Here is a 223,255-nt window from a genome sequence, read left to right as displayed (position 1 = left end):
TGCGGCGCGAACGCGATCACTTCGTGGGAGCTGTGCTGGAGGAGGTCGCCGCCATCCCGCCGTCCGACAGGCTGCGGGGTCGGGCGCGGTTTTCTAGTCCCGACACCTTGACGCTCGACGATCATACGATCGTCACGGCCCGGGCCATCGTGATCGCCACCGGCGCGCGACCGGTCGTCCCCAGGGAACTGGCCGAGACCTGCCAGGAGAGGATCGTCACTCATGAGACGGTCTTCGATCTGGAAACACTACCGCGCGCGTTGGCGGTAATCGGGGCTGGTCCACTCGGTTTGGAGCTGGCCCTGGCCTTTGGCCGGTTGGGTGTGAAGACGACAGTCTTCGACGAGGGCGACACGATCGGGGCGGTCAGGGATCCCGTCGTCGCCGAGGTCGTGGCCGATCAGATGAAGCGGGAGCTTGTCTTCGAACTGGGCGTGAAGGTCGAGGCGAAGCGCAAGCCAGACGGCGACATCCTGCTCCAATGGTTGGAGTCCGGCGGCAAGGCGCGGCGCGGGACATTTGACTATGTGCTCGACGCGACGGGGCGGAAAGCCGCCGTCGAAGGTCTGAACCTGAACCTCGCGGGCCTGGACTGCGACGAGGACGGCGTGCCCGTGTTCGATCCCGACACTCTCCGCTGCGGCGGGTTGAACATCTTCATCGCGGGCGACGCGAACGACGACCGGCCTGTCCTGCACGAGGCTTCCCTGCAGGGCGAGCTGGCCGGTCGCAACGCCGCGCACGCACCGAAGCTGGAGAAGCGGAAGTCAATGCCGAGCATGGCCGTTGTCTATTCCGATCCGGACATCGCCAGCATAGGACCGGGCTGGGACGAAGATGCGGCCAAGGGCTGGAATGTCGGATGCAGCGATGATGTCGGAAGGGCGCGGGTCGACGCCAGGCCGTCGGGGGTGCTGCGCGTCTATGCCGAGGCGAAGGACGGCGTGCTACTCGGCGGCGAACTGTTTGGACCGGACGTCGAGCATCTCGCACATCTGCTCTCTTGGGCGGTCCAGCTTAAGATGACTGCTAGGGACGTGCTCGATATGCCTTTCTACCATCCGACGATGGAAGAGAGCTTGAGAACGGCGCTGCGCGACTTGGCGGATAAGCAAAAAAACTGAACTCACCCGCCCTCGCGGAAGTCCGGATAAAGGCTCATGCCGCCGTCGACGAAGAGCGTGGTCCCAACCACATAGTCGGCCGCGTCCGAGGCCAGCCATACCGCGCACTGTGCCACGTCGTCGACCTCTCCGATCCGGCCGTAGGGGATCAGTTTCAGCAGTTTGCGCGCCGCCGCCGGCGTGTCCCAGGCGGCTTTGTTGATTGAGGTCTTGATCGCTCCGGGGGCGATGGCGTTGACGCGGATTTTCTGGTCGGCGATCTCCTGCGCCATCGTCTCCATCAGCATGCGCACTCCGCCTTTGGCTGCCGCATAGTTGGCGTGACCAGCCCAGGGTATGCGCTGGTGCACCGAGGTGACGAACAGCACCTTGCCGAGCGCCTTGGACCGATTGGGCTCCAGCCCCTGACGCCGGAAGCGCTTCGCTGCCTCCTGAGCGCAGAGGAAGGCTCCGGTCAGATCGAGATCGATCACCTTGCGCCAGTCCTCCAGCCTCATCTCCAGGAAGGGCGCATCTGCCTGAGCACCGGCGTTGGCGACCAGGATATCCACCCCGCCGAAATGGGCGTCCGCCGCATCGAAAAGACGCTGCACGTCTTTTGGCTTCGAGACGTCTGCCTTGACCGAGACCGCGCGGCCCTCCTTTTCGAGAATCTCTGCCGTCACGGCCTTGCCTGCGTCCGCGTCGCTGTGGTGATTGACCACGACAGCGGCCCCCGCTTCGGCGAAGGCCAGGGCGATGGCCTTGCCGATCCCCGAGCTGGCGCCGGTGACCACGGCTCGTTGACCGGCGAGAGGTTTTTGGCTCATGCGCAATCCCGATCGGCGGAGGTGACGGTTCCGGAGACGATGCCCCCTGCGTCGCGCGTCACCCTACATACGAACCTGCGATCGCCGACGGTCAAGCCGCGGATCTCGAGCCTATCGACGCCAGTCGGAAGAGTAGGGCTTTCCATCATTGGTCCCGACGGACCGACGCGCAGGCCAAGCAGTTCTGTCAGGAGGTAGGGCGCCGCACCTGCCGACCAGGCTTGCAACGGCCCGGCGAACGGACACCTTGCCGGAAACAGGCCGGGCTCGCGGTCGAATCCGATGAAGAACTCGGGCAGACGTCCCATGGCGAAATGCTCCGACACATCGATCATTGTGTCGAAAACGGAGATCGCGTTTTCAGTCAGGCCGTGTCTCTTCATGCCCGCCGCAATCAGTGCGTTATCGAAGGGCCAGACGCTGCCCAGATGATAGTTCAGCGGGTTGTAGGCCGCAGCCTCCGCCGACAGGGTACGAATGCCCCAGCCCCCATTCATGTCAGGACGCATCATTCGCTCGGCCGTACGCCTGGCCTTGTCGTCGTCGGCGATGCCTGACCACAGCACCTGACCCGCGTTGGAGCCTACGACGGCTAGTTGACGCCCGCCGGCCTCAAGACCGAGAGCGAAACACCCCTCGGCCTCCATCCAGAAATCCCGGTTGAACCCTTCGCGCAGAGCGGCGGCTGAGGTCTCCAAGTCGGCGGCGGCACCGTCTTCGCCTGCCCGCCGAAACGCATCGGCCATCAGGCGTTGCGCTTGCCAGACGTAACCCTGGACTTCGCTGAGCGCGACCGGCCCTTGCGAAGGACTGCCGTCAGCGCGCGGCACGCCGGTCATCGAATCCTTCCATCCCTGATGGATCACGCCGTCTTCGTTCTGACGATCATAGGTCAGATAGCCGTTCTCGTCGGCGGCGCTGCGAGCCGCCATCCAGGCGAGCGCCGCATCGATGCTGGTCCGGAGTTCGTCGAACAGGTCGTCTGATCCCGACCACTGCGCATGGCGTCCGACCAGGATCAGGAACAGGGGCGTCGCGTCGATCGACAGGTAGCTCGGTCGGTGCGGGACTTCTCTCAGATTGGCCATGGCTCCGACGCGGAGCTCGTGCGGCATTTTTCCAGGTTCTTCGCCGGTCTCAGCAACGATCTTCTTACCCTGGTGGCGAGCGAACAGGCGCAGCACACCTTCGGCCGGTCGGGGATCAAACGGCAGGCTCTGCAAAGCCGCGATGAGACTGTCCCGCCCGAAAGGCGCGACGAACCAAGGCAGGCCGCCGGCGATGAACGGCTCCTCCAGCTCGGTCAGCAGCATCCTTAAATCCTTGAACGACCTGTCGAGCAGCCGTTCGAAGAGGACGTTGTTGCTGGCGACTGAAACGCCGTCATAGACGGCAGGAATCGGTGGCTTCGCTCGCGCAGGCGCGTCGACCTCTACGACGGAGAAGCGGATCTCGAGCGCTTCCGTCTGCTGCGGGCCGATCTCCAGATCGAAAGCGATTTGGCGGGCGCTGCCTCGCGCCGCGATTTGGGCGGCGCGATCGAGGACGACCGTGAGGCACCGCTCGACCTCGTCGGCCCCGAGATAGCGAAAGGTCAGTCCGTTGTCCTGCGTCTCGACGGCGCGCAACGGGCCTCTGGCCTTCGCCTCTGCGCCTCGAAGCTCAAAGATGTCCTCGAACAGGGCGTCGATTGTCAGCGCCAGTTCGAACCGGATCGGCTCCAAAGCGAAATTGCGGATCGTGATCCGATCGGCGAGGCATAGGCTTTCGCCCGCGACCCTTCGGTCTAGTCGAAGGGCGAAGCACTGAGGCTCCATCCACTTACCGTCCGTCTGGACGATCCGGTCGTTGGTCAGGTCGTGGGCCGCCTTGGAGCCCCGCGCCGCGCTCGACATCAGCACCAGAGGCTCCCGTCCGCCCAAGGTCAGCTCGTACCGGCTTAGGAAACGGGTATCGCGGTGAAACAGGCCGACGCCGGCATCGCTACCACTCGGTATTCCGCCGTTGGGACAGGTCGCAAGAAACAAGGCGCCATCCTTAATCAGAATGGGCTGGGTGACTTCCGTCATGAAGGGGGCGTCGCTCAAGTCTGGCTCCGGTTTCGCGCAAGCCAAGCTGGCGGAAACCAACAACGCACAAAACCACTCCTCGCTTCACTTCAAAGAAAATCCGGCCGGTGGAAACGTCGGCCCGCACGACGCGTTGAGGCGGACAATCAATCGCCCGCCGTGTGCGATTTGTATCAGCCACAGGATTTTCGATGACCGACCGCCTGACGATGCAGGACCCGCGCGAACAATACGCCAAGCCGCCGTTCCCAAAGCAGCCGCAACCGGTCCCTGGCCTGGCCGCAAAAATGGATCCCCAGCCCGATCACGGCGAGACCAGCTACAAGGGGTCAGGCAGGCTGGCCGGCCGCAAGGCGCTGGTCACAGGTGGAGATTCAGGCATCGGCCGTGCGGCCGCGATCGCCTATGCCCGAGAGGGTGCCGACGTCGCCATAGCCTATCTGCCGGGCGAAATGACCGATGCGCAGGATGTCATCGCGTTGATTGAGGCTGAAGGCCGCACGGCGGTCGCGCTTCCCGGCGACATCACCGACGAAAACTGGTGCAAGCAACTCGTCGCCGCTGCGGTCGCGGGCTTGGGCGGTCTCGACATTTTGGTCATCAACGCTGGCCACCAGCAGGCGCGTGACTCGATCGCCGAGGTGACTTCGAAGGATTTCGACGTCACGATGAAGACCAACCTCTACGCCATGCACTGGATCACCCAGGCCGCCGTGCCGCATTTGAAACCGGGGTCGGCGGTGATCACGACAGCCTCGGTGCAGGCCTATGATCCGTCGGCCAACCTTCTGGATTACGCGACCACCAAGGCCGGGATCGTCGCCTACACCAAGGCGCTTGCCAAACAGCTGATTGAAAAAGGTGTGCGTGCCAATGTCGTGGCTCCGGGTCCGTTCTGGACGGCGCTCCAGGCGAGCGGCGGCCAGCCGCCGGAGAAGGTCATGACGTTCGGCGAGCAGAGTGCCTTCGGTCGGCCCGGCCAGCCAGTCGAGATCGCCCCGGTCTACGTCTTGTTGGCCTCACAAGAAGCCAGTTTCACGACCGGAGAGATTTACGGCGTGACGGGCGGCGCTGGGATCGCTTGACGACCGCCAGAGATTGACGGTCGCCTTGTCCGATCGACATGCCGCAGGTGCGGAACCTCGCGGCGTTCGGCCGGTTCAAATCATATGAGCTTGAAAACCTATTCCGTGACCCTTGAATCCTCCGAGGGCGTCACCCGCGAAGTTAGAGTGCAGTCGCCCACGGACGTCCAAGCCGGAGACGCAGCCATCGCCTTGGCGGAGGATGACGAAGGGATCGTTTCGATCAATGAGATCGAAAACGGGGGTATCGTAGACGCCGGTCCGCCGAAATCTCAGGCCGCCGAGTTAGCTCCTGTGACACCCGGGGCTGCCGCCGCTCCTGAGGCGGGTCTAGCGGAGACCAATGAGTAAGGACAACACACTCGCGTTGGGGCACCGACAGCGCGTGTATGCGCGCGACGCAAAGTGTCGATGCCCCTCCGCGGGCACAGTCTGATGGACATCCGGCATCGGATCGAAAGCACATAACAGCGCATGACGTCCGTCGGTCAGGTGGTCATCACCGACCCGGAGTCGACGCGCATGTTTGCGCCGTTTATGAAACTGGCCCGCTCTGAGCAGAGGAAGACAATCATCGCGGCGACCTCTTCGGGTTTACCGCGTCGCTTCAAAACCATTCCGGGACGCTCCTCCTCAAGGAAGGTGTCGACGGCCTCTTCGAAAGTCATATCCTTTTCGTCCGCGCGCTTCTGCATCATCTTGTCGGTCATGGGTGTGGCGATGAAGGCGGGGGAGACGGTGTTCACCAAAACGTTGTCGCAGCCGTAAGCCTTGGACAGACCCTTGGCGAAGTTGATGATGGCGGCTTTCGACGCACAGTAGGCTAGCTCGTCTACATAAGGCTGGACGCCGTCCTCGGACCCAATGAGCACGATACGACCCCATTTCTTCTCGCGCATCGCGGGAATGGCTTCGCGGGCGTTGCGCACGGCTCCCATCAGATTGATGTTTAGCGTGTCGAGCCAGCCTTCATCGTCCACCTGAAGAAAGTCGCCCGTCGCTCCGGTTACGCCAGCAGCGTTGACCAGAATGTCCGGGGCACCTAGCCGCTCGCGGACCTGCACGTGGAGCGCTTTCACGTCGTCGATCTTGATCACATCCGCCTCGACGGCGATGATCTCACCAAGCGCGCTCAGTTCTTTCAGCGTTTGCGCCAGGTCGCCATGTGGCTTGTCACTGATCGCCACCCGCACACCTTCTTCGAGAAGAAGTCGTGCGGTCTCTTTTCCGATCCCGCTGTCTGCACCGGTGACGAGGGCAATCTTGCCCTGGATGTTCAGCTTCATAGCAGGCCTCAATATTTCGGGGAGAGGCAAGAGAAACCGCCGGAGCGCCCGGAGTTCCTGGGAACCGCGAACGCTCGCCTGACTTGGTCATCCATGGCGAGCAAGACCCCATCCCTCATTTCCCCATCGGCACAGGGTGTCCTTGATGACTTGGCTGGTTGGAAGCCGGCCGCCGACGCGTCAGCCGCGGACGAAGTTTGGCTCGCCAGTTTTCGCAGTCAAACGGCAGCACTCGCGCGCTTCAGCGGCGTTGCGGAACGCCTGCATGAGGTTCGCCATGTCTTTGCGGACAGTCCAAATGGGCCTCTTCCCATCCGGATCTACCGCCCGTCGCCCGGTTATTTGCCGGTGCTCCTTCACATCCGCGGCGGCGGCGGAATTGCAGGTTCTCTCGACGCGCATGACGCAGCGCTAAGGGCCTTAGCGAAGACGACCGGGTGGGCGGTTGCAGCCCCCGACTACCGTTTGGCTCCTGAGGCCCCGTTCCCGGCGCAGTTGGACGACAGCGAGGTCGCTCTGCGTTGGCTTGTGAAGCATGGAAAAGAATGGGCTCTCGACGCCGATCGCTTGGTCGTTTCAGGCGACAGCATCGGCGGGACCCTGGCAACCGCGCTCGCGGTAAGGGCCCGGGACGCCCAGATCCCCTTGGCAGGTCAAATCCTGCTATTTCCGAATGTCGACCTCCGCCAGGACGCCCCTTATCACTCTCGCCAGACCGAGAATGGACGGATCATCGAGCAAGACGATTTGGAACGCCAAATCGACGTCTACCTCAACAGAAGTGCGGATCGGCTAAACCCTGAAGCCTCGCCTTTGCTGCAGCTAGCACCGTCGATTGGGGAACCTATTCTTCTGGTGACCTGTTCTGCCGATCCATTGCGGGATGAGGGCCAGACCTACGGGTGCCAACTTTTGGCTGCTGGCGCAAGGTTGCACGAAGAGTGTTTAGAGGGCGCACTCCACGCGGTCCTGCAGATGCGGGGACGGGTGAAGGAGGCCGACACCCTATTCGAAAGGATCAGCCATTGGCTGTTTGATGTCGAGGGTGTGGATCGGCGTCGCAGTTGGAGCCCATCGAACGAGCCTTAAGTAGCTGAACCAGCACAAGAACGGCACGTTTGCGCGCAAGTTGATCGGCGTTCTCGGGGCTCCGCACCGTCCCCAAAAATTGCGCTCACTTAATGAGTTAGTTCGAGGTCAGTAGGGTCCCGCGTTGAACGCCGATCCACAGTCAAAGGTCGCAGCACCCGCTTGTTGGGTATTTGATGTGGACGCTGGGGTGGTTGAGGGACGAATGCCGTCGCAGGCCTGAACGTGGGCCTGCGACGGTTTCACCAAGCCTGCAGGGTACCGATCAGGTTACCTGCACATTGCCGTTCACGCCGTCGGGGAAAAATCCACCGCTCATGATCCCGGCGCCGGCCTGACCATAGACGATGTTCAGCACTTCTTGCGGCGTCCGACTGAACGTTACGCCGCCTGAGTCCGTCGGCACGATGTTCGCCCGACCATCCAGTTCGATGGGCTGATCGAGGTCTAACGGCCCATCGACCAAGTCGCGCAGGTCCGAGATCTTGCGGGCCTTATCGCGGACGTCCGGGCCGAGGCGGTAGAGGCTGCTGCGGACCACCCCAACATGGTAAGCCTCCATGGCGTGGATGCCGGCGGCGGCCTGGAGATAGTCCTTGTTCTGGATGAAGGGCGCAGCCCCCTTGTAGGCCGTAACGCCGACGTCCTCGAACAGATACGATCCCAGCATGAAGCTGACCTCGTCGGCGAAGGGGTCGAAGTCCGCCCCAAGACCAGCCGCCTGCGCCACGCCGGCAAAGCCCGCCGTGAAGTCGATGCGGGGGCGAGCGATGGCCGAGGACTCGAGTGTCGATCGGAGAAACCGAACGTGGCGGGCCTCGTTGCGGCCGATATTCTGCATGAACCGCTCCACCATCGGCGTGCGGAACTGGACCTTTCGGCCGCCCATGACCTCGCCCGAGGCCGACCCGGTATCGGACTGTGACAAGCCTTGGCCGGTCAGGCCTCGCAAGTAGTATTCAGTTTCCAGGAACTCTAGATTCAGGGCGAAGTTGAAAATGTCGGCGTCGGTCAGGCCGCGAGGCTTGTGACCGGCGGTGCGCGACGCCTGCGCTTGGGCGGTCGAGCCCAAGGCTGAGACAGCCGCGACTGAGGCTGCGACCGACGCAGCCCCGGCGAACATGTTGCGCCGGCTTGGGCTCGGCGAGGCGGCGGGGGACGCTTTGTCCAGGACTGCGATACTCATGTGTGCCTCACGACGCCATTGATGCCTTCGGGGAAGAAGCCGCCGCGATCCATGTTGGCGCGGGGCTCGAGGAAGGCGATGTTCATCACCTGTTGCGGCGTGCGCTTGAACGCCTGCCCGTTTTGGTCGCACGGCGCGATGATGACGCCGCCGCTCGCCGAGGGCGCCTCCTCGGTGGGGACGGGGCCGTCCAGCATGTCGCGGGCGGCCGAGATCTTGTCCGCCTTGGCGATCAGATCCTCGCCCTTGGAATAGAGCTGCGCCCGGATCAGACCGGCGTGATAGGCCTCGACCGCCAGGATGCCCGCCGCCGCTTCCAGCAGAACAGGCTGGGCGATCAGCTTGACGGCCCCGTTGTAGGCGGTAACTCCGACGTCCTCGAAGATGAAGGCGCCTAGCAGGAACGAGTCCTCGTCGGCGAACGGATCGAAGTTCGGTCCCAAGCCTGCCGCTTCGCCCGCAGCCCTGAACGAGGCCTCCAGGTCGATGGCGGGGCGACTGGATTGCACCAGAGGCGTACTGGCGATGGCCCGACGCAGGAACTGCACATGAGCGCGCTCGTCCGCGGCGATCTCGGCCATGAACTCTTCGATGGCCGGGGTCTGGAAGGCCACTCTTCGCCCGCCGGTGACGGCTTTTGGTACAGGGCCGATGTCGGCGTCGGCGAGTCCCAAGCCGGTGACGCCGCGCAGATAGTATTCAGCCTCCAGGTATTCGAGGTTTAGAGCGAAGTTGAACACCGCTGGGTCGGTCAGGGGTTGGGGGGTCAGGGCGATGCCCAGGCCTTGGGGAATCAACTCCGGGAGGGGATTGACGGCGCAACTGGCCGCCCCCAGTCCGACCAGCGCGGCCGACATGGCGCGCAATGTGTATCGTCGGCTAAGCATCGCATTTGCTGAAAGCATTCGTCACAGCTCCTGTCGCATATTCGCGTTGAGGCTGAGATTTTTGGGTTCAGCCGACGCGTTCAGGTGAACCGCGTTATTGGCAGAAGACTTAGCAACCGCGCCCGTTCCAAACAGCGCCGCTTACCTCACCACGATTTTGACGAGCTCCCGCCACGATATTATTTGGCTTGGATTTGAACCTTTCATCTCTCAACGCCTTGAAGATTTGCAGGCCTGGCCGGTGACCAACCGAGATCCGAGAGACCGCAGGGAGACCCAGATGGCGCGCAAGTGGATCAAGGGATTTATGTTGGCTGCGCTGGTCGCGGCGATGGCGGCGTGTGGCACGCTGCCCGCGACCTCTCCCAACCCGCCGACGCCTGTTGGCCGATAGACGGTCAGCTCGGAGCCGGGGTGTTGTGTCGTTAGGCGCGCCAGTCGAAAGCCACTTTACCTTGCCGAACTCATGCAACCGCGTCCGCCCAAGCGGAAGCCTTCGGCGGAGGCGGTGAAGGGTTATGAGGTGGCGCCGGTTCTCCACACAGGTTGGCGGCTTGGCTAGGCTCAGGACTCATAGCCAGAAGAGCACGGTCGCCGCGAGGGCGATGGCGGACAGGAAGACGGTCGGGCATCGATCGTAGCGGGTGGCGACGCGCCGCCAGTCTTTGAGCCTGCCGAACATGATCTCTATGCGGTTTCGGCTTTTGTACCGGCGCTTGTCGTAACGGATAGGCTCGGTCCGGGATTTCCGACCGGGGATGCAGTGCGTGATGCCCTTGGCCTGCAAGGCCTCCCTGAACCAGTCCGCGTCATAGCCCCGGTCGCCCAGCAGCCATTGCGCCCTGGGCAGGCTGTCCAACAGGGCGGCGGCACCGATGTAATCGCTGACCTGGCCTGCTGTCATGAACAGGCTGATCGGGCGTCCGTTGGCGTCGGTCACAGCGTGCAGCTTGGTGTTCATGCCGCCCTTGGTGCGTCCGATCAGCCGCCCGAGACCCCCTTTTTTACACCCAGGCTCGAAGCCGTGCGGTGCGCTTTGAGATAGGTCGCGTCGATCATTACCGTGCGGCGCTCGGCCTTGTCACCGGACAGGCCCTGCATCATCCGGATGAAGACGCCCGCCTCACTCCACCGCTTCCAGCGATTGTACAGGGTCTTGTGGGGCCCATAGACCGGTGGCGCGTCACGCCAACGAAGCCCGTTGCGATTGACGAAGATGATCCCGCTCAGCACCCGGCGATCATGGCCCCTGGGCTTGCCGTGGCTCCTGGGAAAGTGCGGCCGCAGCCGCTGCATCTGATCGTCCGTCATCCAATAAAGGTCGCTCATATCCAGACTCCTCGCAGAGCCTGAATCAGATCGAGCGCATCATATCAATGGGTCCTGAGCCTAGCCTCGACGCTCGCCCATACGACCGAGTTCGCGTCGGTGAGGGGCGGCGCGCATCGCCAGAAGCAGACGCGCTGAGGGGCTGCTATGGGTCGGGTTCAGCCTTTAGCCTGCTGCCCGATAACGGACATTCGACGGACGCGCCGTAAGCGGACATCGTACAGGTCTGTTCCAGGTGGAAAGCGAGCCTTAGCGTCACCTTTGAGGCGCACGTTGAGGAACGTCGTTCTCCCCACCCTGTTCAATTCGTGCGACTAAAGGTTATGCAGGGAAACATGCGACGCGATCGTTCGCTCAGGTGGGCGGACACGCTTCAGGCAGTATTTCGTGCTTCTGAACAATCAGGTCTGTCCGGCGGTCGGCGATCGCGTCGTTGGAGTACACGACCGAGCGCAAACGGGTGACGGATCCAGCACCACCGGGCCCTATTGCAGGCCTAGCCCCGCGGGCGTACGGCCAAGCTAAGTTTGGGCTGACAGAGCCCTCGGGACCGCGCCATGATTCGTCACCCGCGCTTTATTGGTGCAAGGTGAGGGTTGGCCGGTTCCGAGGCAGTCGCACCATGGCAACGAAGACGGCTAAAGCTCTCATGTCGGTGCGTCGAGGGTCGTACGCGAAATTTCCCCCGATGAGCGTCGCGTTCAAGCGCGCTCCCGAATGAACCGAGCGACGCCGAAACTGCGTATGTTCGCTGAGCAGCTCATCGCTAAGGAGATGAGCCGAAACGCCTCTTCCAGATCAAAACCCACAGCGGCCTTTGTCGTCATAGAGAACTTGGCCCCGCATTTCGGCGCGCTAATGGGCGCTGCCGGGTTTCGTGCGCTGCTTTCGCGCGCACTTGTGCTAGCCGGCGCGGAAGTCGCTTGGCTGGCTGAGCTGCATGTCAAAGCGGACGGCTCTTTTGAAGGTCTGAACGAACTTGAAGCTAAAGCGAAACCGGAGGAAATTTCCAATGCCGGGATTGTTTTGCTCGCCCGACTGCTCGGACTTCTGGTGAGTTTGATTGGCGATGAACTAACTCTCCAATTGTTGAGCAACATCAACGACTTGCAGTTGGCTCCGGAAGGCTAAAATGGCAAAAAAAATTAGCGCCTCGGCTGCCCGCAAACTGGCGGACAATGCCTCAAGCCAACCGGTAAGGGTCACGATCCGCAAACTGCCGACCGGCGTTCGCGGTCTCGACGACATCCTGGGCGGCGGCATCCCGGAATTTTCGTTTAACGTCATCGCCGGCATGCCCGGTTGCGGCAAAACTACGATGGCGCATCAGATCGTTTTCGCCAACGCGACGGCGGAAAAGCCCGCGCTCTTTTTCACCGTCCTCGGTGAGCCCGCCATAAAAATGTTGCGCTACCAGCAACAGTTTTCCTTCTTCGAAGCCTCCAAGTTGGGCAAAGCCGTCCGCTTTATCAATCTCAGCGACCTGGTGTTGAATCGAGATTTGAACGCGGTCCTCGCTGAAATTATCAAGCAGGTCACGGCAATCAATCCGGGGGTCGTGGTGGTGGACTCCTTTCGCACCGTAATGCGCAAACCGCTGGCCGCTGGCGGCGAAATGGAGATGCAATCTTTCATTCAGCAACTCACCCAGTTTCTGACCAGTTGGGAAGCCACGACATTTCTAGTCGGCGAATTTAGCGAGGGAGAGACCCAGGGCAATCCGCTGTTCACTATCGCCGATGGCCTCTTCTGGCTTTCGCAGAAGGTGGAAAGAAATTCCGTGGTGCGAAAACTGCAAATTCTGAAAGTGCGCGGGTCGGGTTCGGTGCCGGGATTGCACACCGTCCGCATTAACGACGACGGGTTGCAAGCCTTCTCGCGCACGCTGGGATTCATTCCCAAAACTGGAAAGCCGGCCAAGCGCCGGCGACTTTCCATGGGTATTCCTGATTTGGACGAGATGATGGGCGGGGGCGTTCTCGAAGGCGACAGCCTGCTCATCGCCGGCCCTTCAGGGACGGGCAAAACGGCGCTGGCCACGCAATTCATTGCCGCGGGACTGCGCAATGGAGAGCCGGGGATCATGGCGATCTTTGAAGAACGGCCGAAAGGCTACACTGATCGCGCCGACAGCTTTGGTTTGAATTTGAAGACGCCGCTGGAGAAGGGAAATCTGGAAATCATCTACCTTCGTCCGCTCGACCTCTCGGTGGATGAAACCATGCAGGAGATTCTCGACGCCGTCGAAAGAGTCGGCGCGAAACGTCTGGTGATCGATTCGCTCGTGAGTCTTGAGATGGCGCTGGCGCCCGGTTTCCGCGAGGACTTTCGCGAGTCGCTCTACCGGCTGATCGTGGCGCTGACGGGGGCCGGGGTCACGATTCTCAGCACTGTCGAAGTGGAGGACACGTTCACCGGGTTCTCCTTCAGCCACTACACCATCTCGTTCCTGACCGATGACATCATCCGGATGCGCTACGTGGAAATCGACGGTCAGCTTCGGAAGGTCATGGTCGTGATCAAGATGCGCGGCGGCAACCACAGCAAGGACATCCGCGAATATGTCATCACCGACAAGGGCGTGGTCGTCATCCAGCCGAGGTCTACCGACTACGACGGACTGACCACCGGGATTCCCACGCGAACCGGCCCGCGCCCGGCGCAAAAGGCAGAGTCCCCCCCGGAGCCGAAGGCTAAGTCTAAGGCTAGGGCTGCCAAATAGAAGCTCGGCCGCGAGCAATCTTGAGGTCCGGTCCCCAGCGCGGGTGACAGGGTAATCCGGGCCGCGCCGACCCTCGATGAGGGCACAGCCAAGCCTCGCCGCCCGTCCGATTCCCAGCGGCGGCCTTACGTTTGTGGTGTAGGTGTTTCGGTAGACGAGCGTCTCGTCGGGGTGATGATCCAAGTGACCAAAGCCACGCAGTTCCATAATGATACGGTCGCGATGAACGAGGCGTTGGTCCTCAGTTCGCTTCGCCAGCAAGAACTCGTCGGCCTCACAGAGGAGTTGAACGCCAAACTGCGGCGCGAAATCATCGAGCGCAAGCTGGCGGAGGCGACGCTCCACGAAAGCGAAGCACGCTATCGCGCCCTGTTTGAGATGGGTCCCGTGGCTATTTATTCCTGCGATGCCTCGGGTGTAATTCTGGATTTCAATCGCCGCGCCGCCGAACTGTGGGGGCGCGATCCAGCGGCTGGGGGCAACAACGAGCGGTTTTGTGGCTCGTTCAAAATATTGCGTCCGAACGGCGATTACGTGCCCCACGAAGAGGGTCCCATGGCCGAAGTGTTGAGCGGCAATATACCGGAGGCGCGTGACGTGGAAGTGCACGTCGAACAGCCTGACGGCACGCGAATTACCGCGATCGTGAATATCCGCCCGCTAAAAAACCAGCGCGGAAAGATTACCGGAGCAATCAATAGTTTTTTCGACGTCACCGAGCGCCACGCAGCACAGGACGCCGTCCGCGCGAGCGAGGCGAGGTTCCGGATGCTCTTCGAGTTCATCGACGAGGGTTTCTGCACACTCGGAAAGCTTGATACCGGCACCGGCGAGCCGAGCGACTTCCGCTACCTCTCTGCCAACGCCGGATTTGAGAAACAAACCGGTGTCGGCGGCGTCGTTGGCAAGACCATTCGGGAGGCGTTTCCTGACGAGCCCCAAGAATGGTTCGACACCTACGACGCGGTCATGGCGACGGGAGAGCCGGTCCGTTTCGAGCGCGAACTGGCATCGCAGGGGCGAACCCTGGAGTTGTTCGCCTTTCGCTTCGAGGATGAAGCCGTCCTGAAAATCGGTGTGATCTTCCTCGACGTGAGCCTGCGCAAACATCATGTGGAACAACAGGAGCTGCTCCTCAACGAGATGGATCACCGGATCAAGAACCTGTTCGCCATCGTCGGAGGAATGGTGACGTTGAGCGCCAGGTCAGCGACCACGCCCAAGGAGCTGGCCCAGACCATTCAAGGCCGGCTGGGCGCGCTCGCCAGCGCCCACCAATTGATCAGGCCGGGGCATTCAGTAGCCCCAGCCACCAAGCGGGAAACCACCCTAGGCGATTTGATCCAAAAAGTTCTCTCGCCCTATGCCGATCCGGTGGGAACCGGCGACAGCGCGCGCACCGAATTTGACGGGCCAGAAATTGCGGTCGGCGCGGAGGCCGCCACGAATATCGCGCTCGTGGTGCATGAGTTAGCGACAAACGCGGCCAAGTACGGCGCCCTCTCGGTCTCCGGCGGGCGTGTCCGCATTTCGTGGGTGGTGGCCAAGGGACGCCTCACTCTCTCGTGGGAAGAGAAGGGCGGACCCGTGATCACGGCCCCGCCCAAGCGAGAGGGTTTCGGCAGTGTATTGGCCCGCAGAAGCGTCAACGGGGGGCTCTGGGGGGACCTAGCGTTTCACTGGTATCCGAACGGGTTAGTGGTCCTCATTTCGGCAGAGACGGAACGCCTGGCCCGGTGAGGAATTATTTCTCACTGTCCGATTCAAGTCCGAGGCCCCAGCGCAAAGATTCCTCACGATTCACGCGGCGATCTACAACACCTTCAACATCCAACGCACCTGATCAGCAAATCCGCCCTTCGCCGCATCCGCGCCGACGCGGCGGCTGTACGGGCGGTTGACCGGCCACGATCGCGATCAACTCGCCTGCATGGCGGCGAAGCCCAGGGATGCCCTGGGCGTCGAGGCGCTCGATGTGCTGGCGGACCGGGGCTACTTCTCCGGCGAAGAGATTCTGGCCTGCGAGCCCCTCGGCGTGTTGATCGGCGTTGAAGGCGGGAGCCCACCCAATATGAGGTAACACATTGAATGAGCTCAATATCTCGGGGCGAGACGGGGGCCCTACCGACGCCTGTCAGCACGCGCGCCAACGTATTATTATATAGCGAATTCAGCCACCTAGGCTTCCTCTCGATGGGGTCCGATTTCGACGCCGATCCACACCGCCCGCCGATAAGCGATTGAAGTCCAAGCCCAAGCCCGCCCCCGAGCCGACAAAATCTGCAGCTGCGAAAACGGTCGGCCCACCGCCAAAAGCTCCAGCAAAGGGCGGAGCCAAACCTTCAGCATCATCTCCGGATTAAAAGAGTCCATCAATGATGGACGTCCTGTGTGGCCATCTTCCGCTCTAACGCGCCTCATCTTTCGATTCGCGAGGCCATCCTGTCCACCAACTCCTTCCCGTCGAAATCGACTAGACTCGAGCGGACGCTGCCGGCCGCCACTATGAGTTGAGATCTGCCCATTCAACAGCTGATCGAGAACCTGCCCGAAAGCGGACGTCGCAGAAGACCGAGATGAGTCAGACTCGGTAATTCCCGGCCCTGCCGCTACGCCCCTAATCCCCATTCCATGAAGCGGCATCGCCAGTTAGGTGACTGACGGCACCTCCTCGACTGCGAGGGACCAGCCGGCGGCCCGGGAACAGAATTTACCATCGCATCCGGCGTGAGGTTGTTGACAGACGATCCATCTATAGTCTGATTCATTGACGCGAATATCATCTTATGATAGGTTCATTTCAGAGGTGGTGTTTTCCCCTCCATCTAACTTGGTATTGGATGACGAAAGATCTTCGCTTCAGGCGGTGATCCGCGTCCATGGCGCCCCTGAAGTCGGGGGCGTTTGTCCGGCTAGAGCCCTCCTGAAATGACCATTCGGCTCGTTTTCGCGCACTGAAGAAGATTCTGCATGACCTCTGCCATTCTCCATAACCTTGCCCGGGCCACCCACCTCACTGCCCACCATCCTGATCCCGCCTTCCGGTTTTGGATGGCGGTCGGCCTGTTCTGTGACCTGTCCCTTCAGAATGACGTGGACGGCGTCTTCATCGCCCTCGAAGCGGTCTTGGAGTTCGATGCCACCGGCAGGCCCGACGAGATGGATGTCCCCTTTACGCGCGATGCGGCAGGTGTCGTCGTCGACATCCGGCATCACGAAGCCGACTACACCGACCACAGCTTGGTCGAGTTGGCGCGGGAAATCGCTCTGCTCGAAAACCCCGAGATGCGTCTCGTGCTGATTGAGGCTGCATGTCTCCGGCTGTTCCAAGACAAGGACGATAACGCCGACGATCTTCTGGCCAAGGCCACTCGCGCTCGTGCGCAACGGTTGAGCATTCACGTGCTGGGCATCCCGCTTGCCCAGCACGCTCGTTTTCGCCTGTTCGCCGTTGCCGCGGATCCCCGCGACTAACCCCACCCTGACCTAGAAAAGCCAACCATGACCGTTAGCAAGTACGACTTCGACGTCGATCCTGGCTCGATCGACGAAGCCTACGCTCCGAGCGAGGACCTGCTCGCAACGATTGATGGCATCGCAGGCGCTGGTGATCTGGCCTTCCGTTTCTGGGCAGGGATGACACTGATCGTGAACTTGTCCTCGATCTTTCCCTGTGCCGACGCCGAGGATGTCGCCACTTTCGTCGTCGATGACGCCTTGGGTGAAGGTGAGCCGACGGATGGCCACTACCTGCTGGCTACCAACGAGAATGTTCAGATCAGCGGAGTCATCTACGAAGATGGCGAACCACCACGCCGGATGAAGACCACCAGGTGGTCTTCGACATCGTCAGCCATCCGGTAATCGAAGTCCGCCGGGCTGATCTAATCAAGTTAGCAACGCTGGTGACGCTCACCGAAGAAAACCAAGCCGGGAGCAGCGGCTTCGACGAGGCTATCCATTCGGTCGGTGCCTTGGTGGCAGCGGCCACGGCATAGGCGTCATCGCTGCCCGCCGAGCCTTGCGCAGACAGTATCAGCGCTCTTTCAAGACCCTCTGGACCCTAGGAGAAACCGAGCCATGACCACCCCACGGCCCGCCCCTGTATACGAGCATGAAGTCTCAGCTAACCGCCCTTTCCGCTGGAGAAAGCCGGAGCAGGATCCGGGCTTGATGTTCCGTCGCGGGCCGTTCAGCGGCGTCGTCACCCCGACCGAACAGGCCCGAATTTCTGGCCGCTATCCCGACACCGTGTTTATCGGACTGATGATCAAGTTGCCCCGTCCCGACGGCACCGGTGGCCGTGAAGTCGACGCCGTTGTCTATGAGCGCCAGCAGGTCAGGCTGGAGCCCCGCGACCAGCAGAGTTTCTGCGTTCCGATGCCGATCCATTTCGATGTTCATCGCCTGCCCGCCGTTGCGGGCGTGGCACTGTTTGATCAGTCGACCGGCGGGGAACTCGTCGGATATGGAGCCATCAGTTCAGTGAACATCCAAGTTCAGCCGAACAGCAGGGTAGAGATTCCTGGCTACCGGTTGATCGTGAAGCGCTGCGCAAACGTGGGCTGGGCCGCGCAGTAGGCGCGCCAGTTTATGTCCGTTACGAATGTCCCCGTTCCACTATCGCGCGTTCAACGCCTCACGCAGATTGATCTCCGCCTCCTGGGAGCCGACCCGGAACGTGTAGCCGATCGTCTCGCCGTTGAAGGCGTCAATGTGGATCGGGCGTCGAAATCGGACCCCATCGAAAGGCAGCCTAGGTAATTGAATTCGCTATATAACAATACGTAGGCGCGCATGCTGACAGGCGTCTGTCGGGCCCCCGTCTCGCCCCGAAATATTAAGCTCATTCAATATATTGTTTCATATCGGGTGCAGTCCCGCCTTCAACGCCGATCAACACACTGCCATTGCCGGCGTACTGCTTTCGAGATCGACGGCGAGTTGCCCGAAAAGTTGACTCGCTGCACCTGCTCGTTCTGCTCGAAACGCGGCCATCTCTATGCGTATTTTACCCCCGATCAACTCACGGTCACGCAAGCCGACAGCGACGCTGTCTACCGCTGGAACTCAAAGAAAGTGGCCAATCATTTCTGCAGCGCGTGCGGCTGCGACCTCTATGCCGATACCCCTGCGTTCGAAACTGATGGAAGCTGGGACGGGAAGACGCGGCGGATCGCGGCCAATGCGCGGCTGTTCGACGATTTCGAAGCTGCGGATTGGCCGGTGACCGTCATCGACGGAAAGAATCTCTGGTGAAGGTCGGCACTGCCGCATCGTTCACAGAATATTCCGTCAGGTTTCGATCGGAAACGCCAACGCTTTGTCGATGACTAAGGAGATCGTGGGCTGACCTGCCCCCATCGGGAGAGGCCGCTCCGTAACCGCTGTCAGGGGCCGGGCAACCCGCCGGGGTCCGCCTTCCACCCTAAGCAGAAGTATAACCCGTCTGTTATCTGGACATCGCCGTTAGACAATCGGTCACTCGATCTTGGATGCAGTTCGGTCACAGAGCGGTAGCCAGGCTTCTTCGCGCTTCCACTCCCAAACCAAAACCTGCGTTTTTCCCTCGTCCTTGAAGGTGATGGTTGCGCGCTCCGTATCGCCAGAAAGGGTCCACTTGTCGCCATCGCGTTCGACGCGATAGTGGCGATAGAACCCGTGATTCTCGAACGAGCGGGCAAAATAGCTGCCGTCTTCATCGACGCCCATCACACTCAGGGTGTCGAACCGGTCCCCGGCTATGTCGGCCTTCTCGTCCTGGACCAAAAAGAACCGTCCTGTGTGCCAGTAGCCTTCGTGAACGCTAAGCCACGGTTCACCGTTTCCTCGAGGGGCGTCCCCAGATTGATCTGTTCCGCCATAGGAGGTTCCCCTCGCAGTCCACCGCCCGGCGAATGCCGATAATGCTTCAACCTTTTCGTCGCGTTCCATTGCTGTCCTCTACCCTACTCTGGATCAGAACGGACTAGCGCGCGGGGCGGTTGCCTCAGGGACCTCGGCCCACGGATATGAAGTCCGCTTCGCACCCTTAACGTGTGGATCGGCGTCGAAATCGGACCCCATCGAGATGGCAGCCTAGGTGGTTAAATTCTCTATATAACAATACGTTGGCGCGAATGCTGACAGGCGTTTGTCGGGATCCCGTCTCGCCCCGAAATATTAAGCCCATTCAATATATTGTTTCATATCGGGTGGGGTCCCGCCTTCAAAGCCGAGTGTCAAATCAACGGTCTAGAAGAGGCGTACTTGTAACGGCTAACCTGCATCGCTGCCGGAAGACCTTCAACGAGTGGCGTAGACCCAGCGCGGCACTTCCCGCTTGGGCTTGGCCAGCGCCTTGAACGTGTCCCGAGCCCGGCACACGCCGTGGAAAATTACCGTGCTCAGCGGTTTCGGAGTCGTCAGGATCAAGTCGTCCAGAAAGAGCGGGTTAACCGCGCTCGCCGCGTTGCCCGTATGCTGAAACCAGACGTAGGGGGCCAGCGTTACGAGCCGCTGTGGGCCGTGGAAGACCTGCTCGACGACAACCTGCTTGTCGCGGTCCAGCAGACTGATGTCGCCGCCCCGCATGCTGTCCAACTGAACGTCGAGCCAAATGCGCCCGGCCTGGTCATCGTGCGTTTCGAAAGCGATGTTCAGGTCCGCGCCGTGGCCTGTCATATCAACCGCGCCGAGCAGAGCGATCAGATTTCCGCCGGCCGCGTTCTCTATTGCCTTGAGTAGGGCGGCGTTCGACGGGATTTCTTCGCAGATCATGCGACGCACATGCCGGATCATGACGCCGCCTGCCGTGTAACCGTGTCCTGTCATGGAACATTTTCCTCACATTTGAATGACCGAGTTGATCAAATCAAGATGCGTGCAATTCACGGGCCGTTTCATTAACCGCGATCTACATCGAAGTTGGAGTCATGAATCGGGATAATTCCTTCCAGAATCTGGAGTCACGATACCACTGAACGATGACTCCTTTTCGAGTCACGTTTTGGAGGCTAACTCGAAACGTACTTTGTTGTTTGCACGGCAGTTTCGCGTCCGTTCGCCAGAGAAATCCGCTTACCTAGAGCCTAGAACAGGCCATGGCGAAAACAGCGAATCCTTGATCGAAACAGGAGTCATCTTTTGCGCAGAGCGACTAACCGCGCGCCGCCGGCATCGCAGTCAGATAAGCTTCAACTCTGCGCTTTCGTTCAGACGCACGACGCCGAGCAACATCCACGTCTGCGGATACTTGGCCATTGTGCCCAAGGCGAAAGCGACCCCCGCCTTCCGATATTCGATCTCGTACTTCGCCTTCAGTCGCTCAAGCGCGTCGATGTCCCCGTACTGCTTCCGCCAGTTGAAGAAGGTCGCCGGCGTTTCCCAGTCGCCGCACTTCATCTTGTGGGCACCGTCGGCGTCCTCGAAGTGCATACTGATTTCGTATGGGCAGGGCTCGATCTGAGCCAAATCCTTTTCTCATAGCGAACCCTGTTTCAGGGTCGCAGCCCGGGCCGCTTTTTCAACCACGAAGTCTCGATCTGACTTCTTCTTCCAACGGAGACTGAACGTCCGAGGTCGGACGAGCGTCAGGCTGGTGCCCATGGCCGAGGCGGCCGCACAAGAAGGCTGGAATAGCGGTGCAAACAGCGCGGCACGGCTGCGCTCTGGTAACGATCCAACCTTTTTAAGGGTAGGCTCATCTACACGGCGGCTTTCCGCACGATGATCGTCTTTTGGCGTCTCCGGCCGGTACTCAACGATGTCCCAGCGCTTGAACTGCTGGTCACCGGATAGGTGCCGAAACCGTATAGGGAAGAGGCGCCGCCACTCACCCTCGGGTGTTATGCCCGCACAGCAGACCGTCTCGCCGTATTTGGGGCTAGGCTGCGGCCAGGCTTTCACCAAGATGATCGTGCGCTCGGGACTGGCCAACACTCGCCACTTGATTGTTCACGACTAGGTTTACAATGCGGGATTTTCCGGGCTTGGCAACGTCTCGCGCGATCATCGTTCTGTGGCATCCAGCAGCGTCAGCCTCATAGCAGAGCAAGGCGACGGATGAATTGGCCATCAGTCGCCCAAGTATGGCGAGCGCTAACTGGGCCTCAGCCGTCCGCAGATGCGCTGCATATATGCTCTCGAACTCGCGCCACCGTCCGGCTCGCGCCGCCTCTCGCCCGGGTTTCGGATCGCCCAGATCACGCAGGTGGACATATTCCATACCCTCAGCGCGGACGCGGGTGCTGAGCGCTGTTTTCGAAAAGCCGCGCCTTCTGCTGACAGCGACCGCACGCACGTCCACTACGGTCTCGACACCACCCTCGCGTAGGGTTTCGATGAAGGCATCCAAGATGGTGCCTTCGTATCCAATGGTAAAAATGGTCATGGCGGCTCCGCCGACCATTTTGGTCGAGGAGTTCTCGCGAAGGGTTAACGGTCCATCGAGCATCCAGGTCGCCTTGCGGCCCCCTGGTTATCGCAAGCGGGCTACGGGATCAGCATCGTGCAGCTCAAGCCCTTGCCGGCCATCTGGTCACCCCATCCAGGTTCCCTGACGGGGAAACGCAACCAGTGGTTAATGTGCCGTTTCGGGATGAGTCACGAAAACAACAGTCTGTAATTTCACCACACAGTTAGAACCGAGGTCGCCACGCTGCGCTTTTCGTGACTCCGGACCGTGTCTGGTCAAGCCACCGCTCGGTAGCGGCCGATATGCGAACTAATATCAGAGTCATGATAGCGATGACCTGTGACTTCACCCGGCTCCTTAACGTGACTTTAGGCCAGCCGTTCGAAAACGGCGTCCCGCAAGAAATCCGCGCCCCCTACCTTCGGTCTGATCTTTCCCCTAGGTAAAGAAAAGTGCTGAAAGGAGTCATCGTTCGTTGGATGTATGACTCCATAATCCAGCCCGATTTTCCCCATACATTCCAGCGACTTACGGTAACGTGACTGGTGAGTCACTGTTCACAGCCGACACCGCCTGTCAGCCGTCAACTCTTGCGACCGGCTCGCAGGAAAAACCCCAGCGTTTTCAATATCCGCATTTCGTGACTCCGCCCCGATCCAGCCCGTCGCCCGGACCCCGATTCCGCTTTTCGTGACTCCCTTGCCCGAACCGAGTCACGAAATGCGCATCTGCCGCCCCGCTCGCCCCTCGCCCTGGCGCTCGTGTGTTGACCACCGCGCAGCCCTGTCAGCCGAGGAGTCATAGATGGCTGCTATAATGACCGCGCTAAAGTTGAAAATCACACTGTCCTTGGGTTTGCGGCCCGTGAAACAGATTGTTGCACTGCACAACGGCCTGCGCTTTTCGTGACTCCTACTCGCCCTGATCGCGGTTTGCCCCCCCCTTGCGTCGGCGACGGGTAAACGGTTCGGCGCTGGCGTCCGTCAGCCTTGCTCCCGACCCCAGATCGCCTTCCGCCGGAAGGAAGGTCACACCCGCAGCTGTAAGGGTTGCCGTCAGAAGCTTGGCATTGGCGACGTTGATCGGCGCGGGCCCGTTGGGGGCAAGCGCGCGCTTGATTGTGTTGGCGGCCAGGCCGGTGCGTTCCGCCAGTTGCAGGACACTCATGTTCAGAAGGCCGAGGGCCGCACGGAGTTGGGCACCCGTCAGGTGGTCGTCAGGCCTTTTTCGCGGCGTCGGCATAATTCAATTTGACTCTTTTAGACCCAGTTTCAATTGTGTGGCTCTTTTTGACGTAGGAGCCTAACATGAAGATCCCCTTGCTGCCCACTCCGCGCTGCCCCGTTCACGGGTCCAAGCTGAAACGCGCTGATTGCCCCACATGCAACGCCGCCTACGGGCGTCTCTACCAGCGCCACCGCCGCCACGCGCACCCCGACGTCGCCCTCGTCGAGCGGGCGAAGCATCGCGCCCAGACGCGCAACGTCCCCTTCCGCATCACGCGCAACGACGTCGTGGTACCGACGACCTGCCCGGCCTTGGGCATCCCGTTGATCGTGGGACAGAAGCGCGCGGCGACGTCGCCGTCCCTCGACCGTATCCAGCCGCACTTGGGTTACGTCCCCGGTAACGTGCGCGTCTTGAGCGACCGGGCGAACCGTCTGAAGGGCAACCAGAACCTGCCGCAACTTCGGGCGCGCGCCGCCGCCGCCAAGGGCAAGAAACGCGAGGAATACCAGCGCCTCGCTCGCTATGTGGACCGCGAACTGATCTTGGCCGAGGTGCGGACCAAGGCGGCGCAAGGCGGTCGCGCTGGCGAGGTCTGGGCCGAGGTGGCCCGCTTCCTCGACCGCGCCTTCATCCGTGCGGACTGGAGCCGCTAATGTCACCGCCTTCGCAAGAAGACACTGTCGACCGGGGGTCTACGACCACCACCCGCGTGCTGGTCACGGACCTGGCCCGCAACATCATCGTTCACGGTCCGCAGCTAGGCAATCAGGTCACCTTCGCCGCCACGACGCGGCTCTACTCCCACACTCACCAGTGTGTCGCCGAAGCCCTGACCGAAGCGCTCGAAGGCTCGTTCGCCACCTCGGGCCTCCGGTTCGGCGTGGCCATGTTGATCGGCATCGACCCCACTGCGCCGCCTGATGATGTCGAGCATCTGATCGATGTGTGGCTTGAGACCTGTGCCGTCTTCAACACCGTCGCCATGTCCGAGATCGGCGACGGGGGAGAAGGATTGTTGACCGGCATGCTGTCGGCTTGGGTCACCGATTATGGTCCCGTTCAGGCGCGCGGCCGGGCCTGAGGATCATTCCTTTACAAATGTCGAAATAAAACAATTAGTTAAGACGGTTTTAAGTTGACAGAACGCAGGCGCACGCGGTAGGCTCGACGAGATTTTGGCGATCCGCAGTGACGACAACGGCTCGTAGAAAACCTCGGCCTCGGCCGATGAACCCTTCGCTTCGAGTCGTTGTCATGAACCCCCAAGCCACCGAACAATCTGTTCGTCCGCCCCGTCCCCTTGCCGAGCGGCATGGCGCCGTCCGTCACACGGCGCCCCCGCGTTTGGTGGTCGTCGAAGAACGCACGCTTCAGAACGGCGTGACCCCGCCCCACTGGACCCAGCCCGCAGCCGAGCATCTCGCCCACGCCCCGGGCGCTCGGCGCATCAGCATGGTCGAAAGCGTGGCCATTCAAATCTTCAGCGGTGCCATCGAGTTCAGCGTCAGCGAGCGGAACGGGCTTGCGATCAGCCAAGGCGTTGGTCAGCGCCGCTGGCCCCTCATGCTGAACCGCAGCGAAATTTGTGAATACCTTGGCGCCTCTTGGCGCACGCTGAAGAACGTCCTGACGGTTCGTCCCGTCGACATGGGCGCCAACATGATCCGCTATAACCGCCGGCAAATCGATGCCTGGGCGGCCAGCCGCCCACCGATGGGCCCCGGCTCCATCGATCAGGACACACCGAGTGCCGACCACGACGCGCTTGTCGACACGGCCGCAGCAGCGCTGATCCGTGCGGGCGAACGCGGCAGCAAGCGCTGATGACCGTACGGTACGTCCAGCGCATCAAGCGGAGCGACGGTCGAATCGATCTGTACTTCCGAAAGGGTGAATTCAGGCGCGGGCCGCTCAGGTCGGCTGATGGGACGCCAGGACTTCAAGCTGAAGTGGACGCGATCCTGGCCCAGATGGAAGCTGCCGTCGCTGCTGCCACGCCGGTCGTTGGAACGGTACGAGGCACCCTGCAGCGGTACAACAGGAGTGCGGAATTTACCGGCTTGGAGGCCAGCACTAAGCGCCACTACCAATACATGATCGACGAGTTGTCCGATGTGTTCGGCGACGTCCTGCTTGGCGCAGTCGTCTATCCTTTCCTGAAGGATTTGCAGGACGTCTGGGCGCGACGAGGTCACAGAGCGGCGAACAATCTGATGCAGGTGCTGAAGAACGCCCTGATGCCGGAGATGAAAAAAGGAACGGTCCCTGGCCGCCCGTTCGCTGACATCGTTAAGCTGAAGCCATCCGCCAACAAGACTGAGCCTCACCCCGCGTGGACGGACAAGGAGATCGACGCGGCGATACAGATGGCCATTGAGGTCGGACAGCCTGGTCTCGCCAGAGCCCTTGCACTGGGCCGCTGGGGCGGTTTTCGGCGAGGCGGCATCTGCCGTATCCCGCTGCACGCCAGAACAGACGGCCACGACGACGATGACCGCCCCCAGAAGCGCCTATACTGGACGACGCCAAAGCGCGGCGTGCTCTGCGATAAACCCGAGGATAATCGGCTCGCTGATCTGCTCGACCGCACGCCAAACAAGGCTCTGACCATCGCCTACAACAAGCGGGGCGAACCTTGGAATGAGCGCGCTCTGAACCAGGCAATCGACCGCCTGCTGGAAAAGCTGGCGAAAGACGGTCTCGCCCGTGAATTTCTGGATATTCACGGGCTGCGGCACGCGCGCGGCATGGAGTTGGCTTACGGCGGCGCGTCGGAGTTCCAAATCATGGCGCAGTTGGAGCACAAGACCCCATTCACGGCTCGCATTTATATCCGCCAGGCCAACCGGGCCACGGGCGCCAACGGCGGCCAGAGCAAGGTCGACGATCTGATCCGGCGTCGAGCCGCTAAAAAACAGCGTGAACAAGGGTAGAACGGACGGCTGTAACAGGGGGTGTAACCGCACTGTAACAGGCCAAAATACGCTCAACCCCGAGTAAGGGTTAAATGTCTGAATTTACTTAGGAAAGAATGGCGCGCCCGGAACGATTCGAACGTCCGACCCTCAGATTCGTAGTCTGATGCTCTATCCAGCTGAGCTACGGGCGCGCACAGGCCTTTACGGCGAGGGCGGGTATCTAGCGGGTCGTCTTGCCGGGCGCAACCCGGTTTTCGTGGCCTTTGTAAAACGGGCGCTTGGAGAGGCGGACGGCGGGGCTTAGGTCGGGGGAGGCGCCTGTCCGCGCCAGTGTTTCCGGGTCGCCTCCCAGATGATCATGTCGAATTCGCCGTTCCGTCCATTGCTCTTCGCCGTCCTGGCGCTGTCATCGACCCTGGCGCTGGCCGGTTGTCAGACCACGACGGTCGGCGGCGCGTCCGCCCCGGTCCAGTCCGCCGCGCCCCCCGCCACTCGTCCGGCGCGCGGTCCGTTCGTCGCGGCGGCCAATCCGCTGGCGGTCGAGGCGGGGATGGCGGTTCTGAGGCGCGGCGGGTCGGCGGTGGACGCCGCGGTCGCGGTGCAGGCGGTACTGGGGCTGGTCGAGCCCCAGTCCTCGGGCCTCGGCGGCGGGGCCTTCATCATGGTCTATGACGCCGGGACGCAGGAGGTCACGACCTATGACGGGCGCGAGACGGCGCCCTCGGCGGCGACGCCCGAACTGTTCTACGAGAACGGCCGCCCCCTGCCCTTCATGGACGCGGTGTTGAGCGGGCGATCCACGGGCGCGCCCGGCGCCGTGGCCGCCCTGGCGATGGCGCAGGAGACGCATGGAAGCCTGCCCTGGCCCTCCCTGTTCGGCGACGCCGAGCGTCTGGCCCGCGACGGGTTTACGGTCAGCCCGCGTCTGGCCGGCTTTATCGCCGGAACATTCGGGCAGGCGCGCACCCGCTGGGCCACCGAGTATTTCACCAGGCCCGATGGCAGCCGCTACGTCGCCGGCGACACCCTGCGAAACCCCGCCTACGCCGAGACGGTCGCGACCATCGCCCGCGACGGGATCGAAGCCCTGCGCACCGGTCCGATCGCCGAGGCCATCATCGAGACGGTGAGAGCCGAGCCGCGCCCGGGATCGCTGAGTGACGCCGACCTCGCCGCCTATCGGCCCATCGTCCGCGACGCCCTGTGTCGTCCGTTCCGTGTCTATGTGATCTGCATCCCGCCGCCGCCGTCCAGCGGCGTGGCCCTGCTGCAGCTCCTGGCCATGGCCGAGACCCCGACCGTCGCCCCGGTTCTCGCCGAGGGCGAGACCAGCGCCGCCGCCTGGACCATGTTCGCCCAGCTGCAGCGGCTGATGTACGCCGACCGCGACCGCTATGTCGCCGACCCCGCCTTCGTCGGCGTGCCCGTGGCCGGCCTGCTCGACCCCGATTACGTCGCCTCCCGCGCCGCCCTGTCCCCCGGCCTGGCCGGCGCCGCCACAGCCGGGACACCGCCCGGCGGCGTGTTCCGCGCCCCTGACGCGACGGCCGAGCCCTCCGGCACGTCCCACATGGTCATCGTCGACGCGGCCGGGAACGCCGTCTCCATGACCACGACGGTCGAGAGCATCTTCGGTTCGGGCCGGATGGCGGCGGGCTTCTTTCTCAACAACCAGCTGACCGACTTCTCCTTCTCGCCGACGACGGCGGAGGGCGGGCCCATCGCCAACGCCGTGGCGGCGGGCAAGCGGCCGCGCTCGTCGATGTCGCCGATCATCATTCTGGATCATCAGGGTCGTCTGGTCGGGGCCATGGGCTCGCCGGGCGGATCGGCGATCCTGGCCTATAACGCCAAGGGACTGGTCGGGACGCTGATCTGGGGCCTGCCGGTGCAGGCGACGTTCGACCTGCCCAACCTCGTCGCCAAGGGTCCGGGCTTCGGCGCCGACACGTCGCGGTTCGGGCCGACCCTGACCGAAGGGCTGGCGAGGAACGGCATCATCCTCCAGCCCAACGCGTCGGAGACCTCAGGCCTGCATGGAGCGATCTGGCGCGGAGATCACTGGGACGGCGGCGCCGACGACCGGCGCGAGGGCGTGGCCCGGACCGAATAGGCCTCAGCCCGGCAGGCGCAGCTCGAAGGTCGTGCCGGTCGGGCCGGTCTCGACGAGGCGCAGCTCGCCCTCATGGTTGGTCGCGAGTTCGCGCGAGATCGTCAGGCCCAGACCGGTGCCGTCCGCCGAGCCGCCCGAGACGAAGGGTTCGAACAGGCGCTCGGACAGGCGCGGGGGAATGCCGGGGCCGTCGTCGACGATGCGGATGACGCACCAGCCATCCTCTCTCGAGGCCTCGACCATGACCGAGCCAAGCGGGCCACCCTTCCTGCGAGGCGCGCGCGCGGCGTCGCGCTCGATGGCCTGACGGGCGTTGCGCATCAGATTGACCAGGATGCGGTGCAGTTGGTCTGCGTCGGCCTGGACGGCGAAGCGTCCCGGAAGCGCTTTCACCAGCCGCACGCCGTGGGCCTCCAGTCCCGCATCCTCGCCGGCGGATGTCACGGCCCGGGCCAGCGCCACCCGATCCTTGACCGGCGCCGGCTCCTCGGACTTGCCGTAGTCCAGCACATTGCGGGTAAGGGCGGCGGCCCGACCCAGGGCCCGCTCCAGACGCGGCAGGGCCTTGGCCACCTGGGGATCGGCGGAATCGGCCAGACGCTCCGAGGCGATCTGGGCCGAGGTCAGCATGTTGCGCAGGTCGTGGTTGATCTTGGCCACCGCCTCGCCCAGCGCCACGAGACGCGAGCGAGAGCGCAAGGCCTGACGCACCTCCTCCTGCATAACGGCCAGTTCGCGTTCGACCCGGCCGATCTCGTCATGGCGGTCGGAGGGGGTCGGGGCGACGGTCTGGGGATCGGCGGCGAAGCCTTCGATGGACCGGGTCACCCGCCGCAGGGGCTGCAGCACCAGGAAGGCGAGGCCGGCGTAGAGCAGCCCGCCAGCGACCACCGAGATGATGATGGACACCAACAGGCTGTTGAGCAGGAAGGCGCGCAGTTCGACTTTCAAGGGCTCCGCCGGCGCGACCACGTCGATGAAGTCGCCGGAGCGATATCGGGGGGCTGCCCGCGCCCGGATCGACCGGTCGGGATGGCCGAACAGGGTCCGGACCGGATCCAGCAGCTTCGACCCGGAGCTGCGCCCTCTCAGGTCGATGAAATCGGGCGCGCGGGCCAGGTTCGGGGCCTGCAACAGCTGGCGCATGACGCCCTGGTCGCTGATCGCCACCGCCGATACCCCGCCGATACGCAGCAGCTGTTCCGCCGTCTGATCGTCCACGGCGCTGTAGGGCAGGGCCTCAACGCCTACGGAGGCGAGTTCGGCTGCCTGGAGCCGGTCCATCAGCCAGCGTTCGTGGAAGGTCGCCGCATTGGGACCCAGGATCAAAGCCTGCACCGCCACGGTGAACAGCACGGTCAGCAGCAGCAGCCGCGACGACAGGCCGTCGGGCGCCTGGGGCTTCAGCCGCTCGCGCCAGTCCGCGGGCGGCCGCAGCCGGTCAAACAGGTCGCGCGGAATGACCCGGGGCGGCCTCACGGCGTCGCGGCTCCGGGCAGGCGCGCCTGGATCGTCTTCAGGATCAGAGGCAGGACCACGGCCAGCACGAAGACGCCCGCCATCGGGGCCCAGAACTGGCCGAACAGGGCCTGGATGTCGGGGTTGGGGTTCTCGGCCAGCAGCTGGTTCAGCCGCGCCCCGATCCAGCAGTAGATGATGTGGGCCGGCAGCAGGCCGATGACCGTGGCGACGGTATAGGGGACCAGCCGGACCGACATGATCCCGGCGGCGATATTGATCATGTGGAAGGGCACGACGACAGCAAGACGCGAGGCCAGGACATACCAGAAGGTGTCCTTGTCGATGGCGGCGCAGACCGTCTTCAGCATCCCCTTGTCGCGTTCGGCCTTGCGACGCAGGTCCTGGCCAAGGGCCGAGCGGGCGACCGCATAGACGATCAGGGCGCCGACGGTGGCGGCGATCGAGGTCGAGACCCCGCCGACCCAGGGGCCGAACAGATAGCCGGCCGTAATGGTCACGAAGAAGACGCCGGGCACCACGCTGGCGGTCGCCGTGGCGAACACAGCCATCAACACCAGCAGGGCCAGCAGATAGTTCTGGGCCGTGAAGGCACGCAGCTCGTCGCCGTGGTCGCGCAGGGTGTCGAGCGACAGATAGCGGTTCCAGCCCATGCCGAAGATCAGGGCGATGACGCAGGCCAGAAGAATGAGGGGAAGAAACCGTTTCAGGCGATCCATGGCGTTTCCAACGGCAGCATTCTCAACGGGTCTGGGCGTTTTCAGGCTATAGGACTTCGTCGGCGGCGTTGACAGCCGCAGCCCCTCCGCTTATACGCCCGCCCTTCCCGCAGAGGACACGTTCGTCCCCCGCGCCACTTATAACCCCTGGAGCCGACCGTGAAGCGGACCTATCAGCCGTCGCGACTCGTGCGCAAGCGCCGTCACGGCTTCCGTTCGCGGATGGCCACCAAGAACGGACAGAAGATCGTTGCGCGGCGTCGCGCCAAGGGCCGCAAGAAGCTGACGGCTTAAGCGGCCTTCCCCTCGATCAGAGGGGATCGATGCCGATTGCCATTACAATCCATCGCCTGACCTCGCGGCCCCAGTTTCTGGCGGCCGCGAAAGGCGTTTCTCAGGCGCGCGGCGCCGTGGTCGTCCAGCGACTGGACCGCGCCGACGGGGATGCGACCATAGGCATCGGCTTCACCGCCACGCGCAAGGTCGGCGGGGCCGTCGTGCGCAACCGCTGCAAACGCCGGCTGCGCGAGGCCGCCCGCGCCCTGGTCGGGCAGCACGGCGTGCCTGGAAGCGACTATGTCTTCATCGCTCGACAAGGCACTCCGGACCGGCCCTGGGAGCGTTTGCTTGACGATGTGAAATCGGCGCTTACAAGGCTCGCGAGCCCCGCCGACGGCCCCAGACCGGCCCGCCCGGCCACACCTTCTCCCGACACGCCCGTTCCCCTTTCCGACGACCTGGACCGCTGATCCGAATGAAGAACGAGAACACGCGCAACATGGTGATCTTCGCCGTGTGCACGGCGGCGATCCTGCTCCTGTACCAGGTCTTCGTCATGGGCCCGCAGATGGAGCGCCGGAAGGCTGCCCAGGAAGCCGCTGCCGCTGAACAGACCGCCACGCCGGCGGGAACGACAGCGGACGCCGTTCCCGGCTCCACCACGGCCACGGGCGCGCTGACATTCGTGACGGATCGCACTGAGGCGCTGGGCACGGTCCCGCGCATCCCGGTCTCCACGCCGACGCTGCAGGGGTCCCTGTCGCTCCAGGGCGGTCGCATCGACGACCTGTTCCTCAAGAACTATCGCCAGACTGTCGATCCTTCTTCGCCCTATGAAGAGCTGTTCCGCCCGCAGGGCATGGAGCACGCCTATTTCGCCCAGTTCGGCTGGACCGGCCCCAATGTCGCTGGCGGCGTTCCCGGCCCGAACACCGTCTGGCGCCTGACCGGCGGCTCGACCCTGACCGAGACCACCCCCGTCACCCTGACCTGGGACAACGGACAAGGCCTGCGCTTCACACGCGTCATCGCACTCGACGCGCAGTATATGTTCACCGTCACCGACACGGTCGCCAACCTCGGCACCGCCCCGATCGTGATCGCCCCCTATGGCCGCATCGAGCGCCAGGGCGTGCCGCCAGTCCTGGGCAAGACCCAGATCCTGCACGAGGGCGCCATCGGCACCTTCTCCAAGGGCGACGGCTACGCCACCACCCAGCTGAAGTACGGCGACTGGGCCAAGAAGCCGCGCGAGGAGTTCGAGTCCGTTGGCGGCTGGCTGGGCATCACCGACAAATACTGGATGGCGGCCCTGATCCCGCCCCAGACCGAAACGATCCAGGCTGAGTTCCGCGTCACCGACGCCTCGACCTACAACATCCACGAGGCCCGCATTCTGGGCGAGGCGCGGACGATCAATCCGGGTCGCCAGATCACCGAGGTCCAGCACCTGTTCGCCGGCGCCAAGCGCAACGAGATCCTCTCGGCCTACGAGAAACAGTACGAGCTGCCGCGCTTCATCTATGCGATCGACTGGGGCTTCCTGTTCTTCCTGACGCGCCCGATCTTCCTGCTGGTCGAGTTCTTCTACGGCCTGGTCGGCAACTTCGGCGTGGCCATCCTGCTGCTGACGCTGACCATCAAGCTGATCATGTTCCCGCTGGCCAACAAGAGCTACGAGAGCCTGTCCAAGATGCGGAAACTCCAGCCGCTGATGGAGAAGATCAAGGAGCAGAACAAGGACGATCCGCAGGCCCAGCAGAAGGCCACGATGGAGCTGTACCAGAAGGAGAAGATCAATCCGCTGGCGGGCTGTCTGCCCATCCTCGTCCAGATCCCGGTCTTCTACGCCCTCTACAAGGTGCTGTTCGTCACCATAGAGATGCGGCATGCGCCCTTCTTCGGCTGGATCCGCGACCTGTCGGCGCCGGACCCGACCAACATCTGGAACCTGTTCGGCCTGATCCCCTGGGATCCCTCGTCCGTGCCCCTGGTCGGCAATCTGATCGGTTCGCACGCTGGCGGCTTCACCCTGGCGCTCAGCGTCCTGGCCATTATCTACGGCTTCACCATGTGGCTGCAGCAGGCGATGAACCCGCCCGCGCCTGATCCGGTCCAACGCCAGATCTTCGCCTGGATGCCGATCGTCTTCACCTTCATCATGGCCGGCTTCCCGGCGGGCCTGCTGGTCTACTGGGCCTGGAACAACGTGCTCTCGATCGCCCAGCAGTATTTCATCATGCATCGCTTCGGGGCCGAGAACCCGATCGATGACCTGATCGCCAAACTCACGAAGAAGCCCGCTTGACCGAGTTTTCCGACGAAGAGGTCGAGGCCGCACGCGTTCTGTTCGCGCGCCCGGCGACCTTCGTCATGGGCGCCGCCAAGATCGAGCAACTTCCAGAACCCAACCTGCCCGAGATCGCCTTCGCCGGAAGGTCGAACGTCGGCAAGTCCAGCCTGATCAATGGGCTGGTCGGCATGCACAAGCTGGCCCGCGCCTCCAACGAGCCGGGCCGGACGCGGGAGGTCAACTTCTTCGACCTCGACGGCAAGCTGCGGCTGGTCGACCTGCCCGGCTACGGCTGGGCCAAGGCGTCGAAGACGACCGTGCGTCAGTTCCAGAACCTGGGCCGCGACTATCTGCGCGGCCGGGTGACGCTGAAGCGGGTCTATCTGCTGATCGACGCCCGCCATGGTCTGAAGTCGGTCGACACCGAGGCGCTCGATGCGCTGGACCTCGCCGCCGTCAGCTATCAGATCGTCCTCACCAAGGCCGACAAGATCAAGGCGCACGAGCGTGACACGGTTCAAGCGGCGACGCTCAAAGCCATCTCCAAACGCCCCGCCGCCTTCCCGGCGGTGATCGTGACCTCGGCCGAAAAGGGCGCGGGTCTGCCCGAACTGCGGGCGGAGATCATGCGCACGACGGGCGCGGAGCTCTGAGTCCCTTCCTTCTCCCGGTGGGAGAAGGTGGCTCGCGAAGCGAGACGGATGAGGGTTCGGCCTCACCGGTGACGCACGACCCTCACCCTTTCGCGCAAGGCGGTTCGCTACGCTCTCCGGCGCTTAATCCCTCTCCCAACGGGAGAGGGAGCCCGTCTGCTCTGGCCTCTCCAGCCCTGACCGCCTAACTAGCCCCCATGCCCCCCGCCGACACCCCTGCCGAGGTCTTCAAGCGCGCGCTCGCCCATGCGGCCCGCGCCCTCGCAGAACAGTCTGAGCTCGAGGTCGCGTTCGGCTCCGACGGCCCCAAGCTGACCGGCGGCGTCCTGACCCTGCCGCATCCCCCCCGCACGCCCAGCGAGGGCGACAGCGCCACCATCCGGGGGCAGGCCGACCGGCTGGCGCTCCGTCTCGCCAACCACGATCCGGCGATCCACTCGACCTTGCGCCCCACCGACAGCCGCGCGGCGGAGGTGTTCGAGGCCGTGGAACAGGCCCGCGTTGAGGCCCATGGGTCCACCGCCCTGGCCGGCGTCCGCAACAATATGAACGCCGCGCTCCTGATCCGTCTGGAGAAGATGGGCGCCCTGCGGATCACCGAGGCCGACCGCGTCCCCGTCGGCGAGGCCGTCGCCCTGCTGCTGCGCGAACGCGTCACCGGCCAGCGCAGTCCCGACGGCGCCGGGGCCATGCTCGATCTCGTGCGGACGGACATTGAGGCCAAGGCTCACGTCCAGCTCGACAGGCTGGCCGAGACCGCCGGCGACCAGGCCGCCTTCGGCAAGGCGTTGAAGGACGTGCTGCGCGCCCTCGACCTCGACCCCGGCGACGGGCGCGGCGACGACGCGTCCGAGGACCAGGGCGACGAGGAGCCGGATCCCCAGGAGCCCGAGGCCAGCGAGGACCAGGACGAAGAAGAGGACGAGAGCGGCGGCGAAGGCGGCCAGTCGATGGACGGCGCCTCCGAGGACCCCACGTCTGAACAGGACCGCGACGCTCGCCCCGACGGCTCCCCCGCCGAGCGCGATGGCGACGCCGCCGACGACGGTCCCGACGTCGCCGAGGGCGCCCTGCCGAACCGCCAGGAGAACGCCGACGATGGCCGCGCCATCGACGCCTATCGCGTCTTCACGACCGCCTATGACGAGGTCGTGGACGCCGCCGACCTGTGCGACCCGATGGAGCTGGACCGGCTGCGGTCGCTGCTGGACCAGCAACTGACCATCCTGTCGTCCGTCGTCGCCCGCCTGGCCAACAAGCTGCAGCGCCGGCTGATGGCGCAGCAGAACCGGTCTTGGGCCTTTGACCTCGAGGAAGGAGTTCTCGACACCGCCCGCCTGACCCGCGTCATCACCGACCCGACCAGCCCGCTATCGTTCAAGATGGAGAGTGAAAGCCCTTTCCGCGACACGGTCGTCACCCTGCTGCTCGACAACTCCGGCTCGATGCGCGGCCGCCCGATCATGGTCGCGGCGGTCTGCGCCGACATCCTGGCGCGGACGCTGGAACGCTGCGGCGTCAAGGTCGAGATCCTCGGCTTCACCACCCGCGCATGGAAGGGCGGACAGGCGCGAGAAGCCTGGATCACGGCCGGCAAGCCGTCGATGCCCGGTCGCCTGAACGACCTGCGCCACATCATCTACAAGGCCGCCGATTCCCCCTGGCGACGGGCCAGGAAGAACCTCGGCCTGATGATGCGCGAAGGCCTGCTGAAGGAGAACATCGACGGCGAGGCCCTGACCTGGGCCCACGACCGGCTGAAGGCCCGGCCCGAGTCGCGCCAGATTCTGATGGTCATCTCCGACGGCTCGCCGGTCGACGATTCCACCCAGTCCGCCAACGCCGCCCTCTATCTCGACAAACACCTGCGCAAGGTGATCGAGGACATCGAGACCCGGTCCCCGGTCGAACTGATCGCCATCGGCATCGGCCACGACGTAACCCGCTGGTATCGCCGCGCCGTCACCATCGTCGACGTCGAACAACTGGGCGGCGTCATGATCGAGAAGCTGGCCGAACTGTTCGATGCGGCGCCCAAGCAGGCGACGAAAAAGGGCGGCCGTCGCCTCAAGCGCGCGGCGTGATGCGGCTGCTTTTCCGCGCCGCGGCGTCGCTGGCCCTCATGGGTATGGCGGCCTGCGCGGCCATCGCGACCTCGATGCCCGGCCTGGTCACCGGTCCCGACCATGCCCTCCGCATGGAAGCCCGCCATGTGCCCCTGGGCATCGGCGGCGCGACCCTGGCGCCCGGCGTCACCTATGGGGGCGGCCTGATCCTTCGCGGGCCTGGCCTGCACGGCCTGTCCGACCTGAAGATGCAGGGCGACCGCGCCTGGGTCGTCAGCGACTTCGGCGACCTCGTCCGCTTCACCCTCCGGCTCGACCGCAACGGCCGCCTGAGCTCCGCCGACAGCGCCGTCAGCCGCCCCCTGACCGGCCCGGACGGCGCCGTCCTGACGCCCAAGGCCAATGCGGATGCGGAAGGGTTGGCCCTGCTCCCCGACGGCCGCGTCCTGATCAGTTTCGAGCGCGATCACCGCATCTGGTCCTACGGCGTCGGGGCGAACGATCGGCCGGGCCTGGTCTCCACCCCCCGTCACCCGTTCGAGGACAATCAGGGCCTCGAGGGTCTGGCCCCCGCCCCCGACGGCCACTGGCTCGCGCTCGGCGAGGCCGGCGGCGCCTGGCTCTGCGACGCCGACGCCTGCAAGTCCCTGCCCAACGCCCCGACCTCATACATGGATGGCTTCCTGACCACCGGCGCCGATGTCGACCCGGCGGGCGGCTGGTTCATCGTCCAGCGTCTGTTCACGCCCCCGCTCAACATGCAGGCCCGCGTCCGCCGGATGGCCCCGGACGGGACCCTGTCGGCCCCCCTGATCCACCTGCGCCCACCGGCCTCGACCGACAATTTCGAAGGGATCGCCGCGGTCCCGACCGCGACGGGGACGCGTGTCTATCTGCTCAGCGACGACAATGACAACATCGTCCAGAAGACCCTGCTGCTGGCCTTTGATGTGAGGCGCTGACGGGCCCCTTCTCCCGCAAGGGATGAAGGGTCAGGACAAGAAGCTCTTCGTCAGCTCAATCGCCTCGACCAGGCTCATTCGCTGGACCTCGGTCCCCGGCGGGAGGGCGGCGAACAATCGTGTCGGCGTGGCCGCGTCCAGCATGACGAACACCCCCTTGTCGTCCGCCCGCCGGATCAGCCGACCGAAGGCCTGGGCGATACGGGCGCGGGCCAGGGCATCGTCATAGCCCTTGGCCCCGAACTTCTCGCGCCGGGCCTTGTGCAACAGGTCGGGGCGCGGCCAGGGCACCCGGTCGAAGGCCAGCAGCCGCAGCGAGCGGCCGGGCACATCGACGCCGTCCCGGACGGCATCGGTGCCCAGCAGGCAACTGTCCTGTTCGGCGCGGAAGATGTCGACCAGGGCCCCGACCTCCAGTGGATCGACGTGCTGGGCGTAGAGGGGGATCTGGGCCTTGGCCAGGTCCGGGCCGAGGCGTTCGTAGACGGCCTTCAACCGGCGGATGGCTGTGAACAGGCCCAGGCCCCCGCCCCCGGCCGCCAGGAACAGTTCGCGCATCGCGGCCGCCGTCTGGCGCGGGTCGTCCTTGCCCACGTCGGTGACGACGATCACCCGACTGTTCGACGCATAGTCAAAGGGGCTCTCGACCTTCAGGGTGCGCGCCGGTTCGATCAGCCGCGCGGCCCCGGTGCGCATCCGGGCCATGCCGAAGAGGTCTCCTCCGCTCGCCTCCGCGATCGGGTCGGACAGGGTGGCGGAGGTCACCAGCACGCCATGGGCCGGCAGAATCACGGCCGCCTCAAGTGGCACGGTCGGGTCGATCCAGTGACGGCGCAGGGCCACGTCGTGGATGCGGCCGAACGCCGTCTCGACCGACAGCCAGTCGACGAAATCCGGGTCGGGCGCGTCGCCGCCGTCCTCCAACGCCGCCAGCATCGACCGCCACCCCGGCAGGGTCATGCGGGCACGACGGTCGAGGCCGCGAAGGGCCCCTTCGATCCGGGCGCGCGAGGCTCCGTCCAACTCCGCCGCCTCGTCGTCGAGGATGTCCTCCAGATGGCGAGCGAGGGCCAGCAGGGGGGCCTCGACGGCGGCGATGGCCTGGGCTGCGCGCCGGGCTGTTTCCAGCAGCGGTTCGGTCGCCGGGCGGACCGAACATTCGGTGCCGAACTCGGACGATCCCGACGAGGCCGCTTCCGACGTGCGGGCCCTGATCTGTTCCAGCGCAGCCATCAGGAACTGTTCGATCGGGCCGACGGGATTCACTTCTCCCGAGGGCGGCGCGATCCGGCCGGAGATGCCTTCACCCGGCAAAGCGGCCGCCGCGCGGATGGCATCCTGAAGCGCCCTGGCCGCTGCCTCGTTGTCGGCGCACAGATCGCCTAGCCGCTGTTCCAGACCACGCCCCCGACGACCGCGTCCCTCCGGCCCCCGGATCCAGCGGCGCAGCTCGGCCGCCTCCTGACCCGACAGGCAGGCGGAGAAGGCGCTGTCGGCGGCGTCGAACAGATGGTGGCCCTCGTCGAAGACGATGCGCTTGAGGGCGGCGGTCTCGCCGTCCTGCTTCAGGCCTCGCGCCGAACGTGCGCCGTCGAAGGCCGCCTGGGTCATGACCAGGGCGTGGTTGGCGACGACGAGGTCGGCACGGCGGCTCGCGCGGATGGTCTTTTCGACGAAACAGGTGCGGTAGTGGGGGCAGGCCGCGTGGACGCATTCGCCGCGTCGGTCGACGAGGTTGCCCGCCGAGGCCTGGCTTGCAGACGCCACTGCGAACAGGCCGGGCAGCCAGCCGGGGAAATCGCCGCCGGTCATGTCGCCGTCGCGCGTGTGCAGGGCCCAGCGGCTGGTCAGGGCCAGGCCGATCAGGTCGCCGTTCCCCAGCTGGGCCGCCTGGACCATGTCCTGAAGGTTCAGCAGGCAGAGGTAGTTCTCGCGGCCCTTGCGGACGACAGTCTTGCGCTTGCGCTCGACCGGATCGGGCCACAGGGCGGCGCTCTCGCGATCGATCTGGCGCTGCAGGGCCCGGGTATAGGTCGAGACCCAGGCCGCGCCCTGATTCCGTTCAGCCCACAGGGAGGCGGCGGCCAGATAGCCGAGCGTCTTGCCAGTGCCGGTGCCGGCCTCGGCCAGCAGCATGCGCGGCCTGCCCTCCTCGTTGCGGGGCGAGAAGGCGTAGGCGGCCTCGGCGGCGTAGTCGGACTGGGTCGGGCGGGTTTCGTCGAGGCCCGAGGCCTGCAGCAGTTTCTCGAGCCGGATCCGAGCGGATTCGGAATCGACCGGAGCGGACCCTGCCTCCCCACGCGGCGCCTCGTCCTCCCACTCCGGCAGGCGCGACCAGGCGTCGAGCCCCGAGCCCCGATGCTGGCGCGCCCGGAGCGGTCCAGCCTGCAAGGCGCCCGACACCCGCCATGCCCAGGACCAGCCGGCGCGCCCCAGCGTCTCGGCCAGGGTGAAGGCATCCTCGCGATGCGGATAGGCGGGGTCGGCCAGCTCCTTCAGCAGAACGGCGGCGGCGTCTCTGAGCGCAGCGGCCTGGGCCTCAGCGCCCTTGGGTTCGGCCATGCCCAGCGCCAGGGCCAGCCCTGACGGCGACGGGGCGCAGAAGGTCGCCGGCCGCACGAAGGCCCACAGCTCCAGCACGTCCAGAAGGTCGGCGGACCGGGGCGGGGCGGACAGGCCCAGCCTGCGCGCCGTCAGCGAGGCGTGCGCCACCATCACCGGCCCACCGGTGAATACGCCCTCAGCGGCGCCTCGCCCGATCTTCCGCGCGCCCTCGTCGTCGCAGATCGCGCCCGCGCCCGGCGGCACGGCCAGCGCAGGCGGCAGGACGAGCCACGGCTCGGCGCCGGTCAGGTTGAGGTTGGAGAGGACGGATTCGTCGGACACGTCAGAGAGATAGCGACGAACGGCATGAAACGGAACGGGAACATGCTATATCCCCCTCGTGACGCCACCCGCCGCCAACCTGCCGCCTCTGTTCGCCGACTGGTTCATGTCTCGCGGCTGGAGCCCCCGCAGGCACCAGCTGGAGATGATCGCGGCGGCTGAGGCCGGGTCGCACGCCCTGCTGGTCGCTCCGACCGGGGGCGGCAAGACACTGGCGGGGTTCCTGCCCAGCCTGATCGACCTGGCCGAACGCGGGCCGAGGCCGCCGCATGGGCCGGGCAGCGGCATCCATACAATCTATGTCTCGCCGCTGAAGGCGCTGACCACCGACGTCGAGCGCAACCTGATGACGCCGATCCGCGAGATCGGGCTGAACATCCATGTCGAGAGCCGCACCGGCGACACCAAGCAATCCAAGAAGCAGCGCCAGCGGGACAACCCGCCCGACATCCTGCTGACCACCCCGGAACAGCTGGCCCTGTTCTGCGCCTGGGGCGGAGCGCGGGCGTATTTCGCCGACCTGAAATGCATCGTGCTCGACGAGGTCCACGCCATCTGGTCGGGCAAGCGCGGAGACCTGCTGAACCTCGGTCTCGCGCGGCTGCAGAGCTTTTCGCCGGGGCTGAGACGGGTGGCCCTGTCGGCGACCATCGACGATCCGGACTTGATTGCGCAGTGGCTGGCGCCGGGTCTTCCTTCTCCCCTTGCGGGAGAAGGTGGCGGGCGAAGCCCGACGGATGAGGGGTCACACGAGCCGTTGGAGTCAGCCGAACCAGCGCAGAATTCCGAAGATCAGAGTGACCCCTCATCCGTCTCGCTGCGCGAGCCACCTTCTCCCGCAAGGGGAGAAGGGATCGTGATTGTCAAAGGCGACCCCGGCGCTGTCCCCATCATCGACGTGCTGGTGTCGGAGGGACGCGTGCCCTGGGCCGGGCACACCGGCCAGCATGCGATCCCCGAGGTTTATGAGGCGATCCAGCGCTCGGGCCTGACCCTGGTCTTCGTCAACACCCGCTGGCAGTCCGAGTTCGTGTTCCAGCAGCTGTGGGCCATCAACGACGACAACCTGCCCATCGGCCTGCACCACGGCTCACTGGCAGCCGAGCAGAGGCGCAAGGTCGAGGCGGCTATGGCGCGGGGCGAACTGCGGGCCGTGGTCTGCACCTCGACGCTGGACCTCGGCATCGACTGGGGGGACGTTGACCTGGTCATCCAGATGGCGGCGCCCAAGGGCTCGAGCCGGCTCGTCCAGCGCATCGGCCGGGCCAACCACCGGTTGGACGAACCCAGCCGCGCCCTGATGGTCCCGGCCAGCCGGTTCGAACTTCTGGAATGCCAGGCGGCCAAGGAGGCCGTGGCCGAGAACGCCTTCGACTGGGAGCCGCATCACATCGGCACGCTCGACACCCTCGCCCAGCACATCATGGGCGTGGCCTGTTCGGAACCGTTCGATCTGGAGGCCCTGCACGCCGAGGTGACGTCCTGCTCGCCCTATCGCGGCCTGACCTGGGAGGCGTTCGAGGAGGTGGTCGATTTCGTCGCCACGGGCGGATACGCCCTGCGCACCTACGATCGCTTCGCGCGGATCGTGCGGACGCCAGAGGGCCAATGGACCGTCCGCAACCAGCTGATCGCCCAGCGCCATCGGATGAACGTCGGGGCCATCGTGGCGGCCGGGACGCTGAACGTGAAGGTCGCCTCGCGGCGCGGCGGGGCGTCGAAACAACTGATCGGCGGGCGCAAGGTCGGCGAGGCCGAGGAGTGGTATTTCGAACAGCTGACGCCCGGCGACACCTTCGTCTTCGCGGGGCAGGTCTGGGCGTTTCAGGGGATCAACGGCATGGACGCCCTGGTCACCCATGCGACCGACAAGGATCCGAAGATCCCGTCCTGGGGCGGATCGCAGTTTCCGCTGGGCACCTCGCTGGCCGCGCGGGTCCGGGCCATGGTGCAGGACCGCGACCACTGGCGCGTCCTGCCCGTCGACGTGCAGGAGTGGCTGGAACTGCAGGCCTCACGGTCAATGATCCCCGACGCCGACAGCCTTCTGATCGAGACCTTCCCGCGCGGCAGCCGCCATTTCATGGTCGCCTATCCGTTCGAGGGACGGCTGGCCCATTCGACCCTGTGCATGCTGCTGACCCGGCGGCTGGACCGGCTGGGGGTCGGGCCGCTGGGCTTCGTTGTCACCGACTATGCCTTCGCAATCTGGTCGATCAAGCCAATGGACGGTCTGGACTGGGACGCCCTGTTCCAGCCCGACATGCTGGGCGATGACCTGGAGGCCTGGCTGGAGGAGAGCTTCATGATGAAGCGCACCTTCCGCAATTGCGCCCTCGTTTCCGGCTTGATCGAGCGACGACAGCCGGGCGCCGAGAAGACGGGGCGCCAGGTGACCTTCTCCACGGACCTGATCTACGACGTGCTCCGCCGCCACCAGCCCGATCACCTGTTGCTGAGAACCGCCCGGTCCGACGCCGCGTCCGGCCTGCTGGACGTCGCGCGGCTGGGTCAGCTGCTGGCCCGCATCGCCGGCCATATCCGCCATGCGCCGCTGGAGCGGGCGTCACCCTTCTGCGTGCCGGTGCTGGTGATGATCGGGCGCGAGCGGGTCGGCGGAGACGCGGCCGACATGATCCTGGAGGCCTCGGCCCAGGACCTGATCGACGAGGTCATGGAAGACGCCCATCCCGGGCCAGGCGGGGCCCAACTGATGGGGGCAGCATGAACGCGGCCCTGCGAGAGGCGCTGACCCCGGCGCGACGGCCGTGCGGATCGCTGTCGGTCCGGGTCGTGGGCGAGCTCTGCGTGCTGCGCTGTTCGGGCGCGCTGTGGCTGCCGGCGCATGGGGCCCTGGTCGCGGGGGACCTGCACCTCGAGAAGGGATCCGCCTACGCCGCACGAGGCCAGTTGCTGCCGCCCTACGACAGCCGCGCGACGCTGGATCGGCTGGAAGCGGAGATCGCCGAACTGAAGCCCGAGCGCGTCGTCCTGCTCGGCGACAGCTTCCACGACAGCCGGTCCATCGGGCGGATGGCGACGGACGACCGGACACGGCTGGACCGGCTGGCCTTCGGGCGCGACTGGGTCTGGCTGGAGGGCAACCATGATCGCGAAGCATTGACAGCGGCGGATGGGGATGCGGTCTCGGGCCTGCCCGGCCGCGTCGTCGGCGACCTGCGGCTCGGCGCCCTGTTCCTCACCCATGAGCCGATGCCGGAGGCCGAGGACGGCGAGGTGGCGGGGCATCTACATCCGTGTGCGCGGATCGTGGCCCACGCGCGAATGGTGCGGCGGCCGTGTTTCGCCACCGACGGGCGCAGGCTGCTCCTGCCGGCCTTCGGGGCCTTCACCGGAGGGCTGAACGTGCGGGACGCGGCCATCGCCGGGCTGTTCAAGGAACCGCCGATGGCCGCGGCGCTGGGCAAGGACCGGGTGCATGCACTTTCGTGGAACGGGCTGGTCTAGAAGGACTGCATCACGACGAGCAGGCTGAGCGCCGCGCCGCCAGTCGCCGTCAGCCGCAGGTTCCGGTACCAGACCGGCGCGCTCCTCAGGTCCCAGTACAGCATGGCGATCAGGCCGAAGATCATGACCAGCAGCTGAAACTCATCCGGCACGGTCGGAAGGAAGGTCAACCAGGCCGCGACCGCCGGCAGATTGCTGAGCACCAGTTGAAGCCAGTCCGGCTCCGGGCCCGCCATCGTCCGCCCCCATCGAGCCCCGCCCAGGAAGGACAGGATGATCGCGCCATAGACCGTCAGCGGCTCGATCCAGACCCGCGCGCCGTCTGGCGTCAGAAGCACCAGGGCGGCGCATCCGACGAAGGGGATCAGTCCCGCGAGCGTCAGCGTCCACGCCGTCAGTCGAGCCCGATCCATCAGCTTCTCCGGAACACCCTGCTCGCCAGATACCCCATGCCGGCGGCCAGAAGGACGCACAGCACCCCATAGCTCCACGGTCGTCGGTGGGCGAGTTCGTAGATGTCGCGTTCGAAGCCGACCTTCTCGACAGTCAGGGTCAGGTTGGAGACGCCCGCCGGTTCGCCGTCGCGGAACAGCCAGACCTCGGCATGGTATTCGCCCGTCGGCGCGGTCGCCGGCAGCTCGACCTGGGCGCGGAACAGGCCGCGATCGACGAAGCGGACCCCATTGGGATCCGTGTCATACAGCGCCGCCGCCTCCTTCAGCCGGATCACGGCGCGACGCCAGGCGAGGTAGTCCTCACCCAGCCGCGAGATCACCACGTCACGCACGCCGTAGCGGGTGACCGTGCGGCTCTCCTCCGGCGCGTCGATACGCAGGTGATCGACGCCGACGCCCAGACGCCTCAACTGCCCGAAACCGGCGATGTCCGGCAGCGGCCGGGTCGAGGCGGTCATGTAGAAGCCCGGCGCACCCTCGAACAGGACGGGACGACTGTTCAGCCAGACGCCGAGGTTACGCGTCTTCTTGACCAGACGGATCGGGGCGTCGGGCCCGCGCACCACGACGACCACGTCGGTCGGGTCGTCGGTCGGATTGAACACCGCGCCGTAGAGGACGATGCTCGCCCCCTGGAAGCTGGAATCGACCTGAACCCGCGCATCGGTCAGGGCGGCGGCGACGCGCAGTTCTCCCTGAGTCCCGACGGACATCTCAGGGCCCGACTCCGCAAGAAGGGGCGCCTCGATCGAGGGCGGCGGCGGGGATGGCGTCTGGATCATCCGTCCGACACCCCGGGCGCCAGAAGGAAGATGTCGGACGGCCGGACGAACAGGTCCAGCCCCATCTGGATGCCGACGAACAGGATCAGCAGACCCAGCGCCGCACGCAGCACATCGGCCCGGAACCGGCCCGCGTAACGCGCGCCCAGCTGGGCGCCGACCACCCCGCCGACGAGCAGGAGGCTGGACAAGACGATGTCGACCGTCTGGTTGCGGCCGGCCTGAAGGATGGTGGTGATCGCGGTCGTGATGATGATCTGGAACAGGCTGGTTCCGACGACCACGCCGGCCCGCATGCGCAGCGCATACAGCATGGCGGGGACCAGGATGAAGCCGCCGCCGACCCCCATGATGGCCGACAGCACGCCGGCGAAGACGCCGAGGCCGAACGGCGGAATGGCGCTGATATAGAGGCCAGATTTGGGGAAGCGCACCTTCCACGGCAGGCCATAGAGCCACAACGGACGACGGCGCTCCTTGTGCGGGGCGATCTCGCCGCGGTGACGGCGGAGAATTTCAGTCAGGCTTTCCTGCAGCATCAGCAGGCCGATGGCGCCGAGGAAAATGAGGTAGGACAGCGCCACGACCAAATCCGCCTGGCCGAGCAGACGGAGATAACGGAACAGTTCGACCCCGCCGATGGCGCCGACGGCGCCGCCGGCGGCCATAATGCCCCCCATCTTGAAGTCGACCGCGCCCTGGCCGGTGTAGCGGATCACGCCGGAGGTTGAGGAGGCCACGACGTGGCTGGCCTGGCTGGCGACGGCAACGGTCGGGGGGATGCCGAGGAAGACCAGCGCCGGCGCCAACAGGAAACCGCCGCCGATGCCGAACAGGCCAGACACGAATCCGACCAGCGCGCCCAGCAGAACCAGGAGCGGCCAGTTCACCGAAACCTCGGCGATCGGCAGATAGATCTCCAAAGGGCGGGCCTTCGGCTGGAACGGATAAGCTTAAGCGCCGGAAGGCGAGCGAAGGTGTCTTAGTCGGACGGCGTTTCGGGGACCACCCTGTTAAACGGTCAGGCGAGCGGTTCCAGGGCGAAGGCCTCGGCCTGGGCGCGGGCGGTCTGTCGCGCCGCCGCCGGAATGGTCGGGGCCAGCCGATCGACAGCGGCCTGGGCCTGGGGATCGCCTGCGCGGGCCGCGATCAGGTACCAGCGATAGGCCTGGGTCGGATTGGGGGCGATGCCCTCGTCGCCGTTCTCATAGATGCGGGCGACATTGTACTGGCTGTCGACCAGACCCTGGTCCGCAGCCCTCCTGAGCCAGTCCAGCGCCTCGGCCCGGTTGCGGGCGCCGCCGACGCCGTCGAACAGATACATGCCGAACGCGTGCATGCCGCGTGCGTCGCCACCCTCGGCCGCGCGTCGGGCCCAAAGGCGGCTTTCCTCGAGGTCGGCGGCGACACCGTTCTCGCCCGATTGATACAGACCGGCCAGCTTCAGCTGGGCCTGGGGCTCGCCCAGGTTGGCGGCGCGGGTCAGGGTCTCGACCCCGGCCGGATCGTTGCGGTCCAGCTGTTCCGTCGCCTGGGCGAACAGGTTCTGGGCCTCGGTCGCATCGGCGGGCGCGGCGTCCAGGGGCGCATCGGCCGGACTGAGCGCCAGGGCGGCGATCGGGGTCGCCTCGGCCTCGCCGCTCGACTGACCCAGCAGTTGGCCGACATCCATGATCTCATAGCCGGTCAGGCGACCGGTGGCGTAGAGGCCGCAGACGACGGCCACGCCGGTGACCGAGGCCAGGAAGGCCTTCTTGACCGTGCCGTCGCGCGAGGCCTGCTTGTCCAACCGCTCTTGCAGACGAGACTTGCCGCCCTTCTTCAGGCCGCCCAGTCCAAAGCTGGCCCGGGGGGCGGGTTCGGCGGCGACCGGCGTGTTCATGGCGGCGCGGGCAGCCGAGATGGTGTCGCGGGTCGAGGCGGCGCGGCCGGCCGCGGCGCCGCCGCCCAGACCGGCGCGCAGGCGACGGGCATCGACGAACTCGGTCTCGGCCGCGAAGTCATCATCGCCGCCATCGAAGGTGCGGGCCGAAGGGAAGGCCTCGGCGACCACTCCGGCAAAGGCAGCCGGCGGCACGGCCTGATCCGTAGACTGGGGCGTTATCTCTGCGATGGCGTCCAGTGCGTCGCTGACGTCGGCGCCGCCGAAACCGCCGAAGGGCTGGACCGCCGAACCGAACGGGGTCGACTCGGACGCAACCGGCTCGAAGCGTCGCGGCAGGGCGTCAAAGCTGTCTTCGGCCCCCAGGGCGGCGACAACAGGTTCGGGCGCGAGCGCGGTCTCGGAGGGGGCCTCCGGGAAGGGTTCGATATCGGCCGAGAGGGAATCAATCGACCAGCCGTCATCAGCAGAAGCGAAGTCCTCGGCCGGGAAGGCGGCGGAGCGCCAGTCGGGCTGGGCGAACTCAGCTGCGGGCGGCAAGGGCTGCGGGGTCGGGTCAAACACCGGCGCAGGCATCGGCGCGGCGGTTTCGGCCAGACGCTGGTCCAGGGTTTCGCGCGCGTCTGCCAGCAGCTTCGCCGTACGGTCTTCGGACAGGCGCATGCGCTCGGCCAGTTCGCCGGAGGCGCGATCATAGCGCTGCTCGATGCGTTCGGCGCCCTCGCCCATGCGACGGCCGATGTCTTCCAGTGCCTGGGCGGACTTGCGTTCCGATTGGGCGATACGGTCGGCGAGGCGGTCGGAGATGCGGGTGATCTCGACGCCCAGCTTTTCCAGGGCGATGGCGTGCTGGTCATCGGCGCGGGTCAGGCGATGCTCGATCGCCTGGCCGTAGCGGCCCATGTCCCGCTCGATCTTGTCGGAGACCCGCTTGTTCAGCTCTGTCTCGAACTTCTCCAGACGCGCGTCGCCGACGGTCTCGATGCGGTCGACGCGAGTGTCCAGGTTCTGGGCGATGCGCAGGACCTCGCGGCCCATGGCGTCGATGCCCTGGGCGGAGCGCTGCTCGGCCGAACGCGCCTGTTCGCCAAGCGAGGCTATGGTCGCCTCGATGCGGGCCATGCGGCCCTCGCTCTCGGCGGTCTCCAGCCGGCGCATCATCTCGGTGCGGTTGGCATCGACCTGGCGGGAGAGCGTCTCGGCCAGTTTCTCGAACCGGGCGGCCTCGCGGATGCCTTCGGGCTCGACACGGGTCTCGGCGGCGCGCAGCCGCTGGTCGAGGCCGGCAAAGGAGCGCTCCAGATTGCGCAGGGCCTCGGTCGTCTGGCTCTGCGCCGCATCGAGGCGCTGACCCACGCGCGCCAGCATATCCGAACCGGCGCCCGGACCGGCGACCTTCTCGACGGCCTCCAGACGTTGAAGCAGGGTCTGGCCGTGGGCGCGGTTGCGCTCTTCAAGATCGTAGAGACGGCTGGTCAGGGCGGCGACGGCCGTGTCGGTCTTGCCCCAGACATCGGCCTTCTCGACACCGTCGAGACGCTGACGCACCTCGTTCAGGCCCGAGCGCTGACGCTCCTCGATGTCATACAGACGACCCGCGAGCCCGCCAATGGCCTGTTCGACCTTACCAATGGTCTCGACGGTCTGGGGGCCGACGTCCTGTTCGAACCGGCGAAGGCGCTTGTGGCCCTCCTTCAGTTCGTCAGAGATGTCGTCGATGCGGCGGCCATACTGGCCCGCCTGCTGGTCCTGCGCCTCCATGCGACGCACGAGGCCGGACACGGCCTGGTCCACCCCCTGGATGGCGATGGTGGAGCGACGCTCGGCGGCTTCCAGACGGGCGGCGATGGCGTCGACCGAGGCGGCGACGCGCTGCAGGGTCTCGTCGTCGCGGCCGTAGCTGCGACTTTCGGGCTCATAGGCGTCGTCGAGGCGGCGGGACCGGCCGCGACGATCGAACGTCTCGGCGGCGTGCGGACGGCGCGGTAACGGCTGAACGCCGTCGTCCTCGTCGTCCATGATCATGGTGTTGAGCCACTCGCCCAGCGTCATGCCCGAACGGCGCGCCAGATCCTTGGCCACCTCGCGCGCTTTCGGGTCGATCCCCTTTACGCTCCAAGGCGCAGCGGCTGCGCTCACTGATTCGGCTCCCGACCCATAGGACTCACGCTAATCGCCCATATCCGGGGTGTAAACGTGTGGTTAACCCCAACATCTTGACGGTTGGCCAATCACCTGTGGATAGGCTCCGCCGCAACTCATTTCATCGCGCCGACGTGGTTAATGAGCGGTGAAGATTAAGATCCCGGTAAGGGTTCGCTTGCGCATCCGGGGACTTGCCGCCACATCGCGCCCATGTCGATGACCCTGACGCTCTCGCTGCTGGCTGGCGCCCTGCTCGTGGCCGGTTTCGCCGGATGGCGGGGCGCGCGACCGAGCGACTTCCTGAAGCCGCGCATGGTGCCCTGGCGGTTCATCATGCTGCTGGCCGGAGCGCTGGCCTTCCTGCTGATGATCCACATCGGAACGCTGATGGGCGTCACGCCCCGGACCTGAGGCGGAACAGGCGCGCGGTCCGGCGGTTATCCCACCGAACGCAAACCGCAGGAGCCCGACATGGCCGATACACTCACCTCCGCCGAAGCCGAAAAAGAGTTCTGGAAGTCCCTCAAGGACTCCAACACCGGCCTGCTCGGCCTCGACCAGCCCGGGTATCACGCCCAGCCGATGACCGCCTTCCGCGAGGCCGAGACCGGCACGATCTGGTTCTTCACCCGCGACGACACCGATCTGGCGAAGGACGCCGGGGTCGGCGGCGGCCAGAGCGCCATGTTCCACTATGGCTCAAAGGACCAGAACACCTGGGCCTGCATCCATGGCGAGCTGTCGGTCCAGGGCAATGACCGCGAGATCGTCGACCGCTACTGGAACCCGGTGCTGGCCGCCTGGTATCCGGACGGCAAGGAGGATCGCCACCTGACCATCCTGCGCTTCGACGCCGATGACGGCCGCGTCTGGGTCAACAAGGGCGGTCTGGTCAGGTTCGCCTTCGAGATCGCCAAGGCCAATCTGACGAAGACGACGCCGGACGCCGGCGGGGTCGCTGATGTGAACCTGCAGTAGGTTCGATCAGGCAAAGATCAGGGGCGCCGTTTCGCGACGGCGCCCCTTTTGATGCCGGCAATCGGGTCAGCCCGCGAAACACCAGGCCAGCACGGCCTTCTGGGCGTGGATGCGGTTTTCTGCCTCGTCCCAGACAAGCGAGCGCGGTCCGTCGATCACCGCGTCGGTGACCTCCTCGCCCCGGTGCGCGGGCAGGCAGTGCAGGAAGACCGCGTCCGGATCGGCCAGGTCCATCAGGGCCTCGTCGACCGTGTAACTCTCGAACGCATGCAGGCGGGCCTCGTAGTCGCTGTCACCCATCGACACCCAGGTGTCCGTGATGACAACGTCTGCGCCCTTGACCGCATCGCGTGGGTCCGAGGTCAGACTGACAGCAGAGCCGCCCTTGGCCATGTCGTGCAGGTCGGGGTGATACTCGGCCGGGCAGGCGACGTTCAGGTGGAAGCCCAGCTTCGGCGCCGCGTGCATGAAGCTGTGGCAGACGTTGTTGCCGTCGCCGATCCAGGCCAGCGTCTTGCCCTCGATCGGGCCGCGCTGTTCCTCGATGGTCATGATGTCGGCCAGAATCTGGCACGGGTGCGAGCGGTCGGTCAGGCCGTTGACGACGGGCACGGTGGCGACCCGGGCGAACCTCTCGACGTCCTCGTGGCTGTTGGCGCGGATCATCACTGCGTCGACCATGCGCGAAAGGACCCGCGCGGTGTCTTCGACCGGCTCGCCGCGCCCCAGCTGCATGTCGCCGGCATTGGCGATGATGGCGTCTCCGCCCAGTTGGCGGATGGCGGCGTCGAAACTGAAGCGGGTGCGGGTCGAGTTCTTCTCGAAGATCATCGCCAGGACGCGATCCTTCGCCGGGGCATCGGCATCGACCCAGCCCTGGGGCCTGCCCTTGCGGGCGGCCTTGCGGGCATGGGCGTCGTCGAGGATGGCACGCAGCTCGGGCGCTTCCAGCCGGTGGATGTCGAGGAAATGTCTGACCATCTCTAAAACCCCGTGCATCCCCGCGAAGGCGGGGACCCAGTCCTTTTGTGAGGCACGGCGTCTGGGATGACGCTCACGCCCGATGTGAAAGTCCGATCGCCCAAAGGTCTGGGTCCCCGCCTTCGCGGGGATGATCGGAGTGAGGTCAGGCTGCCGCCTTGATCTTGGTCCGCGCGCCTTCGCAGGTACGCTCCAGCCGTTCGACAGCCTCGCGGGCCTCGTCCAGCGTCAGGTTCAGGGGCGGCAGCATGCGCACGCAGTTGTCGCCGCCGCCGGCGATCAGCAGGTGCTGCTCGTCGCGCGCCCAGCCCATGAACTCGCGATTGTTAGGGATCAGCTTGAGCCCGATCAGCAACCCCTTGCCGCGCACGTCCTCGATCACGTCGGGGAAGCGTTCCTTCAGCCCGTGCAGTTGCTGCTTCAGATAGCCGGCGATCTCGTTGACGTTGCCCAGGATCTCGTCGGAGTTGATGGCGTTGAAGGCCGCCAGGCCCACCGCCATGGCCAGCGGATTGCCGCCGAACGTCGAGCCGTGGGCCCCGACCGTCATGCCCTTGGCCGCTTCCGTCGTCGCCAGGCAGGCCCCGATCGGGAAGCCGCCGCCCAGCGCCTTGGCCACGGCCATGATGTCGGGAGCCATACCGGCCCATTCATGGGCCCACAGCTTGCCGGAACGGCCCATGCCGCACTGGACCTCGTCGAAGATGATCAGGACGCCGTGCTGGTCGCACAGCTCACGCAGGCCGCGCAGGCAGACGTCGGGCATGGCCCGGCACCCGCCCTCGCCCTGCACCGGCTCGACGATGATCGCGGCGGTGTTGGGTTCGGCGATCGCGGCCTTGAGCGCCTCGTGATCGCCCCACTTCAGCTGGTGGAAGCCCTGCATCTTGGGCCCGAAGCCCTCGGTGTAGCTGGGGTTGGCTGCAGCATTGATGGCCCCGTAGGTCCGGCCGTGGAAGGCGCCGTCGAAGCCGTAGATATCGATCCGCTCGGGCTGGCCGTTGGCGCCGTGGTATTTGCGCGCCGTCTTCAGCGCGCACTCGACCGCTTCGGTGCCGGAATTGGTGAAGAAGACGACGTCGGCGAAACTGGCCTCAGTCAGGGCGTCGGCCAGTTCTTCCTGACCCGGGATCTTGAAGATGTTGGAGACGTGCCAGAGCTTCTCGGCCTGGGCCTTCACAGCCTCGACCAGAACCGGGTGAGCGTGACCCAGGCCGTTGGTCGAGATGCCCTGAACGCAGTCCAGATACTCGGTCCCGTCCGTGGCCCACAGACGCGCGCCTCGCCCGCGATCCACTTCCAGCGGCGCGCGATTGTAGACACCCATCAAATGACCGGACACGGACAGACCTCCAGAAGAAACGAAGCCCCGGCGCGGGTGCGACGGGACTTTCAGCAGTCTGGCGTTGTCGGACGGGGGCGGGGGTTAGTCAACACCGGCCCCCGTCAGCCATGTCGATCCCATTGCAGGCGATAGAACCAAAGGCCACAGGCCACGACTGCGAGAACCCATATCGCCAGGATAAGCGCGCCAGCGACACGACTGGTCGGGCGATCCAGCATCTCGACTGCTCTCGCCCGGTGCTCCTCCAGAATCGCGGCGGGCAGGAGACGGATGACGGCGAGCAGGCCCAGTGGAACCAGGATCAGGTCGTCAACCATCCCGATCACCGGAATGAAGTCGGGGATGAGGTCGATGGGTGACAGCGCATAGGCGCTCACGGCCAGGGCCAGGAGCTTGGTGGGCCAGGCCACCCTGGGATCCCGTCCGGCCAGATAGATCGCCACCACGTCGCGCTTGAGCCGACGCGCCCAGTCACGGAGCACGGCCAGCACTCTTTGCGGATGACGGCCCGTCGTCAGCTCTTCAGCCGCCAGCCGGACCTGAACACCATCCAGCAGGCTCCGGCCATGACGACGGTCAAGACGCCCGACATCCCGACGCCAACCAGAAGGTTGCCCTCCGCGTGGCCGATGAAGCCGTAGCGGAAGCCGTCGATCAGATAGAAGAACGGGTTCCAGAGGCTGATGGCGGCGAACGGCTGCGGCAGGTTCTCGACCAGATAGAAGGCGCCCGACAGGAAGGTCATCGGCAGGACGACGAAATTCTGGACCGCTGATAACTGGTCGAACTTCTCGGACCACAGACCGGCGAGGACGCCGACCATCCCCATCAGCAGGGACGCGATCAGGCTGAAATACAGGATGGCCGCAATATGGGTCACGCCCAGTTTGGCGAACGGCATGACGCAGATCGCCGTAACCAGGCCGACCACGATGCCCCGGGTCGCGGCGCCGAGCGAGAAGCCGATCGTCAGCTCCAGCGGGCTCAGCGGGGGCGTGAGGAAGTCGGTCGAGGTGCCCATGATCTTGGCCTGGATGAGGCTTGAAGAGGCGTTGGCGAAGGCGTTGTTCAGGATCGCCATCATGATCAGGCCCGGAGCCACGAACTCGGCGAAGGGGGTGCCGTGCAGCGGCGGCCGCGCGCCCTTCAGCGCCACGACGAAGACCAGCATATAGAGCAGGGTCGTCACCACCGGGGCGGCGACCGTCTGGGCTCCGACCTTCCAGAAGCGCCGGACCTCGCGCAGGTACAGGGTCTGCACTCCGATCCAGTTGACCCCGGCGTAGTGGCGCGGGGTCGGCAGGCCGGAGGGGCGGGTGGAGGCGAGATCGGTCATGGTCCGTCAGATGCGGCCGCGTGACACGACACGCAAGGGCTCAGGCGAGGGGGTTAGCCCTGCGCCGCGCCTCGTCCGCCTCGGCGATGAGGCGCAGGCCCGATATCTCGGCAGCGTCGGGCGTCATGGTGATGGCGATCTCCGGCGGATCGACGACCCTCACGCAGCCATCGCCCGCCAATGGAGTCAAAGGCTTACGCGTGATCGGCGGGTCGACGAGAGGCGTATTGGACATAGAGCCTCAACCCGGCCCGCCCGCGCCTGTTCCGTATCGCGGCGCTTGGGCTGGCTCAGCGAACACCGATTCAAGATGTAGTTTCTGTGGACGACTGATTCGCACATCTTGCGTCTGTTAAGGTCTCGTTTACGATTAGTTGTGGCTGACGGGACCCGGGAGGGGCTCCAGGCGCCAAATGTTGAATCAAAACTGTACCCCGGAGGGTGGCATGACCGCAGGCTGGACCGAAGATCGCGTCGGCGCGCTGAAGAAGCTGTGGCTCGAGGGGCAATCCGCCTCGCAGATCGCCAAACAGCTGGGCGGCGGCGTTACCCGCAACGCCGTCATCGGCAAGGTCCACCGCCTCGGCCTGTCGGGTCGCGCGACCCCGTCGCAGCCGGCGCGCACCGCCACCGCCTTCCGCCCGGCCCGTACGCGCACCACGCCCCCGGCCCAGCCGTCGGCACCTCGGCGTATCGAGGCCGCACAGGCCGTGCCGCGCCCGGTCGTGACGACCCCCAGCTTGCCGGCCGTCGCCGAAATGCCCGGCACCGCCACGGTGATGACCCTGGGCGCCCACATGTGCAAATGGCCGATCGGGGACCCGTCCTCGACCGAGTTCAGCTTCTGCGGCCGTCGCGCCTCGGAAGGCGTCTACTGTCAGGAACACGCCCGTGTCGCCTACCAGCCGCAGATGAAGCGCGGCGGCAAGGAAGAGCTGGCTCGCAGCCTGCGTCGCTACATCTAGCTAAGGGCGCTATCGCTCGCGACGCGGTCGCTCACGGCTTGAGCGCGGAGTGTCATCTCCGCAGAGACCCGTCGATTGTCATCCCCGCGAAAACGGGGACACATCCGCCTCGCCAGGTCCCTGGCGAGACCGGGGCGGGGCTGCGGTTATCCGGGTTGACGCAGCCCCCCACCTCTCTCTTTGTAGGCTACCGCTCGACGCGCGGCGTCTCGCTGCTTGAGCCCGTTTGACACGCCCCCCTCGCCCGGCCGGGTCAGTTCAAAACCCGGCCGCCCGGCACGTCCAGGCTGAAGGCGGGGATGACGGCCTCGAACGACCGGCCGGTGGCGTCGGTCATCATATAGGCCCCCTCCATCGATCCCGACGGCGTCGGGAGCGGGCATCCGGACGCATAGGAATAGCTGTCGCCCGGCGCGATCAAGGGCTGTTCGCCGACCACCCCCGGTCCGCGCACCGTCTCGACATGACCCGTGGCGTCAGTGATGACCCAGCGGCGCGCCATCAGTTGTACTGCCTCGGGGCCGTGGTTTTCGATCTCTACCTGGTAGGCCCAGACCCAGCGACGCTCGTCCGGATCGGACTGGCCGGCCAGATAGCTGGGCCGAACGCGCACGATGACGCCTTGGGTTTCAGCCACATAGGGTGCGGTCTCATGCATGACCCATCGTCGCCCGGAGCCGGGATCGTGGCAAGCGTGGTCGCCCAACCCGCTATTTCTGGCGGCAATCCCTGTGTATGCCGTTCTCCATGACTCTTGAATTCCCCACGCCGGGCATCCTGCCGGCCCAGTCCATCGAGGCCCTGATCGCCGCCGGAGCAATCAGATCGGCCACGCCCTGGGACGCCGACCAGGTCCAGCCGGCCAGTCTCGACCTGCGCCTGTCCGACCGCGCCTGGCGCGTGCGCGCGTCCTTCCTGCCGGGCCGCCGACTGGTGTCCGAGCGGATCGCCGACGTCGAGATGCACCCGATCGACATGACCAACGGCGTCGTTCTGGAAAAGGGCTGCGTCTATATCGCCGAACTTCAGGAGCAGCTGAACCTTCCCAAGGGCCTGATCGCGCGCGCCAATCCGAAGTCCTCGACCGGCCGTGTCGATGTCTTCGTGCGCCTGCTCACGGATCGTGGCGGCGCGTTCGACGATGTGGACGAGGGCTATGAGGGACCGCTGTATCTGGAGATCGCGCCCCAGACCTTCTCCATCCTGGTGCGCCCCGGCACCCGGCTGAACCAGCTACGCCTGAAGGCCGGGGAGCCGCCGAAGCTGGAGACCCGCAGCGTCGGCGTCGACCTCCAGACCGGCGACATCGTCGGCTTCCGCGGCCGTCGGCACGCCGGCGTCGTCGATCTCGACAAGATCGACGGCCACGACCCGAAGGATTTCTGGGAACCGCTGACGCTCCGTCGCGGCGAACTGCTGCTGGACCCGGGCGAGTTCTACATCCTGGCCTCGAACGAAGCGGTCGAAATCCCGGTCATGCAGGCCGCCGAGATGACACCGATCGACCCCAGCGTCGGCGAGTTCCGCGTCCACTACGCCGGCTTCTTCGACCCCGGCTTCGGCACCGACGAGGCCCACGGCGCCGGATCGAAAGGGGTGCTGGAGGTCCGCACCCACGATACGCCGTTCCTGCTGGAACACGGCCAGATCGTCGCCCGACTGGTCTATGAACCGCTGACCGAACGCCCCTCACGCCTCTACGGCGAGGGCGGCAGCCACTACCAGCGGCAGGGGCTGAAGCTGTCGAAGCATTTCCGGGCGTGGGGCTAGATCCTCCCTCGTTGGGGGAGGTGGCGCGGCGCGCCTTCGCGAAGCGGTGGAGGGGGCTCGCCCCACCTCCGGCGTCTGAGGTTGCCCCCTCCACCGCTTCGCGGTCCCCCTCCCCCGATGGGGGAGGATTCACACCAGCTTGTCGGCCTTCCTCAGACTGGGGAACAGTTTCGCCCACACGCCCGTCGCCGCCAGCGCCCCGACCCCGCCGAACACGGCAGCCCCGATCGGCCCGAGGAACCGTACCATCACCCCGGAGTAGGCCTCGCCCAGTTCGTTCGACGCGCCGATGAACAGCATCGACACCGACGACACCCGCCCGCGCATGTGATCCGGCGTCGACAGCTGGATCAGGGTCTGGCGGATGTTGACGCTGATCATGTCGGCGGCTCCGCCGATAAACAGGGCCGCCGCCGAGATCCAGACAACCTTCGAGAGGCCGAAGACAATGGTGCAGATCCCGAACACGGCGACCGAGGCGAACATCAGCATCCCGCCCCGACCGGGGATCGGATAGCGGGCCAGGATCAGGGCCATCATGAAGGCTCCGACCCCGAACGAGGCGCGCAGCAGGCCGAACCCTTCCGGCCCGACATGCAGGATGTCCCTGGCGAAGATCGGCGTCAGCAGGGCCACGCCGGCGAACAGCACCACGATCAGGTCGAGCGAGATCGCGCCCAGCACGATCTTCGTGCTCCAGACATATTTCAGCCCGTCCTTCACCGCCTCCCAGCGATCGCCCGCGGCCTCGACCTGCGTCGGCTTGCCGCTCGTCTTGATGATCAGGAAACAGATCAGGCCCACGGCAAACATGGCCAGCGACACCGCATAGGCCAGCGGCACGTTCACGCCGACGATGACGCCACCCAGTGCCGGGCCGGCGATGGCCCCGGTCTGGAAGGCGATCGACTGGGCCGCGATGGCGCGCGGCAGGGCGGCGCGCCCGACCACCATCGGCAGATAGGCCTGGCTCGCCGGGGCAAGGAAAGCCCGCGACGCCCCGAACCCGACGGCCACGGCCAGAAGTCCCCACAGCGGCGGATTGCCGTGAATCGCCATGGCCATGAACGACAGGGCGCAGGTCCCCTCGGCCAGGATCGCCAGGATCACCGTGCCCCTCCGATCGCGCCGATCCGCCATCTCCCCGGCCGGCAGGGTCAACAGCAGCAAGGGGATGAACTGCGCCAGCCCGACGAGGCCGAGATAGAGGCTGGCCTGTTCGATCGGATGGTCGCGGCGCGCGATCTCATAGACCTGCCACAACAGGGCCGAGGACTGGATCTGGATCGCCAGCACCGCCGCGAGCCGGCCCAGCCAGATCAAACGGAAATCGTTGATGGCCCAGGGATTGGTCCCGTGGGCGGCCAGCGCGGCTTCGGCGTTGGGCTTGGTGATCGGCTCGGGCGCCTCAGGTGCGTCGGTCATGTTTCGGGTACGGCGTTCCGTCTCGGTGGAAATAACGGTCCCCCCCCAGGGGCAGGACCATGTCGATGTCGGGATAGTCGGCCCCGTCGCCGCCGGGGGTGCGCGTCCCGACTTCCAGCAGAACCGCCTCGGCGCCCGATCGGTTCTCGATCTTGTGGCCGTTCGGCACGCCCGCCTTGAAGCCCGCACAGTCGCCGGCCCTCAGCACCGTCTCGCCGTCCTCCTCGATCAGGACCACCTCGCCGGACAGGACCCAGACGAACTCGTCCTCGGTCACATGCCAGTGGCGCTGCGACGACCACGCCCCGGCCGGAAGCCGCAGCATGTTGACCCCGAACTGATCCAGCCCGGCCGCGTCACCCAGCTTCCAGCGACGGCGCGGCTTGCAGTGTTCGGCGTGCTCCTCCGGATAGGCGGTCCCGTGACCGGTCGGTGCGGCATCGAGGTCGATCTTCGGCATGGCGGTCCCCTTTCCGGCTGGACGCGATCTCCCTAAAGCATAGCCGCATGGGCGCAGCATCAACTCCTGTCATCGATCCTGTCGAACTGACCCGTGACCTGATCCGCAGGCCGTCCGTCACACCCGCTGACGCGGGCGCCATGGACACCCTTCAGCGCGTCCTCACCGACCTCGGCTTCACCTGCCGCCGCATGGCCTTCGAGGGGCCGGGCGGCGAGGGCAGGGAGGCGCGGATCGAGAACCTCTACGCCCGGCGCGGGACCGCCTCGCCCAACCTCTGCTTCGCCGGCCACACCGACGTCGTCCCGACCGGCGAGGCCGCCGCCTGGTCGTCCGGCCCGTTCGAGGCCGAGGTCAGGGATGGCATCCTCTATGGCCGGGGGGCCGTGGACATGAAGGGCGGTATCGCCGCCTGGGTCGCCGCCGTGTCGCAGGTCCTGGCCGAGGGCGAACCGGCAGGCTCCCTCTCCTTCCTCATCACCGGCGACGAAGAGGGCCCCGCGCTGCACGGCACCAAACGGGTGGTCGAGACCCTGATGGCCGAGGGCGAGGTCATCGACGCCTGCGTCGTCGGCGAACCGTCGTCGCAGCAGCAGCTCGGCGACATGATCAAGATCGGCCGGCGCGGCTCGCTGAACACCTGGATCACCGTCCACGGCAAACAGGGCCACGTCGCCTATCCCGCCCGGGCCGCCAATCCGGCCCCCGTGCTGGTGCGCCTGCTGGCCGCGCTCGACGCCCATGTGCTCGACACGGGCTACGAAGCCTTCCAGCCGTCAAACCTGGAGTTCACCACCATCGACATCGCCAATCCGGCGACGAACGTCATCCCGGCGGAGGCCCGCGCGCGGCTCAATATCCGCTTCAACCCGGCCCAGACCGGCGACGGCCTGATCGACTGGCTGAACCGCGAGGCGGGGCGTATCCAGGCCGAGACCGGCCTGCAGATCACCCTGGACCACATGTGCTCCGGCGACGCCTTTCTGACGCCGCACGGCCCGTTCGTGACGGCGGTGCAGGACGCGGTGGAGGCCTCGACCGGCGTGCGCCCGGAAGCCTCCACCACGGGCGGCACGTCGGACGCCCGTTTCATCCGCGTCCTGTGTCCGGTCCTTGAGCTGGGCCTCGTCGGGCAGACCATGCATCAGGTCGACGAGCGGGTTCCGGTCGCCGAGCTCGATGCCCTGACCGCGACCTATCGCAGGGTCATCAAGGCGGTTCTGGCCGGCTAGTTCAGCGGCCCGGTCGGCGTCGCAGCCATCAGCGCCAATCGGGCGATACGGCGGTCCATGTCGGCGACCAAAGCCTCAAGTCGCGCCTTTTCCGACGCCATATCCACGGGCGTGCCGTCCTCATAGAGGATCTGCGCGCCCTGCTGGATCAGGTTCAGGCGATGGATCGCCGTGTCGCGCGCGGCCTTGAAGCGTTCCAGTTCGGTGTCGGAGGAGGTCATTGGCCTCCCCTCGCCGCCCCTGCGCCGCAGGTCAAGCTTCAGGCGAGGACCGCCGCTGCGTGATTCATCATCACCACCGCTCCACCCATCGTCGCGAGAAAGGAGGCGAGGAAGAAGCCGGTCTCTCGCCAGAGCTGGTGTCGAGACATCGGCTCGATGGCGGGAAGATGGAAGTTCAGGATCCTCATGGTCGCTCTCCGGGCGTAACCTTCGCAGGGTGCGCCCGGGTTCTTGAGCGATCGTGCACAAACGTGGCGAACCCGCCGTTGACCTATTCCCGCTCCAGAAAGCGCAGGGCCGAGAGGGCATGGGTCTTCACACCGAGCACCAGCACATCCTCGTTGACGTCGAACCGGGGCGAGTGGTTCGGCGCGGCCGTCGCCGGATCGACGCCGTCGGCGGTCCCGCCAAGGTGGTAGAAGACCCCCGGGACCTCATTCTGGAAGTAGGAGAAGTCCTCCGCCACCGTCGTCGGCGGCGCCGCCGGGTTGACGTTGCCCTCGCCCGCAGCCTCGGTCAGGACCGGGGCCAGCCAGGCGGACAGGTCTTCATTGTTGAACACCAGGGCGGCGTTCTGGCGGATCGAGAAGTCGGCGGTCGCGCCATAGGCTTCGGCGACGTGGTCGATGGCAGCCTCGGCCCGCTTCACCAGATCGTCGCGCTGGGCCACGTCGAAGGTGCGCAGCGTGCCCGACATCACCGCCTCGTCGGGAATGATGTTGTAGCGGACGCCCGCCTGGATCGTGGCGATGGTGAAGACGGTCGGCGTGGTCGTCGGATCGATGGTCCGGGCCGTCAGGGTGTTCACCGTCTGGATCACCTGTCCCGCCACGGCGATGACGTCGACGCCGCGCCACGGCCAGGCGCCGTGCGTCTGGCGCCCGTGCAGGGTGATGTCGATCCGGTCCGACGCGGCCATAAAGCCCTGCGGTCGATAGAAGACCGTCCCCGCCCGGCCCGGCACGACATGCAGGCCGAAGATGGCCTCGACCTTCGGGTTCTCAAGAGCTCCGTCCTGGATCATCAGCCGGGCGCCGCCCAGCGGCTCTCCCGGAGGAACCCCCTCCTCCGCCGGCTGGAAGATGAAGACGACGGTCCCCGCGAACCGGTCTTTCATCTCGCTCAGCACGCGCGCGGCGCCCAGCAGCATGGCGATGTGGGCGTCATGACCGCAGGCGTGGGCCACCGGCACAGTCTGGCCCTGATAGGTCCCCGTCGCAGTCGAGGCGAACGGAAGACCCGTCGCTTCCAGCACCGGCAGGGCGTCCATGTCGGCGCGCAGGGCGACGACGTGCTGCAGCCCGGATCCGGTCCCGCGCAGGACGCCGATGACGCCGGTGCGTCCCACGCCCTCGCGCACCTCGATGCCCATTTCGCGCAGATGCCCGGCGACGAAGGCAGCCGTGCGCGTCTCGGCCAGGCCGAGTTCCGGATGGGCATGGAGGTCGCGGCGCCAGGCGATGACATCCGCCTCGATCCCTTGCGCCGCCGTCGCGATGTCGGCGGCGGGCACGGTCTGGGCGAAGGCGGGAGCCGCGACGAGGGTGAGGGCGGCGGCCCAGAAAACGGAGTGCGCGGCGATACGGATCATGAAAGCTCCCGGGAAGGTGCGGGATGATGACGGTGTCGCGTCCGCGGACGCAAGCGCCTTGCGTCACGCCGCTCGTTGACCGACATCAGGTCATGACCATCAAGACCTCGAAGACGAAATGGCGCGACGTCGTCCTGGTCTGCAAGAAATGCCAGAAGAGGCTCGATGGCGGCTTCGGCCCGCACGGCGACAAGAGCCTGAAGAAGGCGCTGAAGAAGTATCTGAAGCCCGGCGACGGCAAGGGGCGCAAGGCGGAGCTGGCCGTGATCGAGACGGCCTGTTTCGACGTCTGTCCGAAGAATGCGGTCGTCGCCATCAACGCGGCGAACCCCAAGGCCCTGCTGATCGTCCCGGTCGGCGCCGACCTGTTCCAGGTCAAGGCGCGGCTGGGGCTCGACGACGGGCGACGGCTGAAGCCGACGTTGACCGTCGTCTAGACCCCCCTCTCCCGGCGGGAGAGGGCTTGAGGCTCGCAGAGCGTAGCGATGCGTTCTTAGCCGAAAGGGTGAGGGGTTGCCCCCACCGGTTAGCGCCAGCCCCTCACCCTTTCGCGTTTCCAATCGCTGCGCTCCTGGACGCTCAAGCCCTCTCCCTCTGGGAGAGGGATCACGCGACCACCTTCTCCATCGCGGCTTTGATCGCATCGGCGCCGGCGTTCATCATCGCCTCGATCCGCTCGCCCGGTCCTTCCGGGAGGAAATCGACGACCCAGACGAACCGGCATCGGTCCTCGCCTTCAGGCACGATGGTATTCGAGGCGCTGTGGTGTTCGAACAGATCAGCGAGGATCGAATAGACAATGCGGCGATGGTCGTCGTCGATGGCGATCAGCCGCTCGCGCATGACCAGGCCTCCGTTGAAGGTAACGGTGCGGATGTCCCCATCGACCACCGTGTCCAGGATGAAACCCGGCGCGACCCGGGCGTGCAGCGCCCCGAAATCGCGCAGCCGATCCCAGACGAAGTCCGCCGACGCCTCGATGATCCGCTCGATGTGGAGGGTGGCCATACCCGTCTCCCGTTCCCCTGCACGGTGGCGAATTCGTCGCCCGATGTCTCGCGGCATTCGGACGGGATCGCCGACCTTCCACACGACACCCATCAACGCACGCCCGGAATCTCTCAACGATTTCAGCATCGCGACGAAATTTACAGGTTTATTTCAGGCGCCTCTGAAAACCGTGCGACACTTTCCCGACTTTTCGAACGGCCGTCCCGCCGCCCGCCTTCGATGTAGACTTTGTCGACTCCGTAGACTCTATTTTCAGAGTCGCGGCCCCCTCCTCCGAACACGGATCCAGACAAGACTCCATGTCCCCCCGCTCTCCCGCCTTCATGATCCTGTTCGCCGTCAGCCTGATCGCGACGGCGGGGAACATGGGGCTGCAGTCGGTGCTCCCGGCGATCGGGCGCGAGTTCCATCTGGCCGACACCCTGGTCGCCGGCGCCTTCGCCATCTCGGCCCTGATGTGGACGTTGACCTCGCCGTTCTGGGCGCGCTGGTCGGACAGTATCGGGCGCAAGAAGGTCATCCTGATCGGCCTGACAGGCTTCGTCGTCTCGATGACCGGCTTCGGTCTGGCGGCGACCTCCGGCATCGAGGGCTGGCTGGGCGCCGGCGTCGCCTTCATCCTGATGGCGACGGCCCGGACCATCTACGGCGTGTTCGGCTCCGCATCTCCCATCGCCTCCCAGGCCTATGTCGCCGACCGCACCACCCCGGAGCAACGAACCCAGGCCATGTCCCTGCTGGCCTCGGCCCAGGGCCTGGGCACGGTGATAGGGCCGGTGCTGTCGCCCTTCTTCATCCTGCCGCTCGTGGGGCTGGCGGGACCGATGTACGTCTATGCACTCGTCGGCGTGGTCGTGCTGCTGGTCGTCTGGTTCAAGCTCCCGAGCGGCGAGGTGATCCGCACCCCCTCGCCCAGCGGACGACGCGCCGCCGCCGCCAGGGGCCTGTGGCGCGACCCGCGTGTGCGCGACTTCCTGCTGTTCGGCCTGTTCATCACGGGGGCCCAGGCGGTCAACATCTCGGTCCTGGGTTTCCACATCATCGACGAGTTCGCGGCTACCGGAATGGAGGCGCGCCAGGCCCAGCCCTTCATCGGCCTGGCCATGTTCGCGGGCGCCCTGGCGACCCTGATGGTGCAATGGGGACTGATCCCCCTGCTCAAGATGCAGCCGCTCCAGCTGATGCGCTGGGGGGCGATCCTGGCCCTGCTTGGCAACCTGCTGACGATCGCGGCCCCGGCCTATTTCGGGGTCGTCGTTGGCTATGCCGTGGTGTCGATGGGGGTCGGTTTCGCCCGGCCGGGCTTCACTGCGGGCGCCTCGATCGCGGTGGGGCCGCACGAGCAGGGGGCCATCGCCGGGCTGATGATGTCGCTGGCGGGGCTCAGTTTCCTGGTGCCGCCGGTCGTCGGGGTAGCGCTGTACGAGATGGTCGAGTGGGCGCCGTTCGCGGCCAACGCAGCCTTGCTCGCGGCGGGCGTCGCCCTGGCCTACCTCAGCCCGGTGCTGCGCTACGACCCCACCCCGGGCGTCGAGGACAACCCCCCGCCCGATGCGCCGCCGGCCTCGCAACCAGGGCCTGAGGGCAACCGCTAGCTGTGGGCGGGCTGGTGCACCGAGCAGCCCCAGAACCTGTCCTCGGGCCGACCGAAGATCGGACCCGGGGCGAGCGGTAGCCCGCAACCAGAATGGCCGGTCTTGCGTCCGGGCGAGAGGCTTGCGACATCGTCGGGCATGAACTTCAAGGTCGAAAAACGCGTCGGCGTCCGCGCCCCTTCCGACAGGATCTGGGAGGTCATCGCCGACCTGCCGGGCTGGGACCAGTGGAACCCGATCGAAACGGGCGTCAGCGGAACCATCGCCTTCGGCGGCGTGATCAATCTGACGGAACGCATCGAAGGCCAGCCGGAGCGTCAGGTCACCGGTCGCGTCGCCGACTGGCAGCCGAACGCCCAGCTGGTCTGGACCGAGAAGCGCGGCTGGCTGTTCAACGTGGTCCGCTACTACGAGATCGAGGAACTCGAGCCCGGCAGCTGCATCATCGCCAACGGCTTCATCTTCTCCGGCTTCCGCGGCGAAGGCTTCCACGACAAGCACAAGAAGACGATCCGCACCGCCTGCGAAGCCATCGGCGAGGCTTTGAAGCTGAAGGTCGACAGCCTGTAGGCGGACCTATTTCTCCGCGCTCTGCTCGGCGCGGGGCACGTCCCTGGCCGCATTCGAGGCCATGGTGTCCTGGATCTTGATGATGGCCGGACCCAGGATGACGGTGAACAGCACCGGCAGGAAGAACAGGATCATCGGCACAGTCAGCTGGGCCGGCAGGGCCGCCGCCTTCTTCTCCGCCGCCGACAGGCGCAGATCGCGGTTTTCCTTGGCCATGGTCCGCAGCGCGGACCCTAGGGGCGTGCCGTACTGTTCGGCCTGGACCATGGCCGTGGCGACGGCGCGGACGCCCGGATGGTTGGTCCGTTTGGCCAGGCCCTCATAGGCCATGCGGCGCTCTGGCAGGTAGCTGAGCTCGGCGGACAGCAGGCTGAGTTCCTCGGCCAGGGCGATGGAGGTGGTACCGATCTCCTGGGCCACCTTCACGATCGCGGACTCGATCGACATCCCCGCCTCGACGCAGATCAGCATCAGGTCGAGCGCGTCGGGAAAGGCCTGCATGATCGACGTCTTGCGCTTGGCGATCACGTTCTGGAGGAACATGTTCGGGGCGTAGAACCCGGCCATGGCGCCCGCCATCACGATCGCCACCTTGACCATCAACGGCTGGCCGAAGTCGTTGATGAAGAAGATGTAGACCCCCGCCAGCAGGAAGCCGACGAAGGGCGAGGCGAACCGGAAGAAGTAGAAGGTCGTCAGCGGCCGGGGGCCCCGGAAGCCGGCCTGGGCCATCTGCTCGACGACCTTGGGGTCCTCCAGCATCTTGGTCAGGTTCAGCCGGTCGACGACCCGCTTCTTGAAGCCGTCGTCGGTATGGCGCAGACCGCCCTGCCCGCCGGCGATGGCCTGACGCGACCGGCGCTTCAGCTCGTCGCGGCGCACGGCGACCGCCTTCATCCGGCTTTCCAGGGCCACGCCGCTCCCCATTCCGCCCAGCAGGGTCAGGATGGTGGCGAAGACCAGCACGGCGACCGCCAGACTGATCAGGTTCACCGGCTCGACGATGGCGCGCATGATGGATTCCATCTCGCCCTCCTAGAACTTGAACGAAATCATGCGCTTCATCACGAAGATGCCGATCGCCATCCAGGTGGCGCCGCACAGCAGCATGATCTGGCCGCGGAAGTCGGTGAACATCAGCAACATGTAACTGGGGGTCGTGATCGAGACGAGGATCATGACCACGGGCGGCATGGAGCCGATGATGCCCGCCGAGGCCACCGCCTCGGACGACAGGGCCTTGATCTTTTCCCCCATCATACGGCGCGCACGCAGCACGGTCGAAAGGTTGCCCAGCGCCTCGGCCAGGTTGCCGCCGGTCTTCTGCTGGATGGCGATGACGATGGCGAAGAACTTCAGCTCCGGCGTCGGCATCCGCTCGTACATCCGGTCGAGGGCCTGGGACAGGGTCAGGCCCACGCCCAGCCCCTCGACCAGCTTCTGGAATTCGGGACCGAGCGGCGCGGGGCTCTCCCTGCCGATGATCTTGAAACACTCGTGGACCGGCAGGCCGGTCTTGATGCCGCGCACGATGATATCGACAGCGTTGGGGAATTCGGCTGCGAACTTCTTCATCCGGCTCTTGCCGATGAAGCCGACGACCCAGCGCGGCAAGCCCAGACCGGCGACCAGGCCCGCGCCCAGGGCGACGAAAACGTTTGGCCCGAACAGCAGCGCCAGCAGGAAGACGATGAACCCGGCGGCGATGCTGATGATCGTGAAGGTCCTGATCGTCATGGCCAGGCCGGCGTGCTTCAGTTTGGCCGCCATCGTCATGCGGGCCTTGCGCTCCTGGCGGTCGGCCTCCTTGAGTTGAAGCTCGATGCCCTTGCGTCGGGCTTCGGGCGTATTGGCCTCCGCCTTCGCGGCCTTGGCGCGTGCGTTGCGCGCCGAGGGAGAGGTGAATCCTTCAGCGCGCTTCAGGGCCTGGGCGCTGGAATCATCGCCGCCGACGAAGGCCCAGCCCAGGCCGCCGATGGTGATGAAGGCGAGGATCGCGGCGAGGATCGGCAGCATCTCGCCTACTCCGCCGCGTCGAGCGCTTCGGCCAGTTCGCGCTCCAGGCCGTAGTAGCGGGCGCGGTCCCAGAAGCGGGGACGGGCGATACCGGTCGAACGGTGACGGCCGACGATCTTGCCGTTCTCGTCCTCGCCGGTGATCTCGTAGACGAACAGGTCCTGGGTCACGATCACGTCGCCTTCCAGCCCCACCACCTCGGTGATGTGGGTGATGCGGCGCGAGCCGTCGCGCAGGCGCGCGGCCTGGATGATAACATCGACCGAGCCGACGATCATCTCGCGGATCGTCTTGGACGGCAGGCCGTAGCCGCCCATAGTGATCATCGATTCCATCCGGCTGATGGCTTCGCGCGGGGAGTTGGCGTGCAGCGTGCCCATCGAGCCGTCGTGGCCGGTGTTCATCGCCTGCAGCAGGTCGAAGGCCTCCGGTCCGCGGACCTCGCCGACGATGATCCGCTCGGGACGCATCCGCAGGCAGTTCTTGACCAGATCCCGCATGGTGATCGTGCCCTGGCCCTCGAGGTTGGGCGGGCGGGTTTCCAGACGGACGACGTGCGGCTGCTGCAGCTGCAGCTCGGCGGCGTCCTCGCAGGTGATGACCCGCTCTGTCGGGTCGATGAAGGCGGTCAGGGTGTTCAGCAGGGTCGTCTTGCCCGAACCCGTGCCGCCCGAGATGACGATGTTGCAGCGGCAGGCGCCGATGACGCCCAGGACGCGGGCCCCTTCCGGGCTGATGGAGGCGTACTCCACCAGGTTCTTCATCGTCAGCTTGTCTTTTTTGAACTTACGGATCGTCAGGGTGGGCCCGTCGATGGCCAGCGGGGGCGCGATGACGTTGACGCGGCTGCCGTCCGGAAGGCGGGCGTCGCAGATCGGGGAGCTCTCGTCCACGCGGCGGCCGACCTGGCTCACGATCCGCTGGCAGATGTTCATCAGCTGGGTGTTGTCGCGGAAGCGGACATTGGTCAGCTGGACCTTGCCGTTGACCTCGATGAACACCCGGCCCGCGCCGTTGACCATGATGTCGGCGATGTCGTCGCGGCCCAGCAGCGGCTCCAGCGGGCCGTAACCCAGGACGTCGTTGACGATGTCCTGGACCAGATGCTCCTGCTCGGCGACCGACATGGAGACGTTCTTGATCGCCACCAGTTCGGCGACGATGTCGCGGATCTCTTCCGACGCGGCCTTGGTATCGAGCTGGGCCAGCTGGGCCAGGTCGATCGTGTTCATCAGCGCGTTGAAGATCGTCGTCTTCGTGGCGTGGTAGTAGTCGCTCTGCTCGCGGACGATCTCGGCGACCGCCTGGGCCTTTTTCAGCTGTTCGAAGCCGGCAGTGGCCTTGGGGCCGGGTCCGGCGTTCGGTGGCGGGGCGGCGGCCGGCCTGGGCCGCGCGGCGAGCGCATCAAGGCGATCGGCAGCGGGCGACGGCGGGGCGGACGCCGCACGTCCGGAGGTGTGGGCGAACCCGGTCTCGGCCGGCGGGGCCTCGGCGGAATAGGCGAAGGCCTGGGTCTGCTGACCCTGGTCCGGTTGGGGCGGCAAGGCGTCATCGAACGCCTCGGCCGGCTGGGGCGCAGGCGCGGGCCGGGGCTGGGTCGCTACCCCGCCGGGCTGGGATGTACGCTTTCCGAACACCCGTCAGGTCTTCTTCTTGAACAGGCCGGAGAACATCGACTTCTGTTCGCCTTTCGACGCCTTGCCGGGCCCGGCGATCATCGGCAGTTCGCGGCGCGAGACGATCTGGGCCAGGGTCTGGAAGGCCTCGGCCGCCTTGGACCTGGCCCCTGCGTCGAGAATCATCTGGCCATTGTTGGCCGCCATGCCGAACAGCTTGGCATCGAACGGAATCGACAGGCTGGGATGGATGCCGAGGGCCGCGCCGAAGTCCTTGGCCGGGATTTCCGGGCGACCCGGCACGCCGACCTGATTCAGCACCAGCCGGGGCGGCGCGTCGTTCGGACGACCCGAACGGATCAGGTCGATTATGTTCTTGGCGTTGCGCAGGCTGGCCAGATCCGGCGTCGCCACGACCACGACCTCATCGGCCGAGATCAGGGTCTTGCGCATCCAGCCGGTCCAGATGTGCGGCAGGTCCAGGACCACGAAGGGCGCGGTGCCGCGGATCTGGGCGGTGACCTCCTCGAAGGCGTCGGGCGAGATGTCCCAGTCCGTGTCCAGGGTCGCGGGGGCCGCGAACAGCGACAGCTTGTCGGTGCAGCGGACCATCATCCGGTCCAGCAGGACGGCGTCCAGCCGGTCGGGCTGGCCCAAGGCGTCGGCCACGCCCGACAGCGGGTCCTGGTTGAAGTCGAGGCCGGCGGTGCCGAACGGCAGGTCGTAGTCGACGATGACCGTGTTGGCCCCGATCCGCTCCGACATCGCATAGGCGGTGTTGTGCGCCACGGACGAAGCCCCCGCCCCGCCCCGCGCGCCAACGAAGGCGATCGAGCGGCCGACGAACGGCTGGGCGGGGTCGGAGAAAAGCCCGCCGATCGCGGCGATCAGTTGCAACGGCTGGACCGGAGCGACGAGGTATTCGCTGACGCCCCGCTTCATCAGCTCGCGGAACAGGATGATGTCGTTGGTCGCGCCGATAACGACGACCTTGGTGCCCGGGTCGCAGACCTCGGCCAGGCGGTCGACCTGCCACAGCAGGGCCTGGGGATCCTCGAGGCATTCGACGATGATCAGGGGCGGCGTCGGCTCTTGCGAATAGGCGTCCAGGGCCCCCGGGATGCCGCCGACACGGATCTGGGTCGTGGCGCGGGACATGCGCCGATCCTGGCCGGCGCGCTCTGCGGCGGCGAGGGTGTCCTGACGCTCGGCGAAGACGTGGATGGCGATGCGCGGGACCGTGACCTCGTTCTGCAGCCCGGAGAGCTGGGGCGCGAAGGCGGCGGAGGCGCCGGCCACCAGTTCGCCGACCGGGTTGTAGCCCGGCGCGGGACCGGGTCCCGAAGCCATCGGCAGGCCGGGATGGGCGACGACCGCTCCTGCTGGAGCCGGAGCGCCGACGGGAGCCGTGAACTGCAGCGGCTCGCGCGGATTGATGTCGGCGTCCGGCCACGGCGCGGCGGCCGGCATGAAGTCGAGATCGGCGTCGAACTCGTCGTCGAGGTCGTCAAACGGGCGGGAGGCGGAGGCATGGGTCATGTCGCGTCAGTCCACCGCATTCGAGATGCGCTGGTTCTCGATCATCGGTTCGCGCGTCGCCGCTGTCGGCTCGCCCAGCCGGTATTTGTCGAACACGACCGCGCGGCGTTCAGCGCTGCCCGGCTGGAGGGCGCGCGGCGAAACGATGTCCCGGGGATCGGCGATCTGGGCGGCGAGGTTGGCGTTCACCGCGCAACCGAAGTTGGCGTAGCCGGCGTTGGCGCCGGTGCGGCCGAGATTGGTCCAGCTGGTCCCGCACTGGGGTACGGCGGCCCTGACGGTGTCGAACCCGACCAGCACCGGGGCGCGGGGATCGGGAGCGATATAGGTCACGACCCGGACCTGGTAGGGCGGCACGCCCTGCGCTTCGAGGGCGCCCTTGATCCGCCAGGCGATGTCCGACGAGACGGGGTCGTCACCCGATGGCGCCTCGACCGTCAGCATCGGCGCGCCTTCGCCGGCGAAACGATTAACCATGTCGCCCAGGGCCAGAGTCTGGTTTTCCGACAGGCCCGTCTCGTGCACGGCGAAAGCCACACGGTCGATCCCCGGTTCGACCTGCAGAGCGAAGCGCGAGGTCGGCGTCAGGGGAACCGGTCCGGAACCGGCGGCGCCGCCGCAGGCCGCCAGCGGGGCGGCCAGCAAGACGGCCGAGGCGAGCATGATCAGGGAAGAACGGGTCATGGCGGCGCTCACTCGATCACATAGCCGACGGGGCCCTGCCATCCGGCCGAGGGCGAGGCGGTGGGGGCGGGGGATCCGTAGGCCTGATTCAACTGGCCGAAGAAGATGGTCTGGGCGTCGTTGGCGATGCGCAGGCCGTCAGCGGGCGTCTGCATCCGGCCGGGCGACGTCGCACTGACGATATAGGGCTCCACGATCATCACCAGTTCGGTCTCGCCCGACAGATAGTCGCGCGACCGGAACAGCGAACCGAGCACCGGAAGGTTGGTCACACCGGGCAGGGAATCGACCGTCTGGCGGGTGCTTTCCTGGAGCAGGCCCGCGATCATCATCGACCCGCCAGAGGGCAGTTCGACCGTTGTGGACGACCGTCGCACGCCCAGGCCCGGCAGGGTGATGGACGACGGCGTGCCGGCGCCGAGGGTGAAGCCGCCGCCCGCCTGCAGCTCGGAGACCTCCATCGAGATCTGCAACGAGATGTTGCCGCCCGAAAGCACGATCGGGCGGAAGGCCAGACTGACGCCATAGGGCTTGTATTCGATGGTGACGTTTCCGTCGCGGTCCCGCCCGGTCGGAGTCGGGAACTCGCCGCCGGCCAGGAAGCTGGCGCTTTCGCCGTTGACCGCCGTCAGGTTGGGCTCCGCCAGGGTGCGCACCAGGCCGACGCGCTCGAACGCCTCAAGGCAGTTCTGGGTGTTGGTGCCGGTGACCGTCGAATAGATCGTCTGGGCCAGGCCGGTGATGGCGTTGGTCACCGTGCTGCCGAGCGTGCTGGTGATCGCCCCGGTGACGGCGGTCCCGACCAGCGTATAGGGGCCCGGTTCGCCCTCCATACCGACCTGCACCTGGTTGATGTTTGTGGTGCCGTTGGTGGCGGTCGTGGTCGTGCCGTTGCTCGTGTTCGACCCGGCCTGGACCTGGTTGTCGTAGTTGGTCGTGCGGGCGTTGTTCTCGCCGTAGCAGAGGCCGTTGCCGCCGAGATAGTTGCCGTTGGCGCCCCAGGTATTGCCCCGGCCGAAGCCGATCGAGGAGTTGCCGTCGTTGTAGACGACGTTGGTGGCCAGCCCGAGCTGCTTGATGGCGTTGCGCTGAACCTCGACCACCCGGACTTTCAGCGTGACCTGGTCCGAGCCGGCGACGCTGAGCATGTTCAGCACCTTCTCGGGCGCCGAGACGAAGGCGCGGGCGACCGAGACGATCCGTTCGGCCTCGGCGGTGCTGGTGACCATGCCGGTCAGGATGATGCTGTCGTTGACCGCCTCGGCGTGGACCTGGGCCCCTGGAGCGATGCGGCTGAGCGTGTCCTGCAGGGCCGAGGTGCCGGCGTCGACGCGGACGCGCAGGGTCAGGATCTGGCGGCCGGCGGCGTCAAGGAAGACCGCGTCGGTCTCGCCGGGCGCGATGCCGATGATGGTGATGCGGCGCGGCGAATGCACATTGGCCTCGGCCACGGCCGGGTTCGACACGATGACGTCCCGCGCATCGGCGGGCAGGTCGACGGCGAAGGAGGTGCCGCGCGGCAGGTTGACCAGCTGGGGACCGGAACCCGCCGCTACGGTCTGGCGCGCGCCATAGGTCTGGGCCGTCGCCGGAGCGGCGGCGCCTGCGGCGACGAGTGCGGCGCAGGCCAGGGCGACGAGACGGTTCACAGAGGCGGTCATTGGACGCTCACCACTTCGGGTTCTCCGCCGCGGAAGATGCGGACCGTGGCGGGACGACTGGCGACCGGCGTCCGGGCCGCCGGACCCACGCGACCCGAGGGCCCGGCGGTGTCGGCATAGGACCGCAGGGTCAGCGAAAGAATGCCGGCCGCCTTGGCCAGGGCGAGGGTCCCGGTGTCGCTGGGCGCGATCTCCAGGGTGGCGGTGGCGCCGACCACGGCCTGCTGGTCGTCCTCGGCGCGGGTCGACTGGTCGATGGCCAGGACCTTGACGTTCTGCAGCACCAGACGACTGGCGAACTTGGCCTGGTTCGGAGCATCGTCCGAGCCGCGTTCAAGCTCGAGCGTGACGAGCACGTCGACCCGGTCGCCCGGCAGGATGAAGCCGCCGGCGGCGGTCTCGGTCGACACGGCGACGGCCATGGCCCGCATGCCGGGCTCCAGATAGGCGGCCATGTAGCCGCTGTCGCCGGCGCGGACGATCTTGCGGCCCACGATCGGCTCACCAGCCAGGATCGGTTCGCGAACGACCGACCCGAAATATTCCGACTTGGCTCCGCCGCCGGTCAGCGCCTCGGCGGCGCGGGTGACGCGGGCTACCGTGCCCTCGGGCTTGTCTTCTTCCTCGGCTTTGGCGGCCTCGCCCTCGGCGTCGGCGGCTTCAGCCTGGGGCACAGGGACGGATCCGTCGGTGATGAAGGCGGGATTGACCTCGTCGGCGGGCCAGTCCTTCCATTCCAGATCGGCGTCGGTGAGCCGTTGACCGGGCGCCAGATCACGCGCGGCGACCAGTACCTTGGCCATCGGTCGCGCGGGTTCGGCTGCCGCGGCGACAGCCGCAGGCTCGCCAGAGGACGATCCCATGGCGCGCACGACCAGGGCCAGACCGATGGCGGCCACGGCGGCGATGCAGATGACGGCGATACGGGCGGGCTTCATCGACGGTCTCCGGCGAGACCGGGCCCGAATCGTGGCTCCTGCGGTCTACCGTTAACGACCATGGCGGGCGCGGGTTAACGCGACGCTAAATGCGCAAACCTGGCTAGCCGGCGGCGAATGCAGCGAGCAGAGCGCTGGAAGGAAACGCCATCAGGGCGCCGGCGCAGATGGCAATGCCATAAGGAATGTCACCCTTGGTCTCGAGCAGGGTGTGGACCCAGACCGGACCGCCGACGATGTGGGGCGCGACATCGCGCCGGGCGACGATCAGCGCCAGCGACAGCAGGCCGCCGAACACTGCGGTCCAGAGAATGAATTCAAAGGACGCCGACGGCCCCAGCCACAGGCAGGCGGCGGCGATCAGCTTGGCGTCTCCGCCACCGATGACCCGAAGCGCGAAAAGACCCATGCCGACCAGAAGGGCGATGACGGCCACGCCGCCATGCATGCCGACCATATCGACCGGCAGGCCGACCGCCAGGGCCGCCGGGAAGAAGCCGAGGATCAGGGATCCCGACAGCCAGTTCGGAATCCGCATCGTCGTCAGGTCCGACAGGGCCGCGGCGATGACCAGGCCGGGCAGGACGCTGAGCAGGGCGAGGGAAACAATGTCCATGACTGCATTCTGCATGGGGCGGGTTAAATCCGGGTTGCCGCGACGACCTCGCCGGAAAAAAACAAAGGGCCGGCGCGTTTCCACGCCGGCCCCCGCTTTCAAGACCCGTGAGGGTTTAGCCGAGTTTGGCCGAGACCTTGCCGAACGTGGCCGACAGGTTGGTGCCGACCAGTTGCACGGCACCGATGATGACAACGGCGATCAGAGCCGCGATCAGGCCGTACTCGATGGCCGTAGCGCCCGACTCGTCCTTGGCGAAACGCGAAACGAACTTGGTCATGGTGTTCTTCCTTGTGAAATCTGTGAAGCGAGCAACGATGGCTGGGAGGCTCGGTCGCCCGCTTGTCCCCCAAACGCATGGGCATATTGACCCGGACCGGTTAAAACGGGGCTAGAAGGCGTGGTTACCTGCACGTTTACTGTGAAAATTCGGCACGAGCTGTTTGCGCGGCCAGCAGATACCCCTCAGCCCTGAACAGGTCGGCCATCCAGGGGATGATGTACAAGGTCATCCGTTAGCGCTTGTTAAGACGCCTTGACCGAAACGCGGGTGAAGGTTGCTCACTTCCGGGCTCGTAGCGATTTTCGGCCGCTATGGAGCGGGCCAGGTCCGGTGCGCCGCGACGACCTCGCTAAAAAACAGCGGGCCGCCGCGTTTCCACGCCGACCCGCCACTTTCAAGACCCGTGAGGGCTTAGCCGAGCTTGGCCGAGACCTTATCGAACGTGGCCGACAGGTTGGTGCCGACGAGCTGAACGGCGCCGATGATGACCACGGCGATGAGGGCTGCGATCAGGCCGTATTCGATGGCGGTGGCGCCCGACTCATCCTCGACAAAACGCGAAATGGACTTGGTCATGATGGTCTTCCCTGTGAAATCTGTGAAACGAGCAGCGATGGCTGGGAGGCTCGGTCGCCCGCTTGTCCCCCAAACGCATGGGCAGACTCTTCCGGACTGGTTAAAGAAAATATAGAAGGCGTGGCTAGCCGATTGTTTACTGTAAAATATCGACCTGAACATTATGCAAAAACAGCAAATGCCTGCCAGCGTTGAACAGCTCAGCGCTCCAGAACGCCCATCCGTAAAATCATTTGCCAGCGCTTGCTCATACACCTGAATGAAGCAAGGCCGAATCTCTCTGGGTTTAGATTTTGTAGAGGTTTCCGACCGATCTTCGCGTCTCGCCCTCGCGCGCGCCCGTTCAGAGCTACAAGGACACCTACCCATGGCCGGATCGATCGCCGCCCTGCTGCGCCCCGCCCTCCTCGCCGGCCTGTTGCTGGCCGCCGGGGCCGCTCACGCCCAGACGCTGAACGTCGAGATTGACCGTTCGGCCCGCATCGGCCTGACGGGATCAGCCGCTTCGGTCATCGTCGGCAACCCGGCCATCGCCGATGTCACGGTCGTGGACGCCAACACCCTGTTTGTCACCGGCAAGGGCTATGGCGTGACCGAGGTCGTCGCCGTGGATGGCGTCGGCCGGACCATCTTCCAGGGCGAGATCGTCGTCACCGGCGGATCGACGGGTTCAGTGCGCGTCTGGCGCGGAGCCCAGGCGACCGAGATGGCCTGCGCCGCCTCCTGCGCGCCCAGCATCCGCAACGTCTCCGGTCCCGCCACCGCCTCGGCCGCTACGGCGGCTTCCGCTCCGACCCCCTGATCCATGAGCCGGTCCCTGTTCCGCAGGCGCGGCCGGGCCGCTGTCCGCACGCCCCGTGAAGGCGCTGCGGCGGTCGAGTTCGCCATGGTCGCCGCCCCGTTCTTCTTCATGATCTTCGCGGTGCTGGAACTCGGTCTGGTCTTCCTGATCGACTCCACGCTCGAGAACGCCGTGTTGACCGCCAGCCGGCTGGTTCGCACCGGCCAGGCCGACACCGGGAACATCTCCGCGGCCCAGTTCAAGACAGCCCTGTGCGCCGAGATGAGCGTCTTCCAGGGCGACTGCGGCAGCCGCGCCGACGTCGATGTTCGCGTCATGCCCCAGTTCACCGACGGCACCCCGGACAGCCCGATCCGCAACGGCGTCATGAACACGGGCGATCTTCAATACAACAAGGGCCAGCCGGGGGACCTGATGCTGGTCCGCGTCTGGTACTCCCAGCCGCTGGTCACACCCTTCATGCAGCAGGCCATGTCGCGGCTGGACTCCGGAGCCGCTGTGATCTCGGTCGCCACCGCCTTCCGAAACGAGCCCTATCGCGGGTCCACGCCATGAGCCTGCGCCGCTCCGCCAGCCTGGGCTTCCTGCACCGTTTCGGTCGCGACGGGTCCGGCGTGTCCGCCGTCGAGTTCGCCCTGCTCGCCCCTGTCCTGATCCTGATCTATTTCGGCCTCGCCGAGTTCTGCCAGGCCTATATGGCCCAGCGCCGGATGGGCCACGCCACCTCCCAGGTCGCCGACATCGTGGCCCAGTATCAGGCGGTGGACGCGGACCTGATCGACGACACCTTCGCCATCGGCGGCCTGGTCCTGGCGCCCTTCCCGGACACCCCTTTGAAGCTGCGCGTCACCGCCATCACGCGGGGGGCCGACGGCGTGGCGCGGGTGACCTGGAGCCGGGGCAAGGGCATGACCAGTCGCAGCGGGACCATGACGGTCCCCTCCGGCCTGATCGAGAACGGCGAGAGCGTCATCATGAGCGAGGGCACCTATGACTATGTTTCGCCGCTCAACCAGGTCCTCGGGACCAAGCAATTCAGCCACACCTACTGGCTCCGGCCGCGGCTCGTGAACACCATCACCTGCTCTAACTGCTAGGCGATCCTACCCGACGAGCGCCTGGCGGATCGCCGCGATCTTGGTGTCCGTTTCCTGAAGCTCAGAGGCCGGATCGCTGTCCGCCACGATCCCCGCCCCGGCCAGGGTACGGAACGCCCAGGTCTCGCCCTCGTGCCAGAAGGCGATGGTCCGGATCAGCACCGAGGCCGTCAGGGCGCCGTCGTCGTCCAGCAGGAACAGACTGCCGCACCAGGCCCCGCGCGGGCCTTCGTGAGCCGCGATCACCCGCATGGCCTGGTGCTTGGGCGCGCCGGTGATCGATCCCGGCGGGAATGACGCCGCCAGCACCTCGGCCGGACCGACGCCCGGCTCGGCCACGCCGGTCACGGTCGAGACCAGGTGGTGGACGGTGGCGAAGCTCTCCAGCTCGAACAGTGACTCGACCACGACGGAGCCCGGTCGCGCGACCCGCGACAGGTCGTTGCGCATCAGGTCGACGATCATCAGGTTCTCGGCCCGATCCTTGGCGCTGGCGATCAGTTCGGCCGCCTGGGCCGCATCGATCCCGGGGTCCGCGTCGCGAGGGCGGGTGCCCTTGATCGGCCGCGTCTCGATCCGCCGGGTGTGGGGATCGAAGGTCAGGAACAGCTCCGGCGAGTTGGACACCAGCACCCGGTCCCCAATGAGCCAGAAGGCGCCATAGGGCGCCCCTCCCGCCGCCAGCCGGGCGAACACGTCGAACGGATCGGCATGGGATTCGAGTTCGCCGCTCCAGGCCCGGGCGATATTGGCCTGGAACAGTTCGCCGGCCGCGATCCGCGCCACGACGTCGGCGACGGCATCGGTGTAATCCCGCTCGGGCCGCTCCGGTTCGAAGCGCGCGGCCGGGACGCCGCCGGGCGCGACAGGGGTCGCCGAAGCGATCCAGCCGACGGCCTCGTCCGCCTTCCCGGTCGCCTCGCCCTCGTCCCTCCCCAGCCCTATGGCCGAGACCGTCCACGCTTCGTGATCGAAGACCAGCATGGCCGGATAGCGGGCCAGCATCAGATCCGGCCAGTCTCCCGGCGACGCACCCCGGTCTCCGGTTGCGGGGCGGGCCCCGGCGTCATAGGTCGCCAGGCCGACCACGAACCGGTCCATCCCGTCCTCGGCCAGGGCGGAGAAGGAATGGGACGCCTCCATCCGCGTCGCGACGATCCGGTCGGGGGCGCAGGCGACCCAGGAGCGCCGCGCGTTGGGGCCGCCGTCGGACAGGAGACACAAGGCCCCCTGACGATGCGCCAGCCCGGCCGCGACGGCCAGGGGCTCGACCCAGTCGAGGGTCCTGACGACGCGAATGGCCAGAGTCCCCTCGCCTGTCACGCTGCCAGCCGCTCCGTGATCCGGGCGCGCAGGGCGGCATCGACCCCGAGCGCCTGTTCCAGATAGCCGTAGATCGAGCCGTACCGCTCATTGATGGCGGCGATGGCGGCGTCCAGATAGGCGGGCTCGACCCCCATGAAGGCCACCACGGCGTCGTGCGAGGCCTCACGCCCGGTGAAGCCTTTCAGCTGTTCGGCGATGGCCGGCGCGCGGCCGACCAGATCCACTGCCGTATTGGTCAGCAGGTAGTCCTCCATCAGGTCGTCGTGGCCGACGCCCAGCAGGTGATGGGTCAGGGCCGCCAGCATGCCGGTCCGGTCCTTGCCCGCCGCGCAGTGGATCAGCACCGGCCGGTCGGTCTCGCCCAGGGCGGAGAAATAGCGGCCGAACAGGTCGATGTGGGCCGGAGCGAAAGGCAGCTGGCGATAGGTGGCGGTCATGAACCGGCGGCCCGAGTCCGGCGTCAGGTCCGCGGTCTTGAGGAAGGTGATGTGCGGCGCCTCGCCGGCCTCGTCGAGATCGCTCTCGAACACCTGGCCGGTGAAGTTGGCGGCCCGCTTCGACGGCTGACGACGCCGTTCAACCGGACGACGCAGATCGACGACCACGCCGAGGTCCAGCGCCGCCAGCCGCTGCAGATCCGCCTCCGAGGCCGAGGCCTGATGCGCCGACCGGAACAGCCGACCCGTCTTGAGGGCCCGGCCGGCGGCGGTGTCGTAGCCGCCGTAGTCGCGGAAATTGTCGAGCGCGTCGAAGGCGTGGATGCGGGAGGTCATGGCCTCCCTATAGGGTGTTTCAGCGCGGCCCGACCAGCCCGGCCATGGCGTCCAGATAGGCGAGGAAAGCCTTCCTGCCGACCTCGGTCATCGAGGCCTCGGTCAGGGGCTTGCGACCCACGAACCGCTTGGTCACGGCGACGAACCCCGCCTCCTCCAGCTTCCTCAGGTGGACCGACAGGTTGCCGTCGGTGGTCTGGAGCCGCGCTTTCAGGGTGCCGAAGTCGGCGCTCTCGACCCCGGACAGGGCCGCCATGATGCCGAGACGAACCCGTCCATGGATGACGTCGTCGATCCGGCCGATATCGAAATCGTCGGCCATTCTCAGCCCCGGCTCGCCTGGCGCATCAGCAGGAACCCGGGCAGGGCCATCAGCAGATAGAGGGCCGCGGCATAGGCCAGATATTGAGCCGTCGAGCCCGAGAGCAAGGCCAGCACGGGCGCCGCAATGAACGACGCTATCGCCAGGACCCAGAGCAAGCGCTGGCGCAGCATGGTCGCGGAGACGGCCCAGCCCATGCCGTAGAAGGCGATGATGATCGAGGGGATGGCCAGCGACCATTCCGCCATATTCACCTCGCCCGTCCGGCCGACGTCGAGCAACATCAGGGCCGTGAACAGCGAAAAGATGCCCCATCCCAGGGCCGACCAGACGCTGCCGAAGGCGCGATTGGCGGCGGTCTCCACTCCGCCCTGGGCCTTCAGCCGACGGGTCAGCATGAAGAGCGTGGCGAAGAAGACGAGAAGAGCGACGCCCCAGACCAGTCCGTAGCCCGCCGGATCGACCGGCAGGAGGCCTGTGATGATGAACCAGTGCGCGACGCTGGCCGTGCCCCAGATCAGTCCGGCCGCGCACAGGATGGACCCGCCATGAGGCGGCGTCTTTGCGCCTTCCTCGGCGAGACTGCGCAGCCAGGCGATGTCAGCGGTGTCGTTGTTCGGATCGGTCATGTTCGGGTTTTCCAGTTTGTGTTCGGTGTCAGCGGGCGCGGCCGAGGGCCAGCATCAGACCGGGGATCAGGGCCGCGCAGACCAGACCGCAGGCATAGGCGAGGTACTGGGTCGGCGTGCCGACCAGCGACGCGACACCCATCGTTCCGCCCAGGGCTCCAAGCGCCACGCCGCCCGCCCAGGATCGGCCGCCCCGGAAGGCCGCGACGGCCCTGGCGGCGCCGTAGAAGGCCAGACCGATCGGCGACATCCACATCATCAGCGCCCAGTTCTGCGTCACGCCGGATACGATCGCCAGCGACACAGCCGCGACGATCTGGAACAGGATGGCCCAGCGCGACCACGAGGCCGCCCGCAGCGCCGGTTCGCCGCCCGCGCCGCGCAGGCGCCTCACGATGATGATGAAGGCGGCGACCGCCACCGGCCAGCTGAGAGACAGCATCGCCGGGTGCAGGGGCATCGCCCCGCTCATCACGCCCCACTGGAACAGGTTGGCGGCGCCGAAGATCGAACCGGCGGCGATCAGGTTGCGACCGGCCGCGACGGCGAGCGTCGGCTGGGCCTGGAAGGAGGCGACGGGGTCGAAGGTGGTGGCGGTCATCGCTATGCGTCCGTGGCTGATGACGCTTCAATCCCACATTGACTTTGTGTTGTAAAGTTCTTTTTGTTACTTAGTTATGCCTTCCCCCGTGCACCCCGGCGAAGGTCGGGGTCCAGAGGGAGGACGCCGATTCATCAACGAGAGTGGTGTGCGATATCCCAAACTTCCGCATCCGTGATCTGGACCCCGGCCTACGCCGGGGTGCACGGATGTCGGAGATCACCAGACCATCGGATCCGCCCATGACGCCGACCTACCACAGCATTGCCTATGCCGGTTTCGAGGTCGCCAACCCCGTGACGCTCGACGCCATCCTGGGCCTGGTCGCCCGGACCGGCCTGCCGGAAGGCGCAGTCGCGCTGGACATCGGCGCCGGAGCCGGAGGCGTGTCGGTCGCCCTGGCGCAGGAGTTCGGCCTCCGGGTCCAGGCCATCGAGCGCTATCCCGACATGGCGGAGATGATCCGCGATCGTGCCGAAGCGGCCGGTGTCGCCGACAGGGTCGCCGTGGTCGCCGAAGGCTCGGCCACGGCGCTCGACCGGCTCGCCCCAGCCGACCTGATCGTGGCCCTGGGCTCGACCGAGCCGGCCGGGCCAGACATCCGGTCCCCCACCGACATCTTCGCCCGCATGTCCGACAGACTGGCCTCGTCCGGCTGGCTGCTATGGGGGGATCTGACGTGGAAGGGCGAACCGCCCGAGCCACTGCGTCAGGTAATCGGAGCGACTGGCGACTACGCGACCCACGAGGGCTGGCTGGCCGCCGCCGAAGCCGCTGGACTGGAGGTCGTCTCGGCCGAAATCGCCCCGGACGCCGACTGGGACGCCTTCTTCGGCGGCGCCGACACGCGCGTCCGCGACTGGCTCGTCGCCAATCCCGATGACCCTGCCGCGCCGTCGATCCGCCGGCGCGCCGACCTGTCCAGGGCCACCTTCGACTTCGGCAGGCCCTGGCTCAGCTTCGGTCTCTACCTGTTCAGGAAGCCCTGACGGCCTCGCTACTTAACTTCCGATACTCGGATTGACGCCCACACCCATCAACGGATCGTCCGAATCCGCCCTTCAAATCAAAAGCCGGGTCTAACGAAGGGCGTTTTGTTCGACGCTCCTTGCAGCCGGGATAGAATACTCGCGAACAGGGCCTTCGTCCGCCGCCGAGCAAAGGAGATTTGTCCGTTTCGTCAGGGTGTTTTCCGTCCGGACGAAACGGACCGGTCAGCGGAACGGCGGCTCGTCGAAGGCGCGCAGCTTGCGGGAGTGAAGGCTCGCTCCCTCCTTGCGCAGCAGGTCGATCGCCTGGATGCCGATCTGGAGGTGTTCCGAGATCGAACCCTCGTAGAAGCGGTTCGCCTGGCCCGGCAGCTTGATCTCGCCGTGCAGCGGCTTGTCGGAGACGCACAGCAGGGTCCCGTAGGGCACGCGGAAGCGATAGCCCTGGGCCGCGATCGTGGCGCTCTCCATGTCGATGGCCACGGCGCGGGACTGGTTGAAGCGCAGCGCCGACTTAGAATAGCGCAGCTCCCAGTTCCGGTCGTCGGTGGTCACCACCGTGCCGGTGCGCAGGCGCCGCTTGACCTCTTCGCCCGGCGCGCCGGAGACCTGTTTGGCGGCGTCGTAGAGGGCGCGCTGGACCTCGGCGATCGAGGGGATCGGGATGTCGGGCGGCAGGACGGCATCCAGCACATGGTCGTCGCGCAGATAGGCGTGGGCCAGAACATAGTCGCCGATGGTCTGGCTGGGCCGAAGGCCGCCGCAGTGGCCGATCATCAGCCAGGCGTGCGGCCGGGTCACGGCCAGGTGGTCGCAGATCGTCTTGGCGTTCGACGGCCCGACCCCGATGTTGACCAGGGTGATGCCGTTATGGCCCGGCGCGGTCAGGTGATAGGCGGGCATCTGGTGCTTCTTCCAGGCCGCATCCATGACCGCATCGGCGTCCGCGGTCTCGCGCGTGATCACCACGCCGCCGGCGCACGACAGGGTCTCGTAGATGCTGTTCGGATCCTTCAGCTGCTCGCAGGCCCACCGTACGAAGTCGTCGACGTATCGGTTGTAGTTGGTGAACAGGATGTAGGACTGGACGTCCTCGACCGGCGTGCCGGTGTAGTGCCTGAGCCGCGCCAGCGAGAAGTCGGTGCGCAGCCCATCGAACTGCGACAGGGGAAAATCCTCGTCCAGATTGAACAGGCCGTCGGAAATCTCGTCCCCGATATGGGCCAGGTCGGTGGTCGGGAAATATCGCGCGATGGCCGCCGTCTGCGACGGGTTCAGCACCACGTCCGAGCCGTCGAGCACATAGGGGAAGGGGATCTCTTGCTCCGACGGTCCGACCTCGAAGGCGACATCGTAGTCGTGCTGCAGCAGGGTCAGCTGCTCCATCAGATAGGGACGGTAAAGATCCGGCCGGGTGATCGTGGTGGCGTAGACGCCCTGACGCGACATCCGGGCATAGGAGCGGATCGGCAGATTGGTGGGGCGGTCGCCGAACCAGCTGATCTTCAGGGAGGGGTAGGAAAACAGCCCGTTCGCCCGGGCCTCGGGGTCCGCCCGCTCGCCGGTGGCGAGGAAGGTCCGGACGGCGTCCCGCAGGGCGGCGACGGATTGGGTGTAGAGGGTTTCGAGGCGATCCAGCGCCTCGGGCGCCGAGAGCGCCTCGTTTTTCTGTTCTGTCATGACCTCCTCTAGCGGATCATCGTGGCTCTGGCGAGACGGCAGCGCTTCATGTCGTGTGAGCGACCGTTACGGGCTCGCCGCGACCTGGCCCAGCTCGCGATGGAAGAAGGCGGAGACGTCGGCCAGCACCGTCGCTTTCCTGCGGAACAGCGGCGAGAAGGTCGCGATCAAGTCTTCGTGGCTGAGACCGGGATACAGTTTGGCCTCGCAGCGCCCGCCCAGCTCGCGCATGCGGGCTTCCAGAAGGATCGTGTCCTCGTCGTGAACGATGACGTCGGCCGTGCCGTGGCCAAGCCACAGGGGCGGGGCGTCGGCGCGGGCGAAATGGAGGGGCTGGGTCTGGACCGGGTCGGGCGCCTGGCCGAAGGCATTGATGGAAGACGCCACATCGAACGGCAGGAAGTCATAGGGACCGGCCAGGCCCGCCGTCGCTTGGATCAGTTCCGGCTTGCCGACTGCGGCCATATAGCTGCGATCCAGGGTGATCATCATGGCCAGGTGGGCGCCCGCCGAATGGCCGATCACGCCCAGCCGCGCTGGATCGCCTCCATAGGTCGCCGCGACCTCGGCGACCCGGGCGACGGCGGCGGCCGCATCCTCGATGAAGACCGGGAACAGCACCTGCGGGACGAGCCGATAGTCAGGCACGGCGACGACGAACCCCTGAGCCGCCAGAGCTTGCGCCGCCCAGCCGTAGAGGTCCTTCGCCCCCGAGTCCCAGCCGCCGCCGTAGAAGAAGACCAGCACCGGCAGGGACGGGCCGGCGACGTCAGGGGCGTAGAGGTCGAACCGCTGGCGAGGATCCGCCCCGTATTCCAGATCGCGCGCCACCCGACGCACGCCCCGGTCGCGCGGAGCCACCGCATTCAGCACGGCGAGGGGACTGCAAGCGGCGCCGAGCGACGCGACCACGGCGCCGAGCGTCGGCGCGAGCAGGCCTCTACGAGTCATCGGATATTTCTCTCACTGAACAAGACGAGGCCAGATACGCACGCCTGCGCCATCCGGCCTCACCGCGCATTGGCGATCAGGGAGCCGCAGTTGGCGTCCTCGGCCAGACCGGGCTCGACGAAGGCGAAAAGCGCCGCGATCGGCGCGACCACGGCGGCCAGCAGGCCGGTCAGCCCGGCCTGGACGACGACAGCGCCCGTGTCCACGCCGACGCTCGGCGCCGACAGATGACCGCGCACGAGGACCGGGGCCCACAGACGCAGCAGGCGCGGCCTCTTCGACTCGCCATCGATCTTCAGGTCCAGCGTCTCGGTCCCGAGATTGATCGAACCCGATCCTTGCGCCAGCACCACGTCGGTATCCACCACAAAGGTCTTCGCCTGAGCCACACCGTTTGTGACCTCGAAGTCGGCTACGGCGCAGCGGATCGAACTGCGCGACTGGTCGCCGCTCAAAAGCTTCAGCAGGCCGGCGCTGGCGTTGACCCCCAGCAGTTCAGCGAAGGCGGCGCGCAATTCGCCCTGGGGCACGACCAGGCTGATCGAACCCTTCGATCCGGCGGCGAAGCGATGGATCGAATTGCCCTGCCCCTCCAGGCGCGCACGACCCAAGGCCCGGCCCGTGATCGGCGCCGCGCCGCCCCGGACCGGAACGATAGATTCCAGCGGATAGCCCGCCAGGCGGAAATCGATGGCGCTGTAAGGCATGTCACGCGTGGCGTTGATTTTCGCCGTCCCGTTCAGTTCGCCGCGATTGAAGGCGAAGGAGACGGGATCGAGATCGAGGACGCCTGCCTCCAGCACGGCGCCGAGGCGCACCGTACGGATATCGAGGTCGTTCGCCTTCACGCTGGCTGCGCGGTAGGTAAGGGTCCCGTCCATGGTCCGCAGGCGATCGACCTGCAGGGTCGCGTCGGGCAGCAGCATTTCCGGGCCAGAGCCAGAGGCCACAGTCGTCGTATTGGTGCCCGCCGCATTCGTCCGCGTATCGGCGCCCAGGATCGCCAGAAGGTCATCAATATCGAGCAGTCGCGAGGCCAGCTCCGCCTCGACTCTCAACCGCTCTCTCGCATCGACCCGTACATCGCCGGACAGGTCGGATGCGCCGACGCGGCCATTGAAGTCGGCGAACGTCCAGATCGCATTATCGCGGGTCAGGGTGCCGGAGAGCCGATAGGGCGGGGTGTTTGGCAGGGCGACGCCAGTCAGCAAATAGAGGTCGTTCAGGTCCTGACCCTGCAGGCTCAGGGTCGATGTGAACTGACCCAGATCGAACGGTCGGGTGATAGACCCATCCGCCACCAGCCGGGAGCGCGCGCCGGCCAGGGTCGCTTCGAACCGATAGGGCCGGTCGCGGCGGATATTGATGAAGGGCCCGCCTTCGATCTTCAGTGTCAGGGGCGAGCCGTTGATCGATCCCTCGCCGGTGAGCCGGAAGCCGGTGTCGCCGTCGGCTGCGCTGGCCGCCTCTCGCGCGGTGATCGCGGCTTCAAGGGTGATGTCGCGATCCTGGGCGTCGAGCGAGATGAGGCCGTCCTCGATCACCAGCTGGTTGATGAGCGGCAGCTTCATGCCCTCGCCGCTGTCCGGCTTGTTGGGCTCAAGCTCCCAGCTCTGCCGGCCGTCCTTGGTCGAGATCAGCACGACCTTGGGCCGCGTGACGGCCAGAAGCGGCATCTCGATCTGGCCGGCGAACAGTTTCCTCAGCCGGAACTTCGCCTCGATCCGTTCGACATTGGCGGTGTCGGCCTCGCGCGCCCACTCCGGACCGCCGAACTTCAGGTCGCGCACGATCACCGACGGAGTCCAGCTGAACAGGGTGACGTCCAGTTCGCCCTGGAGCGCGATCTCGCGATCATATTTCGCCGAGGCCCAGCGCCCGATCGGCTCTCTCAGCCAGTTCCAGTCGAACAGCAGCAGGAAGATCGCCACAGCCAGAATCAGCAGAAGAGTGACCGAGGCGGCAACCTTCTCTGTCCGCCCAGGGCGGCGGAAGGAGCCAAAAACAGGATCGTTCTCGACCACCCAGTCGCGCCATTCACGCATCCGCGCGCCGGCGGGAACCAGGGCGCGCGTGCGCACTTCCCGCCAGTTCGGTGGCAAATTCAGACGGTTGGGGAGGAGGCGCTTCACGGAGGAACACAACGCGCCAGACGCCGGAAAGGCGCCAAAGCCCCTTGTTCGAGATTGCTAGCCATCGGCATTTTCATCCGTTTGCAGCAGATTTGTCTTATTTTCTTTACAGAGCCGGAATTGCGCGCATTATTCCTCCGAACCCTGATGTCTTTCGGGTCTTGAGGAGGAGCCCGCCATGAACCGTTTCACCCCTATTGCCGCCGTCGCCGCCCTGGCCGCGTCCGTCGCCGCCCCTGCCTTGGCGCAGCAGAACCGCCTGCCGACCGAGGCGCCCGCCGGCGCCCAGCGCGTGGTGATGATGTGCACGAACGACGCTGCGACCCGAAGCGCCTTCCGCCGCGAGCACGGCGCGCCCCCGACCTTCGTGACCGCCGATCAGGTGTTGCAGGCCCGCGCGACCGGCGAGGCCTGGTCCGCCCCTCGCTGCATGAACACGCGCGAGCATGGCCGTCTGACCCAGACACTGAACACCTACGCCTCGGTCCGCTGAGGCTCGACTACCCCTGGGCGCTGCGGATCGCCGCGGCGCCCGCCGGAGGGGCGATGACGGCCGCGAACAGCACATAGGCCGTCAGCAGCGCCAGCGCCGAGAGCGGGCTCAATCCCGCCGCCGCCCGGTCGAGCGCGCCTGATCCGAACACCACCGGCGGAATGAACAGCGGCAGCACCACGACTGCGATCAGCAGACCGCCCCGCTTCGCTCCCAGCGCCAGGGCCGCCCCGAGCGCCCCGGTGAAGGCGAAACCCAGACCCCCGATCAGAGCTGACAGCGCCGTCAGCGGCGCCAGTTCGATCGACTGACCCAGGGCCAGCGCCGCGAGGGGCGCAGTCAGGGCCAGCGGCAGTCCGGTCGCCAGCCATTGGCTGACCGCCTTGATCGCGAACACCCCCTCCAGCGGCAGCGGCCCGGTCGCAAGCAGGTCCAGCGCTCCGTCTTCCAGATCCCGCTCGAACAGCCGCTCCAGCGACAACAGGCTGGACAGGGCCAGCGCCAGCCAGGCGATCCCCGCAGCTACCGGTTTCAGCACAGTCGGATCGCCCCCCGCCGCCAGCGGCACGACCGTCGTCAGACAGGCGAAGAAACCGCAGGCCAGCAACGGCCCGCCGCCGCCACCCCAGGCCAGGGCTAGTTCGCGCCTGAAGAGGATGTATGCGGCCCTCATCGCCCCGTCCCCAGATCCAGCGACCGGGTCGGCATCGGCAGCGGATCATGCACCGCCGCCAGGATCAGGCCGCCGCCCGCCAGATGTCGCGCCATCATCGTCCCGACCGCCTCGCGCCACCTCGCATCCAGCGGGCTCAATGGCTCATCCAGCAGCCACAGGGCGCGCGGCGATCCAATCAGCCGGGCCAGCGCCAGCCTGCGCCTCTGTCCCGCCGATAGCTTACGCACCTCGAGGTCGAGCAGCGGCTTCAGGCCCAGGGTGTCGATGGCTTCCTCGATGCCATGGTGGCTGTGGCCCAGCCATTGGGACTGGAACATCAGCTCTTCCCGAGCCGTCTGCTGCCCCTTCAGCCCGTCCAGGTGGCCCAGAAGATGCACCTGGTGAGCCCGCGCCAGATCGGCTTCGATCGGCTCGTCGTCGGTTTCGCGGAACACGATCGTCCCGGCCTCCGGTCGGATGAATCCGGCGATGGCGCGCAGCAGCGAGGTCTTGCCCGCGCCATTCGCCCCGGTCAGGGCCACGGCCTCGCCTGACGCCGTCGTGAACGACAGGGCGCTGAAGAGGTTGCGTTCGCCGCGGGCGAGCCGGAGGTCGGTGATGGACAGGGTCGAAATCACGGCCGCAAGCCCTTAAATTTGCGATCCGTTCTCAATGTCTCCACAGCCGAAGTGGATACATGGACGCACCCCGCAACCACGGCTATATCCGGCCTCGTCGCAGCAGGCTGTCGCCGCGCGCGACGGGGACCTGTGCGCCCCGTCGTTTGCCGCGAGACGGCGCAACCGGATGTCCGGGCGGCTTTGACCAGAGGACCTCTCCCATGCCGTCAGTCGACAGCCTTTCCACCCGGCGCGATCTCTCCGTCGGGCGCAAGAAATACGCCTATTACAGCCTTCCCGCCGCCGAGGAAGCCGGTCTGACCGGGATCTCGCGCCTGCCGCGCTCGATGAAGGTGCTGCTGGAGAACCTGTTGCGCAACGAGGACGGCGTCTCGGTCACCGAAGCCGACCTGCGCGCAGTCGCCGCCTGGATCGAGAACAAGGGCGCTGTCGAGTACGAGATCGCATTCCGCCCGGCCCGCGTCCTGATGCAGGACTTCACTGGCGTTCCCGCCGTCGTCGACCTGGCCGCCATGCGCGATGCGATGGCCAAACTCGGCGCCGACGCCGCCAAGATCAACCCGCTGGTCCCCGTCGATCTGGTCATCGACCACTCGGTCATGGTCGACAACTTCGGCACCGCGAAAGCCTTCGGCCAGAACGTCGAGCGCGAATACGAGCGCAACATCGAACGCTACAAATTCCTGCGCTGGGGCTCGTCGGCCTTCAACAACTTCCGCGTCGTGCCCCCCGGCACCGGCATCTGCCACCAGGTGAACCTCGAGAACCTCGCCCAGACCGTCTGGACCGTGGCCGAAGGCAAGGCGACCGTCGCCTATCCGGACACCGTCGTCGGCACCGACTCGCACACCACCATGATCAACGGCCTGGCCGTCCTGGGCTGGGGCGTCGGCGGCATCGAGGCCGAGGCGGCCATGCTGGGTCAGCCGATCCCGATGCTGATCCCGGAGGTCATCGGCTTCAAGCTGACCGGCGCCATGCCGGAAGGCACGACGGCGACCGACCTGGTGCTGACCGTCACACAGATGCTGCGCAAGAAGGGCGTGGTCGGCAAGTTCGTCGAGTTCTTTGGCGACGCCCTGCCGAACATGACCATCGAGGACCAGGCGACCATCGCCAACATGGCCCCCGAATACGGCGCCACCTGCGGCTTCTTCCCCGTCTCGGCCGCCACCCTCGCCTACTTGACCGCCACCGGCCGAGAGAAGGCGCGCGTCGCACTCGTCGAAGCCTATGCCAAGGCTCAGGGCTTGTGGATCGACGAGACCTCGGAAGACCCCGTCTTCTCCGACGTTCTGGAACTGGACATCTCGACGGTCGTGCCGTCCCTGGCCGGCCCGAAACGCCCCCAGGACAAGGTCGAGCTGACGACCGCCGCCCCTTCGTTCGAGACCGCCCTGACCGACGTCTTCAACCGTGCGACGGATGCGCCCCGCGCCGCCGTCCCGGGTCAGAAGTTCGACATCGGCGACGGCGATGTGGTCATCGCCGCCATCACCTCCTGCACCAATACCTCCAACCCCTCGGTCCTGATCGCCGCCGGCCTGGTGGCGCAGAAGGCCAACAAGCTGGGCCTGAAGACCAAGCCCTGGGTCAAGACTTCGCTGGCTCCGGGCTCGCAGGTCGTCACCGACTATCTGACGGCAGCCGGCCTGCAGAAGGAGCTGGACGCGCTGGGCTTCAACCTGGTCGGCTACGGCTGCACCACCTGCATCGGCAACTCCGGTCCGCTGGACCCGGCAATCTCGACCGCGATCAACGAGAACGCCATCGTCGCCACCAGCGTCCTGTCCGGCAACCGCAACTTCGAAGGCCGGGTGAACCCGGACGTCCAGGCCAACTACCTGGCCTCGCCGCCGCTGGTCGTCGCCTACGCCCTGGCCGGTTCGATGCGCATCGACATCACCACCCAGCCCCTCGGTCAGGACAAGAAGGGCAAGGACGTCTTCCTGAAGGACGTCTGGCCTACGTCCGCCGAGATCGCTGCGATCCAGAAGAAGTCGGTCACCCCGGCCATGTTCGCCAAACGCTATGCCGATGTCTTCAAGGGCGACGAGCACTGGCAAGGTATCTCGGTCGAGGGCGGCCAGACCTACGCATGGGACGAGACCTCGACCTACGTCGCCAACCCTCCCTATTTCGAGGGCCTGTCGATGGAGCCGGCGCCGGTCACCGACATCGTCGAGGGCCGCGTCCTGGCCATCTTCGGCGACTCGATCACGACCGACCACATCTCCCCGGCCGGTTCGATCAAGAAGACCTCGCCCGCCGGCCAGTATCTGACCCACCGTGGCGTCGAAGCCGAGGAGTTCAACTCCTACGGCGCGCGCCGCGGTCACCACGAGGTGATGATGCGCGGCACCTTCGCCAACATCCGCATCCGCAACAAGATCACGCCGGACATCGAGGGGGGCGTGACCAAACACTTCCCGTCGGGCGACACCATGTCGATCTACGACGCCGCCATGCGCTACCAGTCCGAGGGCCGGCCGCTGGTCGTGTTCGCGGGCAAGGAATACGGCACCGGCTCATCGCGCGACTGGGCCGCCAAGGGCACCCGACTGCTGGGCGTCCGCGCCGTGCTGGCCGAGAGCTACGAGCGCATCCACCGCTCCAACCTGGTCGGAATGGGCGTGGTGCCGCTGCAGTTCAAGGCCGAGGGCTGGTCCAAGCTGGGTCTGACCGGTGAGGAGATCGTCACCATCCGCGGCCTGTCGGACGTCAACGTCGGCAAGCTCAAGCCGCGCCAGGACCTGTGGGTCGAGCTGTTCCGTCCGTCGGACGGCAAGATGGCCAGGTTCCCGGTCCGCTGCCGCATCGATAACCAGACGGAGCTCGACTACTTCAAGGCTGGCGGCGTGATGCCGTATGTGCTGCGCAACCTGGCAGGCTGATCCCTGCGTCTCCTCCCCGTCGCGTAGCGATGGGGAGGAGACGTTTTCCCTCAATCCAGCCGCATTGCTTCCGCCAGAAGCCGCGCTTCCGCTGCCCGGCTCGAACCCGATCGCCAGGCGACGACAATCTCGCGGCGCGGCGCTTCAGCGGCGAAATGGCGGATGACGACGCCCTTGTCGTCGGCGAGCCCGGCCCTCACCGCCATCGCGGGAAGGAAGGACACGCCGAGGCCGGACGAGACCATCTGCACCAGGGTATGGAGCGAGGTGGCGGCGAAGACGTCCTCGCCGCGCGGCGCCTCCATGTCGATCCCGGCCAGGGCCTGGTCGCGCAAGCAGTGCCCGTCTTCCAGCAGGATCAGATCCTCAGCCTTCAGCGCTCCGGGCTGGATATCGCCCGGCGCAGCCAGCGGGTGGTCGATGGGCGCAACGGCCAGTATCTCATCGTCGCCGATCCGGGCGTGTTCGATGCCGGGCGCGTCGTATGGCAGGGCGATGACGGCGCAGTCCAGTTGACCCGCCTTGAGCCCCGCGATCAGGCGCGGCGTCAGATCCTCGCGGATGAACAGACGCAGCGCCGGATAGGATTGCTTCAGCCCGGGCAGGGTCGCCGGCAACAGGAAGGGCGCCACGGTCGGAATGATGCCGAGACGCAACCGCCCCGACAACGGACGCCCCGCGTTCTTCGCCGCCTCGACCAGATCCTCGGTTCGCGCCAGCACGTCCTCGGCCCGGCGGCAGGCCTCGGCCCCGACCGCCGTCAACTGGACGTTGCCGCGTGTGCGCTCGACGACGGGCGCGCCCAGGACGCGTTCCAATTCCTGCACGCCCGAGGATAGGGCCGGCTGGCTGACATGCGCCGCCTCGGCGGCGCGGCTGAATGAGCCGTGCTCGGACAGCAGCTTCAGATACTGCAGCTGGCGAAGGGTCGGGAGCATAGGCGGCCTCTCTCGAATCCATAGATATTATCTATGGTTGACAGGTCTTCTATCGGTTGACTTTGTGCGGTGCAACCGCCATTTCGCAACCGCGGCTTGCCCTCCCCGGCGACCGCCTCATAGACATTCTTGTTTCCTCCGAAAGGGATACCCCATGCTCGGCGTCGGCGAAAAACTGCCTGAATTCGAAGTCATCGGCGTGAAGCCGGGCTTCAACTCCCACGAAGAAAACGGCGTCTCGGCGTTCGAGCCCGTCACGAATGAGTCGTTCGAAGGCAAGTGGAAGGTAATCTTCTTCTATCCGAAAGACTTCACCTTCGTCTGCCCGACCGAGATCGCCGAGTTCGCCTCTCTGGCCCGCGACTTCGAAGACCGCGACACCGTTGTCCTCGGCGGCTCGACCGACAACGAATTCGTCAAGCTGGCCTGGCGCCGCGACCACGCCGACCTGTCGAAGCTGCCGATCTGGCAGTTCGCCGACAACGGAGGCAAGTTCGCCCGTCAGTTGGGCATCCTGAACGAGGAAGAAGGCGTCGCCCTGCGCGCCACCTTCGTCGTCGACCCGCACAACGTCATCCAGCACGTCTATGTCACCAACCTGAACGTGGGCCGCGCCCCTGCCGACACCCTGCGTGTCGTCGACGCCCTGCAGACTGACGAACTGTGCGCCTGCAACCGACCGGTCGGCGGCGAGACGCTCGCGGCCTGAGGCCGGCCTCCCTGTCTGACGAACAGAGGGCGGCGGCGGTCAACGCCGCCGCCCTTCTTCATTCCGCACGCTGCGAAAGAACTTTCATGTCGATTGACACCCTGCGCGACCTGATGCCGGCCTACGCCAAGGACATCTCGCTGAACCTCGGCTCCCTCGCCTCCGAGACCGTCCTGAACGACCAGCAGAAATGGGGCTGTTTCCTCGCCTCCGCCCACGCCGTCGCCTTCGCTCCGGTCGTGCGCGCCATTGAGGCCGCCGCGGGTGAAAAGCTCTCGCCCGAGGCCATGACCGCCGCCAAGGCCGCCGCGGCCATCATGGGCATGAACAACATCTACTACCGCTCGCTGCACCTGATGAAGAACCAGGAATACACGACCATCCCGGCGCGCCTGCGGATGAACGTCCTGGCCAATCCAGGCGTGGACAAGATGGACTTCGAGCTGTGGTCCACGGCTGTCAGCGCCATCAATGGCTGCGGCGCCTGCATGGATGCCCACGAGGGCGAACTGCGCAAGCACGGCGTCCCGGCGGCCCAGGTCCAGACCGCGCTTCGTATCGCCTCGGTGGTCCATGCCGCCAGCCGCATCGCGGCCTCGGAAACCGCGCTTCAGGGCTGAGGCGGCTCGCCGTATTCGATCTGATGGATCAGGCGATCGAACGCCTGGTCCATCACCGTGTTGACCCCGTCGGCCATGGCGCCGAGGCCCGGTCCCTCGACCACGAAATCGACCGTGACCAGCCGGCCCCGGTTCTCCGGCTCGGATCCGAAGGTCAGCTCCGCCTTCGTGGTTTTGTCGTGGAGGGGGCCCAACGCCGCGATCATCGTCACCCGGTCCGCCATAATCCCCGTGACGACGGCGTGCTCGAAGATCGTCCCGTCGGCCAGCCGCTCACACCAACAGCCGCCTTCCTCGAAGGCCAGCGACAGGTTCGCGGCATCTCCTGTGTAGGTGTGTGCTGGGTCCCACCACCGGGGCAGTTCGGAGACGGCGGTCACCACATCCTCCGGCGCGGCCTCTGCCCCCTCGGCGAAGCGCAGGGTGAAGCCGTCGGCGGAGCGGGAGACGACCTCGGCGCGAGCGTAGGAACTGGTTATTATGACCGCCAGCAGCACAGACGCGCCACACAGCAGAACATCCAGAGCGATCTTGGCGCTGCGGATCATGGCAGGTCCTCCCGCCCGCATCGGGCGCCCGGAACGCCGGTCCGTCAAGTCAAGCCGCGTCGAAACTCAGCGGCTCGCCCCAGAACTGGCTGACCATATCCGACTGCGGGCCCGTCTTGCCTGTGGTGATGAAGTCGCGACGGCCGCTCTCGCCCAGACCGTACTCCGGATGCCGCTCGAAATACCGCTCAAGCGCATCGGCCACCGCTGTCGGCTGGTGAATCAGGGGCGTGCCGGGCGGCAGGGCGGCGGCGAAAATGTGCGCCACGATCTCGTAGTGGGTGCAGCCGAGGATGGCCTTGTCCGGATGACGACCGATCCGGCGGCGGAGCGCATCGACGTGGTCGCCGATCACGACCGTCAGTTCCTCGACGGGCGCGCCGAGTTCGATCAGTCCGGCCAGGCCCGGGCAGGGCTCCGAGAAGACCGCCAGGTCTTCGCGGCGCTTGTCGATCTCGATCTCGTAGACCCGGCTGATCGCGGTGGCGGCGGTACAGAAGACGCCGGTGATGTCGATGGCCTCGACCTTGTCGCCGCGACGCTCCGCCTCGTAGGTCCAGGGCAGGCCCGTCGCGGCCTCAATGGTCGGGACGATGATGCCCAGCACATTGACCGGCCGCCCGTGACGCTTCGAGGACTCGGGCACCCAGGTCTGCTGCAGGCGCCTCAGGGCGACGGCGGACGCGGTGTTGCAGGCCAGAACGATGACGCTGGCGCCCGCCTGGAAGAGCCGCTCGCAGCCGTTCCGGGTGATGTCGACGATCTCCTCGCCGGTCTTCGACCCGATAGGCGCATTGGCCTGATCCGCCAGGTAGATGAAGTCCCGCGCCGGGAACCGCCGGGTCAGCTCGCGGTGGACCGTCAGACCGCCCACGCCGCTATCGAATACGCCTATCGCCATGTCCCGGCGTTTAGCGGGCGCTTGCGTCCTCGTCCAACGGGATTACTTCCTGTTCATGTGACGGTCAGGCGACTGAGGCCTAGGGTACCGCGCAACAGAGTCAGATGAACAGGATTCCACCATGCCCATGCCCCTTCCTCGGCGCCAGGTCCTTATCGGCGGCGCGAGCCTGATGGCCCTCGCCGGATGCGCCAGCGCGGGCGCCGGCTCCGCCGGTTTCACCGCGCCGGACCCCGCCGCCGTGGCCGGGGAAGCGCGCATCGCCCGCGCCGTCCTGCCCGCCCAGACCCCGCGCGCCGAACTGTTGCAGCCCTGGACCGGCCCCTACGAAGGCGTGCCGCCGTGGAACGCGATGACCGCTCCGAAGCTGAAGGCAGCGATCCTCGAGGGCATCGAGCTGAACCGCGCCGACATCAACGCCATCGCCAACAATCCGGAAGCGCCGACCTTCGCCAACACGATCGTGGCGATGGAGTTGGCCGGCCAGCCTCTGGATCGCGCGGTGAACCTCTACGGCGTCGCTACCTCGAACATCGGCGGCGAAGCCTATGACGCGATGGACACGGAGGTCTCCCCCCTGCTGTCCGCCGCCGGCGACGAGATCACCTTCAACGTCCCCCTGTTCCAGCGCATCAAGACGGTCGCCGACAACGCCGACCGCGACGGACTGAATGCCCAGCAGAAGCGTCTGGCCGAACGTTCGCGCGACGCCTTCATCCGCTCGGGCGCCAATCTGGACGCCGCCGGCAAGGCCGAACTGGGCCGGATCAACACCGCCCTGTCGAACGCTTTCACCGCCTTCGGCCAGAAGGTCGTGGCCGATGAGAACACCTGGACGGTCATCCCGAACGAAGCCGGGCTCGCCGGACTTCCGGATTCCAACAAGGCCGCCGCCCGCGCCGCCGCGACCTCGCGCAATCTCCAGGGTGCGGCCATCGTCAATACGCGATCCAGCGTCGATCCGTTCCTGACCTTCGCCGACGACCGCGCCCTGCGCGAGCAGGTCTGGCGCAAATTCGTCAACCGTGGCGACAACGGCGACCGCAACGACACCAACGCAACCATCGCCGAGATCGTCCGCCTGCGCGACCAGCGCGCCAAGCTGCTGGGTTATCGCAACCACGCAGAATGGCGGATGCAGGACACGATGGCCAAGACCCCGGCCGCCGCTCAAAGCCTGATGAACCGCGTGTGGGAACCGGCCAAGGCCAGGGTCGCCGAAGAGGTCGCCGACATGAAGGCGATCGCCGGTTTCGACATCGAGCCGTGGGACTATCTGTATTTCGCCGAGAAGGTCCGCAAGGATAAGTACGACCTCGATCAGAACCAGCTGAAGCCCTACTTCGAGTTGGGCGCCGTGCGAAACGCCTCCTTCTATATGGCCGAGCGCCTGTACGGTTTCGTCTTCACCCCCAAGCCGCAATCGACGGCTCCGGTCTTCGAGGGCGACGTCAAACTGTACGAGGTCACCGACAAGACCTCGGGTCGCCTGATCGGTCTCTACTACGCCGACGACTTCGCCCGCGCTGGCAAGCGGTCAGGCGCCTGGATGACCACCTACCGGTCGTTCTCGACGCTGGACGGCTCCAAGCCGGTGCTGGCCTCGAACAACAATAACTTCGTCAAGCCGGGGGCCGGCGAGCCGCTGTTGATCTCGCTCGACGACGCCGAGACCCTGTTCCACGAGTTCGGCCACGCCCTGCACTATCTGTCGTCAGTCGTGACCTACCCCTCCTACGGAAACACCCCGCGCGACTTCGTGGAATATCCGTCGCAGGTTCACGAGCACTGGGTGCTGTCGCGCCCGATCCTCGATGGCTTCATGAAGCACTACCAGACCGGCGAGGCCATGCCGCAGGCCCTGGTCGACAAGGTCCAGGCCTCGGCCACCTTCAACCAGGGCTATGCGACCGTCAGCTATCTGTCGTCCGCCATGGTCGACATGGACCTGCACACCCAGGCAACGCCGCCGACCGACATCGACGCCTTCGAGAAGGCCTCGCTGGCCCGTCTGGGCATGCCGCATGAGATCGTGATGCGGCACCGCCTGCCGCAGTTCAATCACCTGTTCACCTCCGACGCCTACTCGGCCGGCTACTACAGCTACCTGTGGTCGGAAGTGATGGACGCCGACACCTGGGCTTACTTCGAAGCTTCGGGCGACGTGTTCGATCCGGACATCGGCGGCCGGTTCAAGTCGATCATCCTGGCGCCGGGCAACACCACGGATCGGGGCGACGCCTACCGCGCCTTCCGGGGCCGTGACCCCGACGTCGCCGCCCTGCTGCGGGTCCGGGGCTTCCCGGTCTCGTAAGAGACAAGGCACGGGCGATCAGGCCGCCGCAGCTCCGGTTGCGGCGGCTTTTTCGTGAGCCGGGCGGGCGTAGTCCCTGAGCGCTGCCATGAGGGCGCGCGGGTCGATGGGCTTGGCGACATGGCCCTGCATCCCGGCCGCGCGGCATTGTTCTATCTGTTCAGGCAGGACGTTGGCGGTCAGGGCCACGATCGGCGTGGAATCACCCGAGGCGCGTATCGCGCGCGTCGCCGCCGGTCCGTCCATGACCGGCATCTGCATGTCCATGAGGATCAGGTCATAGGCTGCGGTCGCAGCGGCCTGCACCGCCTCCTCGCCGTTCTCGACCGTGTCGAGCGACACGCCCATCGAGCCGACAAGGGCCGCGATCAGCGTCCGGTTGGCCGGGTTGTCCTCGGCCAGCAGCACCCGCAAAGGACGCGCGGGCGCACCACCAGACGGCTCGGCATCGGGGAGTGTCTCGACACCCGACCGGACCAGCGGCACGCGGAACCAGAAGGTGGAACCCGTGGCGCCGTCGCTTGTAGCGCCGATCTCTCCGCCCATGATGTCCAGCAGCCGGCGCGAGATCGCGAGCCCCAGACCCGTGCCGCCGAACTTGCGCGATACCGATCCGTCCGCCTGGGTGAAGCGGTCGAACATCTGGTCGATGTGGGCAGGGTCCAGCCCGACCCCGGTGTCGGTGACCGTGACGCGCAACACGGTCGAACCGTCGGCGCGCTCTTCTGTCGCGAGCGAGAGTCGGACGGAGCCGCGCTCGGTGAACTTCACCGCATTGCTCAACAGGTTCAGCAGCACCTGCCTCAGGCGGTTCACGTCACCGGTCAGTCGGACGTCGTCGCCGACCTCGCAGGTCAGGGCCAGTCCCTTCGCTTCGGCCTGGTTCCGCAGCAGGGCGGTCGCGCCCTCGCCCAAGGCCGCGATCGAGAAGGGTTCCGGGTCCAGCGTCAGGGCACCGGCCTCCAGCTTGGAGAAGTCGAGGATGTCGTTGACGACCGTCAGCAGGGTCTCGCCCGCGCTGCGAATCAGATCCAGATAGCCCTTGTCGCCCTCCGACAGCCCGCCGCCCGCGCCGATCAGGCGCGAGAAGCCGAGGATGCTCGTCAGTGGCGTGCGCAGCTCGTGGCTCATATTCGCCAGGAATTCGCTCTTGGCCCGCGACGCCGCCTCGGCCTCGAGGCGGGCGGCGTGCAGTTCGGCCTCGGCCTGTTTGCGAGCCGAGATGTCGCGCACGACATCGACGATCTCGGTCAGCGCGCCGGCGCCGTTGATCACCAGACGAGGATTGGCCTCCAGCCAGACCAGGTGGCCGTCCTTGTGAATGCCGCGATACTCATAGCCCTCGGCCGAGACCGCCTCGCGTCTGGCGATCCGTTGGGCCAGAAGGGCGCGGATGCGAACTACATCCTCGGGCGCCACCAGGTCTGCGGGGGCCTTGCCCAGCATTTCAGACGGCGAATAGCCGAACACGGCCCGGGAAGCCGGCGAGACATAGGTCAGGCCCGCGCCCATCCGATGACGCACCACCATGTCCGAGGTGTGGTCGGCCACAAAGCGGAAGGCGCGCTCGCCCTCGATCAGGGTCGCGTCATCGACATGGTCGGTGACGTCGAGAACCATGCCGGCCAGCCAGCGACGCCCCTCGGCGTCCGGCAGCTGGCACCGCCCCCAGCTCAGATGCTGGCGCACCTCGCCCGACGGATGCACCGCCCGGTAACGCAGGGTCGTCGGCGCGTCGCTGCTGAACAGCTTCATGAGCGACCGGGACGCCAGATTGGCGTCGTCGGGATGATAGAGCCGATACAGCTGGTCTATAGTGGGCAGGCCATCTTCGGGACGCAGGCCGAAAAGGTCGTACATCCGGGGCGACCACCAGGCCGTCTCGGTATCGAGGACCCGCCACCAACCCGCGCCGGAGCTCTCCAGCGCCGCCAGGGCAATGGACGAAGACTCGGCCTCGGAGATGTGTTCGGTCATGCGCGACTGCCGTTACTGAACCGGCAGGATCGCGGACAATCGCTTCAAACCCGTGAACAGTGGCGCTTGTCGAGCCACACCCCCGAAGCGGATTGGATTTAGCTTGGATCAACAGGCGTCTGAACGACGACCCGCCCGCTGCGAGTGCGGGCATAGTCCTCGCGACGGGCATCAGGCAGTTGGCGCAGGGCTTCTTCGCGGAAAGCGACACGGCATCGCGCCTGGTCGAGAGGCGTGCCGGACACGCAGGCGGTATTGGCCATGCCCCGGACGCGCAGATCGAAGGCCGACGCGCCCTCGGGCGTGGCGAAGTTGAGGTCGCCGATCGGGATGCGATATTCGGAGGCCGAGGCGGCTCCGGCGGAAAGGACGGCGACAGCGAGGGCGGCTGTGGCGGCGGCGAAACGGATCATCACTTGGCTCCTGGTGCTTGTCGCTCTTTGCGGCGACCTGACCTGAGTGCGACCCGATTGTTTCCTCGCCGTGAGGAACCCGAGGCCGAAAAACGACACTTGATGAAATCGCGGCCATGAAGCGTGGCCGTTCCACTCAGCCGCTGTTGCGCAGTCCCGCTGCCACCCCGTTGATCGCCAGCAGAATGCCTTCGCGCACCCGGGGATCGTCGTCGCCCGCCCGACGCCGGCGGATCAGTTCGATCTGCACGTGGTTCAGCGGCTCGACATAGGGCATGCGCAGACGGATCAGCCGGTTGAGCTCAGGCTGGCCGCCCAGCAGCTCGGCCTGACCCGTGATAGCCAGCACAGCGTCGCGCGTCCGGTCCCACTCGGCCTGCAAGGCCCCGAAGATAGTCGCCGCCAGCGTCTGGTCGGGCACGAGCGAGGCGTAGCGCCGCGCGATGGTCATGTCCGACTTGGCCATGATCATCTCCATGTTCTGGACCAGGGTACGGAAGAAGGGCCACGCCTTCGCCATGGCCTGCAGCTCGGCCATGTCCTGACCCTGCACCGCCGAGCCGAAGCCGAACCAGCCCGGCAGCATGACCCGGCTCTGCGACCAACTCAGCACCCAGGGGATGGCGCGTAGATCCTCGATGGCGGTCGAGGCCGTCCGCGACGTGGGGCGCGAACCGATCTTCAGCTCGGCGATCTCGTTGATCGGGGTGGCAGCGCGGAAATAGTCGACGAAGCCCGGCGTCTCGTAGACTAGGGCCCGATAGGCGGCCATCGAGGCCACCGAAAGAGCCGAGGCGGTCTTGCCGTGCTTGGCCGTCATCGCCTCGTCCGGCGGCGGCGCCAGAGACGCGATCAGGGTCCCGGCGGTCAGGGCGTCAAGGTTCCGGCGCGCCACGTCCGGCTCGCCATATTTGTTGGCGATGACCTCGCCCTGTTCGGTGATGCGAATGCGGCCCGCGACCGTTCCCGTCGGTTGCGACAGCACCCCGGCGAAGCTCGACCCGCCGCCACGCCCGACCGCCCCGCCCCTGCCGTGGAACAGTTGCAGCCTCAAACCCGCGGCCTGGGTCACCGTCAGCAATGCCCGCGACGCCTCATGCAGCTCCCAGGTCGAGGTCAGGTAGGAACCGTCCTTGTTCGAATCCGAATAGCCGATCATCACTTCCTGGACGCCGCGCGCCTTTGCGACGGCAAGCGCGGACGGCTCCTGGAATAGCCGCTCCAGCGTGGGCCTGGCGCCTCTCAGGTCGTCGATGGTCTCGAACAGGGGCGCGGCCTGGATCGGACAGGCGGCGGGATTTTCGGGCCGATAGAGACCGACCTCCTTGAGCAGCAGATAGACCTCCAGCATGTCGGAGGCGGCGTCGGTCTTGGACACGATATGGGTGCGGATCGCGTCCGGCCCGAACTTCGCCAGCGCCTCGGCCGCCGCCTCCAGGATCGCCCGCTCCTTCAGGGTCTCGGGGTTGTAGGTCGCATAGGGACTGAACAGCAGGCGAGGCGCCGCCAGTTCGGTCGCCAGCAAGACCAGCCGCGCCTCCTCTTCGAGCGCTGCATAGTCATCGCAAACCCCCGCGACCTTCAGCAGGTCGCCCACAACCCGCGCATGGACGTCGGAATTCTGGCGCAGGTCGAGGGTCGCCATGTGGAAGCCGAATACATCGACCGTGGCGATCAGGCGCGACAGGCCGTCGTCGGCGAACACCGCCCCATGGCTGGCGACCAGACTGTCATGCAGCACGGCGAGGTCGGTCCGGAACTCGCCGGGCCCGGCATAGGGCGGGGCGGCGAACGGGGCCGGCCGCGGCGCGGTCTGTCCCGTCAGGATCGGGTGGGTCGCAGAAAGCCGGGCGTAGATCTGACTCAGGGCCCGGCGATAGGGCTCATCGGCCCGGTGCGGGGAACCGTCGCCCGACCCCTCGGCCAAGGCCTTCAGAGCGGGGCTGATTTCCGCCAGCGAACCTGACAGGCTAAGCTCGGCGCCCAACGCGTTCGTCGCCTCCAGATAGTGGCGCATCACCGCCTTGGCCAGCGTGGCGAAGGCGGCCCTCAGCGCGCTGGCATCGACATTGGGATTGCCGTCGCGATCGCCGCCCACCCAGGCGCCGATGCGGATAAAAGGCTTGAGATCCGGCGCGTCCAGCCTCCGACGCCAGTCGATCAACTGCTCAGGCGCGACCTTGAGGAACACCCGCTCCAAGAACGAGACGACGGTGTCGATCTCGTCCTGCACCACCAAGCCGGTCGTCCGCACCAGCCGCGTAGCCCACAGGATCACCGTCTGACGACGCAGGCCCGCCTTCATGACCTCCGGCGCGCAGGCCAGGCCCCCTTCCTCGAAACCTGGGCGATCGCAGGCATCCAGCAGGTCGGACACGGCGGCGATCCGGTCGATGACGCTCTTCCTGCGCACCTCCGACGGGTGGGCCGTCAGTACCGGCGAGATCAGCGCCTCGGACAGCAGGACCCGCGCCTCCTCGACCGTCCGTCCCGCCGCAGTCAGCCGGGCCAGGGCTCCCTCGGGAGTATCCGGCCGCGCCCCCTCAGCCGTCTGGCTGCGCGCGCGGCGCCTCCCGGCCCGATCCTCGGCGACATTGGCAAGCAGGGAGAAGACCGCGAACCCGTGCGCCAGCCCGACCGCGTCATCCAGCGACAATTCGTTGAGCAGCCGCTCCAGCTCGGCCGATCCCTTGGCGCCCGGGTGGCGGTGATAGCCGACCGAGGCCACCCGCACGGCCTCGATCCTGTCATAGAGATCCTGACCCCCCTCGTCCCGGATCACCTCGCCGAGCAGGCCGCCGAGCAGCCGCACCTCCTCGCGCAGGCGGTCGTCAGCAGCGGCTTCGGCGGATACGGGCATGGTCATCTCGTGCAGCGGGGAGGCTGTAAAGCGCGACCGTATCAGCGGGTTTCCGATCGGTCCTTGTAAAGAGCAACGCTGAAACCGGATGTGCGATGCTGTTTCCTGAGCCGGTTGGCCGACTTCGTTCGACAGGATTCGACAAATCGCCTCATTTCCCTCATAAGCCGCGGCTTCCGGCGCAATTGAACCTGCGTCTCCACCATCACGCCCCCCGTTTCGACGGGACGAGGATGGCGAGAACCCTCTGCCGACGTGATCGTCGCCAGAGGTCGCTTCGCTATGGAGATCGGTTCGGTGTCGGCCTGAACGCCCTGAGGGGCTGGCGAGGTAGTGAATTGTTCGAGGCTCTGAACGAGCGACTGACAGGCGTTTTCGACCGGATCACCGGCCGCGGCGCCTTGTCCGAAAAGGACGTCGCGGAGGCGATGCGCGAAGTGCGCGTGGCCCTGCTGGAGGCCGACGTCGCCCTGCCCGTCGTCAAGGACTTCATCGCCTTCGCCACCGAGCGCGCCACCGGCGAGGACGTCATCCGTTCGGTCAAGCCGGCCGATCAGGTGGTCAAGATCGTCTATGACGGCCTGGTCGAGATGCTGGGCGGGGACGAGCCGACCCCGATCAACCTGAACGCCACGCCGCCCGCCGTAATCCTGATGGCCGGCCTGCAGGGCTCGGGCAAGACGACGTCATCGGCCAAGCTGGCGCTGCGCCTGACGAAGTTCGATCGCAAGAAGGTCATGATGGCCTCGCTGGACACGCGTCGTCCGGCCGCGATGGAACAACTGGCCCAGCTGGGCAAACAGATCGAGGTCGTGACCCTGCCGATCGTGGCCGGCGAGAGCGCGGTCCAGATCACCCGCCGCGCCCTGACCTCGGCCAGGCTACAGGGCTTCGACGTCCTGATCCTCGACACCGCCGGCCGCATCACCCTCGACGAGGGCCTGATGGCCGAGGTCGCCGAGGTCGCCGACATCTCGAAGCCCGTCGAGACCCTGCTGGTCGCCGACAGCCTGACCGGCCAAGACGCGGTCCGCACCGCCAAGGCCTTCCACGACCGCCTGCCCCTGACTGGCCTGATCCTGACCCGCGCCGACGGCGACGGTCGCGGCGGCGCCATGCTGTCGATGCGCGCTGTCACCGGCCTGCCGATCAAATACATGGGCTCGGGCGAGAAGGTCGACGCGCTCGAAGTCTTCGACGCCCGCCGTGTCGCCGGCCGCATCCTGGGTCAGGGGGACATCGTCGCCCTGGTCGAGAAGGCGTCCCAGGACCTGGACGCCTCCAAGGCCGAGGCCATGGCCCGCAAGCTGGCCAAGGGTCAGTTCGACCTCAACGACCTCGCGGCCCAGCTGCAGCAGATGAAGCGGATGGGCGGTCTTCAGGGCATCATGAGCATGCTGCCTGGGGTGGCCAAGATGAAGAACCAGATGGCGGAGAGCGGCGTCGACGACCGCATGATCCTGCGCCAGGAGGCCATCATCTCCTCGATGACCAAGGCCGAGCGCAAGAAGCCCGACCTGCTGAACGCCAGCCGCCGCAAGCGGATCGCCGCCGGCGCCGGGGTCGAGGTCCAGGACCTCAACCGCCTGCTGAAGCAGCACCGCCAGATGGCCGACATGGTCAAGTCCATGTCAAAGGGCGGGCCGCGCAAGATGCAGCAGATGGCCGCCATGCTGGGCGGTCTCGGCGGCGGCGGCGCGCCCGGCATGGGCGGCGCCGACCTCAACCGTTTGAAGGCCATGGGGGGCGGCAAGATGCCCGAACCCGGCACCGACGAAATGAAAGCCCTCCAGGACCGGCTCGCCGGACTGGGTGGCGGACAACTCCCGGGAGGCCTTCCGGGCCTTCCCGGTCTACCCACCAAGAAAAACTGATCCCGTAGAAAGAAGACCGAAATGCTGAAGATTCGTCTGGCCCGCGGCGGCGCCAAGAAGCGCCCCTACTACTACATCGTGGTTGCCGACTCGCATGCTCCCCGCGACGGCAAGTTCATCGAGCGCGTCGGCACCTACAACCCGATGCTGCCCAAGGACGGCGACAAGCCGCGCATCACCCTGAAGGCCGACCGCATCTCGGAATGGCTCGGCAAGGGCGCCCAGCCGACCGACCGCGTCGCGCGCTTCATCTCGCAGAGCCAGGACGAAGCCCTGGCCGGCAAGGTCAAGTGGACCCAGTCGAACAACCCGAACAAGGGCGCTCCGGGCAAGAAGGCCCAGGAACGCACCGCCGAGCGCGCCCAGCGCGAAGCCGACCGCGCCGAGGCCGAGGCCGAGGCCGCTGAAGCCGCTGTCCGGGCCAAGGAAGAGGCCGCCGCTGCGGCTGAAGCCGCGAAAAACGCCCCGGCTGTCGAAGAGGCCCCGGTTGAAGAAGCTCCGGCCGCTGAAGCTGAAGGCTCCGCAGAGGTCAGCGTCGAAGAGGCTCCGGCCGAAGGCGCCGCCGAGGAAGAGAAGACCGAGGCCTAAGGCTTCATTGTCCGCTCATCCCCGCGGAGGCGGGGACCCAGCGATTTGGGCGATCGGCGCCGCCTGCTTGGCGGCACCGTCGATCCAGGCCGGTGATTCACAAAAGAACTGGGTCCCCGCTTTCGCGGGGATGAGCGGATTTCTCTTATGCCCAACACCAAACCCAAACTCATCCTCGTCGGCCATGTCGCCGGCGGGTTCGGGGTCAAGGGCGAGGTGCGGATCACGGCCTATACCGCGGATCCGCTGGCGCTGACCGACTACGGCCCCCTGCTGCGCGCCGACGGCTCGCACGGCCTGACCCTGACCCAGACACGGGCGACGAAGGACGGCGTCGTCGGGCGGGCGAAAGAGATCGCCACCAAGGAAGAGGCCGACGCCCTTCGCAACCTGAAACTCTATGTCCCCCGCGACGCCTTCCCGGCGCCCGAGGAGGACGAATTCTACCTCGCCGACCTGATCGGCGTGGAGGCCCGCGACGTGGACGGCGTGGTCCTGGGCATGGTCAAGGCGGTGCAGAATTTCGGCGCGGACGACATGCTGGAGATCACGCCGGTCGCGGGCGGCCAGACCTGGTACCTGCCGTTCACGAAAGCGGCCGTGCCGGACCTGCATCTGGCCGAGGGCTGGCTGCTCGCCGTTCCCCCGCAGGAGACCGGCGAGCGCGAGCCGGACTAGGCCCTATTCGATCTCGACGGTTTCCGCGTCGCCGACGTATTTCTTGATCGACTCGATCGCGCGCCTGGCGCCCGACTTGTCCGAGTATCCCTCGGTCGAGAAGATGATCTCCGAGTTGTATTTGAACCGGACGCGGAACTCGCCGGCCTTGTCCTTGTAGACTTCGAACTTGTGGGCCATCGGGCGCCTCCTGGTTGGTGAGGTCCGGATAAGGCCTCGCTTCCCGGCGCGCGGCAACCCGACAGAGTCTGACGGCATGCGCGGATGTGTGAGGCGGCGCCTCGGCGCCCCTTGCGGCGCACGGACCGTCACCCGACATGGGCGTCATCAGCAACCGTCACGGCAGCCAATGACCGATCTCTCCGCCTTCCCGATCACGCGCCAGTTTCCGGCCGCCCACCCCGACCGGCTGCAGCTCTATTCCCTGCCGACGCCCAACGGGGTGAAGGCCTCGATCATGCTGGAGGAGATTGGTCTCCCCTACGAGATCCACCTGGTGGACATCATGAAGAATGAGACCTGGACGCCCGACTATCTGTCGCTGAACCCGAACGGCAAGATCCCGGCCATCCTCGATCCCGACGGCCCGGGCGGACAGCCGATGGGCCTCTGGGAATCGGGCGCCATCCTGGTCTATCTGGCCGACAAGACCGGCAAGCTGATCCCGACCGATCCCGCCGCACGATACGAAACCCTGCAATGGGTCTTCTGGCAGGTGGGCGCCGTGGGCCCGATGATCGGGCAGATGGGTTTCTTCCACAAATTCGCGGGCGCGGCCTATGAGGACAAGCGACCGCGCGACCGGTTCGTGACCGAGGCGAAGCGTTTGCTGGGCGTGCTCGAGGAACGACTGAAGGGTCGCGACTTTATCATGGGGGCCGGGTTCACCATCGCGGACATCGCCCTGATCGGCTGGGTCCGGGCGGTGCCAGGCTTCTACGAGGCCGGCGATCTGGTCGACTGGTCGTCGCTGACGGCCGTCCAGGCGTGGGTCGCCCGGTGCGAGGCCCGTCCGGCCGTGGCGCGCGGCCTGAACATCCCCGCCCGTCCCTGATCATCGAACCGGCGGCGGATGAGCGTTGAAGGGACATGTCCACCGGCGCCATCCGCCGCTTCCATCATGACGGCCGCCGCCGCCGACCGACGGCGACCTTTGTCCCGGGCGAGGTCTACGAGGACGTCTCGCCGGAGGTTAAAGACGCTTTCCGGACCGCCCATCCGGGGCGCCCGTGAACTGCAAATTTTCCGGGACGTGAACCGCCGACACCGCCATCTCGACGGCTGGATCCGCCAAGACCGCCAAACGGTCGCCTAACCCCGCAGCTTCCGCGTCAGGGCCTCGACATCGCGGGCGATCTGGTCGTCCAGCGGCATCAGCTCCTCGATCTTGCGCACGCCGTGCAGGACCGTGGTGTGGTCGCGTCCGCCGAAGCGACGGCCGATGTCGGGATAGGAGCGGGTCGTGTGCTGCTTGCACAGCCACATGGCGATCTGGCGCGGACGGGCCACGGCGCGCGTGCGGCGTTCCGACAGCAGGTCCGCCTGTTTCATGTTGAAATGCTCGGCCACCGTCTTCTGGATCTCGTCCACGGTGATCCGGCGCTCGGGCCCGCCCCGCAAGGCCGATCCCAGCAGGGTCAGGGTCTCTTCCACGCCCAGGGACGACAGCCGCGATCCGGCCGCGGCGGCCAAGGTGTTCACGGCGCCTTCGAGCTCGCGCACCGAACCCGGGGTCCGGTCGACGACCTGTTCCAGCACCTCGCGCGAGGCCTCGCCGGACACCACGCCCATGCGGGCGAAGGCGGCGAGGCGGTTCTCGGCCACGGCGATCTTGAGGGCGCGGTCGGCGGGCTCCACCGGGCAGGTCAGGCCGGCGGCCAGGTGGCTGCGCAGGCGCGGCTCGACCTCGGTCAGGGCCATCGGCGGGCGATCGGCTGAGAGGACGATCCGCTTGCCGTCCTCGATCAGGGCCGTCAGCGTCGACAGCAGTTCCTCTTGCGTCGAGGCCTTGCCGCCCACGAACTGGACGTCATCCAGCAGCAGCATGTCGGCCGAGCGCAGGCTTTCCTTGAAGGCGGCGGTCGAGCGGTCCTGCATCGCCTTAACGAAGGTCGACAGGAAGCGTTCGGCAGTCAGATAGACCACCTTTGCGTCCGGGCGCAGACGCTGCGCCTCCCAGGCGATGGCGTTCAGCAGGTGGGTCTTGCCGTAGCCATAGGGGCCGCAGAAGAAGATCGGGTTGAAGTGGCCGTCGGCCCAGGACGCCGTCTGGCGCGCGATGGCCAGGGCAAAGGCGTTGCCCTGGCCCTCCACGAAGCTATCGAAGGTCAGCCGCTCCTGAAGGCCAGCGGCGCGCACGGCACGGGCGCCGTCGGTCACGGGGCCGACCGTCGGCGCCATCGGTGTCTGCTCATGGGCCGCCGAGAGGGGGGCTCCCGAAAGGGGCTGGATGGCCACGGCGGAGGCCACGGACGAGGCTGGAGGGGCGGAGGTCACCTCGGCGCGGCAACGCACCTCCAGGCGGCGCGACAGGCCGTCGAGGCCCAGCCACAGCTCGTTCAGACGGCGCAGCGCATTCTTGCGCACCCAGTCACGGGCATAGCCGGTCGGAGTCACCAGGATCAGCTGACCGCCCCCGTCAATCCGCACTGCCGAAGGCGCGATATAGGAGCTGAACGGTCCGTCGCCAATTTCGGCCCGGAGCCTCAACGAGGCCTCGTTCCAGATCCGGTCCGGGTCCGTCATGTTCGCCAACGCCAAGCCCCCCATCGTCCGATCACCCGCCCTGAAAAAGTCATACCATCCCGGAACCGTGCGGTTCCGGACCCCAAGCCGGGTCGGTCGATCCAGGGACGCATTCTCCTGTCCCTTGAAGTGTGAGCTTCAAGGGTGGGTGCGACCTCGCGGACAGACGTCTCCCGCTGGCGCAGGGGCTCGCCCCCGCCCCGTCTTCATCCGTGTGGGGATGGAAGTGCGTTAGAGCCCAAAACTTACGCTCGGCGCGGCGTGGGTCAACGCTGATTCGCGAGCCGATTCGCAGTTAAATTGTTTGACTCCGCTAAAGCCAAATCACGCCTAGGAAAATCTCGATTTCGCCTGTTCGGCGAGCGGAGTTCCGCTGTGAAGACTTATCCGCACACGGCGAAACGGCGAGTAAGCTGATGCTTACTCGCCGTTGAAATCGCTGGATTTTCGCATGACAGCGGCGTGACCACCCGCTGAAGACGCCTGTGTACGTAGACGTACCTAGTGGTTTAGGCCGCCGACATTTTCTTCAGTTGGGCATGCAGGCGCGAGACCTTGCGCGAGCCCGTGCTCTTGTGAACCACACCCTTGGTGACGGCGCGCATCAGCTCGGACTGGGCCTCGACGAAGGCGCAGTTGGCGGCGGCGGCGTCGCCCCCGATCACGGCTTCCTGGAACTTGCGCAGGAAGGTGCGGACACGCGTGCGGCGCGACTTGTTCACTTCGGTACGCGCGGCGATCTTGCGGATCGCTTTCTTGGCGCCGGGATTGTTGGCCATCGTCAAACCTATCAACGGAAACGCCGCAGACACCCGTCCACGGCGCAGAAAATCTTCAAGAGCGGGCGGCTATAGCGGAAGGGGGCGTGAGGGTCAACGCGAGTCTGGGTGGGGTAGGCGATTGGTGATGGGTGGCTGGTGATTGAAGTCCGGCAGCCGTGATCAATCCGGCCATTCAGCCACCAGCCACTGCCCATCAGCCACCTACCTGCCCGTGAACACCGGCTTCCGCTTCTCGACGAAGGCCGCCATCCCTTCCTTCTGATCCTCGAAGGCGAACAGGGAGTGGAACAGGCGGCGTTCGAACTGGACGCCCTGTGTCAGTGTCGTCTCCAGGGCGGCGTTGACCATCTCCTTGTTGGCCATGACCGCGAGCGGGCTCTGGGCGGCGATCTTCGCGGCGATCTTGCGAACCTCATCCAGCAGGGTCTCGTGCGGGACGACGCGCGACGCCAGACCGGCGCGCTCGGCCTCGGCGGCGTCCATCATCCGGGCGGTCAAGACCATGTCCATGGCCTTGGCCTTGCCGACCAGGCGGGTCAGGCGCTGGGAGCCGCCGATGCCGGGGGCGACGCCCAAGTTGATCTCGGGCTGGCCGAACTTCGCCTTGTCGCTGGCGACGATGAAGTCGCACAGCATGGCCAGCTCGCAGCCGCCGCCAAGGGCGAAGCCGTTGACCGCGGCGATGATCGGCTTTCTGAAGCGGGTGATCCGGTCGTGGCCGAGGGCGAAATAGTTGGCCTTGTACATGTCGGCATAGGACTGGTCCGCCATCTCCTTGATGTCGGCGCCGGCCGCGAAGGCCTTGTCGCCCGAGCCGGTCAGGATGAGGCAGCGGACGCTGTCATCATGCTCGACCGCGTCGAGGAAGGCCGACAGATCCTTGAACAGGGCCGAGTTGAGGGCGTTCAGGGCGTCGGGCCGGTTCAGGGTCACCACGGCGTATCCGTCGGCGTGCCGCTCGATCAGAAGGGTGGAATAGGTATCGGCCATGGTCGGTCTCCGGTTCGTCTCCCGCCTGCATACCGGCCCCGCCCCTGCGACGAAACCCGCATTGCCAGAACGCGAGCGCCGGTTAGGGTGGCGACAACCTCGGGGAGAACGCCATGCTGATCTGGTTCCTGACCGCCGCCCTGATGCTGGCCGATCTCAGCCCTGCGGCGCAGGCCCGGCTGGCGCCGTTCAATTCGGCAGTGGCCGAGGCGCGGGCGGGCCTGGCGGCGCTGAACGGCGAGGCGCCGGTCACGGCGCGGCTGGAGGCGTTGCGCGCCTTGGACCAGCGGCCGATGATGACGGGCGTCGACCTGTCGGGCCTGTCCGAGCCGGAGCAGAGAGAGGCGCGCGCCGTGATCGACGCCGAGATCAACCGGCTGAACGCGGAGAATGTCGAGGCCCTTCTCGCCATGATCCCGGCCGAGGGCTGGTTCTCCAGCAAGGTTTACGGCCAGGAGGCGGCGACCGGCGCCTTCCTCATCATCCAGCACTCCAACATGGACTTGCAGAAGCGCTTTCTTCCCGTGATCGAGCACATGGCCGGGCGAGGCGACGCGCTGAAATCCGAATACGCCCTGATGTACGACCGGATCGCCGTCGCCGAGGGCAGACTCCAGCGCTACGGCACCCAGATGCAGTGCGTGGACGGCTTCATGCGTCCCTTCCCCACCGAGGACCCCGACCAGCTCGAGGCTCGCCGTGCGCCGATGGGATTCCGCTGGCCCGACTACGCCGGCTCCTCGCCAACTTCGGGGCCTGCGGCACGCACTGAAGGTTGGTCACCCCTCCCACTGGAACACCTCGGTGATCGGCACGCCGAAGACGGCGGCGATGCGGAAGGCGGCCTCAAGGCTGGGCGAGTATTTGCCCTGTTCCATGGCGACGATAGTCTGGCGGGTCATGCCGATCCGCGCCGCCAGATCGGCCTGGGTCATCTCGCCGGCGTGAAAGCGAAGCTCGCGGATACGGTTCCGGATCGGCGGGGGGCCCTTGCTCACCGGCCACGCCTGAGCAGAAAGACCTCTGAGCCCAGACGAACGATCTCGGCGCCGATCAAAGCGAAGGCGATGCCGATACCCGCGTTGACGATCAGGTTCGGGACCCAGACGTAGGCGGGCAGCCACGACCACGTTCCCACCTTCTGGCTATCGAACAGACGCGCGACCGAGCCGCCCTGATCCACCAGAAGCCCGACCCAGATGATCAGGACCACAACCAGCACTTTCCGCGACCAGCTTTCGGCGGTCAGCCGGGCCAGCCGCTCGCGCTCGTCGCCGAGATGGGCTCTGCGGTGGAAAAGGCCCACGATTCCTGGGACTCCCGTCAACACCACGACAATGAAAAGGGCGATCCCGCCGACAGGCCCGATCCGATCCGCCAGACTGGGCGAGGTCAGGGACTGGGCGACGGCCCAGCGGATGAACAGCGACCAAGCGATGATCGTCGCCGCGAGGCTGATCCAGCACATCCGCTCACGATACGACATCAGCGCAACCCCTGCAGCAGGGCGATGTTGAAGACATAGCGGATCAGCTCCGACACGATCACCGCGCCCATCAGGATGTTGGCCGCGAAAATGAGAGCGTTGGTCGGAGTCATCGGCAGGGCGGCGGCTCCCGACGAGGCGGCGTTCGCAAAGCCCAGCAGATAGGCCGCGATGGCCAGGCTGAAGACGATGGCGATCAGGGCCATAAGGGAGACGTGGCTGGCCTTCAGCGAGGCGACCAGTTCCCGCTCGTCCCGCGCCTCGCGCTCAGCGCGCCGGGTGGTCGCCGTCGCGAGGAAGGTGAGCCCCACCTCCAGAAGGACCACAACGACCAGACAACCGATGAACAGCCCGCCCGTCGCGAAGGCGAAACCCGGATCGGTCAGCCCGCCCCCGGCGATCGCCTGCATCAGCCGCCAGCCGTAAAAGCCCCATACGCCGACGGTGGCGACGATGCTGATCCAGAGATGCTTTTCGCGAAACGACATGACAGGCCCCCAGCCGCAGCAGGCGGCGGGGCTCGATGTCGCACAACGCGGACATTGTGTCTATTATTTTTTACATCACGTCCAAACGATCAGACATCCACCATCTCTCCCAACTTCAGCACCGTGTTCCAGTTCCGGCCGGTGCCCATCCCCAGCATGCGCGGCGTGGCCTTCTTGAAGATGCCGCTTTCGCCCTGACCGTTCGGGAACCAGAAATAGAGAACGTCGCCGCCCGGCCCGGTCCGGCCCTCGACAGCCTCGCCGCCTTCGGCCAACGCGCGACACGCCTCAAGCGCCCCGGCCTTGATGCCGTCCTTCATGACCATGGCCAGAACCTTCGCCGGCTGGTCGGCGGCCTCCCGGGCGAAGGGGTTGGCGGCGATGAGTTCGGCCCACTGCTCCGACGTGCGGACCATGGCGGCGACCTTGATCCCGAAGCGGCGCTCCATCTCGAGCTCGATATCCGTCTCAAGCGCGGCCGGATCGCGATCGCTCTCGACCACCAGATTGCCGCTGGCCAGAAGGGTGCGCGGATTCTTCAGCCCCATCGCCTCGGCCATGACCCGCTGCTCGCCGACGGGGGCGCGGACGCCGCCGGTGTTCATGCCCCGGAACAGGATGATCCGGTGGGTCATCAGCGCCTCTGGCAGGAGGGGCAGTAGAAGGTCGACCGACCGCCCTGGACGACACGTTTGACCACGCCGGTGCAGCCCTCGCCGAGACAGGGCTTGCCCTCGCGGCCGTAGACGTCGAACCGGTGCTGGAAATAGCCCTGGCCGCCATCGGCGTTGGCGAAGTCCTTCAGCGTCGAGCCGCCGGCCGCGATAGCGTCGTTGAGCACGTCGCGGATGACCGCGGCCAGGGTCTGCAACCGCGCCTTCGACACCTTTCCGGCCGCGATCAGGGGCGAGATGCGGGCCCGGTACAGCGCCTCGCAGACATAGATGTTGCCCAGGCCGGCGACGTTGCGCTGGTCCAGCAGCGACACCTTGATGTTCTGCTTCTTGCCGTCGAAGACCTCGACCAGATGGGCGGCCGAGAAGCCGTTGCCGAGCGGTTCCGGCCCCATGCCGACGAACCACGGGTGGGTCTCGACCTGGTCGGTCGGGATCAGACCCATGAAGCCGAACCGGCGGGCATCGGCGAACCCCACCCGCGTGGCGCGGCCATCCTTCAGGGCGCAGAAGCTCATATGCTCATGCTTGCCGGCGATCGGCGCGGGCTCCTCGAACTCGCCCAGCTGTTCACCGTCGACAGTGAACCGGCCGGTCATGCCGAGGTGGGTCACCCAGGTCTCCCCGGTCGATAGCGCGGCCAGCAAATATTTGGCCCGCCGGTCGATCCGCTCGACGCTCCCCCCCTCCAGACGCTCGACGAACCGGTCAGGGAAGGGAAAGCGCAGATCCGGGCGGTTCTGCCGCAGCCGCGTCAGCCGCGCCCCGACGAGCACCGGCTCCAGGCCGCGTCGGACCGTCTCGACCTCGGGAAGTTCAGGCATGTCATCCGTCTAGCCGGTCCCCGCGCCAGGGTGAAGTCGGGTCGGCGACGCCATAAGCGATACGGCCACGGACGTCTCTACACGCGTCCGACACGGAAACTCCGCCTAACCCCCATGTTTCCGTGACGCGCCCGCCGCAGGAGTCAGCCATGGCTGTCTCACGACTCGATTGGGGGATCGATGACGGAGGTCACAGCCATCGGCGAACGGGGTCGGCGGGCGCGCCGGCTGTTCAATATCCACGCCCTTCGGCGGGCCGCGACGCGATTGCAGCTTTCGCTGGCGTCGGGCCTGCGCGCCGACGAGCCCGTGACCCTGGCCTTCGTGACGCTCATCGCCCTGTCGCTGTATTTCGTCCTTCTGCCGGGCGTCGATATGGCGGTCAGCGCCCTGTTCTACAGCCCGGACGCGGGCTTCGCCCTGGCCGACAATCCGGTCCTGAAGGGGCTGCGCAGGTCCTCGACCTGGGTGCTCGGCCTGATGCTTCTGGGCCTGGCCGGCGAGATCGTCCTGGCGCTGCGCCGCAATCCCCGCCGTCTCGAGGGCTGGGGTCGTCGGGCGACCGTTCTGCTGGTCAGTCTGGTCATCGCCTCGGGATTCCTGGTCAACGGCGTTCTGAAATCGATGTGGGGCCGCGCCAGGCCGATCCAGATCGAGGCCTTCGGCGGCGACACCCACTTCACCCGCGCCTGGCAGATCTCAGACAACTGCCTGTCCAACTGCTCCTTCGTCTCGGGCGAGGCCTCGTCCGCCGCCTGGATGGTGGCGGTCGTCGTCCTGATGGTCCCGGCGCCGTGGCGTCGCTGGGCCCTGCCCGCCGTCATGACCTATGCCGCCGCGCTGTCGCTCAATCGGATCGCCTTCGGCGGGCATTTCCTGTCGGACATCCTCCTGTCGTGGGCGCTCACGGGCCTGGTCGTCGCCGTCCTGCACCGGCTCGCGCTCGCCTGCCCCCGGGCTGCGCGACAGATGCGCCGCGCCCGCCGCCGGAGCAGCGTAGCGGCCTGAGACGTGCTATGACTTGGCCATGCCCAGCCATGTTCAGCGTTTCTGCATCTACGCCCTGATCGCCCTCGTCCTCTCGGCCGTCGCGACCTGGGGGCTGGGCCTGTTCTGGGTCGCCATAGGCGGGGGCGACCTGCCGCTGCACGGCTGGATCGCCATGGGGCTTGGGGTCGCGGGGACGGTCGGCCTGACCTGGGGATTGATGGCCTTGGCCTTCAAGTCGAACCGCGAAGGGTGGGACGATCAGGTCGACAACAGTCTGGATCCCGGTCGCGCCGATACCGACGAAACTTGACCCGGACGGGTTCGCCTGCATGGTCATCACGAACCTGTCCCGGAGCCGATCCGATGCGCCTTCCCCTTCTCGCTCTCGCCCTGCTTGCTCTCGCGGCCTGTTCCAGCCCGAGCGAAACGCCCCGGTCTGAGGCCCATCCGCCGGCCGCGCCCTCCGTCCTCGGCGGCGTCGATCTGGGCCAGCCGCTCCGCGCCATCGGCACCGAGCCCTTCTGGGGCGTAGAGATTACCCCCGGGACCCTGACCTATTCCGCCGTCGACAACCCGGGCTTCAGCGTGACCAACCCCAGCCCAACCCTTCAGGGCACCACGGCGGTCTATGCAGCCGCCGGGGCGGACGGCGCGACCCTCGTCGTGACCCTGATCGCCACGGACTGTTCGGACGGCATGAGCGACCGGGTCTATCCCCTGACCGCGCGCGTCGAACTGGGTGAACAGACGCTGAACGGTTGCGCCGCCTCCGTCGCCTTCCTCGAGAGCCAGCCGGCGCCCTAGCTGTCGCCCAACAACGGCCCCACGCCCGGGACGCTGCGCACCGCCTCGCCCAGCAGGTCACGTCCGGTCGCCGCCTGCACCCGGTCGCGCGCGGCGGGTAGCAGCCGTTTAAGCGCCGCCTTGTCCACGCCCTCGCTCCCGAGACGATCCAGCAGGCCCATGGCCTCTGCCACCGCCGCGCCCGAAACCCCTCCAGCCGAGGCCACGATCCCGCCGAACAGGCCGCGTTTCGAACGATCGGCGGCCCTGGAGCGCGCCGCCGTCTCCGCTCCGTCGACGGCGGCATAGAGCGCCGCCAGCGGCTCGCGCCTGGCATGGCGATCCAGCAAGCCCAGCGCCCCGGTCAGGGCGGCGGTGGCCTGCGCCTCGGTCAGCCCCGCCTGAGTTGCTGCGGCGCAGGCGACATCATCGAAGGTCAGGGTCTGTGCGGTCACGTCTGCATCTTTCATCGTTCACTTAACGGTTCTGGAACCGCGTCAGCTGCATAGGGGAGGAATGACCCAGCTGGAAACGCCGCAGGATCTGCGTCCTCTCACCGCGCTGCGCTTCGGCGCCGCCATATGGGTGGCCCTGTTCGCCTTCTGGCCCGACCTAGACGTCGGCTTCATGCCCAACCTGGTGGCCAAGGGCTATCTGGGGGTCGAACTGTTCTTCGTCCTCTCGGGCTTCATCCTTTGCCACGTCTATCTGGCGGCGCATGGCGAGAAGCGGTTCAGCTATGGCAGCTTTCTGTGGGCCCGGATCGCGCGGGTCTATCCGCTGCATATCGCCACCCTGATAGGGGTCGGCGCACTGGCCTTCGGCGCCGTCGCTGCGGGCCTCAGCATCAACGGCAACATCCTTAGTTGGGCGGCCCTGCCCGCCAACCTCCTGATGGTCCACGCCTGGGGCTTCGCCCCCGTGGCCGGCTGGAACCATCCGTCATGGTCGATCTCGGCGGAATGGTTCGCCTATCTCTGTTTCCCCGCCTTCGCCTTCGTCGCCTGGCGGCTGCGCGAGAGGCCGATCGCCGCGGTGATCGGCGCAGTGGCCTTCCTCGTGGCGCTCTACTTCGTCTTCCAGATGCTGGCCGGCTTCCCCCTGACCCAGGCCACCATCCTTTGGGGCGCCCTGCGGATCGTTCCCTGTTTCGCCCTCGGCTGCGCCCTGTATCTGATGCATCGCAAGATCCGCCTCCCGCGTCCCGGCTGGATCGCCGCCGGCGTCGCGGCGGCCATCGCCGTGGCCGGTTCGCTGCAGGCGCCGGACGCTATGATCGTGCCCCTGTGCGGCGCATTGATCGTGGCCCTCGCCTCGCTGCCCAACGCCCGCGCCGGTTGGCTGGCGTCGAAGCCCGCCGTCTATCTCGGAGAGATCAGCTACTCGGTCTATATGGTCGTCGTGCCGTGGAAACTGCTGGCCGTGAACGCGGCGTCGAAGCTCACGGGCGGGGGCGAAAAGCTTCAACTTTTCGTGTGGCTGGCTGTGTTCCTGACCCTGCCGCTGGTGGCGGCCGTGTCCTACCACCTGGTCGAATTCCCTGCCCGACGGGCGCTGCGCGACGTCGCAAAGCGGCGGGCCGAGCGCGCGAAGGCCCGCGCAGGCGGTCCGCAACTCGCCTGAAAAGGGGCTTTTACCCTCCGCTAACTATCGTCTAGGGATAGTGCGGGCGTAACAGGCAGAAACAATTCAGTATGACAAAACGGATCACCGCCGCTCTGGTTGCCGCGTGCCTGGGGTTCTTCGCCCTGTCGCCCGCCCCCGCCAAGGCCGACGATCCGTACTGGCAGTGCGTCACCTTCGCCCGCATGTTCTCAGGCATCAACATCTTCGGCGACGCCTGGACCTGGTGGAATCAGGCCGTCGACCGCTTCCGCACCGGCCGTGCGCCCGAGACCGGCTCGGTCCTGGTGTTCCGGCCCGAAGGCCGCATGAGCCGGGGCCACGTCGCCGTCGTCTCCGACATCCTGACCGACCGCGTGATCCGCGTGACCCACGCAAACTGGGGCGGCAGCCGCGGCCGCGTCGAGGAAAACGTCACCGTCGTCGACGTCTCGGGCCAGAACGACTGGTCCCAGGTCAAGGTCTGGTACAATCCGATCCGCGACCTCGGTTCGACCGTCTATCCGACCTATGGTTTCATCTACAACGGTGCCCGCGACGCCTATGACGCCGGCCGCCAGGTCGCGGCGAACGCCACGACCACCGCGACCAACTGACCCCGACCTGACCCCCACACCCCGAGCCCGCCCCGAATGATCCGCCTCTATCGATCGGGCTGCGCCGCCTGCGAGGCGGTCGAGATCGACGTCATCGGCGGATGGGAAATGCCGCCCGACACCCTGTGGATCGACATGATCGAACCCAGTCACGGTGAAGACGCCGCCGTCGAGCGGGCCCTGGGCATCTCAATTCCCACCCGCGCCGAGATGAGCGAACTGGAGGCCTCCAGCCGGCTGTATCGCGAGGGCGGCGCAACCTACGTCACCGCCGACATCCTGCATCGCGGCGACGACGACCTGCCCGGCATCGACCCGGTCACCTTCGTCCTGACCAAGGGGCCGATGGTCACCATCCGCTATTTTGACCCGCGCCCCTTCACCATGTTCACCGACAAGCTCGAGCGTGAGCCGGCGCTGTGCCAGACAGGCGCCGATATGTTCCTGAACCTGATGGAGGCGATCATCGACCGAGCCTCCGACGTGCTGTCGGGCCTGGGCGCCAAGGTCGAGGGTTTCGGCGTGCACGTCTTTTCCGAGGGCAAGACAGTCGGCTTCAAACACCTGATCACCAAGCTCGGCCGGGCGCATATCGCCAGCGCCCGCATCGAACAGAGCCTGGCCGGTCTCGCCCGGGTCTTCGCCTTCGTCACCGTCGACGACTGGTTCGAGCACGCCGACGAGCCGCGCGAGCACCTGCGCTCGCTCAGCCGTGACGCCACCAGCCTGATCGCGCACAATCAGGCCGTCGCCTCGGGCATCAACTTCCAGCTCTCGGCCGCGCTCGGCCTGATCAACATCGAGCAGTCGTCAATCTTCAAAATGTTCTCGATCTTCACCGCGGTACTGATGCCGCCGACCTTGATCGGGGCCATCTACGGCATGAATTTCGAGCATATGCCCGAGCTTCGCTGGATGGAGGGCTATCCGATGGCCCTGGGCCTGATGGTGATCTCGGCGGCCGCGCCGCTGCTGTATTTCCGGCGAAGGGGCTGGATCTAGTCCGCCCTCACCACTCGGGCTTGATCGACAACTGGAAGGCGACGAGGCCTTCGGAGACATCGTTGTCGATGCCGTGGCCGCCGTGCATGCCCTCGGCCTCGATCTCGCGATAGACGAGGCCGAACGAGCCCTGCATGTCGCCCCGGCGCAGGGCCACCCCGATCGAGGCGTCACCCAGGAATGTGCCGCTGTCGCGGCTGTAGCCGGAGCGGGTGTACTCGCCGTCCCGGGTCCGCGCGAAATTATAGCCGACGGCCGTGCCGGATCCGGCGGCATAGATGTACCAGCGGGCCCGCTCACCGAAGGCCTCGGCCCCTTCCGGCAGGATGCGGTCCGCGGTCGAGCCGATCCGCAGGGTAGCGCCGGCCTCGGCCGTGCCGCCCCGGTCGCCCGCGCCGATGCCGACGTGCGGCGTCAGGGTCACCTCGAGACCGGAGGCTGTATAGCCGCGCGCCGTCGTCCAGCCGCGCGTGTAGCTGACCTCATAGCCGTCGGCGTCGAACATCGCCTGGTCGAGCGGCGTCGGCGGCACAGGCGAGCCGTCGGCCCGGCGCAGTTCGCCCCGCGTCCGCAACCTCAGCCGGTCGGTGAAGCCATCCGCCTCGCGCCAGACGTCGCGGGTGGTCGTGGCCGCGAACGGATTGCGCGCCTCGGCCGGCGCATAGTCGGTGGCGAACTCCAGCGCGGGCCCGAATTCGCGCCCCGCAGCCACATTGAAACTGGCCTGGCTGTTCAGCTGCGCGGTGATGCTGGCGGAGGTTTCCTGCTGGGCATCGGACCAGTTCTGGTTCACCCACGTCTGCGCACTTGCCGGAACGGCCAGGGCCGCCAATGCGAGTACGCTCAGAAACAGGCTATCCAGACGGATCAACGGTCCCCTCACAGTCCGTTAACAAAGCCCATCCTGCACCGGAATCGCGTCAGGTCCAACCGCGTTCTTGCGACACCTTCCTGACATGATCGCCGAACGTGACTTTCGCTGCACAGGTTCCCCCATCCGGGGTGTCATCGAGGTTAAAGGCCCCTGCAGACGCGAAACGAGCGGCGCCCGGGGGGAACCGCTCGTCAAGATCAGTGCGATTTCAGGGCCGACCCGTTTCGGGTCATTGGCAGGCCAGGCACTCGTCGTAGTCGGTCGGGGCGGCGGAGAAGAGGTCCGGCTGGTTGGGGTCGACCTCGACCTCGGCCTTGTCCTCGGCGCCGGCGAAGGCGGCGCGCTGCACCGACTTGGAGCGCAGGTAATACAGCGACTTCACCCCCCGCTCCCACGCCGACCAGTGCAGCATGTGCAGGTCCCATTTGTTCACATCGCCCGGGATGAACAGGTTGATCGACTGGGCCTGGCAGATTTCCGGCGAACGATCGGCCGACAGTTCGACGACCCAGCGCTGGTCCAGCTCGAAGGCGGTCTTGAAGATGCCCTTCTCGTCGTCGTTCAGCACGTCCAGGTGCTGGACCGAGCCCTCGTGCTCCAGGATCGAGGACCAGACCGCGTCGGTGTTGGCGTCGTAGCCGTCCAGCAGCTTCTCCAGGTAGGGGTTCTTGACCGCGAACGAGCCCGACAGGGTCTTGTGGGTATAGATGTTGGCCGGGATCGGCTCGATGCCCGCCGAGGTCCCGCCGCAGATGATCGAGATCGAGGCGGTCGGGGCGATGGCCAGCTTGTGGCTGAACCGCTCCATGATGCCGCGCTCGGCGGCGTCCTCGCAGGCGCCCTTCTCCTCGGCCAGCTTGACGCTGGCCTTGTCGGCCTCGCGACGCAGGTGTTTGAACAGGCGCATGTTCCACGACTTGGCCATGGCGCTTTCGAAGGCCACCCCTTGCGCCTGCAGGAAGGAGTGGAAGCCCATCAGGCCCAGACCGACCGAACGCTCGCGCTTGGCCGAATAGACGGCGGCAGCCATTTCCGGAGGAGCGCGGGTGATGAAGTCCTCCAGGACATTGTCCAGGAAGCGCATCACGTCCTCGACAAAGCGCGGCTCCTCGCGCCACTCCAGGAACATCTCGGCGTTGACAGACGACAGGCAGCAGACGGCGGTGCGGTCGATGCCCAGGTGGTCGGGACCGGTATGCAGCATGATCTCGCTGCACAGGTTCGACTGCTTCACCTTCAACCCCAACTCGCGCTGATGCCTGGGCATCTGGCGGTTCACCGTGTCGGAGAAGATCAGATAGGGCTCACCGGTCTGCAGGCGGATTTCGAGGATCTTCTGCCACAGGCTGCGGGCGTCGACGGTCTTCAGCACCTCGTCGTTCTTGGGTGAGCGCAGGCCGAACGGCCCGCCGGCCTTCACCGCCTCCATAAACTCGTCAGTGATGTTGATGCCGTGGTGCAGGTTCAGGGACTTTCTGTTGAAGTCGCCCGAGGGCTTCCGGATTTCCAGGAACTCCTCGATCTCCGGGTGGTGGACGTCCAGGTAGACCGCCGCCGACCCGCGACGCAGGGACCCCTGCGAGATCGCCAGCGTGAGGGAGTCCATCACGCGGATGAAGGGGATGATGCCCGAGGTCTGGCCCGCGCCCTTGACCTTCTCGCCGATAGAGCGGACCCCGCCCCAGTAGGTGCCGATACCGCCGCCGTTGGAGGCCAGGGACACATTCTCGTTCCAGACGCGCTGGATGCCGTCGAGGCTGTCCTGCACCGAGTTCAGGAAGCAGGAGATCGGCAGGCCGCGATCGGCGCCGCCGTTCGACAGCACCGGCGTCGAGGGCATGAACCACAGCTTTGACATGTAATCATAGACGCGCTGGGCATGGTCGGCGTCATCGGCATAGGCCGTCGCGACGCGGGCGAACATGTCCTGATAGCTTTCACCGGCCAGCAGGTAGCGGTCTTCCAGCGTCTTCTTGCCGAAGTCGGTCAGGAGGTCGTCGCGAGTCCGGTCCAGTTCGAGGCTGCGCACCACCGTCAGATGGGGCTTCTCAGAGCTCGGCGCAGCCTTGAGGGCCTCGAATCCCACCGTCTTCAACGCTTCGCCGCCAGCCATAATCGTCATCGCCCTGAACTAAAATCGAAGTGAAGCCGCCTGCGTTCGAACCACTGCATCTAGTGGCCGAAGCGCTCCCCGAACCAACATATGGGGCGCAGATGCCTAACCAATGGTCAACGGGCTTGACGCCGGAATTCGTCTCGAATCACTTCGAGACGGGGGATGAGCCTGTGCAAAAGCCGCGACGGCCGTGCGACGCACCATTGTGACAGGGTTCACGAAGCCGTGATCGGGAACGGCATCCCAGCTTGGCCGTTAGCGAGCGATGCAATCCTCCGATCTCATCCCTTTCTTGCGTCGCGCGATCACCGTAGCGCGGGCGGAGTTCGCGGCCCTCGGCGCCCTTGCCATCGTCACCCTCGGGACCATGACCTTCGTCGAGATCGCCGACGACATGACCGAGGCCGACGGCCAGGCCTTCGATCAGATGGTCCTGCACTGGATGCAGCCGGTCGCCGGCCAGCCACGCGGCCCCTGGTGGCTGCATGAAGCGGCGGCCGACATCACCTCCCTGGGGGGCATTGCCGTCCTGACCCTGTTCGCCGTCGTCGCCCTGGGCATGCTGCTGATCCTCAGGAAGTGGCTTTCGGCCCTGCTGCTGCTGATCGGCCTCGCCGGCGGGGTCGCCCTGAGCGAGGGGCTGAAGGCCTTGTTCCAGCGTGAACGCCCTCCCGCGGCCTTCCAGGCGGTGGAGACGCTGAACGCCAGTTTCCCCTCCGGCCACGCTCTTCTGTCGACGGTCTTCTACCTGACCGTCGCGGTGATGATGACCCGCGCCTTCCCCCGGCGTCGACTGAAGGCCTACGTCCTCGGCGTCGGCATGGTCTTCGCTCTGATGGTCGGACTGACCCGCGTCTACCTCGGCGCCCACTGGGCCTCGGACGTCATGGCCGGATGGTGCGTCGGTGCGGCCTGGGCGATGGCCCTGTGGCTGGTCAGTTATGCGGTCGAGCGCAGGCAGACGCGCCGCCACGCCCGTCTGGTCGACGAAACACCGGTCGCCGAAGGCTGAGATTTCGCTAGGTCCGCCGTCGCCGAAAGCGTTAATATCCAGGCTGACCGACCGCCCGCGGGACTCGTCCGTCGCCGGGCCTCGCGGCAGGAGGCTTCTATGATCAGCCTGATGCTCGCCCTGCTCACCGGCCCGGTGCCGGCCGCGGCGGATCAGGCCGTTCATGCCACGCTGCAGTCCTGCGCCATGGAAGGCGGCCGCTGGGTCTGCCGCTATGCCGTGCCCGACATCGAGATCGTGCCGATCCCGGGCAACGACATCGTCACCGACGCGCCCGCCGCCATCCTCGGCGCGGCCCCCAACGTCGAGGCGCCGTCGCGCGGGACCCTTCCGTCAACCACCGTCACCGAACCCGCCGGCCCGCCTCTCGCCGTCCCCGTCGATCCCGGCCCGGTCCGGCCGATCGACACCGGCGTCCTGAGCGAGCGCGAGGCGCGGCTGGTCTCCCGCTGCGCCGACGCCGGCTGGATGTCGCTGTGCCTGCCCGACGACCGCCGCGCCGCCCGTTCACTGCGCGACAAGCAGGACGCCTATCTCGCCGTGCGCCGCGAGGTCACCCGGTTGTTGAGCGAGGACCATTGCTACGCGGCGATCAAGGCCGCCCTGGACGGCGGCTACCTCGCTCTGGCGCGGGAGACCCGCGACTACTGCGCCGCACCGGCGGGCGGAGCGCGCTCCGCAACGGCTGCGTCGTCGAACGCCGAGGCGGACCAAACGTCGGCGAACTGACTTCCCGGTCGTCATCCTCCGGCAGGCTGCGCTTGTCGGAGAACGACGAAAGGGAAGAGCGAAGAAAAAGGGCCCCGGCGTTTCCGCCGGGGCCCTCCGTCATTTCAGTCGCGGATCGTCGGCTCAGTAGCCGCCCGCCGGCGTGCAGGCGGGGCCTTCGGTGCAGTCCGAGAAGTGGACTTCCGGCGGCTCGACGAGGATCTCCGACGGCCGAACATGGACCTCGGGACGCTGGACGTAGATCTGGGCCGGCGCGATGCGGATCGGCGGCGCGTCGACATAGACCGGGGGGCCGTCGATGTAGATGGTCGGGCCGGCCACGTTGATCTGACGGCCGATCACGCGAACGCCCGGCGACGAGACATGAATAGGCGGCCCTGGATTGTTGATCGGCGGGCCCCAGCCGCCCGGTCCTGGCCAGCCGGCGCCGCCGCCGGTCCAGGGGCCGTAGAAGTCCACGACGCGCGTGCATGAGCAGGGTACGTCGCCATAGTGCGGTGCTTCGGGACAGCCATGACCATCCGCCGGCGCCGCGGCGCCGGAGATCAGCATGGCGGCCACGATCGAAGTGATCGGATCCATGTTCAGCTCCCCTCAAGTCCTTGCGAGACCTCGCTTTTCTCCCATAAGGCGAACCGCCCAGGGCAGCGGGCGAGCCGCTCTAACAGCGATATATTAACCATTTCGGCCTGTCTACCGTCACTGTCGCGCTTGCCCCAGGGTGTGGCGGCCGCTACACGCAGCGCCCTTTTCGGGGAGATCCTTGGAAGCTTTTCTGATCTCGGTCGGCCTCGTCTCCCTCGCGGAGATCGGCGACAAGACGATGCTGCTGGCTGTCGCGCTGGCGGCGGCTTGGCGGCGGCCCGCGCCGATCATCCTCGGCATCCTGGCCGCGACGTTGGCGAACCACGCCTTCGCCGCCCTCGCCGGGACCCTGGCGGCGCAGTATCTCGCCGGACCCTGGACGAAGCGGATCGTCGGCATCGCCTTTCTCGGCTTCGCGGTCTGGGCCCTGATCCCCGACACCCTCGACGTGCAGGACGATCAGGGGCCGGAAAAGACCTTCGCCGGCGTCTTCTGGACCACAACCGCCGCCTTTTTCCTGGTCGAGATGGGCGACAAGACCCAGATCGCCACGGCCGGCCTGGCGATCCGGTTCGAGAACCTGCCCCTGGTCGTGGCCGGCTCGACCCTGGGGATGATGCTGGTCAACGCCCCGGCGGTTCTGCTGGGCGAGGCGACCGCCCAACGTCTGCCGCTCAAATACATTCGCATGGCCGCAGCCGCCGCCTTCGCCGCGACAGGTCTGTGGATGCTGCTCGCGGCCTGATCGCCCGGTAAGGGCAACTACGGATGCCGATACTACCCTGACTTAAACCTTTCTGTGGGATGACAAATCTGTCGCGCGGCAAGGAATGACGCTGATGCAAGACCGCTGGCGGATTTTCCGCCACGAAACAGGACGAGAAGCAGGCCCCCCTGCCTGGGCCTATGTGGCGCTGTTCTGCGCCAGCCTCCTCATCGGTCTGTGGAGCGTGCAGCAGTTCGGCGCGATCGTGATGTGGCCGGCCAACGGCATCCTTCTGGCTGCCTACCTCCAGTTGCATCGTCGCAAGGCCATCGCTGTCCTGGCCGCGTGTTTGGCGATCAATCTCGTTACCAATGTCGTGCGCGGCGACCCCATGCCCTTCATGTGGCTCAACGCGGTGCTGAACCTCGCACAGGTCCTGATCGCCGGCGTCCTGGCCCGGCGGGTCTGCGGCGCGGCCCTGGACCTGCGTTGCCCCCGCCGCCTGCTGCGCTTCGCCGTGGCGGCCGTGACCCCGGCCGTCCTGATCTGTACGGCCTTCATCGTCAGCCTCGCGGCCGTCGTGAACGACTATTCGCCGGGGCTCTACGTCTTCACCCTCGAGCGCTATTTCGCCATGGAGGCCCTGGGTCTTCTGACCGTCACCCCGGCCCTGCTTTTGCTCGCGCGCCGCCACCGGTTCGCCGGGACGAGCGCCGAGGATGGCCCGCGCGAAACGGTCGCCCTGTTCAGCCTGCTGACCGCTGTCACCCTTGCTGTCTTCTGCCAGTCGAGCGCGCCGATCAGCTATCTGATCTTCCCGCCCCTCGTGTTGCTGGTCTTCCGGGTCTCGACGACCGGCTCGGCTCTGGCAGTCCTTCTGGTGGCACTGATCGGCGGCGTCGCCACCCTTACCGGCCACGGCCCGGTCACGCTCCAGCGGCTCGCCGTCGAGCCTGAACTGGCCCATATCCCGGACCTGGTGCGCCGGTTGAACGTCTTCTACGGCTTCCTGCTGACCCTGGTCGCGATCGCCCTGCCGGTCTCGACGATCGTGTCCGAGCGCCGGCGGATGATCGAACGACTGGAGACCCGTACCCGCGCCGCTCAGATGGCCCGCAGCCAGGCCGAGGCGGCGGACGCCGCCAAGTCCCGCTTCCTGGCACTGATGAGCCATGAGATGCGCACCCCCCCGCATGGCGTCGTGGGCTATGCTGAAATCCTGTCGCGTCGATCGGGTCTGCCCCGCGACGCCCGTCATCAGGTGGAGGAAATCCAGCGGTCCGGCGCGGCGCTGCTGACGCTGGTCGAGGACCTGCTGGAGGTGTCGCACGGCGAGGCAGACGCCTGTCTGGAGACGATCGACCCGGTCGAGCTGCTGGCCCAGGCCGCGGCCGCCAGCCGAGACGTCGCCGCCTCCAAAGGCCTGCCGCTGCGTGTCCGCGTCCTGCCTGGCGCCAAAGCCTTCCTCCTCGCCGACCGCCGCCGCCTGCGCCAGATCCTTCACCGGCTGGTCTCCAACGCGGTCAAGTTCACGGCCCAGGGCGAGATCGACATCAGCGTGGCGCGTGAAGGCCCCCTGACCGTCTTCCGGGTCTCCGACACCGGCCCCGGCATTGATCCCGACCTGATCCCCACCCTGTTCGACGCCTTTGTCCAGGCCGACGATTCCATCAGCCGCACCCATGTCGGCTGCGGTCTGGGCCTCACCGTCGCGCGGCGCCTGACCCGTTCCATGGGCGGCCAAATCGCCCTGGAGAGCACTTCCATCGCCGGCTCGACCTTCGTCGTCAGCCTGCCCCTCGCCCTGGCGGACGAGGATGCGACGACCGGCAGCGCCGAGCCCGCCATCGCCGAGGCCGGGGCCGCGGCCCGGGTGCTGATCGTCGACGACCATCCGACCAATCGCGAGGTAGCCCGGCTGATGCTCGCGCCGCTGGGCTGCGACATCTTCGAGGCCGTCGATGGGTTCGAGGCGGTGGAGATGGCGTCGGCCGCGCGCTTCGACCTGATTCTGATGGATGTGCGTATGCCTCGCATGGACGGCCTGGCAGCGACCAAGGCGATCCGCGCCCTGGCCGGCGAGTTCTCCCGCATGCCGATCCTGGCCGTCACCGCCGACGCCATGCCCGAAGACACGGCCCGCTGCCTGGCCGCCGGCATGGATGGCCACGTCGCCAAGCCGCTGACCCACGCCAGCCTCTTCGCCGCCATCGACGCCGTCATGGCCGGCAATGATGAAGCGGCTGATGCAGAGGCCGCCTAGACCTCGAACACCCTGAACACGAAGCCCCACCGTCCGGAGGGGACGGCCGCACTCAATCCCGCAGGGATGAAGACCCTCGTCGCCGAGATCAAGGACTAGGCTCCGCCGAGCGCTTATGAACGAAACGCCGTTATCCGGCTCCGCTAAGACCGAGCGGCGGGGAGTGAACCGGCTGAATGGCGCGTAGCGTCACCCCCGGACGTGTCGCCGCGGCAAACCATCCCCCGCTGCACACAAGATGTTGATGCTGGGGATCGTTAACCCTCAACAGGTAGCAATTGGTGCGATTCTGGAGTTCATTGGCTCCAGTCCTTTCCGCGCCATTTCCCGAGCTCCCCCATGAACGCCCACACAATCATCACGCCCGCCCGGGCCGGCCTGCTGACCCCGTCTGCCGCCTACAAGCCGTTCCGTTACCCGTGGGCTTTCGACATGTGGAAGAAGCAGCAGCAGGTCCACTGGATGCCGGAAGAGGTGCCTCTGGGCGAGGACTGCAAGGACTGGGCGGCGAACCTGAACGACAAGGAGCGCAACCTGCTGACGCAGATCTTCCGCTTCTTCACCCAGTCGGACATCGAGGTCGCGGACAACTACATGGAAAAATACGGTCGTGTGTTCAAACCGACCGAGGTGAAGATGATGCTGTCATCTTTCGCCAACATGGAGACGATCCACATCGCGGCCTACGCCCTGCTGCTCGAGACCATCGGCATGCCCGAGAGCGAGTTCGGCGCCTTCATGGAATACGAGGCCATGCGGGACAAACACAATTACATGGGCCAGTTCGGGGTCGAGACCGACGCCGACATCGCCCGCACCCTGGCCATGTTCGGCGGCTTCACCGAGGGGCTGCAGTTGTTCGCCTCGTTCGCGATGCTGATGAACTTCCCGCGCCAGAACAAGATGAAGGGCATGGGCCAGATCGTGTCCTGGTCGGTGCGCGACGAGAGCCTGCACTGCGACGGCATCATCAAGCTGTACCACGCCTTCAACGCCGAGACGGGCTGCGTCACCCCTTCGGTGGCCGACGACATCGTCGAATGCTGCCGCACCGTGGTCGGTCTGGAAGACAAGTTCATCGACCTGGCCTTCGAGGCCGGCGACGTGAACGGCATGACGCCCGAGGACATCAAACAGTATATCCGCTTCATCGCCGACTGGCGCCTGCGCCAGCTCAAGCTGCCCGAGCTGTACGGCGTGAAGGAGAACCCCCTGCCCTGGCTCCAGTCCCTTCTGTCGGGGGTCGAGCACGCCAACTTCTTCGAGGCCCGCGCCACCGAATACTCCAAGGCCGCCACCACCGGGGCCTGGCACGGCGCCGAGGGCGTCTGGGGCGAGTTCGACAAGATGATGGCCCGCCGCGACATGAGCATGGTCGCGGGGTAACCGATCACACCGGGGCGGCGCCGATCTGTTTGAGAATGCCGAGCTCATCGGAGCTGCCCCACCGCTCGACCATCTTGCCATTTTCGAACCGGCCGATCTGCATGCCGCGCACCTTGATGGGCTTGCCGGTGGCCGTGACACCGCTGAAGACGCCCTTGTGGGTGCCGGTGATCTCGTAGGCGAATGCCACCTGATCGCCATCGGCCACCAAGGTCCTGGGTTCCACCTTCAGGTCGGGGAAGGCGGCGCGCATGCCGGTGAAGAAGGTCTTGAAGCCCTCAGGCCCGGTCCCCTGATCCGGCGCCGGATCGTTATCGACGCAGCCATCGGCGACGACCTCGTGAAAAGCGTCGAGGTCGCCCGTGTTGACGATCTCGCCAAAGCGTTTGGTCGCGGCGATGTTGGGGGTGTCTGCCATGGGCCTGCGTCTCCGATAGGTGTGAGCCAGCCCAACGGCCCGTCTCCCTTTTCGTTCATGGCGACGCTTCAGATCCCGGCGTGCCACCGATAGCCGCCGTGTTCTCAGTAGCCGCCCTTGCCGCCGGCGATGTGGGCGAAGCTTTCGACCATTTCCACCGATTGATATGTTTAGCCATCTTGTAACCCAGCTGCCGCTCCAGCCTCAGTCGCAATGGCGCCTCGTTGGCGATAGGCAGGATCTGGTCGTTCATCTCGTAGGCCAGGATGGTCTGCTCGTGACGGGCCTCGAGGATGTCGACACTCTAATAGTAGTGGTCGCCGTCCCCGGACATTGAGCCAGTGGGTCAACCGTAACGTCAGCGGATGCCGCCAGGTATCGATCCGGCCGCTGGCCAAAGGCCGGTCGGCGTGACGATGGGGCCGCGCAGCCTCGCCATTCGGACGTTCTTCGTCCACCGTGTCGGCGGCCGCGTGATCCGTCATCGCTCGTCCCAGTTCAGCCTACCCGCTCGCCGCGCCCGCATCATGGCGATGGGCATTCCGGAAGGGCGTGGTCCCGATCGATCAGGAGCGCGGAGGGGCGCACCGCATCCGGTCGCCGGCCTGACAGGCGCGGACGTCGGCCTCCCAGCGAGCGCGGTCCGCTTCCCACTGACGCTGCGCGGCCTCGGATCGGCGAACGTCTTCCTCATAGGCCAGCTGGGCCCGGGTCGCCGCCGTGACTGTCTCTTCGTACTCGGCGCGCCGGGCGTCGAACTCAGCCTGGTCGGCCCGCTCCTGGTTCTCGGCCAGCTGGTTGCGGGAGGCGATCTCGTCGTTGAGCGCCCGGGTCACGCGCAGCTCGTCGGGGCTCTGCTCTGAATCGTCTGCCCGGTGGTAGGTCTCCCCGTCATTTACGGACGGCGGAACCTGGGTCGGCACGGCCTGGCTCAGAAGCTGGTCGGCCTGATCCGCCGGCCGCGTCTGGGCGGACGGCTTCTGCGCCAGGGCCGCGCCTGCCGCCAGAGCGAGAGCCAGGGCCGTGGCCCACGCCGCCCGGGTTCTGGTCCTGATCATCATCTCGTTTCCCTCTCGCAATCCCACCCTCGACTCCAGCCTGAGGAGCTTGGCCATATCAGGGCGGCGCAATTGCCGGAACGTCGTTTGCGCCGAAAGGTGGCGCCCGGCCCCATGGCGAGGTTAAATGGGGAATTCTTCTCCTCCCCCACGAGCCGCGCCCGATGATCCTCTCCACGAGTTCCGGCGACTTTCCCATCCCGCCGGACGTCGCCAGTCGCCTTCCCACGGTTCCGCCCGTGCCGGATCCGACGGCTCCGCAATACCGTCAGGCCCGCCGGGTCTTCTCCGACTGGCTCGACGCGGCGCCGGAACACACGATCGATTTCGAGCGCCTGCGCCGCTGGCATCTGGTGCAGAACCAACTCGCCGCCGCCGCCCGCGCCGAAGGCCGCGCCTTCGTCGTGACCGAGGACGGGCTCGACTAGGACGGCGTCAGGTTGAGTGTCGCCAGGTCGCCCGCCTGGGCCGACGACGTCAGCCAGATGTCGAAGGCGCCGGGCTGGACCTTCGGGCGACCATCGGCGCCGACGTACTCCAGACGTTCGCGGCGCAGGGTGAAAGTCACGGCCCTGGTCTGTCCGGCCGCCAACTCGACCTTTCTGAAGTCGCGCAGGCGGCGGCCGGGCTGGGTCAGGTCGGCGACGCGGTCGCGGATGTAGAGCTGGACCGTCTCCTCGACCGCGTGGTCACCGGCGTTGGTGATGTCCACCGAAACCTCGACTTCGCCATCCCACGCCAGCGTCGCCGCTGCGGGCGTGACCGCTCCGTAGGTCACCGCGCCATAGGTCAGGCCGTGGCCGAACGGATAGAGGGCGGTATTGGTCGTCTCGCGATAGCGGGCCACATACTCCTGCGACGCCAAGGCGTTGTTGGCCGGGCGGCCGGTGATCTTGTGATCGTAGCTGTAGGGTTGCTGGCCCGAGCGGTGCGGGAAGCTGACCGGCAGGCGTCCGGACGGCGAGACCAGGCCAAAGACGATGTCGGCGACGGCGTGACCCATCTCTCCGCCCAGGAACCAGGTGACGACGATGGCGCCGGCGTCCTTGATGGGGCCGGACAGCTCCATGGCGCGGCCATTTCTCAGCAGGACGACGACGGGCTTGCCGGTCGCGGAGACGGCCTCGGCCAGGGCGCGCTGGGGCGCCGGGATGTCGATCTCGGTGCGGGATTGGGCCTCTCCCGACATGCGCGCGCTCTCCCCGATGGCCAGAACGACCACGTCCGCCTGGCTCGCCGCCAGCACCGCAGCCGCGATGCCGCCAGGCAGGGCCGTCTCGACGTCGGAGCCCATGACCACGGCGAGGTCGGCCTCGTCGTCCATGGCGGCGCGAAAGCCGGCCTCCAGAGAGATGCGGCGCGTCTCGTCGCCCCAGATGGTCCAGGGGCCGAAGACATTGTCGACGTCGGCGCCGAAGGGGCCGATCAGGGCGATCTTCTGGCCAGAGGGTTTCAGCGGCAGGAGGCCGCCCTCGTTCTTCAGCAGGACGATGGACTTCACCCCGGCCTCGCGGGCCAGATCGCGATGCTCGCGCGAGCCGACGACCCGCCGCTCCCGCTCCGGATCGCAGCCGCGATAGGGATCGTCGAACAGGCCGAGCGCCGCCTTGGTCATCAAGACGCGACGCACCGCCTGATCGACGCGGGCGAGAGGCACGTCGCCCGTCTCCACCAGATCGGGGATGTGCTCGAGGAACAGGCCCGAGACCATCGACATGTCCATGCCGGCCAGCAGGGCGATGCGGGCCGCGTCGCGACCGTCGGCGGCGAAGCCGTGGGCGATGAGTTCCTGCTCCGCCGTGTAGTCGGAGACGACGAAGCCGGTGAAGCCCCACTCCTCGCGCAGGATCTCCGTCAGCAGGTAGGGATTGCCGGAGGCTGGCACGCCGTTGAGGTCATTGAAGGCGGTCATGACCGACAGGGCGCCGGCGCCGAACGCAGCCCTGAACGGCGGCAGGAAGGTTCCCCGCAGCGTGGCCTCCGACATGTCGGTGGTGTTGTAGTCCATGCCGGCGATGGCGGCGGAATAGGCGGCGAAGTGCTTGGGCGTGGCCAGCAGGGCGTCGCGGTCCGCGAGCCCCTTCTCGCCCTGGAAGCCGCGCACGCGCGCCACGGCCAGCACCTCGTTCAGCCAGACATCCTCGCCCGCCCCCTCGACACCGCGACCCCAGCGCTGGTCCCGCGCCACATCGACCATGGGGGCGTAGGTCTGGTGGATGCCGGAGGCCGCCCCCTCCACCGCCGCCGCCCGGGCGGTGCGTCGGGCGAGGTCGGCGTCGAAGGCCGCCGCCTCGGCCAGCGGAACCGGGAAGACGGTCTTCAGCCCATGAATGATGTCGGCGGCGAACAGCAGGGGAATGCCCAGCCGGCTCTCCTCGACCGCGATGGTCTGAATGCGACGGCCGGCCTCAGCGCCCACGCCGTTGAACAGATTGCCGACGAGGCCCTCGCGGATCATCCGGGTCACCCGCGCCGGGTCGCCCTGACCGTCCAGCGGGTTCACGTTCATCGGCCGGAAGCGGAACGGATCGCCCAGCAGGTTCAGCTGACCCGCCTTCTCCTGGATCGTCATTCCCGCGATCAGGGCATCGACCCGGTCGCGGTCGGCCTCCAACTTCCGCGACGTGATCCGCGGCGCGGCGACGACATTACTCGCGAACATTCCCAATCCCGCCGCCGCCATAGCCAGAAACAATCTACGTGAAGAGGGATAGGCCTGGCGGTTCAACATGGGAATCCCTCTGAGTCCGCCCGTGAGATAGTCGCACGAGGGCGAGGAGTCAGATCACACCCGGTTGCAGGTGCGCTTAACCCGATACGGCGGCGCGGAAGAGAGGGTAGGGCTTGGGGGCACCTCCTCGGCAGTCGATCTACGCGCGGCAAAACCATTCAGCATCATCGGGTCGATGGTCAGACCGCCGCGAAGCCTTGCCACCTCAAATTCATGCTCGACCTCGGCGGCAACTCGTAGGACGCGACGCTTGGCCACCGTTGGGCTGTCCGTCCCCAACGATCTCCAAATTTCCCGTTTGCCCACGATCCCCCGAAGCGCGTCAGGAACCCGCCGCCGGTAGTGAATGCGACCGCCGCGCCAAACGAAATGCGTCCGAACATTATGTAGCTGCTTTGTGTAGCAGCCGGTCGCCCGTTTTCCTGAATGATCAAAGGACGTTAAGCCCTGATCGTGGGGAAGATTGTGTAGCAGAGATGTGTAGCAATCGTCGGAAGACGGTCCCCCAGACGGTATTTCCGAAGCGTTATCAACGATGATTGGAGGAGTGGCGCACCCGACATGAGCGTGAGCCATGTTCGCCGACGTCTGTGAACGTGCGCGGCTGTCCAAATATCATTAAATTTCAGAAGCTTACAATTCCGTGATAAGCTGACTTCGTTCGTGGATGTACGCTACAATCCAGCGTTTTTCTTATGAACGGAGTTATGAACGGGGTCGTGAGGTTCGCTTGACACGTACGATGCACCGGCTGTCCGCCAAGGCGGTCACCAGCCAAAGAAAGCCGGGGATTTATGCGGATGGAGCAGGTCTCTATCTGCGCGTTCAGAGCGTGAATGCGAGATCATGGGTCTATATTTTTAGTCTTGAAGGAAAGCGGCGCGAGATGGGCCTAGGTGCCCCACCAGCCGTCGGCTTGGCCCGCGCGAGGGAGCGGGCACAGGCCGTCAGAGAAAGCCTCGCGGACGGGATCGATCCCGTTGCCAACCGGCGAGCCCGACGTGAGACGCCTACCTTTGGCGTGCTCGCCGATACATTCATCGAGGATCGAAAAGGAACGGTTCGATCGGACAAGTCGATCGCTCGATGGAAGCGCGCGATAGGAGATGGCGGTTACGCACATGCCTTGCGGGAGTTGCGAGTTGATCGGATCCAAACAGACGATGTGCTCGCTGTCCTTCGATCCCTTTGGGAAAGCCATCCGTCCAGCGCTGGTGTCCTGCGCGGGTATATCGAAACGGTGCTCAATATCGCGAAAGTGAGCGGTCACCGGTCCGGGGAGAATCCGGCGGCATGGACCGGGCACCTTGAGCACATTCTTCCAGCCCGCCAACGTCTCAGCAGAGGTCACCACGAGGCTATGCCGTTTGCCGATGTGCCGTCATTTTTGGCCAAGATCCGAGATAACGAGTCGATGGCTGCTAGAGCCTTAGAGTTCACGATTCTCACAGCCGCACGGACCAGTGAGACGCTAAAGGCGAACTGGGAAGAGATCGACCTCTCTACCCAAGTCTGGACGATTCCCGCCAGTCGTATGAAGGCTGCAAAAGAACACCGCGTGCCCCTGTGCGGATCCGCACTCGCTATCCTCGGGGCAGTTCGTGCAGGGCCGTCAGCTACCGGCCCAGTCTTCCCTGGCAGGCGGGGAAAGCCCCTGTCCAACATGACTATGGACATGATCCTCCGGCGTATGGACGTCGCGGTCACGGTTCATGGTTTTCGGAGCAGCTTTCGTGACTGGGCGGGCGAGATGACCGACACGCCGCGTGAAGTTGCAGAGGCGGCTCTGGCTCATACCGTGGGAAATTCGGCAGAGTTGGCATATCGCCGGGGCGACGCTCTCGCCAAACGGCGCGTCTTGATGGAGACGTGGGGCAGCTACTGCCTCCCGTAGGATCATCGTCTGGCAGGAACGACTAATCGATGAGAATCGAGCGCCAACCCCAACTCTGACGCTTCTTGTTGAGGCTCAAGACAGCGGCACCTGAAACGACATCATCGTCATTCAAATTATGAGCTGTCACGAGATCAGGCGGGATAAAAATTCCACTTTCGGTAAACCCCATTTCCTTTTCCACGCGCACCGTTTCCTTGAATGCACGATAGATAGTGGCCCCGGGCGCTTGCACCGAGGGAGCGGCCGTCACGGCTCGCACGAACGCACCGCGTTTCGCGGAGCGGCATTGGGCGAGCCTCAAAGTTACGCCACCGCCCAAAACGGCGGTCCCCGCGTAATCCGCCAAATGATAGACGCCGTGGGCGTCCACACCGGCCATCCAGTGCAGAACTCCCTTAGCGGAGTTGACCTGGTCGATCACGCCGATCGTATCTGAAAAGACGTCAAAATCCACGCTGTCATCCCGAAGCGACACCGCGTGGAGCAGAAAGCGTCCGCTATCGGAATCATGGTTCGCCCTCACCTTGATAGCTTGGCCGACCACCATGGCTTTGAGGCGCAACTTACTTTCGAGAACGCTGACTTCAGTTGGGAATGGTACCGAGCGAAGGTAGAGCTTGCGGCGCGGCTTGGTCTCCTGCCCTTCGATCGTGAAGCGCTCACCTAAGCAGGCCTCAATCCATGGCAGGGCGCTGAAGAGCAGTTCGTCGGCTTGGGATGCAAAGCGTGCGTAGAAAGCTACGTGGGGCTCCGCGAAAGAAGCCTCAGCGTACCAAGGTGACTGCGATAGTTCCCGCGCCTCGGCCGGAATCCTGTGGCCCGCACGCATCTTGTGGTCGATGACCCGCATCACCTCGCCCTTGGCCTCGGTGAAATGTTCAAGATCGACTAGAACTCGCGCCAACTTCAAACGTACCCCACTAACGAACGCATCGTCTTGTGAGCAGATCAGCGCCTTGCAATAACAACTTACGCGCTGCTCGGCCTCCATGACCAGATCGCCCAATAGTTCCCATGCCCAGTATTCGCCTGACTTCGTCCGGGCAAATTCCAATGCTAAGGTCCGTGCATCCTCATGATTCCCTAGCGCGCGCAGGATCTTGACCTTGTTTAACTTGAGCCAGACATTGTCTGGGAAGCGTCCAATCGCCTGATCGACGAACGGGTGGATGTAGTCGAGATCGCCTGTCTGACCTGACGCAGCCGCTTCCTTGGACGCCTGCTGCAAGACCGTCTCCGCCAGGGCCGGGCGCGACTTCCCATCCTCTGCTATATAGCGCTCGAAATCCTCTTGGCGCAGATTCTCCAGACCCCACATCCGGGCGAACACCATGATTTTGAGGTGACCACCTGAGGCGAGCGCAAGCGCTTGCTGCAAAATGCAACTATGCAGCATGGAGGGCCGGTCGACATCGAGCTTCATATAGGTGCTGAGGTAACGCCTCGCTTCTCCGACAACGGCCGCATTCCATTGATCTTGCGCCCCCTGCTGCTTGAGTTGACGCGTCGCCTTAAAAAGATCCCACCCGAACGCGCCATGGTTGGAGGGGTCGAGCGCGCCGCGCTCGAAGACTTCGACATAAATTCTCACGGCCTGACGATGCTCGCCTTCCCGGCTCAAAGCCCGGGCCTTTTGGAGGTCTTTCGCCCCCTCTTGAAGCAGGCTTAACGCGTAACCGCGTTGCTTCATCAGCAGGTCGTCGTCAGGCGGCACATCCAGTTGGCGGAGCTCGCCCGCATATCGGTTTAGTTCGGGCCCAGGGTCCGTTGACAGTTTCTTGACTAGGTCCACGAGCACCCAGCCAAAGGCGCGAACGTCCCACGCGTCCCGGTCCGCCGCAGCCATACGCTCTAGGCCCATGGCATAGGCCACGTGGAGTTCTCCGGCTTTGCGTTTCTGGAAGACGTCCTTTGACGAGATCACGCCTTCAATCCGCTCGTCAGCAGAGCCACCACCTCAGGGAGCAATGGGCCGACGTTGCAGGCGTTGTCCACCGGTTGGCACGTGGTGAGCATGCTTCTGCCGTTGTACCAAATGTCGATCGTCGCTACCTCGCCGTCGCGCTCGAAGGCATAGCGCACGCACCAGGCGCGCTCGACCAGGCTCGCAATCCTGATACGGCGGTCTCGCAACATGGGCTCGAGCCGGTCATGGTACTCTTGCAAGAAGGGTCGGCTGAGGTTGCCTGGCCCGACGGCCTCCAAAGCGCCGGTCCGCGTCGGCAGCGGCCCATCCGTCAGACTGCCGAGCCGTCGCGCCAGATCCTCGCTCAACGGATTCTTCTGAACGGCCGCCACCCCCTTGACCCTGCCCCTTGCGTTATAGGCGATGTTAAGACGTGCAGTCTCTTCGCCGCGACGGAAGAAATACGCTTCCTGGTACTGGTTATGGACGATCGACTCGATCTCGATCCCCGCCTTCTCCAGCAAAGCCTGCACCTGACCCAGAAGGGCGAACATGACGCCGTCCTGCTCGGACAATCCGAACGTCGCGGCGTTCGACGCCGCTGGTACAACAACCTTATCCGTCGCTACCGAAGCTTCGGTCCGGGCGGCCTGCAGCGTGAGACTGGCGCCGGCCAGCCCCATGTCCCCGCCGATGGTCCTGTGCGGCGGATTAACCAGATAAAGCCGGTCACTCGTCCGCGTCATTGCAGTGTAGAGCCAGCGGAAAGCGTCTGCGGACAACGGGTTTTGCGTTGTGGGGCAACTGACAAAGACGTGCTCCCACTCGCTGCCTTGCGCCTTGTGACAGGTTAAGGCGTAGCCGAACTTGACCTGCAGCGCGTTGAAATAGGGATCGGTCTGAATCTCCAACTTGAAGGCGGGGCCGCCCGGCGTGAGGTTGCGCTTCCTTGTGCGAAAATCGACATACAGCGCCTTCTGCTCGTCGGAGCCGAGCCCCGGACTGTTGTCGTACAGAAGGTTCTCAAGGATCTTTGTTCGGAAGAAGAAGGGTTGCCCCGACTGATCCCTCAATCCGGCGACTACCTCGCGAAAGGCGAGCGCGACCGTGGCGGTCTCGACCTCCTGCGTGTCCGGGTGCTTACGCTTTAGAGCGATCTCTCTGGTCTCAACCGTCGGGTCGGCCTCTTTCACCCAGATAAAATCGCCGTTCGAAATGTACCGGCCCTCGATGAGGGTATTTTTGACGACCATTAGCTTGTCGCCGGCGGTGACCGTCTCCGATCCCGGGAAGAAGGTCTGGCGCGCCGCGCGATTGAAATCTGCGGCCTCGGCGTTCGATCGTGAGATGATTATCGACTTTGCATTGACCGCATAGTCGCAGGACTGGAAGTAGGCGGGCATGAGTTCATCAGGTGCGAGCCTGGAAACTTCAGCCCCGTCAAAATCGAAGCCGATCTTGTTGAAGGTCCTGAGCTCAAGCGCTTCGCGTAAAGGATGGACATTGCGCATAACGGCGCTGTCGGCCTTCTGGCGCACCACGTCCCTTAGCTCATAGCCTTGGATGGCGATGCCGTAGGTCTTTCGCAAATAGTCCTTATCGAGCGCCGGCGAAAAGGCCATGCCAACCGGCGGCAACTGTGCGGTATCGCCGATGAAAATGACCTTCTTGTCGTGGTCATTGTGATCCAAACCGACATGGGTCAGAAAATCCTTCAGCAGATAGCCTGACCCAGCTCTGAAGAACTCTCCCTCCTGATAGACGTCGGACACCAGGGACGCCTCGTCCACTATGAAGACGGCGTTGGCGGGAAGATCATTCTTTTTGATCTCCATATAGGCTTTGAAGGTCTCGGACCCGGCCACACCGCTGTCTGAGTATTCGGAAACCTTCGTGTAGTCATAGATCTTTTTGTGAAGGGTCTCCGCGTAAAATCCGCTTTTCGCGGCGATGACCTTGGCCGCCCGTCCTGTCGGCGCTGCTAGACAAAACGCACGGCCCTGAGCCTCTAGATACCGTCCCAATCCTCGGGTGACGAATGTCTTGCCTGTGCCCGCATAGCCCTTCAGCAGAAAGACGTTTGCTGAGCTGTCCGTCAGAAAGCGGCCAAGTTCAGCGATGAGCTCTTCCTGGCCTGGCGTCAGGCTCTCGCCTCCGAACGCGTCCCGCAGCGTGAAGGCTCCGGTCTCAAGCCGGTCGATAGCTATCACCGCGGGTTCGGATCCCAGGCTCATCGTGGCATCCTCGCCGGCTCAGGCCGCTGCAGAAATTCGAACTTGCTAGTCATACTCGCCCCTCAAACTCTCGCAGCAGTTACAGACCAGCTTTGATAATTCGTTCGCTCTGTCAAAGCCTAGCCCTTAACTTCCCCAAACAGAATTGGACGTCGGGCCGATCCGCTAAAGCTCGGTTTCACGGCCCGCCTAGGAGAGCTTATGGAGCCCCAATACGAGGCCATGGCAGCGGAACTGGAGGCAACCAATGACTATCGGGTGCTGAGACGGCTAGTGCCACGCGGGCCCGCGTCGGGCGTAATGTCCAGTGCCCGGATGGCACTCTACGTGGATGTTGAGACGACCGGCCTGGATGCTCGTCAGGATGAGATCATTGAGTTGGCGATGGTCCCGTTCTGGTATGGACCCGATGGCCACGTCATGGGATGCGGGGAGCCATTCCAGGCGTTCAACGAGCCGAGCCTACCGATAACAGGCGAGATACAGGCCCTCACTGGCATCACCAACGAGATGGTCTCAGGCCATCGTATCGATCCAGTTGCGGTCGTGGAGGTCGCTGCTCCTGCCGTCCTTGTGGTCGCTCACAATGCCGCGTTTGATCGTCGCTTCCTTGAGCGGTTGGACGCGGTTTTCACCACCAAGGCCTGGGCTTGTTCGATGTCACAGATCGACTGGGCGCGAGATGGTCACGAGGGGACGAAGCTTGGCTATCTCGCCCAAGCGTGCGGGTTCTTCTACGACCGACACCGGGCGGTGAATGACTGCTTCGCCGCGATCGAACTCTTGGCGCGCCCCCTACGGAGGGGCGGGCGACCTGCAATGGCGGAGTTGCTCGATCGGGCGCGGGCTCCCACTTGGCGCATCTGGGCTGAGAACAGTCCCTTCGATCTGAAGGATCTGCTCAAGGCGCGCGGCTATCGCTGGAATGGCGAGGCCGGGACCAGCCCCCGCGCGTGGTATGTCGATGTCGACGAGGCATCGGTCCAGGGTGAATTGACGTTTTTAAAGTCCGAAATTTATCAGCGAGAGATCGATCTTCTGACCCGCAGGATCGACGCTCACGACCGCTTCTCTGATCGCTGCTAGTCCCAGCGACACCGGTGGGGCGAGGCCTTGACCTGCCCCCCTCTGGTCCCGCGGTCATAATGGGAGTCCGCAGGCTTCATAGCTGATCTGGGGCTCCGGTGGGAGCGGCCGGGCGGCGCAGCTATTCACGTCGCGCAGCCGACCGGCCGCGTGGTTCAGCCGCACGGTCTCCGGCGCGAGGCCACCATGGGCGGAGTGCGGCCGGACGTGGTTGTAATCGTGCCGCCACCGGCCGATCGGAACCTGCTCTTCTTCATGTCCGTCTCCTTGAGGTTGACGGACTCTCACTCAAACCGAGGGATCAGGAAGGGGGCAGGTCACGAGCGGGCTGGTGGGCCCCGCCCTGCATGAGGCGCACATCGGTTGTCGCGGTGAGCAGATCGCGATAGCTGGACAGGTAGGCTTGCAAAGGGGGCACCTGTGACGGACAGCGGCGAAAGCGCGTTTCGGATCGATCGCGCGATGATAAACCGGCGCATCGAGGGACTGGCGATCTCGGCCGACCTGAAGGCGCTTCTGGCTTCCCTACTCGATACGACCATCGAAATCGGCGGCAAGCTGGTCGATCTCGGCGCTCGCATCGTCGCTTTCGTTCTCGAATTCGCAAGGGCGTACCCCGGTGTCGCCTTTGGTGTCGCAGCAGCGCTCGTACTCTCGTTTCTGATCGGCGCAATCCCAGTGGTTGGACCCTTGTTGACGCCGTTCTTGACCCCCCTGCTCCTCATCATCGGCATCGGGCTCGGTGCGCTCGATGACCTTACCGATGGCGGTATGCTGGTGCGGCTGAAAGGCTTGCAAGGCCAACTCAACGGCGCTGGCGTCGCGTGAGCGAGAGAGTTGATCTGGGCGACGATGCCGCGCCGGCATTCAACGCAGACCTCGAGTGCGTCGTCTCAGATCCGTTGAAGTTCAAGCGCAAGCTGCGCATCGGCGAAGACGCTTACGCGACGATGCGGATGAAGAATGGTGTTCAGGCGCTTTGGGATGTCGGCGGTGTCGCTGCGACCGGCGCAACGGTCGCGGCATCACCGCTCATCGCCGGCAGTTTGTTCGCGTCGACTGGCGGTTTGCTGTCGATCATAGGCATAGGCGCTGCGGCGACACCGATCGGTTGGGTCATCGCGGCGGCTGCGGCGAGCGGCGGCGCTTACTACGGCGTCACCCGGGTCGTCCGGAAGCAGATGGGCGCTATGGTCGATACGATACCGCGTTTCATCAACACGCCGATCGATCTGCTCGGGATGCAACTCTTCGACCTGATTGGCGCGCTCGCGTTGCGGGTCGCATCGATCGATGGCGAGATCGCAGCTGAAGAGCGAGCGTCAATCGAGCGCCATTTCGTTGCGGAATGGGGTTACGACGAGACCTTCACAGCGCGCGCGCTTGATCTGCTGACATCCACCACCGACGAAGCGCGCGTCAAGGTGATTGCGAAGGCACTCGCTGAGTTCCAGGCCTCCAGCCCCGATTGCAACGGTGTCGCAATGCAGACCGAACTGTTGCGATTTTTGCGCGAGGTGGTCGAAGCGGACGGCGTGATCGACGAGCGTGAAGACCTCGCGATCGATGCGATCGCGGCGACCTTCAAAGCTCACAACGAAATCAACCTGACCAAGGTCACCAAGTCTCTTGGCCACTTCGGCGCTCAAGCGGGAACCGCTGCGGCGGCGCTGACGAAACGGCTGAACAGACCGACCTCGCCAGGCGGTTCATAGACTTGCGTTTCGAGAGCCGTCAGTCAGACGTCAGACTCTTCAACAGGACGATCATCGCTTCAGTGTCGCGCTCGCAATAGGTCTCGATTGCCACGCTCAACATCTTTGGATTGCACAGTCGCGCGCTCCCAAATCAGTCGCTTCGGCCAAGCTCTACCCCGCGACTACGGGCGGCGCAGGGTGCCATTCAAACATTCAGCAGATGCCTGACATGCGAGATAAAGCCGTCATTCGCTTTACAGTCGCTGATGTCGCGGAGGCTGAGCAGCTTCTGAAAGACATGCTCAGCTAGGTTGCGGGGGAACTGGCTGCGCATTCGAAAAAAGGGCGGGAGGGGAGCCGTCAGGCTCCCCCTCCCGCCAGGTTGCGGGTCGGGAGAACGTCAATAAACCTGACCCCGTGGGTTCAGAAGATCAGGCGGCAAGCGCCTCGACCTGCAAGCGCAGTCGCTCACGGGCATCATCAATACGGGCGGCATTGGTCTTGACGGACAACTGATCGCAGGACTTGCGGCCGAGGAAGTAGGCGATGCGTTCCGCGTTCGCGCCACTCGGATGAGGCAGCCCTGAAAGGACGCGTCGTCCGTCGAGCACGCCACAGCCAACGAGGTGTTGCAGGCTGGCCGCAGCGCCTTTCCCGAGCGGGACCCAGATTGCCTTGGGCAAGGCGGCAGCCTCCTCGGCCAAATGGCTCTCAATCATAGATCGCAGCACCGGGTGGCCCAGCGGATCGGGCGCTCCCGAGTAGTTGTCGCCATTGGCCAGATACACCGGGTAGCGCAGGGCTGAGGTGAAATGGACCAGATCGCTGCCAGAGGCGAAGAACTCTTGCGCGGAGGTTCGGCCGAACTTCGCCGGTACGCCGACCGCGTCGAGCATCGCGACCAGCGAACTGCGCATCGAGCCACTAAAGCTGGCGGTAGACTTGGCGATCCTAAGCGCTTCATCCTGGGTCTTGTCGGCGGCGAAGGCCTGCTGAAGCGCCTCGATGGCATTGGCAGCCTGGGTTCGGCCAGGAGTGAGGCCGACGAGTACGAGTTCGGCCGAGCGGTTGATGAAGTCGAACGGCGCATAGCTGACGCTGACGGTACCATGTTCGCCGATGGTCAACTCGGCCGGAGTCTGACCGCGCCGGTAGGCAGCGAGGTCGACGGTGCGGGCAGCATTGATGAAGGTCTGCATGAGACTTTTTCCTTGAATTTCGGGGATTGGATATGTGGGATTGAAAAGCGTTCGGGCGTCAGTCGGCGAGAGACTGCAGCTGGGCCTTGAGCGAAGAACGCAGGACCCTTTCCCAGCCTTGGCCGGAGACGATGCCCCAGTTGCCGGCGCTGTTCGGCCTCCGCCAGTAGGGCCTGGATTGGCGCGACAGCATCTCCAGCGCCTTGAAATAGTCCGGCTCTGTCCGCTCCTCGCCCTTACGCCCGATGTGATAGCCGTCAGCCCTGCGAACCTCGGGCCAGAAGCGGGACTGATCCCCCGCCACCGGGATGAAGACATAGTCGGCTTCAGCCTCAGGTTCGGCGACTAAGTCGTCGTTGACCACCGCCTCGGGGTCGACTTCGACGTCCCGACCCCAGTCGTCGCCCAGCGGCGCAAGAGCCGCGATGGCCGGCCAGATCGAGAAGCGGAAGCCCTTGCGTTGCAGCCATTCCCGGGCCGAAACGGGTGTGATCGCACCATTCTTGTCGAACACGGGCGACGTCTCGGTTTTCTCATAGGCAGCGTTCTGGATGCGCTTTTGAGAAACCCCACTCAGGACCGCCAGCTCCTGCGGTGAAAGTGGTGTTCCCTCATCATAGGTCAGCCGGGCAAGAGCCTTGGTCGCGACCATTTCGAGATCGCCATAGGGATAATACTGTCGGCCGGCCGGAACCGGGGCTAGCTGCAGCAACTGTGCAATTCGTCCGGTCAGGTCGCGTACCCACTGGCCGACATCCTTTCCCTGCTCGAGCAACATGATCTGGGAGGGGGAGAGGTCGGTCCGGCCGGCGCGATCCCAGGGGGTGAAAATGCCCAATGCGGCGAAGCCCAGCAAAGCCCGGATTTCTTCGAAAAAGAACGGCCAATGAAAAACATCCTCGGTCGCGAACTGGACGCTGCGCCAGTCGAGCTCGAGACCATCACCTGCACGCAAGGCATCGAGACTGCATTGGCTTTCCGAGACCACAGCGCGGAGGGCTGCCATGGCGATTGCCGCCCTCCGTTTGTCAAAGGCGAGCTCCACGATCTCGCCCGTGTTTTCAAGCGCCCGGAGCACGCAGTCCTGCTCGGTGTTCCATACGAGATAAGTGTCGAAATCCGACATACGCGCGTCGAATGCGTCTCTCAGGGAAATGGTCATCCAAGCAATCCTCAAATTATCGGGTATTTTTTGACTGCCCGATCTCCCGGGCGGCGATGAGGGTGTATGACGCGGCGGACCCGGCGCGTCAATCGCCCGGGACGGCGGGCATCAATTTTCTCCCGGCTATCCCCGTATGGACGTGTCGCTGAGGTTCGCCCCTGCAAAGGACTGAATTGATCAGGAACTGGACACGGCAACCACCTCCTGACACTGTTTCTCGACCTTGCTCCGAGCGCCTTCCGGCGAGAGCTGGCGCAACGCTGCGGGGGGCTCGACGTCGGCGCGGTGTCAACGGTGGCCGATCGATCTACAAGCGGCGTTTTCGGGGGTCTGAACGCCGCGCAGCCGGACGTTCTCATTTCCGGCTCGGACGGTTTGCTGGCGATTGAGGTCAAGCTGGGATCCAGCAGCGATCTCCGTCAGGTCCTGAAGTACGCCCTCCTGCTGTCCAGCCTCGCGGAGGGAAGGCGTTGCGGTTTGACCTATCTCACGCAGCGTCCGTTCGAACGCCACTGGCGCGGCTTGGCGACGCCTGACGAGGTTAGAGCAGCAGCTCTGGCTCACCTCCAAGGCTTGGATCGGCTCGGCCAGATGTCGCTCACGCAGAGCCATAAAGACGACATCGAGCGCACGCTACTCAACATGCGCCTGACCAGTTGGCGCTTCTCGGACCTGGACAGCCTCCTCGCCGATTGGTCGCAAGCGCCCATCGACAGCGCCGGTGCAGAGACACTTCATCGACTGTGCTTGGGGCTGCGCCGCGAGTTGGAGGCTCGAGGCTTATCGGAGGGCTAGGCCAGCGTCTCCTCGTCCGCATGGGCGGATTCTAGGTGTTATTGGAGGAGTTTCAGGGGGAGCAGATCACGCCCTCCCACATATGCGACGCCGCCGGCATCGATTATGAATCGTCAATCGACGGATGGGGCATAGCTCGACGCTGCCTGACCGGTCACCACGTCAGAGTAGGTCTAGACCATGTCGTCCCGAAAAACTGTTCCTGTCAGGACGTCACTAGGGGTGCTGACGAACGATGGCGCGATCCAGCCTAGTACATTTGGAACCTTGAGCGATGCGGAACGGCATGATCTTGCCGGCAAGTTTGACCTGACCGCTGAACAACTGGAACTCGTCGTCAACGAGACCGACATGATTGCTGCGAAATGGATTTGTTCCGACGAGATCGAGTCACTTTACCGCGCCGACGACGTTCAGAAGGTTCTTGCGGGCGCTTTGGTTTTCACAAAATCGCTGCAGGATGTCGATCCGAGCCGTAGGTTCGCACTGCTTGATAGTTTGAAAACTCTGAACCCCGATTGGGATAAGCCGGACAACTGGCCCAACGAGAAGCAGCGGCGCGAGCTTGAAAAGACCAAAAAGCTTGGCCGAAACTCAAGCGTGTCTGAGCGATCATCCTTAGCTGTCGATAGTCTGATTCAGGCTTGGACCGACGCGACGCACAGGGATGCCGGGCAGGGGGAAAATGGCATGTCAGCTCTAAATTTCTTCCGCACGCTGTTCCCCTTGATGCGTCTGCGCGGCCCGAGGAGCCTTTTCACCACTGTCCGTGTCGACGTCCCTCTTGAACGCCTCCAGTCCTTTGCAGAGGTGATGGACAAGGAGTTCATCAAGGCCGTTGATCGCCGACGGTCGGCGAAGGCGAATTCCTGACGGAAAAACCTTGAGGCAGTAGGCGACAGGCGCGTTTGCATGCCTTTATTAGATCGCTCCATTTAACCTGGAGCGCCAAAAATGGTTGCCTACGATCAAGACCGGCCTTTGCCGGATAAACTGTCACTTCTTACGATCCGAGAAGCCATCGACCGTCTCCGTATCGGTCGCTCAACGTTCTACCAACTGGTCCAGGATCGCAAGATCCCACTCCGCAAGATCGGCGGAGCAAGCCGTGTCCGGTCCGACGACTTGGACGCGTATATCCAGAACCTCCCGAAGATGGACACTCCAGAACCGGAGGTCTGGTAATGGCGCGCCTGGATATTTCCCAGCTGCCGGTCCCCCCGGCACGCTACCGCATCGACCGGCTCCCTACCGATCCTGAAGGCAGGCTTCTCTTCGAGACCCGTAGCTTTTCGCGGAAGGAAGACTCCCTTCGGGCAACTGGCCTGCGGACCGTTTGCAAACTCCCCATCTACGACCAGAAAACGGCAATCGACTTGGCGGACCGTCTCGATGGTCCGATTAGCGGGTGTGACGAGTGCCTGGCGTCGAGCCGGTATATGCGGACGCTCCGTATCAAGATCATCGGCAACCTATGGCAACTGTTTGAAGCTGAAGGACTGCAGCCGGATCAGTTGAAGTTCTTCACCGCCATGCCGAAAGGGTGGGAATTCACGCCCGAAATGCTGGATGATGTCGACCCCGCAAACCTTCTCGAACGGTTTCGTTCGCAGCTTCGGCGGGCAGGGTCTGACGATGTTGATGGCTGGCTGATCGCAGCAATCCACGCCGAATTTGAACCCGAAACCATCGTCTACAAGCTGCACGTCCACGGCTTTGCGACCCCCAATCTGATTGCCGTTATTGATCGTCTCCGCGCGCTTCCTGCCTATCGTTTCAAGCCCAATCGTGCGCCGCCGATCCAGGTCAGCCGCAAGCCGCTCAGAGACCTGCCCTATCCCCTCGGATACCCCTTCAAGAGCTTCTGGCCTTCCCGCTGGATCGGCCCCGTAGGCGACAGCGGCATCGTCAAGCGGCAGTCTTTCCCCAGCCGCATCCCCGAACCCTATCACAGCCAGGTCCTCGTCTGGCTCGATCGCTGGGCGGTCTCCGACACGATCTTGCTCATGAAGCTGCGTGTCGGCCCCGACGGCTTCGTCATTTCACCCCAACAAAACGCCCACCAATTTGAGGAGAGCTGAGAATGAACCCCTGCGAGAACCACTCTAACCTGACGGCCCTTACCGTAGATCAAGCCTTCGATGATCGATTAGCTAAATGGTGGGGACAACACAGCGTGCGCAGTCTTATGGACGGCGCTGCACATCAACAACATGGAGCGCGCGAAAACGGGGAATTCGGGGAGACCGCGCAGCTCACTGACCTCAACCAGCGCTTCCAGGTCGCACATGAGGTGCAGCCGTGAACGTCCGGGCAACGGCTTCAGCGGGGCTGGATGTCTCGGGGGCGACAGCACCCAGCGGCGCGAAGTGGATCCACTTCCGGAAAGCCTCAGAATCGGCCTGGATTCGACAATCGATGCTTGTACTGGACGAGCGCGGCGCAAAACGTCGGCTTGTCGAGTGCGGTATCTCACTGATTGGCCCGGGGTGGAAGCGGGCGCTTGAGCGGATTGATGCGCTCTCCGACTTCCCGCCAGCGATGATCATCGAACAGCCCGGCTGGGCTGGGTCTTCGTTCGCGATGATTGACGGCACTGTCTTCTCACCAGGAGGCGAATCGTACGCGCCCATAGCTTTCGACGTCGATACGACGAAATGCCAGACGGGCGGATCGTTCGAGACGTGGAAGTCCGATCTTCTTATGCCGCTGATCGGTCAATCGATACCTCTCAGTTTGTTCGCTATGGCCCTGGCTTCCCCGCTGTTGGAGATAACGGGCAGATCAGAGAACTTCGGCTTGGAGATCGTCGGACCAGCCCGGTGCGGCAAATCCACATGCCAATTCCTAGCCGCTTCCATGGCTGGCCCAGTCAAGAATGACTCGGGTGGCAAATACTGGATTTCGTCAGACGCAACATCCGATGGTTTTGAGACGGCGATGGCTGGGCACTCCGACATGCCCATGCTTATCAATGAAGCCAATCTCTTTTACGCTGATTTGGCCCCTAGAGCGCGCGGGGACAAGTTGAAAGCGTTGGCGTTCCGCTTGGCTCAGGGGCACGAAAAGACCCGGCACAAGGAGGGTAAACCACGGTCGCATCGCTTTATCTATATAATGTCGACAAATGCGCCGCTTGCGAGCTTGCTTCCTGCACAGAGCAGCGCGACGGCAGAAGCGGCTGCTGATCGCCTCATGACACTTACAATCGACACCGCGCGTCCGCACCGCATCTTCGACTTCGTGCCCGAAGGGTATGATGATGCCGAAGGCTACGCCAAGGCGTTGGAGCGGGTCGCCCAAAACCACCATGGCCACGCGATGCGGAAGTTCCTCATCGCGCTGGTGGACGATCGAGCGGCCGACCCGGAGAAGCTGCTTCGTCGCATCGATAAGATGATGGCGAAGTTCAGAGCGCGGACTTCAACCGGCAGGCTTGGCGCAGTCAACTCGCGCATAGCTGATGCCTTTGCCCTCGCTTACGCGGCGGGTGAACTCGCCAAACGGTACAAAGTGTTCCCACCCGAGATCTACTTCGGTCCCGCCCTGGCAAAAACGTACGCCTTGGTGGCCGGCAGCAGGACTTCCGGCAGAACATTCGACGAAATGGTGGAGCACCTTGCGAGTCTGCCGGGGGTCGTCGATCTGGATGTCTCCGTACTCGCGAAGATGGACGATATGACGTTCAATGCAGTGCCGGCGTTCATCCGATCAAACCGGGCTGGCGACCGGGAGACATTGGTGCGGCCGGTGACCTTGGAGAAAGAGATTCCGGGCTGGAAAAAGTTGATCAAGGGCACTGACGTCAAGACGCGCTGCAAGCGTGATGAGGACCATCTTACCCAGAAGCGCCAGGTTCGCCGCGGTAAGGCGGACCGGATGATCGTCCTCGTCGCTCCACCCTGCTGATGGGCCCGCCGACATAGCGTGCTTGGTGGTATGGGTCTGATGCGCAAGTGCGATAGCGCATCAGACCCGAACGCCACCCGACGGGCCCTGCTCTTGGGAGATCATAATGGGCCGCTGTTGACTCATCTCGGATGTTGGGAAGGTCCGCTTTGGGCGGATCGCTCTGCTCCAAGGAGGCGACGCCGAAGGAGGCACGCAGCCTCAAACGCCCGGCGCGGCCAGTCAGGTCCCAAACGTGGAGATGCGTCACAAGTTTGCCGAAATTGGGAAATCGCGGGTCTTGAAAACAACGCGGGAGCTCACACCTATGGTTGAAGCGGCGTTGACCATAACGGCGCGCTGCGGATCAAACCATGAAGAGGGGCAATATGGCCTTGAATACTACGCCGCAGGCGGAAACCTATCTTGAGGGTCTGGTCGAGACCCTCGCCGTCAGTGACGCGCGGTATGAACAGGCCGAACGAAGCTATAAATCGCTGGGCGACTGGCTCTGCCGCCCAGAGTCGTCCGTGCGCGAGTACGGGCCGAAGGTCTACATCCAGGGCTCGTTTGGCCTTGGCACGACCATCCGCCCGATCTCGGATGAAGAAGACTACGACGTCGACTCGGTTTGCGAGTTCGAACACCTTACGTCCGGCCACCTCACACAAAAGCATCTGAAGGAGTTGCTGGGCGCCGAGATCGCCGCCTATCACCGCGCGCAGAACATGACGAAGCCCATCCGCGAGGGGCGGCGCTGCTGGGTGCTGAATTACGCCGACGGCGCGCAATTTCACATGGACGTTGTGCCCGCCCTGCCGAACGGCACGCGGCAACGCGTGCTGCTCGAAAGCCGTGGTCTTGATGCTCGCTTCGCTGCGACCGCCATCGGCATAACTGACAACGAGCACGCGGCCTACGAAGTTCCGAGCAACGATTGGCCCAGGTCGAACCCCAAGGGCTACATCCAGTGGTTCCGCAGCCGCATGACGGTTCAGTTCGAGAAGCGCCGCCGCATACTTGCCGAGGCTGCAAAGGCCAGCGTCGAGGACATTCCCGAGTACCGCGTGCGCACGCCGCTCCAAAACGCGATCATGATCCTGAAGCGTCACCGGGACATGCGCTACGACGGCGACCCCTGCGACAAGCCGATCTCGATCATCATCACCACGCTGGCCGCTCACGCCTACAATGCCGAGGACAATATCGGGGACGCGCTGGTGTCGATCCTCTCCAATATGGAGAGCGCGATCATTTACCAAAACGGCAAGTACCTCATACCGAATCCGAGCGACCCCACCGAGAATTTCGCGGACAAGTGGGAAGCGTTCCCCGAACGGGCCACCGCGTTCTTTGCCTGGCTTGAGCAGGCACGTACCGACTTCACGACCATCGCCCGTTCCGTTCAGCGCGAGCGCATGATCGAGACCGCCAGCACGGCCGTCGGAGAGCGGGTCGCCAAGGCGGCTGGCACGAAGGGCTACGGGGGGGCGCTGCGCGCGGCATCCGTCGCTCCTGTCGCTGCAGTCGCTCCGACGTTTCCGAATGAGCCTCGCGTTCCTACCAGTCCTCGGGGCTTCGGTTGATCTGGTGGGTCAGCCAGCCTTCGCGGGCCGAGCAAGAACGAGCAGATGTCGCTGAACTTCAGGAGCGGTCGGCCTGGCTGACAAACGTCACCTTCGGACTCGACGGGCTTCAGCTCGTGGCCGACTTCACGTTGGCGGTGGGCGAAGAGGCGATCGATCTTAGAATTTCCTATCCCGACTTCTTCCCCGACGTAGCGGCTGCAATAGCGCCGAAGGAGCCGGGTTTGCTCTCCGGTCACCAGTGGGGCCCGGCAGGCGAGTTGTGTCTTGAGCATCGGGCGGACAATTGGACGTCTAATGTCACTGGCGCGATGATGATTGAGAGCGCCTATCGTTTGCTGTCAGGCGAGGCCGACGTAAACGCACCAACGCTTCCATCGGCCCACAATATGTCGCTGGGGCAGGAAGTCCGCTCCTCGACATCGCGGTTCCTGCTGACGGATTCAGCGAGTGACCATCTCCTATCGATCGCGGTCGATGCTCCGGCGGACGTCAAATTCATCGACCGCTATTTCGATAAGACTTGGTTCGCGCAACCGACCGAGCTGTCGCGTGATGGCGAGGCCTTGTGGCAAGAGGCGCCCATCTACAAGGACGACATTCCGGTCGTTCGCAGCGGTAAGGTCCTTCGCCTTCGCACAGATCAGTCGCTGCCCCAGATCCTGACACTTGAGAAGCTTCAGGAGCTCGTTGCTGGTGGGTCGCTAGAGGCTTGGGTGGGCGAGTGGACCGGAGAGACTTGGTTGTCGGTGGTGCTCGTGAGGGGCGACACGTCGCGGCTCTTCATGCTGCTGTCAAAGGGTACGACGGTCTTCAACTACAAGACGATCAGCATCCCTCCTGCGACTCCGCGCTTGCCTCCACGCCATGTCGAGTTGGCCGAGAAGCAGGTCGCTGTCGTCGGCTGTGGTTCCGTTGGATCAAAGGTAGCCGTCTCTTTGGCGCGCTCGGGCGTGAAGAAGTTCCTGCTGATCGATGCGGACCTTTTCTATCCGGGCAACATCGTTCGGAATGACCTCGATCTCCGCGCTGTCGGCGCAAATAAGGCGAAGGCGGTGGGACGCGCGATCGAGTCTGTCCAAACGGAGGCGGACGTCACCGTCAGCAACATTGCCCTAGGCGGCCAAGAAGCCAGCGAGTCGACGAGCCTCGCCATGAGGCGATTGGCAGCATGCGATCTGATCGTAGATGCGACGGCCGACTCTGCTGTCTTCAATCTTTGCGCATTGGTCAGTCGCAATCAGAAGAAGCCGATGGCCTGGGCCCAAGTGTACGCCGGTGGAGTGGGCGGAGTTGTCGCGCGGGCGCGGCCTGACCTGGACCCTCCGCCAATGAATGCCCGGGCGCAAATCCACAACTGGTACGCGGACCGAGGCGTGCCGTGGCTTGAAAACGAGGGGGTAGACTACGACTTGCTTCCAGCGGACCAGCCGCCGATGATTGCAGATGACGCAGATGTCGGCGTTGTTTCTGCTCACCTAACACGCCTTGTCGTCGACACCCTGCTACGCCCGACTGAGTCGGCATTCCCATTCTCCGCGTATTGCATCGGGCTGGCGAAAAGCTGGATCTTCGAGGCACCGTTCGACACTTGGCCCATCGAGTACGCCCCTGACGGAACCTGGGGCGCGACGTTTGAGGAAGATGCGGGCGAAAAGCTCAAAGAGTTTGTGGCGAAGTTGGTGCCTCCAAAGGATGCGGGCGATGCGGATTGAGATTGATCCCGCCGTTCGCCGCCGACTTAAGACCGAGCTGCGATGGTCAGGCCGCCGCGAGATCGGCGGCGTGCTCATGGGCGAACAATTGGCGGCCGGACATTTTCGGGTGATCGATCTTTCAATCGACACCATTACCGGGAGCGCAGCGCATTTCGTTCGAAGCGAAGCCGAGCACGTTGCAGCACTGCACGACTTCTTCGAGCGCACTGGCGGTGACTATGCGCGGTATAACTATCTCGGCGAGTGGCACTCTCATCCGAGTTTTCGCGTTCGCCCTAGCGAGACCGACGTCGGCTCGATGACGGATTTGGTAGAGGGCGAACGCAACATCACTTTCGCCGCGCTGCTGATCGTGCGGTTGGATATGTGGCTCCACCTACGCCACTCGATCAGCCTGTTTGTTCGGGGACAGCCGCCCCAGATGATTCACATGAGCTAGGGGGGCAGCATGGGCCACAAAGACTATTTCATTCGCTCGGCTATCGACTTCGCGTTTCGACGTAAGCATCCGGCCCTTGCCCTGATCATTGCTGGAACGGGCCTGCTTGCGGCGCTCCTAGCGGGCATCGCGTTTAGTGCCACGGTCCCGTTGTCGAACGGAAACCTCCACTTCAGCTTCAGTATGGAAGGTAGCGGGGCTGTTGTGACCTGGGCAGCGCTTGCCGTCGCGCTTCTTCTTATCTTGTCGGGGCTCGTATGGCTCTACGCCGACTGGAGACGGGCAGACCGTCGCCGGGTCTTCGCAATCGAGTTTCGTGGACTTCGCGACTGGAACGGCACGCCGCTCGTGCAAGCCATCCCTCCCGCAATTGAGGGGCAGCGAGTCGAAATTCTCGTAGACATGCGCCAGGGCGTCGCCGACGGATTCATCGTCGCGCCAGAGACGGCAATCGACCGCCTGTTGTCGCTGCGAACAATACTCGATCAACACGAGGACGGGCGAGATCGGGCGGACATGACTCACGTTGCCGGCGGACTCGCGCCGGTGCCGCTCAGCTTTCTGGCCGGTGTCCTACTCGACGACGAGGCGGCAATCACATTCTTCGACTGGCATCGCGATACTCGGCTCTGGAACGAGCTCAATGGTCCGGATGATGGCGAGCGATTCATTGTCGACGGGCTCGACGGTGTAGCAGCAGGCACGTCAGAGGTGATCGTGACGGTCTCTGCCTCCTATCGCGTAGATGAGCCGGCCGCTGTCGCGCGTATCGGCGCGTTGCCGATTGTGCGGTTGAGCCTTCCAACAACTAACACCGGAAACCACTGGTCCGGCGACAAGCAACAAGCACTCGCCCGTCAGTTCTTGGATACGATGGGTGAGCTCAAGAATCGCGGTGTCCGTCAGGTGCATCTGTTCTTCGCCGGGGCTAACAGCCTCGTTCTCCGGTTCGGTTCGGTCTACGACAAGCGCAATCTGCCTGCGCTCAACGTGTACCAGTACGAAAGCACGACCTTCACTTGGGGCGTGACGATGCCCGTCGCAGGAGGCGCACGACCGAATGTCGTGTATCCCCCAGCCTAGCGGGTTCGCTGTGCTCCAAGTCATGGCTGGCAAGGTCTAGACTTTGCGCGGGGTCCAATGTCCGCTTCTGGCGCAACGAAGACCGTGACGACCACTTAGCTGACGTCTGACTGGGTTCGTTCAACGACCAGTTTCCGCTCATGGCGCTAGCAGCTCGTCTAATGGCGCTTTTGTGGCGCGCTCAAATGTCGGGATACTCGTCGCCAACGACGCGGTTGACCTCAACCTGACCCTCGATGAAGTAGCCCAAGTCCTGACGCATCGCGGCGGCGGCGGCCCGCTCATCGGCCGTCAAGTCCGCGGCCTCCAAGTATATGAAGTCCTCCGACCCCCCACGGCCGTTTGGCGTGTCCAAGCCCAGTCCCACTAAACGCGCAGCGTTTGGCCGGGCGATCACTGCGGCTTTGCAGCGAAGGTAGAGTTCCAACCTGCGGGCCTCACGGTAGTCCTCGTAGGACTCGCGTCCTAGATCGTGATGGGCGACTAGCAGCACATAGACGACATCCGCGTTCGCTTGGGACGGGACAAGGCTCGAGACCTTCCCTTTCGCGTCCAGCGCGCGCACGGCGCGTTGCATGACCGCTTCGGACAATACGCGGCGGTCGAACCGATCCTCCGCGGCCATGATGCGGACGATCTTTTCGATGTCTTGAATGGGGACATCGTTGCCGAACACCAGGTCGTTGTTCACCGCCGCCACGGTGATCCGGTCGATCCATGAATCCCAGACGGCTGCGCGCAGATTGAGCGCCTGCGCAGCTCTGAACTGCGGGTGGACAATGAGCGCGTTCCACGTCCCAGCCGGAGCTGTGAGGGGCCGCAGTCGGTCGGGAAACCCCCTCTCGTTTGCCAAGTAGATCGCAAGCAGATCCTTTTCGCTCGCTGCATAAGCCAACCCGCCTGCGCCTATGAGCGCCTCTTTGGCGCGCAGGTAGGCGATGAAATCGGGTGTCGTCGAAAGGGCGGGCATGACCGCCGCGAGAGTGTCCTCGTCAAAGACATGGACCCACCCCTGACAACCTTGCACTTGGCCGACTGTGTAGAGGCGCTCATCGCCCGCAACACCGGGATCGATCGCCAAGCCGTCGACACCCGCTCGTGCGCGGGCAGCCTCCGTCGCCGCCGGCGCAACGCAAATCCTATGGATGTTCACCCTAGCAGCCGGCGGGAGAGCGACGGGTAAGCGTTCGGTGCATCGGACGTCGAGATAGACCCTGTCGGGACTACGCCGAATCCAATGCTCAGCCGTGCGAAGCTGAGCAGCGGATTGCGTGATCGCGCTTCGGTAGTAGCGCGTCCAATCCAAGGTCTGATCGCCAGACTCTGGATAAGCGCCGCCTTTGTCGGAAAACAGCAGCACATCATCGCCAAACACGACGATGAGGTCCGCCAGCTCCCGGTTCAGCTCCTTGTACGGGTTGGGATAGGTCCAAAGTTTCAGGAAGGACCGATCCGCGATCTCAGCGAGGAGGCGCTCGGATGGCGTCAGGCCAGCGGCCCGCTGGAACCGGGGCGGCCTCATTTCACGTACTCGCCGCTTACCATCACTGTCCTTTCGAACCGCGGCCGACGCTAGCCGCGGACCGGGACGGTGTAGTCTTGGCGCGCCCCAAAGGCGAGAATCTTGAGGGGTCTAGCTGGCAAGGGGCGGTGCAGATGTTTGACCTCCTCCTGGGCGTGCCCGCCGAAAAGAAAGATGCCGTTGGTGTACAGCCAGACCGATATCTACAGAGGCGAAATCGGCCTGCCGAGAGTCCGAGTCCTATTGCGATACCAAGGTCCGACAGCGGCGCGGGGAAGACTGAAGAGGGCTATTTCTTGTTTGCTCGCAGTTCGGCCAAGCGAGGTGCCAGCCGATCTAGAACCCGGCGTGTCCCATCCGCGCTCAGCCACCAAGGGCCCGGCCGAATTCCTGCCTTTGCTGTCGTTAATTCAAACAGTTCCAATTCGTCTGAACTCGGTGGGTGGCCAAGCGCCAGCGCCGCAAGGTCCTCGACAGTGCTGGAAAAGCCCCCGTACGAGAGGACCTCATCGGTGCCAAGAGCCTCAATGTCCAAAACGATCTCGAACTGCGAGTCGCCGTATTTTCCGATGCCCAACGAGAAACCTGGGATTGCTTCGCGGTGCGTCTCACATGCCTCTCGGAATTCTGAGTCGGCGTAGACCTCCACAAGGTTTAAGATGACTTGGTCATCTGACGGGGTCTTCACGAAGATCACGCCCTGCAGGTTATTTGGCGGCACCCCGCCTTTGAATTGTTTTGCGAGCGACAAGCTAGCCGTCCAAGCGGCGATGGATTCCGGTAGAGCCTCGTTCGCGAGGAGCTGCCAGACGCGATCTTTCTCATGCGCTTCTTGCCGGTAGCAGAGCTGGCCGCACCTTCGGAACTGGCTCGGTAGGGAGCTACAGGCCTCTTTGAGCGCCGCTCCTCGTCGGATCTTTTGCTTGTGGCTACCGCCTCGCTGCCATTCGTTGATCGCGGTCAAGACTTCGACGTTGAAAACAGCCACCCGCCCCACCTCCGGCGAACCGGCCACCCGCCGGACTGCGCCGGATGTCCGCTCTCCGGTACGATGTCAATGTCCGCTAGTGGCGCTTTGCGGAGGCTAATCCTCGCACGGTTTCGAGCCAACGCCAGCAGTGGATAGTGGGTTCGCCGCAGATGACCCCATTGGCCTCGCAGGGGGCCTAGACGGCCCTGTGAGCCAGTTCGAGGGCGGGCTCGGATAGGCTCAAGGATGGCGCCAGGACGCCAACCGACGGGGTCCTCGGGACACCTGGATCCAAGTGCCTAACCCTGACGTACGAGCCAACGGCACCCGGTTTTAAAGCCTTTTCAGAACTGCCTGGTCCGAAAAGAGGGCGACCAGCTCGTAAGCTTATACAAAAGTCATTTCCGGCGGTTTCGCTCGTCGTCATGGCGTCCAGAACCGCATCCGTGGTCGCCTTAGCCCCCTTCCGACATAGTCGTCCGACGCGGCCTCATGTGCACCAGCAGCGTCTCTCGGGGCTTGATGCGATAGCGGCCACGCTTAATGGAATACCGCCCCAAATCCAGCTCCGTCATAGTCCCGGAGTCCCTAAGCACGATGGTCTGCGACGTGACCGATGAGGCGACGGTCCAATGGCTGTAGGTGGGCGTCGATACGTTGAGGATGAGCGCGGAACGGCCCGAGGCCATGATGTCGACCATCCCTTCGATGAAGGCCGCATCTGTCTCGAAGACGGCCCTGCGGAAGGGGCGGGAGACGGTCACAGAGCCCCCCAGCGGCTTACGGAACGCGGGGAACGCCAAGTCCGCGGCCTTGATAAGGTCTCGCCCGTTCAGGCCTGAATCGATGGCTTTCCGGAGAGTCCCACTGGGGACCGACGCAGCAAGCGTCACAAACAGGCTCCGGTGCAATGGCGTTCGCGGTCGTTTGAAGCCAACGAGGTCAAGAGCATTGATAAGCGCGTAGAGACCGCACAGCCCGTCAAAATCCCCCTGTCTCGCGGGCCTCATGATGGACGCTCCGGGGCGGGTTCCCGATGGCCCGGCATCAGTATTCCTCCGCCAGCATGACCGTCAGGACGCGCACGCATTTGTCGGCGTCCGAGGGGTCTACAGCGTGCGATGCGAGGCTCTGGTCGTAGTAGTCAATCTTCCAAAAGATCCGCTGCCCGGACACCGTGACGGCGCCAAAGTCGTGCTCGCCGTAGGGGTCATTGTCCTCGTTGAAGTCGTTGGCCTTAGCGATCGCCAGCATCGCGCCGACAACTCCCTCCGGCCCCATCGACATAACGCCCTGTGTCATCAGGATGCGGCCCCCGACGTGGGTTTGGCGAAGTTGATCATTGAGCGTGCGGACGCGCTCGCGTCTTTCGACGGACATGGAATTTCTCCTATTTGGACATGAGTCGTCGCGCTCTGGCGGGATGCCGGAACGCCGGGGTAGGCCTGCTTGTGAGGTGGGCTAGTGGTGCGGCCTGGAGCCGCCGCAGGCAGCCTTAGAGGCTGTGAACGAGTCGACGCTGAGCGTCGCTGTCACCATCGATGTAGCGCTGGGTTACTTCGATGGACTTGTGGCCAGCGAGGAGCTGGACGTCCCGCAACGTGGCCCCGGATCGATGGGCGTTGCGGGCGGCGTTGGTGATGAAAGTTCGGCGTCCGGAGTGCGAAGAACACCCCGCTGCGCCGACCTCGGCAAACAGCGCGACGAACCAGTTAACGATGCTGTTGGGGCGAAGGTGACCGCCTTTGGCGGACGTTACCACCGGACCGATCCGGACCGCCGGAGGGGCTAGCTTCGTGAGCGCCTTGCGGAGGTCCGGGTGCATCGGGATGCGCCGGCCACTGCCCATCTTGGCGATGGTGTCAGGGATGGCGATCGATGAGCCGACCTTTGAGTTGGCGTCCAGCACCATGGACCAATCCAGCCCCGCGATTTCGCATGCCCGGAGGCCTGCTCGAAGGGACAGAAGGATGATGACTTGGTCGCGCTTTGCGAGCGGTCGGACTTGGGTAACGGATAGGGCCTTTCGGATTACGGGGTCGGTGAGTGACTTGGCCTGTCGGCCTGCCATGGCAGTGCTCTATGTTGTGGGTGTGGGTGTGGGTGTGGGTGGGTACAGCTGGTTGGCATGCCCCAAACACATTAAGCACATCGCTACGCGCGCGTCAACATAATATCCAATTAAATCAGCACGTTATCGGTTAACGACCGGACATTGACTTTGTCGCTCTCTGATCGGTCGGCTGACGATCCATGAGCTCTTTCAAAGCGGGCACCTCTGTGTTGCGTTGAACTCTACCGCCCTGGCGTGCCGGCGATTCCCTCAGCGTCGGTGCCCGTCAGCCCAATAGTATAGAGGGGGGAAAGCGCCGTGAGTGAGCTGGGAGGGATGACTGCTTCTGACTCCTTACGAACGTGCACCGCATCCGCTCTGGGGCGACGCAGAACCTAAATCCGACGCGCGGTTCACCTGACAACGCCGCTGCGCTGTGCAAGCACCCAAGCCAGCGCAGTTGGACGATCCAGGATTGCAGCCTCGTCATCGCTAAGGTCGCCAGCTAGCACGCAGGCGGGGCAGGCGGTCACGCATTCGGGGACCACGCAGTTGAGGATCCGTTCGATCTCCGCCAACAGGTCAGGCAGCAGGTCCAACGCCTGTATGGAAAAGCCAGCCCCGCCTGAAGCCTTGTCGTGCAGAAAAAGAGACACCGTTCGTACATCGGCGGCGTCCGTGCGCCGCGCGATCGCGATACCCATTTCGTCAGTTTCAATACCGAGCCGGCGGGCTAGCGCTTCGCGCAGCGCCACCGCGAGCGCCAACCCTGCGCCAGGCTTTGGCCAATCCGCCGGCTGAAACTCCAAGACGTCCGTGCTGATCTGATGGCCCAGCCGAAGGTTGGTCTTCAGCGCATACTGGCGGGCGGGACCGCCGCACTCCGTTTCGCTCCCCACGAGCGGCCGATGCGGTCCGGCGGCCTGTTCGTCCGCGCGGCCGCAGCGCAGGCAAAGACTATACCCATCGCCGTCAGGTCCAGCGTTGCAGAAGAAAACCGTGCCTTCCCGCGTCGCACGCCACCGCCCTGCAAGTCCCTGCGGCAGAGGCACCCAATCGGCGCCACGAGCCGAGACGGCAGTGGGTTCTGGCGGGACATAGGTCACGACGTCAGCATCGGCGTGAGGTTCCGCCCGGAGATCGACGGCGAATCCCGCAGGCTGAAGATACTCCACCCAAGCGGCCGCGTTCGTGCTGCAGGCGGGACATTCAAGTTGCGCGAGATCTCGATTCCGCTGTGAGCCGGATTCACCGCAAGATTCGCAGCTCCAACGCCAAAGCAGCGCCTGTACCTGATGTACGGCCTCGGCCGTGGCGGGCTGCTTCCAATTCAGTGTCACGCCGGCCGACTTGTGCACCAGCCCGTCGAGAACGACCTCCGAGCCGGGCGCGTATTCGCGGATCGCGATGTCAAGCTGTCGTTGAGGATACGCGTTGAAGCGCGACGCCTCCTCTTCATCGACGTTGGTTAGATCGCGCGTGTCCGTGGGTATGACGAAGGAAACCACGTCGGTTGGAAAGCCATGCCCCGGCAGGACCCCCCGTTTCGCCAGCGCACTCAGAAGGTAGTCTTGGCACAACCGTCTGAGTTGGATAGCCAATCGCTCCAGAGCGGCTCCCTCGTCGCGACAGCCAGCGGCCAAGGATTGAACGCCACGCCACTCCGCGGCGAAGGCCTCGCGAGCAGCCTCCATCGCCCGGGCGGCCGTCTCCCAGACGCCATCGTCAGCGGCCAGAACCGAATGGCGTGTCAGCCCCTCGACATCACTGGCGAAGGCCTCGCGGGTTTCTGGCGCGCGGGCCCAATCGGCTAGTCGCCGCGCGGGGCACTGTTCGATTTCCTCCTCACCGATCTTGTGGTCGCAACCGAAGAAGGGACCAGCCTGCATGCTCAGCGCGTTGGCGCCATGGCTCCGCACGAACGCGGCGAAGAGCAGAGCGTTGACATGCCGTTGCACGATCACCCGGCTGTCGAGCGCGACCTTCGGCGCCCGCACCTGTCGGTTCAGGTAGCGTTCGGGATCGCGAAAGGCATCGCGGTCCAATGGCCTGTCTTTGCAGAAAGTGAACCCCATCGAGATCGGCTGACCGCGTCGCCCGGCACGGCCTATGCGCTGTCTGTAATTCGCAATCGACGGTGGAAGGTTGGTCATCATGACGTGTGAGACCGAGCCGATATCGACGCCCATCTCCATCGTCGTAGAACAGTTGAGGACGTTGATCGCTCCGTTCTTGAAGGCCCGCTCATACGCTCTCAACTTTGCCGGTCGTTGCTGGGCGGAGTGTTCCGCAGAACGAAAATAGTCTGAGAAATGGGCGATGCGATCGCTGACATCGCTCCAAGTTCCGCGATCGCGCAGGGCGGCCACGGCCTGGTCGTCCGCGAGCCAGGCGCCGATCCGCTCCCTGTCGCCGGCTGCCGTCAGCGCGCCGGAGCCGCCTGGATAGGGGACCGGATGCCGTGGCATCGCCAGCCGCTCCGCGGGCATGCCCGGTCCGCCCGGCGTGCGCGCGCCATAGGGCGACAGCCCCCTGAGTGTCACATCAAGCATCCGCCGGGTCGATGGGCAGTACCAGGCGCTGGTTACCGGGGCGACGCTGGCCTGCCGGAAGTCTAATGCGAACTTGGTCTGGCCAGACCAACGAAGCACCGGGCCAAGCGCGTGCCAGGCGTCGCGAAAGATGTCGTCAAGTAGGGTTCGCGTAGTGGCGTCGCCCGGAGAAAGGTTGAGGGCCTGGCACAGGAGGTTGACGATTATGGGCGTCCGCCCTCCGGATGGAGGCGTGAACCGAGGCCAAACTACCTCCCAGCTCTGCGCCGCCCTCTGCGGTTGGAACAGAAGTTCCCGCGCGCCCGACTTTGGCGGAATCCAGTGCAGGACATCGCGTGGGACCTGCACGGCGGAGCGGCCGCGGGCGACGAACGTCGTCAACAGATGCAGCAAGTCGCGCCAGTCCTGGGGACTGCCGCCCAGGCCGATCAAGGTCGGCGAGGCCTGCGCATCCGCCAGATTGTCAATGGCGGCGAACCGCAGCCGCGCCAGGCCCAGGGTTTCGGGGGCGTTCGCCCTGGGCGGTCGGCGGATGAACTCGCGAAGCAGCAGGAACTCGGCCAGCTCGTGCGTCCGACTGAAACGATTGGTGCGCCCGGCCCAGACCGAGCCGATCCAGACCCTGACCTCTGGCCGCTCAGCAAGGACATCGACCATGTCGTTCCATGGCAGCCCAGCGGCGCCGGCGGTCTCCAGCCCGGCAAGCTGACGTTCTCGGTCGTGGCGCAGGTTCACCATCGCGGGTTCGGTCGTGGCGCGGAGAAACTCGATCTGGGTCCTGAGTTGTCCTGCTTCTTCCGGATTCACGGCCGCCCCCAGCCGGTCCTGCACCGCGTGGTAGATCACCGATCGGATGAAGTTTCTTTCCGACGCAGTCTGTAGCTTAGCGGAAAGCCGCGCAGTGCCCTGACGGCTGTCGGTGAAGGAAAGCAGCTGGCGACCCTCCGAAGGCGGCGCGGCACCGAGAGCTTCGATGACGACAGGATCGCGGGCCGCTTCTGGAATGGCGGCGTCCGCCAGCAGAACCGGCGTGGCTCCACCGAGGATGAAGGGGGCGCCGAAACGTATGGGTCGGATTAGGTCCGAGCCGACCCGTTCGCGCGCCCCACAGCCCGGGCAGCGCTGAGGCGTCGCCCGGTCATAGGCGGCGAGACGCAAACGGCCAGGGCCTTCACTGGCATGCACAACACCAGTGGACGGCTCAACGCAAAGCCACCTCGAGCCGGGCATGATTTGGCTGAGGGCGACCAATTTCCTCTCGCCATCACCCAGATTCGCTGGAGGCGGATCGCCGCCGTCCTCGTCAGGGTCCGGCGCATCCCGATCAGCGTCAGCGGCGAACTCATCCGTGATCCGCGCGCGATGAGGCTGTCGAAGGCCAAGGCCCGGGCGCTCCTCGACATCCAGAAACGGCTCGCCGCACGACGAGCACGTAACCACCTCGAAAAGCGGTGCGCCGCAGCGGCACGCCTCACCGAGCTGATGCTGGATGGCACCGAACGGCCAGCCGGCGGGGCGCTGCAGCGAGCAGCCAGGATCGAGGCAGCTCCAAAGGCCCGAGACGGCCCGGTGAAAGGTGTGAACTCTCAGCGGCGCCAGTTTTTCCCCAGCGCCTGACTCCGCATTCGCCATTTTCAGGGCCAAGTCCGCTGCCTGCAGGTTGAGCGCCTCGCCCGCCGCCACCATCTGACTCCAGGCCAGCGGCCCGGCGTAGAGTTGCTCCAGCAAGGGGCGCAGGCATGGGTGACCGCCGAAGTAGTCGAAGTGCCCGGCCTCGGGCAGGGGACCACCGCTGTGAAGCTCAGGCAGCTCTGGACGCCGTTGATGGCCCTGGATCACGCTTACCCGCTCGCGGGGCGCACCGGAAACGTCGGCCAGAAAATCCCCCAGCGCCCGCTCCACGCCTTCACCTCGCCCGATGGTGGCGGATGTCGCGACGACCCTGACGTCGGCGGGCGAGACCCCAAACGCGAGGCAGACCCGGCGCAGGAGCAAGGCGATCTCGGCCGCCTTGGCGCCGACATAGCTGTGGGCCTCGTCCAGCACGATGTAGCGGAGAGAACCCCGCGACTTGCCCAGAATCGGCGCATCGTCCGGCCGCAGTAACATATACTCCAGCATCGTTACGTTGGTGACCAGTATCGGTGGCGGCGATGCTCGCAGCCGCACCCGATCGACAACCTCCTCGGGCGTCACAGCCGCGTCGGCGGCCTTCACCCGGGTCTTCATCAGGCCGTTGTACAGAGCGAAGCGGATGCGCTCGCCGAACGGCCTGGTCCAGGCGCGAAGCCGCTCCTGCTGGCTGGCGATCAGCGCGTTCAGCGGATACAGCATGATCGCCTGCACACCCTCCAGCCGCCCCGGCTTGGCGGCAGCCTGGCGGGCCAGGGAGTCAAGGATGGGCACCAGAAAGCACTCGGTTTTTCCCGAACCGGTGCCGCTGGTCACCAGCACTGAGCGGGGCGTCTCGTCCGACAGGGCGCGCCAGGCGGCCAGTTGGTGGGCATAGGGTTTCATTCGCCGCTCGAAGCGATACGGCCGGTCAGGCGTATCGGCGCCTTCCAGAGCGTCCACCAAGCTGGGGTGCAGCAGGCTCCCGGCCAGCTCGCCCAGAGTCTGCTCCGCGGTCACATAGGGCAGGGCGGCCTCCAGCAAAGGCGCCTGGGTCACTCCGCCAGCGGAGATGTCGAAGGCGCCGAGACGCGTCCGGATTTCGTTCGCCAGGCCGGGGTGGTTGATTCCGGTCTGCCCGATCACCCCTTCGGCGGTGCGGCGACGTATCTCATCAAGTGCGGCGAACGGGTTCATCATCACAGGGTCCGGGGTCCAGGTCCGCTAAAGGGACAGCGGCGCGCCTCGCGCCAGGATCATCAAGGCGGCGGCAAATATGTCGGCGAAGGATTGCGGCTCTCGGGCGAGCTCGTCGCGCGCCCGCCTAACCTGCTCGGCATCGAGCCTTATGGGACGGCGATCATCCCATCGCGTCGCAGCCGCCAATGCGACTGCTAAAGGCGCATCGAGCCTTTCCCTGAAGCTGTCGTGGAAGGGAAAGACGGGCAGCCGCTCGGCAAGCGCGGAACCAGGACGCCGGAAGCACGATGCGGTCGATACGCTCCGCTGCATATCATCATCGAGAACGAGACTGGAGTCGTCGGCCGTGCGCCTCAATCGATCCTGTACCCCCTCCTTCAACGCCGGTGCCTTATCGGCTGACAGTGTCGTCCCGACAGCCAGGGTAAGGCCGGTGCGTAACATCGGCTCAAGGCCAGCCAGGGCGTCTGCGGCGGCGATGACCGCAGAGGACGCCAACGCGGCGGCAGCGGCATCAGGAAGGCCGTTGGCGACCAGAAGCCGATTGAGCGTTCTCCGTCGCGTGTCGAAGGCGTTGGTCCAAATATCCAGCGGCACGGCCGCCCACAGGAAAGGCAGCTCACGCTCCAACATCCAAACCTGTCCCAGCCCCTCTGGCGTTTCGGCCGCCGCCGCCAGACTTGCCAGCGCCGCAGGGTGAACAGGAAGCATGGCGAGGGCGTCAATGGCGGCGGGAGGCGCGCCGTCCAAAGCCGTGATCAGGTCAAGCAGAAATCCGCGGTCGAGCGCTGCTTCCGCCGAGTCTTCAAGCAGCGCGCTCAGCAGCTGGCCCACGACGGCGCGGCGCTGGCCGCCCCGGGCGATCAGCGTCGCTCGCTGCAGGCGTCCCAAGCCCTCCGCGGCAAGGGGCCGGCCGGGAGCCAAGGTAGGTCTTCCGACCACCCGACCGCCCTGCCGCGCCATCACGATACCGGGTCCATCCAGGTCCGTTGGCAACTGCTCGGCCCAGCATCCTTGGGACACCACCCGATGCCGCCCCGTCGCCACCGACAGCCAGTCCAGCCGTCGCGCCGGCCCGGCGGCTGGCTCGGGAACAAGCGACACGCTTCCTGCCGTCGTGATCACCAGCGTAGCGGTGTAGCGGCCAACCTTTAGCGTTCTGCCGCGTCGGCCCAACTCCAGGGTAACCACGTCATCGAGACCGCTGCTGGCGCTAAGCAGGCGCGTGATCTCCTCTGATGCCGCCCAGAGGGGGAGTTCGCCGTCAAACGCCACATGGCTGTTGGAACCGTAAGGCCCGCGAAGTAGCAGCCGCTCGTAGCCGGGCGAAAAGGCAAAGGCACCGCGCAGGTCGTCCAGCATGACGCGTGCGCCGTTATCCAGCAGCGTCCCCTCCGCGTTGCAGAAGCCACCGCCGGCGACAGGCGCAGGCGCCGAGATTACGACTCGCGCCGCCGCCGACGTCAGCACGAGTTCGAGGCGACGTATGGGCCGGCCTTCGAATGCTATCTCGAGACCGGCTGGAAGAGAGGACGTCGTGACCCGTTCCGTCGCCGCCTCGAGCCACCAACCACCGAGGTTCTCCAGCTCGTAGGCAACGCCCCGCTCGCCCGACGGTCGCGCGATGATCTTCGCCCCTTCCGGGACGATCGCGATGCGGCGGCGGTCCAGCGGCACGCGGGACTTGGGATCACCCCAGACGACTTCGATAAGCCCGTGGTCGCATCCGGCGTCGGGTGTCTCACTGATCCAGTCGCGCCAGACCGAACCCCCTGCCTGCCGCCAGAGCACGTCGCCACTCCGCGGCACCCTGCTTTTCACCCCGCTGAGCAGTTTCAGTCGCGGGATTCCGGCGAAAACGACGTTGCCGCTCGTCGCCTCAGCTCCTCCCAGCTCCGGACCGTCCAGAAGCATCTGGTGGGTCTGGTCGGCATCGGCTCCGACCTCAATGCGATAGCCGCGCGTCCCCGGTAGCCCAGCATGCACGGAACCGCTGATCTCGTAGAGATGGCGCGTTCCCCGCCAAATCGGAGTCTCTGGATCATCGCCATCCACTGAGCAGACGGCGAAGTCGGGCGGCGTCAGGACCCACACCCGGCTTCTGCGAGTGCTCAGGGAACCGCCACCGAGATGGACCAAGGTCTGCGGCGGACTGTCCGTTTCGTCGCCGCGGGGATCCGCGAACACCATCACCTCCGAGCGCATGGATTCGCCGCGAGGCCAGGTCGCGGTCAACCGCCGATTCTCTGCGGAAACAAGCTCGACTTGCACGGGTTGATCGAACGGAAAGGCAGCATGGTCCCTGGTGCCTCCGCGCCGACGGCTTAGCCATCGCTGGGCGAGTTCGGCGGGCGGATCGAGCAGAGCCAGTTCGCCTGCTTGTACCGAGGCCAGCGCGTTCTTTGCAAAAACGCGCAGTCGTCCCTCCGATGGCTGCGCCAATTCAGCTGGCAGGGCGATCTCTCCCTGCATCTCGAGCGTTAGTGCGGGCACCCACACTTCGCCCACACGCACGAGCAGCCGTTGGCAGCCTACCTCGCCGATGATGCGCTCGGCGCGGCCGCTGACCAGGTCGTCCAACAGCCGCTGGGCGCCGTCGCCCGCCAAACCGATCGGTAGCGTCTCGCGCCAGCCCGGCTGCACGGCGTCCAGCCAGGCTGTGGCGGAAATCCCTTTAGGCCCGTTGGTAGCGGCGTGGCGCCTCAAGGCGATCACGCCCAGCGTCAGCTCGGCACAGAGGATATGGAACTCCTCGTGGTCGTAGGATCCCAGGGCGGAACCCAAGGTGCGCGACAGAGCCGTGGCGGCCTCTTCGTCAAGATCGACCCCAGCCTCCAGTCTGGCGATGAGGGTTTGCAGGTGAACCGCTATCCGACCGCGCTCGCGGGTCTCCAGAAGCCGGGTGGGAAAACCGCCCTCCAGAATGAGGGACAGGAGCCGCATCTCGCCGCCTGCCATACGGCGCGGTGCGAGGCCCCACCAAGCCAAGCCTTGTTGAGCCAGGCTCTTGATTGACGATGCCGTCAGCTCGCTAATCACGTCAGGAAGCGGGCTGTCCCACCGATAGGGTCCACCCTGGTACTGTCGTCGGTACCATTCTGCGACATAAAGGGCGAAGACTGCCGCGGTCGGCTGGTTTGGCTGCGCCAATCCGCCATATCGGTGAGTCGTCTCAAGCTGCGCCTTTAACGTGGCGAAGCACGCCTCATCGACTGCATACCGGAACAGGGCGCGACCGTCCGCAGCTCCAAGGCCCGTTCGGGCTAGAATTTCGGCGAGCAAAGGTTCGCCGCCCATCCCTCAGGTCCTCGCCGCTGCCCAGGTGCCGAATTCGTCTAGGCATTGCGATATGGTAGGCCAGGTCACGGGACGGCCATGGGCCAGCTCATTGCGCATAGTTCGCGCCGATTGCACCGCCTTCGGACAGCCCTTTGGGCTGTTGCCGAGCTGAATGGAGATGGGTCCCCAATCGAGCATCTCGACCTCGGGCATGGTCTGGTCCGTGGCGCGCAGGAAGTGGCGATGGCGAGCGATTACGTCGCGTCGGCGCTCCTCGATCCAGGGGAAGAGCACACCTAGCTGGCCGCGCCAGACGCGTTTGGTCAGGCTGCCTTTGTCGTTGCTCGCCAACCAGGCGGCGTGGCGCGCCGGCTCACCACCCCAACCGTCCAGATGTTGCGCCACCCCCTGGTCGTCCGCCTCCAGCCACTGTTCGGCACAGAGATCGGGCCGCAAGGCGAGCTTCATGGGCAAGTCCAACAAGCGCTCCGTCAGGCAGAGGTCCCACGTGCCGACCTCGACGGCAACGGCCGCCTTGATCCGAATGGCTAGGCCGTCCGCCTGGGTCAGATGAGCGGCGGCGAAGGCGATTCCGTCCAGGGGACCAACCAGGCCGGCGGCGTCCACGGCATCCCAATGCTCGCCGCCCAGGCCCTCCAGGGCGCGATCGCAGGCAGCGACGACAACCGCAGCTCCGCTTCCTATGCTCAGGCGGCCAGCACGGACGAAGGTCTGGAGGTCGCTAGCGCACGCCCCGTCTAACAAATGGACCAGAAAGACGGTATCGCGGGCGTTGTCGTTTACCGCCAGGGCGGCGAGCGACCGGACATCGGTCGCCAGGGTCTCATTCAGTGCCGGCAGGAGTTCGGTCGAGGCCCGCAGATCGACGATCTGAAGCCGCATGAACCCGTCTCCGCCAATCTCGGCCTGGAGCGCCCCGAGGATCCCGGCCGCGCCTTGGGCGTCACGCAGGGCGACGCAGCGCCCCTTGTAGGCTCGATCGACGACGTCTCTCACGAACCGGCGCGGGCCGGGCAAGGTCCAAAGGTCCGGATGACGCACCCTAGCCCTGCCGCCGCGCCATGGCGGCCTGCACCAGCGGGTTGAGCCGACGCTCGGCCTCGTAGCTCTGCTGGCTGGCGTGACGTTCGACAAGACCCAGCCGCTCGACCTGGCGCATCGCCGCCTGCGGATCGTCGATCCCGACATCCCGCATCAGGTCGTCCGATACTTCGGCATCGTAGCCCACTTCGGCGATCACCGTAAGGACGCTTCGCAGCGCATCGTCATCCAATCCGAGCAGCCCGAATATGTCCTCCGATTGATGAAGTTCGTCCGTGCGCGCCCTCAGCGTTTCGATCATTTCGGCGACTGTCCGACCTTTCGGCTGCTGCAGAAAGCGAGGGAAGCCGCCCGTCAGTCGGCGGATTTCCTTTATCTGCGCTTCGTCCGGCTGCACGGGGAACGATCCGCTCCAATGCCGTTTGACGAACTGGCCGAGAGAATTTTCCCCGAGCGGAGACAACGAAATGATGTCATCGCGATCGACCGCGGTGTTCAGTTCCCGCCAATCCACTTCGTAGGGAACCAGCAGGACACGCATCCCGTAGCGGCCGTCCTTTTGCGCCTGGCGCACCCTGGCGTTGCGAGCCGCCAAGGTGATTGTTTCCGCCCCCAGCCAGGGTCCGGCCAGCACCAGCAGGCCGCGTTCCTTTTGATCGATGCTCGACGCTGCGGTCTCGATGGCCTGTTCGAACTGCCGCAAGTTCTGGTAGCTGCGCCTGACGATCTTGACCTTGGTATCGTCGTTGATATCCAACAAGGATGTCGCGATCTCATCCATACCCAGCGCCCTTGACGACGCCAGGACGTGCACGGCGCTAGCGGGCTTGGAGTTCGACAGAAGCATGGTCTCCTGCCGTGCGGTCAGCGGCGACGGGGTGGTTCCGCAAAGGCGGCGAAGCGTGCCGGTGTCGAGGCGGCTGGGGGCTTCGGTATCCGACAACTCCACGAGCTTGCGTTCGATCTGTTCGCGACCACCCAGCATGTCGGCGATCCGCGCGGAGCGGATCACGAAGCGGCCATCGGCCTGCTCGATGAGAACGCCGAGGCCGATCATCTCCTGCAACAGGCCTTGGAACGCGTCGAGCGACTGATCCTCGACAAACCCCTGCGGCCACCATTCCAGAGCCAGGCGCTGCAACTCGGCATCCTTCAGGCCGATGGGCAATGCCCCTTGGTCGCGCCGCGCCAGGCTATCGACCAGCATGACGAAGGTGATCAGGCGGTAACGTTCATCCAGGTTCAGAGTGTTTTCGAACTTAAGTTGGATGTTCTTTCGGAACGCGCTGTCCTGGAAAGTCTCCTCAAGATCCCGGTCCGTAATGACGATAGGCAGCAGCGAGCGGCCGGCCGGTCCCGGCCGTCGGCCGATGGACTTGTTCATTCGCTCGATCAGGCCCTTGCAAAGGGCCTGCAGCAGAGACGGATAGTAGCCGACTTGGCTCAGCATCCGCCCGGCCAACGAAGGCGATTCGAAGACGAAACCAGCGGTCGCCAAGGGTCCCTCGGCCATGGCTCGCGCTTCCGGCAAATCCCCGCCCATCAGTGGACCGACGCGGACGGGCGCGCCAAAATGCAGCAACGGTGAGTTGGGCATGCGGGCCAGCCGCTGCACGTCGTGGAGGCCGGCGAACACGAACTTGCAATAGCGATCCGTCGCCTGCATCAGATCTCGGATCTTGGCTAGGGTGCTATACTGGTTGATTAATTCTTGATGAAGAAACTCGTCCGCCTCATCGACGAGAACCAGCAAACGCCTTCGGCCATCGGTGCCGAGCCAAGCGCGGATGCTCGCTTCGACTTCCGCCTGTGTCCTTGCATCGCGGTTAGCGAAGCCAGCCTCTCCCTTCAGCTTGCCGCCGAGCCAGCGCCAGATGTTGAGTCCATTGGCGCCAGGCAGTTCCGCCTGGAGATCGCCGTAGATGACCAGCTGGGCGGGCGGCTTATTATGGCGCAGCTGGATCTGTTTGAGCAGCGCTGTCTTTCCGAGCTGCCGGCCCCCGTATACCAGGCACGACCCGTTGCGATCCCACAGATCGTCCAACTCGTTCTTGCGACCGTAGAACATTTCCTGAGACGTGCGGGCAGCGGTATCCGCGTAAGGCTGCACCAGGCCCATGGGCAGGGCGAGGTCGAAGATGTGACCGCGGCGCCGATCCTTCTGTGCCGCCAGGAACACCACCATGGCTTCGTCGATCAGCCCGCACGAGGCGGACCCGCCCCGCCGACGCACTTCGCTCATGAAAAAGTTGCGGCTCTTGAACGGCAGATGCCCGGTGACGACAATCAGTGTCGGTGTGGTTGTGGAGCCGGTAAGCTGATCGAGCCAGCTGGTCAGTTCCTCTCCCGTCTTTACCGCTGACGGCTCGGCCAGGATGATCATGTACCGGCCGTTCGCCTCGCTGCCGAAAGCGGGAACCCGGCAGATGTCTCGGTCGGCGATCTTGTCCGTCTGCAAGGTCATGCGTCGCGGGGCGCCGTGAGCCTTGCCGAGCGCCCCGTTGTCTTTCACTTCCGCCGATGTGAAGCCCAGGGCCTGCATCAGTTTCGTCAAGGCCGTCTCGCGCCGCGCTTGCGGATTCCGCAGATCGCGCCATGCGGTAAGCAGCTCGCGCGCGCGCTCCGCCTCATCGGCATCCAGAAGCGAGAAGTCAGCCGCAGGTGTTCGACGCCGGGCTTCCGCCGCCCTGATGAGGTCCGCTATGCCACGATCGCTGCTCGGGATGCGTTCGTAGTCCTCCGTCAGACAGTGACCGGCAAAGGCCTCAAGCGCGCTACCCCGTTTGATTGTCCAATCCACGCCGTCGTTCGCAGCATCGATATGTTCGACCAAGGTGGCAAGGTCATGATGCTCGGCCATTTCCTCCAGTTCAGCGGTGTTCTGGCCCCTTGCTTTCAGGTCATCGATGCTTTGGCGGAGCGGAACGAGCAAGATTTCGAAACCATTGCGAACGTCGGACTCGATCTCCTTGAGTTGAACATCGAGAGCGGCGAAGTCGAGCTGAGTGTCCACCGCGACCGTTTCCGCACGCAAGACGGTCAGCAGGCCGTCGAGGCGCGCCGACAAGCTCACGTCGATCCTGGCCGATTGGTCGGCTCCCAGGAGGTCGTCGATCTTTCCGCGCAGCTTCTCCGCACGGTCGCTCGCCTTCGTCATCCAGGAGTCAGCGGACGCCTTGAGCGCCTGTTCCAGCGGCGCGAGAGGCACATCGTTTGCGGTCAGACGTTCGAGTATCTGTCGCGCGGCGCCGAAGCGGCCGGCCACGACGGCCGTTTCGAAAGCGGTCTCGAAGTCGGCCGGCTCCGCAGCAATGGATGAACCCTGTCGCACGATCGTTTCGACTTGATCAGCGCCGAGCGTCTCCGAACCTCGACGCAGGATCGGGGGATCGAACAGGAGCAGATCATCGTTGAGGATCATCTCTAGCGTCAGCGGCGATTCGGCCGCGGTCTGTGACACGTTGAGGAGTTCGGTCACGACATCCACCGCGGCCTGCACCGGCGCACGAAGGTAGGGGTGGCTGTCTGACAACGATTCCAGATCGTTCTGCGCGGCTTGAAGATGACGGCGCAATTCGTGCAGTTTTTCCAGGATGTGCTCGCCCTGGGTGCTTTCGCACGCCGCGTGCGCCTCAACCCAATGCCCAAGGTGTTGAGCTGTCTGGCGAAGCCAATCGGCAAGGCGAAGGCGGACCCCGGCCTCGAGCGGTCGATCCTTGCGCGTTCGGTGAGCGACGTCGAGCAGATCGACCCTTTGCTCGGCGGTGTCCTCGTAAATCCACGCCTCGGCCGCCTTCGCCAGCGCCGTCGCGTTGTCCGCCTTCTTTTCGACGGCCGCGATCGCCTCGGCGACAGGACCCTGGCGGAAGACATCCGTCCAGATGACGATGGCGCGATGGAACTTCAGCCTGCGGCTGGGTGCCGTCGCGGCGAAGTCGAGCAGCGCCTGACGCGCCGCTTCTTCACTCACACGGCGATCACCGTCCGCGGTGGCCGGCGCAAAATCAGCCGGCGTGAGGTTCAGCCCGCGGCCTCGGATCTCCAAGGTCACGAACTGGCAGAGTTCGTGGAGACCGGCTCCATAATCGCCGAGATTGGCGCGGCCCAGGATCTCGACGCCCGACGAGTCGGGTGCGAACAGCGCCGGTCTGATAGCCCCGGCGAAAACCGTCAGTCGGGTCGACGGTGTGGAACTGGCGTCCATCGCAAGGAGGACCTCCTCCTGCAGCGTCTTGTAGCGGCTCGCGGCCGGGATCAGCCGCGCGGAACCGGCCGCGGCGCCGACGGCCAGCGCCTCCAGGACCTTCGGCGGCACCAGGCCGGGTCCACCGCCCAGTTCCTCCGCCGCCGCCGCGAGATGGAAGGCGAGTCCGTAGCGCTTGGCTATCAGCGCCTGTTCGATCGCCGCCTCGACAGGCGTGTCGAGCGGCACCACGGCAAGCTCTGGAGGCAATACCAGCAGGGGCGGCGGCGTTACCTCAGCAATCTGCGCGTCGCCCTGTGTTGGAGCGACATCCCGGCTTTCCGCTGCGATGGCTTCGACGACCCTATCGTGCACTTCGGGTTCAATCGCATCCGCCAGGGTTGCGAGGTCCTGGTCCGCCACGGTCTGCGCCGATTGACTTAGCGCCTTGGTATCCGACGCGGTCTGCGGTTCGCCGTCCGCCACGTCGGGTCCGGTATCCACCGCCAGGGCGGGTTCACAGCTTGCCGTCGAGACGCGCACGTCCTCATGGTCTCTTGGCCGATCCTCTGTCAGCAGATTGTACAGGTGGTTGTCCGCAAAGGTGGTCAGTGTCTCTGCCACCTTACGGCGATGGCTTCGCGCCGCGTTGTAAGCGGCATCCGCGGTGTCCGAGTCCTCGCGCTCTTGCCGAGCCTTAGCGTCCTCCTCGGCATCCGCCGCGAGCAACGTTTCCTCTCTAAGATACTGCGCCTCAGTGACCGCCGCCTCCACCTTGCAGATCCGCGCGACGTCGTCGATCCTGATCGCCAGACCAAGGGCTTCAACGAACTGGTCGATGGTCAGGCTGGCGACCCTCAAGGGCGGCTCGACGGCGCGCAAGGTGTCTGCGAGAGCCGCCAAGGCCGCGTCGCGACGAGATCCTAGTGAGGCAGCGCCCGCTTCGGCCCATTCCCGACTTAGAACCCTTAGTCGTTCACCTGCGGCTTCAAGCGCATGCGATAAATCATCGCCGATGGTAGCCTCAATCAGCCGCCGGCTTAGATCGGCGATTTCCTCTTGCCAGGACAGCTCCAGCAAGGTGGCGGCGGTCTCTTCCTCGCTTGAGGCGTGATCCGCCGACATCTGGGCTTCATCGTATGAACCGCGCGACCAGCCTAGGTTCGCCCAATAGTCCCCAAGCCGTGTGACGAGTTCGCTGTGAGCTTTGACGATCTCGTAGACGGTGGCGGCGTCTTTACGCTCGCTCTTCGACGCCCCAATCTCACACTGGGACCACGCCATCCAGCTAGCGATGTCCCACGCTTCCTGGCGGATCATCGCCGACAGCAGCGCTGCGGGAGATCTCGACCGGAACCTGGTGTCGCTAGGCAGATGGCGCCAGCCAGCGTCAATGAGGGCCCTCAGAAGGCCTCTCTTTTTCGAGTCGAACCCGGCCACCCGATCCTCGAAAATGGCAAGGCCACCAGGCAAACACAGCAGGTCGCAGATTGAGGAGTATAAGTCGCCGTCGGACGGCGTCCAGCCGGGCACAGGCTGCGACTGAACCTGCTGGCGAAAAAGTCTCTGTAGGCTCGGAGCCCAATCAAGCTTTTCCGCGAGACTCGCGCCGGTGATAAAGGATGGTAAGCGAGCGTTCCACGCGACGCGCTGGGTATCTGCGATTGTCACTGAGTTCATTTAAAGTCCCCGCGTTCTCAGCCTATGCGCAATCCAACGACGCGGAAAGTGTTAGGCCAGCGATTGGGCCAATCAGCGCGGCTTTCCGGTGCAGCCTAGCCGCGCGCCCGACTGGGGGCGGCGATAGTGAGGCGCGGGTTGGTACTAGGAGCCAACATTTTGAATACCGCCATTCTGCCAGAAGCCGACGGGGGTTACTGTCTCAGCCAAATCTGGGACCGCTAACCAAACCCGGCAAAAGACTTATGAACCGTCTTATGAACCAGCTTCCTGGAGCAGATTTAAGCTAGCAATTTCATATACTTCTGAAGCAAAGTGGCGCACCCGACAGGATTCGAACCTGTGACCCCTGCCTTCGGAGGGCGCAACTCGATCCTGTTATCTCTTGTATTTCAATACGTTAGATGGCATAAATCTGTTGTGTATAGGTTTTGTAGATTGTTTCTGCTTCCTCAATCTGGCTACCTAAGCCCATGAAGCAGCCCCAGATCAAGTCAGACAAGCAGTTCGTGCGGCTTTGGTATGAGTTCTATCGACTCTGCCTCAGAGAGCGGGACCTGCGGCATTCGTTGGATGCCAACCTGTCGGCTTATGCGGACTGGGGTGATGGATCTGAACCGTTCGATCAGTGGTGGAGGACACATAAGGATCTGTTTGAACTAGCTGGGGTGCAGAGCGTCTCCACCGGATCAGCTTCTCCGGGGTTCCTGCTGCTAAAAGTCCCGGTCACAGCCCCACTGACCCGATCCGTGTCTGAAGTTCGATCTCTGATCAAGGAAGCCCAGGACAAAGAGATGGTCGCATTGGGCTTGGACCCTTTGCACACCAAATCGTCAGCAGTGCGCCTCAATCGAGTAGAGCTGGCAGGCAAGGAGTTACGTGGCAAAAACATCTACGACGCTCTCATTGTGGTCAGTCACTGGCTGGACTTGAGCCGTCCTGCGATCAACCCCGCATTCGCAACATCGCTTCATCAGATGCTCGGCAAGCGAAAACGCAGCACGTGGTTGCCCCACGGGATCGAGCCAAGTTACGAGGAGGGAGGCTTGATGTCATTTGATCAGGATCAGATTCGCAAGATCAGAAGATTCAAAGACCGTGGCTGGAAGGCAGCACAGAACGTAAGCGAAGGTCTTCCCCCACACTACTGATACAAGTTCCAACATCCTGACAGCATACGAAATTTCACGCTGAGCTGATGAGGACTCAAGTGATTTTTCTCATCTGTCCGTGCTTCGAAAAGGATTGAATTGTATAAATAAGATATATGCAATTCGATATTAGAAACACTTTCCATAAGCGTGAGATCCAAACGCAAGCCAAAGAGTGGCTAGCGGCATCGTATTGGCAGCGCCCCTTTGCGGTCACGCTAACGCTGAAACAGCGACTTCCGGACACTGGTCATCGGATCGACACCATCAGTGCAAGCCAGAACGTCCGCCATTTCGCCAACCTTCTAAGCCGACGATGCTTCGGAACCGCCTACAAGCGCCATGGACGTCGGATCCAGATGTTTTCCGTCCTTGAGAGTGGAGTCAAGAAGAGGCTGCACGTCCACGCAATGGTCGACTGTCCGAGGGCAGACCTTGAATTGGCATTTCCCGAGGTCATTCGAGCGGCTTGGGGTGAGACCCGCTGGGGCTATCGACAGGGCGACGTTCAACCATGCAACGACGGGTGGCTGAGCTACCAGCTCAAGCTGAGGGACAAGCCCGAATTCGACATCGCACTCGACTGGCAGAACTGCCAGCTCAACGAGCACGGCACCAGCGACCGGGTATAGACCCTCGCAACACGGTGCTTACCGAGGCTGCCCCGTTCAGCCTTGATCAATAGCTGTAACCAAATTCCAGAGGAGCACCCCATGGAGCCACACAGACAAATAAACCTACGGCTACAAGCCAAGACCAGCGAACGGCTGAAAGCCGCCTGTCGTCAGACAGGCACATCTGTCAGCGCTGCCCTGCGCTCCCTCATTGATTCCTACATTGCGAAGGCAGCTGATGACCTGGCAGTCGATAACGAGCGTCTAGCGGTGCTCGATCAACGGACGATCTGGACAAGCCAGGGCAATGGCGGCGGGATCCCCGTCACCATGTCCGCATCCCCATTCTTCGGGTACGTCGATGCTCACGAAGATTGATCCCCCTCGCACCAAGCGGGAGCTGATCACCGCACTGGAGAAGTCCCAGCCCAAGCGGATCGAGGTTTTTGAGGGAGTAGGCTCCGCTCGGCTGCCAAGCCGGCAGGACCTTCAGAAGCCCAACACAACGATTATCGTTCTACGATTCTAGCGACACCCGTTTACCGATCCAAACGCTAGCGTTAGGGTTGCCCCTGGCAGGGTTAATCGAAAAGACGTAGCGCAGTTTTTAGGTTGACGGCGGTCCGCTTCTGAATCTCTTGAGAGACCTCTGGTTAATTGCTTCGTACAGTTTGACATTCTCTGGCTATCGGCACGTCACCTAACACGCCGTATGATTTCAAAGCGCTCGTAGATAGATGGGAGACGTAATGAGTAGCGAGACTATAGTGGTCTATATTATACTTTTGCTGTTTTTTTTCGGCATGGGAATGGGCGCCAGCGTTCTTATAAACGACATCTCAATGTGGTTTTCACAAATGCGTGGAAAGGCTGACAGTCCTAAAATATCACGCTCTCTCGGTTATCACTCTGCTAGAGGCTCAATCTTTGGCATCGTAACGATTATTGCCTTCACCATATTATTTCCCCCGTTTCGTCAACTCTTTACTGGGAGCAATAACGCTACGAGCGAGCTCGTTGTTGATGATGGATATAATCAATCGATAAATACCGCTTCGTCTACGATCTCACCATCTTTTGCAGGAGGTGCCATACTCCTCGTTGTAACGATCGTCATTTGCATAATATTGTGGATAGCTATCGTCTTAACGGTATCGGTTTTGGCACGGCGGAATGGTTCAACGGAACCTACACCGTCTATAGATAATGGCGATGTGAATATTGGCGCTTTCTTCGGAATAATGGTGTTTGCCGTTATACTATTTTTTCATAGGGGCGACCTCCGAACCTTTTTGTCAGGCATTTCGAATGACAATCCAGTGTTAAACATCATCCCAGAGATTTTATCTCGGGGTAAGCAAGTGGGCGGCTCTGACCAGAATGAATTTTCGGCGCAGAGCGGCTCCATAGACCCTGCCTTTGGTGCAGCAGAAAGCCAAAACAGATCTAATTCTGACGCCGAAATTAGAAGTATCGATCCCGCATTTAGCGGCACTTCTATACAGGGGGGGCGAGAGCTTTCAACAGGGTCCTCCGTCGAGGCTCGCTTAGACGTTACTGGTTTGACAGAATCTTATGACGGATTCTTCACGACAACGATTTATGTTGAAATAACCAACAACGGCGCTTCACGGCAGCGTAATCCTATATTGCGCTGCTGGCAACTCGGTCAGAATGGGACCACAATCAAACAAAACGACGAAACAATATATCAAGATGTGAGCCCTAGCGAGACAATCTCATCCAGTTTCAATATTCTTCGTGATGACCAAACAGCAGACATACAGTGCCAAGTGGTAGACGCAGCCGGCTTTTGAAAAGAAATAAAATGCTTAATATCGTAGAACGTTCACTCATGGCAATGCTCTCCATAACATTGGTCAGTTGCTCTGGTGATATCGAAAAGAACCCGACCGCAGCGGCTTTGCTAGAAGTGACCAAATCTGGTTCCGTTTTGAAGTTCGTCGGGTTATCCAGAGAGGTTATGATCTTAGAAGAGTGTTCCTTTGTCAAAGAAAACGACTTCATACAAGAGACATGCCGTAGTGGTCAGGTAGTTTTTATAAGTGAAAACGATGCTCTCGATATCCAAGGCAGTACGGTATCGAAGTATAGTAATGCCGGAGACACTCTTCGTTCATGCAAAGGCGGAAACGAATACATTTCACAATTGCGACAAAGCCTTAACGCTTCAAATATGGAACGGAACGGTTCATCTATAAGCTCAATAGAAAAACAAGCGGCAGCCTCAAGAGTAGTTGAGGCAATATTGCAGCTCTACAATATTACGCCTGGGAGCGACGTTTGTGTTGAAATTACTACGACTGCTGATTCACAGTTTATGCGTACAACGTCGTTTGATGGCGTTACTGCGGATGGGGACAGGCAGAAGTTTGCTCCAACTGGTTTGAACGAAGCTGTATTGTGGGGTCCGAACGTTCAGATGATTGCCGACACTTTAGCAGCCGTACGAAATCCTGTTAATCAGGACGCAGTGAGCCCGATTGATGCAAAGCAGCCGGTAGCGACCGATGAAACGGGGGTCCGACCGAATGCTGCTCCATCACCCCCAAGAGGCAGCCTCTCAACTCGTGATATGCAACTGATCGGCGTGCCGCCCAACGACTCGGATGACCCCACTAAACCAGATCTTCTGCGTCCCGCTGGCTGGACCTGCGACGGCGTCAGGGTTTCATTTGCCCCCGACACCCCTTGGGGCAAAATCAAGGTCCAGATTGCGGGACAAGAGGACCTCTGGTCCATGAGCGTAGGGACACAAGGGACTGTGTCCATATTCGAACCCTCAAACCAAAGATTCGCTGGAGCGCAGTTCCTCTACGAAGCCGATACCCTCGCATTCAACGAGCGTCCCTGTGAGCCAGCCTAATGAGTGTCGATCCATCTAGCGGCAAACCAAACCAAATGATTGACCCGTTCCAAGATCCCCCAGGTCGCTCCGGGATTAGCCCGGTCATCCTGGGTGGCGTCGCTGTGGCGGCGATTGCTGTGGCAGCTGGTGCTTGGTTCGTGATGAAGTCGCCGTCAGACGAAGGTCCAACATCAACGGTCGCAATCGTCGGTGAGAACATCAACTGCCGTGCTGCGCCAAACGGGAGTGCTGCCGTCGTCCGCCAGTGGAGCGGATACGCAGAGTTCGAGTCCCAAAAAGCAGAGGGTGATTGGGTCCAGATTGGAACTGGTGACCAAGCGTGCTGGGCAAACGCTACCTATGTCGTGCTCAATGCCGACCAGAAGGCTGGGGAGGGGGAACAGCCAAGGCTCGTGGAGTACCTTAGAGGTCCCTCAGCCGGTGCTCCCTCAGCCGCTACAGATTTGGCTCCAGTCGACACTTGGATTGAATGGGGTCCTGAGAACCAAGAAAATGTTTATCGGTTTGACAATATCACGGTCACCATGCGCTCTCTCCCCAACGAGGGGGAGATTGAGTTCACAGTCACAACGGTGGACGGGAAGTCAAAAGTTCTGACCGACCTGGCTCCAATCGGGACTCAAATTGCGTTTGTCCGCATGGATGAGCGAAGCAGCGAGCACCAGCTTCTCATATCGAGCCATCAGGGGGGCAATAATCAGATTGCATCCTTTTACCTTGTCGATCCGAGCGGTCCTTCAATTGCGGTGGTCGACTTAAGTTCGTTCGCCACGACGGGCGCCTCCCTACCGACTGATATCGATGGCGACGCTCGGAAAGAATTTGTCACTCCAGACCCCGAGTTTGCCTACGCATTTGCTCCGGGCAACTGCTGTGGTCCGATGGTCATCGGCTCCCTCCAGCGTGGTGGAGTTCAGGACGTGTCGGGCGAAACTCGGTTTATGCGATATTATGGACGGAACCTTGCCCAGTTAAGGCAGCGCTGTGAGGAGCGCTCCAACGCCGCCTGCGCAGGCTATGTTGCGACTGCGGTTAGGGCTGACGACGACCAAAACGGAGCTTGGGACTTAATGCTCCGATCGTATGACCCGACCTCCGATTATGGGCTGACTGGCTGCCTTGTGCCGACCGATAGTCAATGCCCGTCGGGTTCTGAGGTGGTCTACAGTGGCTTCCCCGAAGCCCTGGAGGTGTTTTTGCAGAACCACGGCTATGGGCTCACAAGCTATGATTAGTATGTGCCACTGGCGGGCTCTGCATTCGAAGGGTCAGCGTTTGTCGAACAAGCCGAAGCCCTCGCATTCAATGACCGTCCCTGTGAGCCAGTCGAATGAGTGACGATCCATCTAGCGGCAAACCAAACCAAATGATTGACCCGTTCCAAGATCCCCCAGGTCGCTCCGGGATTAGCCCGGTCATCCTGGGTGGCGTCGCTGTGGCGGCGATTGCTTTGGCGGCTGGCGCTTGGTTCGTGATGAGGTCCCCGTCTGACGGTGATCCAACATCAACGGTCGCAATCGTCGGTGAGAACATCAACTGCCGTGCTGAGCCAAACGGGAATGCCAACGTCATTCGCCAGGTGAGCGGATACGCAGAGTTCGAGTCCAAAAAGGCAGAGGGTGATTGGGTCCAGATTGGAACTGGTGACCAAGCGTGCTGGGCAAACGCAACCTATGTCGTGCTCAATGCCGACTTAAAGGCTGGCGAGGGAGAACAGCCACGGCTCGTCGAGTATCTGAAAGGGCAAGGCAACGTAGCCGCTGCCAGATTTAATAATGTAGGTCTCACCACATTATCAGATACAAACGTTATCGCACCACAACCTTTTATTCCGACGGTTACGTCAATAGTTGGCATTTGGAGCTATTCAGCACTTGAGTGTTCTGGGTCTGGAGTGGGTTGGTTTTTCCACGACAATGGTGAGGTGGCTAACTTCGATTTGGAGATCGAAAGCATCGCTAGATACACATATGATGGATCAAATTTGCTGGTGAGATGGGACGCTTGGAAAGGCAGTGAAGTCGTTCTGGACCATCCAGGAGGGCAGCTATTTGGTGCTGTCGAATGGCAAAGCCGTGATCGAATAACGATAACCTGGCAGCCATATGGGGATCAAAACCGGGGTTCGGAGACTTTAATCCGCTGCCCCACACCGTAGGATTTCATCAAAGACGGAGGGAAGCTGAAGAGCCTCCCTCTCTCACCCTGATCGTTTCACCCACGTTCGGCGAAGCTGGCTATCACTGGTTCTGACGTCAAGTCGACTGGGTCGGGTCCGTCCAACCACGGCTCCACATCATCGTCGGCATCCAGATCTGCTTTTATTTCAGTCCATACCGTCCAAGGCATCAAAAACTGGATCGACGCACCCTCGTCTGCGCCGAACCGCTCCATCATCTCAGCCCCTACGCTTGGCACCATTACGATAAGGTGCAGCGCCAAGACCGGTGCTGGTTTAGTCCCCGGGTTGCACGCCAAAACCTCTTCTCGGAAGACGTGGACGATCACACGCTTCCCGTCGCAATGACCAGATATAAACCAGCTATTTTGGCAGGCTCTCAGCTCATACAGACTGCTGTTTGGCAGATTGAGATGAATAATTTTGCCTCCCTTCATACGGTGATGCTGCCTGATGACGAAATCGGTTCCTAGAAAAAGAGCCTGACCTGACCAAGTTGTCGAACGGACTGCGATTCCTCTTAAACTAAATACCTCTTGCAATTCATTTTGTAGATTTTCATTCATAGACATGCGATCTCCCCTTTGTTGTCGCATTATCATTCTGCACTTATGCATAAATAGACACAGGACAGATTCGCGACAGGGGATTTGTCCTGATGACGAAACACACAACAGGTCACAATCACAAGTAATCACATCAACAGTACAAACTGCCCTTAGTGTCCTTACGTTGTACGAGGAACACCGGCACCATAGCGCTGCAGCCAACAGTAAACAGTGACAATCTGTTGCAATTCCCTCCGTTCAACTGGTTGCATCTGACTTGCATTCGACAAATGTTACAATGGCACCTACGTTTGTCACGTCGACTGGATCGCGATAAGCAAACTTTCGTGCGAGATATTGGTCTTTTTCGTAGATTAGGCTATATCTTGCCATTCTCGCAACCCATTCCCGCCATGGTTCCAAGTCCTCAATAGACGCTTCTTCGATTGTTCGGAACCGCTCCATCATTTCATTCTCTACACTAGGCGGCATAACGATGAGGTGAGTCGCCAAGGTCTGTTCAGGTTCATCACCCGTATAGGCATACCAGATCTCATCTATATAAACTTGGACGATCACAGGCTCCCCATCGCATTGACCAGATACGAACGCTCCGTATTGCCCTAGTTCATCGTTGTGGTAATAACGAATTTCGTAATGCATATTGTTCGGCAACGCCAGATTAATAACGTGCCCTTCGTTTGTACGATATCGAGTCCGCAAGACCCAGCCGCCAATATCTAGAGCTTTACCAGACCATGTATTTGGTCGAATGTTGAAAACATCTGGGCTGTAAATCTTATTCGCGTAAGTCTGTCTATTTTCGCTTTTGTTCATGTGATATTTCCTTTTTTTTATCACATCATCATTGTTCCGTTTTTGGGAATTATAGTTAGGACATTTACAGTGCTGCTCTTTTGTCCTAATTATAAAATATACAAATTATTATCAGCCGTCACAAAGCTATGATCTGATTGATCATTCTCACCTGCCTCAAATGTGTACGATCATTTCTTATTATATTACATCTCTCCTACTACGTTCTATAATCAGTGGGAGGGTTCTATGGGACTTGGAAAACAGGCAAAGACGCTTTCGAAATCGCAAGTGGAGATGGTCTACAACTATGTAGGTTCGCTCCGGCACGGTTTGCGGAATCAGACCGTGCTTCTCCTGTCCGTCCGAGCGGGATTTCGGGCAAAGGAGATCGCTCACCTTCGATGGACAATGGTCCTAGGTTCAGACGGCGAAGTGTCTGAAACGATCAACCTCACCAATGACGCTTCGAAGGGTGAGTCCGGACGTGAGATCCCCATCAACAAGGGATTGCGATCCTGTCTGATCGCTCTCTACGGCAAAGACCGGGTGCAACGAGGATTTGATCCGCATACCAGTTTTGTTGTGCGCACCGAGCGAGCCGCCAGGACGTCACCGCAAGCGGTCGTGAACACGTTTCTGCGCTGGTATCACGACATCGGTTTGATCGGGTGTTCGTCTCACTCCGGCAGACGGACCTTCATCACGAATGCTGCTCGGAAAATCTCGACGGTTGGGGGGTCGATCAGAGACGTCCAGATGCTCGCTGGTCACTCCTCGCTTCAGACCACACAACGCTACATCGAGGGGAGCAGCGAAGCTCGAAGTCGTATTGTGGATTTAGTCTGAAAACTGATCCGCCGTCCCCGCCAGCCTAGCCAGCCCAAGCGTTTGGCTTGCTAGGAGAACGGGTACTGGTTGGAATCGTTGCTCGAAACGGTCTGACTGCTTTTGGTAATTTGGGCTGCCAGCGTTGACGTGACCGTCTGTCCGTAGAACTTTTCGAGCATCTCTACGGAGGTGCCCATCTGTTTCGCCAGCAGGAACGGACTCGTATCGTGAGAGAGACGCTGAGTGGCATAGAAGTGCCGCAGTGAGTACACGGTCCGGGTACCACCGTCTTTTTCAGCCGGGATGCCAGCATGGCTTAGCAGGGACTGGAAGGACCGCATCATCGTCCCGATGGCGGTCCCATCCTTGTGACAGACCACAAAATTAGAGGGCACCGGGTCCTGCCCCAGCTCCTCTTTGCGTAGATCAAATAGCCGCTTCACGTAGATGTCTGCTCCCCCTTGGAACACCACCTCACGCTTCCCTGTCTTTCCCCTCACGTACGCAACGAGATGAGCCGCTTTGTCGGTCTTGACCGTCCGCAGGTCGCCCCACCGGAGACCACGAAGTTCTCCGACACGCATCCCGGTATTGGCTAGGATGAAAAACACCTGCTGAGAGACGAACCGATCTCGCCAAGTCGACTTCTTTTTTCCCTCCCGCACCCAAGCCCGCCCTGCCTTGATGATGGTCCGCCACTCGTCGAGGGTGAAAGTGGGTCGCCGGTCGCTTGTAGCTTTGGGCGGGGCGGTTTCAGGCAGCTTCGAGATGTAGCCCCTCATCAGGGCATATTTGAACACCGGCATGAGCGAAGTTCGCTCTCGACGCAGCGTCCCGTTTGAGGGCTGCTTCTTGCTGAAGTTAGATTTCCGCCAAGCCCAAAACTGAGAGAATTCCGACGCTCCGATTTGCTCAATCCGATAAGCCCCGAAAAACTTAACTGCGTAGATCTCCACCCGATCAATGGTCGCATCCCATGACCCGCCACGGCTGGTTCCCATGGTGGTGACGTGCTTTTTCCATTCTTCGAAAACCTGCTTGAACGTCTTCGATTGGACGGAGCCGCCCGCTTTCACGTGCATGTAGAGGCTCTCGTAAAGGTCTAGAGCGAACCGCTCCGCTTCACGATCGTTGGCGGTTTTCGTGGTGACGATTTTGTAGCCGGCAGCGTTGGGCACACGGATCCGTGCCTGCCACTTCGGATTTTTCAGCCCGGGACGCTTGTAGAGGATGACTCTGCCATCTCCCCGGACGTCGATCCGGTCTGCGTCGTCAGCGTCCATCGGAACCCTCCCGTCGATTTCCATATCATAATCAGAGGGTTCGCATTTGATACTGCTTTTTGTACAGCTTTTGCTCATAGCAAAAACAGCAGTTTAGCGACGAGTGTCGCTTGCAGCGACTCGCTAGAATATTGATTTTATTGAAAGAAAATGGCGCACCCGACAGGATTCGAACCTGTGACCCCTGCCTTCGGAGGGCAGTACTCTATCCAGCTGAGCTACGGGTGCATCCGCCGGGCCTCGCGGCCGGACGAAGGGCCTTACAGCAGGTCGCGGCCGGCCTCAATCCCGGAAAGGCTGGACCCGGAACGGCTTGGCGAAGGGCGCGGCCCCGCCTAGCGTGCCGGGGTCTTTGCGGAGTCCGTCCATGCGTCGCCTGTTCCTTGCCGCCCTCGCCCTGCCCCTTCTGCTGGTCGCGGCCTGCGCCACCGCCCCTTCGCCCGATCCGTCCGGCGACAGTCTGGATGCCGTGGCGCGGGACTATGTCGCCCTGATCCTGGAGATCGGCGAGCGCGAGCCCGGCTATGTCGACGCCTACTACGGCCCGCCGGAATGGGCCGCGGCGGCGAAAGCCAACCCGCGCGAGGTCCCGGCCCTGATCCAGGGCGCAGCCTCCCTTGCCGGGCGACTGAACGCCCTGTCGACGCGGGGCGCGGAGCCCGCCGTGGTGCAGCGAAAGGCCTATCTGCTGGCTCATGTCTCGGCGGCATCGGCCCGTCTGCACATGATCGGCGGGGAGCGGATGAGCTTCGCCGACGAGGCCTATGCCCTGTTCGGCGTCCGGCCCGAGCTGAAACCGCTGACCGCCTATGATCCGATCCTGGCGCGGATCGACGGTCTGGTTCCGGGAGCCGGCCCCCTGGCCGACCGGGTCTCGGCCTTCCGTAACGGCTTCGTCATTCCGACCGACCGGCTGCAGGTCGTGATGGACGCGGCCATCGCCGAGTGCCGCGCCCGGACGATCCGCCATATTCCCCTGCCGGCCAACGAGCGGTTCACCCTAGCCTTCGTCACCGACAAGCCATGGTCAGGCTACAACTATTTCCAAGGCGACGCGGCCTCGAAGATCGAGATCAACACCGACCAGCCGATCTTCACCGACCGGGCGATCGACCTGGGCTGCCATGAGGGTTACCCCGGTCACCACGTCTACAACGCCCTGCTGGAACGGACCTTCGTCGCCGAGCGCGGCTGGGTCGAGATGAGCGTCTATCCGCTGTATTCGCCGATGTCGTTCGTGGCCGAGGGCAGCGCCAACTACGGCATCGATCTGGCCTTCCCCGGCGACGAGGCGGCGACGTTCGAGCGCGACGTCCTGCTGCCTCTGGCGGGACTGACCGGCGCCCCGGTCGAGGAAAAGGCCGAGCTGAACGCCCTGGTCCGCCAGCTGGCGCGGGCCGAATACACCATCGCCGACGACTATCTGGCCGGCCGCGTCGGTCGCGAGGCGACCATCGCCAAACTGTCAAAATACATGCTGACGACAACCGAGCGGGCGACCCAGCGGCTGCGCTTCATCGAGACCTACCGCAGCTACATCATCAACTACGGCCTCGGACGCGACACGGTGCAGGCCTGGGTCGAACGCCAGGGTCCCGACCCCTGGGACGGCATGGAGACATTGCTGTCCAGCCAGATCCTGCCGGCGGATATCATCTGAGGCGGAGCCGACTGAGCGCGACTCCAAAAAGCGAGTCGACAGAGTCGACAGAGTCGCGCCGGCCAGGGCAGTCGGGATGGCGATGTCAAAGACCGGGAGACAGTGTCTCACGGTTTTCAGGGGCGCCTGGGATAAAGCTCTAAATCGTGGCCGGGCGTTGATCCGATTGAGGAAATCGGACGATCCGTTGACGGGTGTGGTGCGCTTTCCCTCTCCCGGCGGGAGAGGGCTTGAGCGTCCAGGAGCGTCAGCGATTGGAAACGCGAAAGGGTGAGGCGGAACGGCTATTGAGCCGTCATGCCGCCGTCGATCTTGAACTCGGCGCCGGTGACGAATTTGGCTTCGTCGGAGGCGAGGTAGAGGACGCAATAGGCCACGTCGTTCGGTTCGCCGATCCGCTTGAGCGGGATGCCGCGCGCCAGCCGTTCGTGAGCCTTGGCCTCGTCACCGCCGGCCATGGCGATGAAGGGATCGAGGATGCCGGTCTTGATGAAGACCGGGTGGACCGAGTTGACGCGGACGTTCCACTCCATCTTCGCGGCCTCAAGGGCGACGGTCTTGGTGTACATCCAGACGCCCGCCTTGGTGGCGTTGTAGGCGCCCATGCCCGGCCCTGCGGCCAGGCCTGCGATCGACGAGATGTTGACAATGGAGGCCGAGCCAGACGCCCGCAGATGCGGCATGGCGTGTTTGCAGCCGAACATGACCGAGCGCAGGTTGATCTCGTACTGGCGCTGCCAGTTTTCGGCCGTGTCCTGCTCGCAGAAGAGCAGGACGTCGCCAACGCCGGCGTTGTTCACCAGGACCGACAGGCTGCCCATGTCGGCCGCGGCCCGTGCGACGACATCGATCCAATGGGCTTCCGAGGCCACGTCGTGGGCATAGGCGAAGGCGGCGCCCGGGATCTCGGCGTTGATCCGTTTGGCCAGGTCTTTCGCGCCCGCGCCGTTGATGTCGGTGATCGCGACCTTCGACCCTTCGCGCGCCAGCATCCAGGCGATGGCCTCGCCCAGTCCCTGGGCCCCGCCCGTGATCAGTGCGGCCTTGCCCGCGACGCGTCCTGCCGTGCTCATTGTCATTCCCCTCCCAGGGATTTCGCGGCGGCGTCGATGAAGCGCGCCATCGTCGTGTCGAGTTCGGTGACGCCGCCGGCGTCGTGGGTCGTCAGCAGCACCGTGACCCGGTTGTAGACGTTCGACCATTCCGGATGATGGTCCATGGTCTCGGCCTTCAAGGCCACGCGCATCATGAAAGCAAAGGCGGTGTTGAAGTCGGCGAACTTCAGCGTCCGCTCGATCGCGGGGCGGTCGCCGTCGTGGACGGACCAGCCGGTCAGGCCCTGGATGGCGGCTGCGGGATCGAGGGTCGGTCTGGCCATGAATGTCTCCTGATCGTCGGGGGTAGCGGCAGCGCCGCGCCCCCGCAAGGCGCCGCTACGTCAGCCGGCCGGCCGGCACTGGAACAGACGAAGACGCTGAGGCGTTGGGAAGCGTCGCCTTACGGAACGGAGCTACATCGTGGACAATCTCTGGATCGCCTCGCTGGACGACGCCGACCGCAAACGGCTGGAGCCGCACCTGGCCGAACGGGCTTTCACCCAGGGGCAGATGCTGTACGACGCGGGCGAGGCTGTGGACCAGGTCTGGTTCCCGCTGAACGGGGTCGTCTCCCTGATGACCGTCCTGCCCGAGGACAGGATGGTCGAGACCGCCGCCATCGGTCGAGAAGGCCTGATCGGCGTGACCTGCGGCCCGATGAACGCCCGCGCCTCGAGCCGCGCCATCGCCCAGATCGAGGGCTCCGCCGCCTGCTGCTCCGCAGACATCTTCTCCGATGCCCTGGCAGAGAGCCCCGGCATGCGCACCGCCCTGTCCAAATTCACCGAAAGCCTGTTCGCCCAGGTGCAGCAGACTGCCGCCTGCAACGCACAGCACCGGCTGGACGAGCGGCTGGCCCGCTGGCAGCTGACCCTGCACGACCGCGCCCAGTCAAACCGGTTCCACCTGACCCAAGCGGACATCGCCGTCATGCTGGGTGTTCGTCGCGCGACCGTTTCCGAAGTCGGGGCCGAGCTCGAGGGCAAACACCTGATCCGGCGCGGCCGGGGCTGGGTCGAGGTGCTGGACCGCAAGGCGCTCGAGGAGGCCGCCTGCGGCTGTTACGGCGCCATGCGCGGGGTGATGAAGGATCTCGGCGTGCCGCGGCCCAGGGCGCCGCACGCCTGAGTCGATGGCCCGCGACGGCGAGGCCCGGTGACGCAGGCTTCACAGCGCGCTAGACCGCAAAGATGAGCGCTTCTCCAGATTCCTCTCAGCCTCGGGGCCCGCACTCGTCAGGCGGCACCTCCTCCTTCGGTTTCCGCGATGTGGACGCCCGCGAGAAGGTGCGGATGGTGCGGGGCGTGTTCGACAGCGTGGCCTCCAGCTACGACCTGATGAACGACCTTATGAGCGGGGGCGTGCACCGGCTGTGGAAGGACGCGGCCGCCGCCAGGCTGAACCCCCGACCGGGCGAGACCATCCTGGACGTCGCGGGCGGCACCGGCGACATGGCGCGGCGCTATTCGAAGATGGCGCGGCGGGCGCAGGAGCGGCGCGGCGGCGAGGATGCCTCCGTCATCGTGCTCGACTACAATGCCGAGATGATCCTGGCCGGCGTCGAAAAGGGCGGCGAGCCGGAGATGATCTGGACCGTCGGCGACGCCATGGCCCTGCCGATCCCCGACGCCTCGGTCGACGCCTATTCGATCAGTTTCGGCATCCGCAATGTGTCGGACATCGCCGTGGCCCTGAAGGAGGCGCGGCGGGTGTTGAAGCCCGGCGGGCGGTTCCTGTGCCTGGAGTTCTCGCGGCCCACGGCCGAGGCGGTGCGCAAGGCCTATGACGCCTGGTCCTTCCACGCCATTCCGCGCATCGGCGGCTGGGTGGCCAAGGATCGCGACAGCTACCAGTATCTGGTCGAGAGCATCCGCCGCTTCCCCGACCAGTCGACCTTCAAGGCCATGATCGAGCAAGCCGGGTTCTCCCGCGTCGCCGTGACCAACCTGTCGGGCGGCGTCGCCGCGATCCACTTCGGGTGGGCGGTCTGAGCTTTCCGGCCGCATATCGGGTCGCGCCCGCCGCCCCGCCGACCGTGGCCGTGCGCGATCCCGTCCGCGCGACCTGGCGGCTGATCCGCTGGGGCGCCGCCCTGGCCAGGCACGACGCCCTGCTCCCGCGCGAGATCACCGGCCTGCTGCCCGCCTGGGTCAGGGTTCTCGCGGGGTTCATCCACCTGTTCGCCGGGCGCGAGGGTCGCGACGGACGGCCGGGCCAGCGTCTGGGTCGGGCGTTCGAAACCCTGGGGCCGGTGGCGATCAAGCTCGGTCAGGTCATGGCCACGCGGGCCGACATCTTCGGCATCGAGTTTGCGCGCGACCTGGGCCGGCTGAAGGACAAGCTGCCGCCCTTCCCGACCGACGAGGCGCGCCGCGAGATCGAGCGCTCCCTCGGTCGGCCGGTCGAGAGCCTGTTCATCGATTTCGGCGATCCGATCGGGGCGGCCTCCCTGGCCCAGGCACACCCCGCCTGGCTGGCCGATGGGCGCAAGGTGGCGGTCAAGGTGCTGCGCCCCGGCGTGGAACGTCGCGTGGTCAAGGGGCTGGACGCCATGCGTCTGGCGGCCGGACTGGTGCACAGGCTGGTCCCTGCGGCGCGGCGACTGGAGCCCGAAGCCTTCGTCGAGACTGTGGCCCGGTCGATGTATCTGGAGCTCGACATGCGGCTGGAGGCGGCGGCGGCCTCCGAATTACACGACATCATGGAGAAGGCCCGGGCCGACGGCGCCCATATGACCGCGCCCAAGGTGGTCTGGGACGGGGTCGGCAAGCGGGTGCTGACCCTGGAGTGGGCCGTGGGCCTGCCAATGACCGACCCGGCCGCGATCGAACAGCCGGGCATGGACATCAACGCCCTTGCCGACAATGTCGTCCGCGCCTTCCTGGTCCAGGCGCTGGACTACGGGACCTTCCACGCCGACCTGCACGAGGGAAATCTGTTCGCCTCGGCCCCGGCCGAGCTGAGCGCCGTCGATTTCGGCATCATCGGCCGGCTGAACCCCGGCGAGCGGCGCTACCTCGCCGAGATCCTGTGGGGCTTCCTGACGCGCGACTACCCGCGCATCGCCCGGGTCCATTTCGAGGCCGGCTACGTGCCGCCGCACCATTCGGTCGAGGCCTTCGCCCAGGCCTTGCGCGCCGTTGGAGAGCCGGTAATAGGCCGTGCCGCGTCCCAGGTCTCGATGGGCCGGTTGCTGGGCCAGCTGTTCGAGATCACCGCCCTGTTCGACATGCATCTGCGGCCCGAACTGATCCTGCTGCAGAAGACCATGGTCTCGGTCGAGGGTGTGGCGCGACGCCTGAACCCGGACCATGATCTGTGGGCCGCGGCCCAGCCGGTGGTGGAGCGCTGGATCACCCGCGAGCTCGGTCCCAGGGCCCAGGTGCGGGACGGCCTGCGCGAGATCCTCTCGGGCGCCCGGGCCCTGTCGCGACTGGTGCAGGAGCCGCCCACCAGCCAGACGGTCATCGTCGAGCGGGTGAAGACCCCGACCTGGCTGGCCGTCTGCGTCGTCGTCGCGACCGGCCTCTCGGCCGCCGCCCTCATTGTGTCGCTTTGGCCCCGGATTGTGGGATGACACAGTCGGAGTCCGCATGACCGTCTCGATCAAGATCCCCCTTCTCGTCCTCGCCCTGGCCGCCCTGGCCGGGCCCGTGCTCGCCCAGGCGACGCCCCCGGCGCAGCTGGCCCCCCGCGGAGGCGCCGCTGCCACCCTGCCCAACACCTTCGACAACCCGACCGCTCCGGCCGCGCCCGCCGTGCGCGCGCCCGCCGCCCCGGGCGGTCAGGTCTCGGATGCCCAGATGGCCGAGGCCGCGCTGCGCGCCGTCATCGAACAGCTCAAGGCCGGCGACATCCAGGAGGCGATGTTCACGCCGGACCTCGGGCGTCGCCTGAACAGCCAGATGACCACCTTCTCGCCCCTGGTCCAGGGCTTCGGCGACCTGCAGACGATCGAGCCGTCCGGCGTCGACGATGGCGTGGCCCAGTATCTGGTCACCTTCGACAATGCCGCGACCCAGTGGCTGATCGGGCTGGAAGAGGGCGGGCTGATCGCCGCCCTGCTGTTCCGCCCGGCGCCGCCTGAATCGTCCGACCCGCCGTCGCCCGACGCCTGATCCCCTCCGCCCCTCCTTTCGGGAACCCTCCATGAAGCGTCTCGCCCCCATCGTCCTCGGCGTGGCCGTCCTGGGTCTCGTCCCCGGCGGCTGCGCGTCCGGCCCGGGTGGCCCGATGGGGGGCCCCGGCGGTGCGCAGGGACCGGGTCCCGGCCTGTTCGTCAGTCCCTTCGGCGAGCTGTTCTTCGCCGAACCGGGCGAGCCCTGGCCGGTCGCCGGCTGGTTCTCGGGCGCCGATGCCGACAGCGACGGCCGGGTGACGCAGGAAGAATTCACCGCCGACGGGATCCGCCAGTTCCGCGCACTGGACGTGCGCCGCGACGACCGGCTGACCCCCGACGAGATCGCGGCCTACGAAGCGGATCTGGCTGAGGCCCGCGCCCGTCTGCCGGGCATGGCGGGCGGGCCCCGTGAGCCCGGGCGCCGTCTGCAAGGCTTCAGCGGCGGCATGGCCCTGGGCCTGGCCGAACCCGCCCAGCAACAGGGCAGCCGCAGCGCCCCCCGCCAGCGCGCGCCGACCGGCCCGCTGGCCTACGGACCGATCGCCGCGGCCGGGTTCTTCAACTATCCGCAACCGGTCAAGGCCGCCGACCTCGACATCAACCAGACCGTGACGGCCCAGGAGTGGGCGCAGGCGACGGACCGCTGGTTCATCGCCCTGGACACCGATCAGGACGGCGCCCTGACCCTGGCGACCCTGCCGCGCACGCCGCTGCAGCAGATGATGGATCGCGGTCCGCGCTAATCCAGCGCCGGCTTGCCGCGTCCGCTCTTGATCGTGGCGCGGCCCGACTTGGCCTGGAGGCGGCGTTCCTTCGACGCCCGCGTCGGCCGGGTCGGGACGCGGTAGGTCGGGGCCACCGAGGCCTTTTCGACCAGGTCCTGAAGCCGTTCGATGGCGTCGGCGCGGTTGCGCTCCTGGGTCCGGTGACGAACGGCGGTGATCAGGATCACGCCCTCCAGGGTCAACCGGCTGCCGGCCAGTTTCATCAGCCGCTCGCGCACGGGCTCCCTCAGCGAGGGCGAGTTCCTGGCGTCGAACCGCATCTGCACGGCGGTCGAGACCTTGTTGACGTTTTGCCCGCCCGGTCCGCCAGCACGGTAGAAGTGAAACTCCAGCTCGCTCTCGGGGATGGTGGTCATCGCGGCGCCCGCTTCGCCATGATCACTGCGCGGTCCAGCGCCTGAAGAAAGGCCGAACGGTCCCTGGGCCCGAACGGCGGCGGGCCGGAGGTGGCGACCCCCATCGACCGCAGATGCTCGCCCACCATCCGCCCTGCGAGGGCCGAGCCGATCGAGTCCGGCGTGAAGGGATGGCCGTTCGATTTCAGCGCCTGTGCCCCGGATTTCAGGCAGCGGTCGGCCAGCGGGATGTCGGCGGTGATGACGATATCGCCCGGTCCAGCGCGTTCGGCGATCCAGTCGTCGGCGATGTCGGGACCGGCATCGACGACAATCTGTTCGATCCACGTTTCGCGTGGCGTGTTGATCCAGCTGTTCGAGACCACAAACACCTGCAGGCCGTAGCGGGCCGCCACGCGATAGACCTCGTCCTTTACCGGACAGGCGTCGGCGTCGATGAAGAGGCGGGGGGCGGCGGACATTCGCTCCCTATACCTCTCCCTCCCCCTGCGGGGGAGGGGCGTCGCGAAGCGACGGGGTGGGAGCGGCGAGGTGATCCAGACACAGACCCCGTCCCTGTTTCGCCTTGCCGCCCCCACCCGGCTTCGCTGGGCTCAGCCACCCTCCCCCCGAGGGGGAGGGAGAAGGCCTCGATTTACCGCCCGTAGGCGACCGGCATCCCTCCGGCCTGACGCCCGCCGTTGAGATAGCGGTCGCGCAGGAGGATCTGGCGGCTGGTCAGGGACTGTTCCTGGCCGTTGATGAACTCCGCCGTCACCGACGACAGAGGCTCCAGCGGATCGCCGGACCAGACGACCACATCGGCCGCTGCGCCCGCGCGCAGCTCGCCGAACTGGCCCGCCATGCCGAAGATACGCGCCGGATTGACCGTCAGGGCCGCGATGGCCGCCTCGAACGGCAGTCCGTGGGAGACGGCGTTCCCGGCGTTGTAGCGGGCCTCGCGCGCCCTGTGGACCGAGCCCTCGTTGCCCTTGATGGCGATGACGACCCCGGCGGCGTTCAGGGCCGCGGCATTCTCCATCCGCGCCGCCCGGGTCTCGAGATCGCCCGGCAGGTTGGAGATGGGGTTGAGCAGCACCGGCACGTCGGCGGCGGCTATGTCGGCGGCGACCAGCCAGCCTTCCTCGGCGCCGTCCAGGATCAGCTTGACCCCTTCCTCGCGGCCGAGACGCAGGACCTGCTGGATGTCGGCCGCCCGGTGGACGGTGACGATCAGCGGCAGGGTCCCGTTGGCGACCGGGATCAGAGCCTCGAGATCGGCGCGAGAGATCGACAGGTCGCGCAGGGCCGCGCGGTCATAGGCGGCCTTGTTGCGGGCATAGAGGCGGACCTCAGCCAGGGTTTCCTTGAACAGGGTGAATTCGGCGCCGCGCGCGCCGCCGGCGACACCCGCTCCGGCCTCGCCGAACGGAGCAACCATGGCCACGCGAGGCTGGACCAGGATGTCGGTCCCGGCCGCCAGGTGGATCACCGAGGCCGTGCCTGCGAACAGGCCCGGCGTCTGGAACCCGCCCGAACCGGCGCCGGCGAAATCCGAGTCATCCTGATGCTGGTGACCGCCCGAGCCGCCCGGATGGTTGGGGACAACGATGGTGCGGGTGATGCCGCCCAGACGCGCGACCGGAATGGCGATCGACCAGGGGTCGAGGCCGTAGCTGACGTCGAACGAGGCCGAGATGGTGTTGGCGCCGTTGGACTGATCCTCCGACCCCTGGACGGATGAAATCTCGGTCAGGCCGAGGCCGGAATCGACGGCGACGAAACCGGGGGTGACCACCTTGCCACGCGCGTCGATGACGCGGGCTCCGGCCGGAGCGGCCCCGGTCCCGACCGAGACGATACGGCCGCCGGAGATGACGACCGTGCCGTTCTCGATCACCGACGTACCCGTGAGGACGCGCCCCCCGGTGATGGCGGTCACTTGCGCCAGTGCGGGCATGGCCGACAGCGCCAGAGCGGTCAGGGAGATGAGGGCGAAACGGCGCATCAGCGGGCTCCCGGAACGATGTTGGCGGCTGCGATGCCGAAGCCGGGCTGGCCCAGCTCGAAGTCCGAGACAGGCTGATAGCGCGGGTCGAAGCGGTCGAACGTGAGAGCGCCGTCAATGAAGACCTGGTCGGCGCGAGCGTAGACCGAGAACGGATTGGCGCTCCAGATCACAACGTCGCCGCGCAGGCCCGGCGTCAGCGCTCCGGTCTCGTCGCCGATGCCGATCGAGCGGGCGGCGTTGGAGGTGATCCAGCCGATCGCGTGTTCCTCACTGATGTTCAGACCGGCGCGGCGACCCGCGGCGAGCGCGGCGGCGGCTTCCTGGTTCAGGCGCTGAGTCAGCTGGGCGTCGTCGGAATGGATGACGGCGCAACCGCCCTCGGCGGCATCGACCAGGGCGGCATTCTCCTCAACCGCGTCGAGCGCCTCCATCTTGAAGCCCCACCAGCCGGTCCACATGTCGGCGCAGACGCCGGCGGCGGCCAGTTGCGGCGCGATCTTGTAGGCCTCGACAGCGTGGTGGAAGGCCGTGACGCGATAGCCGAACTCATTGGCGATATCGAGCATCACCATCATCTCGTCGGCGCGGTAGCAGTGGTTCTGGACCAGGATAGACCCGTCCAGCACCCCGGCCAGAGTGTCGTTCTGCAGGTTGCGGGTCGGGGGCGAGCCCTCGCCGTCCTCGCGCCACTTGTCCCATTTGGCCTTGTATTCGCGGGCGGCGATGAAGGCGGCGCGATAGCCGGCGACATTGCCCATGCCGGTGGCCGGCGACTGGTTGCGGCCGCCGTAGACGCGCGACGGGTTCTCGCCGCAGGCCATCTTCACGCCATAGGGAGCGCCGGGGAACTTCATCCCCTGCATGCTGATCGACGGAATGTTGCGCACCGTCACCGAGCGGCCGCCGAACAGGTTGGCCGAGCCAGGCAGGATCTGGAGGGTGGTGACTCCGCCGGCGCGGGCGGTGTTGAACCCGGGGTCCTGGGGCCAGATCGAATGTTCGGCCCAGACCTGGGCCGTGTTGGGGCTGGTCGCCTCGTTGCCGTCGCTCATGCCGCTCACGCCGGGCGAGGGATAGACGCCGAGGTGGGAGTGGACGTCGATGACCCCCGGGGTCACGAAGCGACCGCGTGCGTCGACGACGCGGTAGCCGGCGGGGACAGGCATCGAGGCCGGACCCACGGCCTCGACCTTGCCGTCCGACATCAGGACGACGCCGTTCTCGATGCGCTGGTCCGTGCCGGTCAGGACCGTGCCGCCGACGATGGCGACGTTGTCACGCGGCAGCGGCTGGTAGGTCGAGGGATAGGGATCGAGGTTGGTCGAGGCGTCCAGACCGCGCGCCATGGTGCGATCCGTGGAGGCGCCGCCGCTGCTCGATCCGTCGGCCGCGGGCGGGGCGTCAGTGTCCGTTGTGGCGCAGGCCGATAGCGCCAGAGCGCAGGCGATTACGGCGAGGCTGGAGCCCCGCAAGGCGTGACGGATCATTAAACGCTCCCCTTCGCGCCGACGGCGCGGAACGGGGCGGATTACAAGAGCGTCCCAAGCCGTCCGTCAAAGGCGGAAACATTACATTCCTGTAAGGCGGTCGCGAAGCTCCGCATCATCAAGGCCTTCGACCTCGATCATCTTCAGCCGGGACTGTCCGCCGCGCGCCAGGGACACTGCCGAACGGGCCACGCCCAGAGATTTCGCGAGCAGCAGGATCAGGGCGGCGTTGGCCCCGCCTTCGACCGGTCGGGCGCGCACGCGGACCTTGAGGACCGGCCGCCCTTCGGGGTCGACGTCCCAGCCGTCGATGCGATCAGAGGCCGCGCCGGGGGTCAGTTTGATGGCGATCCGGGCCATGGCATCATCCCGATCAGGCCGCCTTCGCCCGGTTCCGCAGCGACAGGCAGTAGATGAAGGTCACCGCCATCCCGAGGATCACCGCGCCGCATCCGACCACGACCGCCGTCATGATGGTCGGCGCGAAGACGAACGCTCCAGCGTAGACGAGGCCGCTGAGCACCATGGACCAGGCGGTGACGCGCTGGGCCTTTCGGGCGCAGTAGCTGGGGGCGAAGGTCTTGGGTATGCGATTGCCGAACGAGGCGATCATCAGGCCGGTGGCGCCCAGAACGATCCGGATCGTCGTCTCCTGGTCGATGTAGCCGAGCTTGCGGGCGAGGCTTGCAGCCAGCGCCAGCACGAGAATGCCGCCGCCCCAGGCGAGGCTGTTGATCAGGTCCTTGTTCATTTCGCCGGCTCCTCTGAAGGCGTCGGCGCATCCGCGCCGAGGCCGAATGAATGGACGAAGCCCAGCAGGGCCTCTTCGAGCACCGAGAGCTTCAGGTGATAGATGACGGACTTTCCGACCTTCTCGGCGTGGACCAGATCAGCCTCTTTCAGCACCGCGAAATGCGCCGACATGGTCGGTTTGGAGACCTCGAACCGGGCGCTGAGTTCGCCGGCGCTCATCGGCCCCTGACGCAGGAACTGAAGCACCCGCCGGCGGGTCGGATCGGAAAGGGCCCTGAAGACACTGCTCATAATGCGACAATTAGCTAATCATCGAAATGAGTCAAGATGTCTGATCTCCGGGCATGAAAAAGGGCGCGGGCCTCTCGGCGCCGCGCCCCCGTTCGAAGCCTCAGAAAGCCTTAGCCCAGAGCGGCCATCAGCTCCGGCACGACCGTCTTGTAGTCGCCGACGATGCCGAAATCCGCGACCTGGAAGATCGGGGCGTCGGCGTCCTTGTTGATGGCGACGATGATCTTGGAGTCCTTCATCCCCGCCAGGTGCTGGATAGCGCCTGAGATGCCGATAGCGATGTAGAGGCCCGGAGCGACGACCTTGCCGGTCTGGCCGACCTGGTAGTCGTTGGGGGCGTAGCCGGCGTCCACAGCTGCGCGAGACGCGCCGACGGCGGCGCCCAGTTTGTCGGCCAGGGGATCCATGACGGCATGGAACTCCTCGGCCGAGCCCAGGGCGCGACCGCCGGAGACGACGATCTTGGCGGCGCCCAGTTCGGGACGGTCCGACTTGACCATCTCCTCGCCGACGAAGGCCGCCTTGCCGGCGTCCGAACCAGCCACGGTCTCGACCGGGGCCGAGCCGCCGTCCGCCGCAGGGACGAAGGCGGTCGGACGCACGGTGATGACCTTTTTCGCGTCCGACGACTGGATCGTCTCCAGGGCGTTGCCGGCATAGATCGGCCGCACGAAGGTGTCTGCGGCGACGACCTCGACGATCTCGGAGATCGGGGCGACGTCCAGCTTGGCCGCAATCCGCGGCATGAAATTCTTGCCGTCCATCGAGGCGGGAGACAGGAACGCGTCGTAGCCGGCGGCAAGGGCCACGACCGTGGCGGTCACGGCCTCGGCCAGCTGGTGGCCCAGCTCGCCGCTCTCGGCCAGCAGCACCTTGCGCACGCCGGTGATCCTGGCGGCGGCATCGGCGGCTGCCTTGGCGCCCGAGCCGACGACCAGAATGTCCACGTCGGAGGACAGGGCGAGAGCCGCGGTCACGGTCTTGTTCGTGCTGTCACGGACGGCCGAACCGTCGTGGTCGGCGATGACGAGGACGGCCATCTACAGGGCTCCCGCAGTCTTGAGTTTGGACACCAGTTCAGCCGCATCGGCGACCTTGATCCCGGCCGAGCGGGTCGGCGGGGCCGTCACCTTGACCACCGTCAAACGGTTGGCCGTATCGACACCGTAGTCGGCGACCGCCTTCATCGCGATCTCCTTTTTCTTGGCCTTCATGATGTTGGGCAGGGAGGCGTAGCGCGGTGTGTTGAGACGCAGGTCCACCGTGATCACGGCCGGCAGGGTCGCCGACAGGGTCTGGTTGCCGCCGTCAACTTCGCGCGTGACCCTGGCCGCGCCGCCGGCGATGTCGATCTTCGCCGCGAACGTGGCCTGGGGCCAGTCGAGCAGGGCGGCCAGCATCTGGCCGACCGCATTGTTGTCGCCGTCGATGGACTGCTTGCCCATCAGGACCAGGTCCGGCTTCTCTTCGGCCACAACGGCGGCCAGCAGCTTGGCGACGGCCAGGGGCTCGAGGTCGGCGTCGGACTGGATCAGGATGCCGCGATCGGCGCCCATGGCCAGGGCGGTGCGGATGGTTTCCTGTGCCTGGGTCACGCCGATCGAGACGACGACGATCTCGGTCACCGTGCCGGCGGCGTGGTGCTCCTTGCCCTCTTTCAGACGAACCGCCTCTTCGACAGCGATCTCGTCGAAGGGATTCATGCTCATCTTGACGTTGGCGAGATCGACGCCGGTCTGGTCCGCCTTGACGCGAGCCTTGACGTTATAGTCGATCACCCGTTTGACGGGGACGAGAACCTTCATGTTTGACTGTCCATAGGATCGCCGGAATGTTGCGGCAGGGAATGGAACGGGCGAAGGAGCCTGTCAACGTAACGCGACGTGAACTTGAAGCGTCGCCGGGAATGAGATTTCGATGAACCGCTTCCTGACCATGCGACGCCTGTCGATCCTGTTCTTCGGACTGTTCGCCGTCTGCGTCGCCGGAGCCTTCGCCTTCCAGCGCTTCTATGTCGCACCCGCCGACGCCTGCGCGCAGAGCGGCCGCTGGTGGTATGAGGAGGGGCGCGAGTGCGTCCAGCCGATCTACCTGCCCGACATCACCGGCCGGCCGGCCGGCGTGACGCGCGCCGAGGCTTCGAACGAGCAGAACCGCCAACTGCTGGCGATCGAGGACCGGCTGGCTGCCGAGCGTGTCGCCCGGGCCGCGGCGACGGAGCGCGACCGCGCCGACTACGCCGCCAAGACCGGCAAATGATCTAGACAGCGGCGTCGAACAGGGCGTCGCGGGCGATATCGGGGCGCAGCATCGGGAAGAAATGCGTGCCGCCGGCCACCGTCTCGACCGAGACCAGCGGCAGGCCGCGCGGCGCGGCCTCGACCGCGCAGGTCGAGTGGATCTCCGCCTTCAGGATGCGGATCGGCCGGCCGCAGTCGCGCATCGCCTTCCAGGGATCGTGCCCCTGGGCGCAATAGTTCGAGGCCTCCCACGCCGGGGGACAGGTCAGGACGAATCCGTCGCCGTCCTCGGTCAGGCCGGCGCCGAGATAGTCGATCACCATGATGTCGGACCAACCCTTGAAGGCGCCACGGCCGCGGTAGGCCGCCAGAGCCTGTTCCCGGCTGTCGAACCGCGCACGACGTCTGAGCGCGCCCTTCACCAGCGGGATATGGCCGGGCAGACGGTTCAGCAGCGGCAGTTGCAGCGCCGCCACCATCCAGCGCTTCCAGACGACCGGATCGAGGGCGACGATCTGGGAGACCTTCCCGGGCCGTTCGGCAGTGGCGAGGATGGCGCTGGTCGCGCCCATGGAATGGCCGGCCATGACCACCGGCGGTCCGTCCAGGCTGTCGAGCAGTGACACGAGGTCGTCGCGGTGATCCTGCCAGCCCTTCCGGCCGGTCGGGAGCGGCAGGGTGGTTGCCCCATGCCCCCTCAGATCGGGCGCGAGGATGCGCAGGGACGACGTCAGCGGCGCCAGAATCGAGCGATAGGTCGCGGCGTTGAACCCGTTCGCGTGGCAGAAGATCAGATCGACCGGCCGCCTCGGGTCGCCGAAGTCGAGGACCGACATGTCTCCGTCGCCCCATCGATTGGCGATGGGCACGGTCATGCGGCGGGGCGGGGAGAGCCGGGCAGCGTCCATGTCGGAAACCTAGGGAGCCGGAGACCCCGACGCCAGCATCTATCCGCCTATGCGGCGACGCGGCTTCCCGGTCATGCCGCTACACGGCAGGCGGGACAGCGGCCGTGGCCCTCGATCGTGGTCCGCTCCAGCGCATAGCCGGCGGCGGTCGCGGCCTGTTGCAGGGCTTCGCCTTCCGGCGGGGTGACCTCCTCGGTCGCGCCGCAACAGTCGCAGATCAAAAAGGCGGCGGCGTGGGCCCGATCGCCCACCGAACAGGCCACATAGGCGCTGATGGAGGCGATTCGGTGGGCCAGCCCCGTCTTCTCGAGAAACTCCAGCGCGCGATAAACGGTCGGCGGCTTGGCGGCGACGCCGTCCAGGCCGTAGCGGGCGATCAGGTCATAGGCCTTCACCGCCTCGCCGGCCTGCAGCAGCAACTCCAGCACGCGGCGGCGCGGCGCAGTCATCCGCTCGCCCTGCTGCACGCAGCGCGTCTCGGCAGAGGCCAGGGCGCGGCCAATTTCTCCGGCGTCGAGGCCGGTTTCGTCGTGCGCGTGATCGCAGTGGGAACCCATGGCCCAGAGCTAAGCCGCGCGACGCCCCATCGCAACCATCGCGGCTTGACTACCCGTGATGTTATCTCATAACACTTCAACCTCTTCCTCCCGAGAGATTGCCATGCGTTCTGCTTACCTGTCCCGTTCCGCCCTTCTCGTGGCCGTCGCCTCGAGCGCCCTGGCCGGCGCCGCCTCCGCCCAGACCGCCCCACCCGCGCAACAGGCCGATGCGGTCGAGGACGTCATCGTCACGGGACGTCCCTTCGGCGTCAGCGACAACGCCAGCTTGATCGCCGTCGACGTGCTGGACGAACAGGCCCTGGCTGTCGCCCCGGTCCAGACCCTGGGGGACCTGGTCGCGGGCCTGCCGGGCGTGCGCTCGTCCAGCTTCGCGCCGGGCGCCAGCCGCCCCGTCATTCGCGGCCTGTCCGGTCCCCGGGTCCAGGTCCTGACCAACGGCCTCGGCATGATCGACGCCTCGGCCGTCTCGCCGGACCACCAGGTCGCCGTGGATCCCGCCGAGGCCAGCCGGATCGAGGTCGTGCGCGGCCCCTCGACCCTGACTTTCGGCGGTTCGGCCATCGGCGGAGTGGTCAACATCCTCGATGAACGCATCCCGACCCATGCGGTCGAGGGCGGCGTCGACGGCCATGTCTCGACCCAGTATTCCAGCGTCGACGACGGCTATGGCCTGGGCGCACGCCTGGCGGCCAACGCGGGCCCGTTCGTGTTCACGGTCGACGGCTTCCGGCGCGACAGCGGTGACTACGACATCCCCGGCTCGGCCATCTCACAGCGGCTTGCGGATGCAGAGAGCGTGGCCCGCGATGACGCCGGTACCGTGGTCAACTCCTTCGCCAAGATCGAACAGGTCGGCGCCGGCGTTTCATATGTCGACGACCGCGGCTTCGTCGGCGTCTCGATCAAGAACACCCGGTCCAACTACGGCACCGTGGCCGAGCCCGATGTCTCGATCGACCTGGAACAGACGCGCTACGACTTCCGCGCCGAGCGGGAGCTGGATACCGCCTGGTTCCAGTCGTTCAACCTCTCGGCCGGCTATGCCGACTACGCGCACACCGAGTTCGAGGGCCCCAAGGTGGGAACCGTCTTCCAGTCCTCGGGCTATGAGGGCCGGGCCGAACTGATCCAGCGCCAGCGCGACGGCTGGCAGGGCGTGGTCGGGGCCCAGGTGCTGGACCGCGAATTCGACGCCATCGGCGACGAGGCCTTCGTCCCCGCAACCTCGATTCAGGAAACCGGCCTCTACACCGTCCAGAGGCTGGATCTCGGCGCCTACGGCTTCGAGGGCGGCGTCCGCTACGACCGCCGCGAGCTGTCCGCCACCCCGATCGGCGGGACGTCGAAGATCAATCGCCAGTTCGATAACTGGTCCGCCTCGGGCTCCGTCTTCGTCAAGCCGGCCCAGGGCCTGTTCCTCGGCCTCAGCCTGTCGTCAAGCGAGCGAGCACCGAGCGAGGTCGAACTGTTCTCCGACGGCGTCCACGTCGCCACGGCGGCCTATGAGCTCGGCGATCCGACGCTCAATTCCGAGAAGGTCCTGACCCTCGAGGGGACGGTCCACCTGTCGCGCGGCCCGCTGGACGGCGATCTGCACGTCTATCGGGCGAAATACGACGGCTTCATCGACCAGCGCCCGACCGGCGCCGCTTTCGACTTCGACGGCCAGCCCTTCCCGATCTTCGCCTATGTCCAGACCGACGCGACCTTCACCGGTTTCGAGATCGAGGGCGACTATGCGCTGTGGGAATCGGGCGAACGCAGCCTGAAGCTCGGCGGCTCGGCCGACTATGTGAAGGCCGATACCGACCTGGGTCCGGCCGCGCGCATTCCGCCATACTCGGTCACCGGCCGCCTGATCTGGACCGACGCCCGATGGGACACCCAGCTTGAGGTCCGCCACGTCGGCGAACAGGACAAGACCGCCGCGTTCGAACTGCCGACCGACAGCTACACCATGGTCAATCTGTCCGGCTCAATCCGACCGTTCGCAGACCGCAACGTCACCGTCTTCGCCGAGGCGCACAACCTGACGAACGAGGAGGCGCGCGAACACGCCTCCTTCCTGAAGGACATCGCGCCCCAGCCCGGACGGAACCTGCGGGTCGGCGTCACCTATCGCTTTTAAGCGCGACAGGCGCACCGGTTTGCGGCGGCGGGCCGGTTCCGCTAGAAGGCCCGCCTTTCCGTCATTCCCAGAGCTCTCGAGTCCATGACCGACACCACAGCCTCCAACGACTCCGGCCTCGACGGCAACGTCCTGTTCTACGCCAAGCCCGAGCCGCTCTCGAGCGACCTGCACGGCAAGCTGGGCGTCAACCCCATCGACAAGCCCTACGCCTTCGTCGCCGCTTCGCACGTCGTGCCGCTGACGGTGACCGAGTTCGCCCCGGCTGCCCTGTCCTACCCGGTCGTCTTCCTCGGCGATTCCAAACAGCCGGTCGCGGTCATGGGCCTGCGCCAGAGCGAAAACCTCTATGTCAGCGCCAAGGGCGAGTTCCGCCCCGAGGCCTACATCCCCGCCTACGTCCGCCGCTATCCGTTCGTCTTCGCCAACGACCCGCAGGGCCAGCGCCTGATCCTGTGCATCGACCGCGATGCGCCGTTCATCGTCGAGGGCGGCCAGGCGCCGCTGTTCGAGGACGGCAAGCCCTCCGAATACGTCAACCAGGCCATGGAATTCTGCAACAACTTCGAGCAGGAGCGCCAGCGCACCGACAGTTTCATCAAGCTGCTGACGGACCTGGACCTGTTCGACGTCCGCGAAGCCGTCTTCACGCCGCGCAACGAGCGCGGCGAGCCGGGTGAACCCCAGAAGCTGGCCGACTATTTCGCCGTCTCGGAAGAGAAGCTGAAGCTCCTTCCGGCCGAGAAGCTGGCGGAACTGCGCGACAACGGCGCCCTGGGCCAGATCTACGCCCACCTGGTGTCGCTGCTCGGCTGGGACCGCCTGATCGCCCTGGCCTTCCAGCGCGCGAACGACAACGGCGAGATCGCCGGCAACGCTTAAGAGACACGGCCTTCTCCCTCCCCCTCGGGGGAGGGCAGATCGCGCAGCGATCGGGTGGAAGCGGCAAGGCAAGGCCGAACAAGCCTGTGTCTGGACCGCCTGGCCCTTCCCACCCCGTCGATGCTCCGCATCGACAACCCTCCCCCAAGGGGGAGGGAGAGACGTTCAGCTACCGCCTGACGAATACGCCCCGGGTCAGGCAAGAGAAGACCAGACGGCCGCCCTCGTCGAGCAGGTCGTGCTGGGCGATGACGATGCCCTTGTCGTCACCCACGGGGTCCTTGCCCATCACCGTCATCCGACCGCGCAGCAGTTCACCCGCCGGCGGATTGCGCATGAAGCGAAGGCCGTCGACCGCCAGCAGTTTCGACTGGGCCCATCCGGCGGCCTTGTCGGCCGCCAGACGGCTCCACAGCGCATAGACGAGCGCATCCGGCGCGCCATAGGCCGGATCCCAGCCTGGCGCGAAATGCGCGACGAACAGCTCGATCGCCGCCTCGTCCACGGCGCAGGCGCCGAGCTGAAGCACCTGGCCGTTCTCGATGTCCTCGAAATGAACATGCAGCGGATCGCTCATGGTGTCCCCTTGTTCGATCAGGCCGGTTCTTCGGAGACGCGTACCAGAAGCTTGCCGTCATGGTCGCCGGTGAACAGCCGATTGAGGGATGTCACGGCGCCTTCCAGGCCGTTGTCGACGTGGACCTTCCACTGGACCTTGCCCGACGCCAGCCACGGGCCGACCTCGGCGATGAACTCCCTGGCGCGTGGCGAATAGTCCATGACGAGGAAGCCCCGCATCGTCATCCGGTGGGTAATCAGGCGGCTGAGATCCGGCGACGGCGGCCGCTTGGTGGCGTTATAGGCCGAGACCATGCCGCAAACGGCCATCCGGGCGTGGATGTTCAGCCGGTTCCAAACCGCGACCATGATGTCGCCGCCGACATTTTCGAAGTTGAGATCGACGCCGTTCGGGGCCAGCCGGTCGAGCGCCTCGCCCACGTCCTCGTTCTTGTAATCGATGGCGGCATCGAACCCGAGCTCCTCGGTCAGCCAGCGGCATTTCTCGGGTCCGCCGGCGATGCCGATGACATGGGCGCCCTTCTGTTTGGCGATCTGGCCGGCGACCGAGCCAACCGCCCCGGCTGCCGCCGAGATGACCATGACCTGTCCCGGCTCGGGCCTCAGCACGTCGGTGACGCCGGCCCAGGCGGTCAGACCCGTCATGCCCAGGACCGACATGTTCGCCGTCAGCGGCATGCCCGGGGCGCGATGCACCCGGCTCACGCCGCTGTCCGGCACCACGCCATAGTCACTCCAGCCGCCCATGGCCGTGGTGACGATGTCGCCTTCCTTGAATTTTTCGGACCTCGACTGCTCGATCACGCCGAGCGTCAGGCCGCGCATCACGTCGCCCAGGCCCACCGGCGGCAGATAGCCGACGGCGTCGTTCATCCAGGTCCGGTTCGTCGGGTCCAGCGACAGATAGACGGTGCGGACCAGGACCTCGCCGTCCTTCAGATCGCGAACCGGGCTCTCGACCAGTTCCAGGTCGCCGTCCTTGATCAGACCCTGCGGCCGCTGGCGCAGCACCCACTGGCGGTTGGTCAGAGCCATGGTCGTCATCTCCGGGTTGGTTTCTTTTGCAGACCCATCATGGGCACAGGCCGCGGGCAGAGCAAAGAAAAAGGCGACCCCTGGGGGATCGCCTTGAAGTGGCATCATCGAGAATGAGGCGCGGAGGCGGCAGGACCAGCTGAGGCCGGTCCGGTCGGGGGGGCGTCGCCGCCTCCGCAGATTGAGAACGACGTCATTCCATAAGCGTTCCCCTGTTCAGCGAAGTTTTTTCGCCGCTTGCGAGACAGGCCGACCGCACGGAACGGCCACGCTCGCCTAAGCGTTGTCTGACCTGGACGTTCACCTTCGGAAAGCAGCCTCATGACCCATCACGATCCCCATTCCGAAGCCGCCGACGCTGTCCACGAAGGCCGCCCCGTCGATGCCCAGTATGTGCGAGGCGCCAGACCCGGCAAACGCATGCTGGTGCTGCTGATCGTTTCGGCGGGTGCGGCGGCCATCCTCTTGCTGGGGATGTGGTTCGTGTCCAACGGCGGCTTCGCCTCCCAGAACCCCAACACCGGCGCCCAGGCGGTGGATGCCGCCGCCTTCGACAATTCCGGCCCGCCCACGCCCGATGCGCCCACCACCGCCACGGGCGAACCGACCTCGCCGGCGGCCGGGACCGCCCCGAACGTCAATCAACCCGCCAACTGATCCCTGCTCACGAAGAAGCCCCGCCGGAACGATCCGGCGGGGCTTTTCATTGCCGGGAAGGCGCCTGGGATCAGGCGACTTCCTTCTGGCGGCTCGGGTGGAAGAAGAGGGCCTGGCTGATCGCCGCCTTCACCGTTTCCGGCTGGAAGGGCTTGGTGATCAGGAACGTCGGTTCCGGCCGCTCTCCAGTCAGCAGACGCTCGGGGAAGGCGGTGATGAAGATCACCGGCACGTCGAACTTCTTGAGGATATCCTTGACCGCGTCGATGCCCGACGAACCGTCTGCCAGCTGGATGTCGGCCAGGACGAGGCCTGGACGATGGCGGGCGACCGCATCGACGGCCTCGTCATGCGTCGTGGCCGTGCCGGTGACATTGTGACCCAGTTCGCGAACCAGGCTCTCGATGTCGGCGGCGATGATGGCCTCGTCCTCGATGATCAGGACGTCAGTGGCCAGTTCAGCGTCGATCTCGGCCTGGGCGTCGCCGATCAGCCGCTCGACCGAATGGGCGTCGGCCGACAGGATCTGCGCCGCTTCGGACGGGGTGAAGCCTTCGAGCGCGGTCAGCAGGAAGGCCTGACGCGAACGCGGAGCGATCCGCATCAGTCGGCTGGACGCATCGGTCAGCCCTTCAATGCCGCTGGTGTCTTCCAGCTGGGCGCCGGTCGTGGACCAGATGGTGTGGAACACATGATACAGAGCCACGCGCGGCGTCATGTCGGGCGAAAGCTGGCGCTCGCCGGCGGCGAGGGCTTCCAGCGCCACGCGCACATAGTTGTCGCCCGTCGCCTGATCCCCGGTGAGGGCCCGCGCGTAACGACGGACGTAGGGCAGGTGCGGCGCAAGTCTGGCCAGAAGGCTCATTTAGGTATTCCCCGACAAATCGACGATGCGCCCGTTAAACGCGGCACGCGTGGCGAACGGAACGTATCACTACCGTCACGGTTCCAACGGGTCTGATTTAGCTTCACCATAAAATGCGCGGCCAACGGAACTGGCGTGCGCGAGCGACGTTGACGGCCTGAACAAGAAGCCCGGCGCGCGGAGCCGGCGCATACTCGCGGATGAGTTTCAACGATTGGCGGCGCAGACATACATGATCGATTCATCGGACTCCGGGCGAAAACCCGCCAATGCCCGGCCTGCAGGCGGCGAGCCGCCGCTTGAGGAAGCGCGACTGCGTCAGCAGGCCATCGGCGTGAAGCTGCGCCACCTGTTCGACGAGGTCGTCAACGAGCCTGTCCCCGACGAATTCCTGGAAATCCTGCGCCGCGCCGACCAGCGCGCTTCCGACGAGAACAAGGCGTGAGCGTCTCAGGCCGTTCGACCGCGCCCAAGCCTCCCTCCGCCGACGACGAGGGGTTCAAGCGCGAACTAGTCCAGCTGATCCCGCACCTGCGCGCCTTCGCCCGCACCCTGACGGGCGACCCGACCGCCGCCGACGACCTGGCGCAGGACGCCATGATGAAGGCCTGGGACGCCCGCGCCTCCTATCAGATGGGCACCAATATGAAGGCCTGGACCTTCATGATCCTGCGCAACCAGTTCTATTCGGAGAAGCGTCGCTCGTGGCGTTCGTCCCAACTGGATCAGGAAGCCGCCGAACGGACCCTGGTCGCTGTCGATGATCCCGAAGCGCCGGTCGCCCTGGACGAACTGCGTCAGGCCCTGAACACCCTGCCGGAGGAACAGCGCGAAGCCCTGATTCTCGTCGGCGCGGGCGGCTTCGCCTATGAAGAGGCGGCCGAGATCTGCCAGTGCGCCGTCGGCACGGTGAAGAGCCGTGTCAGCCGCGCCCGCAAGGCTCTGGCGGCGACCCTGGAGCGCGGCGGCTATGGCCGTGACGGCCGTGCGGCCGGCGACGCCATGCGCTCCATTCTTGCCGACGCCGACCGTCTGAGCGGCGCGCGGCAGGGCTGATCGTGGATTCTCCCAGGCCCGCGCGGGGTCGTATCGCCCGGCGCATGGCCTCTTCCTTCAGTCGGTTCTGGGCGCAACGCGCGGGCGCGTCCGGAGGCCGGAGGATTCACGTCCAGGGCATCCGCTTCCGACTGGGCCTGGCCATGGCCATCGCCCTCATGCCCATCCTCCTGCTGGGCGCCTTCCAGGCCCAGGTCGAGTTCCGTCGACAGGCCGAGGATCGCCGCGGCGACCTGCAGTTCGCCGCCGAACGGACCGCCCAGGCCGCCAAGTCCCGGCTGGATTCGGCGAGCGTCCTCCTGAGCGCCCTGGCCCCGGAGGCGAGCGGACCGGACTGCGGCCCGCGTCTTGCGGCGCTGGTCCAGCGGCTCGACGGTTACGACGCCCTCTATCGCATCGGCATGGGCGGACAACCGGTCTGCGACTCCAGGCCGACGCCCATCGTCGGCGAGGAGGTTTCCTTCACCGACGGCCCCTGGTTCCAGCGGCTGCGGCAGGGCGAGGAAGTGACTCTGGCTCGCGCCTCGTCGGACCTTAGCAGTACACCGGCGCTGGTGGTCGGGGTGCGTTGGGAACGACCGCGCGGCGTCTTCGCCGGAGCCATGGCTGCGGTCCTGCCCCTGTCGGTGTTGCAGCCCGACATCGCCGACCCGTCCCTGCCGGACGACGCCCAGGCCGCCCTGACCGACGCCGAGGGCCGCGTCCTGGTCTCTACCGACATCCGCGCCTTCACCTTCAATGAGGGCCCCGGCCTGCTCGGCTGGGTCGAACGCGCCCGCGAAGACCAGTCCGCGGTGTTCGAAGCCGACGACGCCACCGGGGAGCATCGCGACTATGCCGGGGCGGCCCTGGCCGGCCGCGATGTCTATGTGGTCATCTCCGCCCCCTCGCCGGGTCTCCTGTCCTGGGCCCGACTGAACCCGATCGGCGTGCTGATCCTGCCGCTCGCCGCCTGGGTCACGGCCTTCGGGGCCGTCATGCTGGTGTCCGAGCGGATCGTGGTGCGCTGGCTGAACTATCTGGAGCGGATCGCCGCCCTCTATGCGCGAGGCCGCTATTCCGTCCGTCCGGTCCAGGCGGCCCAGGCGCCCGCCGAGATCCGCCGGCTGGCCCAGACGCTCGACGAACTGGCCGAGGCCATCGCCACCCGCGACCGCTCCCTGCACGAAAGCCTGTCGGAGAAGGACGCGCTGATGCGGGAGATCCATCACCGGGTGAAGAACAACCTGCAGATCATCTCGTCCCTGCTGTCGATGCAGCAGCGGGCCCTGAAGGACGAACCGGCCAGGGCGGCGCTGGGCGACACCCGCCAGCGCATCTCGGCCCTCGCCCTGATCTATCGCACCCTCTACCAGTCCGACGACATCCGCCACGCCGACGCGCGCGAGTTCATGACCGAGCTGGTGGGTCAGCTTGTGGCCTCGGAGTCCGGACGCGGCCACACCGTCACCAGTTCGATCGACGCCGACAGTCTGGTGGTCGATCCCGACAAGCTCGCGCCGCTGGCCCTGTGGCTGGTCGAGGCCATCACCAATGCCCAGAAGCACGCCTTCGCCGGTCGCGGCGGGGCGCTTCAGGTCCGCTTCCGCGTCCTTGGCGACACCAGTACGCTGGAGGTTCAGGACGACGGTCCCGGCTCTGCCAGCGAGGCGGGCCGCGGCGGGGTTGGTCGCACCCTGATGGGCGCCTTCGCCAAACAGCTGCGCGGCGAGGCCGAGCTTCTGCCCGCCCCCGGCGGCGGCACGATCGCGCGTATGGTCTTCGCCACACCCGAGGCTGTGGGCCCCACCAACCCCGACGACCTCAAGCCCAGCGACGCCACGGTCACGCCCGGAACCCTCAGCCGCACCTCGCGTTGAGATCTCACACGGCGAGATCCCTCTCCGCCTCGAGATTTCAGGAGTTCCTCATGCGCAAGCTTTTCGTACTGATCGCCGCCGCCGCCGCCCTGACCACCGCCGCCTGCAACACCATCTCGGGTGTCGGCCGCGACACCTCGGCCGCCGGCCAGGCTGTCACCGGCGCCGCGGAAGAAGCCAAGAACTGACCTCTTTCGGGACGCTGTCTCTCGAGACGCGGCCTGGATGAAGAAGGCCCGCCGGTCCCCCGTCGGGCGGGCCTTCGCTTGTCCGCTTGGCCCCCGGGAGAGACGCCGCTAGGCTGATCGCGAGGCGTCCGGCAGACGACGCCCGGGCTCACAGGCGGGGAAAGCGATGACCGATACGACCACCGAACAGGACACGGGCGAACCGGGTCTGAAAACCGTCGTGACGGCCTCGGCCGCGGGCACGGCGTTCGAGTGGTACGACTTCTTCATCTTCGGCTCGCTGACGACCATCATCGCGCGCCATTTCTACGCCGACGTCGGCGAGGCGACCTCCTACATCCTGGCCCTGCTGACGTTCGGCGTGGGCTTCGTCGTGCGACCGCTGGGCGCGCTGGTGTTCGGCTGGTTTGGCGACAAGACGGGGCGCAAGACCACCTTCCTCGTGACCATCTCCCTGATGGGCGTGGCCACTGTCGCCATCGGCCTGTTGCCTGACTACGGCCAGATCGGCATCGCCGCGCCGATCCTGTTACTGTTCATGAGGGTCCTTCAGGGCTTCGCCCTCGGCGGCGAATACGGCGGCGCCGCCATCTATGTCGCCGAACACGCCCCGCCGAAGAAGCGCGGCTTCCTCACAGGCTGGATCCAGACCACGGCCGCGATCGGCCTGATCATGGCGCTGAGCGTCATCCTGATCACCCGCTGGATCCTGGGGACCGAGGCCTTCGACGCCTGGGGCTGGCGCATCCCCTTCCTGCTGTCCTTCTTCCTTCTCGTGATCAGCCTGTGGATCCGGTTGAAGCTGAACGAAAGCCCCGCCTTCAAGCGCATGGTGGCCGAGAGCACCGAACGACAGGCGCCCTTCCGCGAAAGCTTCGGGACCTGGAAGGTCGGCAAGTTCGTGCTGATCGCCCTGGCCGGCATCATGTTCGCGCAAGGGGCCGTCTGGTACGCGGGCTATTTCTACACCCGGTTCTTCATGGAGCGGGTGTTGAAGGTCGAGGTCGCCACGGTCGACATGATGATCCTGGCCATCACGGTGGCCTCAGCCTTCCTCTATGTCTTCTTCGGCTGGCTGTCGGACCGGGTGGGACGCAAGCCTGTGATGATCGGCGGCATGGCCCTGTTCCTGATCGCCATCTTCCCCGGCTTCCACGCCCTGACGCAGGCGGCCAACCCCGCCCTGGCCATGGCCCAGTCCTCGGCCCCGGTCACTGTCATCGCCGACCCGGCGACCTGCGCCGTCCAGTTCGATCCGGTCGGCAAGACCGCCTTCGCCTCATCCTGCGACCTGGCCAAGACCGTGCTGTCCAATGCAGGGGTCAGCTACGACAATCTCGCCGCCGAGCCCGGTTCGCTCGCCGCCGTCCGTGTCGGCACGGTCGAGATCGCCTCGATCGAGGGCGCAGGCCTCGACGCCGCCGCCCTGAAGTCCGCCCGCACCGATGTCGAGACCCGCGTCAGGGCGGCCCTGACCGAGGCCGGCTATCCAGCCAGGGCCGATCCGGCGGGCATAAACCTGATCGCCGTCTTCGCCATCCTGATGGTCTTCATGGTGGCGGCCACCGCCGTCTACGGCCCCCAGGCCGCAGCCCTGGTCGAGCTGTTCCCGACGCGGGTCCGCTATACGGCGATGAGCCTGCCCTACAACATCGGCACCGGCTGGGTCGGAGGCCTCCTGCCCGCCGCCAGCTTCGCGCTCGTGGCCTGGTCGGGGAACATCTATTTCGGCCTCTGGTATTCGGTCGGCTTCACGGCGGTCGCGGCGGTCGTGGCCCTGCTGTTCCTGCCGGAGACGAAGGGCCGCGACCTGCATACGATTGGCGATTGAGGCGTTAGATCAGATAGCGGCGTCTCCCTCCCCCTCGGGGAGGGTGGCTGAACCGAAGGCGAAGTCGGGTGGGGACGGCAAGGCAACGCCGCACCTATGCGTCGGATCGCGTTGCCTTGCCCTCCCCACCCGGTCGCTTCGCGACCACCCTCCCCCGCGGGGGAGGGAGACGTTCGAGGATTAATTTCATGAACACCGCCGCCCGCAATGCCGGCCTCAAGCTCCTGCGCGAGCACGCCTTCATCGCCGGCGAGGCGATCCCCGCAGGCGCCAACGGCATCGCCGTCGACGATCCCGCGACCGGTGAAATCATCGGCCATATCCCCGACCTCGGAATCGCCGGGACGGAGCGCGCCGTCCAGGCGGCGCACGACGCCTTCCCCGACTGGTCGCGCTCGGATCCGCACAAACGCGCCGCCTTCCTGCGCGAATGGGCGCGGCTGATCGAAGAGAACACCGAGGGACTCGGCGCCCTGATGGCCATTGAAAATGGCAAGCCGTTCGAGGAGGCCAAAGGGGAGGTGACCTACGCCAACGGCTTCATCAAATGGTTCGCGGGCGAGGCCGAGCGTCTCCTTGGCGAGACCCAGGACAGTCCGCTGGGCCACGTCATCCTGACCTTCCGCGAGGCCGTCGGCCCCTGCGCCCTGATCACGCCTTGGAACTTCCCGGCCGCCATGCTGACGCGCAAGCTCGCCCCCGCCTTCGCCGCCGGCTGCACCGCCGTGGTCAAGCCGGCGTCCCAGACCCCCTTCACGGCGATCGCCCTGGCCGAACTCGCCTACAGGGCAGGCCTGCCCAAGGGCGCGCTCAGCGTCATCACCGGGGACGCGGCGACCATTGGCGGCGTCCTGACCGCCTCGCCCCTGATCCGCAAACTGTCCTTCACCGGCTCGACGCCCGTCGGTCGCAAGCTGGCCGAGCAGTGCGCCCCGACTCTCAAGCGGGTGTCGATGGAGCTGGGCGGCGCCGCCCCCCTGATCGTGTTCGAGGACGCCGATCTCGATCTCGCCGTGGCCGAGACGATCAAGGGCAAGTTCAGGAACTCGGGGCAGACCTGCGTCTGCCCCAACCGCGTCTATGTCCAGGCCTCGGTCGCCGAGGTCTATGCGACGAAACTCGCCGAGGCGGTTTCGAAGATCCCCGTCGGCCCGGCCTTCGAGGACGGGGTCAAGGTCGGCCCCCTGATCGAGGATAAGGCCATCGCCAAGGTCGAGGATCACCTGAAGCGGGTTCAGGCCTCGGGCGGCAAGGTCCTGACCGGCGGCGCGCGCCACGAACTTGGCGGCCGCTTCTTCCAGCCGACGGTGACCCTCGGCGGCGACGACGAACTGTTCCGCCACGAGGAGACCTTCGGCCCCCTGATCCCTGTCTTCCCCTTCGACACGGAAGAGGAAGCTCTGGGCAAGGCCAACGACTCCGAGTTCGGCCTCGCCTCCTACCTGTTCACCCGCGACCTCGACCGCGCCATGCGCATCGGCCGCCGCATCGAGGCAGGCATGATCGGGATCAACACCGGCCTGATCTCCACCGCCGTCGCCCCGTTCGGCGGGGTCAAACAGTCGGGCTACGGCCGCGAAGGCTCGACCCACGGCATCGAGGAATACGTCGACATCAAACAGGTCACCCTGGCGCTGAAATGAAATTCAGCCGTCGCCTGAAGCCCATGATGTGGCCCGTCGCGCTCCTGATCGCGGCCGGGCTGACGGCGCTAGCGGCCGATGCGACGACGCGGTCGGTGGAGACGGTGACACTCTACGGGCTGATCAAGCTGGCCAGCGATCTGGTGCTGGTGATTGCGCTGGCATGGCTGGTCGTCGCCTTGTTCCGGGTATTCAGACCGGCAGCGCCCCGCGCTTGACCACCGTCCGCATCGCCACGCTGGAGGACACCCGCGTCACCCCGGGTATGGTGGTCAGGGCCTTGGCGTGGACCCGCTCCAGATCGTCGACGTCGCGCACCACCAGCCGCAGCAGATAGTCTGATCCGCCGGTCATCAGATAGCATTCCACCACCTCCGGCACGCCCGTGATCGCGGTCTCGAACGCGGTCAGGGCGCTCTCGGCCTGGGACGACAGGGTCACGGTGACAAAGACGCTGATCGGAAAGCCCACGGCGCGCTCATTGATGATGGCGGCGTAGCGACTGATCACTCCCGCCCCCTCCAGAGCGCGCAGTCGACGGAGGCAGGCGCTCTCGGACAGGGCCACCGCCTTGGCCAGATCCGTGTTGGTCATCCGCCCGTCCGCTTGCAGCGCACGGAGCATCTTTCTGTCGGTCGCATCAAGCGCGACAGCGGAAATGGCCTTCATGTCTACCCTCTGCGCAAGTTTCTGCGGCTTTACGCTGATCACTTGCCGAAAAGAACAGGAACCTGCACGGCGCGGGTCGCTAGAAGATGGAGCCATCGCCCCACCGGCCCCCGGCCTCGCGGGCCCCGTCTGAACCGGAGAGATCTGATGCGCGTCGGCGTTCCCAAGGAAATCAAGAAGAACGAACACCGGGTCGGCCTGACCCCCACGGCCGTTCGGGAATACATCGCCCACGGCCATACGGTCACGGTCCAGACGGGCGCAGGCCTCGGCGCCGGCTTCCCCGACGACGCCTTCGTCAAGGCCGGTGCGACCCTGGTCCCTGACGCGGCCACGATTTTCGCGACCTCGGACATGATCGTGAAGGTCAAGGAGCCGCAGAAGGTCGAGTGGGAGATGCTGCGCGAGGACCAGATCCTCTACACCTACCTGCACCTCGCCCCCGATCCGGAACAGACCAGGGGCCTGCTGGCCTCGAAATGCGCGGCCATCGCCTATGAGACCGTCACCGACGCGCGCGGCGGCCTGCCGCTGCTGGCGCCGATGTCCGAGGTCGCCGGCCGCATCGCCGTCTTCTCGGCCGCGGAGACCCTGCTCAAGCACAACGGCGGCATGGGCCTGCTGTTCTGCGGCGTGCCGGGCGTGGCTCCGGCCCGCGTGCTGGTCCTGGGCGGCGGGGTCGTCGGCCTCAACGCCGCGCGCATGGCCATGGGCCTGGGCGCCGAGGTCGTGGTGCTGGAACGCTCGATCCCGCGCATGGCCTATATCGACGAGGTCACCAACGGCCGCGTCATCACCCGCTACTCCTCGATCGGCGCGATCGACGAAGAAGTGGTCAAGGCCGATGTCGTCATCGGCGCCGTCCTGGTGCCGGGCGCCGAGGCTCCCAAGCTGATCAAGAAGGCGCACCTCAAGTCGATGAAGCCGGGCAGCGTCCTCGTCGACGTCGCCATCGACCAGGGTGGCTGTTTCGAGACCAGCCACGCCACGACCCACGAGGATCCGACCTACGTCGTCGACGGCGTCGTTCACTACTGTGTCGCCAACATGCCGGGCGCCGCCCCGCGCACCTCTTCGGAAGCCCTGAACAACGCCACGCTTCCGTTCGGCCTGGCCCTGGCCAACCACGGCCTGGAAGCGCTGAAGAAGGACCCGCATCTGGCGCGCGGCCTCAACGTCCTCAAGGGCGAGATTACCTATCCGGCGGTCGCGGAAGCCATGGGCCTGAGCTGGTCCGATCCGTTCGGCGTCTGGGCCAAAGGCTGACTGCTACTCCCTCTCCCCTTGCGGGACCCTTGCGGGACCCTTGCGGGAGAGGGATCAGCTCGCGGTCGCCAGCCGCACCAGCTTGCCGTCTTCCTCGTCGGTGATGACCCAGACCGCGCCGTCCGGCCCCACGGCGACGTCGCGGATACGCTCGCCGAGGCCGGTCAGCAGCCGCTCCTCGCCGACCACGCGGTCGCCGTCCAGCACCAGCCGGGTGAGCGACTTGCCGCCCAGACCGGCGATCAGCAGGTTCCCGTCCCAGCCCGGAAACATGGCGCCGGAATAGAAGGCCTGGCCGCCCGGCGCGATCACCGGATCCCAGTAATAGACCGGCTGCTCAAGACCGGCCCGCGCCGTGATCCCCTCGTTGATCGGGGCGCCGCGGTATTCGACGCCATAGGCGATGATGGGCCAGCCGTAGTTCCTGCCGGCCTGCGGCCGGTTCAGTTCGTCGCCGCCGCGCGTGCCGTGTTCGATGGTCCAGACCGCGCCCGTGCCCGGCTGGACCGCGACGCCCTGCACGTTCCGGTGCCCCAGCGACCAGATCTCCGGCAGGGCGCCGGCCTGACCGACGAAAGGATTGTCCTGCGGGACCGACCCGTCCGCATTGATGCGGATGACCTTGCCCATATGACTGTCGAGCTGCTGGGCCTGGGGCCGCATCGGCGCGTCGGACCGCTCGCCCAGGGTGATGAAGAGATGGCCCGCCGGGTCGAAGGCCAGCGAGGAGCCGAAATGCTTGTCCCCGTCATAGGTCGGCAGGGCGCGGAAGATGACCTGAACATTTCCGACGGAAACGCCGTCTTCCGTCAGCACGCCGCGCGCGACCGAGGTGGCGTTGCCGCCCTCGCGCGGTTCGGCATAGCTCCAGAAGATCGTCCGGTCGGTGGCGAAGCCAGGCGACAGGATCACGTCGAGCAGCCCGCCCTGACCGCGCGCGTCGACAGCGGGCAGACCCGTGATCGGCGCCCCGACCTGGCCCTGGGCGCTGACAATCCGCAGGCGGCCCGGATGCTCGGTCACCAGCCAGTCTCCGTCGGGCAGCAGGGCCATGCCCCAGGGGTGCACGAGGCCAGACGCCACCACGGCGTGCCTCAGCGTCCCCTGCGTCTGGACGCCCGGCGCGCGGGTCTGGCCGGCGAAGGCGGGGGTCTGGTCGGCGCCATTGGCCGGGCGGGTCTCGACGGGCGCTCCGGGCGCGGCGGCCGGTCCAGTCTGGCCGTTGGCCCCGCAGGCGGCGCCCAGCATGAGTAGAGACGAGGCGGCAGCGAGGACGATCGGGCGCATGGGAACTCCGGGTCTGACAGGGGCGCGACCGCCCTGAAACGGCGCACAGGCTCCGCCGTTCCTGCCCCGGCTTCCACGTTACAGCAAGTCGCAGAACACACCGGCTGTTCAACTCACTTGAACCGGAGGGGCCGCGACGATATACGCACGCCTCTCGCGTCGTCCGGCCCCGGCCTGAGGACGACCGATGCGCTGGGCTGGGTAGCTCAGATGGTTAGAGCGGTGGATTCATAACCCACAGGTCGGCGGTTCGATCCCGCCTCCAGCCACCAGCGCATTTCCCCTATCTGCGGACCCTCAGGTCGGTCGGCGCCGCACGGATGCCGATGGGTCTGGCGCTCTCGATCAGGCCGTCCAGACGCTGGACCAGCTCGACCCCGGCCTCGGTCAGATAGAGGTGGCGCGACACCGCCTCGCGCCCGTTCGACGCCATCAGCAGCCAGCCGCGACCCGGTGCCCGCGCGCCGGGTTCGCCGGCGTCCAGCAAGGATCGCGACGCGCGGGACGCCGTCGCCTCGGTCGTCTCCATCAGGGCGGCCAGTTCCTTGACCCGTACCCCTGGATTCTCGGCCACATAGAGGAAGGCGAGAATCTCCGACTGAGTGATGTCGGGCGCCAGTTTCTTCAGCAAGACCAGTCCGGCCAGCAGCGTGTTTCTTCGCCGGCCGCCGGTCTCAGTCATCGGCATAGGGCGCGACCACCAGAGCCGGCGCCGGTGGGCGACGACCGGAGCGGGGTTTCCGACGCTGGAAGGCGAGGGCCGCAGTCGGGTGGACGCGCTTGACCATCTCGAACTGGCCGCGAACGGCCTCCGACTGGCGTTCTGCGTCTTCGGCGTCATGGGCGTCGATGTCGATCGTGATCGTCGCGCGAAGGCGCATTGTCTGCGCCGACGTCCGGGCGGCAGGGGTGTTCGAGATCGCAGCAGGCGGCGCGACCGACCTGGCGGCGCGGGCCGCCAGCACGGCCCAGCCGATACTGGCCTGGATCCATTCCAGCAGTTCCGCTCGCACAGGATTGATCATGCCGGATCCCATCTTTCCGTGTTCGGCCACGGCGGCAGAACAGGTCGAAATCGTGTTCCCACAATGTCGGAAATCATACTTCGTTGTAAGGTTTGGGCGCCGCCGTCAGGTTCCGTCAGGGCTTGACTATCTGCAGTGGAATCCTGCTCAAAGCCCCTGCCCGCGGAACGGGAGCGCCAATCGGCCAAGCCCGGCGTCTGCCCTTGCGCCGAAGAGCCGCAGCCCCTGGCGCCGCCTGCGCCAGCGTCAGCCCATCGGCTGACCGACCAGAAGCCCGGCCATGGCGAAGATCACCAGGGCGCGCGAAATCAACATGAACGCCGGCCCCGGTCCGCATGGCCGTAACCGCGCCGCTGGGTCTGCGCCGCACCACCGCCGCAACCGATCATGGCGACCGGCGTTCACGGCAAAGGTTCAACGCTGTCCGAAGGCTCCCCCATGACCATTCGCATTCCGTCGCTTCTGGCTGTCTCCGCCATTGCCGCACTGTCGCTGGGCGTCGTCGCCTGCACCGAGGCTGAACAGGAGAAAACCGAAGCCAAGGCGGAGGTCGCCGCGGACAACGCCGGGGTCACGGCCTCGGAGGCCGCCGACAGGGCTGGCGTCGTCGCCGCCCAGGCCGGTGAAGTGATCGAGTCCGGTGCGATGAAGGCGGCCCAGGCCGTGGAGACCGGCGCCGGCAATGTCGCCGATCGTCTGGAAGCCAATCAGGCCGAGGCCGCCGCCGAGGGCCGCCCGGGCGCAGTCAACCCGGCGACGGATCAGCGCGTCCCGGCCCCGGCGCAGTAAACGGTCAGCAACGGGCGACAGAGACCTAGGAAGACAGCGGCTCCGCCAGCACCGCGTCGATCAAGGCCTTCGCCTCAGAGCTGTTCCAGTCAGCTTCTCCGGCGAAGGCGGCGCGGATCCGCCCCTGACGGTCCAGCAGGATCGTCTGGGGCATCTTGCCCTTGCCCGGAAACTCGAACGGCAATTGGAATTTCGGATCGCTGTAGAAGGGCAGCGGCAAGTGCACGTCGATGAAGCTCTTCGCGTCGGCCACCGGGTCCGCGCCCGTGTCGACATTGATCGGCAGCACCACCAGATCTCCGTCCGGATAGGCTGAGGCCAGGGCCGCGATCGTCGGCATCTCGGTGCGGCACGGGGCACACCACATGGCCCACAGATTGACCAGAACCACCTTTCCCCGGAAATCGGCAAAACGAACGTCGGCGCCGTCGCGGGTTTTGAAGACATAGTCGGGCGCAGCGTCCAGGGCGGCGGGCGTGTCCAGAGCGGCTAGCGAGCCGACCGCGAACCGGGCCAGTTCGCTCTTTTCGGCCACCGCGGGCGCCTCGGCTTTGAAAGGACCGGCGTGCATGGCGTATAGGGTGCCGACCGCTCCGCCGGCGACGACCGCCAGCGCCGACGCTCCCACGATCCAGACGCCCCTTTTCGAGCCGCTCATGCCTAACTCCAAAGACCCGGCCCACAGTACGGCCCCGGCCGGGCAGACCCTATGGGGCGGACGCTTTTCCGCCAAGCCCGCCGACATCATGCAGGCGATCAACGTCTCCATCGGCGTCGACCAACGCCTGTGGGCACAGGATCTGCGCGGCTCGCGGGCGCATTGCCGCATGCTGATCGACCAGGGCATCGTGACGGCGCAGGACGGTGCGGCCATCCTCGGCGGGCTCGACACGATCCAGGCCGAGATCGAGGCCGGGACCTTCCCCTTCCGCGACGAATACGAGGACATCCACCTGAACGTGGAGGCACGGCTGTCGGAGTTGATCGGCGAGCCGTCGGGCCGTCTGCACACGGCCCGCAGCCGCAACGATCAGGTCGCCGTCGACTTCCGCCTGTGGGTTCGGGACGCCTGCGACCGGTCGGTGGAACATCTTCAGGCCCTGCAGCGCGCCCTGCTGGCCCGCGCCGAACAGCATGCCGGCGACCTGATGCCCGGCTTCACCCATCTGCAGACGGCCCAGCCGGTCACGCTCGGCCACCACCTGATGGCCTATGTCGAGATGGCCGGTCGCGACGCGGGCCGGTTCTCCGACGCCCGCGCGCGCATGAACGAGAGCCCGCTCGGCGCCGCCGCCCTGGCCGGCTCGCCCTTCCCAATCGACCGCCATGCGACGGCGGCCGCGCTCGGCTTCGACCGGCCGATGGGCAATTCGCTGGACGCCGTCTCGGACCGTGATTTCGCGCTGGAGACCCTGGCCGCCGCCTCGATCACCGCGGGCCACCTGTCGCGCCTGGCCGAGGAGATCGTGATCTGGATGACGCCAATGTTCGGTTTCGTCTCCTTGCCCGACGACCTGACCACCGGCTCGTCGATCATGCCGCAGAAGCGCAACCCCGACGCCGCCGAATTGGTCCGCGCCAAGACCGGCCGGATCATGGGATCGTTCGTCGCCCTGTCGACCGTCATGAAGGGCCTGCCGCTCGCCTATTCCAAGGACATGCAGGAGGACAAGCCGCCGGTGTTCGAGGCCATGGACGCCCTGGACCTGGCCCTGACCGCCATGACGGCCATGGTTTCCGCCTTCCGTCCGAATACGGAACGGATGGCTGAGGCCGCCGGATGGGGCTTCTCCACCGCCACCGATCTGGCCGACTGGCTCGTGCGCGAGGCTGACCTGCCGTTCCGCCAGGCGCACCATGTTACAGGCGCGGCGGTGAAGCGGGCGGAACAGCTGGGCGTGGGTCTGGCGCAACTGCCGCTCGCCGAATTGCAGAGCCTGCATCCCGGCGTCACCGAAGCCGTTTACAAGGTGCTCACGCCTGAAGCTTCCTGCGCCAGCCGCCAGAGTTTCGGGGGAACCGCGCCGGAACAGGTCCGCGCGCGCATCGCCGATTGGAAAGTCCGACTGTCATGACCAAGGTCCTCACCCTCGGCGCCCTCGCCATTCTCGCTGTCGCCGCCGCCGGCTGCGGCCGGATGGCCGACCTGGAGAGTCCGGCGCCGCGCCAGACCGAGCGCGCGCCGCGCGACGCCCGCGCCCCGGCCCTGCCCGACCCGGCGACGATCAACCGTCCGTCCAGCCAGCAGCCGATCGACGGCGGCCCCTCCAACCCCATCGGCGGCACCGCCGCCGGTCGCGAGCCTCAATAGATCTTGGATCACTTTGAACTCAGGGACGGCGCCCTCCACGCCGAGGGCGTCGACCTGACCATTCTGGCGACCGAGGTCGGCACCCCGGTCTACGTCTATTCGAGCGCCACACTGACGCGGCATTACCGGGTGTTGCGCGAGGCGCTGGACGCCCATCCGTCGGTGCTGGGCGACAGTCTGATCGCCTTCGCGGTCAAGTCGAATTCCAACCTGTCAGTACTGGCGACCCTGGCCCGTCTCGGCTGCGGCGCCGACACGGTGTCGGAGGGAGAGATCCGGCGCGCGCTCAAGGCGGGCATCCCGGGCGACCGCATCATCTTCTCGGGCGTGGGCAAGACCGACGCCGAACTGGCCTTCGCCCTCGAGGTCGGGGTGCGCCAGATCAATGTCGAGAGCGTGCCCGAACTGGACCGCCTCATCGCCATCGCCGAGGCGAAGGGCGCCAAGCCCGACGTCGCCATCCGGGTGAACCCGAAGATCGGCGCCGGCGGTCATGCCAAGATCACCACGGGCGGAGAGGGCGACAAGTTCGGTGTCCCGGCCGACGAGGCGATGGCCCTCTACGCCCGCGCCGCCGCCAGCCCGCACCTGAACCCGGTGGCGCTGGCCTGCCATATCGGCAGCCAGATCACCGACCTGGCGCCGCTGGAGGCCGCCTTCAGCCTGTTGCGCAAACTGACCGAGACCCTGCGTCAGCAGGGGCTGCCGGTGACCCGCATCGACCTCGGCGGCGGCCTTGGCGTGCCCTACACCGGCGGAGCGACAACCGCCTCGCCCGCCGACTATGCCGCCATGGTCGCCCGAGTGCTGGACGGCCTGGACGTCGAGGCGGCGTTCGAGCCCGGCCGCCTGCTGGCCGCCAATGCCGGGGTCCTGCTGACCCGGGTCATCCAGGTCACCGAACGGGCAGACGGCCGAAAATTCCTGGTGCTGGACGCGGCCATGAACGACCTGATGCGCCCGGCCATGTATGACGCCTTCCACGAGGTGAAGCCCGTGGTCCCGCGCGAGGGCGCCGAAGTCGTCTATGACATCGTCGGTCCCGTCTGTGAGACCGGCGACACCTTCGCTCGCGGCCGTTCGCTCGCCCCGCTGCAGGCCGGCGATCTCGTCGTCTTCACCGGCGCCGGCGCCTACGGGGCGGTGATGTCGAGCGAATACAACTCCCGCCCGCTGGTCCCCGAGGTGCTAGTCGACGGCGACCGCTGGGCCGTAGTGAGGGCGCGGCCGTCGTATGAAGAAATGCTGGCGCGCGAGACGACGGCGGAGTGGCTAGCCTAGAAACCGCGTCACCGCCGCCAGGAACCGCGTCGGCTGGTCGATCATGACCATGTGTTCGGCGCCCTCGATCCGTTCGAACCGGGCGGGCGCTCGCAGGTTGCGGTAGCCGGCGGCGAACAGGGCATCCAGATGGGCGCGCGGCGAGTTCCCGTCTGCGCTCCAGCCATAGACGACGGTCACCGGCGCCGCGATGTCCGGCAAACGACTGCGCAGGTCCGTGGTCATGACCTCGTAGAGGCCCTGGGCCAGAACCTGACGGTCGCCGCCCTGCCAGCCGAGCGTCCCGAACACGCTGTCGGCCGCACCGCCGAGCTGTTCGCCCAGCAGTGTTCCCTGCGTCCGCAAGGCCTCGTCGCCGAGAAACAGCAGGGCCTGATAGGCGATCTGGGCCAGGGGTTCGACATCTCCGACCGTCGCGCCCGGGCTGATCAGGGAGGGGAAAAAGGGCGTCGCATCGACCACCATGACCCGGCCGACCTGGCCGCCGCGCCGGTCCCGCCCCGCGTCGGCGGCGGCCCTCAGCGCCACCAGCCCGCCCATCGAATGACCGATGACCGCAGGCCGTCGCAGGCCCTGCGAGGCGATGTAGCGCCGCAGCTCCGCCGCCACCGGCGCCACCAGCGCCCCGTCCACGTTCGCCCCGGCCGGGACGTTGCCGAAGCCCCGGATGGAGACGAGGTGAACCCGGTAGCGGTCGTCCAGCCGGTTCGCTGTCCGCGCCCAGACGTCGCTGGTCGAGGCCAGGCCGGGGATCAGGATCACATCGGGTCCCTCGCCCCGGACCGTGACGACCAGCCGGTCGGATCGGAACGCCCCGCTCGACTGCGCCTGGGCGACAGTCGGGAGGATGAACAGGGCGATTGAGATGATCAGGGCGCGCAACATGTCAGGACCCTGAACGGGGAAGTGGGCAAAGGGTTGACCGGTCGACCCTTGATCTTCGCCTCGCAACGGCGCGAAATATGGCAGACAAGTGTCCGTCTGGGGAGGCGACTATGACTATCCGGAAATATGCGATCGCGACCGCCATGGTAATTTTCTGGGCCGCTGCGGCGCAGGCCCAGACGGCTCCGCCTCAGGAAAAGGTGCTGGGCGGCGCCCCCGCGCCGGTTCAGGAAGCCACCGGGCCCGAGTGGTGGGCCTTCTCTCGCGCAGAGGCGAAACACTATCTGATCGACGTCAACAGCGTCGTCCGGACCGGCGACGAGCTGACGGTCATGGTCGCCCGCGTGCCCATGGACACGACCGCCAGCGACTATTCCCATACGGTCGACCAGTTCGGCATCCGCTGCAACGGCCGTCAGTCGCATGTCGCCACCACGAGCGACGCCTTCGCGGATGGCGTGCCCGAGGAACCCTACGACACCGAGGAGCCGTGGGAATCGATCGCCCCCGACAGCTTCGACGACGCCATCCGCGAGATCAGCTGCGAGGACATGCGCCCCTCGCCGCCGTCCTATGCGAGCGTGAAGGCCTATATCGACGCGGGCCGGCCCTGAGACTGATCCTGGCTGTCGCCGTCAGACGTCGACGGCGGCGTCCAGGGCGTTTTCCTGGATGAACTCGCGGCGCGGCTCGACCACGTCGCCCATCAGCTTGGCGAACAGATCGTCGGCGTCATCGGCGTGGTCGACCTGGACGCGCAGCAGGGTGCGGGCGTTGACGTCCAGGGTCGTCTCCCACAGCTGCTCCGGGTTCATCTCGCCCAGACCCTTGTAGCGCTGGATCGACAAGCCCTTCTTGCCGGCGTCGAGCACGGCATTGAGCAGGTCGAGCGGACCCCGGATCGTTGTCGACTTGTCCTTGCGGCGATAGGTGGCGGGCGCCGCGAACACGCCCTCGAACGCACTCGCCCGTTCGGCCAGGCGACGCGCGTCCAGCGAGCGGATCAGCGCCTCTTCCAGCACGATGGTCTCCTGCACCGCGCGGCGTGATCGGGTGAAGACCACGGCGCCCTGCTCTCCGGGCTCGCCTGTCCACGCCCCGTCGCCTTCCTCCGCATAGAGGTTCAGCCGCGCGGCCGCAGCGGCGGACACCCCGGCCATGTCGGCCTCATCGGCGAACAGACCGGCCAGCGCCGCCTGTTCGATGGCGAAGGCCGGAGCGCGCTGGCTCAAACGGTCGACGCTGGCGCTATAGGCCTTGGCGTCACGCACCAGGGACTGCAGATCAAGACCCATCCGGCGTTCACCGTTCGACAGGTCCAGCTCGGCCTCCGATGACCCTTCCTCGATCAGGTAGGAGTCCATCTCGGACTGGTCCTTGAGATACCGGCTCTGCTTGCCCTTAGCGACTTTGTAGAGCGGCGGCTGGGCGATATAGACGTGGCCGCGTGTGATCAGCTCCGGCATCTGACGATAGAAAAAAGTCAGGAGCAGGGTCCGGATGTGGGCGCCGTCGACGTCGGCGTCGGCCATCAGGATGATCTTGTGGTAGCGCAGCTTGTCGGCGTTGAAGTCGTCACGCCCGATGCCGGTGCCGAGCGCAAGGATCAGGGTTCCGATCAGTTCGGACGACAGCATCCGGTCGAACCGGGCGCGCTCGACGTTGAGGATCTTGCCACGCAGCGGCAGGACGGCCTGGTTCTCGCGGTTGCGGGCCTGTTTGGCCGAGCCGCCGGCGGAATCGCCCTCGACGATGAACAGCTCGGACTTGGCCGGATCGCGCTCCTGACAGTCGGCCAGCTTGCCGGGCAGGCTGGAGATTTCCAGCGCCGACTTGCGCCGGGTAAGGTCGCGCGCCTTGCGGGCCGCCTCACGCGCCGAGGCCGCCTCGATGATCTTGCCGACGACCTGTTTGGCCTCCAGCGGATGTTCCTCGAACCATTGCGCCAGCCCTTCGGAGCAGAGCCCCTCGACCGCCGGCCGCACCTCGGACGAGACCAGCTTGTCCTTGGTCTGGGAGCTGAATTTGGGATCCGGCACCTTGACCGACAGGACGCAGGTCAGACCTTCGCGCGCGTCTTCGCCAGTGACGGAGACCTTCTCCTTCTTGCCGGCGCCGGAGCTCTCGATATAGGCGCCCATGACGCGGGTCAGGCTGGTGCGGAAGGCTGAGAGGTGGGTGCCTCCATCCCGCTGCGGGATGTTGTTGGTGAAGCACAACATGGTCTCGTGGTAGGAGTCGTTCCACCACAGGGCCAGGTCGATCTCGATATTGTCCTTCTTGCCGCGAATGACGATGACGTCCTTCAGGATCGGCGTCTTGGACTTGTCCAGGTGGCGCACGAAGGCCTCCACGCCACCCTCGTAATGCAGCAGGATATCGACGGCTTCGGCATGGCGATGGTCTTGCAGCTTGATGACAACGCCCGAGTTCAGGAAGGCCAGCTCCCGCAGGCGATGCTCCAGCGTCTTCAGGTCGAAGTCGATGTGGGCGAAGGTCGTGATCGAGGGATAGAAGGTCACCTGGGTGCCGCTCAGAACCTTGCCGTTCTCGCGTATCGGGGCCTCGCCCGTCACCCGCAGGCTCTCGACCGTGTCGCCCCGCTCGAACTTCATCTCGTGGCGCTGGCCGTTACGGAAGATGACCAGCTTCAGCCAGTCCGAAAGGGC

The 223,255-nt window shown here is 65.3% G+C and carries 216 protein-coding genes, 3 tRNA genes and 2 pseudogenes (2 of these 221 only partly in view); 105 read left to right on the top strand and 116 right to left on the bottom strand.

Features of this window, described 5'->3' with window-relative positions; genetic code table 11:
- Positions 1-1,124, top strand: the 3' portion of a protein-coding gene (locus ACP7AZ_RS09235) for a dihydrolipoyl dehydrogenase (RefSeq protein ID WP_426038250.1). It extends 265 nt beyond the left edge of the window; 1,124 of the gene's 1,389 nt are visible here — the last part of the coding sequence; the start codon falls outside the window, past its left edge; the stop codon is at positions 1,122-1,124.
- A 2-nt stretch (positions 1,125-1,126) separates the two neighbouring features.
- On the opposite strand, the gene ACP7AZ_RS09230 is transcribed toward ACP7AZ_RS09235, so the two are convergent.
- Positions 1,127-1,933 carry a glucose 1-dehydrogenase gene (locus ACP7AZ_RS09230; protein ID WP_426038248.1) on the bottom strand — a complete coding sequence of 269 codons (807 nt, stop codon included), beginning with the start codon at positions 1,931-1,933 and terminating at the stop codon, positions 1,127-1,129.
- Positions 1,930-4,020, bottom strand: a complete 2,091-nt coding sequence (locus ACP7AZ_RS09225) for a glycogen debranching N-terminal domain-containing protein (protein WP_426038246.1) — start codon at positions 4,018-4,020, stop codon at positions 1,930-1,932. Before ACP7AZ_RS09225 ends, ACP7AZ_RS09230 begins: the two co-directional genes overlap by 4 nt.
- A gap of 173 nt (positions 4,021-4,193) precedes the next feature.
- Between ACP7AZ_RS09225 and ACP7AZ_RS09220 the strand changes: the two genes are divergently transcribed.
- On the top strand, positions 4,194-5,087 hold the full coding sequence (locus tag ACP7AZ_RS09220) for an SDR family oxidoreductase (RefSeq protein WP_426038244.1): 894 nt from the start codon (positions 4,194-4,196) through the stop codon (positions 5,085-5,087).
- A gap of 488 nt (positions 5,088-5,575) precedes the next feature.
- Here ACP7AZ_RS09220 and ACP7AZ_RS09215 read toward each other — a convergent pair whose 3' ends face one another.
- Positions 5,576-6,373: an SDR family NAD(P)-dependent oxidoreductase gene (locus ACP7AZ_RS09215; RefSeq protein ID WP_425989177.1), complete on the bottom strand. Its 798-nt coding sequence runs from the start codon at positions 6,371-6,373 to the stop codon at positions 5,576-5,578.
- A 93-nt stretch (positions 6,374-6,466) separates the two neighbouring features.
- Between ACP7AZ_RS09215 and ACP7AZ_RS09210 the strand changes: the two genes are divergently transcribed.
- Positions 6,467-7,462: an alpha/beta hydrolase gene (locus tag ACP7AZ_RS09210; protein ID WP_426038242.1), complete on the top strand. Its 996-nt coding sequence runs from the start codon at positions 6,467-6,469 to the stop codon at positions 7,460-7,462.
- Positions 7,463-7,727: 265 nt separating this feature from the next.
- On the opposite strand, the gene ACP7AZ_RS09205 is transcribed toward ACP7AZ_RS09210, so the two are convergent.
- The 3 genes from ACP7AZ_RS09205 to ACP7AZ_RS09195 all read right to left on the bottom strand — a co-directional run bounded on the left by ACP7AZ_RS09205 (position 7,728) and on the right by ACP7AZ_RS09195 (position 10,864).
- Entirely contained in the window at positions 7,728-8,648 is a 921-nt protein-coding gene (locus tag ACP7AZ_RS09205; protein ID WP_426038240.1) for a ferritin-like domain-containing protein, read from the bottom strand.
- Entirely contained in the window at positions 8,645-9,535 is an 891-nt protein-coding gene (locus tag ACP7AZ_RS09200) for a ferritin-like domain-containing protein (RefSeq protein WP_426038238.1), read from the bottom strand. The genes ACP7AZ_RS09205 and ACP7AZ_RS09200 overlap by 4 nt, the downstream gene beginning before the upstream one ends.
- Before the next feature lie 571 nt (positions 9,536-10,106).
- Positions 10,107-10,864 (bottom strand): IS5 family transposase gene (locus tag ACP7AZ_RS09195; protein WP_426038236.1). Its coding sequence is split into 2 segments (ribosomal slippage): positions 10,107-10,546 and positions 10,546-10,864, totalling 759 coding nucleotides; the frame shifts between segments, so codons are not numbered across the junction.
- Between the two features lie 744 nt (positions 10,865-11,608).
- Here ACP7AZ_RS09195 and ACP7AZ_RS09190 point away from each other — a divergent pair.
- From ACP7AZ_RS09190 to ACP7AZ_RS09150, 9 genes and pseudogenes are all read left to right on the top strand, one after another.
- Entirely contained in the window at positions 11,609-11,995 is a 387-nt protein-coding gene (locus ACP7AZ_RS09190) for a hypothetical protein (protein WP_426038234.1), read from the top strand.
- Between the two features lies 1 nt (position 11,996).
- A complete protein-coding gene (locus ACP7AZ_RS09185) occupies positions 11,997-13,586 on the top strand; it encodes an RAD55 family ATPase (RefSeq protein ID WP_426038232.1) in 1,590 nt (529 codons plus the stop codon).
- Positions 13,587-13,760: 174 nt separating this feature from the next.
- Positions 13,761-15,326, top strand: a complete 1,566-nt coding sequence (locus tag ACP7AZ_RS09180; protein ID WP_426038230.1) for a sensor histidine kinase — start codon at positions 13,761-13,763, stop codon at positions 15,324-15,326.
- A gap of 157 nt (positions 15,327-15,483) precedes the next feature.
- Positions 15,484-15,624: pseudogene (locus ACP7AZ_RS09175) on the top strand (hypothetical protein); the annotation flags it as partial.
- Positions 15,625-16,556: 932 nt separating this feature from the next.
- Positions 16,557-17,060, top strand: a complete 504-nt coding sequence (locus tag ACP7AZ_RS09170) for a hypothetical protein (protein ID WP_426038228.1) — start codon at positions 16,557-16,559, stop codon at positions 17,058-17,060.
- Between the two features lie 27 nt (positions 17,061-17,087).
- Complete coding sequence (locus ACP7AZ_RS09165; RefSeq protein WP_426038226.1) at positions 17,088-17,450, top strand: hypothetical protein; 363 nt, start codon at positions 17,088-17,090, stop codon at positions 17,448-17,450.
- Positions 17,420-17,584, top strand: coding sequence for a hypothetical protein (locus ACP7AZ_RS09160; protein WP_426038224.1), 165 nt, complete (start codon positions 17,420-17,422; stop codon positions 17,582-17,584). Before ACP7AZ_RS09165 ends, ACP7AZ_RS09160 begins: the two co-directional genes overlap by 31 nt.
- A gap of 82 nt (positions 17,585-17,666) precedes the next feature.
- Positions 17,667-18,167, top strand: coding sequence for a hypothetical protein (locus ACP7AZ_RS09155; RefSeq protein WP_426038222.1), 501 nt, complete (start codon positions 17,667-17,669; stop codon positions 18,165-18,167).
- 216 nt (positions 18,168-18,383) lie between these two features.
- Positions 18,384-18,845 (top strand): GFA family protein, encoded by a 462-nt coding sequence (locus tag ACP7AZ_RS09150; protein ID WP_426038220.1) that lies wholly within the window; start codon positions 18,384-18,386, stop codon positions 18,843-18,845.
- Positions 18,846-19,067: 222 nt separating this feature from the next.
- Here ACP7AZ_RS09150 and ACP7AZ_RS09145 read toward each other — a convergent pair whose 3' ends face one another.
- The 5 genes from ACP7AZ_RS09145 to ACP7AZ_RS09125 form a co-directional block, all read right to left on the bottom strand.
- A complete protein-coding gene (locus ACP7AZ_RS09145) occupies positions 19,068-19,520 on the bottom strand; it encodes a hypothetical protein (protein ID WP_426038218.1) in 453 nt (150 codons plus the stop codon).
- 351 nt (positions 19,521-19,871) lie between these two features.
- Positions 19,872-20,399 (bottom strand): hypothetical protein, encoded by a 528-nt coding sequence (locus ACP7AZ_RS09140; protein WP_426038216.1) that lies wholly within the window; start codon positions 20,397-20,399, stop codon positions 19,872-19,874.
- 351 nt (positions 20,400-20,750) lie between these two features.
- The gene (locus tag ACP7AZ_RS09135) at positions 20,751-21,002 is read right to left on the bottom strand and encodes a hypothetical protein (protein ID WP_426038214.1); all 252 of its coding nucleotides are present in this window, start codon (positions 21,000-21,002) and stop codon (positions 20,751-20,753) included.
- A gap of 448 nt (positions 21,003-21,450) precedes the next feature.
- Positions 21,451-21,957 (bottom strand): DUF488 family protein, encoded by a 507-nt coding sequence (locus tag ACP7AZ_RS09130; RefSeq protein WP_426038212.1) that lies wholly within the window; start codon positions 21,955-21,957, stop codon positions 21,451-21,453.
- 936 nt (positions 21,958-22,893) lie between these two features.
- Complete coding sequence (locus ACP7AZ_RS09125) at positions 22,894-23,148, bottom strand: XRE family transcriptional regulator (protein WP_426038210.1); 255 nt, start codon at positions 23,146-23,148, stop codon at positions 22,894-22,896.
- A gap of 140 nt (positions 23,149-23,288) precedes the next feature.
- On the opposite strand from ACP7AZ_RS09125, the gene ACP7AZ_RS09120 reads away from it, so the two are divergent.
- The 4 genes from ACP7AZ_RS09120 (at position 23,289) to ACP7AZ_RS09105 (ending at position 26,144) form a co-directional block, all read left to right on the top strand.
- Positions 23,289-23,864 carry a hypothetical protein gene (locus ACP7AZ_RS09120; RefSeq protein ID WP_426038208.1) on the top strand — a complete coding sequence of 192 codons (576 nt, stop codon included), beginning with the start codon at positions 23,289-23,291 and terminating at the stop codon, positions 23,862-23,864.
- Positions 23,864-24,292, top strand: coding sequence for a hypothetical protein (locus ACP7AZ_RS09115; RefSeq protein ID WP_426038206.1), 429 nt, complete (start codon positions 23,864-23,866; stop codon positions 24,290-24,292). Before ACP7AZ_RS09120 ends, ACP7AZ_RS09115 begins: the two co-directional genes overlap by 1 nt.
- Before the next feature lie 173 nt (positions 24,293-24,465).
- Entirely contained in the window at positions 24,466-25,035 is a 570-nt protein-coding gene (locus tag ACP7AZ_RS09110; protein WP_426038204.1) for a hypothetical protein, read from the top strand.
- A 125-nt stretch (positions 25,036-25,160) separates the two neighbouring features.
- Positions 25,161-26,144, top strand: coding sequence for a site-specific integrase (locus ACP7AZ_RS09105; protein WP_426038202.1), 984 nt, complete (start codon positions 25,161-25,163; stop codon positions 26,142-26,144).
- Between the two features lie 99 nt (positions 26,145-26,243).
- On the opposite strand, the gene ACP7AZ_RS09100 is transcribed toward ACP7AZ_RS09105, so the two are convergent.
- Positions 26,244-26,320, bottom strand: a tRNA-Arg gene (locus ACP7AZ_RS09100).
- A gap of 167 nt (positions 26,321-26,487) precedes the next feature.
- Between ACP7AZ_RS09100 and ACP7AZ_RS09095 the strand changes: the two genes are divergently transcribed.
- Positions 26,488-28,242, top strand: coding sequence for a gamma-glutamyltransferase family protein (locus ACP7AZ_RS09095; protein WP_426038475.1), 1,755 nt, complete (start codon positions 26,488-26,490; stop codon positions 28,240-28,242).
- Between the two features lie 3 nt (positions 28,243-28,245).
- On the opposite strand, the gene ACP7AZ_RS09090 is transcribed toward ACP7AZ_RS09095, so the two are convergent.
- Positions 28,246-29,721, bottom strand: coding sequence for a sensor histidine kinase (locus tag ACP7AZ_RS09090; protein WP_426038200.1), 1,476 nt, complete (start codon positions 29,719-29,721; stop codon positions 28,246-28,248).
- Positions 29,718-30,440: a TVP38/TMEM64 family protein gene (locus ACP7AZ_RS09085; RefSeq protein ID WP_426038198.1), complete on the bottom strand. Its 723-nt coding sequence runs from the start codon at positions 30,438-30,440 to the stop codon at positions 29,718-29,720. The genes ACP7AZ_RS09090 and ACP7AZ_RS09085 overlap by 4 nt, the downstream gene beginning before the upstream one ends.
- A 159-nt stretch (positions 30,441-30,599) precedes the next feature.
- Here ACP7AZ_RS09085 and rpmH point away from each other — a divergent pair, with 159 nt between their 5' ends.
- From rpmH to ACP7AZ_RS09055, 6 genes are all read left to right on the top strand, one after another.
- Entirely contained in the window at positions 30,600-30,734 is a 135-nt protein-coding gene (rpmH, locus tag ACP7AZ_RS09080) for a 50S ribosomal protein L34 (RefSeq protein ID WP_013268133.1), read from the top strand.
- Between the two features lie 29 nt (positions 30,735-30,763).
- Complete coding sequence (gene rnpA / locus ACP7AZ_RS09075; RefSeq protein ID WP_426038196.1) at positions 30,764-31,189, top strand: ribonuclease P protein component; 426 nt, start codon at positions 30,764-30,766, stop codon at positions 31,187-31,189.
- 5 nt (positions 31,190-31,194) lie between these two features.
- On the top strand, positions 31,195-33,027 hold the full coding sequence (gene yidC / locus ACP7AZ_RS09070; protein ID WP_426038194.1) for a membrane protein insertase YidC: 1,833 nt from the start codon (positions 31,195-31,197) through the stop codon (positions 33,025-33,027).
- Complete coding sequence (yihA, locus tag ACP7AZ_RS09065; protein WP_426038192.1) at positions 33,024-33,665, top strand: ribosome biogenesis GTP-binding protein YihA/YsxC; 642 nt, start codon at positions 33,024-33,026, stop codon at positions 33,663-33,665. The genes yidC and yihA overlap by 4 nt, the downstream gene beginning before the upstream one ends.
- A gap of 197 nt (positions 33,666-33,862) precedes the next feature.
- The gene (cobT, locus tag ACP7AZ_RS09060; RefSeq protein ID WP_426038189.1) at positions 33,863-35,749 is read left to right on the top strand and encodes a cobaltochelatase subunit CobT; all 1,887 of its coding nucleotides are present in this window, start codon (positions 33,863-33,865) and stop codon (positions 35,747-35,749) included.
- On the top strand, positions 35,749-36,693 hold the full coding sequence (locus ACP7AZ_RS09055; RefSeq protein ID WP_426038187.1) for an esterase-like activity of phytase family protein: 945 nt from the start codon (positions 35,749-35,751) through the stop codon (positions 36,691-36,693). Before cobT ends, ACP7AZ_RS09055 begins: the two co-directional genes overlap by 1 nt.
- A 30-nt stretch (positions 36,694-36,723) precedes the next feature.
- Here the strand turns inward: ACP7AZ_RS09055 and ACP7AZ_RS09050 are convergent, their stop codons facing one another.
- Positions 36,724-39,579, bottom strand: coding sequence for an ATP-dependent DNA helicase (locus tag ACP7AZ_RS09050; protein WP_426038185.1), 2,856 nt, complete (start codon positions 39,577-39,579; stop codon positions 36,724-36,726).
- Positions 39,580-39,685: 106 nt separating this feature from the next.
- Here ACP7AZ_RS09050 and ACP7AZ_RS09045 point away from each other — a divergent pair, with 106 nt between their 5' ends.
- Positions 39,686-42,307, top strand: a complete 2,622-nt coding sequence (locus tag ACP7AZ_RS09045) for a ligase-associated DNA damage response DEXH box helicase (RefSeq protein ID WP_426038474.1) — start codon at positions 39,686-39,688, stop codon at positions 42,305-42,307.
- The gene (gene pdeM, locus ACP7AZ_RS09040) at positions 42,304-43,047 is read left to right on the top strand and encodes a ligase-associated DNA damage response endonuclease PdeM (RefSeq protein ID WP_426038183.1); all 744 of its coding nucleotides are present in this window, start codon (positions 42,304-42,306) and stop codon (positions 43,045-43,047) included. Before ACP7AZ_RS09045 ends, pdeM begins: the two co-directional genes overlap by 4 nt.
- Here the strand turns inward: pdeM and ACP7AZ_RS09035 are convergent.
- The 4 genes from ACP7AZ_RS09035 to ACP7AZ_RS09020 all read right to left on the bottom strand — a co-directional run bounded on the left by ACP7AZ_RS09035 (position 43,044) and on the right by ACP7AZ_RS09020 (position 48,305).
- Entirely contained in the window at positions 43,044-43,460 is a 417-nt protein-coding gene (locus tag ACP7AZ_RS09035; protein WP_426038181.1) for a DUF3429 domain-containing protein, read from the bottom strand. The two genes, pdeM and ACP7AZ_RS09035, sit on opposite strands and share 4 nt — an antisense overlap.
- The gene (locus tag ACP7AZ_RS09030; protein WP_426038179.1) at positions 43,460-44,215 is read right to left on the bottom strand and encodes a TIGR02186 family protein; all 756 of its coding nucleotides are present in this window, start codon (positions 44,213-44,215) and stop codon (positions 43,460-43,462) included. Before ACP7AZ_RS09030 ends, ACP7AZ_RS09035 begins: the two co-directional genes overlap by 1 nt.
- Before the next feature lie 65 nt (positions 44,216-44,280).
- The gene (locus ACP7AZ_RS09025) at positions 44,281-45,207 is read right to left on the bottom strand and encodes a sulfite exporter TauE/SafE family protein (RefSeq protein WP_426038177.1); all 927 of its coding nucleotides are present in this window, start codon (positions 45,205-45,207) and stop codon (positions 44,281-44,283) included.
- A 98-nt stretch (positions 45,208-45,305) separates the two neighbouring features.
- The gene (locus ACP7AZ_RS09020) at positions 45,306-48,305 is read right to left on the bottom strand and encodes an SEL1-like repeat protein (protein WP_426038175.1); all 3,000 of its coding nucleotides are present in this window, start codon (positions 48,303-48,305) and stop codon (positions 45,306-45,308) included.
- A gap of 222 nt (positions 48,306-48,527) precedes the next feature.
- Here ACP7AZ_RS09020 and ACP7AZ_RS09015 point away from each other — a divergent pair, with 222 nt between their 5' ends.
- On the top strand, positions 48,528-48,722 hold the full coding sequence (locus tag ACP7AZ_RS09015) for a hypothetical protein (protein ID WP_426038173.1): 195 nt from the start codon (positions 48,528-48,530) through the stop codon (positions 48,720-48,722).
- Positions 48,723-48,782: 60 nt separating this feature from the next.
- The gene (locus tag ACP7AZ_RS09010) at positions 48,783-49,289 is read left to right on the top strand and encodes a pyridoxamine 5'-phosphate oxidase family protein (protein WP_426038171.1); all 507 of its coding nucleotides are present in this window, start codon (positions 48,783-48,785) and stop codon (positions 49,287-49,289) included.
- 66 nt (positions 49,290-49,355) lie between these two features.
- On the opposite strand, the gene argF is transcribed toward ACP7AZ_RS09010, so the two are convergent.
- The 5 genes from argF to ACP7AZ_RS08985 form a co-directional block, all read right to left on the bottom strand.
- On the bottom strand, positions 49,356-50,270 hold the full coding sequence (argF, locus tag ACP7AZ_RS09005; RefSeq protein ID WP_426038169.1) for an ornithine carbamoyltransferase: 915 nt from the start codon (positions 50,268-50,270) through the stop codon (positions 49,356-49,358).
- A gap of 145 nt (positions 50,271-50,415) precedes the next feature.
- A complete protein-coding gene (locus ACP7AZ_RS09000) occupies positions 50,416-51,597 on the bottom strand; it encodes an aspartate aminotransferase family protein (protein WP_426038473.1) in 1,182 nt (393 codons plus the stop codon).
- Positions 51,598-51,716: 119 nt separating this feature from the next.
- Positions 51,717-52,097, bottom strand: a complete 381-nt coding sequence (locus ACP7AZ_RS08995; RefSeq protein ID WP_426038167.1) for a YkvA family protein — start codon at positions 52,095-52,097, stop codon at positions 51,717-51,719.
- Positions 52,098-52,129: 32 nt separating this feature from the next.
- Positions 52,130-52,951 carry an ABC transporter permease gene (locus ACP7AZ_RS08990; RefSeq protein WP_426038165.1) on the bottom strand — a complete coding sequence of 274 codons (822 nt, stop codon included), beginning with the start codon at positions 52,949-52,951 and terminating at the stop codon, positions 52,130-52,132.
- 40 nt (positions 52,952-52,991) lie between these two features.
- Entirely contained in the window at positions 52,992-53,186 is a 195-nt protein-coding gene (locus ACP7AZ_RS08985) for a hypothetical protein (protein WP_426038163.1), read from the bottom strand.
- 211 nt (positions 53,187-53,397) lie between these two features.
- On the opposite strand from ACP7AZ_RS08985, the gene ACP7AZ_RS08980 reads away from it, so the two are divergent.
- Positions 53,398-53,916 (top strand): GcrA family cell cycle regulator, encoded by a 519-nt coding sequence (locus tag ACP7AZ_RS08980; RefSeq protein WP_303696410.1) that lies wholly within the window; start codon positions 53,398-53,400, stop codon positions 53,914-53,916.
- A 253-nt stretch (positions 53,917-54,169) separates the two neighbouring features.
- On the opposite strand, the gene apaG is transcribed toward ACP7AZ_RS08980, so the two are convergent.
- Positions 54,170-54,574: a Co2+/Mg2+ efflux protein ApaG gene (gene apaG, locus ACP7AZ_RS08975; protein WP_426038161.1), complete on the bottom strand. Its 405-nt coding sequence runs from the start codon at positions 54,572-54,574 to the stop codon at positions 54,170-54,172.
- A gap of 89 nt (positions 54,575-54,663) precedes the next feature.
- Here apaG and ACP7AZ_RS08970 point away from each other — a divergent pair, with 89 nt between their 5' ends.
- Positions 54,664-55,686, top strand: a complete 1,023-nt coding sequence (locus tag ACP7AZ_RS08970) for a 2'-deoxycytidine 5'-triphosphate deaminase (RefSeq protein WP_426038159.1) — start codon at positions 54,664-54,666, stop codon at positions 55,684-55,686.
- A gap of 129 nt (positions 55,687-55,815) precedes the next feature.
- Here the strand turns inward: ACP7AZ_RS08970 and ACP7AZ_RS08965 are convergent, their stop codons facing one another.
- Together ACP7AZ_RS08965 and ACP7AZ_RS08960 are read right to left on the bottom strand one after the other, a co-directional pair.
- Positions 55,816-57,111, bottom strand: coding sequence for an MFS transporter (locus tag ACP7AZ_RS08965; RefSeq protein WP_426038157.1), 1,296 nt, complete (start codon positions 57,109-57,111; stop codon positions 55,816-55,818).
- Positions 57,095-57,571 (bottom strand): cupin domain-containing protein, encoded by a 477-nt coding sequence (locus ACP7AZ_RS08960; protein ID WP_426038155.1) that lies wholly within the window; start codon positions 57,569-57,571, stop codon positions 57,095-57,097. The genes ACP7AZ_RS08965 and ACP7AZ_RS08960 overlap by 17 nt, the downstream gene beginning before the upstream one ends.
- 47 nt (positions 57,572-57,618) lie before the next feature.
- Between ACP7AZ_RS08960 and dapE the strand changes: the two genes are divergently transcribed.
- Positions 57,619-58,803 carry a succinyl-diaminopimelate desuccinylase gene (gene dapE, locus ACP7AZ_RS08955; protein ID WP_426038152.1) on the top strand — a complete coding sequence of 395 codons (1,185 nt, stop codon included), beginning with the start codon at positions 57,619-57,621 and terminating at the stop codon, positions 58,801-58,803.
- Here dapE and ACP7AZ_RS08950 read toward each other — a convergent pair.
- The 3 genes from ACP7AZ_RS08950 to ACP7AZ_RS08940 all read right to left on the bottom strand — a co-directional run bounded on the left by ACP7AZ_RS08950 (position 58,800) and on the right by ACP7AZ_RS08940 (position 60,615).
- Positions 58,800-59,024 carry a hypothetical protein gene (locus ACP7AZ_RS08950; protein WP_425991901.1) on the bottom strand — a complete coding sequence of 75 codons (225 nt, stop codon included), beginning with the start codon at positions 59,022-59,024 and terminating at the stop codon, positions 58,800-58,802. The genes dapE and ACP7AZ_RS08950 overlap by 4 nt on opposite strands.
- A 38-nt stretch (positions 59,025-59,062) precedes the next feature.
- A complete protein-coding gene (locus tag ACP7AZ_RS08945; RefSeq protein ID WP_426038150.1) occupies positions 59,063-59,212 on the bottom strand; it encodes a hypothetical protein in 150 nt (49 codons plus the stop codon).
- Positions 59,213-59,295: 83 nt separating this feature from the next.
- Positions 59,296-60,615, bottom strand: coding sequence for an amidohydrolase (locus tag ACP7AZ_RS08940; protein WP_426038148.1), 1,320 nt, complete (start codon positions 60,613-60,615; stop codon positions 59,296-59,298).
- A 92-nt stretch (positions 60,616-60,707) separates the two neighbouring features.
- On the opposite strand from ACP7AZ_RS08940, the gene ACP7AZ_RS08935 reads away from it, so the two are divergent.
- Positions 60,708-61,052, top strand: coding sequence for a hypothetical protein (locus tag ACP7AZ_RS08935; protein WP_426038146.1), 345 nt, complete (start codon positions 60,708-60,710; stop codon positions 61,050-61,052).
- Positions 61,053-61,221: 169 nt separating this feature from the next.
- On the opposite strand, the gene ACP7AZ_RS08930 is transcribed toward ACP7AZ_RS08935, so the two are convergent.
- Positions 61,222-61,623, bottom strand: a complete 402-nt coding sequence (locus tag ACP7AZ_RS08930; protein ID WP_426038144.1) for an SRPBCC family protein — start codon at positions 61,621-61,623, stop codon at positions 61,222-61,224.
- A 302-nt stretch (positions 61,624-61,925) separates the two neighbouring features.
- Between ACP7AZ_RS08930 and ACP7AZ_RS08925 the strand changes: the two genes are divergently transcribed.
- Both ACP7AZ_RS08925 and ACP7AZ_RS08920 read left to right on the top strand, forming a co-directional pair.
- The gene (locus ACP7AZ_RS08925) at positions 61,926-63,221 is read left to right on the top strand and encodes an MFS transporter (RefSeq protein ID WP_426038142.1); all 1,296 of its coding nucleotides are present in this window, start codon (positions 61,926-61,928) and stop codon (positions 63,219-63,221) included.
- A 138-nt stretch (positions 63,222-63,359) separates the two neighbouring features.
- Entirely contained in the window at positions 63,360-63,791 is a 432-nt protein-coding gene (locus tag ACP7AZ_RS08920) for an SRPBCC family protein (RefSeq protein WP_426038140.1), read from the top strand.
- Between the two features lie 6 nt (positions 63,792-63,797).
- On the opposite strand, the gene ACP7AZ_RS08915 is transcribed toward ACP7AZ_RS08920, so the two are convergent.
- The 10 genes from ACP7AZ_RS08915 to ACP7AZ_RS08870 all read right to left on the bottom strand — a co-directional run bounded on the left by ACP7AZ_RS08915 (position 63,798) and on the right by ACP7AZ_RS08870 (position 73,720).
- A complete protein-coding gene (locus tag ACP7AZ_RS08915; RefSeq protein WP_426038138.1) occupies positions 63,798-64,817 on the bottom strand; it encodes a type II secretion system F family protein in 1,020 nt (339 codons plus the stop codon).
- Between the two features lie 9 nt (positions 64,818-64,826).
- Complete coding sequence (locus tag ACP7AZ_RS08910; protein WP_426038136.1) at positions 64,827-65,807, bottom strand: type II secretion system F family protein; 981 nt, start codon at positions 65,805-65,807, stop codon at positions 64,827-64,829.
- 5 nt (positions 65,808-65,812) lie between these two features.
- Positions 65,813-67,444 (bottom strand): CpaF family protein, encoded by a 1,632-nt coding sequence (locus ACP7AZ_RS08905; protein ID WP_426038134.1) that lies wholly within the window; start codon positions 67,442-67,444, stop codon positions 65,813-65,815.
- Positions 67,445-67,447: 3 nt separating this feature from the next.
- Entirely contained in the window at positions 67,448-68,962 is a 1,515-nt protein-coding gene (locus ACP7AZ_RS08900; protein ID WP_426038132.1) for a cellulose synthase operon protein YhjQ/BcsQ, read from the bottom strand.
- A 6-nt stretch (positions 68,963-68,968) separates the two neighbouring features.
- Positions 68,969-69,646, bottom strand: coding sequence for a CpaD family pilus assembly protein (locus ACP7AZ_RS08895; protein WP_426038130.1), 678 nt, complete (start codon positions 69,644-69,646; stop codon positions 68,969-68,971).
- A gap of 8 nt (positions 69,647-69,654) precedes the next feature.
- Positions 69,655-71,307: a type II and III secretion system protein family protein gene (locus ACP7AZ_RS08890; protein ID WP_426038128.1), complete on the bottom strand. Its 1,653-nt coding sequence runs from the start codon at positions 71,305-71,307 to the stop codon at positions 69,655-69,657.
- On the bottom strand, positions 71,304-72,245 hold the full coding sequence (gene cpaB, locus ACP7AZ_RS08885) for a Flp pilus assembly protein CpaB (RefSeq protein ID WP_426038126.1): 942 nt from the start codon (positions 72,243-72,245) through the stop codon (positions 71,304-71,306). The genes ACP7AZ_RS08890 and cpaB overlap by 4 nt, the downstream gene beginning before the upstream one ends.
- 103 nt (positions 72,246-72,348) lie before the next feature.
- Entirely contained in the window at positions 72,349-72,861 is a 513-nt protein-coding gene (locus ACP7AZ_RS08880; RefSeq protein WP_426038124.1) for an A24 family peptidase, read from the bottom strand.
- A gap of 115 nt (positions 72,862-72,976) precedes the next feature.
- Positions 72,977-73,141 (bottom strand): Flp family type IVb pilin, encoded by a 165-nt coding sequence (locus tag ACP7AZ_RS08875; protein WP_298159380.1) that lies wholly within the window; start codon positions 73,139-73,141, stop codon positions 72,977-72,979.
- A 414-nt stretch (positions 73,142-73,555) separates the two neighbouring features.
- Positions 73,556-73,720, bottom strand: coding sequence for a Flp family type IVb pilin (locus tag ACP7AZ_RS08870; RefSeq protein WP_425991931.1), 165 nt, complete (start codon positions 73,718-73,720; stop codon positions 73,556-73,558).
- 367 nt (positions 73,721-74,087) lie between these two features.
- On the opposite strand from ACP7AZ_RS08870, the gene ACP7AZ_RS08865 reads away from it, so the two are divergent.
- Genes ACP7AZ_RS08865 through ACP7AZ_RS08855 form a run of 3 tightly spaced genes read left to right on the top strand, consistent with a single transcriptional unit; the run spans position 74,088 to position 75,619 of the window.
- A complete protein-coding gene (locus ACP7AZ_RS08865; protein ID WP_426038122.1) occupies positions 74,088-74,522 on the top strand; it encodes a pilus assembly protein N-terminal domain-containing protein in 435 nt (144 codons plus the stop codon).
- A 3-nt stretch (positions 74,523-74,525) separates the two neighbouring features.
- Positions 74,526-75,077 carry a TadE/TadG family type IV pilus assembly protein gene (locus tag ACP7AZ_RS08860; protein WP_426038120.1) on the top strand — a complete coding sequence of 184 codons (552 nt, stop codon included), beginning with the start codon at positions 74,526-74,528 and terminating at the stop codon, positions 75,075-75,077.
- A complete protein-coding gene (locus tag ACP7AZ_RS08855) occupies positions 75,074-75,619 on the top strand; it encodes a TadE/TadG family type IV pilus assembly protein (protein ID WP_426038118.1) in 546 nt (181 codons plus the stop codon). Before ACP7AZ_RS08860 ends, ACP7AZ_RS08855 begins: the two co-directional genes overlap by 4 nt.
- A 6-nt stretch (positions 75,620-75,625) precedes the next feature.
- Here ACP7AZ_RS08855 and ACP7AZ_RS08850 read toward each other — a convergent pair whose 3' ends face one another.
- The 5 genes from ACP7AZ_RS08850 to ACP7AZ_RS08830 are packed head-to-tail and all read right to left on the bottom strand — an operon-like array spanning position 75,626 to position 79,270.
- Complete coding sequence (locus ACP7AZ_RS08850; RefSeq protein WP_426038116.1) at positions 75,626-76,942, bottom strand: anthranilate synthase component I family protein; 1,317 nt, start codon at positions 76,940-76,942, stop codon at positions 75,626-75,628.
- Positions 76,939-77,718 carry a tyrosine-protein phosphatase gene (locus ACP7AZ_RS08845; protein WP_426038114.1) on the bottom strand — a complete coding sequence of 260 codons (780 nt, stop codon included), beginning with the start codon at positions 77,716-77,718 and terminating at the stop codon, positions 76,939-76,941. Before ACP7AZ_RS08845 ends, ACP7AZ_RS08850 begins: the two co-directional genes overlap by 4 nt.
- A 19-nt stretch (positions 77,719-77,737) precedes the next feature.
- Positions 77,738-78,040 carry a winged helix-turn-helix domain-containing protein gene (locus ACP7AZ_RS08840; RefSeq protein ID WP_426038112.1) on the bottom strand — a complete coding sequence of 101 codons (303 nt, stop codon included), beginning with the start codon at positions 78,038-78,040 and terminating at the stop codon, positions 77,738-77,740.
- Between the two features lie 2 nt (positions 78,041-78,042).
- Positions 78,043-78,669, bottom strand: coding sequence for a hypothetical protein (locus tag ACP7AZ_RS08835; RefSeq protein WP_426038110.1), 627 nt, complete (start codon positions 78,667-78,669; stop codon positions 78,043-78,045).
- A gap of 28 nt (positions 78,670-78,697) precedes the next feature.
- Positions 78,698-79,270, bottom strand: a complete 573-nt coding sequence (locus ACP7AZ_RS08830) for a hypothetical protein (RefSeq protein ID WP_426038108.1) — start codon at positions 79,268-79,270, stop codon at positions 78,698-78,700.
- Between the two features lie 242 nt (positions 79,271-79,512).
- Between ACP7AZ_RS08830 and ACP7AZ_RS08825 the strand changes: the two genes are divergently transcribed.
- The gene (locus tag ACP7AZ_RS08825) at positions 79,513-80,259 is read left to right on the top strand and encodes an SAM-dependent methyltransferase (RefSeq protein WP_426038106.1); all 747 of its coding nucleotides are present in this window, start codon (positions 79,513-79,515) and stop codon (positions 80,257-80,259) included.
- A 225-nt stretch (positions 80,260-80,484) separates the two neighbouring features.
- On the opposite strand, the gene ACP7AZ_RS08820 is transcribed toward ACP7AZ_RS08825, so the two are convergent.
- From ACP7AZ_RS08820 to ACP7AZ_RS08810, 3 genes are all read right to left on the bottom strand, one after another.
- Positions 80,485-81,939 (bottom strand): AMP nucleosidase, encoded by a 1,455-nt coding sequence (locus ACP7AZ_RS08820; RefSeq protein WP_426038104.1) that lies wholly within the window; start codon positions 81,937-81,939, stop codon positions 80,485-80,487.
- A 66-nt stretch (positions 81,940-82,005) separates the two neighbouring features.
- Positions 82,006-82,890, bottom strand: coding sequence for an alpha/beta hydrolase (locus ACP7AZ_RS08815; protein WP_426038102.1), 885 nt, complete (start codon positions 82,888-82,890; stop codon positions 82,006-82,008).
- Between the two features lie 59 nt (positions 82,891-82,949).
- Positions 82,950-85,022 (bottom strand): AsmA family protein, encoded by a 2,073-nt coding sequence (locus tag ACP7AZ_RS08810; protein ID WP_426038100.1) that lies wholly within the window; start codon positions 85,020-85,022, stop codon positions 82,950-82,952.
- A 178-nt stretch (positions 85,023-85,200) separates the two neighbouring features.
- Between ACP7AZ_RS08810 and ACP7AZ_RS08805 the strand changes: the two genes are divergently transcribed.
- Complete coding sequence (locus ACP7AZ_RS08805; RefSeq protein ID WP_426038098.1) at positions 85,201-85,515, top strand: hypothetical protein; 315 nt, start codon at positions 85,201-85,203, stop codon at positions 85,513-85,515.
- Positions 85,516-85,522: 7 nt separating this feature from the next.
- Here the strand turns inward: ACP7AZ_RS08805 and ccmB are convergent, their stop codons facing one another.
- Both ccmB and ccmA read right to left on the bottom strand, forming a co-directional pair.
- Positions 85,523-86,188 (bottom strand): heme exporter protein CcmB, encoded by a 666-nt coding sequence (gene ccmB, locus ACP7AZ_RS08800; protein WP_426038096.1) that lies wholly within the window; start codon positions 86,186-86,188, stop codon positions 85,523-85,525.
- The gene (gene ccmA, locus ACP7AZ_RS08795; RefSeq protein WP_426038094.1) at positions 86,185-86,808 is read right to left on the bottom strand and encodes a heme ABC exporter ATP-binding protein CcmA; all 624 of its coding nucleotides are present in this window, start codon (positions 86,806-86,808) and stop codon (positions 86,185-86,187) included. The genes ccmB and ccmA overlap by 4 nt, the downstream gene beginning before the upstream one ends.
- Before the next feature lie 203 nt (positions 86,809-87,011).
- Here ccmA and acnA point away from each other — a divergent pair, with 203 nt between their 5' ends.
- Positions 87,012-89,705: an aconitate hydratase AcnA gene (acnA, locus tag ACP7AZ_RS08790; RefSeq protein ID WP_426038092.1), complete on the top strand. Its 2,694-nt coding sequence runs from the start codon at positions 87,012-87,014 to the stop codon at positions 89,703-89,705.
- A gap of 50 nt (positions 89,706-89,755) precedes the next feature.
- On the opposite strand, the gene ACP7AZ_RS08785 is transcribed toward acnA, so the two are convergent.
- Positions 89,756-90,643 carry a hydrogen peroxide-inducible genes activator gene (locus ACP7AZ_RS08785; RefSeq protein ID WP_426038090.1) on the bottom strand — a complete coding sequence of 296 codons (888 nt, stop codon included), beginning with the start codon at positions 90,641-90,643 and terminating at the stop codon, positions 89,756-89,758.
- A 154-nt stretch (positions 90,644-90,797) separates the two neighbouring features.
- On the opposite strand from ACP7AZ_RS08785, the gene ACP7AZ_RS08780 reads away from it, so the two are divergent.
- Positions 90,798-91,352, top strand: coding sequence for a peroxiredoxin (locus ACP7AZ_RS08780; protein WP_426038088.1), 555 nt, complete (start codon positions 90,798-90,800; stop codon positions 91,350-91,352).
- 86 nt (positions 91,353-91,438) lie between these two features.
- Entirely contained in the window at positions 91,439-91,972 is a 534-nt protein-coding gene (locus tag ACP7AZ_RS08775; protein ID WP_426038086.1) for a carboxymuconolactone decarboxylase family protein, read from the top strand.
- On the opposite strand, the gene ACP7AZ_RS08770 is transcribed toward ACP7AZ_RS08775, so the two are convergent.
- Positions 91,963-92,520: a hypothetical protein gene (locus ACP7AZ_RS08770; protein WP_426038084.1), complete on the bottom strand. Its 558-nt coding sequence runs from the start codon at positions 92,518-92,520 to the stop codon at positions 91,963-91,965. The genes ACP7AZ_RS08775 and ACP7AZ_RS08770 overlap by 10 nt on opposite strands.
- A gap of 49 nt (positions 92,521-92,569) precedes the next feature.
- On the bottom strand, positions 92,570-93,421 hold the full coding sequence (locus ACP7AZ_RS08765; RefSeq protein ID WP_426038082.1) for a glutamate racemase: 852 nt from the start codon (positions 93,419-93,421) through the stop codon (positions 92,570-92,572).
- Between the two features lie 121 nt (positions 93,422-93,542).
- Here ACP7AZ_RS08765 and ACP7AZ_RS08760 point away from each other — a divergent pair, with 121 nt between their 5' ends.
- Entirely contained in the window at positions 93,543-95,735 is a 2,193-nt protein-coding gene (locus tag ACP7AZ_RS08760) for a M3 family metallopeptidase (RefSeq protein WP_426038080.1), read from the top strand.
- 18 nt (positions 95,736-95,753) lie between these two features.
- Here ACP7AZ_RS08760 and ACP7AZ_RS08755 read toward each other — a convergent pair whose 3' ends face one another.
- The 3 genes from ACP7AZ_RS08755 to ppc all read right to left on the bottom strand — a co-directional run bounded on the left by ACP7AZ_RS08755 (position 95,754) and on the right by ppc (position 100,985).
- Entirely contained in the window at positions 95,754-97,712 is a 1,959-nt protein-coding gene (locus ACP7AZ_RS08755; RefSeq protein WP_426038078.1) for an ATP-binding protein, read from the bottom strand.
- A 98-nt stretch (positions 97,713-97,810) separates the two neighbouring features.
- On the bottom strand, positions 97,811-98,125 hold the full coding sequence (locus ACP7AZ_RS08750) for a UrcA family protein (RefSeq protein WP_426038076.1): 315 nt from the start codon (positions 98,123-98,125) through the stop codon (positions 97,811-97,813).
- A 136-nt stretch (positions 98,126-98,261) separates the two neighbouring features.
- On the bottom strand, positions 98,262-100,985 hold the full coding sequence (gene ppc / locus ACP7AZ_RS08745; RefSeq protein ID WP_426038074.1) for a phosphoenolpyruvate carboxylase: 2,724 nt from the start codon (positions 100,983-100,985) through the stop codon (positions 98,262-98,264).
- Positions 100,986-101,323: 338 nt separating this feature from the next.
- On the opposite strand from ppc, the gene ffh reads away from it, so the two are divergent.
- From ffh to rimM, 3 genes are all read left to right on the top strand, one after another.
- Positions 101,324-102,859, top strand: a complete 1,536-nt coding sequence (gene ffh, locus ACP7AZ_RS08740) for a signal recognition particle protein (protein ID WP_426038472.1) — start codon at positions 101,324-101,326, stop codon at positions 102,857-102,859.
- Positions 102,860-102,880: 21 nt separating this feature from the next.
- Positions 102,881-103,447 carry a 30S ribosomal protein S16 gene (rpsP, locus tag ACP7AZ_RS08735; RefSeq protein ID WP_426038072.1) on the top strand — a complete coding sequence of 189 codons (567 nt, stop codon included), beginning with the start codon at positions 102,881-102,883 and terminating at the stop codon, positions 103,445-103,447.
- 147 nt (positions 103,448-103,594) lie between these two features.
- Entirely contained in the window at positions 103,595-104,125 is a 531-nt protein-coding gene (gene rimM / locus ACP7AZ_RS08730) for a ribosome maturation factor RimM (RefSeq protein WP_426038070.1), read from the top strand.
- Positions 104,126-104,128: 3 nt separating this feature from the next.
- Here rimM and ACP7AZ_RS08725 read toward each other — a convergent pair whose 3' ends face one another.
- A complete protein-coding gene (locus ACP7AZ_RS08725; protein WP_303696728.1) occupies positions 104,129-104,305 on the bottom strand; it encodes a YegP family protein in 177 nt (58 codons plus the stop codon).
- Positions 104,306-104,474: 169 nt separating this feature from the next.
- Here ACP7AZ_RS08725 and ACP7AZ_RS08720 point away from each other — a divergent pair, with 169 nt between their 5' ends.
- Positions 104,475-105,179 (top strand): glutathione binding-like protein, encoded by a 705-nt coding sequence (locus ACP7AZ_RS08720; protein ID WP_426038068.1) that lies wholly within the window; start codon positions 104,475-104,477, stop codon positions 105,177-105,179.
- A 257-nt stretch (positions 105,180-105,436) separates the two neighbouring features.
- On the opposite strand, the gene dnaA is transcribed toward ACP7AZ_RS08720, so the two are convergent.
- The 3 genes from dnaA to ACP7AZ_RS08705 form a co-directional block, all read right to left on the bottom strand.
- A complete protein-coding gene (gene dnaA, locus ACP7AZ_RS08715; RefSeq protein ID WP_426038066.1) occupies positions 105,437-106,870 on the bottom strand; it encodes a chromosomal replication initiator protein DnaA in 1,434 nt (477 codons plus the stop codon).
- 509 nt (positions 106,871-107,379) lie between these two features.
- A complete protein-coding gene (rpsT, locus tag ACP7AZ_RS08710; protein WP_426038064.1) occupies positions 107,380-107,649 on the bottom strand; it encodes a 30S ribosomal protein S20 in 270 nt (89 codons plus the stop codon).
- A 204-nt stretch (positions 107,650-107,853) separates the two neighbouring features.
- The gene (locus ACP7AZ_RS08705) at positions 107,854-108,642 is read right to left on the bottom strand and encodes an enoyl-CoA hydratase-related protein (protein WP_426038062.1); all 789 of its coding nucleotides are present in this window, start codon (positions 108,640-108,642) and stop codon (positions 107,854-107,856) included.
- A 113-nt stretch (positions 108,643-108,755) separates the two neighbouring features.
- Here ACP7AZ_RS08705 and ACP7AZ_RS08700 point away from each other — a divergent pair.
- Positions 108,756-109,298, top strand: a pseudogene (locus tag ACP7AZ_RS08700) (DUF6624 domain-containing protein); the annotation flags it as partial.
- Positions 109,299-109,421: 123 nt separating this feature from the next.
- Here ACP7AZ_RS08700 and ACP7AZ_RS08695 read toward each other — a convergent pair.
- The 5 genes from ACP7AZ_RS08695 to mutM form a co-directional block, all read right to left on the bottom strand.
- On the bottom strand, positions 109,422-109,577 hold the full coding sequence (locus tag ACP7AZ_RS08695; RefSeq protein WP_426038471.1) for a helix-turn-helix transcriptional regulator: 156 nt from the start codon (positions 109,575-109,577) through the stop codon (positions 109,422-109,424).
- Positions 109,578-109,636: 59 nt separating this feature from the next.
- Positions 109,637-110,128, bottom strand: a complete 492-nt coding sequence (locus tag ACP7AZ_RS08690; RefSeq protein WP_426038060.1) for a hypothetical protein — start codon at positions 110,126-110,128, stop codon at positions 109,637-109,639.
- On the bottom strand, positions 110,128-110,616 hold the full coding sequence (locus tag ACP7AZ_RS08685; RefSeq protein ID WP_426038058.1) for a hypothetical protein: 489 nt from the start codon (positions 110,614-110,616) through the stop codon (positions 110,128-110,130). The genes ACP7AZ_RS08690 and ACP7AZ_RS08685 overlap by 1 nt, the downstream gene beginning before the upstream one ends.
- A gap of 89 nt (positions 110,617-110,705) precedes the next feature.
- Positions 110,706-111,251 (bottom strand): DUF1697 domain-containing protein, encoded by a 546-nt coding sequence (locus ACP7AZ_RS08680; protein ID WP_426038056.1) that lies wholly within the window; start codon positions 111,249-111,251, stop codon positions 110,706-110,708.
- Positions 111,251-112,114: a bifunctional DNA-formamidopyrimidine glycosylase/DNA-(apurinic or apyrimidinic site) lyase gene (mutM, locus tag ACP7AZ_RS08675; RefSeq protein ID WP_426038054.1), complete on the bottom strand. Its 864-nt coding sequence runs from the start codon at positions 112,112-112,114 to the stop codon at positions 111,251-111,253. The genes ACP7AZ_RS08680 and mutM overlap by 1 nt, the downstream gene beginning before the upstream one ends.
- A 180-nt stretch (positions 112,115-112,294) precedes the next feature.
- On the opposite strand from mutM, the gene ACP7AZ_RS08670 reads away from it, so the two are divergent.
- From ACP7AZ_RS08670 to ACP7AZ_RS08660, 3 genes are read left to right on the top strand one after another with little or no spacing between them, the layout of a single operon-like run.
- Positions 112,295-113,122 carry a phosphatase PAP2 family protein gene (locus tag ACP7AZ_RS08670; protein ID WP_426038052.1) on the top strand — a complete coding sequence of 276 codons (828 nt, stop codon included), beginning with the start codon at positions 112,295-112,297 and terminating at the stop codon, positions 113,120-113,122.
- 19 nt (positions 113,123-113,141) lie between these two features.
- The gene (locus ACP7AZ_RS08665) at positions 113,142-113,414 is read left to right on the top strand and encodes a hypothetical protein (RefSeq protein WP_426038050.1); all 273 of its coding nucleotides are present in this window, start codon (positions 113,142-113,144) and stop codon (positions 113,412-113,414) included.
- 53 nt (positions 113,415-113,467) lie between these two features.
- Positions 113,468-113,908, top strand: coding sequence for a COG3650 family protein (locus ACP7AZ_RS08660; protein WP_426038048.1), 441 nt, complete (start codon positions 113,468-113,470; stop codon positions 113,906-113,908).
- Here the strand turns inward: ACP7AZ_RS08660 and ACP7AZ_RS08655 are convergent.
- Positions 113,905-114,342: a hypothetical protein gene (locus ACP7AZ_RS08655; protein ID WP_426038046.1), complete on the bottom strand. Its 438-nt coding sequence runs from the start codon at positions 114,340-114,342 to the stop codon at positions 113,905-113,907. The two genes, ACP7AZ_RS08660 and ACP7AZ_RS08655, sit on opposite strands and share 4 nt — an antisense overlap.
- Before the next feature lie 61 nt (positions 114,343-114,403).
- Here ACP7AZ_RS08655 and ACP7AZ_RS08650 point away from each other — a divergent pair, with 61 nt between their 5' ends.
- The 3 genes from ACP7AZ_RS08650 to ACP7AZ_RS08640 all read left to right on the top strand — a co-directional run bounded on the left by ACP7AZ_RS08650 (position 114,404) and on the right by ACP7AZ_RS08640 (position 117,108).
- Positions 114,404-115,510 carry an acyltransferase family protein gene (locus ACP7AZ_RS08650; RefSeq protein ID WP_426038044.1) on the top strand — a complete coding sequence of 369 codons (1,107 nt, stop codon included), beginning with the start codon at positions 114,404-114,406 and terminating at the stop codon, positions 115,508-115,510.
- A gap of 71 nt (positions 115,511-115,581) precedes the next feature.
- A complete protein-coding gene (locus tag ACP7AZ_RS08645; protein ID WP_425992008.1) occupies positions 115,582-116,106 on the top strand; it encodes a CHAP domain-containing protein in 525 nt (174 codons plus the stop codon).
- Between the two features lie 36 nt (positions 116,107-116,142).
- A complete protein-coding gene (locus ACP7AZ_RS08640; RefSeq protein ID WP_426038042.1) occupies positions 116,143-117,108 on the top strand; it encodes a magnesium transporter CorA family protein in 966 nt (321 codons plus the stop codon).
- Between the two features lie 7 nt (positions 117,109-117,115).
- On the opposite strand, the gene ACP7AZ_RS08635 is transcribed toward ACP7AZ_RS08640, so the two are convergent.
- Complete coding sequence (locus ACP7AZ_RS08635) at positions 117,116-117,979, bottom strand: lipid A-modifier LpxR family protein (RefSeq protein ID WP_426038040.1); 864 nt, start codon at positions 117,977-117,979, stop codon at positions 117,116-117,118.
- 232 nt (positions 117,980-118,211) lie between these two features.
- Positions 118,212-120,104 (bottom strand): ribonucleoside-diphosphate reductase subunit alpha, encoded by a 1,893-nt coding sequence (locus ACP7AZ_RS08630; protein WP_426038038.1) that lies wholly within the window; start codon positions 120,102-120,104, stop codon positions 118,212-118,214.
- Between the two features lie 286 nt (positions 120,105-120,390).
- Between ACP7AZ_RS08630 and ACP7AZ_RS08625 the strand changes: the two genes are divergently transcribed.
- Entirely contained in the window at positions 120,391-121,110 is a 720-nt protein-coding gene (locus ACP7AZ_RS08625; RefSeq protein ID WP_426038036.1) for a phosphatase PAP2 family protein, read from the top strand.
- Positions 121,111-121,209: 99 nt separating this feature from the next.
- Entirely contained in the window at positions 121,210-121,839 is a 630-nt protein-coding gene (locus ACP7AZ_RS08620; protein ID WP_426038034.1) for a hypothetical protein, read from the top strand.
- Positions 121,840-121,962: 123 nt separating this feature from the next.
- Here the strand turns inward: ACP7AZ_RS08620 and ACP7AZ_RS08615 are convergent, their stop codons facing one another.
- Positions 121,963-122,421: a hypothetical protein gene (locus ACP7AZ_RS08615; protein WP_426038032.1), complete on the bottom strand. Its 459-nt coding sequence runs from the start codon at positions 122,419-122,421 to the stop codon at positions 121,963-121,965.
- 181 nt (positions 122,422-122,602) lie between these two features.
- On the opposite strand from ACP7AZ_RS08615, the gene ACP7AZ_RS08610 reads away from it, so the two are divergent.
- The 3 genes from ACP7AZ_RS08610 (at position 122,603) to ACP7AZ_RS08600 (ending at position 126,779) form a co-directional block, all read left to right on the top strand.
- A complete protein-coding gene (locus tag ACP7AZ_RS08610) occupies positions 122,603-123,169 on the top strand; it encodes a TMEM165/GDT1 family protein (protein ID WP_426038030.1) in 567 nt (188 codons plus the stop codon).
- 94 nt (positions 123,170-123,263) lie between these two features.
- Positions 123,264-125,393, top strand: coding sequence for a response regulator (locus ACP7AZ_RS08605; protein ID WP_426038028.1), 2,130 nt, complete (start codon positions 123,264-123,266; stop codon positions 125,391-125,393).
- 339 nt (positions 125,394-125,732) lie between these two features.
- Entirely contained in the window at positions 125,733-126,779 is a 1,047-nt protein-coding gene (locus ACP7AZ_RS08600) for a ribonucleotide-diphosphate reductase subunit beta (RefSeq protein ID WP_426038026.1), read from the top strand.
- Positions 126,780-126,783: 4 nt separating this feature from the next.
- Here ACP7AZ_RS08600 and ACP7AZ_RS08595 read toward each other — a convergent pair whose 3' ends face one another.
- The 3 genes from ACP7AZ_RS08595 to ACP7AZ_RS08585 form a co-directional block, all read right to left on the bottom strand.
- Complete coding sequence (locus ACP7AZ_RS08595) at positions 126,784-127,197, bottom strand: ester cyclase (protein ID WP_426038024.1); 414 nt, start codon at positions 127,195-127,197, stop codon at positions 126,784-126,786.
- Between the two features lie 55 nt (positions 127,198-127,252).
- Complete coding sequence (locus ACP7AZ_RS08590; protein ID WP_426038022.1) at positions 127,253-127,450, bottom strand: hypothetical protein; 198 nt, start codon at positions 127,448-127,450, stop codon at positions 127,253-127,255.
- 313 nt (positions 127,451-127,763) lie between these two features.
- Positions 127,764-128,255, bottom strand: coding sequence for a cell wall hydrolase (locus ACP7AZ_RS08585; RefSeq protein WP_426038020.1), 492 nt, complete (start codon positions 128,253-128,255; stop codon positions 127,764-127,766).
- 164 nt (positions 128,256-128,419) lie between these two features.
- Here ACP7AZ_RS08585 and ACP7AZ_RS08580 point away from each other — a divergent pair, with 164 nt between their 5' ends.
- Entirely contained in the window at positions 128,420-128,683 is a 264-nt protein-coding gene (locus ACP7AZ_RS08580) for a hypothetical protein (protein WP_426038018.1), read from the top strand.
- Here ACP7AZ_RS08580 and ACP7AZ_RS08575 read toward each other — a convergent pair.
- A complete protein-coding gene (locus ACP7AZ_RS08575; RefSeq protein ID WP_426038016.1) occupies positions 128,680-130,917 on the bottom strand; it encodes a glycoside hydrolase family 3 N-terminal domain-containing protein in 2,238 nt (745 codons plus the stop codon). The two genes, ACP7AZ_RS08580 and ACP7AZ_RS08575, sit on opposite strands and share 4 nt — an antisense overlap.
- 123 nt (positions 130,918-131,040) lie before the next feature.
- Positions 131,041-131,562, bottom strand: coding sequence for a DUF6538 domain-containing protein (locus ACP7AZ_RS08570; protein WP_426038014.1), 522 nt, complete (start codon positions 131,560-131,562; stop codon positions 131,041-131,043).
- A gap of 166 nt (positions 131,563-131,728) precedes the next feature.
- Between ACP7AZ_RS08570 and ACP7AZ_RS08565 the strand changes: the two genes are divergently transcribed.
- A complete protein-coding gene (locus tag ACP7AZ_RS08565; RefSeq protein WP_426038012.1) occupies positions 131,729-132,880 on the top strand; it encodes a tyrosine-type recombinase/integrase in 1,152 nt (383 codons plus the stop codon).
- Between the two features lie 22 nt (positions 132,881-132,902).
- Here the strand turns inward: ACP7AZ_RS08565 and ACP7AZ_RS08560 are convergent, their stop codons facing one another.
- Together ACP7AZ_RS08560 and ACP7AZ_RS08555 are read right to left on the bottom strand one after the other, a co-directional pair.
- Positions 132,903-134,756, bottom strand: a complete 1,854-nt coding sequence (locus ACP7AZ_RS08560; protein WP_426038010.1) for a tetratricopeptide repeat protein — start codon at positions 134,754-134,756, stop codon at positions 132,903-132,905.
- A gap of 47 nt (positions 134,757-134,803) precedes the next feature.
- On the bottom strand, positions 134,804-137,023 hold the full coding sequence (locus tag ACP7AZ_RS08555; RefSeq protein ID WP_426038008.1) for an ATP-dependent DNA helicase: 2,220 nt from the start codon (positions 137,021-137,023) through the stop codon (positions 134,804-134,806).
- 201 nt (positions 137,024-137,224) lie between these two features.
- On the opposite strand from ACP7AZ_RS08555, the gene ACP7AZ_RS08550 reads away from it, so the two are divergent.
- Positions 137,225-138,109, top strand: a complete 885-nt coding sequence (locus ACP7AZ_RS08550) for a 3'-5' exonuclease (RefSeq protein WP_426038006.1) — start codon at positions 137,225-137,227, stop codon at positions 138,107-138,109.
- A 54-nt stretch (positions 138,110-138,163) separates the two neighbouring features.
- Here ACP7AZ_RS08550 and ACP7AZ_RS08545 read toward each other — a convergent pair whose 3' ends face one another.
- Entirely contained in the window at positions 138,164-138,397 is a 234-nt protein-coding gene (locus tag ACP7AZ_RS08545; protein WP_426038004.1) for an integrase core domain-containing protein, read from the bottom strand.
- 132 nt (positions 138,398-138,529) lie between these two features.
- Here ACP7AZ_RS08545 and ACP7AZ_RS08540 point away from each other — a divergent pair, with 132 nt between their 5' ends.
- Both ACP7AZ_RS08540 and ACP7AZ_RS08535 read left to right on the top strand, forming a co-directional pair.
- Entirely contained in the window at positions 138,530-138,937 is a 408-nt protein-coding gene (locus ACP7AZ_RS08540; RefSeq protein WP_426038002.1) for a hypothetical protein, read from the top strand.
- A complete protein-coding gene (locus tag ACP7AZ_RS08535; protein WP_426038000.1) occupies positions 138,934-139,824 on the top strand; it encodes a TerB family tellurite resistance protein in 891 nt (296 codons plus the stop codon). The genes ACP7AZ_RS08540 and ACP7AZ_RS08535 overlap by 4 nt, the downstream gene beginning before the upstream one ends.
- 413 nt (positions 139,825-140,237) lie before the next feature.
- Here ACP7AZ_RS08535 and ACP7AZ_RS08530 read toward each other — a convergent pair whose 3' ends face one another.
- Both ACP7AZ_RS08530 and ACP7AZ_RS08525 read right to left on the bottom strand, forming a co-directional pair.
- Positions 140,238-141,005, bottom strand: coding sequence for a hypothetical protein (locus tag ACP7AZ_RS08530; protein WP_426037998.1), 768 nt, complete (start codon positions 141,003-141,005; stop codon positions 140,238-140,240).
- Positions 141,006-141,063: 58 nt separating this feature from the next.
- Positions 141,064-142,167: a hypothetical protein gene (locus ACP7AZ_RS08525; protein ID WP_426037996.1), complete on the bottom strand. Its 1,104-nt coding sequence runs from the start codon at positions 142,165-142,167 to the stop codon at positions 141,064-141,066.
- 297 nt (positions 142,168-142,464) lie between these two features.
- On the opposite strand from ACP7AZ_RS08525, the gene ACP7AZ_RS08520 reads away from it, so the two are divergent.
- The 10 genes from ACP7AZ_RS08520 to ACP7AZ_RS08475 all read left to right on the top strand — a co-directional run bounded on the left by ACP7AZ_RS08520 (position 142,465) and on the right by ACP7AZ_RS08475 (position 151,679).
- On the top strand, positions 142,465-142,965 hold the full coding sequence (locus ACP7AZ_RS08520; RefSeq protein WP_426037994.1) for a hypothetical protein: 501 nt from the start codon (positions 142,465-142,467) through the stop codon (positions 142,963-142,965).
- Positions 142,966-143,187: 222 nt separating this feature from the next.
- On the top strand, positions 143,188-143,838 hold the full coding sequence (locus ACP7AZ_RS08515) for a hypothetical protein (protein ID WP_426037992.1): 651 nt from the start codon (positions 143,188-143,190) through the stop codon (positions 143,836-143,838).
- An 81-nt stretch (positions 143,839-143,919) separates the two neighbouring features.
- Positions 143,920-144,150, top strand: coding sequence for a helix-turn-helix domain-containing protein (locus ACP7AZ_RS08510; protein WP_426037990.1), 231 nt, complete (start codon positions 143,920-143,922; stop codon positions 144,148-144,150).
- Positions 144,150-145,046, top strand: coding sequence for a hypothetical protein (locus ACP7AZ_RS08505; RefSeq protein ID WP_426037988.1), 897 nt, complete (start codon positions 144,150-144,152; stop codon positions 145,044-145,046). Before ACP7AZ_RS08510 ends, ACP7AZ_RS08505 begins: the two co-directional genes overlap by 1 nt.
- A gap of 2 nt (positions 145,047-145,048) precedes the next feature.
- Entirely contained in the window at positions 145,049-145,270 is a 222-nt protein-coding gene (locus tag ACP7AZ_RS08500; RefSeq protein WP_426037986.1) for a hypothetical protein, read from the top strand.
- Positions 145,267-146,874 (top strand): DUF927 domain-containing protein, encoded by a 1,608-nt coding sequence (locus ACP7AZ_RS08495; RefSeq protein ID WP_426037984.1) that lies wholly within the window; start codon positions 145,267-145,269, stop codon positions 146,872-146,874. Before ACP7AZ_RS08500 ends, ACP7AZ_RS08495 begins: the two co-directional genes overlap by 4 nt.
- Before the next feature lie 353 nt (positions 146,875-147,227).
- Complete coding sequence (locus ACP7AZ_RS08490; protein ID WP_426037982.1) at positions 147,228-148,439, top strand: nucleotidyltransferase domain-containing protein; 1,212 nt, start codon at positions 147,228-147,230, stop codon at positions 148,437-148,439.
- Complete coding sequence (locus ACP7AZ_RS08485; RefSeq protein ID WP_426037980.1) at positions 148,436-150,154, top strand: ThiF family adenylyltransferase; 1,719 nt, start codon at positions 148,436-148,438, stop codon at positions 150,152-150,154. Before ACP7AZ_RS08490 ends, ACP7AZ_RS08485 begins: the two co-directional genes overlap by 4 nt.
- Complete coding sequence (locus tag ACP7AZ_RS08480) at positions 150,144-150,596, top strand: Mov34/MPN/PAD-1 family protein (RefSeq protein ID WP_426037978.1); 453 nt, start codon at positions 150,144-150,146, stop codon at positions 150,594-150,596. Before ACP7AZ_RS08485 ends, ACP7AZ_RS08480 begins: the two co-directional genes overlap by 11 nt.
- 9 nt (positions 150,597-150,605) lie before the next feature.
- Entirely contained in the window at positions 150,606-151,679 is a 1,074-nt protein-coding gene (locus tag ACP7AZ_RS08475) for an SAVED domain-containing protein (RefSeq protein WP_426037976.1), read from the top strand.
- A gap of 181 nt (positions 151,680-151,860) precedes the next feature.
- Here the strand turns inward: ACP7AZ_RS08475 and ACP7AZ_RS08470 are convergent, their stop codons facing one another.
- The 9 genes from ACP7AZ_RS08470 to ACP7AZ_RS08430 form a co-directional block, all read right to left on the bottom strand.
- Positions 151,861-153,201, bottom strand: a complete 1,341-nt coding sequence (locus ACP7AZ_RS08470) for a hypothetical protein (RefSeq protein WP_426037974.1) — start codon at positions 153,199-153,201, stop codon at positions 151,861-151,863.
- 289 nt (positions 153,202-153,490) lie between these two features.
- Positions 153,491-154,189 carry a hypothetical protein gene (locus ACP7AZ_RS08465; protein WP_426037972.1) on the bottom strand — a complete coding sequence of 233 codons (699 nt, stop codon included), beginning with the start codon at positions 154,187-154,189 and terminating at the stop codon, positions 153,491-153,493.
- A gap of 437 nt (positions 154,190-154,626) precedes the next feature.
- A complete protein-coding gene (locus tag ACP7AZ_RS08460; RefSeq protein WP_426037970.1) occupies positions 154,627-154,935 on the bottom strand; it encodes a hypothetical protein in 309 nt (102 codons plus the stop codon).
- Between the two features lie 283 nt (positions 154,936-155,218).
- Positions 155,219-155,551 (bottom strand): DUF3768 domain-containing protein, encoded by a 333-nt coding sequence (locus tag ACP7AZ_RS08455; RefSeq protein ID WP_426037968.1) that lies wholly within the window; start codon positions 155,549-155,551, stop codon positions 155,219-155,221.
- Positions 155,552-155,666: 115 nt separating this feature from the next.
- The gene (locus ACP7AZ_RS08450; RefSeq protein WP_426037966.1) at positions 155,667-156,242 is read right to left on the bottom strand and encodes a tyrosine-type recombinase/integrase; all 576 of its coding nucleotides are present in this window, start codon (positions 156,240-156,242) and stop codon (positions 155,667-155,669) included.
- A gap of 395 nt (positions 156,243-156,637) precedes the next feature.
- Positions 156,638-161,587, bottom strand: coding sequence for a DEAD/DEAH box helicase (locus ACP7AZ_RS08445; protein ID WP_426037965.1), 4,950 nt, complete (start codon positions 161,585-161,587; stop codon positions 156,638-156,640).
- Between the two features lie 24 nt (positions 161,588-161,611).
- Positions 161,612-164,884: an STY4851/ECs_5259 family protein gene (locus ACP7AZ_RS08440; RefSeq protein WP_426037963.1), complete on the bottom strand. Its 3,273-nt coding sequence runs from the start codon at positions 164,882-164,884 to the stop codon at positions 161,612-161,614.
- Between the two features lie 3 nt (positions 164,885-164,887).
- Positions 164,888-165,883 (bottom strand): hypothetical protein, encoded by a 996-nt coding sequence (locus tag ACP7AZ_RS08435; protein WP_426037961.1) that lies wholly within the window; start codon positions 165,881-165,883, stop codon positions 164,888-164,890.
- A gap of 46 nt (positions 165,884-165,929) precedes the next feature.
- A complete protein-coding gene (locus ACP7AZ_RS08430) occupies positions 165,930-171,791 on the bottom strand; it encodes a hypothetical protein (RefSeq protein ID WP_426037959.1) in 5,862 nt (1,953 codons plus the stop codon).
- A gap of 473 nt (positions 171,792-172,264) precedes the next feature.
- Here ACP7AZ_RS08430 and ACP7AZ_RS08425 point away from each other — a divergent pair, with 473 nt between their 5' ends.
- The 7 genes from ACP7AZ_RS08425 to ACP7AZ_RS08395 all read left to right on the top strand — a co-directional run bounded on the left by ACP7AZ_RS08425 (position 172,265) and on the right by ACP7AZ_RS08395 (position 178,604).
- On the top strand, positions 172,265-172,942 hold the full coding sequence (locus ACP7AZ_RS08425) for a hypothetical protein (protein WP_426037957.1): 678 nt from the start codon (positions 172,265-172,267) through the stop codon (positions 172,940-172,942).
- Positions 172,943-173,058: 116 nt separating this feature from the next.
- Positions 173,059-173,574 (top strand): hypothetical protein, encoded by a 516-nt coding sequence (locus tag ACP7AZ_RS08420; protein WP_426037955.1) that lies wholly within the window; start codon positions 173,059-173,061, stop codon positions 173,572-173,574.
- Between the two features lie 81 nt (positions 173,575-173,655).
- Positions 173,656-173,934, top strand: a complete 279-nt coding sequence (locus ACP7AZ_RS08415; protein ID WP_426037953.1) for a ribbon-helix-helix protein, CopG family — start codon at positions 173,656-173,658, stop codon at positions 173,932-173,934.
- A gap of 371 nt (positions 173,935-174,305) precedes the next feature.
- Positions 174,306-175,373, top strand: a complete 1,068-nt coding sequence (locus ACP7AZ_RS08410) for a hypothetical protein (protein WP_426037951.1) — start codon at positions 174,306-174,308, stop codon at positions 175,371-175,373.
- 11 nt (positions 175,374-175,384) lie between these two features.
- A complete protein-coding gene (locus tag ACP7AZ_RS08405; protein WP_426037949.1) occupies positions 175,385-176,443 on the top strand; it encodes a hypothetical protein in 1,059 nt (352 codons plus the stop codon).
- A 35-nt stretch (positions 176,444-176,478) separates the two neighbouring features.
- Positions 176,479-177,681: a hypothetical protein gene (locus ACP7AZ_RS08400; RefSeq protein WP_426037947.1), complete on the top strand. Its 1,203-nt coding sequence runs from the start codon at positions 176,479-176,481 to the stop codon at positions 177,679-177,681.
- A 95-nt stretch (positions 177,682-177,776) separates the two neighbouring features.
- Positions 177,777-178,604, top strand: a complete 828-nt coding sequence (locus tag ACP7AZ_RS08395; protein WP_426037945.1) for a hypothetical protein — start codon at positions 177,777-177,779, stop codon at positions 178,602-178,604.
- A 56-nt stretch (positions 178,605-178,660) separates the two neighbouring features.
- On the opposite strand, the gene ACP7AZ_RS08390 is transcribed toward ACP7AZ_RS08395, so the two are convergent.
- Together ACP7AZ_RS08390 and ACP7AZ_RS08385 are read right to left on the bottom strand one after the other, a co-directional pair.
- Positions 178,661-179,197 (bottom strand): hypothetical protein, encoded by a 537-nt coding sequence (locus ACP7AZ_RS08390; RefSeq protein ID WP_426037943.1) that lies wholly within the window; start codon positions 179,195-179,197, stop codon positions 178,661-178,663.
- Positions 179,198-179,431: 234 nt separating this feature from the next.
- A complete protein-coding gene (locus ACP7AZ_RS08385; protein ID WP_426037941.1) occupies positions 179,432-180,010 on the bottom strand; it encodes a hypothetical protein in 579 nt (192 codons plus the stop codon).
- 228 nt (positions 180,011-180,238) lie between these two features.
- Between ACP7AZ_RS08385 and ACP7AZ_RS08380 the strand changes: the two genes are divergently transcribed.
- Positions 180,239-180,838 (top strand): tyrosine-type recombinase/integrase, encoded by a 600-nt coding sequence (locus ACP7AZ_RS08380; RefSeq protein ID WP_426037939.1) that lies wholly within the window; start codon positions 180,239-180,241, stop codon positions 180,836-180,838.
- A gap of 50 nt (positions 180,839-180,888) precedes the next feature.
- Here the strand turns inward: ACP7AZ_RS08380 and ACP7AZ_RS08375 are convergent, their stop codons facing one another.
- Positions 180,889-182,103 (bottom strand): tyrosine-type recombinase/integrase, encoded by a 1,215-nt coding sequence (locus ACP7AZ_RS08375; protein ID WP_426037937.1) that lies wholly within the window; start codon positions 182,101-182,103, stop codon positions 180,889-180,891.
- 151 nt (positions 182,104-182,254) lie between these two features.
- Positions 182,255-182,331 (bottom strand) — tRNA-Arg (locus tag ACP7AZ_RS08370).
- Between the two features lie 139 nt (positions 182,332-182,470).
- On the opposite strand from ACP7AZ_RS08370, the gene ACP7AZ_RS08365 reads away from it, so the two are divergent.
- A complete protein-coding gene (locus tag ACP7AZ_RS08365; protein WP_426037935.1) occupies positions 182,471-183,763 on the top strand; it encodes a hypothetical protein in 1,293 nt (430 codons plus the stop codon).
- A gap of 284 nt (positions 183,764-184,047) precedes the next feature.
- Here the strand turns inward: ACP7AZ_RS08365 and ACP7AZ_RS08360 are convergent, their stop codons facing one another.
- Together ACP7AZ_RS08360 and ACP7AZ_RS08355 are read right to left on the bottom strand one after the other, a co-directional pair.
- Positions 184,048-184,842 (bottom strand): SDR family oxidoreductase, encoded by a 795-nt coding sequence (locus ACP7AZ_RS08360; protein ID WP_426037933.1) that lies wholly within the window; start codon positions 184,840-184,842, stop codon positions 184,048-184,050.
- Positions 184,839-185,141, bottom strand: coding sequence for a 4a-hydroxytetrahydrobiopterin dehydratase (locus ACP7AZ_RS08355; RefSeq protein ID WP_426037931.1), 303 nt, complete (start codon positions 185,139-185,141; stop codon positions 184,839-184,841). Before ACP7AZ_RS08355 ends, ACP7AZ_RS08360 begins: the two co-directional genes overlap by 4 nt.
- Positions 185,142-185,280: 139 nt before the next feature.
- Between ACP7AZ_RS08355 and ACP7AZ_RS08350 the strand changes: the two genes are divergently transcribed.
- From ACP7AZ_RS08350 to ACP7AZ_RS08330, 5 genes are all read left to right on the top strand, one after another.
- The gene (locus ACP7AZ_RS08350; protein WP_426037929.1) at positions 185,281-185,988 is read left to right on the top strand and encodes a Crp/Fnr family transcriptional regulator; all 708 of its coding nucleotides are present in this window, start codon (positions 185,281-185,283) and stop codon (positions 185,986-185,988) included.
- A gap of 62 nt (positions 185,989-186,050) precedes the next feature.
- Positions 186,051-186,851, top strand: coding sequence for a class I SAM-dependent methyltransferase (locus ACP7AZ_RS08345; RefSeq protein WP_426037927.1), 801 nt, complete (start codon positions 186,051-186,053; stop codon positions 186,849-186,851).
- Between the two features lie 44 nt (positions 186,852-186,895).
- The gene (gene ubiB, locus ACP7AZ_RS08340; RefSeq protein WP_426038469.1) at positions 186,896-188,437 is read left to right on the top strand and encodes a 2-polyprenylphenol 6-hydroxylase; all 1,542 of its coding nucleotides are present in this window, start codon (positions 186,896-186,898) and stop codon (positions 188,435-188,437) included.
- Positions 188,438-188,453: 16 nt separating this feature from the next.
- On the top strand, positions 188,454-188,978 hold the full coding sequence (locus ACP7AZ_RS08335) for a hypothetical protein (protein WP_426037925.1): 525 nt from the start codon (positions 188,454-188,456) through the stop codon (positions 188,976-188,978).
- Positions 188,979-189,009: 31 nt separating this feature from the next.
- Complete coding sequence (locus tag ACP7AZ_RS08330) at positions 189,010-189,723, top strand: hypothetical protein (protein WP_426037923.1); 714 nt, start codon at positions 189,010-189,012, stop codon at positions 189,721-189,723.
- Here ACP7AZ_RS08330 and arfB read toward each other — a convergent pair.
- From arfB to ACP7AZ_RS08285, 9 genes are all read right to left on the bottom strand, one after another.
- Positions 189,720-190,121: an alternative ribosome rescue aminoacyl-tRNA hydrolase ArfB gene (gene arfB, locus ACP7AZ_RS08325; RefSeq protein ID WP_426037921.1), complete on the bottom strand. Its 402-nt coding sequence runs from the start codon at positions 190,119-190,121 to the stop codon at positions 189,720-189,722. The genes ACP7AZ_RS08330 and arfB overlap by 4 nt on opposite strands.
- Positions 190,118-190,582: a YaiI/YqxD family protein gene (locus ACP7AZ_RS08320; RefSeq protein WP_426037919.1), complete on the bottom strand. Its 465-nt coding sequence runs from the start codon at positions 190,580-190,582 to the stop codon at positions 190,118-190,120. Before ACP7AZ_RS08320 ends, arfB begins: the two co-directional genes overlap by 4 nt.
- A gap of 173 nt (positions 190,583-190,755) precedes the next feature.
- Complete coding sequence (locus tag ACP7AZ_RS08315) at positions 190,756-192,108, bottom strand: amidohydrolase family protein (RefSeq protein WP_426037917.1); 1,353 nt, start codon at positions 192,106-192,108, stop codon at positions 190,756-190,758.
- On the bottom strand, positions 192,108-193,598 hold the full coding sequence (locus tag ACP7AZ_RS08310) for an amidohydrolase (RefSeq protein WP_426037915.1): 1,491 nt from the start codon (positions 193,596-193,598) through the stop codon (positions 192,108-192,110). The genes ACP7AZ_RS08315 and ACP7AZ_RS08310 overlap by 1 nt, the downstream gene beginning before the upstream one ends.
- An 81-nt stretch (positions 193,599-193,679) precedes the next feature.
- Entirely contained in the window at positions 193,680-193,958 is a 279-nt protein-coding gene (locus tag ACP7AZ_RS08305; protein WP_426037913.1) for a DUF167 family protein, read from the bottom strand.
- A 13-nt stretch (positions 193,959-193,971) separates the two neighbouring features.
- Entirely contained in the window at positions 193,972-194,349 is a 378-nt protein-coding gene (locus tag ACP7AZ_RS08300; protein ID WP_426037910.1) for an ammonium transporter, read from the bottom strand.
- The gene (locus ACP7AZ_RS08295) at positions 194,346-194,642 is read right to left on the bottom strand and encodes an autorepressor SdpR family transcription factor (RefSeq protein ID WP_426037908.1); all 297 of its coding nucleotides are present in this window, start codon (positions 194,640-194,642) and stop codon (positions 194,346-194,348) included. The genes ACP7AZ_RS08300 and ACP7AZ_RS08295 overlap by 4 nt, the downstream gene beginning before the upstream one ends.
- 110 nt (positions 194,643-194,752) lie before the next feature.
- Positions 194,753-195,682: an electron transfer flavoprotein subunit alpha/FixB family protein gene (locus ACP7AZ_RS08290; protein WP_426037906.1), complete on the bottom strand. Its 930-nt coding sequence runs from the start codon at positions 195,680-195,682 to the stop codon at positions 194,753-194,755.
- Positions 195,683-196,447, bottom strand: coding sequence for an electron transfer flavoprotein subunit beta/FixA family protein (locus ACP7AZ_RS08285; RefSeq protein WP_426037904.1), 765 nt, complete (start codon positions 196,445-196,447; stop codon positions 195,683-195,685).
- Between the two features lie 112 nt (positions 196,448-196,559).
- Here ACP7AZ_RS08285 and ACP7AZ_RS08280 point away from each other — a divergent pair, with 112 nt between their 5' ends.
- A complete protein-coding gene (locus ACP7AZ_RS08280) occupies positions 196,560-196,901 on the top strand; it encodes a hypothetical protein (protein WP_426037902.1) in 342 nt (113 codons plus the stop codon).
- A 1-nt stretch (position 196,902) separates the two neighbouring features.
- On the opposite strand, the gene ACP7AZ_RS08275 is transcribed toward ACP7AZ_RS08280, so the two are convergent.
- Both ACP7AZ_RS08275 and ACP7AZ_RS08270 read right to left on the bottom strand, forming a co-directional pair.
- Positions 196,903-197,790 (bottom strand): alpha/beta fold hydrolase, encoded by an 888-nt coding sequence (locus tag ACP7AZ_RS08275; RefSeq protein ID WP_426037900.1) that lies wholly within the window; start codon positions 197,788-197,790, stop codon positions 196,903-196,905.
- A gap of 71 nt (positions 197,791-197,861) precedes the next feature.
- Positions 197,862-198,347 carry a transcriptional repressor gene (locus ACP7AZ_RS08270; protein WP_426037898.1) on the bottom strand — a complete coding sequence of 162 codons (486 nt, stop codon included), beginning with the start codon at positions 198,345-198,347 and terminating at the stop codon, positions 197,862-197,864.
- Between the two features lie 103 nt (positions 198,348-198,450).
- Between ACP7AZ_RS08270 and ACP7AZ_RS08265 the strand changes: the two genes are divergently transcribed.
- Positions 198,451-200,478 carry a TonB-dependent receptor gene (locus tag ACP7AZ_RS08265; protein ID WP_426037896.1) on the top strand — a complete coding sequence of 676 codons (2,028 nt, stop codon included), beginning with the start codon at positions 198,451-198,453 and terminating at the stop codon, positions 200,476-200,478.
- Positions 200,479-200,562: 84 nt separating this feature from the next.
- A complete protein-coding gene (locus tag ACP7AZ_RS08260) occupies positions 200,563-201,360 on the top strand; it encodes a SapC family protein (RefSeq protein ID WP_426037894.1) in 798 nt (265 codons plus the stop codon).
- Positions 201,361-201,529: 169 nt separating this feature from the next.
- Here ACP7AZ_RS08260 and ACP7AZ_RS08255 read toward each other — a convergent pair whose 3' ends face one another.
- Both ACP7AZ_RS08255 and ACP7AZ_RS08250 read right to left on the bottom strand, forming a co-directional pair.
- On the bottom strand, positions 201,530-201,937 hold the full coding sequence (locus tag ACP7AZ_RS08255; RefSeq protein ID WP_303696676.1) for a MaoC family dehydratase: 408 nt from the start codon (positions 201,935-201,937) through the stop codon (positions 201,530-201,532).
- Between the two features lie 17 nt (positions 201,938-201,954).
- Positions 201,955-202,974 (bottom strand): NADP-dependent oxidoreductase, encoded by a 1,020-nt coding sequence (locus tag ACP7AZ_RS08250; RefSeq protein WP_426037892.1) that lies wholly within the window; start codon positions 202,972-202,974, stop codon positions 201,955-201,957.
- 321 nt (positions 202,975-203,295) lie between these two features.
- Between ACP7AZ_RS08250 and ACP7AZ_RS08245 the strand changes: the two genes are divergently transcribed.
- Complete coding sequence (locus ACP7AZ_RS08245) at positions 203,296-203,631, top strand: hypothetical protein (protein ID WP_426037890.1); 336 nt, start codon at positions 203,296-203,298, stop codon at positions 203,629-203,631.
- 70 nt (positions 203,632-203,701) lie between these two features.
- Here the strand turns inward: ACP7AZ_RS08245 and ACP7AZ_RS08240 are convergent, their stop codons facing one another.
- Positions 203,702-204,496 carry a response regulator gene (locus ACP7AZ_RS08240; RefSeq protein WP_426037888.1) on the bottom strand — a complete coding sequence of 265 codons (795 nt, stop codon included), beginning with the start codon at positions 204,494-204,496 and terminating at the stop codon, positions 203,702-203,704.
- 232 nt (positions 204,497-204,728) lie between these two features.
- Here ACP7AZ_RS08240 and ACP7AZ_RS08235 point away from each other — a divergent pair, with 232 nt between their 5' ends.
- The 7 genes from ACP7AZ_RS08235 to ACP7AZ_RS08205 all read left to right on the top strand — a co-directional run bounded on the left by ACP7AZ_RS08235 (position 204,729) and on the right by ACP7AZ_RS08205 (position 211,291).
- Entirely contained in the window at positions 204,729-204,941 is a 213-nt protein-coding gene (locus tag ACP7AZ_RS08235; RefSeq protein WP_426037886.1) for a NepR family anti-sigma factor, read from the top strand.
- On the top strand, positions 204,938-205,552 hold the full coding sequence (locus ACP7AZ_RS08230) for a sigma-70 family RNA polymerase sigma factor (protein WP_425991074.1): 615 nt from the start codon (positions 204,938-204,940) through the stop codon (positions 205,550-205,552). Before ACP7AZ_RS08235 ends, ACP7AZ_RS08230 begins: the two co-directional genes overlap by 4 nt.
- A 143-nt stretch (positions 205,553-205,695) precedes the next feature.
- On the top strand, positions 205,696-207,411 hold the full coding sequence (locus tag ACP7AZ_RS08225; protein ID WP_426037884.1) for a sensor histidine kinase: 1,716 nt from the start codon (positions 205,696-205,698) through the stop codon (positions 207,409-207,411).
- 50 nt (positions 207,412-207,461) lie between these two features.
- Positions 207,462-207,599 carry an entericidin A/B family lipoprotein gene (locus ACP7AZ_RS08220; protein ID WP_426037882.1) on the top strand — a complete coding sequence of 46 codons (138 nt, stop codon included), beginning with the start codon at positions 207,462-207,464 and terminating at the stop codon, positions 207,597-207,599.
- 166 nt (positions 207,600-207,765) lie between these two features.
- Positions 207,766-209,430, top strand: coding sequence for an MFS transporter (locus tag ACP7AZ_RS08215; protein ID WP_426037880.1), 1,665 nt, complete (start codon positions 207,766-207,768; stop codon positions 209,428-209,430).
- Between the two features lie 188 nt (positions 209,431-209,618).
- A complete protein-coding gene (locus tag ACP7AZ_RS08210) occupies positions 209,619-211,073 on the top strand; it encodes an NAD-dependent succinate-semialdehyde dehydrogenase (RefSeq protein ID WP_426037878.1) in 1,455 nt (484 codons plus the stop codon).
- Complete coding sequence (locus ACP7AZ_RS08205) at positions 211,070-211,291, top strand: hypothetical protein (protein ID WP_426037876.1); 222 nt, start codon at positions 211,070-211,072, stop codon at positions 211,289-211,291. Before ACP7AZ_RS08210 ends, ACP7AZ_RS08205 begins: the two co-directional genes overlap by 4 nt.
- Here the strand turns inward: ACP7AZ_RS08205 and ACP7AZ_RS08200 are convergent.
- Entirely contained in the window at positions 211,266-211,742 is a 477-nt protein-coding gene (locus tag ACP7AZ_RS08200; RefSeq protein ID WP_426037874.1) for an Lrp/AsnC family transcriptional regulator, read from the bottom strand. The genes ACP7AZ_RS08205 and ACP7AZ_RS08200 overlap by 26 nt on opposite strands.
- 147 nt (positions 211,743-211,889) lie before the next feature.
- On the opposite strand from ACP7AZ_RS08200, the gene ald reads away from it, so the two are divergent.
- On the top strand, positions 211,890-213,008 hold the full coding sequence (gene ald / locus ACP7AZ_RS08195; protein ID WP_426037872.1) for an alanine dehydrogenase: 1,119 nt from the start codon (positions 211,890-211,892) through the stop codon (positions 213,006-213,008).
- Positions 213,009-213,062: 54 nt separating this feature from the next.
- Here the strand turns inward: ald and ACP7AZ_RS08190 are convergent, their stop codons facing one another.
- Entirely contained in the window at positions 213,063-214,295 is a 1,233-nt protein-coding gene (locus ACP7AZ_RS08190; protein ID WP_426037870.1) for a PQQ-dependent sugar dehydrogenase, read from the bottom strand.
- A gap of 195 nt (positions 214,296-214,490) precedes the next feature.
- On the opposite strand from ACP7AZ_RS08190, the gene ACP7AZ_RS08185 reads away from it, so the two are divergent.
- Positions 214,491-214,567, top strand: a tRNA-Met gene (locus tag ACP7AZ_RS08185).
- Between the two features lie 11 nt (positions 214,568-214,578).
- On the opposite strand, the gene ACP7AZ_RS08180 is transcribed toward ACP7AZ_RS08185, so the two are convergent.
- Both ACP7AZ_RS08180 and ACP7AZ_RS08175 read right to left on the bottom strand, forming a co-directional pair.
- Entirely contained in the window at positions 214,579-214,983 is a 405-nt protein-coding gene (locus ACP7AZ_RS08180) for a MarR family transcriptional regulator (protein ID WP_426037868.1), read from the bottom strand.
- On the bottom strand, positions 214,970-215,320 hold the full coding sequence (locus ACP7AZ_RS08175; protein ID WP_426037866.1) for a hypothetical protein: 351 nt from the start codon (positions 215,318-215,320) through the stop codon (positions 214,970-214,972). The genes ACP7AZ_RS08180 and ACP7AZ_RS08175 overlap by 14 nt, the downstream gene beginning before the upstream one ends.
- 438 nt (positions 215,321-215,758) lie before the next feature.
- Here ACP7AZ_RS08175 and ACP7AZ_RS08170 point away from each other — a divergent pair, with 438 nt between their 5' ends.
- Entirely contained in the window at positions 215,759-216,109 is a 351-nt protein-coding gene (locus ACP7AZ_RS08170; RefSeq protein ID WP_426037864.1) for a hypothetical protein, read from the top strand.
- A gap of 25 nt (positions 216,110-216,134) precedes the next feature.
- On the opposite strand, the gene ACP7AZ_RS08165 is transcribed toward ACP7AZ_RS08170, so the two are convergent.
- The gene (locus tag ACP7AZ_RS08165; protein ID WP_426037862.1) at positions 216,135-216,767 is read right to left on the bottom strand and encodes a TlpA family protein disulfide reductase; all 633 of its coding nucleotides are present in this window, start codon (positions 216,765-216,767) and stop codon (positions 216,135-216,137) included.
- Here ACP7AZ_RS08165 and argH point away from each other — a divergent pair.
- Genes argH through lysA form a run of 3 tightly spaced genes read left to right on the top strand, consistent with a single transcriptional unit; the run spans position 216,766 to position 219,701 of the window.
- Entirely contained in the window at positions 216,766-218,184 is a 1,419-nt protein-coding gene (gene argH / locus ACP7AZ_RS08160) for an argininosuccinate lyase (protein WP_426037860.1), read from the top strand. The two genes, ACP7AZ_RS08165 and argH, sit on opposite strands and share 2 nt — an antisense overlap.
- Complete coding sequence (locus ACP7AZ_RS08155; protein ID WP_426037858.1) at positions 218,181-218,420, top strand: hypothetical protein; 240 nt, start codon at positions 218,181-218,183, stop codon at positions 218,418-218,420. Before argH ends, ACP7AZ_RS08155 begins: the two co-directional genes overlap by 4 nt.
- Positions 218,421-218,423: 3 nt before the next feature.
- Positions 218,424-219,701: a diaminopimelate decarboxylase gene (gene lysA, locus ACP7AZ_RS08150; RefSeq protein ID WP_426037856.1), complete on the top strand. Its 1,278-nt coding sequence runs from the start codon at positions 218,424-218,426 to the stop codon at positions 219,699-219,701.
- On the opposite strand, the gene ACP7AZ_RS08145 is transcribed toward lysA, so the two are convergent.
- Positions 219,693-220,586: an alpha/beta fold hydrolase gene (locus ACP7AZ_RS08145; protein ID WP_426037854.1), complete on the bottom strand. Its 894-nt coding sequence runs from the start codon at positions 220,584-220,586 to the stop codon at positions 219,693-219,695. The genes lysA and ACP7AZ_RS08145 overlap by 9 nt on opposite strands.
- Before the next feature lie 110 nt (positions 220,587-220,696).
- Between ACP7AZ_RS08145 and ACP7AZ_RS08140 the strand changes: the two genes are divergently transcribed.
- Positions 220,697-221,200, top strand: a complete 504-nt coding sequence (locus ACP7AZ_RS08140) for a surface-adhesin E family protein (RefSeq protein WP_426037851.1) — start codon at positions 220,697-220,699, stop codon at positions 221,198-221,200.
- 21 nt (positions 221,201-221,221) lie between these two features.
- On the opposite strand, the gene gyrB is transcribed toward ACP7AZ_RS08140, so the two are convergent.
- Positions 221,222-223,255: the 3' portion of a DNA topoisomerase (ATP-hydrolyzing) subunit B gene (gene gyrB, locus ACP7AZ_RS08135; RefSeq protein WP_426037849.1), read on the bottom strand. It continues 414 nt past the right edge of the window; 2,034 of the gene's 2,448 nt are visible here — the last part of the coding sequence; its start codon lies beyond the right edge, outside the window; it ends in the stop codon at positions 221,222-221,224.

Source organism: Brevundimonas sp. DC300-4 (genome assembly GCF_049897365.1).
GTDB lineage: Bacteria > Pseudomonadota > Alphaproteobacteria > Caulobacterales > Caulobacteraceae > Brevundimonas.
The sequence above is the reverse complement of the archived record's forward strand: the minus strand, read 5'-3'. Positions and strand labels throughout refer to the sequence as shown.

Excerpts from the sequence above, each read along its gene's own strand:
- ACP7AZ_RS08820 (WP_426038104.1), bottom strand. The coding sequence starts at position 81,939 with ATGACAGAACAGAAAAACGAGGCGCTCTCGGCGCCCGAGGCGCTGGAT.
- ACP7AZ_RS08270 (WP_426037898.1), bottom strand. The coding sequence starts at position 198,347 with ATGGGTTCCCACTGCGATCACGCGCACGACGAAACCGGCCTCGACGCC.
- ACP7AZ_RS08430 (WP_426037959.1), bottom strand. The coding sequence starts at position 171,791 with ATGAACTCAGTGACAATCGCAGATACCCAGCGCGTCGCGTGGAACGCT.
- ccmB (WP_426038096.1), bottom strand. The coding sequence starts at position 86,188 with ATGAGGGCCGCATACATCCTCTTCAGGCGCGAACTAGCCCTGGCCTGG.
- ACP7AZ_RS09205 (WP_426038240.1), bottom strand. The coding sequence starts at position 8,648 with ATGAGTATCGCAGTCCTGGACAAAGCGTCCCCCGCCGCCTCGCCGAGC.
- ACP7AZ_RS08415 (WP_426037953.1), top strand. The coding sequence starts at position 173,656 with ATGGAGCCACACAGACAAATAAACCTACGGCTACAAGCCAAGACCAGC.
- ACP7AZ_RS09110 (WP_426038204.1), top strand. The coding sequence starts at position 24,466 with ATGAACCCCCAAGCCACCGAACAATCTGTTCGTCCGCCCCGTCCCCTT.
- ACP7AZ_RS08155 (WP_426037858.1), top strand. The coding sequence starts at position 218,181 with ATGACCAAGGTCCTCACCCTCGGCGCCCTCGCCATTCTCGCTGTCGCC.
- ACP7AZ_RS08915 (WP_426038138.1), bottom strand. The coding sequence starts at position 64,817 with ATGGAATCCATCATGCGCGCCATCGTCGAGCCGGTGAACCTGATCAGT.
- ACP7AZ_RS08985 (WP_426038163.1), bottom strand. The coding sequence starts at position 53,186 with ATGTCCAATACGCCTCTCGTCGACCCGCCGATCACGCGTAAGCCTTTG.
- ACP7AZ_RS09135 (WP_426038214.1), bottom strand. The coding sequence starts at position 21,002 with ATGCACTTCGAGGACGCCGACGGTGCCCACAAGATGAAGTGCGGCGAC.
- ACP7AZ_RS08965 (WP_426038157.1), bottom strand. The coding sequence starts at position 57,111 with ATGACCGACGCACCTGAGGCGCCCGAGCCGATCACCAAGCCCAACGCC.
- ACP7AZ_RS09230 (WP_426038248.1), bottom strand. The coding sequence starts at position 1,933 with ATGAGCCAAAAACCTCTCGCCGGTCAACGAGCCGTGGTCACCGGCGCC.
- argF (WP_426038169.1), bottom strand. The coding sequence starts at position 50,270 with ATGGTCAGACATTTCCTCGACATCCACCGGCTGGAAGCGCCCGAGCTG.
- ACP7AZ_RS08445 (WP_426037965.1), bottom strand. The coding sequence starts at position 161,587 with ATGATGAACCCGTTCGCCGCACTTGATGAGATACGTCGCCGCACCGCC.
- ACP7AZ_RS08305 (WP_426037913.1), bottom strand. The coding sequence starts at position 193,958 with ATGGCCCGGATCGCCATCAAACTGACCCCCGGCGCGGCCTCTGATCGC.
- ACP7AZ_RS08175 (WP_426037866.1), bottom strand. The coding sequence starts at position 215,320 with ATGATCAATCCTGTGCGAGCGGAACTGCTGGAATGGATCCAGGCCAGT.
- ACP7AZ_RS08880 (WP_426038124.1), bottom strand. The coding sequence starts at position 72,861 with ATGGACATTGTTTCCCTCGCCCTGCTCAGCGTCCTGCCCGGCCTGGTC.
- ACP7AZ_RS08725 (WP_303696728.1), bottom strand. The coding sequence starts at position 104,305 with ATGGCCCACAAGTTCGAAGTCTACAAGGACAAGGCCGGCGAGTTCCGC.
- ACP7AZ_RS08630 (WP_426038038.1), bottom strand. The coding sequence starts at position 120,104 with ATGACGATTATGGCTGGCGGCGAAGCGTTGAAGACGGTGGGATTCGAG.
- ACP7AZ_RS08210 (WP_426037878.1), top strand. The coding sequence starts at position 209,619 with ATGAACACCGCCGCCCGCAATGCCGGCCTCAAGCTCCTGCGCGAGCAC.
- ACP7AZ_RS08235 (WP_426037886.1), top strand. The coding sequence starts at position 204,729 with ATGATCGATTCATCGGACTCCGGGCGAAAACCCGCCAATGCCCGGCCT.
- ACP7AZ_RS09030 (WP_426038179.1), bottom strand. The coding sequence starts at position 44,215 with ATGTCCGTCGGGACTCAGGGAGAACTGCGCGTCGCCGCCGCCCTGACC.
- ACP7AZ_RS08890 (WP_426038128.1), bottom strand. The coding sequence starts at position 71,307 with ATGACCGCCTCTGTGAACCGTCTCGTCGCCCTGGCCTGCGCCGCACTC.
- apaG (WP_426038161.1), bottom strand. The coding sequence starts at position 54,574 with ATGCATGAGACCGCACCCTATGTGGCTGAAACCCAAGGCGTCATCGTG.
- dnaA (WP_426038066.1), bottom strand. The coding sequence starts at position 106,870 with ATGACGGACCCGGACCGGATCTGGAACGAGGCCTCGTTGAGGCTCCGG.
- ACP7AZ_RS09150 (WP_426038220.1), top strand. The coding sequence starts at position 18,384 with ATGCTGACAGGCGTCTGTCGGGCCCCCGTCTCGCCCCGAAATATTAAG.
- ACP7AZ_RS09035 (WP_426038181.1), bottom strand. The coding sequence starts at position 43,460 with ATGGATCGGGCTCGACTGACGGCGTGGACGCTGACGCTCGCGGGACTG.
- ppc (WP_426038074.1), bottom strand. The coding sequence starts at position 100,985 with ATGCCCGTATCCGCCGAAGCCGCTGCTGACGACCGCCTGCGCGAGGAG.
- ACP7AZ_RS09085 (WP_426038198.1), bottom strand. The coding sequence starts at position 30,440 with ATGGATCGCCTGAAACGGTTTCTTCCCCTCATTCTTCTGGCCTGCGTC.
- ACP7AZ_RS08300 (WP_426037910.1), bottom strand. The coding sequence starts at position 194,349 with ATGAACAAGGACCTGATCAACAGCCTCGCCTGGGGCGGCGGCATTCTC.
- ACP7AZ_RS08575 (WP_426038016.1), bottom strand. The coding sequence starts at position 130,917 with ATGTTCGCGAGTAATGTCGTCGCCGCGCCGCGGATCACGTCGCGGAAG.
- ACP7AZ_RS08920 (WP_426038140.1), top strand. The coding sequence starts at position 63,360 with ATGAACTTCAAGGTCGAAAAACGCGTCGGCGTCCGCGCCCCTTCCGAC.
- arfB (WP_426037921.1), bottom strand. The coding sequence starts at position 190,121 with ATGACCACCATCCCCGAGAGCGAGCTGGAGTTTCACTTCTACCGTGCT.
- cobT (WP_426038189.1), top strand. The coding sequence starts at position 33,863 with ATGCCCCCCGCCGACACCCCTGCCGAGGTCTTCAAGCGCGCGCTCGCC.
- ACP7AZ_RS08970 (WP_426038159.1), top strand. The coding sequence starts at position 54,664 with ATGACTCTTGAATTCCCCACGCCGGGCATCCTGCCGGCCCAGTCCATC.
- ACP7AZ_RS08750 (WP_426038076.1), bottom strand. The coding sequence starts at position 98,125 with ATGATCCGTTTCGCCGCCGCCACAGCCGCCCTCGCTGTCGCCGTCCTT.
- ACP7AZ_RS08165 (WP_426037862.1), bottom strand. The coding sequence starts at position 216,767 with ATGAGCGGCTCGAAAAGGGGCGTCTGGATCGTGGGAGCGTCGGCGCTG.
- ACP7AZ_RS08395 (WP_426037945.1), top strand. The coding sequence starts at position 177,777 with ATGAGTGACGATCCATCTAGCGGCAAACCAAACCAAATGATTGACCCG.
- ACP7AZ_RS09115 (WP_426038206.1), top strand. The coding sequence starts at position 23,864 with ATGTCACCGCCTTCGCAAGAAGACACTGTCGACCGGGGGTCTACGACC.
- cpaB (WP_426038126.1), bottom strand. The coding sequence starts at position 72,245 with ATGAAGCCCGCCCGTATCGCCGTCATCTGCATCGCCGCCGTGGCCGCC.
- ACP7AZ_RS08550 (WP_426038006.1), top strand. The coding sequence starts at position 137,225 with ATGGAGCCCCAATACGAGGCCATGGCAGCGGAACTGGAGGCAACCAAT.
- ACP7AZ_RS08865 (WP_426038122.1), top strand. The coding sequence starts at position 74,088 with ATGGCCGGATCGATCGCCGCCCTGCTGCGCCCCGCCCTCCTCGCCGGC.
- ACP7AZ_RS09215 (WP_425989177.1), bottom strand. The coding sequence starts at position 6,373 with ATGAAGCTGAACATCCAGGGCAAGATTGCCCTCGTCACCGGTGCAGAC.
- ACP7AZ_RS08605 (WP_426038028.1), top strand. The coding sequence starts at position 123,264 with ATGCAAGACCGCTGGCGGATTTTCCGCCACGAAACAGGACGAGAAGCA.
- ACP7AZ_RS08505 (WP_426037988.1), top strand. The coding sequence starts at position 144,150 with ATGGCGCGCCTGGATATTTCCCAGCTGCCGGTCCCCCCGGCACGCTAC.
- ald (WP_426037872.1), top strand. The coding sequence starts at position 211,890 with ATGCGCGTCGGCGTTCCCAAGGAAATCAAGAAGAACGAACACCGGGTC.
- ACP7AZ_RS08355 (WP_426037931.1), bottom strand. The coding sequence starts at position 185,141 with ATGGCCAGACCGACCCTCGATCCCGCAGCCGCCATCCAGGGCCTGACC.
- ACP7AZ_RS08690 (WP_426038060.1), bottom strand. The coding sequence starts at position 110,128 with ATGTCGTATCGTGAGCGGATGTGCTGGATCAGCCTCGCGGCGACGATC.
- ACP7AZ_RS08950 (WP_425991901.1), bottom strand. The coding sequence starts at position 59,024 with ATGACCTCCTCCGACACCGAACTGGAACGCTTCAAGGCCGCGCGCGAC.
- ACP7AZ_RS08980 (WP_303696410.1), top strand. The coding sequence starts at position 53,398 with ATGACCGCAGGCTGGACCGAAGATCGCGTCGGCGCGCTGAAGAAGCTG.
- ACP7AZ_RS08665 (WP_426038050.1), top strand. The coding sequence starts at position 113,142 with ATGCCCAGCCATGTTCAGCGTTTCTGCATCTACGCCCTGATCGCCCTC.
- ACP7AZ_RS08835 (WP_426038110.1), bottom strand. The coding sequence starts at position 78,669 with ATGACCGATCCGAACAACGACACCGCTGACATCGCCTGGCTGCGCAGT.
- ACP7AZ_RS08640 (WP_426038042.1), top strand. The coding sequence starts at position 116,143 with ATGATCCGCCTCTATCGATCGGGCTGCGCCGCCTGCGAGGCGGTCGAG.
- ACP7AZ_RS08875 (WP_298159380.1), bottom strand. The coding sequence starts at position 73,141 with ATGACCAAGTTCGTTTCGCGTTTCGCCAAGGACGAGTCGGGCGCTACG.
- rpsP (WP_426038072.1), top strand. The coding sequence starts at position 102,881 with ATGCTGAAGATTCGTCTGGCCCGCGGCGGCGCCAAGAAGCGCCCCTAC.
- ACP7AZ_RS08290 (WP_426037906.1), bottom strand. The coding sequence starts at position 195,682 with ATGGCCGTCCTCGTCATCGCCGACCACGACGGTTCGGCCGTCCGTGAC.
- ACP7AZ_RS08990 (WP_426038165.1), bottom strand. The coding sequence starts at position 52,951 with ATGACCGATCTCGCCTCCACCCGCCCCTCCGGCCTGCCGACCCCGCGC.
- ACP7AZ_RS08945 (WP_426038150.1), bottom strand. The coding sequence starts at position 59,212 with ATGAGGATCCTGAACTTCCATCTTCCCGCCATCGAGCCGATGTCTCGA.
- ACP7AZ_RS08525 (WP_426037996.1), bottom strand. The coding sequence starts at position 142,167 with ATGACCATTTCCCTGAGAGACGCATTCGACGCGCGTATGTCGGATTTC.
- ACP7AZ_RS08450 (WP_426037966.1), bottom strand. The coding sequence starts at position 156,242 with ATGGCAGGCCGACAGGCCAAGTCACTCACCGACCCCGTAATCCGAAAG.
- ACP7AZ_RS08265 (WP_426037896.1), top strand. The coding sequence starts at position 198,451 with ATGCGTTCTGCTTACCTGTCCCGTTCCGCCCTTCTCGTGGCCGTCGCC.
- ACP7AZ_RS09220 (WP_426038244.1), top strand. The coding sequence starts at position 4,194 with ATGACCGACCGCCTGACGATGCAGGACCCGCGCGAACAATACGCCAAG.
- ACP7AZ_RS08935 (WP_426038146.1), top strand. The coding sequence starts at position 60,708 with ATGACCATCAAGACCTCGAAGACGAAATGGCGCGACGTCGTCCTGGTC.
- ACP7AZ_RS08580 (WP_426038018.1), top strand. The coding sequence starts at position 128,420 with ATGATCCTCTCCACGAGTTCCGGCGACTTTCCCATCCCGCCGGACGTC.
- ACP7AZ_RS08960 (WP_426038155.1), bottom strand. The coding sequence starts at position 57,571 with ATGCCGAAGATCGACCTCGATGCCGCACCGACCGGTCACGGGACCGCC.
- ACP7AZ_RS08770 (WP_426038084.1), bottom strand. The coding sequence starts at position 92,520 with ATGATCCGCAGCGCCAAGATCGCTCTGGATGTTCTGCTGTGTGGCGCG.
- ACP7AZ_RS08335 (WP_426037925.1), top strand. The coding sequence starts at position 188,454 with ATGACCGTCTCGATCAAGATCCCCCTTCTCGTCCTCGCCCTGGCCGCC.
- ACP7AZ_RS08250 (WP_426037892.1), bottom strand. The coding sequence starts at position 202,974 with ATGGCTCTGACCAACCGCCAGTGGGTGCTGCGCCAGCGGCCGCAGGGT.
- ACP7AZ_RS08180 (WP_426037868.1), bottom strand. The coding sequence starts at position 214,983 with ATGCCGATGACTGAGACCGGCGGCCGGCGAAGAAACACGCTGCTGGCC.
- ACP7AZ_RS09210 (WP_426038242.1), top strand. The coding sequence starts at position 6,467 with ATGGCGAGCAAGACCCCATCCCTCATTTCCCCATCGGCACAGGGTGTC.
- ACP7AZ_RS08670 (WP_426038052.1), top strand. The coding sequence starts at position 112,295 with ATGACGGAGGTCACAGCCATCGGCGAACGGGGTCGGCGGGCGCGCCGG.
- ACP7AZ_RS08215 (WP_426037880.1), top strand. The coding sequence starts at position 207,766 with ATGACCGATACGACCACCGAACAGGACACGGGCGAACCGGGTCTGAAA.
- ACP7AZ_RS08825 (WP_426038106.1), top strand. The coding sequence starts at position 79,513 with ATGACGCCGACCTACCACAGCATTGCCTATGCCGGTTTCGAGGTCGCC.
- ACP7AZ_RS08425 (WP_426037957.1), top strand. The coding sequence starts at position 172,265 with ATGAAGCAGCCCCAGATCAAGTCAGACAAGCAGTTCGTGCGGCTTTGG.
- ACP7AZ_RS08475 (WP_426037976.1), top strand. The coding sequence starts at position 150,606 with ATGGGCCACAAAGACTATTTCATTCGCTCGGCTATCGACTTCGCGTTT.
- yidC (WP_426038194.1), top strand. The coding sequence starts at position 31,195 with ATGAAGAACGAGAACACGCGCAACATGGTGATCTTCGCCGTGTGCACG.
- ACP7AZ_RS09055 (WP_426038187.1), top strand. The coding sequence starts at position 35,749 with ATGCGGCTGCTTTTCCGCGCCGCGGCGTCGCTGGCCCTCATGGGTATG.
- ACP7AZ_RS08620 (WP_426038034.1), top strand. The coding sequence starts at position 121,210 with ATGATCAGCCTGATGCTCGCCCTGCTCACCGGCCCGGTGCCGGCCGCG.
- ACP7AZ_RS08705 (WP_426038062.1), bottom strand. The coding sequence starts at position 108,642 with ATGGCCGATACCTATTCCACCCTTCTGATCGAGCGGCACGCCGACGGA.
- ACP7AZ_RS08455 (WP_426037968.1), bottom strand. The coding sequence starts at position 155,551 with ATGTCCGTCGAAAGACGCGAGCGCGTCCGCACGCTCAATGATCAACTT.
- ACP7AZ_RS08315 (WP_426037917.1), bottom strand. The coding sequence starts at position 192,108 with ATGCGCCGTTTCGCCCTCATCTCCCTGACCGCTCTGGCGCTGTCGGCC.
- ACP7AZ_RS08490 (WP_426037982.1), top strand. The coding sequence starts at position 147,228 with ATGAAGAGGGGCAATATGGCCTTGAATACTACGCCGCAGGCGGAAACC.
- ACP7AZ_RS09200 (WP_426038238.1), bottom strand. The coding sequence starts at position 9,535 with ATGCTTAGCCGACGATACACATTGCGCGCCATGTCGGCCGCGCTGGTC.
- ACP7AZ_RS08190 (WP_426037870.1), bottom strand. The coding sequence starts at position 214,295 with ATGCGCCCGATCGTCCTCGCTGCCGCCTCGTCTCTACTCATGCTGGGC.
- ACP7AZ_RS08440 (WP_426037963.1), bottom strand. The coding sequence starts at position 164,884 with ATGGGCGGCGAACCTTTGCTCGCCGAAATTCTAGCCCGAACGGGCCTT.
- ACP7AZ_RS09190 (WP_426038234.1), top strand. The coding sequence starts at position 11,609 with ATGTTCGCTGAGCAGCTCATCGCTAAGGAGATGAGCCGAAACGCCTCT.
- ACP7AZ_RS08500 (WP_426037986.1), top strand. The coding sequence starts at position 145,049 with ATGAACCCCTGCGAGAACCACTCTAACCTGACGGCCCTTACCGTAGAT.
- ACP7AZ_RS08420 (WP_426037955.1), top strand. The coding sequence starts at position 173,059 with ATGCAATTCGATATTAGAAACACTTTCCATAAGCGTGAGATCCAAACG.
- ACP7AZ_RS08205 (WP_426037876.1), top strand. The coding sequence starts at position 211,070 with ATGAAATTCAGCCGTCGCCTGAAGCCCATGATGTGGCCCGTCGCGCTC.
- ACP7AZ_RS08845 (WP_426038114.1), bottom strand. The coding sequence starts at position 77,718 with ATGACCTCCCGCATCCACGCCTTCGACGCGCTCGACAATTTCCGCGAC.
- ACP7AZ_RS08680 (WP_426038056.1), bottom strand. The coding sequence starts at position 111,251 with ATGACCCACCGGATCATCCTGTTCCGGGGCATGAACACCGGCGGCGTC.
- ACP7AZ_RS08245 (WP_426037890.1), top strand. The coding sequence starts at position 203,296 with ATGACCCATCACGATCCCCATTCCGAAGCCGCCGACGCTGTCCACGAA.
- ACP7AZ_RS08660 (WP_426038048.1), top strand. The coding sequence starts at position 113,468 with ATGCGCCTTCCCCTTCTCGCTCTCGCCCTGCTTGCTCTCGCGGCCTGT.
- ACP7AZ_RS09095 (WP_426038475.1), top strand. The coding sequence starts at position 26,488 with ATGTCGAATTCGCCGTTCCGTCCATTGCTCTTCGCCGTCCTGGCGCTG.
- ACP7AZ_RS08585 (WP_426038020.1), bottom strand. The coding sequence starts at position 128,255 with ATGATCAGGACCAGAACCCGGGCGGCGTGGGCCACGGCCCTGGCTCTC.
- ACP7AZ_RS09145 (WP_426038218.1), bottom strand. The coding sequence starts at position 19,520 with ATGGAACGCGACGAAAAGGTTGAAGCATTATCGGCATTCGCCGGGCGG.
- ACP7AZ_RS09000 (WP_426038473.1), bottom strand. The coding sequence starts at position 51,597 with ATGGGTGTCTACAATCGCGCGCCGCTGGAAGTGGATCGCGGGCGAGGC.
- ACP7AZ_RS08695 (WP_426038471.1), bottom strand. The coding sequence starts at position 109,577 with ATGACCCAGGCCGATCTGGCGGCGCGGATCGGCATGACCCGCCAGACT.
- ACP7AZ_RS09015 (WP_426038173.1), top strand. The coding sequence starts at position 48,528 with ATGACCCTGACGCTCTCGCTGCTGGCTGGCGCCCTGCTCGTGGCCGGT.
- ACP7AZ_RS08775 (WP_426038086.1), top strand. The coding sequence starts at position 91,439 with ATGTCGATTGACACCCTGCGCGACCTGATGCCGGCCTACGCCAAGGAC.
- ACP7AZ_RS08555 (WP_426038008.1), bottom strand. The coding sequence starts at position 137,023 with ATGAGCCTGGGATCCGAACCCGCGGTGATAGCTATCGACCGGCTTGAG.
- ACP7AZ_RS08755 (WP_426038078.1), bottom strand. The coding sequence starts at position 97,712 with ATGACCGAACACATCTCCGAGGCCGAGTCTTCGTCCATTGCCCTGGCG.
- ACP7AZ_RS08815 (WP_426038102.1), bottom strand. The coding sequence starts at position 82,890 with ATGACTCGTAGAGGCCTGCTCGCGCCGACGCTCGGCGCCGTGGTCGCG.
- ACP7AZ_RS08295 (WP_426037908.1), bottom strand. The coding sequence starts at position 194,642 with ATGAGCAGTGTCTTCAGGGCCCTTTCCGATCCGACCCGCCGGCGGGTG.
- ACP7AZ_RS08855 (WP_426038118.1), top strand. The coding sequence starts at position 75,074 with ATGAGCCTGCGCCGCTCCGCCAGCCTGGGCTTCCTGCACCGTTTCGGT.
- ACP7AZ_RS08930 (WP_426038144.1), bottom strand. The coding sequence starts at position 61,623 with ATGGCCACCCTCCACATCGAGCGGATCATCGAGGCGTCGGCGGACTTC.
- ACP7AZ_RS08870 (WP_425991931.1), bottom strand. The coding sequence starts at position 73,720 with ATGACCAAGTCCATTTCGCGTTTTGTCGAGGATGAGTCGGGCGCCACC.
- ACP7AZ_RS08645 (WP_425992008.1), top strand. The coding sequence starts at position 115,582 with ATGACAAAACGGATCACCGCCGCTCTGGTTGCCGCGTGCCTGGGGTTC.
- ACP7AZ_RS08760 (WP_426038080.1), top strand. The coding sequence starts at position 93,543 with ATGCCCATGCCCCTTCCTCGGCGCCAGGTCCTTATCGGCGGCGCGAGC.
- ACP7AZ_RS08940 (WP_426038148.1), bottom strand. The coding sequence starts at position 60,615 with ATGATCCGTATCGCCGCGCACTCCGTTTTCTGGGCCGCCGCCCTCACC.
- ACP7AZ_RS08280 (WP_426037902.1), top strand. The coding sequence starts at position 196,560 with ATGAACCGCTTCCTGACCATGCGACGCCTGTCGATCCTGTTCTTCGGA.
- ACP7AZ_RS08380 (WP_426037939.1), top strand. The coding sequence starts at position 180,239 with ATGGGACTTGGAAAACAGGCAAAGACGCTTTCGAAATCGCAAGTGGAG.
- ACP7AZ_RS08410 (WP_426037951.1), top strand. The coding sequence starts at position 174,306 with ATGAGTAGCGAGACTATAGTGGTCTATATTATACTTTTGCTGTTTTTT.
- ACP7AZ_RS08600 (WP_426038026.1), top strand. The coding sequence starts at position 125,733 with ATGAACGCCCACACAATCATCACGCCCGCCCGGGCCGGCCTGCTGACC.
- ACP7AZ_RS08345 (WP_426037927.1), top strand. The coding sequence starts at position 186,051 with ATGAGCGCTTCTCCAGATTCCTCTCAGCCTCGGGGCCCGCACTCGTCA.
- ACP7AZ_RS08765 (WP_426038082.1), bottom strand. The coding sequence starts at position 93,421 with ATGGCGATAGGCGTATTCGATAGCGGCGTGGGCGGTCTGACGGTCCAC.
- ACP7AZ_RS09010 (WP_426038171.1), top strand. The coding sequence starts at position 48,783 with ATGGCCGATACACTCACCTCCGCCGAAGCCGAAAAAGAGTTCTGGAAG.
- pdeM (WP_426038183.1), top strand. The coding sequence starts at position 42,304 with ATGAACGCGGCCCTGCGAGAGGCGCTGACCCCGGCGCGACGGCCGTGC.
- ACP7AZ_RS08405 (WP_426037949.1), top strand. The coding sequence starts at position 175,385 with ATGCTTAATATCGTAGAACGTTCACTCATGGCAATGCTCTCCATAACA.
- ACP7AZ_RS08925 (WP_426038142.1), top strand. The coding sequence starts at position 61,926 with ATGTCCCCCCGCTCTCCCGCCTTCATGATCCTGTTCGCCGTCAGCCTG.
- ACP7AZ_RS08595 (WP_426038024.1), bottom strand. The coding sequence starts at position 127,197 with ATGGCAGACACCCCCAACATCGCCGCGACCAAACGCTTTGGCGAGATC.
- ACP7AZ_RS08400 (WP_426037947.1), top strand. The coding sequence starts at position 176,479 with ATGATTGACCCGTTCCAAGATCCCCCAGGTCGCTCCGGGATTAGCCCG.
- ACP7AZ_RS08900 (WP_426038132.1), bottom strand. The coding sequence starts at position 68,962 with ATGACCCATGCCTCCGCCTCCCGCCCGTTTGACGACCTCGACGACGAG.
- ACP7AZ_RS08565 (WP_426038012.1), top strand. The coding sequence starts at position 131,729 with ATGCACCGGCTGTCCGCCAAGGCGGTCACCAGCCAAAGAAAGCCGGGG.
- ACP7AZ_RS08780 (WP_426038088.1), top strand. The coding sequence starts at position 90,798 with ATGCTCGGCGTCGGCGAAAAACTGCCTGAATTCGAAGTCATCGGCGTG.
- ACP7AZ_RS09125 (WP_426038210.1), bottom strand. The coding sequence starts at position 23,148 with ATGAGTGTCCTGCAACTGGCGGAACGCACCGGCCTGGCCGCCAACACA.
- ACP7AZ_RS09120 (WP_426038208.1), top strand. The coding sequence starts at position 23,289 with ATGAAGATCCCCTTGCTGCCCACTCCGCGCTGCCCCGTTCACGGGTCC.
- mutM (WP_426038054.1), bottom strand. The coding sequence starts at position 112,114 with ATGCCTGAACTTCCCGAGGTCGAGACGGTCCGACGCGGCCTGGAGCCG.
- rimM (WP_426038070.1), top strand. The coding sequence starts at position 103,595 with ATGCCCAACACCAAACCCAAACTCATCCTCGTCGGCCATGTCGCCGGC.
- ACP7AZ_RS08615 (WP_426038032.1), bottom strand. The coding sequence starts at position 122,421 with ATGGATCCGATCACTTCGATCGTGGCCGCCATGCTGATCTCCGGCGCC.
- ACP7AZ_RS08480 (WP_426037978.1), top strand. The coding sequence starts at position 150,144 with ATGCGGATTGAGATTGATCCCGCCGTTCGCCGCCGACTTAAGACCGAG.
- ACP7AZ_RS08360 (WP_426037933.1), bottom strand. The coding sequence starts at position 184,842 with ATGACAATGAGCACGGCAGGACGCGTCGCGGGCAAGGCCGCACTGATC.
- ACP7AZ_RS08240 (WP_426037888.1), bottom strand. The coding sequence starts at position 204,496 with ATGAGCCTTCTGGCCAGACTTGCGCCGCACCTGCCCTACGTCCGTCGT.
- ACP7AZ_RS08220 (WP_426037882.1), top strand. The coding sequence starts at position 207,462 with ATGCGCAAGCTTTTCGTACTGATCGCCGCCGCCGCCGCCCTGACCACC.
- ACP7AZ_RS08785 (WP_426038090.1), bottom strand. The coding sequence starts at position 90,643 with ATGCTCCCGACCCTTCGCCAGCTGCAGTATCTGAAGCTGCTGTCCGAG.
- ACP7AZ_RS09045 (WP_426038474.1), top strand. The coding sequence starts at position 39,686 with ATGTCTCGCGGCTGGAGCCCCCGCAGGCACCAGCTGGAGATGATCGCG.
- ACP7AZ_RS08390 (WP_426037943.1), bottom strand. The coding sequence starts at position 179,197 with ATGTCTATGAATGAAAATCTACAAAATGAATTGCAAGAGGTATTTAGT.
- ACP7AZ_RS08140 (WP_426037851.1), top strand. The coding sequence starts at position 220,697 with ATGACTATCCGGAAATATGCGATCGCGACCGCCATGGTAATTTTCTGG.
- acnA (WP_426038092.1), top strand. The coding sequence starts at position 87,012 with ATGCCGTCAGTCGACAGCCTTTCCACCCGGCGCGATCTCTCCGTCGGG.
- ACP7AZ_RS08910 (WP_426038136.1), bottom strand. The coding sequence starts at position 65,807 with ATGCTGCCGATCCTCGCCGCGATCCTCGCCTTCATCACCATCGGCGGC.
- ACP7AZ_RS08720 (WP_426038068.1), top strand. The coding sequence starts at position 104,475 with ATGACCGATCTCTCCGCCTTCCCGATCACGCGCCAGTTTCCGGCCGCC.
- rpsT (WP_426038064.1), bottom strand. The coding sequence starts at position 107,649 with ATGGCCAACAATCCCGGCGCCAAGAAAGCGATCCGCAAGATCGCCGCG.
- ACP7AZ_RS08650 (WP_426038044.1), top strand. The coding sequence starts at position 114,404 with ATGACCCAGCTGGAAACGCCGCAGGATCTGCGTCCTCTCACCGCGCTG.
- ACP7AZ_RS09130 (WP_426038212.1), bottom strand. The coding sequence starts at position 21,957 with ATGACCATTTTTACCATTGGATACGAAGGCACCATCTTGGATGCCTTC.
- ACP7AZ_RS08310 (WP_426037915.1), bottom strand. The coding sequence starts at position 193,598 with ATGATCCGTCACGCCTTGCGGGGCTCCAGCCTCGCCGTAATCGCCTGC.
- ACP7AZ_RS09140 (WP_426038216.1), bottom strand. The coding sequence starts at position 20,399 with ATGACAGGACACGGTTACACGGCAGGCGGCGTCATGATCCGGCATGTG.
- ACP7AZ_RS08470 (WP_426037974.1), bottom strand. The coding sequence starts at position 153,201 with ATGAGGCCGCCCCGGTTCCAGCGGGCCGCTGGCCTGACGCCATCCGAG.
- ACP7AZ_RS08365 (WP_426037935.1), top strand. The coding sequence starts at position 182,471 with ATGCGTCGCCTGTTCCTTGCCGCCCTCGCCCTGCCCCTTCTGCTGGTC.
- ACP7AZ_RS08840 (WP_426038112.1), bottom strand. The coding sequence starts at position 78,040 with ATGGCCGACGATTTCGATATCGGCCGGATCGACGACGTCATCCATGGA.
- ACP7AZ_RS08145 (WP_426037854.1), bottom strand. The coding sequence starts at position 220,586 with ATGTTGCGCGCCCTGATCATCTCAATCGCCCTGTTCATCCTCCCGACT.
- ACP7AZ_RS08830 (WP_426038108.1), bottom strand. The coding sequence starts at position 79,270 with ATGACCGCCACCACCTTCGACCCCGTCGCCTCCTTCCAGGCCCAGCCG.
- ACP7AZ_RS09180 (WP_426038230.1), top strand. The coding sequence starts at position 13,761 with ATGATCCAAGTGACCAAAGCCACGCAGTTCCATAATGATACGGTCGCG.
- dapE (WP_426038152.1), top strand. The coding sequence starts at position 57,619 with ATGGGCGCAGCATCAACTCCTGTCATCGATCCTGTCGAACTGACCCGT.
- ACP7AZ_RS09185 (WP_426038232.1), top strand. The coding sequence starts at position 11,997 with ATGGCAAAAAAAATTAGCGCCTCGGCTGCCCGCAAACTGGCGGACAAT.
- ACP7AZ_RS08275 (WP_426037900.1), bottom strand. The coding sequence starts at position 197,790 with ATGGACGCTGCCCGGCTCTCCCCGCCCCGCCGCATGACCGTGCCCATC.
- ACP7AZ_RS08685 (WP_426038058.1), bottom strand. The coding sequence starts at position 110,616 with ATGTCGTTTCGCGAAAAGCATCTCTGGATCAGCATCGTCGCCACCGTC.
- ACP7AZ_RS08805 (WP_426038098.1), top strand. The coding sequence starts at position 85,201 with ATGAACCGTTTCACCCCTATTGCCGCCGTCGCCGCCCTGGCCGCGTCC.
- ACP7AZ_RS09170 (WP_426038228.1), top strand. The coding sequence starts at position 16,557 with ATGACCTCTGCCATTCTCCATAACCTTGCCCGGGCCACCCACCTCACT.
- ACP7AZ_RS08590 (WP_426038022.1), bottom strand. The coding sequence starts at position 127,450 with ATGAACGACCAGATCCTGCCTATCGCCAACGAGGCGCCATTGCGACTG.
- ACP7AZ_RS08510 (WP_426037990.1), top strand. The coding sequence starts at position 143,920 with ATGGTTGCCTACGATCAAGACCGGCCTTTGCCGGATAAACTGTCACTT.
- ACP7AZ_RS08285 (WP_426037904.1), bottom strand. The coding sequence starts at position 196,447 with ATGAAGGTTCTCGTCCCCGTCAAACGGGTGATCGACTATAACGTCAAG.
- ACP7AZ_RS08170 (WP_426037864.1), top strand. The coding sequence starts at position 215,759 with ATGACCATTCGCATTCCGTCGCTTCTGGCTGTCTCCGCCATTGCCGCA.
- ACP7AZ_RS08330 (WP_426037923.1), top strand. The coding sequence starts at position 189,010 with ATGAAGCGTCTCGCCCCCATCGTCCTCGGCGTGGCCGTCCTGGGTCTC.
- ACP7AZ_RS08570 (WP_426038014.1), bottom strand. The coding sequence starts at position 131,562 with ATGGCTCACGCTCATGTCGGGTGCGCCACTCCTCCAATCATCGTTGAT.
- ACP7AZ_RS09165 (WP_426038226.1), top strand. The coding sequence starts at position 17,088 with ATGACCGTTAGCAAGTACGACTTCGACGTCGATCCTGGCTCGATCGAC.
- ACP7AZ_RS09155 (WP_426038222.1), top strand. The coding sequence starts at position 17,667 with ATGACCACCCCACGGCCCGCCCCTGTATACGAGCATGAAGTCTCAGCT.
- ACP7AZ_RS08375 (WP_426037937.1), bottom strand. The coding sequence starts at position 182,103 with ATGGACGCTGACGACGCAGACCGGATCGACGTCCGGGGAGATGGCAGA.
- rnpA (WP_426038196.1), top strand. The coding sequence starts at position 30,764 with ATGCCGATTGCCATTACAATCCATCGCCTGACCTCGCGGCCCCAGTTT.
- ACP7AZ_RS08320 (WP_426037919.1), bottom strand. The coding sequence starts at position 190,582 with ATGTCCGCCGCCCCCCGCCTCTTCATCGACGCCGACGCCTGTCCGGTA.
- ACP7AZ_RS08260 (WP_426037894.1), top strand. The coding sequence starts at position 200,563 with ATGACCGACACCACAGCCTCCAACGACTCCGGCCTCGACGGCAACGTC.
- argH (WP_426037860.1), top strand. The coding sequence starts at position 216,766 with ATGCCTAACTCCAAAGACCCGGCCCACAGTACGGCCCCGGCCGGGCAG.
- ACP7AZ_RS08255 (WP_303696676.1), bottom strand. The coding sequence starts at position 201,937 with ATGAGCGATCCGCTGCATGTTCATTTCGAGGACATCGAGAACGGCCAG.
- ACP7AZ_RS08530 (WP_426037998.1), bottom strand. The coding sequence starts at position 141,005 with ATGCAGACCTTCATCAATGCTGCCCGCACCGTCGACCTCGCTGCCTAC.
- ACP7AZ_RS08860 (WP_426038120.1), top strand. The coding sequence starts at position 74,526 with ATGAGCCGGTCCCTGTTCCGCAGGCGCGGCCGGGCCGCTGTCCGCACG.
- ACP7AZ_RS08225 (WP_426037884.1), top strand. The coding sequence starts at position 205,696 with ATGGCCATCGCCCTCATGCCCATCCTCCTGCTGGGCGCCTTCCAGGCC.
- ACP7AZ_RS08895 (WP_426038130.1), bottom strand. The coding sequence starts at position 69,646 with ATGACCCGTTCTTCCCTGATCATGCTCGCCTCGGCCGTCTTGCTGGCC.
- ACP7AZ_RS08385 (WP_426037941.1), bottom strand. The coding sequence starts at position 180,010 with ATGAACAAAAGCGAAAATAGACAGACTTACGCGAATAAGATTTACAGC.
- ACP7AZ_RS08200 (WP_426037874.1), bottom strand. The coding sequence starts at position 211,742 with ATGAAGGCCATTTCCGCTGTCGCGCTTGATGCGACCGACAGAAAGATG.